Source organism: Afipia sp. MLSD5-FHT05B12 (assembly GCF_058793355.1).
This window is the reverse complement of sequence record NZ_JBXAFS010000003.1, coordinates 1-223,146: the sequence shown is the minus strand read 5'-3', so window position 1 is coordinate 223,146 and position 223,146 is coordinate 1. Positions and strand designations below refer to the sequence as shown.

229 protein-coding genes, 5 tRNA genes and 2 pseudogenes (1 of these 236 only partly in view) are annotated in these 223,146 nt (G+C 61.7%); 163 read left to right on the top strand and 73 right to left on the bottom strand.

Going from position 1 to position 223,146, the window contains the following annotated elements; translation table 11 throughout:
- A protein-coding gene (locus tag AC1Q6J_RS05760) for a carbamoyltransferase family protein (RefSeq protein WP_492278364.1) crosses the window boundary here: on the bottom strand, positions 1-1,522 show its 5' portion. The gene continues 290 nt to the left of window position 1, outside the view; the window shows 1,522 of its 1,812 coding nt (coding positions 1-1,522); the start codon lies at positions 1,520-1,522; the stop codon falls past the left edge of the window.
- A gap of 356 nt (positions 1,523-1,878) precedes the next feature.
- Here AC1Q6J_RS05760 and AC1Q6J_RS05755 point away from each other — a divergent pair, with 356 nt between their 5' ends.
- Positions 1,879-2,187: a hypothetical protein gene (locus tag AC1Q6J_RS05755; RefSeq protein WP_492278363.1), complete on the top strand. Its 309-nt coding sequence runs from the start codon at positions 1,879-1,881 to the stop codon at positions 2,185-2,187.
- 109 nt (positions 2,188-2,296) lie between these two features.
- On the opposite strand, the gene AC1Q6J_RS05750 is transcribed toward AC1Q6J_RS05755, so the two are convergent.
- Complete coding sequence (locus AC1Q6J_RS05750) at positions 2,297-2,971, bottom strand: TetR/AcrR family transcriptional regulator (protein WP_492278362.1); 675 nt, start codon at positions 2,969-2,971, stop codon at positions 2,297-2,299.
- Between the two features lie 260 nt (positions 2,972-3,231).
- Between AC1Q6J_RS05750 and AC1Q6J_RS05745 the strand changes: the two genes are divergently transcribed.
- The 5 genes from AC1Q6J_RS05745 to AC1Q6J_RS05725 all read left to right on the top strand — a co-directional run bounded on the left by AC1Q6J_RS05745 (position 3,232) and on the right by AC1Q6J_RS05725 (position 7,942).
- Entirely contained in the window at positions 3,232-4,458 is a 1,227-nt protein-coding gene (locus tag AC1Q6J_RS05745; RefSeq protein WP_492278361.1) for an acyl-CoA dehydrogenase family protein, read from the top strand.
- A gap of 26 nt (positions 4,459-4,484) precedes the next feature.
- Complete coding sequence (locus AC1Q6J_RS05740) at positions 4,485-5,546, top strand: phosphotransferase family protein (protein ID WP_492278360.1); 1,062 nt, start codon at positions 4,485-4,487, stop codon at positions 5,544-5,546.
- A gap of 72 nt (positions 5,547-5,618) precedes the next feature.
- The gene (locus tag AC1Q6J_RS05735) at positions 5,619-6,404 is read left to right on the top strand and encodes an SDR family NAD(P)-dependent oxidoreductase (protein WP_492278359.1); all 786 of its coding nucleotides are present in this window, start codon (positions 5,619-5,621) and stop codon (positions 6,402-6,404) included.
- A 5-nt stretch (positions 6,405-6,409) separates the two neighbouring features.
- On the top strand, positions 6,410-7,147 hold the full coding sequence (locus AC1Q6J_RS05730; RefSeq protein ID WP_492278358.1) for a histidine phosphatase family protein: 738 nt from the start codon (positions 6,410-6,412) through the stop codon (positions 7,145-7,147).
- A 27-nt stretch (positions 7,148-7,174) separates the two neighbouring features.
- A complete protein-coding gene (locus tag AC1Q6J_RS05725) occupies positions 7,175-7,942 on the top strand; it encodes an SDR family NAD(P)-dependent oxidoreductase (RefSeq protein ID WP_492278357.1) in 768 nt (255 codons plus the stop codon).
- A gap of 149 nt (positions 7,943-8,091) precedes the next feature.
- Here the strand turns inward: AC1Q6J_RS05725 and AC1Q6J_RS05720 are convergent, their stop codons facing one another.
- Entirely contained in the window at positions 8,092-9,321 is a 1,230-nt protein-coding gene (locus AC1Q6J_RS05720; RefSeq protein ID WP_492278356.1) for a serine hydrolase domain-containing protein, read from the bottom strand.
- 270 nt (positions 9,322-9,591) lie between these two features.
- Here AC1Q6J_RS05720 and AC1Q6J_RS05715 point away from each other — a divergent pair, with 270 nt between their 5' ends.
- Positions 9,592-10,104, top strand: coding sequence for a DUF6778 family protein (locus tag AC1Q6J_RS05715; RefSeq protein WP_492278355.1), 513 nt, complete (start codon positions 9,592-9,594; stop codon positions 10,102-10,104).
- A gap of 57 nt (positions 10,105-10,161) precedes the next feature.
- Here AC1Q6J_RS05715 and AC1Q6J_RS05710 read toward each other — a convergent pair whose 3' ends face one another.
- Together AC1Q6J_RS05710 and AC1Q6J_RS05705 are read right to left on the bottom strand one after the other, a co-directional pair.
- The gene (locus AC1Q6J_RS05710) at positions 10,162-12,123 is read right to left on the bottom strand and encodes a methyl-accepting chemotaxis protein (RefSeq protein ID WP_492278354.1); all 1,962 of its coding nucleotides are present in this window, start codon (positions 12,121-12,123) and stop codon (positions 10,162-10,164) included.
- 115 nt (positions 12,124-12,238) lie between these two features.
- The gene (locus AC1Q6J_RS05705; protein WP_492278353.1) at positions 12,239-13,963 is read right to left on the bottom strand and encodes a sensor histidine kinase; all 1,725 of its coding nucleotides are present in this window, start codon (positions 13,961-13,963) and stop codon (positions 12,239-12,241) included.
- Between the two features lie 195 nt (positions 13,964-14,158).
- Between AC1Q6J_RS05705 and AC1Q6J_RS05700 the strand changes: the two genes are divergently transcribed.
- From AC1Q6J_RS05700 to AC1Q6J_RS05615, 18 genes are all read left to right on the top strand, one after another.
- Positions 14,159-14,234: transfer RNA gene (locus AC1Q6J_RS05700), tRNA-Trp, on the top strand.
- Between the two features lie 299 nt (positions 14,235-14,533).
- Positions 14,534-14,965 (top strand): hypothetical protein, encoded by a 432-nt coding sequence (locus tag AC1Q6J_RS05695; protein WP_492278352.1) that lies wholly within the window; start codon positions 14,534-14,536, stop codon positions 14,963-14,965.
- A gap of 498 nt (positions 14,966-15,463) precedes the next feature.
- On the top strand, positions 15,464-16,363 hold the full coding sequence (locus AC1Q6J_RS05690; protein ID WP_492278351.1) for a hypothetical protein: 900 nt from the start codon (positions 15,464-15,466) through the stop codon (positions 16,361-16,363).
- 454 nt (positions 16,364-16,817) lie between these two features.
- Positions 16,818-17,012 (top strand): preprotein translocase subunit SecE, encoded by a 195-nt coding sequence (secE, locus tag AC1Q6J_RS05685; protein ID WP_024574987.1) that lies wholly within the window; start codon positions 16,818-16,820, stop codon positions 17,010-17,012.
- A gap of 16 nt (positions 17,013-17,028) precedes the next feature.
- A complete protein-coding gene (gene nusG / locus AC1Q6J_RS05680) occupies positions 17,029-17,559 on the top strand; it encodes a transcription termination/antitermination protein NusG (protein ID WP_006021087.1) in 531 nt (176 codons plus the stop codon).
- Between the two features lie 242 nt (positions 17,560-17,801).
- Complete coding sequence (gene rplK, locus AC1Q6J_RS05675) at positions 17,802-18,230, top strand: 50S ribosomal protein L11 (protein ID WP_002712322.1); 429 nt, start codon at positions 17,802-17,804, stop codon at positions 18,228-18,230.
- Positions 18,231-18,235: 5 nt separating this feature from the next.
- Positions 18,236-18,925 (top strand): 50S ribosomal protein L1, encoded by a 690-nt coding sequence (rplA, locus tag AC1Q6J_RS05670; RefSeq protein WP_425991171.1) that lies wholly within the window; start codon positions 18,236-18,238, stop codon positions 18,923-18,925.
- Positions 18,926-19,111: 186 nt separating this feature from the next.
- The gene (locus AC1Q6J_RS05665) at positions 19,112-20,059 is read left to right on the top strand and encodes a 2-hydroxyacid dehydrogenase (protein ID WP_492278350.1); all 948 of its coding nucleotides are present in this window, start codon (positions 19,112-19,114) and stop codon (positions 20,057-20,059) included.
- Positions 20,060-20,249: 190 nt separating this feature from the next.
- Positions 20,250-20,714, top strand: a complete 465-nt coding sequence (locus AC1Q6J_RS05660) for a (2Fe-2S)-binding protein (protein ID WP_492278349.1) — start codon at positions 20,250-20,252, stop codon at positions 20,712-20,714.
- Positions 20,715-20,717: 3 nt separating this feature from the next.
- On the top strand, positions 20,718-22,907 hold the full coding sequence (locus AC1Q6J_RS05655; protein WP_492278348.1) for a xanthine dehydrogenase family protein molybdopterin-binding subunit: 2,190 nt from the start codon (positions 20,718-20,720) through the stop codon (positions 22,905-22,907).
- Entirely contained in the window at positions 22,904-23,575 is a 672-nt protein-coding gene (locus tag AC1Q6J_RS05650) for an Isoquinoline 1-oxidoreductase subunit (RefSeq protein ID WP_492278347.1), read from the top strand. Before AC1Q6J_RS05655 ends, AC1Q6J_RS05650 begins: the two co-directional genes overlap by 4 nt.
- 620 nt (positions 23,576-24,195) lie before the next feature.
- Positions 24,196-24,714: a 50S ribosomal protein L10 gene (gene rplJ, locus AC1Q6J_RS05645; protein WP_040425888.1), complete on the top strand. Its 519-nt coding sequence runs from the start codon at positions 24,196-24,198 to the stop codon at positions 24,712-24,714.
- 52 nt (positions 24,715-24,766) lie between these two features.
- Positions 24,767-25,147, top strand: a complete 381-nt coding sequence (gene rplL, locus AC1Q6J_RS05640; RefSeq protein WP_235100702.1) for a 50S ribosomal protein L7/L12 — start codon at positions 24,767-24,769, stop codon at positions 25,145-25,147.
- Positions 25,148-25,553: 406 nt separating this feature from the next.
- Positions 25,554-29,687: a DNA-directed RNA polymerase subunit beta gene (gene rpoB, locus AC1Q6J_RS05635; protein WP_492278346.1), complete on the top strand. Its 4,134-nt coding sequence runs from the start codon at positions 25,554-25,556 to the stop codon at positions 29,685-29,687.
- A gap of 170 nt (positions 29,688-29,857) precedes the next feature.
- On the top strand, positions 29,858-34,057 hold the full coding sequence (gene rpoC / locus AC1Q6J_RS05630) for a DNA-directed RNA polymerase subunit beta' (protein ID WP_492278345.1): 4,200 nt from the start codon (positions 29,858-29,860) through the stop codon (positions 34,055-34,057).
- Positions 34,058-34,248: 191 nt separating this feature from the next.
- Positions 34,249-35,373 (top strand): helix-turn-helix transcriptional regulator, encoded by a 1,125-nt coding sequence (locus AC1Q6J_RS05625; RefSeq protein ID WP_492278344.1) that lies wholly within the window; start codon positions 34,249-34,251, stop codon positions 35,371-35,373.
- 537 nt (positions 35,374-35,910) lie between these two features.
- Positions 35,911-37,965 carry an FAD-dependent oxidoreductase gene (locus AC1Q6J_RS05620; RefSeq protein ID WP_492278343.1) on the top strand — a complete coding sequence of 685 codons (2,055 nt, stop codon included), beginning with the start codon at positions 35,911-35,913 and terminating at the stop codon, positions 37,963-37,965.
- A gap of 75 nt (positions 37,966-38,040) precedes the next feature.
- The gene (locus tag AC1Q6J_RS05615) at positions 38,041-39,996 is read left to right on the top strand and encodes an ABC transporter ATP-binding protein (protein ID WP_492278342.1); all 1,956 of its coding nucleotides are present in this window, start codon (positions 38,041-38,043) and stop codon (positions 39,994-39,996) included.
- Positions 39,997-40,011: 15 nt separating this feature from the next.
- On the opposite strand, the gene AC1Q6J_RS05610 is transcribed toward AC1Q6J_RS05615, so the two are convergent.
- Positions 40,012-41,178: an FAD-dependent oxidoreductase gene (locus tag AC1Q6J_RS05610; RefSeq protein ID WP_492278341.1), complete on the bottom strand. Its 1,167-nt coding sequence runs from the start codon at positions 41,176-41,178 to the stop codon at positions 40,012-40,014.
- A 261-nt stretch (positions 41,179-41,439) separates the two neighbouring features.
- Between AC1Q6J_RS05610 and AC1Q6J_RS05605 the strand changes: the two genes are divergently transcribed.
- The 34 genes from AC1Q6J_RS05605 (at position 41,440) to AC1Q6J_RS05440 (ending at position 64,982) form a co-directional block, all read left to right on the top strand.
- On the top strand, positions 41,440-42,570 hold the full coding sequence (locus AC1Q6J_RS05605) for a GNAT family N-acetyltransferase (protein ID WP_492278340.1): 1,131 nt from the start codon (positions 41,440-41,442) through the stop codon (positions 42,568-42,570).
- Between the two features lie 723 nt (positions 42,571-43,293).
- Positions 43,294-43,665 (top strand): 30S ribosomal protein S12, encoded by a 372-nt coding sequence (gene rpsL / locus AC1Q6J_RS05600; protein WP_002712306.1) that lies wholly within the window; start codon positions 43,294-43,296, stop codon positions 43,663-43,665.
- 15 nt (positions 43,666-43,680) lie between these two features.
- Complete coding sequence (gene rpsG, locus AC1Q6J_RS05595) at positions 43,681-44,151, top strand: 30S ribosomal protein S7 (protein WP_235100692.1); 471 nt, start codon at positions 43,681-43,683, stop codon at positions 44,149-44,151.
- 33 nt (positions 44,152-44,184) lie between these two features.
- Complete coding sequence (gene fusA, locus AC1Q6J_RS05590; RefSeq protein ID WP_492278339.1) at positions 44,185-46,257, top strand: elongation factor G; 2,073 nt, start codon at positions 44,185-44,187, stop codon at positions 46,255-46,257.
- 37 nt (positions 46,258-46,294) lie between these two features.
- Positions 46,295-47,485 (top strand): elongation factor Tu, encoded by a 1,191-nt coding sequence (gene tuf, locus AC1Q6J_RS05585; protein ID WP_492278338.1) that lies wholly within the window; start codon positions 46,295-46,297, stop codon positions 47,483-47,485.
- 109 nt (positions 47,486-47,594) lie between these two features.
- A complete protein-coding gene (gene rpsJ, locus AC1Q6J_RS05580) occupies positions 47,595-47,903 on the top strand; it encodes a 30S ribosomal protein S10 (protein WP_002712302.1) in 309 nt (102 codons plus the stop codon).
- Positions 47,904-48,001: 98 nt separating this feature from the next.
- Positions 48,002-48,727 (top strand): 50S ribosomal protein L3, encoded by a 726-nt coding sequence (rplC, locus tag AC1Q6J_RS05575; protein WP_492278337.1) that lies wholly within the window; start codon positions 48,002-48,004, stop codon positions 48,725-48,727.
- Positions 48,727-49,347, top strand: a complete 621-nt coding sequence (rplD, locus tag AC1Q6J_RS05570; RefSeq protein WP_492278336.1) for a 50S ribosomal protein L4 — start codon at positions 48,727-48,729, stop codon at positions 49,345-49,347. The genes rplC and rplD overlap by 1 nt, the downstream gene beginning before the upstream one ends.
- Positions 49,344-49,643 carry a 50S ribosomal protein L23 gene (locus AC1Q6J_RS05565; RefSeq protein WP_492278335.1) on the top strand — a complete coding sequence of 100 codons (300 nt, stop codon included), beginning with the start codon at positions 49,344-49,346 and terminating at the stop codon, positions 49,641-49,643. The genes rplD and AC1Q6J_RS05565 overlap by 4 nt, the downstream gene beginning before the upstream one ends.
- Positions 49,644-49,654: 11 nt before the next feature.
- Positions 49,655-50,491 (top strand): 50S ribosomal protein L2, encoded by an 837-nt coding sequence (rplB, locus tag AC1Q6J_RS05560; protein ID WP_492278334.1) that lies wholly within the window; start codon positions 49,655-49,657, stop codon positions 50,489-50,491.
- A 12-nt stretch (positions 50,492-50,503) separates the two neighbouring features.
- On the top strand, positions 50,504-50,779 hold the full coding sequence (gene rpsS, locus AC1Q6J_RS05555; RefSeq protein ID WP_002712297.1) for a 30S ribosomal protein S19: 276 nt from the start codon (positions 50,504-50,506) through the stop codon (positions 50,777-50,779).
- 18 nt (positions 50,780-50,797) lie between these two features.
- A complete protein-coding gene (gene rplV, locus AC1Q6J_RS05550; protein ID WP_006021065.1) occupies positions 50,798-51,184 on the top strand; it encodes a 50S ribosomal protein L22 in 387 nt (128 codons plus the stop codon).
- 15 nt (positions 51,185-51,199) lie between these two features.
- The gene (gene rpsC / locus AC1Q6J_RS05545; RefSeq protein ID WP_492278333.1) at positions 51,200-51,901 is read left to right on the top strand and encodes a 30S ribosomal protein S3; all 702 of its coding nucleotides are present in this window, start codon (positions 51,200-51,202) and stop codon (positions 51,899-51,901) included.
- Positions 51,902-51,935: 34 nt separating this feature from the next.
- Complete coding sequence (gene rplP, locus AC1Q6J_RS05540; protein ID WP_024575004.1) at positions 51,936-52,349, top strand: 50S ribosomal protein L16; 414 nt, start codon at positions 51,936-51,938, stop codon at positions 52,347-52,349.
- Between the two features lie 10 nt (positions 52,350-52,359).
- Entirely contained in the window at positions 52,360-52,575 is a 216-nt protein-coding gene (gene rpmC / locus AC1Q6J_RS05535) for a 50S ribosomal protein L29 (protein ID WP_492278332.1), read from the top strand.
- 10 nt (positions 52,576-52,585) lie between these two features.
- Positions 52,586-52,831, top strand: a complete 246-nt coding sequence (rpsQ, locus tag AC1Q6J_RS05530; protein ID WP_006021061.1) for a 30S ribosomal protein S17 — start codon at positions 52,586-52,588, stop codon at positions 52,829-52,831.
- Positions 52,832-52,869: 38 nt separating this feature from the next.
- Entirely contained in the window at positions 52,870-53,238 is a 369-nt protein-coding gene (gene rplN / locus AC1Q6J_RS05525; RefSeq protein WP_002712291.1) for a 50S ribosomal protein L14, read from the top strand.
- Positions 53,238-53,552 (top strand): 50S ribosomal protein L24, encoded by a 315-nt coding sequence (rplX, locus tag AC1Q6J_RS05520; protein ID WP_492278331.1) that lies wholly within the window; start codon positions 53,238-53,240, stop codon positions 53,550-53,552. The genes rplN and rplX overlap by 1 nt, the downstream gene beginning before the upstream one ends.
- Entirely contained in the window at positions 53,545-54,102 is a 558-nt protein-coding gene (rplE, locus tag AC1Q6J_RS05515; RefSeq protein WP_062314872.1) for a 50S ribosomal protein L5, read from the top strand. Before rplX ends, rplE begins: the two co-directional genes overlap by 8 nt.
- Before the next feature lie 52 nt (positions 54,103-54,154).
- On the top strand, positions 54,155-54,460 hold the full coding sequence (rpsN, locus tag AC1Q6J_RS05510; protein WP_492278330.1) for a 30S ribosomal protein S14: 306 nt from the start codon (positions 54,155-54,157) through the stop codon (positions 54,458-54,460).
- Between the two features lie 12 nt (positions 54,461-54,472).
- The gene (gene rpsH / locus AC1Q6J_RS05505; RefSeq protein WP_492278329.1) at positions 54,473-54,871 is read left to right on the top strand and encodes a 30S ribosomal protein S8; all 399 of its coding nucleotides are present in this window, start codon (positions 54,473-54,475) and stop codon (positions 54,869-54,871) included.
- A 13-nt stretch (positions 54,872-54,884) separates the two neighbouring features.
- Complete coding sequence (gene rplF, locus AC1Q6J_RS05500) at positions 54,885-55,418, top strand: 50S ribosomal protein L6 (protein ID WP_492278328.1); 534 nt, start codon at positions 54,885-54,887, stop codon at positions 55,416-55,418.
- Between the two features lie 11 nt (positions 55,419-55,429).
- The gene (rplR, locus tag AC1Q6J_RS05495) at positions 55,430-55,792 is read left to right on the top strand and encodes a 50S ribosomal protein L18 (protein WP_492278327.1); all 363 of its coding nucleotides are present in this window, start codon (positions 55,430-55,432) and stop codon (positions 55,790-55,792) included.
- Between the two features lie 72 nt (positions 55,793-55,864).
- A complete protein-coding gene (rpsE, locus tag AC1Q6J_RS05490) occupies positions 55,865-56,443 on the top strand; it encodes a 30S ribosomal protein S5 (protein WP_006021054.1) in 579 nt (192 codons plus the stop codon).
- A gap of 82 nt (positions 56,444-56,525) precedes the next feature.
- Positions 56,526-56,723, top strand: coding sequence for a 50S ribosomal protein L30 (gene rpmD, locus AC1Q6J_RS05485; RefSeq protein WP_006021053.1), 198 nt, complete (start codon positions 56,526-56,528; stop codon positions 56,721-56,723).
- A gap of 11 nt (positions 56,724-56,734) precedes the next feature.
- A complete protein-coding gene (gene rplO / locus AC1Q6J_RS05480; protein WP_492278326.1) occupies positions 56,735-57,253 on the top strand; it encodes a 50S ribosomal protein L15 in 519 nt (172 codons plus the stop codon).
- A gap of 131 nt (positions 57,254-57,384) precedes the next feature.
- On the top strand, positions 57,385-58,716 hold the full coding sequence (secY, locus tag AC1Q6J_RS05475) for a preprotein translocase subunit SecY (RefSeq protein WP_492278325.1): 1,332 nt from the start codon (positions 57,385-57,387) through the stop codon (positions 58,714-58,716).
- Positions 58,713-59,555: an adenylate kinase gene (locus tag AC1Q6J_RS05470; protein ID WP_492278324.1), complete on the top strand. Its 843-nt coding sequence runs from the start codon at positions 58,713-58,715 to the stop codon at positions 59,553-59,555. The genes secY and AC1Q6J_RS05470 overlap by 4 nt, the downstream gene beginning before the upstream one ends.
- A gap of 161 nt (positions 59,556-59,716) precedes the next feature.
- The gene (gene rpsM / locus AC1Q6J_RS05465; RefSeq protein ID WP_006021049.1) at positions 59,717-60,085 is read left to right on the top strand and encodes a 30S ribosomal protein S13; all 369 of its coding nucleotides are present in this window, start codon (positions 59,717-59,719) and stop codon (positions 60,083-60,085) included.
- A gap of 122 nt (positions 60,086-60,207) precedes the next feature.
- A complete protein-coding gene (gene rpsK, locus AC1Q6J_RS05460) occupies positions 60,208-60,597 on the top strand; it encodes a 30S ribosomal protein S11 (RefSeq protein ID WP_006021048.1) in 390 nt (129 codons plus the stop codon).
- A 116-nt stretch (positions 60,598-60,713) separates the two neighbouring features.
- Positions 60,714-61,745 carry a DNA-directed RNA polymerase subunit alpha gene (locus tag AC1Q6J_RS05455; protein WP_492278323.1) on the top strand — a complete coding sequence of 344 codons (1,032 nt, stop codon included), beginning with the start codon at positions 60,714-60,716 and terminating at the stop codon, positions 61,743-61,745.
- A 197-nt stretch (positions 61,746-61,942) separates the two neighbouring features.
- A complete protein-coding gene (rplQ, locus tag AC1Q6J_RS05450) occupies positions 61,943-62,359 on the top strand; it encodes a 50S ribosomal protein L17 (RefSeq protein ID WP_492278322.1) in 417 nt (138 codons plus the stop codon).
- Positions 62,360-62,614: 255 nt separating this feature from the next.
- Positions 62,615-63,409 (top strand): SDR family NAD(P)-dependent oxidoreductase, encoded by a 795-nt coding sequence (locus tag AC1Q6J_RS05445; protein ID WP_492278321.1) that lies wholly within the window; start codon positions 62,615-62,617, stop codon positions 63,407-63,409.
- Between the two features lie 403 nt (positions 63,410-63,812).
- On the top strand, positions 63,813-64,982 hold the full coding sequence (locus AC1Q6J_RS05440; protein WP_492278320.1) for an alpha/beta hydrolase family protein: 1,170 nt from the start codon (positions 63,813-63,815) through the stop codon (positions 64,980-64,982).
- 3 nt (positions 64,983-64,985) lie between these two features.
- Here AC1Q6J_RS05440 and AC1Q6J_RS05435 read toward each other — a convergent pair whose 3' ends face one another.
- Entirely contained in the window at positions 64,986-65,540 is a 555-nt protein-coding gene (locus AC1Q6J_RS05435; RefSeq protein ID WP_492278319.1) for a MarR family transcriptional regulator, read from the bottom strand.
- A gap of 324 nt (positions 65,541-65,864) precedes the next feature.
- On the opposite strand from AC1Q6J_RS05435, the gene AC1Q6J_RS05430 reads away from it, so the two are divergent.
- Entirely contained in the window at positions 65,865-67,334 is a 1,470-nt protein-coding gene (locus AC1Q6J_RS05430; protein WP_492278318.1) for a porin, read from the top strand.
- Positions 67,335-67,683: 349 nt separating this feature from the next.
- On the opposite strand, the gene AC1Q6J_RS05425 is transcribed toward AC1Q6J_RS05430, so the two are convergent.
- On the bottom strand, positions 67,684-68,697 hold the full coding sequence (locus tag AC1Q6J_RS05425; RefSeq protein ID WP_492278317.1) for a zinc-binding alcohol dehydrogenase family protein: 1,014 nt from the start codon (positions 68,695-68,697) through the stop codon (positions 67,684-67,686).
- Between the two features lie 233 nt (positions 68,698-68,930).
- Between AC1Q6J_RS05425 and AC1Q6J_RS05420 the strand changes: the two genes are divergently transcribed.
- The 11 genes from AC1Q6J_RS05420 (at position 68,931) to AC1Q6J_RS05370 (ending at position 79,285) form a co-directional block, all read left to right on the top strand.
- On the top strand, positions 68,931-69,353 hold the full coding sequence (locus AC1Q6J_RS05420) for a winged helix-turn-helix transcriptional regulator (protein ID WP_492278316.1): 423 nt from the start codon (positions 68,931-68,933) through the stop codon (positions 69,351-69,353).
- Positions 69,354-69,429: 76 nt separating this feature from the next.
- Positions 69,430-70,821 carry a DegQ family serine endoprotease gene (locus AC1Q6J_RS05415; RefSeq protein WP_492278315.1) on the top strand — a complete coding sequence of 464 codons (1,392 nt, stop codon included), beginning with the start codon at positions 69,430-69,432 and terminating at the stop codon, positions 70,819-70,821.
- A 180-nt stretch (positions 70,822-71,001) separates the two neighbouring features.
- A complete protein-coding gene (locus tag AC1Q6J_RS05410; protein WP_492278314.1) occupies positions 71,002-72,333 on the top strand; it encodes a replication-associated recombination protein A in 1,332 nt (443 codons plus the stop codon).
- Positions 72,330-73,163 carry an arylamine N-acetyltransferase family protein gene (locus AC1Q6J_RS05405; RefSeq protein WP_492278313.1) on the top strand — a complete coding sequence of 278 codons (834 nt, stop codon included), beginning with the start codon at positions 72,330-72,332 and terminating at the stop codon, positions 73,161-73,163. Before AC1Q6J_RS05410 ends, AC1Q6J_RS05405 begins: the two co-directional genes overlap by 4 nt.
- Positions 73,160-74,434, top strand: coding sequence for an RluA family pseudouridine synthase (locus AC1Q6J_RS05400; protein WP_492278312.1), 1,275 nt, complete (start codon positions 73,160-73,162; stop codon positions 74,432-74,434). The genes AC1Q6J_RS05405 and AC1Q6J_RS05400 overlap by 4 nt, the downstream gene beginning before the upstream one ends.
- A 162-nt stretch (positions 74,435-74,596) precedes the next feature.
- Positions 74,597-74,977, top strand: coding sequence for a hypothetical protein (locus tag AC1Q6J_RS05395; protein WP_492278311.1), 381 nt, complete (start codon positions 74,597-74,599; stop codon positions 74,975-74,977).
- A 95-nt stretch (positions 74,978-75,072) separates the two neighbouring features.
- Positions 75,073-75,846 carry an ATP12 family chaperone protein gene (locus AC1Q6J_RS05390; RefSeq protein ID WP_492278310.1) on the top strand — a complete coding sequence of 258 codons (774 nt, stop codon included), beginning with the start codon at positions 75,073-75,075 and terminating at the stop codon, positions 75,844-75,846.
- An 83-nt stretch (positions 75,847-75,929) separates the two neighbouring features.
- Positions 75,930-77,543, top strand: a complete 1,614-nt coding sequence (gene fliK / locus AC1Q6J_RS05385; protein ID WP_492278309.1) for a flagellar hook-length control protein FliK — start codon at positions 75,930-75,932, stop codon at positions 77,541-77,543.
- Positions 77,540-77,806: an EscU/YscU/HrcU family type III secretion system export apparatus switch protein gene (locus AC1Q6J_RS05380; protein WP_492278308.1), complete on the top strand. Its 267-nt coding sequence runs from the start codon at positions 77,540-77,542 to the stop codon at positions 77,804-77,806. The genes fliK and AC1Q6J_RS05380 overlap by 4 nt, the downstream gene beginning before the upstream one ends.
- A 170-nt stretch (positions 77,807-77,976) precedes the next feature.
- Positions 77,977-78,807, top strand: a complete 831-nt coding sequence (locus AC1Q6J_RS05375) for a penicillin-binding transpeptidase domain-containing protein (RefSeq protein ID WP_492278307.1) — start codon at positions 77,977-77,979, stop codon at positions 78,805-78,807.
- Positions 78,808-78,883: 76 nt separating this feature from the next.
- A complete protein-coding gene (locus AC1Q6J_RS05370) occupies positions 78,884-79,285 on the top strand; it encodes a nuclear transport factor 2 family protein (protein WP_492278306.1) in 402 nt (133 codons plus the stop codon).
- A gap of 245 nt (positions 79,286-79,530) precedes the next feature.
- On the opposite strand, the gene AC1Q6J_RS05365 is transcribed toward AC1Q6J_RS05370, so the two are convergent.
- Both AC1Q6J_RS05365 and AC1Q6J_RS05360 read right to left on the bottom strand, forming a co-directional pair.
- Entirely contained in the window at positions 79,531-79,836 is a 306-nt protein-coding gene (locus AC1Q6J_RS05365; protein ID WP_492278305.1) for a DUF3303 family protein, read from the bottom strand.
- 31 nt (positions 79,837-79,867) lie between these two features.
- A complete protein-coding gene (locus AC1Q6J_RS05360; protein ID WP_492278304.1) occupies positions 79,868-80,290 on the bottom strand; it encodes a DUF4260 domain-containing protein in 423 nt (140 codons plus the stop codon).
- Between the two features lie 176 nt (positions 80,291-80,466).
- Here AC1Q6J_RS05360 and AC1Q6J_RS05355 point away from each other — a divergent pair, with 176 nt between their 5' ends.
- The 5 genes from AC1Q6J_RS05355 (at position 80,467) to AC1Q6J_RS05335 (ending at position 83,409) form a co-directional block, all read left to right on the top strand.
- Entirely contained in the window at positions 80,467-81,999 is a 1,533-nt protein-coding gene (locus tag AC1Q6J_RS05355; protein WP_492278303.1) for an acyl-CoA carboxylase subunit beta, read from the top strand.
- 109 nt (positions 82,000-82,108) lie between these two features.
- On the top strand, positions 82,109-82,345 hold the full coding sequence (locus AC1Q6J_RS05350) for a DUF4160 domain-containing protein (protein WP_492278302.1): 237 nt from the start codon (positions 82,109-82,111) through the stop codon (positions 82,343-82,345).
- Positions 82,326-82,574 carry a DUF2442 domain-containing protein gene (locus AC1Q6J_RS05345; protein WP_492278301.1) on the top strand — a complete coding sequence of 83 codons (249 nt, stop codon included), beginning with the start codon at positions 82,326-82,328 and terminating at the stop codon, positions 82,572-82,574. The genes AC1Q6J_RS05350 and AC1Q6J_RS05345 overlap by 20 nt, the downstream gene beginning before the upstream one ends.
- A gap of 140 nt (positions 82,575-82,714) precedes the next feature.
- A complete protein-coding gene (locus AC1Q6J_RS05340) occupies positions 82,715-83,086 on the top strand; it encodes a hypothetical protein (RefSeq protein WP_492278300.1) in 372 nt (123 codons plus the stop codon).
- A gap of 8 nt (positions 83,087-83,094) precedes the next feature.
- Complete coding sequence (locus tag AC1Q6J_RS05335; protein WP_492278299.1) at positions 83,095-83,409, top strand: hypothetical protein; 315 nt, start codon at positions 83,095-83,097, stop codon at positions 83,407-83,409.
- A 325-nt stretch (positions 83,410-83,734) separates the two neighbouring features.
- Here the strand turns inward: AC1Q6J_RS05335 and AC1Q6J_RS05330 are convergent, their stop codons facing one another.
- Complete coding sequence (locus tag AC1Q6J_RS05330) at positions 83,735-84,196, bottom strand: VOC family protein (protein ID WP_492278298.1); 462 nt, start codon at positions 84,194-84,196, stop codon at positions 83,735-83,737.
- Positions 84,197-84,379: 183 nt separating this feature from the next.
- Here AC1Q6J_RS05330 and AC1Q6J_RS05325 point away from each other — a divergent pair, with 183 nt between their 5' ends.
- Entirely contained in the window at positions 84,380-84,670 is a 291-nt protein-coding gene (locus AC1Q6J_RS05325) for a hypothetical protein (protein WP_492278297.1), read from the top strand.
- 60 nt (positions 84,671-84,730) lie between these two features.
- Here the strand turns inward: AC1Q6J_RS05325 and AC1Q6J_RS05320 are convergent, their stop codons facing one another.
- Together AC1Q6J_RS05320 and AC1Q6J_RS05315 are read right to left on the bottom strand one after the other, a co-directional pair.
- On the bottom strand, positions 84,731-85,207 hold the full coding sequence (locus tag AC1Q6J_RS05320) for a hypothetical protein (RefSeq protein ID WP_492278296.1): 477 nt from the start codon (positions 85,205-85,207) through the stop codon (positions 84,731-84,733).
- A 1,089-nt stretch (positions 85,208-86,296) separates the two neighbouring features.
- Positions 86,297-86,557, bottom strand: a complete 261-nt coding sequence (locus AC1Q6J_RS05315) for a GCG_CRPN prefix-to-repeats domain-containing protein (RefSeq protein ID WP_492278295.1) — start codon at positions 86,555-86,557, stop codon at positions 86,297-86,299.
- Between the two features lie 232 nt (positions 86,558-86,789).
- Here AC1Q6J_RS05315 and AC1Q6J_RS05310 point away from each other — a divergent pair, with 232 nt between their 5' ends.
- Positions 86,790-87,140, top strand: a complete 351-nt coding sequence (locus AC1Q6J_RS05310) for a hypothetical protein (RefSeq protein ID WP_492278294.1) — start codon at positions 86,790-86,792, stop codon at positions 87,138-87,140.
- A 142-nt stretch (positions 87,141-87,282) separates the two neighbouring features.
- The gene (locus AC1Q6J_RS05305) at positions 87,283-87,558 is read left to right on the top strand and encodes a twin-arginine translocation (Tat) (RefSeq protein ID WP_492278293.1); all 276 of its coding nucleotides are present in this window, start codon (positions 87,283-87,285) and stop codon (positions 87,556-87,558) included.
- 48 nt (positions 87,559-87,606) lie between these two features.
- Here the strand turns inward: AC1Q6J_RS05305 and AC1Q6J_RS05300 are convergent, their stop codons facing one another.
- From AC1Q6J_RS05300 to AC1Q6J_RS05290, 3 genes are all read right to left on the bottom strand, one after another.
- Positions 87,607-87,867: a GCG_CRPN prefix-to-repeats domain-containing protein gene (locus AC1Q6J_RS05300; RefSeq protein ID WP_492278292.1), complete on the bottom strand. Its 261-nt coding sequence runs from the start codon at positions 87,865-87,867 to the stop codon at positions 87,607-87,609.
- 18 nt (positions 87,868-87,885) lie between these two features.
- Positions 87,886-88,719 (bottom strand): hypothetical protein, encoded by an 834-nt coding sequence (locus AC1Q6J_RS05295; protein ID WP_492278291.1) that lies wholly within the window; start codon positions 88,717-88,719, stop codon positions 87,886-87,888.
- 126 nt (positions 88,720-88,845) lie between these two features.
- Complete coding sequence (locus tag AC1Q6J_RS05290; protein ID WP_492278290.1) at positions 88,846-89,535, bottom strand: ArsR/SmtB family transcription factor; 690 nt, start codon at positions 89,533-89,535, stop codon at positions 88,846-88,848.
- 64 nt (positions 89,536-89,599) lie between these two features.
- Between AC1Q6J_RS05290 and AC1Q6J_RS05285 the strand changes: the two genes are divergently transcribed.
- Both AC1Q6J_RS05285 and AC1Q6J_RS05280 read left to right on the top strand, forming a co-directional pair.
- Positions 89,600-89,908, top strand: coding sequence for an NIPSNAP family protein (locus AC1Q6J_RS05285; protein WP_492278289.1), 309 nt, complete (start codon positions 89,600-89,602; stop codon positions 89,906-89,908).
- A gap of 95 nt (positions 89,909-90,003) precedes the next feature.
- Positions 90,004-90,840 carry an isocitrate lyase/PEP mutase family protein gene (locus tag AC1Q6J_RS05280; RefSeq protein ID WP_492278288.1) on the top strand — a complete coding sequence of 279 codons (837 nt, stop codon included), beginning with the start codon at positions 90,004-90,006 and terminating at the stop codon, positions 90,838-90,840.
- Between the two features lie 62 nt (positions 90,841-90,902).
- On the opposite strand, the gene AC1Q6J_RS05275 is transcribed toward AC1Q6J_RS05280, so the two are convergent.
- Positions 90,903-91,316: a hypothetical protein gene (locus AC1Q6J_RS05275; RefSeq protein ID WP_492278287.1), complete on the bottom strand. Its 414-nt coding sequence runs from the start codon at positions 91,314-91,316 to the stop codon at positions 90,903-90,905.
- A gap of 115 nt (positions 91,317-91,431) precedes the next feature.
- Complete coding sequence (locus AC1Q6J_RS05270) at positions 91,432-91,671, bottom strand: hypothetical protein (protein ID WP_492278286.1); 240 nt, start codon at positions 91,669-91,671, stop codon at positions 91,432-91,434.
- A 373-nt stretch (positions 91,672-92,044) separates the two neighbouring features.
- Between AC1Q6J_RS05270 and AC1Q6J_RS05265 the strand changes: the two genes are divergently transcribed.
- The 8 genes from AC1Q6J_RS05265 to AC1Q6J_RS05230 all read left to right on the top strand — a co-directional run bounded on the left by AC1Q6J_RS05265 (position 92,045) and on the right by AC1Q6J_RS05230 (position 101,558).
- The gene (locus tag AC1Q6J_RS05265; protein ID WP_492278285.1) at positions 92,045-95,536 is read left to right on the top strand and encodes an indolepyruvate ferredoxin oxidoreductase family protein; all 3,492 of its coding nucleotides are present in this window, start codon (positions 92,045-92,047) and stop codon (positions 95,534-95,536) included.
- A gap of 91 nt (positions 95,537-95,627) precedes the next feature.
- Positions 95,628-96,776 (top strand): thiolase family protein, encoded by a 1,149-nt coding sequence (locus AC1Q6J_RS05260; RefSeq protein WP_492278284.1) that lies wholly within the window; start codon positions 95,628-95,630, stop codon positions 96,774-96,776.
- Positions 96,776-97,168: a Zn-ribbon domain-containing OB-fold protein gene (locus tag AC1Q6J_RS05255; protein WP_492278283.1), complete on the top strand. Its 393-nt coding sequence runs from the start codon at positions 96,776-96,778 to the stop codon at positions 97,166-97,168. Before AC1Q6J_RS05260 ends, AC1Q6J_RS05255 begins: the two co-directional genes overlap by 1 nt.
- A gap of 21 nt (positions 97,169-97,189) precedes the next feature.
- A complete protein-coding gene (locus tag AC1Q6J_RS05250) occupies positions 97,190-98,050 on the top strand; it encodes a MaoC family dehydratase (protein WP_492278282.1) in 861 nt (286 codons plus the stop codon).
- 24 nt (positions 98,051-98,074) lie between these two features.
- On the top strand, positions 98,075-98,947 hold the full coding sequence (locus AC1Q6J_RS05245; RefSeq protein WP_492278281.1) for an SDR family oxidoreductase: 873 nt from the start codon (positions 98,075-98,077) through the stop codon (positions 98,945-98,947).
- Positions 98,948-98,968: 21 nt separating this feature from the next.
- Positions 98,969-99,898, top strand: coding sequence for a dihydrodipicolinate synthase family protein (locus AC1Q6J_RS05240; RefSeq protein WP_492278280.1), 930 nt, complete (start codon positions 98,969-98,971; stop codon positions 99,896-99,898).
- Positions 99,898-100,713 (top strand): NUDIX hydrolase, encoded by an 816-nt coding sequence (locus tag AC1Q6J_RS05235; protein ID WP_492278279.1) that lies wholly within the window; start codon positions 99,898-99,900, stop codon positions 100,711-100,713. Before AC1Q6J_RS05240 ends, AC1Q6J_RS05235 begins: the two co-directional genes overlap by 1 nt.
- Positions 100,714-100,766: 53 nt before the next feature.
- Positions 100,767-101,558 (top strand): cobalamin-binding protein, encoded by a 792-nt coding sequence (locus AC1Q6J_RS05230; protein WP_492278278.1) that lies wholly within the window; start codon positions 100,767-100,769, stop codon positions 101,556-101,558.
- Here the strand turns inward: AC1Q6J_RS05230 and AC1Q6J_RS05225 are convergent.
- Complete coding sequence (locus AC1Q6J_RS05225; RefSeq protein WP_492278277.1) at positions 101,555-102,616, bottom strand: class I SAM-dependent methyltransferase; 1,062 nt, start codon at positions 102,614-102,616, stop codon at positions 101,555-101,557. The two genes, AC1Q6J_RS05230 and AC1Q6J_RS05225, sit on opposite strands and share 4 nt — an antisense overlap.
- Before the next feature lie 327 nt (positions 102,617-102,943).
- Between AC1Q6J_RS05225 and AC1Q6J_RS05220 the strand changes: the two genes are divergently transcribed.
- Positions 102,944-103,834: a LysR substrate-binding domain-containing protein gene (locus tag AC1Q6J_RS05220; RefSeq protein WP_492278276.1), complete on the top strand. Its 891-nt coding sequence runs from the start codon at positions 102,944-102,946 to the stop codon at positions 103,832-103,834.
- 38 nt (positions 103,835-103,872) lie between these two features.
- Here AC1Q6J_RS05220 and AC1Q6J_RS05215 read toward each other — a convergent pair whose 3' ends face one another.
- The 5 genes from AC1Q6J_RS05215 to AC1Q6J_RS05195 all read right to left on the bottom strand — a co-directional run bounded on the left by AC1Q6J_RS05215 (position 103,873) and on the right by AC1Q6J_RS05195 (position 108,430).
- Positions 103,873-105,273, bottom strand: a complete 1,401-nt coding sequence (locus AC1Q6J_RS05215; RefSeq protein ID WP_492278275.1) for a hypothetical protein — start codon at positions 105,271-105,273, stop codon at positions 103,873-103,875.
- Between the two features lie 528 nt (positions 105,274-105,801).
- A complete protein-coding gene (locus tag AC1Q6J_RS05210; protein ID WP_492278274.1) occupies positions 105,802-106,293 on the bottom strand; it encodes a methyltransferase family protein in 492 nt (163 codons plus the stop codon).
- 284 nt (positions 106,294-106,577) lie between these two features.
- Entirely contained in the window at positions 106,578-107,123 is a 546-nt protein-coding gene (locus AC1Q6J_RS05205; RefSeq protein ID WP_492278273.1) for an RNA polymerase sigma factor, read from the bottom strand.
- Between the two features lie 5 nt (positions 107,124-107,128).
- Entirely contained in the window at positions 107,129-107,335 is a 207-nt protein-coding gene (locus AC1Q6J_RS05200; protein WP_492278272.1) for a YgaP family membrane protein, read from the bottom strand.
- Positions 107,336-108,353: 1,018 nt separating this feature from the next.
- Positions 108,354-108,430: transfer RNA gene (locus AC1Q6J_RS05195), tRNA-Arg, on the bottom strand.
- Positions 108,431-108,686: 256 nt separating this feature from the next.
- Between AC1Q6J_RS05195 and AC1Q6J_RS05190 the strand changes: the two genes are divergently transcribed.
- The 3 genes from AC1Q6J_RS05190 (at position 108,687) to AC1Q6J_RS05180 (ending at position 112,022) form a co-directional block, all read left to right on the top strand.
- The gene (locus tag AC1Q6J_RS05190) at positions 108,687-110,867 is read left to right on the top strand and encodes a PQQ-dependent dehydrogenase, methanol/ethanol family (RefSeq protein WP_492278271.1); all 2,181 of its coding nucleotides are present in this window, start codon (positions 108,687-108,689) and stop codon (positions 110,865-110,867) included.
- A 218-nt stretch (positions 110,868-111,085) separates the two neighbouring features.
- Positions 111,086-111,162: transfer RNA gene (locus AC1Q6J_RS05185), tRNA-Arg, on the top strand.
- Positions 111,163-111,179: 17 nt separating this feature from the next.
- The gene (locus AC1Q6J_RS05180; RefSeq protein WP_492278270.1) at positions 111,180-112,022 is read left to right on the top strand and encodes a tetratricopeptide repeat protein; all 843 of its coding nucleotides are present in this window, start codon (positions 111,180-111,182) and stop codon (positions 112,020-112,022) included.
- 60 nt (positions 112,023-112,082) lie between these two features.
- On the opposite strand, the gene AC1Q6J_RS05175 is transcribed toward AC1Q6J_RS05180, so the two are convergent.
- Positions 112,083-112,796 (bottom strand): hypothetical protein, encoded by a 714-nt coding sequence (locus AC1Q6J_RS05175; protein ID WP_492278605.1) that lies wholly within the window; start codon positions 112,794-112,796, stop codon positions 112,083-112,085.
- 262 nt (positions 112,797-113,058) lie between these two features.
- Between AC1Q6J_RS05175 and AC1Q6J_RS05170 the strand changes: the two genes are divergently transcribed.
- Entirely contained in the window at positions 113,059-113,502 is a 444-nt protein-coding gene (locus AC1Q6J_RS05170) for a hypothetical protein (RefSeq protein WP_492278269.1), read from the top strand.
- Positions 113,503-113,804: 302 nt separating this feature from the next.
- Here the strand turns inward: AC1Q6J_RS05170 and AC1Q6J_RS05165 are convergent, their stop codons facing one another.
- Positions 113,805-114,932 carry an S-(hydroxymethyl)glutathione dehydrogenase/class III alcohol dehydrogenase gene (locus tag AC1Q6J_RS05165; RefSeq protein ID WP_492278268.1) on the bottom strand — a complete coding sequence of 376 codons (1,128 nt, stop codon included), beginning with the start codon at positions 114,930-114,932 and terminating at the stop codon, positions 113,805-113,807.
- Between the two features lie 107 nt (positions 114,933-115,039).
- Here AC1Q6J_RS05165 and AC1Q6J_RS05160 point away from each other — a divergent pair, with 107 nt between their 5' ends.
- Together AC1Q6J_RS05160 and AC1Q6J_RS05155 are read left to right on the top strand one after the other, a co-directional pair.
- The gene (locus AC1Q6J_RS05160; RefSeq protein WP_492278267.1) at positions 115,040-115,945 is read left to right on the top strand and encodes a DMT family transporter; all 906 of its coding nucleotides are present in this window, start codon (positions 115,040-115,042) and stop codon (positions 115,943-115,945) included.
- Between the two features lie 163 nt (positions 115,946-116,108).
- On the top strand, positions 116,109-117,845 hold the full coding sequence (locus tag AC1Q6J_RS05155) for a methyl-accepting chemotaxis protein (RefSeq protein ID WP_492278266.1): 1,737 nt from the start codon (positions 116,109-116,111) through the stop codon (positions 117,843-117,845).
- An 83-nt stretch (positions 117,846-117,928) separates the two neighbouring features.
- On the opposite strand, the gene AC1Q6J_RS05150 is transcribed toward AC1Q6J_RS05155, so the two are convergent.
- Positions 117,929-118,588, bottom strand: a complete 660-nt coding sequence (locus AC1Q6J_RS05150; protein ID WP_492278265.1) for a peroxiredoxin — start codon at positions 118,586-118,588, stop codon at positions 117,929-117,931.
- A 380-nt stretch (positions 118,589-118,968) separates the two neighbouring features.
- On the opposite strand from AC1Q6J_RS05150, the gene AC1Q6J_RS05145 reads away from it, so the two are divergent.
- Positions 118,969-119,565, top strand: a complete 597-nt coding sequence (locus AC1Q6J_RS05145) for a hypothetical protein (protein ID WP_492278264.1) — start codon at positions 118,969-118,971, stop codon at positions 119,563-119,565.
- Positions 119,566-119,592: 27 nt separating this feature from the next.
- On the opposite strand, the gene AC1Q6J_RS05140 is transcribed toward AC1Q6J_RS05145, so the two are convergent.
- Positions 119,593-121,446 (bottom strand): alkaline phosphatase family protein, encoded by a 1,854-nt coding sequence (locus tag AC1Q6J_RS05140; RefSeq protein ID WP_492278263.1) that lies wholly within the window; start codon positions 121,444-121,446, stop codon positions 119,593-119,595.
- A gap of 161 nt (positions 121,447-121,607) precedes the next feature.
- Between AC1Q6J_RS05140 and AC1Q6J_RS05135 the strand changes: the two genes are divergently transcribed.
- From AC1Q6J_RS05135 to AC1Q6J_RS05125, 3 genes are read left to right on the top strand one after another with little or no spacing between them, the layout of a single operon-like run.
- On the top strand, positions 121,608-123,623 hold the full coding sequence (locus tag AC1Q6J_RS05135; RefSeq protein ID WP_492278262.1) for an acetyl-CoA carboxylase biotin carboxylase subunit: 2,016 nt from the start codon (positions 121,608-121,610) through the stop codon (positions 123,621-123,623).
- A 7-nt stretch (positions 123,624-123,630) separates the two neighbouring features.
- Positions 123,631-124,497, top strand: coding sequence for an isocitrate lyase/PEP mutase family protein (locus AC1Q6J_RS05130; RefSeq protein WP_492278261.1), 867 nt, complete (start codon positions 123,631-123,633; stop codon positions 124,495-124,497).
- A gap of 18 nt (positions 124,498-124,515) precedes the next feature.
- Positions 124,516-124,815: an acylphosphatase gene (locus AC1Q6J_RS05125; protein ID WP_492278260.1), complete on the top strand. Its 300-nt coding sequence runs from the start codon at positions 124,516-124,518 to the stop codon at positions 124,813-124,815.
- Positions 124,816-124,821: 6 nt separating this feature from the next.
- Here the strand turns inward: AC1Q6J_RS05125 and AC1Q6J_RS05120 are convergent.
- Positions 124,822-125,675 (bottom strand): annotated as a pseudogene (locus AC1Q6J_RS05120) (LysR family transcriptional regulator).
- 112 nt (positions 125,676-125,787) lie between these two features.
- Between AC1Q6J_RS05120 and AC1Q6J_RS05115 the strand changes: the two are divergent.
- Positions 125,788-126,216, top strand: a complete 429-nt coding sequence (locus AC1Q6J_RS05115; protein ID WP_492278259.1) for a tautomerase family protein — start codon at positions 125,788-125,790, stop codon at positions 126,214-126,216.
- A gap of 60 nt (positions 126,217-126,276) precedes the next feature.
- On the opposite strand, the gene AC1Q6J_RS05110 is transcribed toward AC1Q6J_RS05115, so the two are convergent.
- Positions 126,277-127,872, bottom strand: a complete 1,596-nt coding sequence (locus AC1Q6J_RS05110) for a GNAT family N-acetyltransferase (protein ID WP_492278258.1) — start codon at positions 127,870-127,872, stop codon at positions 126,277-126,279.
- Between the two features lie 181 nt (positions 127,873-128,053).
- Entirely contained in the window at positions 128,054-128,761 is a 708-nt protein-coding gene (gene lipB, locus AC1Q6J_RS05105) for a lipoyl(octanoyl) transferase LipB (RefSeq protein ID WP_492278257.1), read from the bottom strand.
- Between the two features lie 38 nt (positions 128,762-128,799).
- Between lipB and AC1Q6J_RS05100 the strand changes: the two genes are divergently transcribed.
- On the top strand, positions 128,800-129,063 hold the full coding sequence (locus tag AC1Q6J_RS05100) for a FliM/FliN family flagellar motor switch protein (protein ID WP_192817766.1): 264 nt from the start codon (positions 128,800-128,802) through the stop codon (positions 129,061-129,063).
- A gap of 111 nt (positions 129,064-129,174) precedes the next feature.
- A tRNA-Leu gene (locus tag AC1Q6J_RS05095) sits at positions 129,175-129,259 on the top strand.
- A gap of 32 nt (positions 129,260-129,291) precedes the next feature.
- Here AC1Q6J_RS05095 and AC1Q6J_RS05090 read toward each other — a convergent pair.
- Positions 129,292-130,467 (bottom strand): polysaccharide deacetylase family protein, encoded by a 1,176-nt coding sequence (locus tag AC1Q6J_RS05090; protein WP_492278256.1) that lies wholly within the window; start codon positions 130,465-130,467, stop codon positions 129,292-129,294.
- 82 nt (positions 130,468-130,549) lie between these two features.
- Positions 130,550-131,329, bottom strand: a complete 780-nt coding sequence (locus AC1Q6J_RS05085) for a polysaccharide deacetylase family protein (RefSeq protein WP_492278255.1) — start codon at positions 131,327-131,329, stop codon at positions 130,550-130,552.
- Between the two features lie 369 nt (positions 131,330-131,698).
- On the opposite strand from AC1Q6J_RS05085, the gene AC1Q6J_RS05080 reads away from it, so the two are divergent.
- From AC1Q6J_RS05080 to AC1Q6J_RS05065, 4 genes are all read left to right on the top strand, one after another.
- Positions 131,699-132,334 carry a hypothetical protein gene (locus AC1Q6J_RS05080; protein ID WP_492278254.1) on the top strand — a complete coding sequence of 212 codons (636 nt, stop codon included), beginning with the start codon at positions 131,699-131,701 and terminating at the stop codon, positions 132,332-132,334.
- Between the two features lie 105 nt (positions 132,335-132,439).
- Positions 132,440-132,751 carry a helix-turn-helix domain-containing protein gene (locus tag AC1Q6J_RS05075; protein ID WP_492278253.1) on the top strand — a complete coding sequence of 104 codons (312 nt, stop codon included), beginning with the start codon at positions 132,440-132,442 and terminating at the stop codon, positions 132,749-132,751.
- A 97-nt stretch (positions 132,752-132,848) separates the two neighbouring features.
- On the top strand, positions 132,849-133,667 hold the full coding sequence (locus AC1Q6J_RS05070) for an aldo/keto reductase (protein ID WP_492278252.1): 819 nt from the start codon (positions 132,849-132,851) through the stop codon (positions 133,665-133,667).
- A gap of 41 nt (positions 133,668-133,708) precedes the next feature.
- Positions 133,709-134,515, top strand: coding sequence for a YdcF family protein (locus AC1Q6J_RS05065; RefSeq protein WP_492278251.1), 807 nt, complete (start codon positions 133,709-133,711; stop codon positions 134,513-134,515).
- Between the two features lie 75 nt (positions 134,516-134,590).
- Here AC1Q6J_RS05065 and AC1Q6J_RS05060 read toward each other — a convergent pair whose 3' ends face one another.
- Both AC1Q6J_RS05060 and AC1Q6J_RS05055 read right to left on the bottom strand, forming a co-directional pair.
- Entirely contained in the window at positions 134,591-134,866 is a 276-nt protein-coding gene (locus AC1Q6J_RS05060) for a DUF3253 domain-containing protein (protein ID WP_492278250.1), read from the bottom strand.
- Between the two features lie 46 nt (positions 134,867-134,912).
- Positions 134,913-135,593 (bottom strand): DUF599 domain-containing protein, encoded by a 681-nt coding sequence (locus AC1Q6J_RS05055; RefSeq protein WP_492278249.1) that lies wholly within the window; start codon positions 135,591-135,593, stop codon positions 134,913-134,915.
- A gap of 151 nt (positions 135,594-135,744) precedes the next feature.
- Between AC1Q6J_RS05055 and AC1Q6J_RS05050 the strand changes: the two genes are divergently transcribed.
- The 5 genes from AC1Q6J_RS05050 (at position 135,745) to AC1Q6J_RS05030 (ending at position 138,782) form a co-directional block, all read left to right on the top strand.
- Positions 135,745-136,401 carry a glutathione S-transferase family protein gene (locus tag AC1Q6J_RS05050; RefSeq protein WP_492278248.1) on the top strand — a complete coding sequence of 219 codons (657 nt, stop codon included), beginning with the start codon at positions 135,745-135,747 and terminating at the stop codon, positions 136,399-136,401.
- Between the two features lie 15 nt (positions 136,402-136,416).
- Complete coding sequence (locus AC1Q6J_RS05045) at positions 136,417-136,782, top strand: YidB family protein (protein WP_492278247.1); 366 nt, start codon at positions 136,417-136,419, stop codon at positions 136,780-136,782.
- 284 nt (positions 136,783-137,066) lie between these two features.
- Positions 137,067-137,258 (top strand): hypothetical protein, encoded by a 192-nt coding sequence (locus tag AC1Q6J_RS05040; protein ID WP_006020957.1) that lies wholly within the window; start codon positions 137,067-137,069, stop codon positions 137,256-137,258.
- Positions 137,259-137,328: 70 nt separating this feature from the next.
- Entirely contained in the window at positions 137,329-138,288 is a 960-nt protein-coding gene (locus AC1Q6J_RS05035) for a hypothetical protein (protein WP_492278246.1), read from the top strand.
- A 56-nt stretch (positions 138,289-138,344) separates the two neighbouring features.
- A complete protein-coding gene (locus AC1Q6J_RS05030) occupies positions 138,345-138,782 on the top strand; it encodes a DUF1489 family protein (protein WP_492278245.1) in 438 nt (145 codons plus the stop codon).
- Position 138,783: 1 nt separating this feature from the next.
- On the opposite strand, the gene panC is transcribed toward AC1Q6J_RS05030, so the two are convergent.
- Entirely contained in the window at positions 138,784-139,635 is an 852-nt protein-coding gene (panC, locus tag AC1Q6J_RS05025; RefSeq protein WP_492278244.1) for a pantoate--beta-alanine ligase, read from the bottom strand.
- Positions 139,636-139,818: 183 nt separating this feature from the next.
- Here panC and AC1Q6J_RS05020 point away from each other — a divergent pair, with 183 nt between their 5' ends.
- The 5 genes from AC1Q6J_RS05020 to AC1Q6J_RS05000 all read left to right on the top strand — a co-directional run bounded on the left by AC1Q6J_RS05020 (position 139,819) and on the right by AC1Q6J_RS05000 (position 144,029).
- Entirely contained in the window at positions 139,819-140,739 is a 921-nt protein-coding gene (locus AC1Q6J_RS05020) for a division plane positioning ATPase MipZ (RefSeq protein WP_492278243.1), read from the top strand.
- A 335-nt stretch (positions 140,740-141,074) separates the two neighbouring features.
- On the top strand, positions 141,075-141,929 hold the full coding sequence (locus tag AC1Q6J_RS05015) for an alpha/beta fold hydrolase (RefSeq protein WP_492278242.1): 855 nt from the start codon (positions 141,075-141,077) through the stop codon (positions 141,927-141,929).
- 169 nt (positions 141,930-142,098) lie between these two features.
- On the top strand, positions 142,099-142,281 hold the full coding sequence (locus tag AC1Q6J_RS05010; protein ID WP_492278241.1) for a hypothetical protein: 183 nt from the start codon (positions 142,099-142,101) through the stop codon (positions 142,279-142,281).
- Between the two features lie 86 nt (positions 142,282-142,367).
- Entirely contained in the window at positions 142,368-143,114 is a 747-nt protein-coding gene (locus tag AC1Q6J_RS05005; RefSeq protein ID WP_492278240.1) for a vWA domain-containing protein, read from the top strand.
- 180 nt (positions 143,115-143,294) lie between these two features.
- The gene (locus AC1Q6J_RS05000; RefSeq protein ID WP_492278239.1) at positions 143,295-144,029 is read left to right on the top strand and encodes a DnaJ domain-containing protein; all 735 of its coding nucleotides are present in this window, start codon (positions 143,295-143,297) and stop codon (positions 144,027-144,029) included.
- Positions 144,030-144,251: 222 nt separating this feature from the next.
- Here AC1Q6J_RS05000 and AC1Q6J_RS04995 read toward each other — a convergent pair whose 3' ends face one another.
- Positions 144,252-146,255 carry a serine hydrolase gene (locus tag AC1Q6J_RS04995; protein WP_492278238.1) on the bottom strand — a complete coding sequence of 668 codons (2,004 nt, stop codon included), beginning with the start codon at positions 146,253-146,255 and terminating at the stop codon, positions 144,252-144,254.
- Between the two features lie 401 nt (positions 146,256-146,656).
- On the opposite strand from AC1Q6J_RS04995, the gene AC1Q6J_RS04990 reads away from it, so the two are divergent.
- Positions 146,657-146,995: a phasin family protein gene (locus AC1Q6J_RS04990; RefSeq protein ID WP_006020947.1), complete on the top strand. Its 339-nt coding sequence runs from the start codon at positions 146,657-146,659 to the stop codon at positions 146,993-146,995.
- 70 nt (positions 146,996-147,065) lie between these two features.
- Here AC1Q6J_RS04990 and AC1Q6J_RS04985 read toward each other — a convergent pair whose 3' ends face one another.
- Entirely contained in the window at positions 147,066-148,415 is a 1,350-nt protein-coding gene (locus tag AC1Q6J_RS04985; RefSeq protein WP_492278237.1) for a vWA domain-containing protein, read from the bottom strand.
- 670 nt (positions 148,416-149,085) lie between these two features.
- On the opposite strand from AC1Q6J_RS04985, the gene clpS reads away from it, so the two are divergent.
- From clpS to AC1Q6J_RS04960, 5 genes are all read left to right on the top strand, one after another.
- Entirely contained in the window at positions 149,086-149,421 is a 336-nt protein-coding gene (clpS, locus tag AC1Q6J_RS04980; protein WP_492278236.1) for an ATP-dependent Clp protease adapter ClpS, read from the top strand.
- Positions 149,422-149,551: 130 nt separating this feature from the next.
- Positions 149,552-151,945 (top strand): ATP-dependent Clp protease ATP-binding subunit ClpA, encoded by a 2,394-nt coding sequence (gene clpA, locus AC1Q6J_RS04975; RefSeq protein ID WP_492278235.1) that lies wholly within the window; start codon positions 149,552-149,554, stop codon positions 151,943-151,945.
- Positions 151,946-152,047: 102 nt separating this feature from the next.
- A complete protein-coding gene (locus AC1Q6J_RS04970; RefSeq protein WP_492278234.1) occupies positions 152,048-152,986 on the top strand; it encodes a transglycosylase SLT domain-containing protein in 939 nt (312 codons plus the stop codon).
- A gap of 524 nt (positions 152,987-153,510) precedes the next feature.
- Complete coding sequence (locus AC1Q6J_RS04965) at positions 153,511-154,248, top strand: AzlC family ABC transporter permease (RefSeq protein WP_492278233.1); 738 nt, start codon at positions 153,511-153,513, stop codon at positions 154,246-154,248.
- On the top strand, positions 154,245-154,589 hold the full coding sequence (locus AC1Q6J_RS04960; protein WP_492278232.1) for an AzlD domain-containing protein: 345 nt from the start codon (positions 154,245-154,247) through the stop codon (positions 154,587-154,589). Before AC1Q6J_RS04965 ends, AC1Q6J_RS04960 begins: the two co-directional genes overlap by 4 nt.
- 12 nt (positions 154,590-154,601) lie before the next feature.
- Here AC1Q6J_RS04960 and AC1Q6J_RS04955 read toward each other — a convergent pair whose 3' ends face one another.
- The 4 genes from AC1Q6J_RS04955 to AC1Q6J_RS04940 all read right to left on the bottom strand — a co-directional run bounded on the left by AC1Q6J_RS04955 (position 154,602) and on the right by AC1Q6J_RS04940 (position 157,882).
- Complete coding sequence (locus AC1Q6J_RS04955) at positions 154,602-155,027, bottom strand: HIT family protein (RefSeq protein WP_492278231.1); 426 nt, start codon at positions 155,025-155,027, stop codon at positions 154,602-154,604.
- A 123-nt stretch (positions 155,028-155,150) separates the two neighbouring features.
- Positions 155,151-156,323 (bottom strand): GNAT family N-acetyltransferase, encoded by a 1,173-nt coding sequence (locus tag AC1Q6J_RS04950; RefSeq protein ID WP_492278604.1) that lies wholly within the window; start codon positions 156,321-156,323, stop codon positions 155,151-155,153.
- 274 nt (positions 156,324-156,597) lie between these two features.
- Positions 156,598-157,353 carry a glycerophosphodiester phosphodiesterase gene (locus AC1Q6J_RS04945; protein WP_492278230.1) on the bottom strand — a complete coding sequence of 252 codons (756 nt, stop codon included), beginning with the start codon at positions 157,351-157,353 and terminating at the stop codon, positions 156,598-156,600.
- Positions 157,354-157,414: 61 nt separating this feature from the next.
- Positions 157,415-157,882: a RidA family protein gene (locus AC1Q6J_RS04940; protein WP_492278229.1), complete on the bottom strand. Its 468-nt coding sequence runs from the start codon at positions 157,880-157,882 to the stop codon at positions 157,415-157,417.
- A gap of 220 nt (positions 157,883-158,102) precedes the next feature.
- On the opposite strand from AC1Q6J_RS04940, the gene AC1Q6J_RS04935 reads away from it, so the two are divergent.
- The gene (locus AC1Q6J_RS04935) at positions 158,103-158,960 is read left to right on the top strand and encodes a cell envelope integrity EipB family protein (protein ID WP_492278228.1); all 858 of its coding nucleotides are present in this window, start codon (positions 158,103-158,105) and stop codon (positions 158,958-158,960) included.
- A 9-nt stretch (positions 158,961-158,969) separates the two neighbouring features.
- Here AC1Q6J_RS04935 and AC1Q6J_RS04930 read toward each other — a convergent pair whose 3' ends face one another.
- Positions 158,970-160,295 carry a DNA polymerase IV gene (locus AC1Q6J_RS04930; RefSeq protein WP_492278227.1) on the bottom strand — a complete coding sequence of 442 codons (1,326 nt, stop codon included), beginning with the start codon at positions 160,293-160,295 and terminating at the stop codon, positions 158,970-158,972.
- Complete coding sequence (locus AC1Q6J_RS04925) at positions 160,261-160,545, bottom strand: DUF3572 domain-containing protein (protein WP_492278226.1); 285 nt, start codon at positions 160,543-160,545, stop codon at positions 160,261-160,263. The genes AC1Q6J_RS04930 and AC1Q6J_RS04925 overlap by 35 nt, the downstream gene beginning before the upstream one ends.
- 126 nt (positions 160,546-160,671) lie before the next feature.
- Here AC1Q6J_RS04925 and AC1Q6J_RS04920 point away from each other — a divergent pair, with 126 nt between their 5' ends.
- The 4 genes from AC1Q6J_RS04920 to AC1Q6J_RS04905 all read left to right on the top strand — a co-directional run bounded on the left by AC1Q6J_RS04920 (position 160,672) and on the right by AC1Q6J_RS04905 (position 163,871).
- Positions 160,672-161,037, top strand: a complete 366-nt coding sequence (locus AC1Q6J_RS04920; RefSeq protein WP_492278225.1) for a response regulator — start codon at positions 160,672-160,674, stop codon at positions 161,035-161,037.
- 18 nt (positions 161,038-161,055) lie between these two features.
- Positions 161,056-162,429 (top strand): PleD family two-component system response regulator, encoded by a 1,374-nt coding sequence (locus AC1Q6J_RS04915; RefSeq protein ID WP_492278224.1) that lies wholly within the window; start codon positions 161,056-161,058, stop codon positions 162,427-162,429.
- An 80-nt stretch (positions 162,430-162,509) separates the two neighbouring features.
- Positions 162,510-163,418: a LysR family transcriptional regulator gene (locus tag AC1Q6J_RS04910; RefSeq protein ID WP_492278223.1), complete on the top strand. Its 909-nt coding sequence runs from the start codon at positions 162,510-162,512 to the stop codon at positions 163,416-163,418.
- A 57-nt stretch (positions 163,419-163,475) separates the two neighbouring features.
- Positions 163,476-163,871 carry an antibiotic biosynthesis monooxygenase family protein gene (locus AC1Q6J_RS04905; protein ID WP_492278222.1) on the top strand — a complete coding sequence of 132 codons (396 nt, stop codon included), beginning with the start codon at positions 163,476-163,478 and terminating at the stop codon, positions 163,869-163,871.
- Positions 163,872-163,973: 102 nt separating this feature from the next.
- Here the strand turns inward: AC1Q6J_RS04905 and rpmG are convergent, their stop codons facing one another.
- The 7 genes and pseudogenes from rpmG to topA all read right to left on the bottom strand — a co-directional run bounded on the left by rpmG (position 163,974) and on the right by topA (position 171,993).
- The gene (gene rpmG / locus AC1Q6J_RS04900) at positions 163,974-164,141 is read right to left on the bottom strand and encodes a 50S ribosomal protein L33 (protein ID WP_002712167.1); all 168 of its coding nucleotides are present in this window, start codon (positions 164,139-164,141) and stop codon (positions 163,974-163,976) included.
- Positions 164,142-164,312: 171 nt separating this feature from the next.
- A pseudogene (locus AC1Q6J_RS04895) lies at positions 164,313-164,507 on the bottom strand (LLM class flavin-dependent oxidoreductase); the annotation flags it as partial.
- 33 nt (positions 164,508-164,540) lie between these two features.
- On the bottom strand, positions 164,541-165,389 hold the full coding sequence (locus AC1Q6J_RS04890; RefSeq protein WP_492278221.1) for a cell envelope biogenesis protein TolA: 849 nt from the start codon (positions 165,387-165,389) through the stop codon (positions 164,541-164,543).
- Between the two features lie 113 nt (positions 165,390-165,502).
- Positions 165,503-166,237, bottom strand: a complete 735-nt coding sequence (locus tag AC1Q6J_RS04885; RefSeq protein WP_492278220.1) for an NUDIX hydrolase — start codon at positions 166,235-166,237, stop codon at positions 165,503-165,505.
- Between the two features lie 192 nt (positions 166,238-166,429).
- A complete protein-coding gene (locus tag AC1Q6J_RS04880) occupies positions 166,430-166,858 on the bottom strand; it encodes a DUF983 domain-containing protein (RefSeq protein WP_492278219.1) in 429 nt (142 codons plus the stop codon).
- Positions 166,859-166,879: 21 nt separating this feature from the next.
- Entirely contained in the window at positions 166,880-169,210 is a 2,331-nt protein-coding gene (rnr, locus tag AC1Q6J_RS04875) for a ribonuclease R (RefSeq protein WP_492278218.1), read from the bottom strand.
- Positions 169,210-171,993, bottom strand: a complete 2,784-nt coding sequence (gene topA / locus AC1Q6J_RS04870) for a type I DNA topoisomerase (RefSeq protein ID WP_492278217.1) — start codon at positions 171,991-171,993, stop codon at positions 169,210-169,212. The genes rnr and topA overlap by 1 nt, the downstream gene beginning before the upstream one ends.
- Positions 171,994-172,241: 248 nt before the next feature.
- Here topA and AC1Q6J_RS04865 point away from each other — a divergent pair, with 248 nt between their 5' ends.
- Positions 172,242-172,460 (top strand): hypothetical protein, encoded by a 219-nt coding sequence (locus tag AC1Q6J_RS04865; protein WP_492278216.1) that lies wholly within the window; start codon positions 172,242-172,244, stop codon positions 172,458-172,460.
- Here AC1Q6J_RS04865 and AC1Q6J_RS04860 read toward each other — a convergent pair.
- Complete coding sequence (locus tag AC1Q6J_RS04860; RefSeq protein WP_492278215.1) at positions 172,457-172,906, bottom strand: winged helix-turn-helix transcriptional regulator; 450 nt, start codon at positions 172,904-172,906, stop codon at positions 172,457-172,459. The genes AC1Q6J_RS04865 and AC1Q6J_RS04860 overlap by 4 nt on opposite strands.
- A gap of 114 nt (positions 172,907-173,020) precedes the next feature.
- Between AC1Q6J_RS04860 and AC1Q6J_RS04855 the strand changes: the two genes are divergently transcribed.
- A complete protein-coding gene (locus AC1Q6J_RS04855; RefSeq protein WP_492278214.1) occupies positions 173,021-173,794 on the top strand; it encodes an SDR family NAD(P)-dependent oxidoreductase in 774 nt (257 codons plus the stop codon).
- A gap of 2 nt (positions 173,795-173,796) precedes the next feature.
- Here AC1Q6J_RS04855 and dprA read toward each other — a convergent pair whose 3' ends face one another.
- Positions 173,797-174,921 carry a DNA-processing protein DprA gene (gene dprA / locus AC1Q6J_RS04850; protein ID WP_492278213.1) on the bottom strand — a complete coding sequence of 375 codons (1,125 nt, stop codon included), beginning with the start codon at positions 174,919-174,921 and terminating at the stop codon, positions 173,797-173,799.
- Positions 174,922-175,141: 220 nt separating this feature from the next.
- Here dprA and AC1Q6J_RS04845 point away from each other — a divergent pair, with 220 nt between their 5' ends.
- On the top strand, positions 175,142-175,426 hold the full coding sequence (locus tag AC1Q6J_RS04845; RefSeq protein ID WP_492278212.1) for a BrnA antitoxin family protein: 285 nt from the start codon (positions 175,142-175,144) through the stop codon (positions 175,424-175,426).
- Positions 175,427-175,444: 18 nt separating this feature from the next.
- Here the strand turns inward: AC1Q6J_RS04845 and plsY are convergent, their stop codons facing one another.
- From plsY to AC1Q6J_RS04830, 3 genes are all read right to left on the bottom strand, one after another.
- Positions 175,445-176,056 carry a glycerol-3-phosphate 1-O-acyltransferase PlsY gene (gene plsY, locus AC1Q6J_RS04840; RefSeq protein WP_492278211.1) on the bottom strand — a complete coding sequence of 204 codons (612 nt, stop codon included), beginning with the start codon at positions 176,054-176,056 and terminating at the stop codon, positions 175,445-175,447.
- Positions 176,057-176,153: 97 nt separating this feature from the next.
- On the bottom strand, positions 176,154-177,455 hold the full coding sequence (locus AC1Q6J_RS04835) for a dihydroorotase (RefSeq protein ID WP_492278210.1): 1,302 nt from the start codon (positions 177,453-177,455) through the stop codon (positions 176,154-176,156).
- Positions 177,456-177,460: 5 nt separating this feature from the next.
- Positions 177,461-178,414: an aspartate carbamoyltransferase catalytic subunit gene (locus AC1Q6J_RS04830; protein WP_006020914.1), complete on the bottom strand. Its 954-nt coding sequence runs from the start codon at positions 178,412-178,414 to the stop codon at positions 177,461-177,463.
- Positions 178,415-178,677: 263 nt separating this feature from the next.
- Here AC1Q6J_RS04830 and AC1Q6J_RS04825 point away from each other — a divergent pair, with 263 nt between their 5' ends.
- The 4 genes from AC1Q6J_RS04825 (at position 178,678) to AC1Q6J_RS04810 (ending at position 182,385) form a co-directional block, all read left to right on the top strand.
- Positions 178,678-179,421: a M15 family metallopeptidase gene (locus AC1Q6J_RS04825; RefSeq protein WP_492278603.1), complete on the top strand. Its 744-nt coding sequence runs from the start codon at positions 178,678-178,680 to the stop codon at positions 179,419-179,421.
- A gap of 93 nt (positions 179,422-179,514) precedes the next feature.
- Positions 179,515-179,784 (top strand): hypothetical protein, encoded by a 270-nt coding sequence (locus tag AC1Q6J_RS04820; protein ID WP_492278209.1) that lies wholly within the window; start codon positions 179,515-179,517, stop codon positions 179,782-179,784.
- A 64-nt stretch (positions 179,785-179,848) separates the two neighbouring features.
- Positions 179,849-181,498: an acyl-CoA dehydrogenase family protein gene (locus AC1Q6J_RS04815; protein WP_492278208.1), complete on the top strand. Its 1,650-nt coding sequence runs from the start codon at positions 179,849-179,851 to the stop codon at positions 181,496-181,498.
- 104 nt (positions 181,499-181,602) lie between these two features.
- Complete coding sequence (locus tag AC1Q6J_RS04810) at positions 181,603-182,385, top strand: CPBP family intramembrane glutamic endopeptidase (protein WP_492278207.1); 783 nt, start codon at positions 181,603-181,605, stop codon at positions 182,383-182,385.
- A gap of 3 nt (positions 182,386-182,388) precedes the next feature.
- Here AC1Q6J_RS04810 and AC1Q6J_RS04805 read toward each other — a convergent pair whose 3' ends face one another.
- A complete protein-coding gene (locus tag AC1Q6J_RS04805; protein ID WP_492278206.1) occupies positions 182,389-183,315 on the bottom strand; it encodes an AEC family transporter in 927 nt (308 codons plus the stop codon).
- 3 nt (positions 183,316-183,318) lie between these two features.
- Positions 183,319-183,810, bottom strand: a complete 492-nt coding sequence (ruvX, locus tag AC1Q6J_RS04800; protein WP_492278205.1) for a Holliday junction resolvase RuvX — start codon at positions 183,808-183,810, stop codon at positions 183,319-183,321.
- A 54-nt stretch (positions 183,811-183,864) separates the two neighbouring features.
- Between ruvX and AC1Q6J_RS04795 the strand changes: the two genes are divergently transcribed.
- Positions 183,865-184,098 (top strand): hypothetical protein, encoded by a 234-nt coding sequence (locus AC1Q6J_RS04795; RefSeq protein WP_492278204.1) that lies wholly within the window; start codon positions 183,865-183,867, stop codon positions 184,096-184,098.
- Here the strand turns inward: AC1Q6J_RS04795 and AC1Q6J_RS04790 are convergent.
- Entirely contained in the window at positions 184,095-184,985 is an 891-nt protein-coding gene (locus AC1Q6J_RS04790) for a LysR family transcriptional regulator (protein ID WP_492278203.1), read from the bottom strand. The genes AC1Q6J_RS04795 and AC1Q6J_RS04790 overlap by 4 nt on opposite strands.
- A gap of 177 nt (positions 184,986-185,162) precedes the next feature.
- Between AC1Q6J_RS04790 and AC1Q6J_RS04785 the strand changes: the two genes are divergently transcribed.
- The 9 genes from AC1Q6J_RS04785 to AC1Q6J_RS04745 all read left to right on the top strand — a co-directional run bounded on the left by AC1Q6J_RS04785 (position 185,163) and on the right by AC1Q6J_RS04745 (position 194,167).
- On the top strand, positions 185,163-186,341 hold the full coding sequence (locus AC1Q6J_RS04785) for a YbfB/YjiJ family MFS transporter (protein ID WP_492278202.1): 1,179 nt from the start codon (positions 185,163-185,165) through the stop codon (positions 186,339-186,341).
- Between the two features lie 18 nt (positions 186,342-186,359).
- A complete protein-coding gene (locus tag AC1Q6J_RS04780; protein WP_492278201.1) occupies positions 186,360-186,935 on the top strand; it encodes a carboxymuconolactone decarboxylase family protein in 576 nt (191 codons plus the stop codon).
- A gap of 125 nt (positions 186,936-187,060) precedes the next feature.
- The gene (gene gatC / locus AC1Q6J_RS04775) at positions 187,061-187,348 is read left to right on the top strand and encodes an Asp-tRNA(Asn)/Glu-tRNA(Gln) amidotransferase subunit GatC (protein ID WP_492278200.1); all 288 of its coding nucleotides are present in this window, start codon (positions 187,061-187,063) and stop codon (positions 187,346-187,348) included.
- Positions 187,349-187,363: 15 nt separating this feature from the next.
- Positions 187,364-187,552, top strand: a complete 189-nt coding sequence (locus AC1Q6J_RS04770; protein ID WP_492278199.1) for a hypothetical protein — start codon at positions 187,364-187,366, stop codon at positions 187,550-187,552.
- Complete coding sequence (gene gatA, locus AC1Q6J_RS04765; protein ID WP_492278198.1) at positions 187,553-189,031, top strand: Asp-tRNA(Asn)/Glu-tRNA(Gln) amidotransferase subunit GatA; 1,479 nt, start codon at positions 187,553-187,555, stop codon at positions 189,029-189,031.
- Positions 189,031-189,345 (top strand): chorismate mutase, encoded by a 315-nt coding sequence (locus tag AC1Q6J_RS04760; RefSeq protein WP_492278197.1) that lies wholly within the window; start codon positions 189,031-189,033, stop codon positions 189,343-189,345. The genes gatA and AC1Q6J_RS04760 overlap by 1 nt, the downstream gene beginning before the upstream one ends.
- A gap of 130 nt (positions 189,346-189,475) precedes the next feature.
- A complete protein-coding gene (locus tag AC1Q6J_RS04755; RefSeq protein WP_492278196.1) occupies positions 189,476-190,861 on the top strand; it encodes a patatin-like phospholipase family protein in 1,386 nt (461 codons plus the stop codon).
- 48 nt (positions 190,862-190,909) lie between these two features.
- Positions 190,910-192,394, top strand: coding sequence for an Asp-tRNA(Asn)/Glu-tRNA(Gln) amidotransferase subunit GatB (gene gatB, locus AC1Q6J_RS04750; RefSeq protein WP_492278195.1), 1,485 nt, complete (start codon positions 190,910-190,912; stop codon positions 192,392-192,394).
- Between the two features lie 1,506 nt (positions 192,395-193,900).
- Positions 193,901-194,167 (top strand): SEL1-like repeat protein, encoded by a 267-nt coding sequence (locus AC1Q6J_RS04745; protein WP_492278194.1) that lies wholly within the window; start codon positions 193,901-193,903, stop codon positions 194,165-194,167.
- Positions 194,168-194,245: 78 nt separating this feature from the next.
- On the opposite strand, the gene AC1Q6J_RS04740 is transcribed toward AC1Q6J_RS04745, so the two are convergent.
- Together AC1Q6J_RS04740 and AC1Q6J_RS04735 are read right to left on the bottom strand one after the other, a co-directional pair.
- Positions 194,246-194,488 (bottom strand): GIY-YIG nuclease family protein, encoded by a 243-nt coding sequence (locus AC1Q6J_RS04740; protein ID WP_492278193.1) that lies wholly within the window; start codon positions 194,486-194,488, stop codon positions 194,246-194,248.
- Between the two features lie 85 nt (positions 194,489-194,573).
- Positions 194,574-194,665: transfer RNA gene (locus AC1Q6J_RS04735), tRNA-Ser, on the bottom strand.
- 693 nt (positions 194,666-195,358) lie between these two features.
- On the opposite strand from AC1Q6J_RS04735, the gene AC1Q6J_RS04730 reads away from it, so the two are divergent.
- Positions 195,359-196,867 carry a porin gene (locus AC1Q6J_RS04730; protein WP_492278192.1) on the top strand — a complete coding sequence of 503 codons (1,509 nt, stop codon included), beginning with the start codon at positions 195,359-195,361 and terminating at the stop codon, positions 196,865-196,867.
- Positions 196,868-196,941: 74 nt separating this feature from the next.
- Here AC1Q6J_RS04730 and AC1Q6J_RS04725 read toward each other — a convergent pair whose 3' ends face one another.
- From AC1Q6J_RS04725 to AC1Q6J_RS04710, 4 genes are all read right to left on the bottom strand, one after another.
- Entirely contained in the window at positions 196,942-197,328 is a 387-nt protein-coding gene (locus tag AC1Q6J_RS04725) for an endonuclease domain-containing protein (protein ID WP_492278191.1), read from the bottom strand.
- A gap of 66 nt (positions 197,329-197,394) precedes the next feature.
- Positions 197,395-198,285, bottom strand: coding sequence for an alpha/beta fold hydrolase (locus AC1Q6J_RS04720; protein ID WP_492278190.1), 891 nt, complete (start codon positions 198,283-198,285; stop codon positions 197,395-197,397).
- Positions 198,286-198,398: 113 nt separating this feature from the next.
- The gene (locus AC1Q6J_RS04715; protein ID WP_492278189.1) at positions 198,399-198,704 is read right to left on the bottom strand and encodes a GIY-YIG nuclease family protein; all 306 of its coding nucleotides are present in this window, start codon (positions 198,702-198,704) and stop codon (positions 198,399-198,401) included.
- Positions 198,705-198,943: 239 nt separating this feature from the next.
- On the bottom strand, positions 198,944-200,833 hold the full coding sequence (locus AC1Q6J_RS04710) for a lytic transglycosylase domain-containing protein (RefSeq protein ID WP_492278602.1): 1,890 nt from the start codon (positions 200,831-200,833) through the stop codon (positions 198,944-198,946).
- A 714-nt stretch (positions 200,834-201,547) separates the two neighbouring features.
- On the opposite strand from AC1Q6J_RS04710, the gene dapA reads away from it, so the two are divergent.
- From dapA to AC1Q6J_RS04690, 4 genes are all read left to right on the top strand, one after another.
- Positions 201,548-202,438, top strand: coding sequence for a 4-hydroxy-tetrahydrodipicolinate synthase (gene dapA, locus AC1Q6J_RS04705; protein WP_492278188.1), 891 nt, complete (start codon positions 201,548-201,550; stop codon positions 202,436-202,438).
- A gap of 24 nt (positions 202,439-202,462) precedes the next feature.
- On the top strand, positions 202,463-202,876 hold the full coding sequence (gene mscL, locus AC1Q6J_RS04700) for a large conductance mechanosensitive channel protein MscL (protein ID WP_492278187.1): 414 nt from the start codon (positions 202,463-202,465) through the stop codon (positions 202,874-202,876).
- Between the two features lie 121 nt (positions 202,877-202,997).
- The gene (gene smpB, locus AC1Q6J_RS04695) at positions 202,998-203,471 is read left to right on the top strand and encodes an SsrA-binding protein SmpB (RefSeq protein ID WP_492278186.1); all 474 of its coding nucleotides are present in this window, start codon (positions 202,998-203,000) and stop codon (positions 203,469-203,471) included.
- Positions 203,472-203,532: 61 nt separating this feature from the next.
- Entirely contained in the window at positions 203,533-204,108 is a 576-nt protein-coding gene (locus AC1Q6J_RS04690) for a peroxiredoxin (protein WP_492278185.1), read from the top strand.
- On the opposite strand, the gene AC1Q6J_RS04685 is transcribed toward AC1Q6J_RS04690, so the two are convergent.
- Together AC1Q6J_RS04685 and AC1Q6J_RS04680 are read right to left on the bottom strand one after the other, a co-directional pair.
- A complete protein-coding gene (locus tag AC1Q6J_RS04685; protein WP_492278184.1) occupies positions 204,105-204,830 on the bottom strand; it encodes a uracil-DNA glycosylase in 726 nt (241 codons plus the stop codon). The two genes, AC1Q6J_RS04690 and AC1Q6J_RS04685, sit on opposite strands and share 4 nt — an antisense overlap.
- Positions 204,831-204,956: 126 nt before the next feature.
- Complete coding sequence (locus AC1Q6J_RS04680; protein WP_492278183.1) at positions 204,957-205,598, bottom strand: LabA-like NYN domain-containing protein; 642 nt, start codon at positions 205,596-205,598, stop codon at positions 204,957-204,959.
- A gap of 347 nt (positions 205,599-205,945) precedes the next feature.
- On the opposite strand from AC1Q6J_RS04680, the gene rpoZ reads away from it, so the two are divergent.
- The 9 genes from rpoZ to recO all read left to right on the top strand — a co-directional run bounded on the left by rpoZ (position 205,946) and on the right by recO (position 213,934).
- On the top strand, positions 205,946-206,338 hold the full coding sequence (gene rpoZ, locus AC1Q6J_RS04675) for a DNA-directed RNA polymerase subunit omega (RefSeq protein WP_006020886.1): 393 nt from the start codon (positions 205,946-205,948) through the stop codon (positions 206,336-206,338).
- Between the two features lie 180 nt (positions 206,339-206,518).
- Positions 206,519-208,798 (top strand): RelA/SpoT family protein, encoded by a 2,280-nt coding sequence (locus AC1Q6J_RS04670; RefSeq protein ID WP_492278182.1) that lies wholly within the window; start codon positions 206,519-206,521, stop codon positions 208,796-208,798.
- A gap of 36 nt (positions 208,799-208,834) precedes the next feature.
- Positions 208,835-209,605, top strand: coding sequence for a pyridoxine 5'-phosphate synthase (locus AC1Q6J_RS04665; RefSeq protein WP_492278181.1), 771 nt, complete (start codon positions 208,835-208,837; stop codon positions 209,603-209,605).
- Positions 209,602-210,021 (top strand): holo-ACP synthase, encoded by a 420-nt coding sequence (acpS, locus tag AC1Q6J_RS04660; protein ID WP_492278180.1) that lies wholly within the window; start codon positions 209,602-209,604, stop codon positions 210,019-210,021. Before AC1Q6J_RS04665 ends, acpS begins: the two co-directional genes overlap by 4 nt.
- A 207-nt stretch (positions 210,022-210,228) precedes the next feature.
- Positions 210,229-210,987: a signal peptidase I gene (lepB, locus tag AC1Q6J_RS04655; RefSeq protein ID WP_492278179.1), complete on the top strand. Its 759-nt coding sequence runs from the start codon at positions 210,229-210,231 to the stop codon at positions 210,985-210,987.
- Complete coding sequence (gene rnc, locus AC1Q6J_RS04650) at positions 210,984-211,790, top strand: ribonuclease III (RefSeq protein ID WP_492278178.1); 807 nt, start codon at positions 210,984-210,986, stop codon at positions 211,788-211,790. Before lepB ends, rnc begins: the two co-directional genes overlap by 4 nt.
- Positions 211,783-212,709: a GTPase Era gene (era, locus tag AC1Q6J_RS04645; RefSeq protein ID WP_492278177.1), complete on the top strand. Its 927-nt coding sequence runs from the start codon at positions 211,783-211,785 to the stop codon at positions 212,707-212,709. The genes rnc and era overlap by 8 nt, the downstream gene beginning before the upstream one ends.
- An 18-nt stretch (positions 212,710-212,727) precedes the next feature.
- Complete coding sequence (locus AC1Q6J_RS04640) at positions 212,728-213,126, top strand: hypothetical protein (RefSeq protein ID WP_492278176.1); 399 nt, start codon at positions 212,728-212,730, stop codon at positions 213,124-213,126.
- A gap of 58 nt (positions 213,127-213,184) precedes the next feature.
- A complete protein-coding gene (gene recO, locus AC1Q6J_RS04635; RefSeq protein WP_492278175.1) occupies positions 213,185-213,934 on the top strand; it encodes a DNA repair protein RecO in 750 nt (249 codons plus the stop codon).
- Positions 213,935-213,988: 54 nt separating this feature from the next.
- On the opposite strand, the gene AC1Q6J_RS04630 is transcribed toward recO, so the two are convergent.
- A complete protein-coding gene (locus AC1Q6J_RS04630; protein ID WP_492278174.1) occupies positions 213,989-214,273 on the bottom strand; it encodes a hypothetical protein in 285 nt (94 codons plus the stop codon).
- Between the two features lie 192 nt (positions 214,274-214,465).
- Here AC1Q6J_RS04630 and parC point away from each other — a divergent pair, with 192 nt between their 5' ends.
- Complete coding sequence (parC, locus tag AC1Q6J_RS04625; RefSeq protein ID WP_492278173.1) at positions 214,466-216,718, top strand: DNA topoisomerase IV subunit A; 2,253 nt, start codon at positions 214,466-214,468, stop codon at positions 216,716-216,718.
- A gap of 62 nt (positions 216,719-216,780) precedes the next feature.
- On the opposite strand, the gene AC1Q6J_RS04620 is transcribed toward parC, so the two are convergent.
- The gene (locus AC1Q6J_RS04620; RefSeq protein ID WP_492278172.1) at positions 216,781-217,386 is read right to left on the bottom strand and encodes a sll1863 family stress response protein; all 606 of its coding nucleotides are present in this window, start codon (positions 217,384-217,386) and stop codon (positions 216,781-216,783) included.
- 150 nt (positions 217,387-217,536) lie between these two features.
- On the opposite strand from AC1Q6J_RS04620, the gene tsaA reads away from it, so the two are divergent.
- The gene (gene tsaA, locus AC1Q6J_RS04615; RefSeq protein ID WP_492278171.1) at positions 217,537-218,028 is read left to right on the top strand and encodes a tRNA (N6-threonylcarbamoyladenosine(37)-N6)-methyltransferase TrmO; all 492 of its coding nucleotides are present in this window, start codon (positions 217,537-217,539) and stop codon (positions 218,026-218,028) included.
- Positions 218,029-218,056: 28 nt separating this feature from the next.
- Here tsaA and AC1Q6J_RS04610 read toward each other — a convergent pair whose 3' ends face one another.
- Entirely contained in the window at positions 218,057-218,458 is a 402-nt protein-coding gene (locus AC1Q6J_RS04610) for a RidA family protein (RefSeq protein WP_492278170.1), read from the bottom strand.
- Positions 218,459-218,607: 149 nt separating this feature from the next.
- Between AC1Q6J_RS04610 and AC1Q6J_RS04605 the strand changes: the two genes are divergently transcribed.
- On the top strand, positions 218,608-219,978 hold the full coding sequence (locus tag AC1Q6J_RS04605; RefSeq protein ID WP_492278169.1) for an Nramp family divalent metal transporter: 1,371 nt from the start codon (positions 218,608-218,610) through the stop codon (positions 219,976-219,978).
- A 6-nt stretch (positions 219,979-219,984) separates the two neighbouring features.
- Here the strand turns inward: AC1Q6J_RS04605 and AC1Q6J_RS04600 are convergent, their stop codons facing one another.
- Positions 219,985-220,383, bottom strand: a complete 399-nt coding sequence (locus AC1Q6J_RS04600) for a winged helix-turn-helix transcriptional regulator (protein ID WP_492278168.1) — start codon at positions 220,381-220,383, stop codon at positions 219,985-219,987.
- Positions 220,384-220,484: 101 nt separating this feature from the next.
- On the opposite strand from AC1Q6J_RS04600, the gene AC1Q6J_RS04595 reads away from it, so the two are divergent.
- Positions 220,485-221,111 (top strand): FMN-dependent NADH-azoreductase, encoded by a 627-nt coding sequence (locus tag AC1Q6J_RS04595; protein WP_492278167.1) that lies wholly within the window; start codon positions 220,485-220,487, stop codon positions 221,109-221,111.
- Positions 221,112-221,258: 147 nt separating this feature from the next.
- Here the strand turns inward: AC1Q6J_RS04595 and AC1Q6J_RS04590 are convergent, their stop codons facing one another.
- On the bottom strand, positions 221,259-222,035 hold the full coding sequence (locus AC1Q6J_RS04590) for an arginyltransferase (RefSeq protein WP_492278166.1): 777 nt from the start codon (positions 222,033-222,035) through the stop codon (positions 221,259-221,261).
- A gap of 168 nt (positions 222,036-222,203) precedes the next feature.
- Positions 222,204-222,767, bottom strand: coding sequence for an RDD family protein (locus tag AC1Q6J_RS04585; RefSeq protein ID WP_492278165.1), 564 nt, complete (start codon positions 222,765-222,767; stop codon positions 222,204-222,206).
- Positions 222,768-223,146: the final 379 nt, after the last annotated feature.

Sequence of the window (223,146 nt, the reverse complement as noted above, 5' to 3'; positions counted from 1 at the left end):
CACGCGCCGTGCCATCGACGTGGACGATGGCGGGAATTTTGCCGCGCCATTCAGGGCGGACATTCTTGGCGATCAGCATGAAGGGTGAGTCTTCCTCGCCTTCGAAGATCTCCTTCGCGCGCTCATGGAGAACGATCGGTGCGAACGGCCGGAACGGCTGCCGGTGTTTCACCCGGCTGTTCAGGATGTCCTTCATCTCCGGCTTGCGCGGATCGGCGAGCAGGCTGCGGTTGCCGAGTGCGCGAGGGCCGAACTCGGAGCGGTCCTGAAACCAGCCGATCACCTTCTGATCGGCGAGCAGTTTGGCGGTGTCGCGGGCGATATTGTCGCTCTTTGTCTGCGTGGTCTGGACGCGCACGAGGGATTTGGCCGTGGCAGCATCCACCTCTTCGTCGGTATAGCGCCGGCCGACATAGGAATGATCCATCACGAACGAACGCGGCTGCTTGAGAATTTCCAGCCAGCCGTAATAGGCGCAGCCGATCGCGATGCCGTCGTCACCGGCGGCCGGTTGAATCCACACATTCTCAAAGCCAGATTCGCGCGCGACGCGGCCGTTAGCGACGCAGTTCAGCGCGACGCCGCCGGCGATGCTGAGATTTTTCGCGCCGGTAGTTTCGCGCAGCCATTCGGCGCGGGCGAGCAGCACCTTCTCGGTATCGTCCTGAACGCGCCAGGCGAGATCCTCCCAGTGCTTCATCAGCGGGCTGGTTTCCCATTTCTGGTCGCTGTCCGCGATGTAGGGCTTGTTCAGCTCGGACGTCCAGCGCGGAACGGTGAGGATGTTGTCCTTGATGTGCATCAGCGATTTGACATTGCCATGGCGCCCGTAAGGGGCGAGGCCCATCAGTTCGCCGCACTTGTTCCAGTCGCCGAAGATGTAGGTCGAAGCGCGGCTGTAGAGCGCGCCGAGGCCGGGCATGTTGTAGAATTCGTCGCTGAGGAAGCCGCGATCGGGCTCCATCCAGACCTTCTTGAGGCATTCGAGCTTCGAGCCCGAGAATTTGTAGTAGCTCTCCGACTCGCGCGCCAACGGCGTCGCGGTGTCGGTGGCAGGAAAGGACTCGTTTACGTCGGAGCGGTAGCTGCCGACGCCGTCGACGATCATGATCGCGCCTTCCTCGAAGGGCGAGACGGCGAACGCACTGTAGGCGTGGGCGAGATGGTGCGAGATCGACACCACCTTGTCGGAGCCCGACAGGAAGTAGGGATGGCTCTTGGCGTCGGCGCGTTCATATTCGGGAAGAAAGCCCGGCAGATCCTGATACAGCAGCCGGTCTTCCATTTCCGGGACCGGCAGGATGTAACAGTTGCGCACCACCAGATCGATGTCGTCGAGGGTGATGCCTTCGGCCTCCAGGCAATAGTCGATAACCTCCTTGTAGAAGCCGCTGGCGTGCTTTTCGCGGGTGATGCGCTCCTTCGCGATCGCGTAGGCGATCTCGCCATCCCGCAGCAGGCAGGCGCTCACGTCGTGGTCGTAGGTGTTGAGGCCGAGAACGTAAGTATGTTTTTTGGGCATGGACCAACTTTCGGAGCGGCGGGCTTAACGCTTAGTGACGGAAAAGGTTCGGATGGTTCAGGCGTGTCTCGCAATTGCGAAGATATTTCGTTCAGCATGATGAACAACGGTTCAGCAACAGCGGCGCAGGTGTCCAGACTAGCATGAAGACATTGTGCTACTTTGTCAGTTAACGCCAATGCGAGGATGATGCATTGACCGGCGAGGCGGGTTGACCCTAATCTGGCACCGGATGAATCGCTGAGTAGTCTTGTTTTTGACTATCTATTTTCCGAACGTGCCTGAACGGGACGCAGGCTCGCGAGTTTAATACGCGGAAGTGCTCCACGGCGTTTCCGGAAATGGAGGTGTTCTTTATGACTCAGATCAAGACACGTTCGAACTTTTTGAAGCGTGCTCTGGCGGCGGCGGCGTTGGTGCTGGTCTATTCGATCAGCTTCATCGGAACGTCGTTCGTTGTCGCGACCTCGACGTCGACCTCGGCGGAAGCCCGTGGTCGTGGCGGCGGCCGCGGTGGCGGGCGTGGCTGGGGCCGCGGTCGTGGCGGCGGCTGGGCTCGTGGCCGCGGTCGCGGATACTATCGTGGCCGTGGTTATGGCTATGGCTTCGTCGCACCAGGCTGCTACTGGAGCCCGCGCTGGGGCCGGACGATCTGTCCGTACTGAGAACTGGGCGCTCGCCTGAGCGAGTTGCATGAAAATACGAGGTGCGGCGGTCGCCGTCGCGCCTCGTTTCGTTTGAGGGATAGATTTGGCCGTCGCCGGCCAGTAGCGGTCAGGATTTGCGCGATCCCGAGGCGCGGGCGGGGAGAGGCGTGGGGACACAGGCTCCGCCCACGAGTGCGTCATGCGCCGTCGACACAATCCGCCGGATAATGTCGTCGGTGTCATTCAGATCGCACAATCCGCCCGACAGTTTCTTCAACCGCTCGCTGTCCGTCACGGTCTGCCGGATCATCGCCAGAGCGAAGTGCAGGCCCCAATAGATATCGACTTCGTCGCGATGGGGCAGGGCGAGGCGCAGCGCCGTCGCAAATCTCTGCAAGTGCCGGAATTCGCGATCGACGATCTTCTTGATCGGCGGCACGGTCTCGACCGAGGCGCGGGTCATGAATCGGGCCGCGGCGGAGCGTTGCAGGTCGGGGTTAAGGCACCATCGCAGCGGCGGGCCAACCAGCGCGCGCAGAATGGCCTCGACACTCGGACGGCCACCGCCTTCGAGCTCCGCGGCTTTCAGTTCGGCGAACCGCTCGCGGTTCAGCACCGTGGTGCGGCTGACGAACAGGTCGGCCAGCAATTCGTCCTTGGAGCCGAAGTGATAATTCACCGCCGCCAGATTGACGCCGGCGGCGGCCACGATGTCACGCATCGTGACTTCGCCGAAGCTGCGCTCCGCCCAGAGCATTTCAGCGGCGGTGAGAATGGCGGTTTTCGTTTGGTCGCTCGACATAGAAGCCATGCAAAGTGAGAGATGCCATGCAAATGCGGAAAAGCTGTTCCGCGTTGCGAAATCATATCAAACATTTGTTTGATTGTCACTTGTCATTCAAACAAATGTATGAAATCAACCTAGCAGCAAGATTGCAGCGCGGCAAGGCATCCACGCGATGATCAGACAACGTCAATACTGCTGACGTTGATTGTCAGGTGGACAGCCGGTCGCGAGTGTTGCAAGACCGTCGCCAACCAACAACAAGAGAGGACCGTCCTATGGATTTCACGATGTCTGCGCGCCAGACCGAATGGCGTAACCGCGTTATCGCGTTCATGGACAAGCATGTTCGCCCTGCGGCTCCGATCTACAAGGAGCAGGACGCCAAGGGCGACCGCTGGAAGGTGATTCCGGTTCTCGAAGACCTCAAGAAGAAGGCAAAAGCCGAAGGCCTCTGGAACATGTTCATGCCGCCGAACGAGCATGAAGACGACGAATTCCGCGGCGCGGGCCTGAGCAATCTCGAATATGCGCTGCTCGCGGAGCAGATGGGACACTTCTACTGGGCTTCCGAGGTGTTCAATTGCTCAGCGCCAGATACCGGCAACATGGAAGTGTTCATGCGGTACGGCACCAAGGAGCAAAAGCGCCAGTGGCTGAAACCGCTGATGAACGGTGAAATCCGCTCCGCGTTCCTGATGACCGAGCCTGCGGTGGCGTCGTCCGACGCGACCAACATCGAAACCAGCATCAAGCGCGATGGCGATCACTACGTCATCAACGGCCGCAAGTGGTGGTCGTCGGGTGTGGGCGATCCGCGCTGCAAGGTCGCGATCCTGATGGGCAAGACCGATCCGAGCGCCGCGCGCCATCAGCAGCAGTCACAGATTCTCGTGCCGCTCGACACGCCCGGCATCACCGTCGAGAAGATGCTGCCGGTGTTCGGCTTCGATGATGCGCCGCACGGCCATGCACAGGTTCTGCTCGAGAACGTGCGCGTGCCTGTCAGCAACATTTTGCTCGGCGAAGGCCGCGGCTTTGAAATCGCGCAGGGCCGCCTCGGTCCGGGCCGCATCCATCACTGCATGCGCACCATCGGCGCCGCCGAAGAAGCGCTTGAGAAGATGGTCAAGCGCCTGTCCTCGCGCACCGCGTTCGGCAAGAAGATCATCGAGCAGTCGGTGTGGGAGCAGCGTATCGGCGAAGCGCGCACCAACATCGAGATGACCCGTCTGCTCTGCCTCAAGGCGGCTGACATGATGGACAAGGTCGGCAACAAGACCGCTCAGCTCGAGATCGCCATGATCAAGGTCGCGGCACCGAACATCGCGCTCAAGATCATCGACGATGCGATCCAGGCCTACGGTGGGGCGGGCGTGTCCGACGAGGCTGGTCTGGCGAAGTCCTACGCCGGCATCCGCACGCTGCGTCTGGCGGACGGACCCGACGAGGTTCACAACCGGGCCATTGCGCGGCTTGAGCTTCGGAAGTATTCCAATCGCTAACTGAAATAAAGAGATTGGGAGACGGTATGGGTCTCGGTGTGAGAAACGACTCTGACTTCTCCGGCACCATGCCGGTGGAAGAACGCCATCGTGTTGACGAGGCTAATCTCGCCAAGTGGATGGCGACACATGTCGAGGGCTATGCGGGACCGCTCACGGTCTCGCAGTTCAAGGGAGGTCAGTCGAATCCGACATACCGCCTCGACACACCCAAGACCGCTTACGTGATGCGGCGTAAGCCGTTCGGCAAGCTTCTGCCGTCGGCTCACGCCGTGGATCGCGAATTCAAGGTGATCGCGGCCCTGCATGCGCAGGGTTTCCCGGTGGCGCGCGCTTACGCGCTCTGCATGGATGACGCGGTGATCGGCGCGGCCTTCTACATCATGTCGATGGAAGAGGGGCGCGTGTTCTGGAATCCCACACTGCCAAGTCTTGAGCCCAAGGAACGTCACGCGGTCTTCACCTCGAAGATCGAGACGCTGGCGAAGCTGCACAGCTACGATCCGGAGAAGATCGGGCTGGGTGACTTCGGCAAGCCGGGAAATTATTTCGCGCGTCAGGTCGACCGCTGGACCAAGCAGTATCGCGCGTCCGAGACCGATCCGATTCCGGAAATGGACAAGCTGATCGAATGGCTGCCGAAAACGGTGCCACAGCAGAAGCGCGTGTCCATCGTGCATGGCGACTACCGCCTCGACAACATGATTTTCTACGCGGACAAGCCGCAGGTGAAAGCCGTGCTGGACTGGGAGTTGTCGACGCTCGGCGATCCGATGGCCGATTTCGCCTATCTGCTGATGCAGTGGACCATGCCTGGACTCGACGGCGCCGATTTCAAGGCGCTCAACATTCCGACCATGGAAGAAGCGGAAGCCATCTACTGCAAGGCGGCGGGCGTTCCGCCGATCGAGAATCTCAACTGGTACTTCTCGTACAATCTCTTCCGGCTCGCCGGCATCGTGCAGGGAATCGCCAAGCGCATCGTGGATGGCACCGCGGCCAACGCGAAGGCGCAGGAATCCGCCTCTCGCCGCGTCCCGCTGGCGCAGGCGGCCTGGGCCTATGCGCAGAAGGCCGGCGCGAGCTAACTCGCAAACAATTCCGGTGTGACGCGCGGCAGCGCGCGTCCGCTCAACTCAATCAAAAATCTGGAGAACGTCATGGGTCGCCTCGAGGGCAAGTCCGTCATCATCACCGGCGCGGGCAGCGGCATCGGCCGCGCGGCATCGCTGATGTTCACCAGGGAAGGCGCGAAGCTGATCGCCGTCGACAAGACCGAGGGCGTCAGGGAAACCGTCGATCAGGTGCGCAAGGCTGGCGGCACCGCGGAAGCAGTGATTGCCGATGCGGGTGTCGAAGACGAGGTGAAGGCTTTCATTGCCAAGGCGATCTCCGCCTACGGCAAGCTGGACGCGATCTGGGCCAATGCCGGTATCGGCGGCGGCCTGATCCCGCTGGCCGAGCAGACGCCGGAGCACTGGCAGGAAGTTCTGCGCGTCAATCTGATCGGGCCGTTCCTCGCGGTGAAGCATTCCATTCCACATATGGTGAAACAGGGCCATGGCGCCATCGTCTGCACGGCGTCGGTCGCAGGCCTCAAGGCCAACGCCAGCGGGCATCCCTATGCGGCGAGCAAGGCGGGTGTCATTAGCCTGGTGCAGACCACGGCGTACTCTCTCTCCGGCACCAATGTCCGCATCAACGCGGTATGCCCGGGACTGATCGAGACTGGCATGACCAGACCGATTTTTGACAACGCGAAAGAGCGCGGCACCGAGGGCAAGATTGGCCAGCTCAATCCGCTCAAGCGTCCGGGCCAGCCGCATGAACTCGCGGCGATGGGACTGTTCCTCGCCAGCGATGAAGCGTCTTACGTCAACGGGCAGGCGTTCCCGGTCGATGGCGGCCTGACCGCCTCGATGCCTTACGCCGGCAAGCCGATCTGACACGCATGTCGAACGCTCCCGCCCAACCGTTCGTTGCGCAGCACGCTGTCCCGACAGGCATGACATCGACGCGCTGGTGGTGGGTGCGGCATGCGCCGGTTCGCACCGACGGCGGAAACATCTACGGCCAGTTCGACATCGATTGCGATTGCAGCGACAGCGTTGTGTTCGCGGGGGTTGCGAAATTCCTGCCGAGGGATGCTGTCTGGTTTTCCAGCAACCTGAAGCGCACGCATCAGACCGCCGCGGCGATCTGGGCGGCCGGATTGCCCAAGCCCGATCAGATGCATCAGGACAAGGCGTTCGCCGAACAGGATCTCGGCGAGTGGCAGGGCGTGAACCGCGCCGCGTTCTTCGCCGCGCGTCCGGCCTCGATCGCGAGCTACTGGTTCGCGCCCGCGCATGAGCGCGCACCGGGCGGCGAGAGTTTCAACGATCTGTTCGATCGCACAGTGGCCGGTATTCAACGCATCAACGCGGCGCACGCGGGCAAGGACATCGTCTGCGTATCGCATGGCGGGCCGATCAAGGCGGCCATTGCGCATGCGCTGGGGCTGGAGGCGGGTGCGGGTTTTGCGTTCACCATCGATAACTGCTCGGTGACACGGCTCGATCATCTCGCGAGCGATGGGCACACCGGCTGGCGTGTGCCGATGATAAATCAGCAGCCATGGATCGCCAGCCACGCGCATGATGCCATGCATCAGCCGGCGGGGCCGGAAGTCACCAACAAGCTCGGATAACAAACAGATATCGCAGGAGAGAAACGCATGACCTTGTTCGACATGACCGGAAAGACCGCCGTCATCACCGGCTCCACCAAGGGCATCGGCCGCGCCATCGCGGAGCGCATGGTGGAGCATGGCGCGCAGGTCGTGATCTCCTCACGCAAGCAGGATCAATGCGATCAGGTGGCGAAGGAAATCAACGACAAGTTCGGCAAGGGAAAGGCGATTGCCGTCGCGGCGAATATCTCCAGCAAGGAGAACCTCCAGAACCTGGTCGATGAGGCCAACCGCGCCTACGGCAAGATCGATGTACTGGTCTGCAACGCGGCGTCGAATCCGTATTACGGGCCGCTCGCGGGCATTTCCGATGACCAGTTCACCAAGATTCTCGGCAACAACATCGTTGCCAACAACTGGCTTATCAGCATGGTCGTGCCGCAGATGATCTCGCGCAAGGACGGCTCGATCATTATCGTCTCGTCGATCGGCGGCCTGAAGGGCTCGACCATCCTCGGTGCCTACGCGATCTCGAAGGCCGCCGATATGCAGCTCGCGCGCAACCTGGCCTGCGAGTACGGCCCGCACAATGTGCGCGTGAATTGTATCGCGCCGGGCCTGATCAAAACCGATTTCGCCAAGGCGCTGTGGGATGATCCGGATAACCTGAAGGCATCCACCGCGCGCTCGCCGCTGCTGCGCATCGGCATCCCGGATGAAATCGCAGGCGCTGCGGTGTTCATGGGATCGGCGGCAGGCAACTTCATGACCGGCCAGACGGTTGTGATCGACGGCGGCGCAACGATCAGCTGACCCTTCGACAGGGCAGCTTCCCGTCGGATAGCAAGATCGTCATGGCCGGACTTGTTCCGGCCATCCACGTCTTGATGATGCTGATAACAAAAGACGTGGATCACCGGGACAAGCCCGGTGATGACGTGCCGTGTGTTGCGAGTGCCTGCTTACTCCACCGTCGCGTAGACAAGGCTGCGCACCAGCGTGCGGAAATATTCGCGCTGGCCGGGGCCCTGGCTCAGGAAGATCGCGAACAGGTCTTCCTTCGGGTCGATCCAGAAGAACGTGCCTGCGACACCGCTCCAGAAGAACTGTCCGACCGAGCCGGCATAGGGAGCCATGCCTGCATCGGTGCGCACCGCAAAGCCGAGGCCGAAGCTGTGGCCCGGCGGCAGCAGGTGCGACTCGACCTTGACGCCGGGTGCGAGATGGTTCGACGCCATCAACGCCAGCGTGGTGCGCCCGATCAAGCGATTGCCGTCCAGCGTGCCGCCGTTCAGCAGCATCTGGCAGAAACGCGCATAGTCCATCGCGGTCGAGACCAGCCCGCCGCCGCCGGATTCCATCTTCGCGATTTCCAGCGGGTCGAACAGCGCAACCTTGTCGCCGGTCCATGGGTCGGCAGCGAAGGGCTGCGCAATGCGCGACTTGTTGTCCTGCGAGGTGTGAAACCCGGTTTCGTTCATCTGAAGAGGGGTGAGAATCTGCTCCCGCAAGAACACGCCCAGCGTCTTGCCGGAAACGACTTCGATAACGCGGCCGAGAATGTCGGTCGAACGGCTGTAGTTCCACTCCGCGCCGGGCTGGCACATCAAAGGCATGCCGGCGATCAGCTTGGCGTGTTCCTCGTTGGTGATGTCACGGCGGAACGTCTTCGCCTTGGCATACATCCGCTGCACCATGCCGGCGCCGGTGATTTCGTAAGAGATGCCGGAGGTGTGGCGCAGCAGGTCCTGAATCGTGATCGGGCGGACCGGCAGTGCGAATTCCATCGCGCCGTTGCGCTCGATGCCGACCTTCTGGCTGGCGAATTCCGGGATGTACTTGGCGAGCGGATCGTTGAGCAGGATGTGGCCGTCCTCGACCAGCATCATGATGCCGAGCGACACCAGCGGCTTGGTCATCGAGAAGATACGGAAGATGCTGTTCGTCGCCATGGCGGTGCTGCCGGCGGGGTCCTGCTTGCCCTGCGCTTCGAACCAGCCGATCTGCCCGCGCCGCGCCACCATCGACACCACGCCGGGCGTCGTGCCCTTGTCGATCTCGCGCTGGAAGGCATCGCGCATCCGCTCCAGGCGCAGGGCGGAAAGGCCGATCGCTTCCGGCTTGGCCGAGGGAAGTGCGGGGGTTGCCTTCACAGTTTCCTTGGCTGCGCTTGGCGTGGCGTGGACGTTCATGTTGCCTCCGGTTCTTCTTGTTTTGAAATTGCGGACCGAGCTTGGCCCAGAACGTCATCTTTGAACAGACCGCAGCGCAATACAATTATAAGTAGACAATATCATTTTCACTCCTCTATCTCTCGCTTGGGCTGAGTAAGGCAAAACAGCGGGGGCTGTATGTTGAGGACTTTGGGGCTTGCACGGCGTTTTGCCGTGCTTGCGGGTGCGTTTGTGCTCGCTGGCTGCGTGACAGCAAAAAATTCACTTTCGCAGGACGATATTTCCAGCATGAAATTGACGGATATCGCCGTCAGTTTTGCTCCTGATGCTTCAATGCAATGGGAGGACGGCATCCGGGCCTACGCCACGGCGAAGGCTATCCCCGACGACCAGATTGCGACGGCGACGAACACGCCAGAAGCGAAAGCCTATGCCCGGAATTTGCTGGCGCAGCGGATCAAGGCGGGGGTCGAGAAAGCGATGGCCGGTCAGCTCAATGGCACGCGGCCGGTGCGTCTCAATGTCGTCCTCCACAGCTTCACCGTCGTGCCGGCAATTCAGCGCGTGGTCATCGGCGGCCATCATGGCATGGTTGCGGACGCAAATCTGGTCGACGCAAAGACCGGCGCCACCATCCTGGCCCATCCGAAAATGAATGTGACAATGGTTGTGGGGCAGGGTGTGCTCGGAACCGCGGTTCAGGCAGCGATCGACAGCGCCTCGGCGCAGAGCACCACTGACAAAATCGCCGACAGTTATGGCAGCAACTATCGTGAGTGGTTGTTGCGCAAGACGTCGTGAAACCGAAATCCGCGCATCTCTCATCATGAGATTTGCGCGGAATCGCGGGTGGCCTTCTCAGGCGGCCCGTACCTCGCGCAGGAAGGCGTCGACCTGGGCCTTCAGCGTTTCGCCGTTCTGTGAAAGCTCGGCGGCGGATGAAACGACCTGATCGGCGGCGACGCCGGTCTCACGCGCCGCATCGCGGACGCCGACGATGTTAGCTGAGACTTCGCCCGTGCCCTTCGCAGCCTGGGCAACATTGTGAGCAATCTCGCGGGTAGCCGCGCCTTGCTCCTCGACGGCTGACGCAATCGCGCTCGCGATCTCGTTGACCTTGCCGATGGTGCGGGTGATGCCGTCGATCGCCTCGACGGAGGTCCGGGTGGCGGACTGGATGGCGCCGACCTGTGCCGAGATATCGTCGGTCGCCTTCGAGGTCTGGCTTGCCAGCGCCTTGACCTCGGATGCGACAACCGCGAAGCCGCGCCCGGCTTCGCCCGCGCGAGCCGCTTCGATGGTCGCGTTGAGCGCGAGCAGGTTGGTCTGTGCGGCGATCTCGCTGATCAGCTTCACCACGTCGCCGATCTTCTGGGCAGCCATCGCCAGTCCCTGAACTTCGGCGTTGGTGTCGTTCGCCTGATTGACCGCGTGACCCGCGACCTGCGCGGATTCGTTGACCTGCTGGGCGATCTCGTTGATCGAGGCGTTGAGCTCCTCGATCGCGGCCGCGACGGCCTGCGCATTTGCCGATGCCTCTTCGGACGCGTCGGCGACCGCCGTCGTTTGCTGTGTTGCTTCTTCCGCGGTGCGGGCCATGCTTTCAGCGGTGTTGCGCAACTCGGTCGATGCGGCACCCACGGCATTCACGACGCTGCCGACGCCGGTTTCGAACCGCTCCGCGAGAGCGAGTACGGTGCTGCGGCGTTCTTTCTCCGAAGCAATCCGCTGATCTTCCTGAGCCGCCCGCAAGCGGCCGGTTTCGATCAGGCTATCCTTGAACACCTCGACCGCGCGCGCCATCGAGCCGATCTCGTCGCGGCGCGCTGCACCGGGCACAACGACATCGTGTCGGCCCGACGTGATCGTGCGCATCGCGCCTTCGAGCGCCACAATGGGGCGGGCGAGTCCGCGGCCGACCCATGCGGCGATCATGACGGCGATCAGGACCGCGGTAATGGCACCCGCGGCGAGCCATTTGGCGGAGTTGGCAGCGAGTTCCTGATAATCCCTGGTGTTGCGGATGATCTCGACCACGGCGACAGGCTGGCCGGAAAAGTTCTTGAGCGGGCCGAAAGTCGCGGCGGTCGGCTGGCCATCCAGCGAGTTTGTGACGACGATCGATTCTCCGGCCAGCGCGCGTTTGAGGATGGCCGGGGACGCGGTAGCGCCCTTGACCGTCGATGCCAGGGTCTGAAGCTTGTCGTTGTTGATCTGATGGATCGCGACATCGACGCCGAAGCGGGACTTCATCGAATTCACGAATGTCTCGCCGAACGGCGCGCCGACATCGACCGTGCCCAGCAAGGTCTCGCCATCGAGGATTGGGGTGGCGCCGAAGATGTTGAGAACGTCGCGGCCGGCTTCGACACCGCCGATCGGCTTTTTCGTCGCAAACGACTGAACGATCATCTTGCGGCGGGCGGTGATGTCGTCGCCAAAGGCTTTCGGATTGTGAACCCGGGTGAGGGCGATGCCCGGCGGTATCTGGATGGTGATCAGTTCGATGCCGAGAGGCTTGATATCTTTCAGTGTCTTGTCGAGCATCGCATTGATGCCTGCGCGGTCCTGCGCGCGGATCAGCGGCTTGAGCTCCGGCATGTTCGCCAACGCGTTCGCCACTGCCTGCACGGCGCGTGTATCGGAATCCATGGCGCCGATTATGTTGGCGTAGTCGGATTGTAACTCGCGGTGGAGCGCCAGATCGACCGCGGTGTTTTGCCGCCAGAGCCCGAACGCAGCCAGCCCTGCGCAGGAGGCAGCCGCCACCAGTGAAATCGCGATCATAATCCGGGCGGAAACGGACCAAAGTTTGCGCATCGTGTCCCCAAAAATCCTGAGCCATGACAGAGAATTCTGTTGGGGAGTTTTACGAATTTTGAATCAACACCGGGTTAAGGGCCGCCATTTTCGCGTTGTTCGTCAGGCGGATTCTTCATTCGGCCGCTGAAGGTGTTTCATTCGCCTGGTGGCGCGGCTCGGAGGAGGGCGCCACCATGCTCAAATGGAAGACGAGACCGGAGGGCGGGTAGCGGAAGTTGCAGTCGCCGCCCAGTTGCCGGCTGAGATTCGCGATCAGCCGTGTGCCGAAACCTTCTTCTTCCGGCGGCTGGATAACCGGCCCGCCGCTCTCGCTCCAGATCAGGCTGACGATCGTGCCTGTTGGATCGGCGCGCGTCATCCAGCCGATGGTGACGCGGCCGCTGTCGTTCGAGAGCGCTCCGTATTTAAGCGCGTTGGTGCAGAGTTCGTGCAGGATCATCGCCATCGGCACGGCAGTCGTCGGCGGCAAGTCCACAGCCGGTCCCGAGATCGCGACACGATGGCCGCGCTCCTGATGCAGAGGCGCCATCGCGGCTTCCGCGATTTCCGACAAACTGGCGTGCTGCCAGTTCTTCCGGGTCAGGAGATCGTGGCCGCGCACCAGGGCCTGAAGCCGCTCGTGAAACTGGCGCAGTGCCTCCGGTCCCTGGCTGTGGCGAAAGCTCAAGCTTGCGATCGACTGCACGGTGGCGAGGGTGTTCTTCACGCGATGGGCAAGTTCATGGACCAGAATCTCGCGGCGCTCCTCGGCGGTCGCGCGCTGTTCTTCGCGCATCGCGTTTTCGTCCATCAGCCGGTCGAACGTCTGCCCGAGAACGCCGATCTCGTCGCTGCGGCCGACGATACCGGTTCGCGCGGCGTCGTGACCGCGCCGCCAGGCCTCGGCCGTCGCCACCATGCGCATCAGCGGCCGGCGGATGATGCTCTCGCCGACGAGCCATGCCAGCAGGAACGCAACCGCGCTTCCGAGCGCGAACAGCGCGATGCTGTTGCGGACGGCGCGGTCGATCGGTCCAAACGCTTCGTCGCGCGAAATGCCGCTGGAGACGTAGAGGCCGAACGGGGTCACCGACGCGGGGATGTAGCCAATGATGCGCGCGACGCCGTCGATCCCGATAACGTCGTCGGTTCCCGGCGCGGACATTCCGATTCTGCCGAGGCTGTCGCTGATTTTCGTGCCGACAAATTTTTCCGGGGCGGGCTCCCGCGACACCACGATGCCGTTGCGGTCGGCGATCAGAATGGAGCCGCCGCGCGGGACGCCGCGCTGCTTCAATTGCTGCCCCAGCCATTCCAGATTGAGGCCGGCCACCACCGCGCCTTCGACCTTGCCGTCGCGGATGATGGGGATTGCCAGCGGGATGATGTTGCGGTTCGAAATCTTGCTGACGGTGAATGGGCCGATCGCGAATTTTTTCTGATCGACGGTCTCGCGAAAGTAGTCACGCTCCGCAAGATTCGGGGAGGCGAGACTTGGCTCACTGAAGCAGCGGATATTGCCGCCCAGATCGACGATCAGAAGAGAGGTCAGCGGTTCGGCATGCGGACGGACCCGCACGACATAGTCGGTGCATGCGGTGCTGCTGAGCCGGTTGACCTCGTCCGCCTCCGCGACCGCCCGTAGCGTGCCCTGGATACCGTCGAAGATCTGGCCGATTTCAGAAGCGACGACCTGTGCGTTGCGTAGCGCATCGCCCCGGATTTCGGCATAACGCGTGTTGCGCAGATCGAATGCACCATAGGCGACCGCGGCCAGGCCGGGCAGGGATGCAACAAGGGTGAGGGCCAGCAGCCGGTGGGTGAGCGACATGCGGCGTATGGCATTGCGAAGCGGCAAACCGTTTCCATCCCCCGCCGGTTGAGCTTCTCGTTAATGTACGCGGCGCGCCGGACGGCGGCAATCGCTGGAAACCGGGTTCCATCAGGGGGTTATCGCGGAGAAACCGTTGCGGGATTCTCCGGAAAATCAGCGAGAAATCGCCGAGAGGGGACGTGACGGCGCGAAAATGGTTCGCTATAGAGGCGGCTCTGTAGGAGCGTAGCTCAGTTGGTAGAGCATCGGTCTCCAAAACCGAGGGTCGCAGGTTCGAGCCCTGCCGCTCCTGCCAGATAAATACTGGCATCGCAAAAATTTCTGGTTGTGATTTTTTTCGGTTCTTCGGTTTGGCGCTTTCACGACCGGATTCGACAGTCTTCAATTCCACTTCGAATGAGCGAGCAACACCGTGCATTTTTGGTGCTTATCCCCCATTGTCGAAGCCGTAATGCTATCCGCCGGGTCGAGGATTCCAGCCTAAAAGCGAAAGTCGTAAAAAACCCACACCTCTTCGGGACGCATAGGCGTGTCGGGGCTTGCTCTCCACCACTAGTTGCGCTTGGATTGCATCGGGTCTGGGGAGACTTTCAAATGTTCATTCTACGTTGCGCGGCGTCGCTCGCGCTGATTTTCCTTGCCGCCTGTCAAACGTCAGCACCAGCCGATAGGTCAGTGGCTTCAAACCCACCTCCCGAACGGCACACGCCCTATAATCTGGACAAATCTGACATCGTGGCCGTTCAAACAGGTACACGTTCATCGCTGAAAGACCCTGATTCTGCGCGGTTCGGGAAAATGGTTGCTGGCACGAACTCAAAGGGCGAGGTGATCGTCTGCCTGATGGTCAACGCCAAGAATAGTTATGGGGGATACACAGGCGAGAAGCCGTACTTTGGGATGCTTTTTCGCGACAAGAAGCCGACAAAATTTGTGGTGGTGCCAGATACTAGTGGGCTTCCTCAATATCGGGACGAGGCGGTTTTCAAGGTGTGTAGTGATTATGGTTTGTCACCGGTCGGCTAAGCCGCCGCTGCAGGAGACTGCATCAACCAGCATCGGGAAGGAGTGACGATGTCTGTCTATTTAATTACTTGGGATATCAACCGCGCAAAACCCAACTACGACCAGGCTCGGCAAAATTTGATCACACATTTGGAGCGATACGAACACGTCAAAGATCCGGGGTTAGATTCCGTTTGGTTTCTCAACTCGACAGCGTCCGCTAACGATATTGACGCGGATGTGAGAACGCGGATGGACAATAATGATCGTCTAGTTGTGACCAAATTGAACACCGGACAGCATCAGGGATGGCTCGGTCAAAACATTTGGGAGTGGATAAACGCTCGACTTTGATGGAAAGATTTGAGTACGACATATCCCTACATCATCTATTGCCGACCATGTCGCCCCTCAGGCGGATATTTCCATCGCGCGAAGAACAGAAGCGCTAGCAGCGCGATGGACACTGCGATTGTTACGACAGAATAGAAGTTTTGCTGCTTAATTTGGTTTGAAAACATGCCCAACATAGAGTTGTTGAAATCGTCCCTCTCCTTTTGGGAAGGGTTTTCATATTGGTGCTTACTCGCGCTGGTCGTTGTTCCAGTTGCTGACTGGATATTAGAGTTCACGAGTTGGCTTGAGTCTGAAGCCATTAAGCGAAAGCTGTCGTCAGGAGTTGCAATCGTACTGATCGTCGCGGCCATGGGCGAAGTGCTGGCGCACACTAGAAGGGCGGCACTAACACACGAAATCTTCGGTATTCTCCAAGAGGAAACAAACGCGGCTAATGTGAAGGCGGCCGAGGCGATAGAGCGCGCTGCGGTGGCTAACAAACTTGCGGAAGAGGCGAAAGAGCGCGCGGCAGTCGCTAACAAGCTTGCAGAAGAAGCGAAAGAGCGTGCCGGCATTGCATATGAAAGCGCGGCGAAAGCAAACGAGCAAACAGCCAAGGTCCAAGTTGTTGCAGCGGAGCTAAGTTTAAAGAACGCGGAACGGCAAAAAGAAATCGGAGCGCTCCGGAAGGACATTAGTGTCCGCGAAATAAGCGACGCGCAGCGCGACGCGTTCACGGATGCAATCGAAGGCCGAAAGCAAATCATCACACTAATCCTACCTGACGACCCTGAACCTCGAGCATACGGCGACGAGGTTATAAAACCCTTGTTTCAGAAGGCGATTTTCACGGTTAAGATTGAAGACCTTAAGGGTTCGGATAAACATACCGGTATCATCGTATGCGAAAACGGTGGCAATGAAGCTAAGCTATTCCGAGCGCTCAGGAAGGCAAAAATTCCAGCTAGGCTCTTCCGAGAATCTTCGCCTAATCGCCCAGATTACTGCTCAGCCCCACCATTCACTCCTACCCCCACTATGCGAGTATTTGTTGGTTACAGAGTGACCGCGCGGGGTCGATGATCTCTAAAATGCTGCGATGCAACCACATTTGCGCTGCTTGCTAATTGTTGTATCCGAGGCGGCGGTTAGCCGGGGCCGACCATCACAGCCTAGCTCAGGCGCACGAGACATCCAGCCCGTTCTTGCCGCTGGGCTGCGATCGAGAGCCGACGATCAAACTCCGCCCTCGTTTCTGCTTAGATTTGACCGTATAAATACGTTCGTTTCCGGCCTTTGGCCCGCGCACTCAACCTTGACCTGACGGCCATCCCACAGTAGATAACGGCACCTGCTGCCGGCCCGTTTTGACGGATATCCGGCGCGGCATTGAAATCCCGGACAATCGAGCCCGCTTGGCGGCTCATCCTTCAAAAGAGGGTTGGGCACACGAGAGGGCTGTCCGGATTCCTGAAATAAACTGAAATCACGCCAGGATACGACGTTTTCCCGGCATTATGGATGCGGACCACAGACGATGGCTCTCAGCCCGTTCAAATTTCTGCAGGAAGTGCGCTCGGAGACCGCGAAGGTCACCTGGCCGACCCGCCGCGAGACCATGATCACCACCATCATGGTGTTCATTATGGTCGCGGTGTCCTCAGTGTTCTTCTTCGTCGCGGACCAGATCATTCGCGTCCTGATCACTTTCCTTCTCGGCATTCAGGCCTGAGCGCGGAACCGAAACAATGAGCATGCGCTGGTACATCGTTCACGCCTATTCGAACTTCGAGAAGAAGGTCTCCGAATCGATTCGGGAGCAGGCCAAGCAGCGCGGACTTGAGGATCTTTTCGAGCAGGTGCTGGTGCCGACCGAGAAGGTCACGGAAGTGCGCCGCGGCCGCAAGATCGACGCCGAGCGCAAGTTCTTCCCGGGCTACGTGCTGGTGAAGATGAACCTCACCGACGAGGCGTTTCATCTCATCAAGAACACGCCCAAGGTGACGGGCTTCCTCGGCGCGGAAAACAAGCCGATGCCGATTTCGGAAGCCGAAGCCATGCGCATCCTGCATCAGGTGCAAGAAGGCGTGGAGCGTCCGAAGGCATCGGTGTCGTTCGAGATCGGCGAGAACGTGCGCGTGGCCGACGGCCCGTTCGCCTCGTTCTCCGGCGTGGTCGAGGAAATCGACGAGGCGCGTTCGCGCGTGAAGGTCGCGGTATCGATCTTCGGACGTGCGACGCCGGTTGAACTGGAATTCGGTCAGGTCGAGAAGGTCTGATCGACCGCCGCCATCCTTCGAGGCCCTCGCTCCGCTCGGGCACCTCAGGATAACGGTACGAGTTTCGCGTCATCCTGAGGTGCGAGGGCAACGCCCGAGCCTCGAAGGACGACGCGAGAGAGACAGCGAAGGCTGTTTCTGCAATGCCGTGGAAGGAGACAGCCGGTCGCCAGCCGTCCGTCGAACCGCACCACGGTCCTACGAAGATCCGGAATGGTCCGGATCGTTTGAAGGAGTAAAGTATGGCTAAGAAAGTGACCGGATACCTGAAGCTTCAGGTCCCGGCCGGTGCGGCGAACCCGTCGCCACCGATCGGCCCCGCGCTTGGTCAGCGCGGCCTCAACATCATGGAATTCTGCAAGGCGTTCAACGCGCAGACGCAGAAAGAAGAAAAGAACACCCCGATCCCGGTGGTCATCACCATTTATGCGGACCGGTCGTTCACGTTCGAGATGAAGACCCCGCCGATGTCCTACTTCCTCAAGCAGGCGGCGAAGATCCAGTCCGGCTCCAAGGCGCCGGGCCGCGACGTCGCTGGCAAGGTGACCAAAGCGCAGGTGCGCGAGATCGCCGAGAAGAAGATGAAGGATCTCAATTGCGATACCGTCGAAGCGGCCATGAAGATGGTCGAGGGCTCTGCCCGTTCGATGGGTCTCCAGGTGGCGGGGTAACGATCATGGCTATTGGCAAGAAACTTGCGAAGGCCCGTGAGGGTATCGATCGTGAGCACCTCTATCCGCTCACCGACGCGGTGAAGATGGTCAAGGAACGCGCTTCGGCGAAGTTCGACGAGACCATCGAGATCGCGATCAATCTCGGTGTCGATCCGCGTCACGCTGACCAGATGGTTCGTGGCGTTGTCACTCTGCCGAACGGCACCGGCCGCACGTTGCGTGTCGGCGTGTTCGCGCGCGGCGCCAAGGCTGAGGAAGCCAAGGCCGCGGGTGCGGACGTTGTCGGCGCCGAAGACCTCGTTGAGAAGGTCCAGGGCGGCGCGATCGATTTCGATCGTTGTATCGCAACCCCGGACATGATGCCGCTGGTCGGCCGTCTTGGTAAGGTACTCGGCCCGCGTGGGATGATGCCGAACCCGAAGATCGGCACCGTGACCATGGACATCGCCAACGCCGTGAAGGGCGCCAAGGGCGGTTCGGTCGAGTTCCGCGTCGAGAAGGCCGGCATCGTGCAGGCCGGCATCGGCAAGGCCTCGTTCTCGGAAGAGAAGCTTGTCGAAAACATCAAGGCGCTCGCCGACGCGGTCGTGAAGGCGAAGCCTGCTGGATCGAAGGGCACCTACGTTCAGCGCGTTGCGGTCTCGTCGACGATGGGTCCGGGCGTCAAGGTCGAGCCGGGCAGCCTGCACTGATAGGCAACGGCTTGTGAATGATCTGAAGGCGGGGCCGCGAAAGCTGCTCCGCCTTTTTGTTAGAGGGCCCATGTCTCATCGTCATGCCCGGCCTTGTGCCGGGCATCCACGTCTTCCTTTCTGGAAATATCCAATTAAGACGTGGATGGTCGGGACGAGCCCGGCCATGACGCAAGTGGAAATGCAATGCCCCATCAAGTCCTGATCTATTCACGTTTTCCCAAGGCCCAGATGGTGCGTATCGGCGAGCGTTACGATTTGCTCGACGGCAAGGGCAGGCCGCCGATCGAGACGTTCAGCGCCGATCAGCTCAAAACGATCCGCGCCATGATTACGGCAGGCGGGCAGGCGATCCCGCCGGCGGTACTCGATACGCTGCCGTCGCTCGGCGCGATCATCTGCTATGGCACCGGCTACGACGGCGTGGACTTCGCGGAAACAGCGAGGCGCGAGATCCTTGTCGGCAACAGTCCGGCGGCGAATGCGGCTGCGGTCGCCGATATCGCAATGACCCTGATGCTGGCGGCGACGCGGCGGTTGTTACAGGCGGATGACTATGTGCGCAGCGGCGGATGGTCGGGCGCGAAACCGTCGCCGTCGATGCGGCCGCCCCTCGGCATGACGGGACGCAAGATCGGCATCTACGGCATGGGCGAAATCGGCCGGAAGATCGCGGCGCGCTGTGCGGCGTTTGAAACCGAAGTCGGGTACCACAGCCGCAGCAGGCATGACGTGCCTTATGCCTATCACGCGAATCTGGCGTCGCTGGCCGAATGGTCCGACATTCTCATGGTCGCGGTGCGCGCGGGCGCGGATACGCAGCACGCCGTCAATGCGGATATTTTGCAGAAGCTCGGACCGCAGGGCACCATCGTGAACATTTCGCGCGGATCGGTCATCGATCAGAAGGCGCTGGTTGCCGCGCTCGAGAGCAACGCCATCGCTGGCGCGGGTCTCGATGTTTACGAGAAAGAGCCGCACGCGCCCGATGCGTTGACGAAACTGACCAACGTCGTACTCACGCCGCATATCGGAGGGCACACGGTCGAGGCGCACATCGCCATGCAGGACTGCGTGATCGCGAATCTCGATGCCTTCTTTTCAGGCAAGCAGCTTCGCTATCCGGTGGCGTGAGGCCGGAAAATAAATTTGTCATCATCCATGTCGTGAATGCTGACATATATAGGAAGCCGAAACGCAAACTGCGATGCTTCGTTCCTCGCGTACTGAAAAAATTTATATCGCCGCAGCGCACATTAGTTTGATTGCTGATTAGAACGAGTCGAATGTAGTGTTCGCCTTCGAATTTCGAAGGAGATCCGCGATGGCGGCATTCGTACTCAAGATCAACGGCGGCGAACATCGTGTGGATGTCGACCCGCAAACACCTCTTCTCTGGGCAATCCGCGACGGCGCGGGACTGATGGGCACCAAGTATGGCTGCGGCGTTGCGCAATGCGGCGCATGCACGGTGCATGTCGATGGCCAGCCAGTGCGGTCATGTTCGTTGCCGGTCTCGGCGGTGGGCGCCAGCGAAATCACCACCATCGAAGGCGTCAAGAGCCGCGAAGCCCAAGCTGTGCAGAAGGCGTGGGTCGCGCTCGATGTGCCGCAATGCGGTTACTGCCAGTCCGGTCAGATCATGAGCGCGACGTCGCTGCTCTCGCTCAATCCGAAGCCGACGGACGAGGACATCGATCTCGCGATGAACGGCAACATCTGCCGCTGCGCTACTTACGTGCGCATCCGCGCCGCGATCCACGATGCCGCCAAGTCGCTGGAGGGCTGAGCCATGAATATTCACATCAAAGGCACAGTCACTCGCGCATCCGCTCTCACGCGCCGCTCGCTTCTGAAGGCGGGAGCGGGGCTCGCAATCGGCGTCTATATCGCAAGGAACGGCAAGGCCCTCGCGCAAGCGCCAGCCGCTGCGCAGGTCAACCTCACGCCGAATACGTTCCTGATCATCAAGCCCGATGATACCGTTACGGTGCTCTGCAAGCACATCGAGTTCGGGCAGGGGCCATTCACCGGCATGGCGACGCTGGTCGCCGAGGAACTCGACGCCGATTGGTCGCAGATGCGTGCCGATCACGCGCCGTCCAATCCGGTGCTCTACAAGAACCTGTTCTTCGGTGTGCAGGGTACGGGCGGCTCCACCGCCATCGCCAATTCCTACGAGCAGATGCGCAAGGTCGGCGCCGCCGCGCGCGCGATGCTGGTGGCCGCCGCCGCCAGGGAGTGGAACGTGCCTGCGGCGGAGATCACGGTCGAGAACGGCGTGATCAAGCATCCGTCGGGCAAGCAAGGCCGTTTCGGCGCGTTTGCCGAGAAGGCGAACCAGATGCCGGTGCCGGCCGATCCGAAGCTGAAGGATCCGTCGCAGTTCAAGTTCATCGGCAAGGAGGGTGCGGTCAAGCGTCTCGACAGTGCCGAAAAGTCGAACGGCACCGCGGTGTTCACACTCGACATCAACGAGCCGGACATGCTCACGGTGGTGATCGCGCGGGCGCCGCGCTTTGGCGCCACAGTTGCGTCGTTCGACGCAACGGCGGCGAAGGCCGTATCCGGCGTCGTCGATGTGAAGCAGGTGCCGACCGGCGTTGCGGTCTATGCCAAGGGCTTCTGGCCGGCCAAGACCGCGCGCGATCTTTTGAAGATCACCTGGGACGACAGCAAGGCCGAGAAGCGCGGCACGCAGCAACTGCTGACCGAGTTTCGCGATCTGTCGAAGACGCCGGGCAAGACCGTGAAGACGGAAGGCGATTTCGAAGCAGAAGCCGCCAGGCCGGGCGGCCGCCTGATCGAAGCCGAGTTCGCCTTCCCGTATCTGGCCCATGCGGCGATGGAGCCGCTGAACGCTTTCATTCACTGGAAAGGCGACACGGTATCGTCGCGCTTCGGGAGCCAGTTTCCGACTCCGGACCATGCCGCTATCGCGAATATTCTCGGCGTGCCGATGGAGAAGGTTGAGTTGAAGACCATTCTTGCCGGCGGCAGCTTTGGACGGCGGGCGCAGCAGACGATGCATGTCGCTGCCGAACTCGCCGAGGTGGCGAAGGCCATCGGCCCCGGCAAGCCGATCAAGCTGGTCTGGACCCGCGAAGACGATATGCGCGGCGGATACTATCGTCCGTTCAGCGTGCATCGCATGCGCGGCGTGGTGCGCGACGGCAAGATCCAGGCCTGGAGCGATACCATCGTCGGCCAGTCGATCATGAAGGGGTCGCCGTTCGAGGCGATGACCTTCAAGGACGGCCTCGACTCGACGGCCTATGAAGGGTCGAACGAAATCCCCTACGAGGTCGCCAACTTCAAATGCGACCTGCATCAGGTCGATGTCGGCGTGCCGGTATTGTGGTGGCGTTCGGTCGGACACACCCATACAGGCTATGCGGTCGAAGCGTTCGTCGACGAACTGCTTGAGGCCGCCGGAAAGGACCCTGTCGAGGGCCGTCTTGAGCTGATGAGCAAGAAGCCGCGCCATGCCGGCGTGCTTCGCGCGGTCGCGGAACTGGCGGACTGGAAGAATGCGAAGCTTGAGCCCGGCCGTGCGCGTGGCGTCGCGGTGGTCGAGAGCTTCAATACCTTTGTTGCGCAGATCGTCGAACTGTCGATGGAGGCGGAAGGCCCGAAGGTCCATAAGGTCTGGTGCGCGGTGGACTGCGGGATCGCCGTCAATCCGGACATCATCCGCGCGCAGATGGAGGGCGGCATCGGGTTCGGCCTCGGTCATATCCTGTATGCCGATGTGCCGATGGAAGATGGCCGCGTCGTGCCGGGCAACTTCGATGCCTATCGCTCGCTGCGCATCAACGAGATGCCGGCGATCGAGGTCACCGTCGTCAAATCGACCGAGAAGCCAACGGGCGTCGGTGAGCCGGGTGTGCCGCCGATCGGTCCCGCGGTCGCTAACGCAATGGCGAAACTCGGACAGGTGCGTCCAAGGCAGTTGCCCATCGTCCCGGGAGCATCGGCATGAGGTTGGTCAGGCAAGGAGTGTTGGCGTTAGGCGCGGGCGCCTTCGCCGCGACGTTGCTGGCATTCACGGGCCCCGCATTTCGCGGCGAGGCGGATGCCGCGATGGAGCCGCCGGTCAACCCGGTCAAGCTGAAGCCGGTGTCGAGCTTTAGCGACATCAAGAATGCCAACGAGCGGGCGATCGCGCTGTTCGAGGAAGCCGGCAAGGTGCTGATGTCGCCGCGCTGCATGAACTGTCACCCCGCGACGGAGCGTCCGACGCAGACCAACAAGATGACTCCACATCAGCCGCTGGTGGTGCGCGGGGAAGGCGGCATGGGCGCGGCGGGCGGTCTGGCCTGCAACACCTGCCACCACGAAACCAACTTCGATCCGGCCGGTGTGCCCGGTCACCCGCAGTGGCATCTCGCGCCGCTGGAGATGGCGTGGCAGGGCAAATCGCTCGGCCAGATCTGCGAGCAGATCAAGGATCCGAAGCGCAACGACGGCAAGGACATGGCCGCACTTGTGAAGCATATGGCCGAAGACAGCCTGGTCGGCTGGGCCTGGGCGCCGGGTGCCAACCGGACGCCTGCGCCCGGAAGCCAGAAGGAGTTTGGCGATCTGATCAAGGCGTGGGCCGCGGCCGGGGCCGCGTGTCCGAAAATTGTAGCAAATACAAGAGGTTGAACTTAAAAACCCGATTCGTTATGCTTCGGACCGCTTCGCCGCGCGGCCTGACCGCGCGGCTTCTGGCCCGAAAAATGCTTATGGAACTCAGAATCCCCTTGGCAAGGCGAGCCTGACCCGTTAAACATTCCTTTCCGGGCGTGCTGGCTATCGCTGGCGCGTCCGTGTTCGTTTTCCGAAAATCAAACCAATAGGAGTCCATTCCTCGTCGATCATTCCGCATGGATTGCTCACAGGAACGGAAAGCCTTTGTCTTGAAAGAAGAAAATGAGCAGGGGCTGTCTCTGGCGTCAAACCCGGGGAACGCTCCGATCCTGTCCAAGACTGCAGGTGCCTTGCCTGATCCCTCGTGGAAACGGCTTCGCTTAATCTCCTGCACAGACGGGTGAAAACCGGATTTCGTGACCCACCCCCGATTCGGCGGTGGCTGCGGATTTGGTTCGAACCTCGACACCTCGTTCCGGCGAGCCGCAGGGCAGACCAGGGCGAGAGGGCAGGCTTCCGAAATGTCGTCGTGCCCGACGTGTTGAGAGATGAATGTCTCGAGGCCAGCGGGCAGGACGATCGGTGCAACCCGGCGGTTCTGTCTCAAGCGGACCGCCAACCGGAAAGAGCTTGCTGTGGAACGAGCGGCAAAAAAAGAGGCGGTCGAAACGCTGAACGGGGTCTTCAAGACCACGGGCGTTGCGGTCGTTGCTCATTATTCCGGCCTGACCGTTGCCCAGATGCAGACTCTGCGGACGCAGATGAAGCAGGCTGGCGCCTCGGTGAAGGTCTCGAAGAACCGTCTCGCCAAAATTGCTCTGGAAGGCACGGATGTTGTTTCCATCGGTTCCCTGTTGAAGGGGCCGACCGTGATCGCGACTTCAAACGATCCGGTAGCAGCACCGAAAGTTGCTATCGAATTCGCCAAGGCGAACGAGAAGTTCGTCATCCTTGGCGGTGCGATGGGAACCACCGTCCTGAATCCCGACGCTGTGAAGGCGCTTGCCTCGCTGCCGTCGCTTGATGAACTGCGCGCGAAGATCCTCGGCCTCCTTGTGGCGCCGGCGACCAAGATCGCTCAGCTCTCCACCGCGCCTGCTGCGAAGCTGGCCCGCGTGGTTCAGGCCTATGCCTCAAAGGGTGAAGCGGCGTGACGCCATTCTCCATCTCAACTGGTTCGAACTGATACGCTGAAGGAAAGTTAAAATGGCTGATTTGCAAAAGATCGTGGACGACCTCTCGAGCCTCACGGTTCTCGAGGCTGCTGAACTGGCGAAGCTTCTCGAAGAGAAGTGGGGCGTTTCGGCTGCCGCCGCTGTCGCGGTGGCTGCTGCTCCGGGCGCTGGCGGCGGCGGTGCTGCCGCTGCTGAAGAGAAGACCGAGTTCTCGGTTGTTCTCGCTTCGGCTGGCGACAAGAAGATCGAAGTCATCAAGGAAGTCCGCGCCATCACCGGCCTGGGCCTCAAGGAAGCCAAGGACCTCGTCGAAGGCGCGCCGAAGCCCGTCAAGGACGGCGTTGCCAAGGACGAAGCCGAAAAGATCAAGGCTCAGCTCGAGAAGGCTGGCGCCAAGGTCGAACTCAAGTAAGTCGTTACGTTTCCCGGCCGGTCCTTCGGGGTCGGCCGGACACTTTAATGTGTGACGGTTCGATGATTGACCCCCTCGAATCGCCGCGATGACCGCCTACATAGGCGGAGGCACGAAAGGACGGATCGCCCTTTGAAACCCGGATCGATTTCAAGGCGGGACGTTGGGAGACGAGATATTTCGGGCTTTAACAGGCCGTAGGGATTGTTTCGACGGGCAGAGCGCTCCAGCGCTCCGCGCGTCATTTTGCGTCTTGAGATTCGGAGCGGGGTTGCCCGCCGCCTGAAGCTCGGACGCCGCGGCGCCGGGATGGTTGTCCGGGCGATTTGAAATTCAACCCGGATGCGGTGCCCATCGCACTCCGGAAGCAGCCGCCAGTCAAGGGCGGCGAAAATGAGAGGCCACGATGGCGCAGACGCAGCAAACTTTCACTGGTCGCAAACGCGTTCGTAAGTTCTTCGGACACATCAAGGAAGTTGCCGAGATGCCGAACCTCATTGAGGTTCAGAAGGCATCGTATGATCAGTTCCTGATGGTCGATGAACCCACCGGCGGGCGGCTGGACGAGGGTTTGCAGGCCGTTTTCCGCTCGGTGTTCCCGATCAACGATTTCTCGGGAACCTCGCAGCTCGAGTTCGTTCGTTATGAATTCGAGCAGCCGAAGTATGACGTCGATGAGTGCCGCCAGCGCGGCATGACCTTCGCTGCGCCGCTCAAGGTGACGCTGCGCCTCATCGTGTTCGATATTGACGAAGAAACCGGCGCCAAGTCCGTCAAGGACATCAAGGAGCAGGATGTCTACATGGGCGACATTCCGCTCATGACGATGAACGGCACCTTCGTCGTCAACGGCACCGAGCGCGTCATCGTCTCGCAGATGCATCGCTCGCCCGGCGTGTTCTTCGATCACGACAAGGGCAAGACCCATTCGTCGGGCAAGCTGCTGTTTGCCGCGCGCGTGATTCCATACCGCGGTTCGTGGCTCGACATCGAGTTCGACGCCAAGGACATCGTGTTCGCGCGTATCGACCGCCGCCGCAAGATTCCGGTGACGTCGCTGATGTTCGCCCTCGGTCTCGATGGCGAGGAAATCCTCTCCACGTTCTACAAGAAGATTCAGTACAAGCGGATCAAGGACGGCTGGCGCGTGCCGTTCGTCGCTGACCGTTTCCGCGGCTATTCGACCATCAACGATCTGATCGACGCCGACAGCGGCAAGGTCGTGCTCGAAGCCGGCAAGAAGCTGACCGTGCGCTCCGCGCGCCAGCTCCAGGAAAAGGGCCTCAAGGCGTTGCGCCTGTCCGACGATGAACTCGTCGGCAATTATCTCGCGGAAGACCTCGTCAACCCGAAGACCGGCGAAATCCACGCCGAAGCCGGCGAGGAAATCACCGAGAAGCTGCTGAAGGCGCTGAACGAGCAGGGCTACAAGGAACTGCCGCTGCTCGACATCGATCACGTCAACATCGGCCCCTACATCCGCAACACGCTCTCCGCGGACAAGAACATGACGCGTGAAGACGCGCTGTTCGACATCTATCGCGTGATGCGTCCGGGCGAGCCGCCGACGCTCGACTCCGCGCAGGCCATGTTCCAGTCACTGTTCTTCGACTCGGAGCGCTACGACCTGTCCGCCGTCGGCCGCGTGAAGATGAACATGCGTCTCGAACTCGACGCGCCGGACACCATGCGCACGCTGCGCAAGGAAGACATCCTGGCCGTCATCAAGACGCTGGTCGACCTGCGCGACGGCAAGGGCGAGATCGACGACATCGATCACCTCGGCAACCGCCGTGTTCGCTCGGTCGGCGAACTGATGGAGAACCAGTACCGCATCGGTCTCTTGCGCATGGAGCGCGCGATCAAGGAGCGCATGTCGTCGGTCGATATCGATACCGTCATGCCGCAGGACCTGATCAACGCGAAGCCGGCCGCCGCTGCCGTTCGTGAATTCTTCGGCTCGTCGCAGCTGTCGCAGTTCATGGACCAGACCAATCCGCTGTCGGAAATCACCCACAAACGCCGTCTCTCGGCGCTTGGACCGGGCGGTCTGACCCGCGAACGCGCGGGCTTCGAAGTCCGCGACGTGCATCCGACGCACTACGGCCGCATCTGCCCGATCGAGACGCCGGAAGGCCCGAACATCGGTCTCATCAACTCGCTCGCGACCTTCGCGCGCGTGAACAAGTACGGCTTCGTGGAAACGCCTTACCGCAAGGTCAAGGACGGCCGCGTGACCGACGACGTGGTCTATCTCTCCGCGATGGAAGAGGGCCGCTACCGCGTCGCTCAGGCGAACGTGCCGCTCGACAACAAGGGCCGATTCACCGACGATCTGGTGATCTGCCGCCACGCGGGCGAAGTTCTGCAATTGCCGCCGGATCGCGTCGACTACATGGACGTGTCGCCGAAGCAGCTGGTTTCGGTCGCCGCAGCTTTGATTCCGTTCCTTGAGAACGACGACGCCAACCGCGCGCTGATGGGCTCGAACATGCAGCGTCAGGCCGTGCCTCTGGTGCGCGCCGAAGCGCCGTTCGTCGGCACCGGCATGGAAGGCGTCGTGGCCCGTGACTCGGGCGCTGCGATCGCCGCCCGCCGCACCGGCGTGATCGACCAGATTGACGCGACCCGTATCGTTATCCGCGCGACGGAAGATCTCGATCCGACCAAGTCGGGTGTCGATATCTACCGCCTGATGAAGTACCAGCGCTCGAACCAGTCGACCTGCATCAACCAGCGTCCGCTGGTGAAGGTGGGCGATCAGGTCAAGAAGGGCGACATCATCGCGGACGGTCCGTCGACCGATCTCGGCGAACTCGCGCTCGGCCGCAACGTGCTCGTCGCGTTCATGCCGTGGAACGGCTACAACTTCGAAGACTCGATCCTGCTCTCCGAGCGGATCGTGAAGGACGACGTCTTCACCTCGATCCACATCGAGGAATTCGAAGTCATGGCCCGCGACACCAAGCTCGGACCTGAGGAAATCACCCGTGACATTCCGAACGTCTCGGAAGAAGCGCTGAAGAACCTCGACGAAGCCGGTATCGTCTACATCGGCGCGGAAGTTCGCGCCGGCGACATCCTGTGCGGCAAGATCACGCCGAAGGGCGAAAGCCCGATGACGCCGGAAGAAAAGCTTCTGCGCGCCATCTTCGGCGAGAAGGCCTCCGACGTTCGCGATACCTCGCTGCGCGTTCCTCCGGGCGTGCAGGGCACGATCGTGGAAGTCCGCGTGTTCAACCGCCACGGCGTCGACAAGGACGAGCGTGCGCTGGCGATCGAGCGGGAAGAGATCGAGCGTCTTGCCAAGGACCGCGACGACGAACAGGCGATTCTCGACCGTAACGTCTATGGCCGTCTCGCTGACCTGCTTGAAAACCGCCAGGGCATTGCTGGCCCGAAGGGCTTCAAGAAGGACACCAAGATCACCCGCGCGGTGCTCGAGGAATATCCGAAGTCGCAGTGGTGGCAGTTCGCCTCGCCGAACGACAAGCTGATGGCTGAAATCGAAGCCATGCGGAAGCAGTACGACGAATCGAAGAAGGGCCTTGAACAGCGCTTCCTCGACAAGGTCGAAAAGCTTCAGCGTGGCGACGAATTGCCGCCCGGCGTGATGAAGATGGTCAAGGTCTTCGTCGCGGTGAAGCGCAAGATTCAGCCCGGCGACAAGATGGCCGGACGTCACGGCAACAAGGGCGTGGTGTCGAAGATCGTGCCGATCGAAGACATGCCGTTCCTTGAAGACGGAACGCATGCCGACATCGTGCTCAATCCGCTCGGCGTGCCTTCGCGCATGAACGTCGGACAGATTCTCGAAACGCATCTTGGCTGGGCCTGTGCTGGCCTCGGCAAGCGGATCGGGCAGGCGGTCGACGCGTATTACAGCGCCGGCAAGTCGGACGTGAAGCCGCTCAAGGAGACCTTGAAGAAGGTCTACGGCGACGACGAGGTCATCAAGACGCTCAACGACGCGGAATTGATGGAGCTTGGCCGTAACCTGCGCGCGGGCGTGCCGATCGCAACGCCGGTGTTCGATGGCGCCAAGGAGAAGGACATCGAGGACATGCTCGACCTCGCCGGGATGAACAAGTCCGGCCAGTCGACCGTGTACGATGGACGCACTGGCGATCAGTTCGATCGCAACGTGACGGTGGGCTACATTTATATGCTCAAGCTGCACCATCTCGTGGATGACAAGATCCACGCGCGTTCGATCGGTCCTTACTCGCTCGTGACCCAGCAGCCGCTGGGCGGCAAGGCGCAGTTCGGCGGACAGCGTTTCGGCGAAATGGAAGTGTGGGCGCTCGAGGCTTACGGCGCGGCGTACACGCTCCAGGAAATGCTGACCGTGAAGTCGGACGACGTGGCCGGCCGTACCAAGGTGTACGAGGCCATCGTGCGCGGCGACGACACGTTCGAAGCGGGTATCCCGGAATCGTTCAACGTGCTGGTCAAGGAAATGCGCTCGCTCGGCCTCAACGTCGACCTGCACAATTCCAAGCTCGGCCCGACGACGACGACGTCAGAGGCCGCCGAGTAAATTTGATTTGCTGCCTCTCCCGCTTGCGGGGGAGGTCGCCGGACGCAGTCCGGCGGGTGGGGGCTCTTTTTTCTGAGCTTCCCCCTCCCTGACCCTCCCCCGCAAGCGGGAGAGGGAGAACAGATTTCGGAATTTGCTGCCGGTGACGATCGGCACGCGAGGAGAACACGATGAACCAAGAAATTATGAATCTCTTCAATCCGACGACTCCGGCCCAGGTCTTCGACCAGATCCGGATTTCGATCGCATCGCCTGAGAAGATTCTGTCGTGGTCCTACGGCGAGATCAAGAAGCCGGAAACCATCAACTACCGCACGTTCAAGCCCGAGCGTGACGGCCTGTTCTGCGCGCGCATCTTCGGGCCGATCAAGGACTACGAATGTCTTTGCGGCAAGTACAAGCGCATGAAGTACAAGGGCATCATCTGCGAGAAGTGCTCGGTCGAAGTGACTCTGTCGCGCGTCCGGCGCGAGCGCATGGGCCACATCGAGCTGGCCGCTCCGGTTGCGCACATCTGGTTCCTGAAGTCGCTGCCGTCGCGCATCGGTCAGCTGCTCGACATGACGCTGAAAGATCTCGAGCGCATTCTGTACTTCGAATACTACGTCGTTCTGGAGCCGGGTCTGACCGCGCTCAAGGACCGTCAGCTGCTGTCGGAAGAAGAGTATCTCCGCGCCCAGGACGAGTACGGGCAGGACAGCTTCACCGCCATGATCGGCGCGGAAGCGATCCGCGAACTGCTGAAGGGCCTCGAGCTTGAGAAGCTCGATGGCCAGCTTCGCGCTGAGATGGCCGAGACCGAGTCCGACATCAAGCACAAGAAGCTCGCCAAGCGCCTGAAGATCGTCGAAGCGTTCCGCGTGTCCGGCAACAAGCCGGAGTGGATGATCATGACGGTGGTGCCGGTGATTCCGCCGGACCTGCGTCCGCTGGTGCCGCTCGACGGCGGTCGCTTTGCGACCTCCGACCTGAACGACCTGTATCGCCGCGTCATCAACCGCAACAACCGCTTGAAGCGGCTGATGGAGCTGCGCGCGCCGGACATCATCATCCGTAACGAAAAGCGCATGTTGCAGGAGGCCGTCGACGCACTGTTCGACAACGGCCGCCGCGGCCGCGTCATCACGGGCGCCAACAAGCGTCCGCTGAAGTCGCTCGCCGACATGCTCAAGGGCAAGCAGGGCCGCTTCCGTCAGAACCTGCTCGGCAAGCGCGTCGACTATTCCGGCCGCTCGGTCATCGTGGTCGGTCCGGAATTGCGCCTGCATCAGTGCGGCCTGCCGAAGAAGATGGCGCTCGAATTGTTCAAGCCGTTCATCTACTCGCGGCTCGACGCCAAGGGCCTGTCCACCACCGTGAAGCAGGCGAAGAAGCTCGTTGAAAAAGAGCGTCCCGAGGTCTGGGACATCCTCGACGAGGTCATTCGCGAGCATCCGGTGCTGCTGAACCGCGCCCCGACGCTGCATCGTCTCGGCATTCAGGCATTCGAGCCTGTGCTGATCGAAGGCAAGGCGATCCAGCTTCATCCGCTGGTTTGCGCCGCGTTCAACGCTGACTTCGACGGCGACCAGATGGCCGTGCATGTCCCGCTGTCGCTCGAAGCGCAGCTGGAAGCGCGCGTGCTGATGATGTCGACCAACAACATCCTGCATCCGGCGAACGGCCAGCCGATCATCGTGCCGTCGCAGGACATCGTACTCGGGCTCTACTATCTCTCGATCATGCGTGAGGGTTTGCAGGGCGAAGGCAAGGTCTACCGCGACATGGCGGAGATCGAGCACGCGCTGTTCTCGAAGGTCATCCACCTGCACACCAAGATCAAGTACCGGTGGACCGGCGTCGACGAGGAAGGCAAGACGATCTCGAAGATCTACGACACCACCGCCGGCCGCGTCATGCTCGGTCAGGTTCTGCCGAAGCACGGCAAGGTGCCCTTCGACACCATCAACAAGCTGATGACGAAGCGCGAAATCTCCGGCGTGATCGATCAGGTGTACCGTCACTGCGGTCAGAAGGAGACGGTGATCTTCTGCGATCGCATCATGGCGCTCGGCTTCTACAACGCCTTCAAGGCGGGCATTTCGTTCGGCAAGGACGACATGGTCGTGCCGCACGGCAAGTGGAAGATCGTCGATGACACCCGCACGATGGCGAAGGACTTCGAGCAGCAGTACAACGACGGCCTGATCACGCAGGGCGAGAAGTACAACAAGGTGGTCGACGCCTGGGCGAAAGCCTCGGAGAAGATCGCCGAGCAGATGATGAAGGAAATTTCGTCCGTCAAGAAGAACAGCAAGGGCGAAGATTCCCAGATCAACTCGATCTACATGATGGCTCACTCGGGCGCGCGCGGTTCGCCGGCCCAGATGCGTCAGCTTGCCGGCATGCGCGGCCTGATGGCCAAGCCGGACGGCTCGATCATTGAGACGCCGATCGTGTCGAACTTCAAGGAAGGCCTCACGGTTATGGAGTACTTCAACTCCACCCACGGTGCCCGTAAGGGCCTCGCGGATACGGCGTTGAAGACCGCGAACTCGGGCTATCTTACCCGCCGTCTGGTGGACGTGGCGCAGGACTGCATCATCACGCAGGACGATTGCGGTACCAAGCTCGGCATCAAGATGCGGGCTATCATCGACGCGGGTACGGTCGTGGCCTCGCTGGCGTCGCGTATTCTCGGCCGCACCGCGGGCGAGGATCTGCGCGATCCGGCAACCAACAAGGTTGTCGTCAAGCGCGGCACGCTGATGGAGGAAACACACGTCGACGCCATCCAGCAGGCTGGCATCCAGGAAGTGAAGATCCGCTCGGCGCTGACCTGCGAACTGGTCAACGGCATCTGCGGCAAGTGCTACGGGCGCGATCTCGCCCGCGGTACGCCCGTCAACCACGGCGAGGCTGTCGGCGTCATCGCCGCGCAGTCGATCGGCGAGCCGGGCACGCAGCTCACCATGCGCACGTTCCACATCGGCGGTGCGGCGCAGATCAACGAGCAGTCGTTCATCGAGTCGAACTTCGACGGCAAGATCGTCATCAAGAACAAGGCGATCGCGACCAACAGCGAAGGCTTCAATGTTGCAATGGTCCGCAACATGGTCGTTGCCGTGGTCGATCCGGACGGCACCGAGCGCGCGACGCATCGCATCCAGTACGGCGCGCGCATGCGCGTCGAAGAGGGCGATATGATCAAGCGCGGCCAGCGCATCGCGGAGTGGGATCCGTATTCACGCCCCATTCTCACCGAAGTCGAAGGCACGATCGGATTCGAGGATCTGGTCGAAGGCCAGTCGATCTCGGAAACGCTCGACGAATCCACGGGTATCGCAAAGCGCGTGGTTATCGACTGGCGCACGACCGGCCGTGGCGCGGATCTGCGTCCCGCCATCGTGGTCAAGGGCAAGGATGGCAAGGTGCTGAAGCTGGCGCGTGGCGGTGACGCCCGTTACATGCTTTCGGTGGACGGCATTCTGTCGGTCGACGTTGGTGCCAAGGTCAAGGCGGGCGACATTCTCGCCCGTGTCTCGACGGAAAGCGCCAAGACCCGCGACATCACCGGCGGTCTGCCGCGCGTCGCGGAACTGTTCGAAGCCCGCAAGCCGAAGGATGCCGCGATCATCGCGGAAATCGCCGGCACGATCCGCTTCGGCCGCGACTACAAGAACAAGCGCCGCATTTCGATCGAGCCTGTCGACAAGAACGAGGAGACTCGCGAGTACCTCATTCCGAAGGGCAAGCACATCCATCTGCAGGACGGCGATATCGTCGAAAAGGGCGATTTCATCGTCGAGGGCAATCCGGCGCCGCACGACATCCTGGCGATCAAGGGCATCGAGGAACTCGCTGCCTATCTGGTCAACGAAATCCAGGAAGTTTACCGGCTCCAGGGCGTGCTCATCAACGACAAGCACATCGAGGTGATTGTCCGTCAGATGCTGCAGAAGGTCGAGATCACCGATCAGGGCGAGACCGACATGATCTCGGGCGAGCAGGTCGACAAGATCGAGTTCGATCAGCTCAACGCCAAGGCGAAGGACGAGGGCAAGAAGCCCGCGACCGGAAACCCGGTGCTGCTCGGTATCACCAAGGCCAGCCTGCAGACGCGGTCGTTCTTCTCGGCGGCGTCGTTCCAGGAGACCACCCGCGTGCTCACCGAAGCTGCCGTCAACGGCAAGGTGGACCCGCTGGAAGGCCTCAAGGAAAACGTCATTGTCGGCCGCCTGATCCCGGCCGGCACCGGCGCCTCGATGGCGAAGATCCGCGAAGTCGCAACCAAGCGCGACAAGCTGATCCTCGACGAGCGCGAGAAGCAGGCGGCGATTACGCCGGCCGCTCCGGAAGCGGAGCCGCTGGCTCTGCCGCCGGCGGAATAATCTTTTCGCGCAGAGTCGCGTCAGCCATGACTAAAAAAGGCCGCCCCAGGGCGGCCTTTTTGTTAGGGTGGCGGACTTTTCAGCGGCGCCATGTGTTTACGCTTATGTGATCTAGATCATGCAGGCGCCCGGAACACCCTGTTATTTTTTAGGTTCTTAATCTGACGCCTTACGCCATCGCGAGGCCTGTTTTGCAGCAGCATGACCGTCTCATTGCGGCAATTGAAGCGATCTACGCTGCAGCGTCCGATCCGTCGCGCTGGCCGTCGACCCTCGAGGTCGTCACGAAATGCTTCGACGATTTTGGGGCAATCCTTATTTATGGCCGGGACGACGGCAGTTTCGGCGTCATCGAATCTCCTTCACTGAAGGAAGTGAGCGCCGAATACGCCCTGAATTGGAGTGATCGCGACATCCGGGCGATCCGGGCGCGCGAACGCGGCTATTTCTTCAAGCGGGACGTCATTACCGACCGCGATCTCCTGACACCTGAGGAGATGGAGACTGATCCCTTCTACAGCGATTTCCTGCGGCGGTATGGCCTGAAGTATTTCGCGGCAGCGACCGTCTCTCCGGACCCTCATATTGAAGTCGCGTTGAGTGTGCAGCGTGCGATCGGCCGTCCGGAATACTCGGAAGATGAATTGCACATACTGGAGCGGCTTGCTCCGCATGTGGAAACGTCGCTGCGTCTGAGCATTCATCTGATGGACTCCCAGTCCGTCAACGCCGGCATGGGCATCGCGATGGCCCGGATCGGAATCGGCGTGTTTGCGCTGGATGCGATGGGCCGCGTGGTGTCCTCCAACGCGGCCTCCCAGGCGCTTCTGGGCGACGGATTGAATATCGTGAACGACCGCCTGGTGCTGGCAAATCCGGCAGCGAGCGGGGAGGCCGTAACCGCGATCCGGAATGCCCTCGACGGGAACCGGATTATCCTGTCGCAAGAAACCAAACCGATCCTGGTACATCGGCAGAACGCCAGCCGGCCGCTGGCGCTGTATGTGCTGCCGATCCCGGCGAAGAATGTCGGCAACGGTTTTCTCACCCGTGCCCGGGCAATCGTCCTCTTGATGAACCCGACTGCGGACGGCATTCCCGATCCTTCGCTAATCCGCGATGTTCTCGGTGTGACGCTGGGCGAAGCCCGCATTGCCGCGCTGGTGGGTTCCGGATTATCGCCTAAGGACGCTGCGGAGCGGCTTGGAATTGCCGAAGAAACCGCGCGATCGGTCCTGAAGCGGGTCTTTTCCAAGGTCGGCGTGTCGCGCCAGAGCGAGCTCGCCGCCATGATGGCGCGGCTTGTCATCAAATAGGCGGGCGGAACTTCGGTCGAACCTGATGTTTGTCCTGAGCAATACCTCTTACGGCTTTGACCCATTTGGGGGATGTATCATCCTGCCTCCGCCGTACTGTGTGGCCATTCTGTGACCAACGAAGATGCGTATGCGATTAGGGCAGGGCCATAGAAACGGGCGATAGTTTGAAGCCATAGGACATGATCGCCTCGCGGTGATTATTTTGGTGTTCGTGGCTCGGAATACTGAGGACCACCTCTATGGGCCGGCCGCCAGCCGGCCTATTTCTTTTCCGGCATGGGGTCGCTCAGCCGCCCGAGCCGCCCCTCCCAAGCGTGGGCTGATGCTGCCGCGAATGCCAGCGCCCCGGTTGCCCCCCGCTGCGGGCGGCCCGGCCAGACCGGCAAAAACGCTGTTCTTTTAGTCATCTTCAGTCTTTTTTCGCGTCGGATCGTGCTTTGTTCATCTTCCCTTCAGATGAAAAACGCATTTGTTTAAGGAGAGTTAGACCGGCGGTAACTCGACAAAAAGGGCCGGCGAGGGGCGAAGGACGACATGCTCGATCTTGCGATTGTTGGCGGTGGGCCGGGTGGCCTGATGAGCGCCTGGTACCTCAAGAAGAAACTTGGAGCGCTTTGCCGCGTCACGATCTACGAGGCGTCCGACCGCGTCGGCGGCAAGATCCTGACGAAGCAATTCGACACCTCGCCGGCCATCTACGAGGCGGGCGTGGCCGAGATCTACGACTACTCGATGACCGGTCCCGATCCGTTGCGGGAGCTGATCCAGCATTTCGGCTTGCAGACCATTCCGATGGATGCCGAGCAGGTCCAGCTCGACGGCGAGTTACTCGACGATGTGCCCGGCATGCGCCGCAAGTACGGCCCGCAGACCGCCAAGGCGATCGAGGATTTCCGCAAGCTCTGCACAAAGATGGTGTCGCCCACCGAATATTATGAAGGCGTCGGCGCGCACGACAACGAACATCCCTGGGCCTACATCAGCGCCGAGGAATTGCTGGACCGCGAAGTGGCCGATCCGGTCGCCAAGCGCTTCCTGAAAGTGATGGCGCGGTCGGACATTGCTACCGAGCCGCACAACACCAATGGGCTCAATGCGCTGAAGAACTTCGTGATGGATGTGGACGGCTATATCGGCCTCTACTCGATCCAGAACGGCAACGAGCAGCTCATCCACAGCCTGCAAAGCGAAATCGAAGCCGACATCCAGTTGAACCATCGGGTGCTCAAGGTCGGCAAGGCTGATTCCGGGCGCTACGCCATCAACATGATGAACGGCAAGGGGCCGATCACCAAGGAGCATGACCTGGTCGTGATGTGCCTGCCGCATTCATGGCTGACGACCCTGCGCTGGGATGGCGAATTGCTGCGCCATTCGATGGTGAAGCACATCGCCTATTTCGATCGTCCGGCTCACTACCTGCGGGTCTCGATCCTGTTCGACGAGCCGTTCTGGGGCGACAAGGTTCCGGGCGCGTGGTGGATGTCCGAGGCGTTCGGCGGCTGCTGCGTTTACGTCGAAGGCGCGCGGCACGATGTCGGCCGCCAGGGTGTGCTGAACTGGCTGATCCCGGGCTCCGATGCGCTGGCGTTCGCCAATCTCAGCGACAAGGAACTGATCGACGCGGCGATCAAGTCGCTGCCGAAGTCGTTCGGCAATGCCCGCGCGCATTTCCTCGAAGGCAAGACCCATCGCTGGCTGTCGTCGGTAAACTCCATTCCGGGCGGATTGCCTGCGCGCGACGTCATGACAAATCATCACCCCGAGCCGCACGAGCATCCGGGCTTCGTCGTCGTCGGCGACTATCTGTTCGATTCGACGCTGAACGGCCTGCTGGACTCGTCGGATGCGGCGACCGACATCATCCTGACGCAGATGATCAAGCTGCGCTATGAGCGCGGCGAAAGCGGCAATGTGCCGTCCGACAAGATCGACCGCGCTTATTTCGACAACTACCGCAACACCGGACCCTACGGCGAGGTCTGGAACCAGTTCACCGATCCGGACTATCTGATGAACCTCATCAAGATCGTCTGGAACCGGGCCAAGGGCTACAAGCTGCTGGTCGCGGGTTCGGCGAGCGGCGAACTGGTCGGCGCGCTGCGCGAACGCGGCATCGATGCCTGGGGCGTCGAGAACAACCGCTACATTCACGGCAAGACGCCGAAGGCGCTGCGCAAGTACAACAAGCTCGGCTCGCTCACCAGGCTGCCGTTCAAGGCCGGCGAGTTCGATTTCGTGTTCGAGACCAGCCTCTGCCACATCTCGCCCAAGCAGGTGACGCGCGCCGTCCGCGAGCTCAATCGCGTGGTGAAGGCCGGCTTCGTGTTCGGCTCGATCACCAGCGACATGATGCCGGCCCTGATCGACCGCTACGACCTGCTGCGTGGCGTGAAGAAGCTCGGCACCTGGTGGGAATGGTCCGAACTGTTCTTCGGCAACGGTTTCGATCTGTCGATGCATCGCCGCGACACCACTGACGCGGTATGGGATGCGACGCTCGCGGCCAACAAGGGGCCGGGCGATTGGTACGCCGACGCCGACAGCCTGCGCTATTCGTTCTTTGACAAGATTGCCGACGACGACTAATCGCTGGGAAGCGGCGGCCATCCGGCCGCTGCCACAAGTGATTGCGGTCGTTTGGCCGAGCAGCGACGGTTTTAGATGGCGACCACCCCGGATACCGACAAGCCAGCGTCGGGCAAGCCGCTCGACGATGAAGCCGCGCGCCTTGCCGCGGCACAGGCCGACATGCCTGCGCCTCCCGAGCCGGACGACATCGACGACGACGATGACGACGACGATGAGGATCTCGTCGCCTTTACCGCGAGCGAGGCAGCGGGTGCGTTCGCAACCCTGTGGCGGTTCACTTGGCCGCATCTGCGCAACTACAAGACCTGGCTCAGCTTCGTCGCGATCGGCCTTTTCATCGAGACGTTGTTCAACGTCATCATGCCGCTCAGCCTGAAATTCCTGATCGACGATGCGCTCGGCGAGGAAGATTTCCAGGCGCTCTACACCATTCTGGGCGTTCTGGCGGTCGCGGGCATCGTCACATCCATCGTCGCGGTATGGTACGAGCGCTGGGACGCGCGGCTGGCGGCTTCGGTGATCTCGGATGTCCGCTCGCGGCTGTTCGAACATGTCCAGAATCTGCCGGCGGCGTTCTTCGGACGCACCAAACGCGGCGAGATACTGTCGCGGTTTTCCGTCGATATGGCGGGCTATGAATCCTCGATCAAGCATTTCGCCAACAGCGCGGGGCTACCGTTCCTCGAACTGATCGCGGGCATCGGTCTGATGATCTGGCTGAACTGGCAGCTCGCCGCCGTGGCGCTCCTGATATTTCCGATCACGCTGATCGGCCCGCGCATCCTGACGCCCAAGGCCGTTCAGGCCAACTACGAGCAGAAGGTCAACGAATCCGCGATTCTCGGCGTGGTGCAGGAGAACGTCGCGGCGCAGATGGTGGTGAAGGCGTTCGGCCTGCAACGCAAGGCGTTCGGCTGGTTCAATTTCCGCAACAACGCGGCGCGCCGCTCGATGGCGGACGCGACTTTCCTTTCGACCATGGTGGAACGCACCGTCACCGTGTCAGTGCTGTTGCTGCATCTGATCGTGCTGGCGATCGGCGCATATCTCGCGACCATCGGCAAGATTTCCATCGGTACGTTCGTCACTTTCGAAAGTGCGTTCTGGGAAATTTCCTACAACATCGCGCATCTGATGCATTTCATTCCCGTCGCGATCCAGGCGGCGGCCGCCGCGCGGCATATGGAAGAACTGCTCGACGAACCGACGCGCGGCGCCGACCGGCCCGGCGCACCGGACTTGCCGCGCATCACCGACAACATCAACTTCGACCGCGTGGTCTTCAAATATGAGGGCAGCGACGCCACGGTACTCGACGGGCTCTCGCTCAAGATCGGAGCGGGTAAGAACATCGCCATCGTGGGGCCGAGCGGCTCCGGCAAAAGCACGCTGCTCAATCTGATCCTGCGCCTCTACGAGCCGAACGAGGGCAAGGTGACCATCGATGGCGTCGACATCCGGAAGGTGACGCGCGACTCGCTGCGCAGGAGCATGGCGGTGGTGTTTCAGGAGAACATGCTGTTCAACATGTCGATCCGCGAGAACATTCGCCTCGGCAAGGACGGCGCGACTGACGCCGAGGTCGTGGACGCTGCAAAGAAGGCCGAGATCCATCGTTACATCATGACGCTGCCGCAGAAGTACGACACGGTGGTCGGCGAGCGCGGCGATACACTGTCCGGCGGCCAGCGCCAGCGCATCGCAATCGCGCGCGCCATCGTCCGCAACCCATCGGTGCTGCTGCTGGACGAGGCGACGTCGGCGCTGGATCAGACCACGGAGGCGGCGATCAACCGCACGCTGCTCAGGGTCGCCAAGGGCCGCACCATGATCTTCTCGACCCACCGGCTGACATCGGTGGTCGATATGGATGAAATCATCGTCATCAGCAACGGCAAGGCCATTGAGCGCGGCCCGCACGCCGAGTTGCTCAAGGCCAACGGCATGTACCGGAAGCTCTGGGACGACCAGCTTCATCAGTCGCATCATCCCGCAGAGGACGACGACGATGATGATGACGAGGATTGATCGGTAAGACGGCCGTTACGGCTGCGCGGTTCGTCTGACGGTGAGCGTCTCGCGCGCGTGACGCAGGGCGCCGACACCGAAGCGGTGCAGAAAACGGACCCACCGGCGGACGTGCCACGGCAAACCAGTATCGATGGAAATCGAACGCAGATCGTAGGCCTGTCGCCGTGCGGAGGCGTCGTTGGCGCACTTTTCCGGGTCGTCGTAGAACTGCGAAATCTTCGACGCGTCCATGCCCTCGCTGGCGAGCCACGCCGGGATGTAGGCGTTGCACAGCCGCTGCACGTCCATGAACACCTTGCCGGTGCCGGTGCCTGCGGCAGGGCACGATGTGCAGAATGCATCGCCGACCAGGACGATGCCGGCCTGCCGGTGTCCCGTGGTGACGTAGAGATCCGCCGGACGAATCTTGATCGTGCCGTCGACCCTGAACTCGCCGGAAAGCGCGCGGAGGTTCGGCATCAGTTCGTGGATGGCCTGTTCCGGCGTCTGGCGCATCCGGCGCAGCCATGGATCGTCCATGCCGCGATAGACCATCAGGTTGGCGCGCATAGCGGAGCCGATCGGGAACAGCGTCAGATAGGACATCTGCGCCGCCGAACTCTCCGTGAAATAGGTCAGCGCGGGAAATTCAAATGCGTCGCGGCCGACCGGCACGACATTGAAACCAACGGTGATGGAATGGCACGGGCTGATGACCTCGCGCTCGATGCCGAGCACATGACGCAGGCCGATATTCAGGCCATTCGCCAGCACGATCAGCCGCGCGGAAATCTCTTCGCCGTTTGACAGTGTCAGTGTCTGGCGATCGGAGTTGGTCGCGACGGCGGTGACCTTGGCTTCGATGAAATCGACTGCTTCAGGAATCTGGCGGCGGACGGTGTTCACCAGATCGTCGTAGATGATGCCGTGCTGGTCGCTGGGTTTCTTGTCGAGCAGACGACCCAGCCGTGCGGTCCAGGCGCTGTGATCGAGCGTGGTGGCGGCGAGTACGGCATCGGCGATGCCGGTCTTGCGCAGCAGGTCGAGCTGATAGCCGCCGAGCTTTTCGCAGCGGAAGTCGGGTGGATAGATTTTATGAGGATCGATCAGGATCGAGGAGATACCGGCGCGGCCCAGCATCGCGGCTGCGGTCGATCCCGCAAGTCCGCCGCCGATGATGGCGATGTCCGTGTGCCGCATGTTTGGCCTCGTTTTGAGCTACTTAGCATCACGGCCGCAAACTCGACTAAAGCTTGAATGAAACGTGGTGAACAGCCGGTGAGGTTAATGCTGCGAAAACGCGAGTATTAACGATTTAAATGGTTGTGACTTGCCTGCGTCGGGCGGTCGCAGCATTACTTTGGTGGGGCCGCTTTGATTAACTTGGATCATGGTCATGCATCCGCAATCCGGCACCGCGAAAATGCGGCATCGACACGCCTCGGCGCAGGTTTGGCCTTCATGATTTCAGTTACGGTCGCATCGCCGGGCCAGGATATTTCCGCGCAGTGGGATGATCTCATCCGCCGCGCGCCCGGCAACGCATTCATGAATCCGGTCGCGCTGAAAGCGGCCTTCGACACCATGTTCGCGGTGGTCCATGTGCTGCTGGCCTGGGAGGAGGGCGCCGAGTCCGCGCGCCTGGTTGGACTCTGGGCGCTTCAGCAGCGCAGCGTCATGACGTTCTGGCCGGCGATGCTCGAGGCCCGCCCTTACAACTATGCATTTTTGTCGACGCCGGTGATCGATCCCGCCTTCGCAGGTGAGGTGATCCCCGCGTTCTTTGCCGCGATCCGCAACAATTCCGCGCTGCCCAATGTGGTCAGCCTGAAGGAAATGGATGCGGATTCGCAGGCCTATGCGGCGATCCAGAAGACGATAGCGGACGAACGGCATGCGCATCTGGCGCTCACCCGGAGCCTGAGGCCGTCGGTGACGCGCGAGAAGGGCGTGAAGAATTCGGGCTCGACCCGCAAGAAGCTGCGGCAGGACTGGAACAGGCTGTCGGCTCTCGGCACGCTTGAGGTGGTCAACGCGCGCAATGTGGACGCAACAAGGGCCGCATATGAGCAGTTCCTCGATCTCGAAAAGCGAAGCTGGAAGGGCGCCGAGGGCACCGCGATTCTTTGCAGCGAGCGGGACACGGCGTTTACCCGGCGGCTGATCGGAGATCTCGCGATGGACGGTAATGCGTCGGTGGCGATGCTGCGGCTCGACGGGCGGGTGATTGCCGCCCAGGTGCTGATGTATTGTGGGCCAACGGCCTACACCTGGAAAATCGCGTTCGACGGCGAGTTTGCGAAATACTCGCCGGGCGCGGTCCTCATCGACAAGCTGACCGAGCAGCTCTTCACCACGACGGACGTGCAGGCCATCGATTCGTGTTCCGCGGAGGGCAGCTTCATGGCCCGGCTCTGGACCGGCCGGAAAACCATGGTCGACGTCGTGGTCGATGTCGGTTCGACCCGCTCATTGGTGTTCGCCCTCGAGGCGGCCCGGCAGTACGCTTATGAGCGGCTGCGCGATCTGCGGGATTGGCTGCGGGCGGCCTCCCTGATCCCGGCGAGGCGGCGGCTGGCTCCGAATCTGTAAAACCGCTATGTTGTCGGCCTTTTTAAGCCATTGAAATAAAAGTATATTTTGCTATCGACGGGGTAGGTATTTGCCCGTTCCGCCGGCGAGAGCGGGCCATTTGCGGGTTGCGCAGGTGTCCGGAGCCACCGCCGGGGCCGGGTCTGCGGGCTCAGAATCGGCCAGACTTTGCCCGATGAAGATTCGCGCGCATCGTCACAATCGGTGACCGCGGGGCTTCATGCGGTGCGTCAGAAGTGGCTCTGGCGCTTGCTCTTTTCGCATGTCGTTTGGTCTTGACTTGAGTGTGCATGGCTTATAAAACCCGCCCACTTCACGACAGGCGGTGAGCTTCCCTGCGTCGGAACGGATCACCTTTTCAGCCCCGTGCTTTGTCCGGGATGAAACGGCACCAACCTCGACGAATGTCGCTCAAACGCTGTCGGCACTAGCCAGGCAATGCCAGGACATACTTGATCTCTCGGGCGCCAGCGCTTTTGCGCACGCCTTAAAAGATCAGTCTCGGATGCATGACCACGGTTTCGATTGTGGTCCTCTGTGGCGTTCAAGCGCTTTCCATTCGGAGCCCGAATGGATGGCGCCGTTTCGTTTTGCGCATGTTGAGTGCGCGGCGCGAACCGGGAGCCCCAGTCTGGTTGCCGGCGTGAAGCGAGTGGGGCGGTTGGCTCCGAATGAATTTGCGAAGCTCACAAGGCTTCGCGCGAACAAGGGTGAAGGCGAACGATGCCGACGATCAACCAGCTGATCGCGAATCCACGCGAAGCGCAGAAGTCGCGCAAGAAGGTGCCAGCGCTGCAGCAGTCGCCGCAGAAGCGCGGCGTTTGCACGCGCGTCTATACGACGACTCCGAAGAAGCCCAACTCGGCGCTTCGTAAGGTCGCAAAGGTGCGCCTGACCAACGGCTTCGAGGTCATCGGCTACATTCCGGGTGAAGGCCACAACCTTCAGGAACACTCGGTGGTCATGATCCGCGGCGGCCGCGTCAAGGATTTGCCCGGCGTGCGCTACCACATTCTCCGCGGCGTCCTCGATACGCAGGGCGTCAAGAACCGCAAGCAGCGCCGTTCGAAGTACGGCGCGAAGCGTCCGAAGTAAGCGGGAGCATTTACGATGTCGCGTCGCCATTCGGCTGAAAAACGTGAAGTGAACCCGGATCCGAAGTTCGGGAACATCATCATCACCAAGTTCATGAATTCGATCATGTACGACGGCAAGAAGTCTGCCGCCGAAAGCATCGTCTACGGTGCGCTCGAAATGATCGAGCAGAAGACCAAGCAGGGACCGCTGCCGGTGTTCGAGCAGGCGCTGGAAAACGTGATGCCGACCATCGAAGTGCGCTCGCGCCGTGTCGGTGGCGCCACCTATCAGGTGCCGGTTGAAGTTCGTTCTGTGCGCCGTCAGGCGCTCGGCATCCGCTGGATCATCACGGCCGCCCGCGGCCGCAACGAGAAGACGATGACCGAGCGGCTCTCCGCCGAGCTGCTCGATGCGTCGAACAATCGGGGCAACGCAGTCAAGAAGCGTGAAGACGTGCATAAGATGGCGGAAGCCAACCGCGCCTTCTCGCACTATCGCTGGTAACGGCGAAACGAACGGAAATTTAAGGACAGCCCTATGCCCCGCCTTCATGCCATCGAGGACTACCGTAATTTCGGTATCATGGCGCACATCGACGCCGGTAAAACGACGACGACCGAGCGCATCCTCTATTATACCGGCAAGAGCCACAAAATCGGCGAAGTGCATGAAGGTGCCGCGACGATGGACTGGATGGAGCAGGAGCAGGAGCGTGGCATCACGATCACTTCGGCTGCGACCACCGCGTTCTGGAACGGCAAGCGCCTGAACATCATCGACACCCCCGGCCACGTCGACTTCACCATCGAGGTCGAGCGTTCGCTGCGCGTGCTCGACGGCGCCGTTTGCGTTCTCGACTCCAACCAGGGCGTTGAGCCGCAGACCGAAACCGTCTGGCGCCAGGGCGACAAGTATAAAGTGCCGCGCATCGTCTTCGCCAACAAGATGGATAAGACCGGTGCCGACTTCTACAAGTGTCTGCAGGACATCATCGATCGTCTCGGTGCGAAGCCGGTTGCGATCCAGCTGCCGATCGGTTCGGAAAACAACTTCAAGGGTCTGATCGATCTCGTCCGCATGAAGGCCGTCGTCTGGAAAGACGAAGCCCTCGGCGCGAAGTACGAGGACGAAGAGATTCCGGCTGACATGGTCGAGAAGGCCAAGGAATACCGCGAGAAGATGCTGGAAGCCGCCGTCGAACTCGACGACGATGTTCTTGCTGCCTATCTCGACGGCAAGGAGCCGGACGAGGCGACTCTCAAGCGCATGATCCGCAAGGCGGTTCTGACCGGTGCGTTCTATCCCGTGCTGTGCGGTTCGGCCTTCAAGAACAAGGGCGTTCAGCCGCTGCTCGACGCCGTGGTCGACTATCTTCCGTCACCGGTCGACGTGCCTGCGATCAAGGGCACTGACGAGGACGGCAATGAGGTCGTGCGCAAGGCGGACGACAAGGAGCCGCTCGCGCTGCTCGCGTTCAAGATCATGGACGACCCGTTCGTCGGCACCATCACCTTTTGCCGCATCTACTCCGGCATTCTCCAGAGCGGCACCGGCGTCATCAACTCGACCCGCGAGAAGAAGGAACGTATCGGCCGCATGCTGCTGATGCATGCGAACAACCGCGAAGACATCAAGGAAGCCTATGCCGGCGATATCGTTGCGCTGGCTGGCCTCAAGGAAGCGCGCACCGGCGACACGCTGTGCGATCCGGATCATCCGGTCATTCTTGAAAAGATGGAATTCCCGGAGCCGGTGATCGAAATCGCGATCGAGCCGAAGTCGAAGGCCGATCAGGAAAAGCTGGGCGTTGCTCTGGCGAAGCTCGCGGCGGAAGATCCGTCGTTCCGGGTGTCGACCGATCACGAGTCCGGCCAGACCATTCTGAAGGGCATGGGCGAACTCCATCTCGACATCAAGGTCGACATTCTCCGCCGCACCTACAAGGTCGACGCCAACATCGGCGCGCCGCAGGTGGCGTTCCGCGAGAAGATCACCAAGAAGGCCGAGGTCAAGTACACCCACAAGAAGCAGACCGGTGGTACGGGCCAGTTCGCCGAAGTGTCGATCATCGTCGAGCCGAACGAGCCGGGCGCCGGTTACGAGTTCGAATCGAAGATCGTCGGCGGCGCGGTGCCGAAGGAATACATCCCCGGCGTGGAAAAGGGCCTCAACAGCGTGATGGGGTCGGGCGTCGTTGCCGGCTTCCCGGTGGTTGACGTCAAGGTCCAGCTCGTGGACGGCAAGTACCACGACGTCGACTCGTCGGCGCTTGCCTTCGAAATCGCATCGCGGGCTGCGTTCCGCGAAGCGCTTCAGAAGGGCAAGTCGGTCCTCCTCGAGCCGATCATGAAGGTCGAGGTTGTGACTCCTGAGGATTACACGGGTTCGGTGATCGGCGATCTCAACTCTCGCCGTGGCCAGATCCAGGGGCAGGATATGCGTGGCAACGCCAACGTCATCAATGCGATGGTGCCGCTCATGAACATGTTCGGTTACGTGAACAACCTGCGCTCGATGAGCCAGGGGCGCGCGACCTTCACGATGCAATTCGATCACTACGCTGAAGCGCCGGCCAACGTGTCGGCAGAAGTCCAGAAAAAGTTTGCTTGATTTCTTTGACGCGAGTCAAAGTTGAACGGAGAACGTCATGGCTAAAGCTAAATTCGAACGTAACAAACCGCACTGCAACATCGGCACCATCGGTCACGTCGACCATGGCAAGACATCGCTGACCGCAGCGATCACCAAGGTTCTGGCCGAAGCCGGCGGTGCGACGTTCACCGCTTACGACCAGATCGACAAGGCGCCGGAAGAGAAGGCGCGCGGCATCACCATCTCGACCGCTCACGTCGAGTACGAGACCGCGAACCGTCACTACGCTCACGTCGATTGCCCCGGCCACGCCGACTACGTGAAGAACATGATCACGGGTGCCGCGCAGATGGACGGCGCGATCCTGGTCGTGTCGGCTGCCGACGGCCCGATGCCGCAGACCCGCGAGCACATCCTGCTCGCCCGTCAGGTCGGCGTGCCTGCGCTCGTCGTGTTCATGAACAAGTGCGACATGGTCGACGATCCGGAGCTGCTCGAGCTCGTGGAAATGGAAGTCCGCGAACTGCTCTCGAAGTACAACTTCCCGGGCGACGATATTCCGATCATCAAGGGCTCGGCTCTTGCCGCCCTCGAAAACAAGGATCCGAAGCTGGGCCACGACGCGGTTCTCGAGCTGATGAAGGCTGTTGACGCCTACATCCCGCAGCCAGAGCGTCCGGTTGATCTTCCGTTCCTGATGCCGGTCGAAGACGTGTTCTCGATCTCGGGCCGCGGTACCGTCGTGACCGGCCGTGTCGAGCGCGGCATCATCAAGGTCGGCGAGGAAATCGAAATCGTCGGTCTGAAGGCCACCCAGAAGACCATCGTCACCGGCGTCGAAATGTTCCGCAAGCTGCTCGATCAGGGCCAGGCTGGCGACAACATCGGTGCGCTGCTTCGCGGCACCAAGCGCGAAGAAGTCGAGCGCGGTCAGGTTCTCTGCAAGCCGGGTTCGGTCAAGCCGCACACCAAGTTCAAGGCTGAGGCTTACATCCTCACCAAGGAAGAGGGCGGACGTCACACCCCGTTCTTCACCAACTACCGTCCGCAGTTCTACTTCCGCACGACCGACGTGACGGGCGTGGTTCACCTGCCGGAAGGCACTGAAATGGTGATGCCGGGCGACAACATCGCGATGGAAGTGCATCTGATCGTGCCGATCGCGATGGAAGAGAAGCTTCGCTTCGCTATCCGCGAAGGCGGCCGCACCGTCGGTGCAGGCGTCGTCGCAAGCATCATCGAGTAAGAAGCGAATAGCGAATGGGGAGTAGCGAATAGGAAAGTTCTACTCGCTATTCGCTACTCACTACTCGCCAGTTGGACTCTCGCTATTCCGTTTTAGAAAGATCGCGGCAATGAACGGCCAGAATATTCGCATTCGTCTCAAGGCGTTCGACCATCGGATTCTCGATACGTCGACCCGCGAGATCGTGAACACGGCAAAACGTACCGGTGCCCAGGTTCGCGGACCTATTCCGCTGCCGACCCGCATCGAGAAGTTCACCGTCAACCGTTCGCCGCACGTCGACAAGAAGAGCCGCGAGCAGTTCGAGATGCGCACTCACAAGCGTCTTCTCGATATCGTCGATCCGACCCCGCAGACCGTGGACGCGCTGATGAAGCTCGACCTCGCCGCAGGTGTCGACGTCGAGATCAAGCTCTGAGCATGACCCCGAAAAGTGGGCACCGGTTTTCGGACCGGGTCATGCTCACAAAGTAGATTAGTTAGTCCCTCGGGACAGAAAGAACAGGAAGCACGCCGATGCGCTCCGGAGTGATCGCACAAAAGGTCGGGATGACGCGGGTCTTTACGGAGACCGGTGAACATATCCCTGTGACCGTGCTCAAGTTGGGCAATTGCCAGGTTGTTGGCCATCGCACCACTGACAAGAACGGTTATGTCGCTTTGCAGCTCGGTTCGGGCTCGCGCAAAAGCGTCTATCTGCCGAAGGCTGAGCGCGGCCAGTTCGCCGTCGCCAAGGTCGAGCCGAAGCGCAAGGTCGCGGAATTCCGCGTCTCGGAAGATTCGCTGATCCCGGTCGGCGCTGAAATCCAGGCGGATCATTTCGTTGTCGGCCAGTTCGTCGATGTGACGGGCACCTCGGTCGGTAAGGGCTTCGCGGGCGGCATGAAGCGCTGGAACTTCGGCGGCTTGCGCGCAACCCACGGCGTCTCGGTCTCGCACCGTTCGATCGGTTCGACCGGCGGCCGTCAGGATCCCGGCAAGACCTTCAAGAACAAGAAGATGCCTGGTCACATGGGCGTCGATCGCATCACCACGCTGAACCTGCGCGTTGTCCAGACGGACGTTGCGCGCGGTCTGGTCCTCGTCGAAGGCGCCGTTCCCGGCTCCAAGGGCGGATGGATCACGATGCGCGATGCGGTGAAGAAGCCGCTTCCGAAGGAAGCTGCGAAGCCTGGCAAGTTCAAGCTGGCCGGCGGAACCGATGCTGCTCCTGAAGCAGCTCCGGCTGAGGAGGGCGCGTGATGGAATTGAAGGTCACAACCCTTGAAGGCAAGGCCGCTGGTTCGGTTCAGCTCTCCGACGAGATCTTCGGCCTTGAGCCGCGCAAGGATCTGATCCAGCGCGTCGTCAACTGGCAGCTCGCCAAGCGTCAGGCCGGCACGCACAAGGCCAAGGGCCGTGCGGAAGTCTGGCGCACCGGCAAGAAGATGTACAAGCAGAAGGGCACCGGCGGTGCGCGTCACGGTTCGGCTCGCGTTCCGCAGTTCCGCGGCGGTGGCCGTGCATTCGGTCCGGTCGTCCGCTCCCACGCGCACGATCTGCCGAAGAAGGTGCGCGCGCTCGGCCTCAAGCATGCCCTGTCGGCGAAGGCCAGGGACGGCGGTCTCGTCGTGATCGAGAACGCCGATCTGAAGGAAGCCAAGACCAAGGCGCTGCTCGGACACTTCTCGAGCCTGGAGATCACCAACGCGCTCATCATCGACGGCGCCGAAGTGAATACCGGTTTCGCGAGCGCTGCGCGCAACATTCCGCACATCGACGTGCTGCCGATCCAGGGCATCAACGTCTATGACATTCTGCGCCGTCAGAAGCTCGTTCTGACCAAGGCCGCTCTCGATGCGTTGGAGGCGCGCTTCAAATGAAGACTCAGGATGCGCGTCATTACGACATCATCGTTGCGCCGGTCGTGACCGAAAAGGCGACTGTGGCTTCCGAGCACAACAAGGTTGTGTTCAAGGTCGCGGCCAAGGCGACCAAGCCGCAGATCAAGGACGCGATTGAGAAGCTGTTCGACGTCAAGGTGAAGAGCGTCAACACGCTGGTCCGCAAGGGCAAGACGAAAGTCTTCCGCGGCCAGTTCGGTTCTCAGTCGGATACCAAGCGCGCTGTTGTGACCCTCGAAGAGGGTCATCGCATCGACGTGACCACCGGGCTGTAAGGCGAACGACGATGGCATTGAAAACATTCAACCCCACGACGCCAGGCCAGCGCCAGCTGGTGATGGTCGATCGTTCGGCGCTGTACAAGGGCAAGCCCGTCAAGGCTTTGACCGAAGGCAAGCACTCGTCCGGCGGACGCGGCAATACCGGCCGCATCACCGTGCGTTTCCGCGGCGGCGGCCACAAGCAGGCTTATCGCATCGTCGACTTCAAGCGTAAGAAGACCGACGTGCCGGCCAAGGTCGAGCGTCTCGAGTACGATCCGAACCGCACCGCGTTCATCGCGCTGATCAAGTACGCCGATGGCGAGCAGGCTTATATCCTGGCGCCGCAGCGTCTGGCCGTTGGAGACACCGTTGTCGCCGGCAGCTACGTCGACGTGAAGCCGGGCAACGTCATGCCGCTCGGCAACATGCCGGTCGGCACCATCGTGCATAACGTCGAGCTGAAAATCGGGAAGGGCGGCCAGATCGCTCGTTCCGCGGGCACCTACGCCCAGATCGTCGGCCGCGACCACGACTTCGTCATCATCCGTCTGAATTCGGGCGAACAGCGCCTGGTTCACGGCCGCTGCATCGCCACCATCGGCGCTGTGTCGAACCCGGATCACATGAACATCTCGATCGGCAAGGCCGGTCGCAAGCGCTGGATGGGCCGTCGTCCGCATAACCGCGGCGTCGTCATGAACCCCGTCGACCATCCGCACGGCGGCGGCGAAGGCCGCACCTCGGGCGGCCGTCACCCGGTTACGCCGTGGGGCAAGCCGACCAAGGGCAAGAAGACGCGTTCTAACAAGTCGACCAACAAGTTCATTCTCATCAGCCGCCACAAGCGGAAGAAGAAGTAAGGATCGCCGGACATGGTTCGTTCAGTCTGGAAAGGCCCGTTCGTTGAAGGCTCTCTGCTCAAGAAGGCAGATGCCGCGCGTTCGTCCGGCCGTCACGACGTTATCAAGATCTGGAGCCGCCGCTCGACGATCCTCCCGCAGTTCGTGGGACTCACCTTCGGCGTCTACAACGGCCAGAAGCATGTTCCGGTCGCAGTGAACGAGGAAATGGTCGGTCACAAGTTCGGCGAGTTCTCGCCGACGCGGACCTTCCACGGCCATTCGGGCGATAAGAAAGCCAAGAAGTAAGGGCTTGAGGACTTAGTCATGAGCAAACCAAAGCGCGAACGGGTTCTCCCGGACAATGAGGCAAAGGCGGTAGCCCGCATGCTTCGCGTCAGCCCGCAGAAGCTGAACCTTGTTGCGCAGCTGATCCGCGGCAAGAAGGCATCGTCTGCGCTCGCCGACCTGCAGTTCTCGCGCAAGCGGATCGCCGGCGACGTCAAGAAGTGCCTGGAGTCCGCGATTGCGAACGCCGAGAACAACCATGACCTCGATGTCGACGCTCTGGTCGTCGCAGAGGCGCATGTTGGCAACGGCATCGTGATGAAACGTTTCGCACCGCGCGGCCGTGGCCGTTCGGGTCGTGTTTTTAAGCCGTTCTCGCAGCTGACGATCGTCGTTCGTCAGGTCGAGGCCGAGGCGAGCGCCTAAGGGCGGGAGAGAACGATGGGTCAGAAGATTAATCCAATCGGGCTGCGTCTGGGCATCAACCGGACCTGGGATTCCCGTTGGTTCGCAGGCAAGAACGAGTATGCGAAGCTCCTCCACGAGGACATCCGCATCCGTGAAATCCTGATGAAGGAACTGAAGCAGGCTGCGGTCGCGCGCATCGTGATCGAGCGCCCGCACAAGAAGTGCCGCGTGTCGATCCACTCGGCGCGTCCGGGCGTCGTGATCGGCAAGAAGGGCGCCGACATCGACAAGCTGAAGAAGAAGGTCGCCGAGATCACCGACTCCGACGTCGTGATCAACATCATCGAAATCCGCAAGCCGGAGCTCGATGCGACCCTGGTCGCTGAATCGATCGCGCAGCAGCTCGAGCGCCGTGTTGCGTTCCGCCGCGCCATGAAGCGCGCCGTTCAGTCGGCGATGCGTCTGGGCGCCGAAGGCATCCGCATCAACTGCTCGGGCCGTCTCGGCGGCGCCGAAATCGCGCGCATGGAGTGGTACCGCGAAGGCCGCGTGCCGCTGCACACGCTGCGCGCCGATGTCGATTACGGGGTCGCGACCGCGTTCACGACGTTCGGCACCTGCGGTGTGAAGGTCTGGATCTTCAAGGGCGAAATCCTTGAGCACGATCCGATGGCGCAGGACAAGAAGATGGCCGAAGGCGACAGCGGACGTCCGTCGCGTCGCGATGCGGCCTGATTGAAATTCGAAGAAGGTTTGAGGGCGTAAAGCCATGATGCAACCAAAGAAGACGAAGTTCCGGAAGGCGCATAAGGGCCGTATCCACGGCGTCGCCTCGTCGGGCGCGACGTTGGCCTTTGGCCAGTTCGGCCTGAAGGCGATGGCGCCTGAGCGCATCACGGCGCGTCAGATCGAAGCCGCCCGTCGCGCGCTGACCCGTCACATGAAGCGTGCCGGCCGCGTCTGGATCCGCGTGTTTCCGGATCTGCCTGTGTCGAAGAAGCCCGCCGAAGTGCGAATGGGCTCGGGCAAGGGCACCCCGGAATTGTGGGTTGCCCGCGTCAAGCCCGGCCGTCTCATTTTCGAGATCGACGGCGTGACCCAGCAAACCGCGAAGGAAGCACTGTCGCTCGCCGCCGCCAAGCTGCCGATCAAGACGCGCTTCGTTGCGCGCATTGCGGAGTAAGGAACCGATCATGGCCGAACTCAAAGTCGAAGATATCCGCGCGATGAGCCCCGATCAGATGGACGAAGCCGTCCTCAATCTGAAGAAGGAGCGGTTCAATCTGCGCTTCCAGCGCGCCACCGGGCAGCTCGAGAACACCTCGCGCCTGCGTGAGGCTCGCCGCGATATCGCACGTATCAAGACTGTCGCTGCGCAGAAGCGCGCCGCGCAGACCAAGACGAAGTAAGGGGCGAAAGATGCCGAAGCGTACTCTCCAGGGCGTCGTCGTCAGCGACAAGCAGGACAAGACCATCGTCGTGCGTGTCGACCGCCGCTTCACCCATCCGATCTACAAGAAGACCATTCGCCGGTCCAAGAACTACCATGCGCATGACGAGAACAATCAGTTCAAGGCAGGCGACACGGTCTGGATCGAAGAAAGCAAACCACTCTCGAAATTGAAGCGCTGGACGGTTGTTCAGAGCGACAAGAAAACAGCTTAAGCGCAAATAGCGCATCAGAAAGAGGACGAGGTGCATCAATGATTCAGATGCAGACCAACCTCGACGTGGCCGATAATTCCGGCGCGCGCCGTGTCATGTGCATCAAGGTTCTTGGAGGTTCCAAGCGCCGGTACGCGACTGTGGGTGACATCATTGTCGTTTCCATCAAGGAAGCCATCCCTCGCGGGAAGGTGAAGAAGGGCGACGTGATGAAAGCCGTCGTCGTTCGCGTTGCGAAGGATATTCGCCGCGCCGATGGTTCCGTCATCCGTTTCGACCGCAACGCGGCTGTGTTGATCAACAACCAGTCCGAGCCGGTCGGTACCCGTATCTTCGGGCCGGTGCCGCGCGAGCTTCGCGCCAAGAACCACATGAAGATCATCTCGCTTGCGCCGGAGGTGCTGTAATGGCTGCCAAGATCCGCAAGGGTGACAAGGTCATCGTGCTCAACGGCCGCGACAAGGGCCGGACCGGCGAAGTGTTCGAGGTGCGTCCCACCGAGAGCAAGGCGCTCGTGCGTGGCGTCAACCTGGTGAAGCGTCACCAGAAGCAGACGCAGGCGCAGGAGGGCGGCATCATCTCGAAGGAAGCCCCGATCCACCTGTCGAACATCGCGATCGTCGGCAAGGACGGCAAGCCGACCCGCGTCGGCTTCAAGATTCAGAAAGATGGCACCAAGGTGCGCGTCGCCAAGCGCTCGGGAGCAGAGATCGATGGCTGAGACCGCATACGTTCCGCGCTTGCGCGCGCAGTTCGACAAGGAGATTCGCGGCAAGCTGGTTGAGCAGTTCGGTTACACGAACGCTTTGCAGGTGCCGGTTCTCGAGAAGGTCGTGCTCAACATGGGCATCGGCGAGGCCGTCAACGACCGCAAGAAGGTCGAGCTGGCTGCCGCCGATCTCGCGCTGATCGCCGGCCAGAAGCCGATCGTCACGCATTCGCGCAAGGCGATCGCGACCTTCAAGCTGCGTGAAGGTCAGGCCATCGGCGCCAAGGTGACGCTGCGCAAGTCCAAGATGTACGACTTCGTCGATCGTCTTGTGAACATCGCGCTGCCTCGCGTCCGCGACTTCCGCGGCCTCAATCCGAAGAGCTTCGACGGCATGGGCAACTACTCGCTCGGCCTCAAGGAGCATCTGGTGTTCCCGGAAATCGACTACGACAAGTCGGGCGAGACCTGGGGCATGGACATTACGATCTGCACCACCGCGACCACCGATGACGAGGCGCGCGCGTTGCTGACCGCATTCAATTTTCCGTTCCGGCAGTGAGACACTGAACTAGTCAGCGTCTCAAACGCGGAAAGGTATGGAGACTACTCGTATGGCGAAGAAAAGTTCAGTCGAGAAGAATAACCGGCGTCAGAAGATGACGAAGAACGCTGCGGCCAAGCGCGCGCGCTTGAAGGCGATTATCGCCGACAAGAACAAGCCGATGGAAGAGCGTTTCGCGGCGACGATCAAGCTTGCCGAGATGCCGCGCAACTCGTCGGCGACCCGCATCCGCAACCGCTGCGAAATCAGCGGCCGTTCGCGCTCGGTCTATCGCAAGAACAAGATGAGCCGCATCGCGCTCCGTGATTACGGCTCGAAGGGCCTGATCCCGGGCCTCGTAAAGTCAAGCTGGTAAGGAGGGTCGGTCATGTCAACGCACGATCCGATCAGCGATCTCATCACCCGTATCCGCAACGCGCAGATGCGCTCCAAGTCCAAGGTTTCGACCCCGGGCTCGAAGATGCGCGCCAATGTTCTCGAAGTGCTGAAGGCCGAGGGTTATATCCGCGGCTACGCAGCGGTCGAGCACGCCGGCGGCCACAATGAACTGGAAATCGAACTGAAGTACTTCGACGGCGAGCCGGTCATCAAGGAGATCGAGCGCGTGTCGAAGCCGGGCCGCCGGGTTTACGCGTCGGTGAAGAACCTGCCGCGCGTCCGCAACGGCCTCGGCATCTCGGTTCTGTCGACGCCGAAGGGAATCATGGCTGACCACGACGCGCGTGACGCGAATGTGGGCGGCGAAGTTCTCTTCACGGTGTTCTAAGGAAGGAAGATCAATGTCACGCGTAGGCAAGAAGCCCGTCGCGATCGCCTCCGGCGTCACCGCGAATATCGAAGGGCAGACCGTCAAGATGAAGGGTCCGAAGGGCGCCCTTCAGTTCGTCGTGCATGACGACGTTGCGGTCGAGATGAAGGATGGCGCGATCACCGTTGCGCCGCGCTTCGAGACCAAGCGCGCGCGTTCGCTGTACGGCACCGCTCGCGCCCAGATCGCGAATCTGGTCGAAGGCGTCACCAAGGGCTTCGAGAAGAAGCTGGAAATCACCGGCGTCGGTTACCGCGCCGCGTTGCAGGGCAAGAACCTGCAACTCGCGCTCGGTTACAGCCACGACGTGATCTATCCGATTCCGGAAGGGATCACGATCACCGTGCCGAAGCCGACCGAAATCACCATCGTCGGCAACGACAGCCAGCGCGTCGGCCAGGTTGCCGCCGAGATCCGCAGCTATCGTCCGCCGGAGCCCTACAAGGGCAAGGGCGTGAAGTACGCCAACGAGTTTATCTTCCGCAAGGAAGGCAAGAAGAAGTAACGGAGCCGGTCATGTCGAAACTCAAGGTCACGAATGCCCGGCGCAAGCAGCGCGTGCGTCTCGCGCTGCGCCGGACGGCGAACGGGCGTCCGCGCCTGTCGGTGTTCCGCTCGTCGAAGCACATCTACGCTCAGGTCATCGACGATCTGAAGGGCGAGACGCTGGCTTCGGCCTCGTCGCTGGAAAAGACGATGCGCGATACCGGCAAGACCGGCGCGGACATCGACGCGGCGAAGGCTGTCGGCAAGCTGCTGGCGGAGCGCGCCGTGAAGAACGGCGTCAAGGAAGTGATTTTCGACCGTGGTGGCTATCTCTACCACGGCCGCGTCAAGGCGCTCGGCGAAGCCGCGCGTGAAAGCGGCTTGAGCTTCTGAGCTCAGCCTTTGAATTTGGTTTGAACGGACACAAGGTCAGGGGCGCGAGCCTCACAAGGATTGGAAAACACCATGGCAGGTGAACGCGAACGCGGTGGACGCGAGCGGGGCGGTCGGGATCGGGAAGAGCGCGACAGCGAGTTCGTCGACAAGCTCGTCCACATCAATCGTGTTGCGAAGGTCGTCAAGGGCGGCAAGCGCTTCGGTTTCGCAGCTCTGGTCGTCATCGGCGACCAGAAGGGCCGGGTCGGGTTCGGCCACGGCAAGGCGCGCGAAGTGCCGGAAGCGATCCGCAAGGCGACCGAGTCGGCGAAGCGCAACCTGACGCGCGTTGCTCTGCGCGAAGGCCGCACTCTGCATCACGACATTGCTGGCCGTCATGGCGCTGGCCGCGTTTATCTGCGCGCAGCTCCTGCCGGTACCGGCATCATCGCGGGCGGCCCGATGCGCGCCGTGTTCGAGACGCTCGGCATCCAGGACGTGGTGGCGAAGTCGATCGGCTCGTCGAATCCCTACAACATGGTTCGCGCGACGTTCGACGCGCTGAAGCATCAGGATTCGCCGCGTTCGGTTGCAAACCGCCGCAACATCAAGGTTTCGACGTTGCAGTCCCGCCGTGTCGGCGGCGACGCGGAAGCTGTCGCGGAATAATGAGGGCATGATCCGGAAAAGTGGTCTTCCGGTTTTCCGATAGGATCATGCCAGTCTGAAAAGACGTTTTGGAGTTAGGACAATGGCCAAGGCCGCAACGAAAACCATCAAGGTCGAGCAGACGGGTAGCCCGATCCGCCGTCAGGCCGCGCAGCGCGCGACGCTGATCGGCCTGCGTCTCAACAAGATCGGCCGTGTCTCTGAGTTGCAGGATTCGCCTGCGGTTCGCGGCATGATCGACAGGGTCAAGCACCTCGTTCGCGTCGTCGACGAGAAGTAAGGAAGCAAGCGATGAAGCTCAATGAGATCGCCGACAACAGCGGCTCGCGCAAGAAGCGCATGCGGGTTGGCCGTGGCATTGGCTCCGGCAAGGGCAAGCAGGCGGGCCGCGGCGGCAAGGGCCAGACCGCGCGTTCGGGTGTGCGCATCAAGGGTTTTGAAGGCGGCCAGATGCCGCTGCATCGCCGTCTGCCGAAGCGCGGCTTCAACAACATTTTCCGGCTCGACCTGACCGAGGTCAATCTCGACCGTCTTCAGGAAGCCATTGATGCCAAGAAGCTCGATGCCAAGGCGACCGTGAACGCGGAGGCGCTGGTGAAGTCCGGACTGCTGCGTCGTTCGAAGGACGGCGTGCGGCTGCTCGGCCGCGGTGAACTCAAGGCCAAGCTCAACATCGAAGTCCACGGCGCGACCAAGTCCGCGATCGAGGCAGTCGAGAAGGCCGGCGGTTCGGTGAAGATCCTCGCTCCGGCGAAGGACGAAGCTGCACAGAAGGCTGCTGCCAAGAAGCCGAACAGGAAGGCTTCGTAAGATTCGACCGATCCCGCCTTTGTGACCGGCCACCGCGACAAGACTTCCTATATGGTCGTGCGAAGTCTTAAAATCGCAGGTAGCCGGCCCGTAAGGCCCGGTACTGACGAATAGAAGGATCGGAGCCTCTCATGGCCTCTGCAGCGGAACAACTGGCGGCAAACCTCAACTTCGCGGCATTCGCAAAGGCTGACGAACTCAAGAAGCGCATCTGGTTTACACTGGGTGCGCTGCTTGTTTATCGGCTGGGCACTTACATCCCGTTGCCCGGTATCGATCCGAACATCTGGGAGCAGGTGTTCAAGTCGCAGGCCGGCGGCATTCTCGGCATGTTCAATATGTTCGCCGGCGGCGGCATCCACCGCATGGCGATTTTCGCGCTGAACATCATGCCGTACATCTCGGCGTCGATCATTCTTCAGTTGCTGACGACTGTTTCGCCGCAGCTCGAAGCCCTCAAGAAGGAGGGCGAGTCGGGCCGCAAGCAGATCAACCAGTACACCCGCTATCTCACCGTCATTCTCGCGGCGTTCCAGGCTTACGGCATCTCCGTCGGGCTCGAAGGCGCGGGCAATGTCGTGTCCGATCCCGGCATGTTCTTCCGCATCTCGACGGTCATCACGCTGACCGGCGGCACCATGTTTCTGATGTGGCTCGGTGAGCAGATCACCTCGCGCGGCATCGGCAACGGCATCTCGCTGATCATCCTGGCCGGCATCGTCGCCGAACTGCCGTCGGCCATCGCCGGCACGCTCGAACTTGGCCGTCAGGGCGCGCTGTCCACGTTCCTGATTCTTGCGATCATCATCATGGCCGTCGCGGTCATCATGCTGATCGTGTTCGTCGAGCGCGCGCAGCGCCGCCTTCTGATCCAGTATCCGAAGCGCCAGGTCGGCAACAAGATGTTCGAGGGCCAGTCCTCGCATCTGCCGCTCAAGCTCAACACCGCGGGCGTGATTCCGCCGATCTTCGCGTCGTCGCTGCTGCTGCTGCCGACCACGATCGCCAGTTTCAACGCAGGCAAGGGCCCCGAGTGGTTCCAGTGGCTGACGACGCAGCTCAGCCACGGTCGTCCGCTGTTCCTTTTTCTGTATCTCGCGATGATCGTGTTCTTCGCGTTCTTCTACACGGCGATCGTGTTCAACCCGACCGAGACCGCCGACAATCTCAAGAAGCATGGCGGCTTCATTCCCGGCATCCGTCCCGGCGAGCGCACCGCCGAGTACATCGACTACGTGCTGTCGCGCATCACGGTGATCGGTGCGATTTATCTCGCGGTCGTTTGTCTGATCCCGGAAATTCTTATCTCTTACGCGTCGGTGCCGTTCTATCTCGGCGGTACGTCGCTGCTGATCGTCGTCAGTGTGACGATGGATACGGTCGCCCAGGTGCAGGGCTATTTGCTGGCGCACCAGTACGAAGGGCTGATCCGGAAATCGAAACTGAGGGGCCGCCGTAAATGAGGTTGATTCTTCTCGGGCCGCCGGGGGCGGGCAAGGGAACGCAGGCGCAACGACTGGTTCACAAGCACGGTATCGTTCAGCTCTCCACCGGAGAGATGTTGCGTGCCGCTGTCGCGGCCGGAACGCCCATCGGCCTCAAGGCGAAGGACATCATGGCCAGCGGCGCGCTGGTGCCCGACGAGGTCGTGGTCGGCATCATCGCCGACCGCATCGAGGAGCCGGACGCGAAGAAGGGCTTCATTCTCGATGGCTTTCCGCGCACCGTGCCGCAGGCCGGGGCGTTGGACGAACTGCTCAAAAGGAAGCACCTCAAGCTCGACGCTGTGGTGGAGCTGCGCGTGAATGAAAGCGCGCTGCTGGAGCGGGTCGAGACACGGGTCGCGCAGATGCGCGAGCGTGGCGAAGAGGTCCGGATCGACGATACGCCGGAGGTGCTCTCGAAGCGCCTGGCCAGCTATCGCGCTCAGACCGAGCCGCTGGTTCACTACTACTCGGAGAAGCGCAAGCTCATCACCATCGACGGCATGATGACCATCGAGCAGGTGACGGGCGCGATCAACCGGGTGCTGGCGGCGCTGGAAGCCGATTCGGCTGCCAAGTCCGCCAAGAAGGGCGCCCGGAAGACCGCGAAGCCGGCCTTGGCGGCCGCCAAGGCACCCGCCAGGAAGGCCAAAAAGGCCGCTAAACCGGCTGAGAAGGCTGTTAAGGGCCGCAAAAAGCCCGCCGCCAGGGCCAAAACCCGGGCGGCTGGAACCAAAGCCGCCAAGACCCGGAAAGTGGCTAAAAAGGCCACGAAAAAGAGCGCTAAGGCCGTCAAACGGTTGACGAAACGCCGCTGAATACATTAATAAGCCCGCATCCAGTCGGATAGTTCAGACGATGCCGGGCCCCGAAAGAAAAATGGGGAGGGCGTCGTGTTTGCGTTTGTGAACACCCGCCCGACGCCAGAGACCTAACAAAGACAAGCTGTCCGGAGCGGACGGCGACAGGAGCGAAGACCGTGGCCCGTATTGCAGGCGTCAACATTCCGACCAACAAGCGCGTGCTGATCGCGCTTCAGTACATTCATGGCATCGGCCAGAAGAACGCCGCGACCATCGTGGAGCAGCTCAAGATTCCGGCCGACCGCCGCGTCTCGCAGCTCACCGACGCCGAAGTTCTCCAGATCCGCGAAATGATCGACCGGGACTTCCTGGTCGAGGGTGACCTGCGCCGCGAAGTCGGTATGAACATCAAGCGTTTGATGGACCTCGGCTGCTACCGTGGCCTGCGTCATCGCCGAGGCCTTCCGGTGCGTGGTCAGCGGACCCACACCAACGCGCGCACCCGCAAGGGTCCGGCCAAGGCCATCGCCGGCAAGAAGAAGTAATTTGGCGAATAGCGAATAGGGGTTGGCGAATAGAATCTGTTCGCCACTCGCCATTCGCTACTCACCTGAGGGTGTAGCCGCTGGCATTACGGCGGCGTTGAGATCGAAAGCAAGGAACGACCATGGGTAAAGAAGCCACACGCGTCCGCCGCCGTGAACGCAAGAACATCGCCTCCGGCATCGCGCACGTGAACTCGTCATTCAACAACACGACCATCACCATCACCGACGCGCAGGGCAACACCATTGCCTGGTCGTCGGCCGGCACGATGGGCTTCAAGGGATCGCGCAAGTCGACCCCGTATGCGGCTCAGGTTGCCGCCGAAGACGTGTCGAAGAAGGCGCAGGAACACGGCATGCGCACGCTCGAAGTCGAGGTCGCGGGTCCCGGTTCGGGCCGTGAATCGGCTCTGCGCGCCTTGCAGGCTGCGGGCTTCACCGTCACCTCGATCCGCGACGTGACCACGATCCCGCACAACGGTTGCCGTCCGCGCAAGCGCCGGCGCGTCTGATTTTTGACTGCCGCGGGCGATATGCGCCCGCGTTGTTTTTAAGATGCGATGACGCGGCCATTGTTTAACAACGGTGCCCGCGCCGCCAGAACCTCCAACGCCTGTAATTCGAAGGCATGGGTGACCCAGTGACGATCCAGAAAAATTGGCAAGAACTCATTCGTCCGAACAAGCTCAACGTGACGCCTGGTTCGGATCCGACCCGTTTCGCAACCGTCGTTGCCGAGCCGCTCGAGCGCGGCTTCGGCCAGACGCTCGGCAACGCGCTGCGCCGCGTGCTGCTGTCGTCGCTGCAGGGCGCTGCCGTGCAGTCGGTCCACATCGACGGCGTGCTGCACGAGTTCTCCTCGATCGCCGGTGTGCGCGAGGACGTGACTGACATCGTTTTGAACGTGAAGGACATCTCGATCAAGATGCAGGGCGAAGGCCCGAAGCGCATGGTCGTGAAGAAGTCGGGTCCGGGCGTCGTCACCGCCGGCGACATCCAGACCGTCGGCGACGTCGTCGTACTGAATCCTGATTTGCAGATCTGCACCCTCGACGAGGGCGCTGAAATCCGCATGGAGTTCACCGTGAACTCCGGCAAGGGCTACGTCGCCGCCGAGCGCAACCGTCCCGAAGACGCGCCGATCGGCCTGATCCCGGTGGACAGCCTGTTCTCTCCGGTTCGCAAGGTGTCCTACAAGGTCGAGAACACCCGCGAAGGCCAGATCCTCGACTACGACAAGCTGACGCTGACCATCGAGACCAACGGCGCGATCTCGCCGGACGACGCGCTCGCTTATTCGGCGCGCATCCTGCAAGACCAGCTCAACGTGTTCGTGAACTTCGAGGAGCCCCGCAAGGAGGTTGCCGCCGAGATCATTCCGGATCTCGCCTTCAACCCTGCGTTCCTCAAGAAGGTCGACGAACTCGAACTGTCGGTTCGTTCGGCCAACTGTCTGAAGAACGACAACATCGTCTACATTGGCGACCTCGTGCAGAAGTCGGAAGCGGAAATGCTCCGCACCCCGAACTTCGGCCGCAAGTCGCTGAACGAAATCAAGGAAGTGCTGGCCCAGATGGGTCTGCACCTCGGTATGGAAGTGCCCGGTTGGCCGCCGGAGAATATCGACGAGCTGGCCAAGCGCTTCGAGGATCACTACTAAGAACTGCGTCATCCTTCGAGGCCGCCGCAAGAGCGTCGGCACCTCAGGATGACGAACAAGCGATAGTCCGTCATCCTGAGGTGCGAGGGCGTAGCCCGAGCCTCGAAGGGTGACGGGATAAGAGGGCGAACGCAGGCAGCCCACCTGAGCAACATGTCCGACGAACCGTCGCGGCAATCGAAATTGAGGAATAAGTCATGCGTCACGGCAAGGTTCATCGGAAACTCAACCGCACCGCGGAGCATCGCCGCGCGATGTTCGCCAACATGTGCGCCGCGCTGATCAAGCACGAGCAGATCGTCACCACTTTGCCGAAGGCGAAGGAGCTTCGCCCGATCGTCGAGAAGCTGGTGACGCTCGGCAAGAAGGGCGGCCTCGCGCTGCGCCGTCAGGCGATCGGCGAGATGCGCGATGTCGATCAGGTCAAGAAGCTGTTCGATGTGCTGGCGCCCCGTTACAAGGACCGTCAGGGCGGCTACACCCGTATCATCAAGGCCGGCTTCCGCTACGGCGACAACGCGCCGATGGCCGTGATCGAGTTCGTCGACCGCGACGTCGATGCCAAGGGCCAGGATTCGGGTCCGGTGCAGGAAGCGTCGTCGGAAGCGGCGTAAATCTTTCCCGTCACCCTGAGGTGCGCGCTCTTTCTTGCGCGCCTCGAAGGGTGACGGTGATGCATCCTTCGAGGCTCGCCGCAAGCGCGGCTCGCACCTCAGGATGACGAATCTCAAAGGAGCGGCGCCTGGTGCGCCGCTTTTTTGTTGGCGGGATGTTTCCTGCGCGGCCACAATGCCATGACCGGGCGGACACGATCCTGCACTGGCGCTGTGCGGGACCGCTCCTATGTCAGGTGGACAGGAGCAACTCACATGAAAATCGATCTTTCAGGCACCACCGCAATCGTGACCGGCTCGACCGGCGGCATCGGGCTGGCCATCGCCAGGGGCCTCGCCGGGGCAGGGGCGAGTGTCGTGGTGAACGGCCGCACACAGGCCAAGGCGGACGCAGCGGCGGCGGCCATCGTCAAGGCGGTCCCGGGAGCCGGGGCGCGGGGTGTCGCCGCTGACGTGTCCACTGCCGAGGGATGCGCAAAGCTCGTCGAGGCCGTGCCTGGCGCGGATATTCTCATCAACAACGCCGGCATCTTCGAGCCGAAGGACTTTTTCGATATTCCCGACGCGGACTGGACCCGCTTTTTCGAGGTCAATGTCATGTCCGGTGTACGGCTGTCGCGCGCCTACATGCCGGGGATGCTGAAGCGCAACTGGGGCCGCATCGTTTTCATCTCGTCGGAATCGGGGGTCAACATTCCGAGCGAGATGATTCATTACGGCATGTCCAAAACCGCGCAGCTCGCCGTCTCGCGCGGGCTCGCTGAACTGACCAAGGGCACCAATGTGACCGTCAATTCGGTGCTGCCCGGCCCGACCATGTCGGAGGGTGTCGAGGTTTTTGTGAAGGATCTGGCGAAGCAGAACGGCCAGTCTCTGGAAGAGGCGGCCTCGCAATTCGTCAAGCAGCACCGGGGGACGTCGTTGATCCAGCGATTCGCCACCGTCGACGAGATCGCCAACATGGTGGTCTATGTCAGTTCGCGCGAGGCATCGGCCACCAACGGTGCGGCGTTGCGGGCCGAGGGTGGGATTATCCAGACGATCGCGTAGCGCGTTTCGGAGAAGCGACAAATTCATTTCGGCGTTTTCCAGGAATGATTTTCTCCCGGGACGTCGTGTCGCATGCGACAAACGTCGCAGATCGGCCGCTTGTCACATCACTGTAACGTCACTGTCGCATTAATGCGGGCATGCTCATGGCTGCAATGCGGCATGCCCGTTCGCCTTGTTCGCGGCAATTGTCGCTCTAGATCAAGCGGATACGGCACGACTTTCAATGATCGGCTGACCAGTGATCCGGTTCTGACATTCGTATCGCATCGTTCGCACGCACTTCTACGAATGTCAGAACCAAAGGATCACTGGAATTATAGTTGTTCGTGTTCTTTCGTATCCGACGTTCGCTCGGGAGACGCTGCGGGATGAAGCGAACATCGGATACGGGACACCTATCGTGTGGACGACTGTTTTGAATGAAAAAACCGCCAACCTCTCGCCTCCGCGCTTTGAGCCGGGCGGCTGGATGCAGTGGCCGGACAACGAGGATTACAGCCTCCAGTTCATGCGCGTGCTGGGCTCGGCGCAGGAAGGCGGCAGCACAATCTCGGAATGCTTTCTGACGGCTGGCCGAATCGCGGCCGGCGACGACGAAAGCTGGCATAGCGCATGGACCACCATCGCCGATATCAACAAGGAGCGGGGCGATCTCGCCCACAGCGCTGGCAATCTCCATTCGGCGCGCAGCAACTGGCTGCGGGCATCGAACTACTACCGGACTTCGGAAGTCTTTCTCAAACTGGATGACGTCCGGCGGGCAGCCGCGCTGGAGCAAATGCGGGCCTGCGCGAATCTGGTGGTCACGTATCAGCCGTCGGGCGGCGAGCTGGTTCGCATTCCCTGTTTCGAGAACGGCTTCGTGGAAGCCTATTTTCTGCCCGCGCCCGGTTCGGATTCCCGGACATCTGTCGTCGTTTGCGTCGGCGGGCCGGAACATTTCAAGGAAGAGTATCTGCTGACCCTGTTGCGGCAGGCTCATTCGCGCGGCCTGTCGCTGTTGCTGGCCGATCTGCCGGGGCAGGGAGGCGCGCCGAAACTCAAGGAGATGGTGCGATACGAGGTTGAGACCGCGATCAGTTGCTGCGTGGACTATCTGGTGGCGCGCGGTGACATCGACGAGCGGCGGATCGCCATTTTCGGCGACGGACTGGGCGCGGCCTATGCCTCGCGCGCGGCGGGTCTCGACGACCGGTTCGCCGCGGCCGTGTGCGATGCCGGAATCTGGGACATGCACCAGCGCGCGACGGCGACGCAATGGATGTCAGGACACAACGGCGGGGACATTATCGGCGATGAGATTCGCAGGATGCAGCGTCATGGCGGCATCACCAGCATCAAGTGTCCGATCCTGATGACGTTCGGGGAGTTTGACTGGCTCGATACCCGTCACGCCGATGCTCTCTGCACGGCGCTGAGGAAGGAGGGCGTGGACGTGACGCTGAAGGTGTTCTCCGCCGCCGAGACGGCTGCGGCGCACGGTCAGTCCGACAACCCCACCATCGGCAACGAGTTCATTTTCGACTGGATATCGGCGCGCCTGCGAACGGCGCGTGCGCCGGCGGAGTGACGGTCAACTGCCTACGGCTATCATTTGCGCGGCTTTCGCCAGGCGCTCCTTGAGCGTGGAAAGTTTGTCGGTGAGGTCGCGGAATGTCTGCGTCGAGAAGTCCGAGAAGACAAGATTGTCGGCGACCACCTGCTGCGAATAGAGATTCGCGATCTGCTTGTGCGCCTTGTCGGTCAGCGACATCAGCACGACGCGCGCGTCTTCCTTCGACGCGACACGGCGCATGAAGCCATGCTTCTCCAGGCTTTTCGTCTGGGTGGTCACGAACGAAGGATCGACGTGAAGTTTTGTCGAGACCTCCCGGACGGAAATACCCTTGCCCTCATCCAGATCGTTGACCGCCATCAGGATCAGCCATTGCGGGCAGGTGATGTCCAGCATCCGCGCCCAGTTGGAACGGATTTCTTCGAGATGCGTGTTGATCGAAATAACATCCCAGATGAACTTCCGGACCAGCGCATCGTCAGGTCCCATGGGATGAGTGTCGCGTGCCGCGGCGCGCGGGCTCGCAGTATGACGTTGGGATGAAATTTTCTTGGCGGGGAGTCTGCCAGCCATTTAATGCCGCCTTTTCGAACGAATGCGCAAAAATATGTCAACCCAACCACCAATGCAATCGTTGCTTGCGTCATCCCGCTGACATGATGTTGCGGGGAAAGCACACGACGGCGGCCAAATAAAAGCATGAGTAAATCAATTATTGTAATCATCTGACCCTTAAAGGCATTGTCGCCCTGTCAGCCGGAGTCATCGGGTGACTCGCAGGTTGTTTCGCTCCGGAAGGAGAGGCAATTGGCGGTAAGCGGGGATCAAGGGGCTGATTGGGGTGGCTAGCGCCACGGGAAGCGGACCTTTCCTCAATTGATCATTTTTGGAGGTTTTATGAGCAAGATTAAGAGCCTTATCCTGGGTTCGGCGGCCATGCTGGCGGCTGCTTCGGGAGCACAGGCGGCTGATCTTCCCGTCAAGGCGAAAGCGGTCCAGTACGTGAAGATCTGCTCCCTGTATGGAGCTGGTTTCTACTACATCCCTGGCACCGACACCTGCATCAAGCTGGGCGGCTACGTTCAGTTGGACGCGAACGTCAACGCTGGCGTCCACGACAAGCCAGCTTGGGATAACGGCAACAACCTCGGTCTTCAGAACCGCGCGTCGGATTACTTCACGACCCGCACGCGCGCGAGCCTGAACATCGATACCCGCACCGCGAGCGAATACGGCGTTGTCCGCACCTACTGGTCGAGCAACTTCCAGCACACCTCCGGCGACGGTCCGTCGTCCGGCGTGCTGACCATGGACTACGGCTTCGTTCAGTTCGCCGGCTTCACCCTCGGTAAGGCGACTTCGGTGTTCCAGACCCCCTGGGGTGCGAACCCGACCAACCTGAACACCTCCTACCTGATCGGCGGCTACGACAACGCCACCGGCATTACCCAGGCGGCCTACACCTTCCAGTTCGGCAACGGCGTGTCCGCTTCGCTCGCGGTTGAAGACAACCGCGTGATCAACCGCGCTCCGATCTACAACGGCGCGATTCTTCCGACGAATGCCCAGCTCTTCACGGGTGCGTTCACCAACGCGTCCGGCGGTAACGTTTCGCCTGACATCGTCGGCAACATCCGCGTCGACCAGGCGGCTTTCACCGCACAGCTGTCCGGTGGTCTGCACAATATCCACGCCAACTACTACGGCACGACCGAACCGACCGGCCATCCGAGCGATGAATGGGGCTTCGCGATCCAGGGCGGTATCCAGCTGAAGAACCTGCCGACGGGTCCGGGCGACAAGCTGTCGTTCAGTGCGATCTATACGGACGGCGCTCCGAAGTATGTCATCGGCGGCACCACCGGCAACAGCTTCGACTCGTTCAACAACACGGGTACATCGGGCGCTGCCTTCTATCAGTCGTTCGCTGTGGCGTCGCTGCTTGACGGCGTCTACACCACGGGCGGCTCGATCCAGAAGACCAAGGTCTGGGCTGTTCAGGGCGGCTACGAACATAACTGGAATGCCCAGTGGCAGACCGGCATCTTCGGTAGCTACGTGAATGTCGACTATAACGACGTGGCGTCGGCGATCCTTGCTGGCGGCTATGCGCCGTCCCTCGTCGCTGGCAGCACGTACAATCCAGACTTCAAAATCTGGCAGATCGGTTCGCGTACCTCCTGGACTCCGGTTCGCAACCTGACGTTCTCCGGCGAAGTGCTGTACACCACGATCGACCAGAGCAGCACGGGTGGTCTGGTTGCCGCCGCGGCTGGCAACGCTGGCCTCTTCAAGCCGGCTGGCGCTTACGAGTTCAAGGATCAGGGCGTCCTGTCCGGCAACTTCCGCGTCCGCCGCACCTGGTAATCGCGACCGCCTCGCGGCGATTGCAATCTGAATACGGAAGACCCCGGCAGGAAACTGCCGGGGTTTTTCTTTAGTGCATCCGAAAGTGGAAACTGATTTCCGAAAAGCGGCGAGGCGTGATCGGCGATATCGAACAAACAGATACCGCGTTGCACACGGAATTGTGAGGGGAGATATGCATTCTGATTGTTTGACTAAATAAGGTAATTAAGGCATGGTCTGATCACAGCGCGGCGTTGACGTCGCTGCTCGATTGCGCACCAGTTTTTCTCAGAGAATCTCCCATAACCTCCGGCAATGCCCTGCCGGAGGTTTTTTATCGGGTGACGCACACACGAGTGCGAAGACTTCACCAGCCTTCCAGCACCAGCTTGCCGGTGGAGCGTCCGCCCTCCAGCAGGGCGTGCGCCTGCTTGAGGTTCGCCGCGTTGATCTTGCCGAGCACCTTGTCGAGGGTGGTGCGCAGCACGCCGTTGTCGATCAGGCTGGCGACGTCATCGAGCAGCTTGTGCTGCGCGATCATGTCGTCGGTCTGGAATGACGAGCGCGTGAACATCGATTCCCAGTGCAGCGATACCGCCTTGCCCTTCAACAGATTGACGTTGAGCGACGCCGGATCGTCGATCAGCCCGATCTTGCCTTGCGGCGCGACGACGTCCGCGAGGGTCGCGAAGTGCTGGTCGGTGTTGGTGAGGGCGGCGATCAGCGCCACCGGCGGGACTTTCAGTGCGGCGAGCTGATCCTTCATCGGCTTGGAATGATCGATCACATGGTGCGCGCCGAGTTCAAGGCACCATTTGCTGGATTCGGGACGCGATGCTGTCGCGACCACGGTGAGGCCGGTGAGCCGCCGCGCAAGCTGGATCAGGATCGAACCGACGCCGCCGGCGCCGCCGACGATCAGCAGCGTGCGCGGATCGACGCTTTTGCCGGGCGCAACGCCGAGACGGTCGAACAACAGTTCCCACGCCGTGATCGAGGTGAGGGGCAGGGCGGCGGCCTGCGCGAACGACAGCGTCTTCGGCTTATGGCCGACGATCCGCTCATCCACGAGATGGAATTCGGAGTTGGTGCCCTGGCGCTGGATCGAGCCGGCGTACCAGACCTCGTCGCCCGGCTTGAACAGCGACACGTCGGGGCCCACGGCATCGACGATGCCTGCGGCGTCAAAGCCCAAAATCTTGATCTCGCCCGCGGGCGGCTCGGCGCGCTTGCGGACCTTGTAGTCCACCGGATTCGCGGAAATCGCCTTCACCGAGACACGGATGTCGCGTCCCTTCGGTTCGGGCTTCGCGGCTTCGAAATCGATCAGCGCCTCCGCCGCATCGATCGGCAGCGACTTCTTGTAACCCACGGCTTTCATTGTTCTTGCTCCATCTGGACCTTCGCGGTCTCCGGGACCTACCTGTCGCGCTTGAGCCAGATTTGCAAGTACTGTCATTTCGGGGATATAGTCACCATTCGGATACTAACGCATTTTCAGGCAAAGTGGGAACCGGTTTGCCGTTAGAAAATGCGTCTCATCAATAGTTTGCGCGTACTCTGATCGCAAAACCGGTGTCCACTTTTGCGGAGTGCGCGCGAGGAAGTTTTCCCATGAAACGACAGGATTTCGGCTGCGCTCCGGGCTGTTCGGTGGAGGTCACGCTCGATCTGATCGATGGCAAATGGAAGGGCGTCATTCTCTATCACTTGCAGGAGGGGCGGCTGCGTTTCGGCGAATTGCGCAAGCGGCTGCCGCGGATCACCCAGCGGATGCTGACCAAGCAGCTTCGGGCCCTGGAGGAGGATGACCTGATCGTCCGCAAGGTGTATGCGGAGGTCCCGCCCCGGGTGGATTATGAACTCTCCGAGACGGGCCAGCGGCTGCGGCCGGTGATCGATGCACTCAAGGCGTGGGGTGATGCCAATCGCGCCAGGGTCGATGCTGCATTGGAAAACAAGGCTGCGGGAGCAAGGAAGACCCAACCACAACCGGACGCCGCGTCGCGTCCTCCGAAGCGGCCCAAGGCAGCGTGACAAGGCAGCGTGAGGTGACTTCTCTTGCCGCAATGGGCGCGACTATCTCTTTGGAATCAAGTTCAGGATTGCTTTCATGACCGTTATCCGTGCGCTTTCCGCACTTCTCGTCTCATCCGTTCTCGCCGCGCCTGCGCTGGCGCAGGACCGCTTCGTTCCGCAGTCGCCGGCACAGCTTCGGCTGTCATATGCGCCGATCGTTCAGCGCGTGCAGCCAGCAGTGGTGAACGTCTATGCCGCCAAGGCAGTGCCGCGAAATCCGCTGCTGGACGATCCGATGTTCCGCCGTTTCTTCGGCGTTCCCGGCAACCAGCCCGAACAGATGCAGCGCTCGCTCGGCTCCGGCGTGATGGTCGATGCGTCGGGTCTCGTGGTCACCAACAATCACGTCATTGAAGGCGCCGACCAGGTGAAGGTCTCGCTCTCCGACAAGCGCGAGTTCGAAGCAGAGATCGTGCTGAAGGACAGCCGCACTGATTTGGCGGTGCTGCGCCTGAAGGATGCGAAGGAAAAATTCCCGGTGCTGGAGTTTTCGAACTCCGACGACGCGCTGGTCGGCGACGTTGTGATTGCCATTGGCAATCCGTTCGGTGTCGGACAGACCGTGACCCACGGCATCATCTCGGCGCTGGCGCGCACGCAGGTCGGCATCACCGACTATCAGTTCTTCATCCAGACCGACGCGGCGATCAATCCCGGCAACTCGGGCGGCGCGCTGGTGGACATGACCGGCAAGCTGGTCGGTGTGAACACCGCGATCTTTTCGCGCTCCGGCGGCTCGCAGGGCATCGGCTTTGCCATTCCGGCCAATATGGTGCGCGTTGTCGTTGCTTCGGCGAAGGGCGGTGGCAATGCGGTGAAGCGTCCGTGGCTCGGCGCGCGCCTCCAGGCCGTGACGCCCGAGATCGCCGAGACGCTTGGGCTGAAGCGTCCGACCGGCGCGCTGGTGGCAAACATCTCTGAGGGAAGTCCATCGGCCAAGGCCGGGCTCAAGCTGTCCGACCTGATCGTGTCCATCGACGGCCAAGCTATCGACGATCCGAATGCATTCGATTATCGCTTCGCGACGCGTCCGCTCGGCGGCACGGCGCAGGTGGAAGTGCTGCGCGGAGGCAAGCCGCTGAAGCTTGCGATCACGCTGGAAACCGCGCCGGACACCGGACGCGACGAACTCGTCATCAAGGCGCGTTCGCCGTTTCAGGGCGCGAAGATCGCCAACATCTCGCCGGCACTGGCGGACGAACTGAAACTCGACAGCAGCATCGAGGGCGTGGTCGTGACCGATTTGCCCGACAATGCAATCGCGGCGAATGTCGGATTCAAGAAAGGTGACGTGATCGCCGCTGTGAACGGTCAGAAGATCGCCCGGACCAAGGATCTCGACAAGCTTGCCACCGAAGGCTCGCGGCTCTGGCGCATCACCGTGATCCGCGGCGGCCAGCAATTGTCCGTTGTGCTCGGGGGATGATGTTGTCGGAATGGCAGCGTTGCCGTCATCCTGAGGTGCGAGGGCTTTTGCCCGAGCCTCGAAGGATGGCGGTGCCTCGAAGTCATCCTTCGAGGCTCACCGCCATAGCAGGCGTAACCTGCGTAAACTTGGCTACGATGGCGGTTCGCACCTCAGGATGACGGCACAACGTACAAATAAATGAACGTCAAACGCAACGCGCCATCGCCAAACCTCTTCGCCGCAGCCGGCATGGAGCAGGATGCACCGCGTCCGCTCCCGGACAAGCTGCGGCCGCGGACGCTTGCGGATGTGGTCGGTCAGGATCACATTCTCGGCCCCGACGGCGCGCTGACGCGCATGCTGGAGACGCGCACGCTCGGCTCGCTGGTGTTCTGGGGCCCGCCCGGCACCGGCAAGACCACGGTGGCGCGGCTGCTGGCCGATGCGACCGAGCTGGAGTTCGAGCAGATCTCGGCGGTGTTCTCCGGTGTCGCCGATCTCAAGAAGGTATTCGACGCAGCGCGCGCCCGCCGCGAGATGGGCAAGGGCACGCTGCTGTTCGTGGACGAGGTGCATCGTTTCAACCGCGCGCAGCAGGATTCGTTTCTGCCGGTGATGGAAGACGGCACCGTGGTGCTGGTCGGCGCCACCACCGAAAATCCGTCGTTCGAACTCAACGCGGCGCTTCTGTCGCGTGCGCGGGTGCTGGTGTTTCATTCGCTCGATGCCGCGGCGGTGGAGAAACTTTATGCGCGCGCCGAAGAGGTCGAAGGCAGGAAGCTGCCGCTTGACGCCGAGGCCCGCGCGATGCTGGTGCGGATGGCCGATGGCGATGGACGCGCCGCGCTGACGCTGGCGGAAGAAGTCTGGCGTGCCGCGCGCAAGGACGAGATTTTCAACTCCGCGCAGTTGCAGGAGATTCTCCAGCGCCGCGCGCCGATCTACGACAAGTCCGCCGACGGGCACTACAACCTGATCTCCGCGCTGCATAAATCCGTGCGCGGCTCCGATCCCGATGCTGCGCTGTATTATCTCGCGCGTATGCTGGACGCCGGCGAGGACCCGCTGTTCCTGGCCCGGCGTGTGGTGCGGATGGCGGTGGAGGATATCGGGCTTGCCGATCCGCAGGCGCTGGCGATCTGCAATGCCGCCAAGGATGCCTATGATTTCCTCGGCAGCCCCGAGGGCGAGCTGGCGATCGCGCAGGCGGTGATCTATCTCGCCACCGCGCCGAAATCCAACGCGGGCTATATGGCCTACAAGGCCGCGATGCGCACGGCGAAGGAGGGCGGCTCGCTGCTGCCGCCGAAGCATATTCTCAATTCGCCGACAAAACTGATGCAGTCCGAGGGTTACGGCGCGGGCTATCAGTACGATCACGACATGCCGGACGCGTTCTCAGGGCAGGACTACTTTCCCGAAGCGCTCGGCCGCCAGACGTTCTACGATCCGCCGGACCGCGGCTTTGAACGCGAGATTCGCAAGCGGCTCGACTACTGGGCGAAACTGAGAAGGGAACGCAACGCTTGACCGATTTTAACGTCGATCTCGACGCTTATTTTGCACGCATCGGCTACGATGGTCCGCGCGCACCGACGCTCGACCTGCTGAAGAAAATCATTCTGTTGAATCAGCGTGCGATTACTTTCGAGAATTTAAGCTCGTTCGCCGGGGTGCCGGTGGTGATCAATCCGTCGACCATCGAAAAGAAGATCATTCGCGATGGGCGCGGCGGCTATTGCCACGAGCAGAACCAGTATCTGCGTCTTGTGCTCAAGGCACTGGGATTCGACGCGCGCCTGCGGATGGCGCGGGTCCGCTGGATGCAGCCGCCCGAGGCAATGCCGCAGCGTGGCCACATGACGCTGAACGTCGCCGTTGACGGGCACTGGTATCTGAGCGACGTGGCGTTCGGAGCGATGACGCCGACCGCGCCGCTGCGTCTCGATACACCGGAAGAGCAGGCCACGCCGCATCAGCCTTACCGTGTGATTCCGATCGGTGACTCACTTCATCTCGAAGTGAAGCTGGGCGATCACTGGCGGCCGGTCTACAGCTTCGACAGCGTCGATTACTATCCGGTCGATTTCGAAGCGGCCAACTGGCAGGTGTCCACATTTCCGGCTTCGGAGTTCGTCAGGAACCTGGTCGTTGCGCGCCCGACTGATGATCGCCGCCAGATTCTCAACAACACCCAGCTTTCAATCCGTCATGCCGACGGCGCGGTCGAGAAGCGGACGCTGGCCAGCGTTGAAGAATTGCGTTCGACACTGACGACGATGTTCGGAATTGCGTTGCCTGCTGATATAAAAGTCGATGAAGCCTTGGAAGGGCTTTTCAGGGCTGAGGGCCGAGCATGAGCCGCCGCGTCAGAAAACCTCTCGCCAAGAAGTCCGAGCGCGAGGACCGCAAGGGCGGCAAACGCACCGGCAAGCCGGCCCTTGGCAAGAAGGCGTCGGACAAGCGCGGACCGGCGCAGCGCGCGTCGGGCAAGCCGGAGAAGTTTGAAAAGAACCGTCACCCTGAGGTGCGAGGCAATGCCTCGCCTCGAAGGGCGACGGCATCATCTTTCGAGGCGCGCAACGAGCGCGCACCTCAGGATGACGCCGTGAAAGCAAAGGTTGCCCCGCCGCCGTTGCCGACGAAGGTGCAGACCGTTGTCGTGACTGCCGATGAAAACAATATGCGCGTCGATCGCTTTCTCGAGCATCGCTTTCCCGGCCTGTCGTTCTCCCATATCCAGCGCATCGTCCGCAAAGGCGAGCTGCGCATCAACGGCAAGCGCGCCGACAGCAAGGACCGGCTTGAGGAAGGCCAGAGCGTGCGCATTCCGCCGCTGAAGCTCGACGCGCCGAAGGCCGGCGGCGAGTTGTCCGAGGCCGCGAGCAAGACGCTCGAGGAACTGCGCAAGATGATCCTGTTCGAGGACGAGGATCTGATGGTGCTGAACAAGCCCGCGGGTCTCGCCGTGCAGGGCGGCTCGGGCATGACCAAGCATGTCGACCAGATGCTGGAAGTGATGCGCGACGCCAAGGGGCAGAAGCCGCGTCTGGTCCATCGTCTCGACCGCGAAACATCCGGCTGTCTTCTGATCGCCAAGACACGCTTTGCGGCCAGCGCGCTGACCGGCTCGTTCCGCCATCGCTCCGCACGCAAGATCTACTGGGCGCTGGTGGCTGGCGTGCCGAAGCCGAAGCAGGGGCGCATCTCCACCTATCTCGCCAAGGAAGAGAGCGAGGAAGACTCCATCATGCGCGTCGCCGCGCATGGCGACGAGGGCGCGGCGCACGCGGTGACGTATTATGCGGTGGTCGAGGCCTCGGCGCAGAAGCTCGCCTGGGTGTCGCTGAAGCCGGTCACCGGGCGCACCCATCAGTTGCGCGCGCATATGGCGCATATCGATCACGCCATCGTGGGCGATCCGAAGTACTTCAACAAGGAAAACTGGGAACTGCCGGGCGGTATCCAGAAGCGGCTGCATCTTTTGGCGCGGCGGATCGTGATCCCGCATCCGCGCGGCGGATTTATCGACGTCACCGCGCCGCTGCCGCCGCACATGCTGCAATCATGGAACCTGCTCGGTCTCGAGGCCGACCGTTTCGATCCGATCGAGAATGCGCCGGAGGAGTGATGCTCTTGTCCGTGTCAGCCCCGCGCACGATATATCGAGCAAGGCACGTCATGGCCGGGCTTGTCCCGGCCATCCACGCCTGACAGGACCATCTTGAAGACGTGGATGCCCGGAACAAGTCCGGGCATGACGAACGAGAGATCGGACGCGATTGGAAATGTGATGAGCGCGAAAGCTATCTCAGCCGTACTCGGACTCGCCATGGTGATTGTTTCATCCGCTCACTTCGCCCACGCACAGCTCTATCCGCCGGGCGGCGTTGGCGCACAGCCGGTGATCCCGTTCCCGGTCGCGCCGCCAGCGCCACCGCCGCCGCCGATTGTCGTGCCGACAGTGCCGCAGATGAATTCGCCGCCGCCGTTCGCGTTGCAGAACACCACGCCGGGCCGCGTGACGCAGGACACGCCGCCGAAGCCGGTGCTGAAGCGCGAGCGCCGTCCCTCGTTCAGCGACCGCGTCGCGCGCTGTCTTGACGACGGCGCGGCGTGGGGGCTTAACCCCAATCAGCGCGCGGCCTATTCGCGCCAGTGTGCGAACCAATAGGCATGGCCCCGGAAAGCATGCTCTCGGGCGCTTGACCCGAGGGTGGGCACCGGTTTTCGGACAAGGTCATGCCCAGAAGATCAAAAGGCTAGTGGATGCGCGAACTGTTCGATGACGTTGCCGGCAAGTCGCCACTCGATCCGCGCGAGGCCTCGCGCAAGTCGTCTCGCACGCCGCTGCGCAAGCGCTTCTATGCCAGCGCAGGTGTCGCCGAAGGGCCTGACGGTTTTACGGTGACGCTGGACGGCAAGCCGATCCGCACGCCGGGGCGCAATCCGCTGGCTGCGCCGACGCGCGGCCTCGCCGAGGCGATGGCGGCGGAGTGGGAGGCCCAGACAGACGACATCGATCCGATGGCGATGCCGCTGACACGGCTGGCCAACAGCGTGATCGATGGCGTCGCCGGAAATGTTCAGGCGGTGGCCGACGATGCCGCGAAGTATTTCGAGACCGATCTCTTGTTCTATCGCGCGGGTTTTCCCGACGCGCTGATCGCGCGGCAGGCCGAGTACTGGGACCCGGTGCTGCGCTGGGCCGCCGATGATCTTGGCGCGCATTTCATTCTCACCGAAGGCGTGATCCATGTGACGCAGCCGGAGACGGCGGTGGCCGCTGCGCGCGGCGCCTTGCCAAAGGATGCGTGGCCGGTCGGCGCCTTTCATGTCGCGACCACGCTCACCGGTTCGGCGTTGCTTGCGCTCGCGCTCAAGCACGGCGTGCTGGATGCGGCGCAGGTCTGGGCCGCGGCGCATGTGGACGAGGACTGGAACAGCGAGAAGTGGGGTGCCGACGAAGAGGTCGAAGCCCGCCGCGCCTCGAAGTTCAGGGATTTCGAGGCCGCGGCGAAGGTCTTGAAGGCGTTTCCTTAATGCATAGACCTTTCCGCACCGGGTTCGGTTAACGAGAGGTTTACGACGCTGGGCTAGCTTGGCGGCCGAACAAGGCCTCCATCATGTCGATCGCCATCAATCCCGTCTTTCCGGTCGTCGCCGCCCAGAGCGTTGCGGCGGGCGTGGCGTTGCAGCCGGGCACGGTGATCGACGCGACCGTGCTCAAGCAGCTCGATGCCAATCTGGTCCGCATCGCGATCGCGAACCTGACCATCGAGGTGTTGTCCGAAGTGCCGTTGCAGCCAGGGCAGGCGCTTCAACTGGCGGTGTCGCAGACGCCGCAGGGCGTGCGGCTTCAGATCGTGCCGGGCGAGGGCGCAGCTCTATCGTCTGCGCCCACAGCATCGGCCGGTGCGGCGAAGGCCGATACCGTCAGCGTGCCGAAAACCGATGTGCCGGTGCAGGCCGCCGCCGTTGGGCGCGTGCTGACCGATCTCGAAGCGCTCGCCGTGTCGGCCGCAGTCCAAAGTGCCGCCGCGCGGCAGGGAAGTCTCTCCCTTCTGTTCGCAAATCTGGGCGTCGCGGCGACTTCACCAACATTGCCTCAGACGCTGCAACAGGCCGCAGCGCAACTGCTCGCGCAGCGCACGCCGCTTGGCGAGAATCTCACCGGCGATGCGCTCAAAACCGCGTTCCAGAATTCAGGTCTCTTCCTGGAGCAAAGTCTCGCGTCATCGCAGGCTTCCAGTGGCCCTGATCTCAAGGCCGCGCTGATCGTATTCCGCCAGACCGTCGCGTCGTGGCTTGGCACGGCGCCGGCGCAGGAGCGCGCAGCTTCGCCGCAGCCCTCGACCATTCCGCCGTCCGCCGCGCCGCCGTTGTCGCCGGAGATCGAAGCCGGCGATATCTTGCTGCCGCAGACGCCGGTGCGCGTCGCGGACGATGCCGCCGAACTCGACGGCAAAATTCGCATCTATGCGCCGAACGAACCGCTGCCGACGGCGGCCAATCGCGCAGCCGCAGCGGGCGCGGGGCTCACGGCATTACAGGAAGTGTTGCAGGCATTTCCGAAAGGCGTTCAGGACGAGGTCGCAAAGCTTCTCAATGCGGAAGCGCATGCAGGCGTGTCCCGCATGCCGGCGGATGACGGTGCAATCGCGCGCACCAACGTACCGCCGCCGCCGTTCCGCGGCTCGGAGACGGCCGCACAGCCCGTCGCGTTGCCATCGCTCGCGCCGGACGATGTACCGGCAACGGTCGCCCATCGCCTGATCGAGGATACCGACGCCGCATTGGCGCGGCAGACGCTGTTGCAGGCGGCCTCGTTGCCGGTGGATGTGCCCGGCGTGCGTAACGATCCGACCGTGCCGCGCTGGAACTTCGAGATTCCCTTCGCGACCCTGCAAGGCACCGCGGTGGCGCAGTTCGAAATATCGCGCGATGGCATGGGCAACGAAGCCGAAGCGGCCAGCCGCGCCTGGCGGGCGCGGTTCTCGCTCGATGTCGAGCCGAGCGGACCGGTGCATGCGCTGGTGTCGCTGAGCCATGGGCGAACGTCGGTGCGGATGTGGGCGGAGCGGCCCGCGACGGCGGCGCAACTGCGCATCAATGCACCCCAACTGTCCCACGCGCTGCGCGAGGCCGCCCTTGAGCCGGGCGACATCGTGATCGGCGAGGGCGCGCCGCCGAAGGGCGCGCCGCCGCCAGCCGGGCATTTTCTGGATCGCGCGCTGTGAGCATCGATATCAAAAACCGTCTCGCGGTCGCATTGCACTATGACAAGAAGGGCGCGCCGCGCGTCGTCGCCAAGGGCAAGGGCACGGTTGGCGAGAAAATTATCGAGATCGCCAGAGAGAACGACATTCCCATTCAGGAGAATGAAGTGCTGGCGGGCGCGCTGTCCAATGTCGAGCTTGGCGACGAGATTCCCGCCGAGCTTTACAAGGGCGTGGCGGAGGTTCTGATATTCGTCATGCGGCTGACAGGACGGCTGCGCTAACCGCACTTCATGCGTGAGTGAACTGCGCGAGCGTGCGCCACACGGGGGTCGTCCCCGCTTTCGCGGGGGACGACACGTTTAGAGATCGTATCAAGACTGGCTAATTCAACCGTCATCATTTCACCACGATGCGCCGTGCAGTTAGCGCCGCCAGTCCGGATGAAATGATCATGATCAATCGCCGCTATGTCCTTGCCTTGCTCACCGGGGCCTGTGTTCCGGCGAGGGCGCTCGCCACCGGCGTGCCGCGATATGAAGTCCGCAAGAGTCTCCAGAGGCATTTCACCGGCGAGGGCACCGTTGGCGCCTTCGCGGCATTCCGGGCCGACGATCAATTGGTCATCGCCAGCGACAATTCCCGCGCGCGCGACCCGGTTCTCCCGGCGTCCACATTCAAGATTCCCAACTCTGTCATCGCGCTGGAGACCGGCGTCGTCGCCGATCCGGACAAGGACGTGTTCAAGTGGGACGGTGTGACGCGCAGCATTCCGGAGTGGAACAGGGACCACACGTTGCGCACCGCCATCGCGGCCTCCGTGGTGCCGGCCTACCAGCAGATCGCGCGCCGGATCGGCCACGAGCGGATGCAAAAATATGTCGACATGTTCGAATACGGCAACCGCAATATCGGCGGCGGCATCGATCGTTTCTGGTTGACCGGCGATCTTCGTGTCTCACCGCTGGAGCAGATTGCATTCGTGGACAAGCTGCGGCGGCGCGCGCTGCCGGTATCGAAGCGCGCGCAGGATCTGACTGCGGAGATTCTGCCGGTGACCAAGGTGGGCGACGGCATTATCCGCGCCAAGACAGGCCTGACCGGCGTCACCGACAAGAACATGACCGATGGCACCAAGACCTCGGTGGGCTGGCTTGTGGGCTGGGCCGAGAAGGGCAGTGCGCAGACGGTGTTCGCACTCAACCTCGATATCCGCGAGCCCAAGCACTCCGCCAGCCGGATGAAAATTGTTCAGCAGTGCCTCGCGGACATAGGAGCCATTTGACGCAAGTTGCCCGGTTTCGTGCATGCCTGAAACACGCTAGGCTTGATCCAAGAACATAAAATCAGGGAGCCTCAACATGTCGTCCTCAGCCGCCGCAAAAGCTGCACCTACTTCGTCATGGCGCGATCTTGCCAGCCGTTACAGTGCGGCATGGAATTCGCACGACGTTGCGGCGATCATGGCGTTTCATGTGGATGACACCAGTTACCAACGCCACGGCAGCCCCAAGGTGTACAAGGGCAAGGAAGCGGTCGCCGAGCAGTTCGGCAAGGACATTTCTGGGTTGCCGGGCATCAAGTTCGAGCCTGTCGCACTTTACGGCAGCGACGATCACTTCGTTTCGGAATCGATCCTCACCGCGACCACGCCGGACGGCAAGCCCGTGACCATGGAACTGGTCGACGTCATTACGCTCCGCGACGGCAAGGTGGTTCACAAGTCGAGCTACTTTGTGCAGAGCCGTCCGCCGAAGGTGTGAGGTTCGCTTCTTACCTCGCCCCGTTTACGGGAAGAGGGAGCAATTTTTTTGGCTTCGCTATTTCTCCACCGTCATCACCGGGCTTGTCCCGGTGATCCACGTCTTCACTTCAAATATTTAAGAAAGACGTGGATGGCCGGGACATAGGCGAGCGGAAGCTACGCCGTTCTTCGAACGGCTATGCCCGGCCATGACGAATGCATGGGGCGTTCCCTTCACACGGGAAAGGCCCAAGCCCGATGGGCTCAATCCTTCGCCGTCTTCCCCTTCACCTGCGCGGCCAGCACCGCCTTGGTCGCGGCGAGGTCGACCAGCGGATAAGTCTCGAAGTGGGCGGGGATGATGTCCGCCCATTCGTTCAGAATCCGGTGCAGCACCTCGTTGCTCTCCACATCGAAGATCGCCACCGCGCCGCGCCCGACACGCGGATAGATGTGCTTGCAGATTCCCTGCGTCTGATACGTCGCCATCCACGGCCAGAAACCCTGCCGCGCCTTGGCGACATCCGATGGCCGCTCCGGCCGCGGGTTCGAGATGACGAGAAACAGCATGACCTGACCTTTCAGATGTGCGAGCAGGAGATCAATTATTGGCCGCTTTCCCGATCCGCCCCAGATGGGTGAACGTAAATCCCGTGTCGTATTTCAGGCCATAGCCCAGCGCGCGGTCGATGCCGATATGCGCGCACCAGATCAGCGACAGGTGCATCGCCAGCGCCGAGGGCATGACCATGGCGTAGATGCCGAGCAGCATCGGCAGGATCGCCGCATGGGCGGCGTTATAGATGGCGGCTCCGGCGCGGGGACCGGCGAGATAGCCCGCAAAGCTCAGGTCCGGCGCCAGCAGGAGGAGGGCGAACATCCACCAGGAGCCCTCGAAATAGCTGTAGAACACCATGCAGGCGGCGGCGAGGGCCGCGCCCTCCAGCCGCAGCAGGGTGCGGACCCCGCCGGTCGCGCCGCCCGTTGCGTTGCTTTGGGCAGGTGTGGTCGTGGTGTCGGTCATGCCAGCGAATCCCTTGTAAAGGACGCCTTTTACCACGCGCCGCCGGGCAGCCAGACCGGCCATTTTTGGCCCGATCCGGCCATTTTCTCCCGCCCGAACCGCGTGCTAGAAAGCTGCCCAACCATCCAAGAACGGCGGCGCCAGCCGCCTATCCAGACGACACTGGGGCGAAATCCATGAAGCATATCCTCGAAGCACTCGATGAACGCCGCGCGGGCGCAAAAAAGGGCGGCGGCGACAAGCGCATCGAGGCGCAGCACGCGCGCGGCAAGCTGACCGCCCGCGAACGCATCGAACTGCTGCTGGATAAAGGCTCATTCGAGGAATTCGACATGTTCGTCGAGCATCGCTCGGTCGAGTTCGGCATGGAGAAGACCAAGATCCCCGGCGACGGCGTCGTCACCGGCTGGGGCACGGTCAATGGCCGCACCACCTTCGTGTTCGCCAAGGACTTCACCGTGTTCGGCGGCTCGCTGTCGGAGACCCACGCGCTGAAGATCACCAAGCTCCAGGACATGGCGCTGAAGGCGCGGGCGCCGATCATCGGCCTCTATGACGCGGGCGGCGCGCGCATCCAGGAAGGCGTCGCGGCGCTGGCGGGTTACTCCTATGTGTTCCGCCGCAACGTGATCGCCTCGGGCGTCATTCCGCAGATCAGCGTCATCATGGGCCCGTGCGCGGGCGGCGACGTCTATTCGCCGGCGATGACCGACTTCATCTTCATGGTGAAGAACACCAGCTACATGTTCGTCACCGGCCCGGACGTGGTGAAGACCGTGACCAACGAAGTGGTCACCGCGGAAGAACTCGGCGGCGCCAGCGTGCATGCGACGAAATCCTCCATCGCCGACGGCGCGTTCAGCGACGACGTCGAGACGCTGCTCCAGATGCGCCGGCTGCTCGACTTCCTGCCGAGCAACAACACCGACGGCGTGCCGGAATGGCCGAGCTTCGACGACATCGAGCGCACCGAAGAGTCGCTCGATACGCTGATCCCGGCCAATCCGAACCAGCCTTACGACATCAAGGAACTGATCCTGAAGGTGGTGGACGAGGGCGACTTCTTCGAGCTTGCCGATACGTTCGCGAAGAACATCGTCACCGGCTTCGGCCGCATCGCGGGCAAGACGGTGGGCTTCGTCGCCAACCAGCCGATGGTGCTGGCGGGCGTGCTCGACTCTGACGCCTCGCGCAAGGCCGCGCGCTTCGTGCGCTTCTGCGATGCCTTCAACATTCCGATCGTCACCTTCGTGGACGTGCCGGGCTTTCTGCCGGGCACCGCGCAGGAATACGGCGGCCTCATCAAGCACGGCGCGAAGCTCTTGTTCGCGTACAGCCAGTGCACCGTGCCGCTGGTCACCGTCATCACGCGCAAGGCCTACGGCGGCGCGTTCGACGTGATGGCCTCGAAGGAAATCGGCGCGGACATGAACTACGCCTGGCCGACCGCGCAGATCGCGGTGATGGGCGCGAAGGGCGCGGTGGAGATCATCTTTCGGCAGGACATTGGCGATGCGGAAAAGATCGCCGCGCGCACCAAGGAATACGAGGACCGCTTCCTGTCGCCGTTCGTCGCCGCCGAGCGCGGCTATATCGACGACGTCATCATGCCGCACTCGACCCGCAAGCGCATCGCCCGCGCGCTGGCGATGCTCAAGGACAAGCATGTCGATGTGCCGATGAAGAAGCACGACAACATTCCGTTGTAGACTTTATCCCTCCCCCTTGCGGGGAGGCGCAGGCGGCCTCCGACCGCCGTCAGTGGTATAGAACGCTGATGCATCGCATCGGCTATCGCGAAGCGCCGGGGTGGGGGTGATGCCGACTATACTGCGCTGGGGACCGTATCGGGCATTCTTTTACTCAAATGAGGGCAGTGAGCCGCCGCATGTTCATGTCCGTAGCGGCGACAAGGAAGCCAAGTTCTGGCTGCATGACCTGAACATCGCCCTGAATGCCGGGTTCCCGGCTCACGAAATCGGCGATATAATCCGGTATCTGCGGGACAACCGCAAAGGCCTGTTGGATGCATGGCATGAGCACTTTGGAAATTGAGGTTGGAGATTTGCGTGCGCAGTCGGTCGCGTTCACGGCGACCGAGCTTGTCGTCACGCTGCGCGACGGGCGTCGCATCGCCACACCGCTGGCGTGGTATCCGCGCTTGTTGTCCGCATCTGCTGCACAGCGATCCAGTTACGAGATCATGCCGATGGGCATTCATTGGCCGGACCTTGATGAGGACTTGAGCGTGACCGGCATGCTCAAGGGGCGGGCGGTGAAATGATTTCACCCGCGTCCGCGCGCTGGCGATGCTCAAGGACAAGCACGTCGATGTGCCGATGAAGAAGCACGACAACATTCCGTTGTGAAGATTGGAAGTTTGAGCACGCCAAGTTCTCATCGGTTGCCTCCAGTATTGGTTCGATGATTGCAGTAGGTTCGATGGAGAATTTTGCGAGAATTGGCGCGATCGCCTTGATGCCAGTTGTCATTGGGCTTGAGATTGGCTCGTGGCCATTTTTTAGTTTTCTACTTGGAAGTTTTTTAGGCGCGCCAAATGTGAAGGTTGGTTTTTGGATAAAGACCCTAATGCTTATTTCGCCTGGTATTGTGATTTCCTTCCTTGCCTTCTTGTTTTTATGGCTGGAACGCAATCGCAGATTCTATCCTTTGACCTTGTTGTTATTAGTTGCGTTTGTCGCGGTGTTTCTCGTAATTCAGAAGCCATCCTTGCTTCACATAGCATTGGATTATGCACAGTTTCGTGTTCAGCTTTTCTTGCGGCTGTTTAACTGATCGGTCCCATGCCCCACATTCTCGTTGTCCGCGCCACTGTCCCCGATGAATCGAAGCGCGCTGCGTTCGATGCGTGGTATTCGCGCGAGCATTTGCCGGATGCGGTGAAATCGTTCGGCTCGAAGCGCGCGTGGCGCTACTGGCTCGCCAACGATCCCGCCGTACACCTGGCGATGTATGAATTCCCGGACCGCGCGTCGCTCGATGCCGCAGCGGGCGGGGAGGAGATGAAGCGGCTGATAAAAGACTTCGACCGCGACTGGCCGCAGGTGAAGCGCACGCGCGACATCATGGTGCAGGCGGAGAGCTGGCCCGCCTCGTAAAAAGGTGAGCTGCGCGTAGCCCGGATGTAGCGCAGCGAAATCCGGGAATTTCCCGCGCAATACCGCCCTGCATTTCGCTGCGCTTCATGCGGGCTACCCACTATTTCGCATAACCATCTTTTGTCATCACCGGGCTTGTCCCGGTGATCCACGTCGTCATTGCGAGGAGCGTAGCGACGATGCAATCCAGCTTTTGTAAGGTGGATTGCTTCGCTTCGCTCGCAATGACGACGAAAGACCAAAGACGTGGATGGCCGGAACAAGTCCGGCCATGACAGCCATGGAGCGCGAAGGGCCGCACTGAGCGTCCGGCCCCTGGCTTGCCTTACGCCGCCTTGCTGCGCTTCCTGAGTTCTTCTTCCGCGCGTTTCTTCAGTTCGGCTTCGCTGACGTCCTCGACATGGGTGCCGACAAACCAGCTGTTGCCCGCGGGATCTTTCACGCCGCCGGAGTGGTCGCCGTAGAACTGATCCGCCGGCTCCATGATCGAGATGCCGCCGGCCTTGATGGCCTTCTGGTAGGTGGCGTCGGCGTCAGGCACATACAGATAGAGCATCATCGGCGAGGCCTTGGCGTGTTCCGACGCGTCGGCGATCATGATCATCGAGTTCCCGATTTTCAGTGTGGCATGCATCACGGTGCCGTCGGGCCGCTTGGTCATCTCGTGCAACAGCTCGGCGTCGAAGGCTTTCTTCAGAAAGCCGATGATTTTCTCAGCGCCGTCGACAATGAGATACGGCGTGACGGTGTGGAAGCCTTGGGGAATGGGTTTGACCTTGGAAGCCATGAGCAAACTCCTCGTTTCTATCAAGAATGACGAGAACAATCCGCGTCCGGACATGATCCGGTCATGATCGGCTGCCGCGCCTGACCATGGCGGGTTGCTCGGCTGGAGCTTCGTCCGCAATTGCGACGGGACCATGAACGAGCCGAACCATTTCCGCTGCGTCACAGCGCCCCGATTAAAATCGTGCCGCGCGATTTGTTCCAGGAAACAAATGAGCAGGTTGCGCGTTTATGTGGCATGCCGAAACGAATTTCGACGCCGATGCCGACCCAGCCTCCCGCCGATGGCAGTCACATGCCTCGGCAAATGGTTTGCCGGGTCGAACTGGTCGGGCCGAGACAGCCGACGCCTCACGACAAGGCGCTGTGCGCGAAGGCGCGCAGTGAAGCCCTGAAAAAACAGCGCGAAGCGCTGGGCGCGCCGGTGATTATTCAAGCCAGTGAGTCATTTCCCGACCACGAAAAGTCTTCCTGACAAAATGTCCTGAATCGCGCGCGGGTTCTGCGCGATATATGTCATTCGACTAAAATTCTCTCAGGTTTTCCGCATTCGTGCCGTCAGGCCGGCCACGATCTGTATTGTCACGCCGAGCAGCCAGGCAAACGCGAGCAATGAGGATGTCGCGGTGGTTGTGTCGGCGTCGGTGACGATGGAATAGACCGATATGAAAGCCGCAATGGCGGCGAGGAAGGTTCCGGCCGAACTCAGAAGCTCGACGGGATCGGTCGACGACGGATCTTCACCGGCGGACGCCGCTGCCTGTGCCAGATGCAGCCTGCCTGAGCGGTGGGGCGGCACATCGATCCCGAGATAGAAACCGATTGCGCCGAGGATCATGAGAGCCAGGCTCATGCTGATGGAACCCAGCGCATCGACACGCGCGTTCGCGACATGCGCGGCCACGAACAGGCCGCACGATGCGCCGGCCATGGAAAGTCCGAGGCGTTCGATGACATGAGCGAACCGGCTGGTCCGGGAGCGGAATGTACGGTTGGTGATGATGTCTGCCATCGTATACCAACCACGGAACCGTGAATGGTTCCCATCATCGGGGAAAAATCAGGGGGCATTGTTTAGGACTGTCCTGCACGGATCGAAAGATACCCATTCGATACCTTCCGGCTTGACATTTTTCATCATAGGACTATATTCCTTCATGTCCCGCCCCGTCATGAGGGGCGTTTCGCGATCGTCACGATACGCGGGGCGGGATGCGGTGGCGCGGCAGCGTCAGGCGCGAGCGAGTGTCGCAGGGCGCAAGCCCGGGTCAAAGGTACGCACCCGAAAGGGCGTACTCGACATCCGGAGGCGTGTGAGCGACGCGAGCGAGCGCAAGACGAACCACGCTGTGCGCGGGATTGCGAAGCGGCAACGCTTGGCATGAACGCGTAACGTCCGCGCCGGCCCAAGTCGTGTGGTCCTGACGCCCGATACGCAGGCGTCAAGTCCGGTAGAGAGCCGCTTCAACCGGAGCGGAAACCCTCAACAGGGACGACGGTGACAATCAAGCGATCGATCACCGGGGAGAGCACGAAGCAAGCCGGAGCACCACCGCGTGCGGAACGCCGGATGTAACGGCGTAACCGTGGCGACTATGCTCGTGTGCTTTCTACCTTTGCACACGGGGCTGCGGATGCGCTTGCGCATCCGGCGTTCCGCGCGCCCTCATCGGGCGCAAGGCGCATAAAGAATTTCGGGCGCCCCCGCGCCGTCATAACAACAGGGGCGATGGCGCTTGACCCCAGAAAGTGTGAAGCGGTTTCTGGATCAGGTCATGCGCGAACATAATGCGCACATCTGCATGTGCGGGCTGTTTGAAAACTGAATCGGAATGTGGATGCGAGCGTTTCAACACACTCAGTGTCGTCCCCGCGAAGGCGGGGACCCATAGCCACTGGATTTGGCGGTGACGAAGAAAGACGTTGATCTGTTTTCACGACAGGATCGATAGCGCAGGGAGTATGGGTCCCCGCCGGAACCTGTCATCGGCCCGGCCATGACGACCTGTGTTGGCGGGGACGACCGGCGAGTGCGCACGCCGCTCAAAGAAAAACCCCGCCGGAGCGGGGTTTGAATTGTGAAGCCGGGATGACCGGACGATCACCACCAGGTGCGGCAAACGCGGCGGCCGGGGCCCCAGTAGCGGCACTTGCGAACCGCCGGCGGACGGACGACGACAACGCGGCCACGGTTGGCGCGGCAGCCGCCATACGGGCCGCGGTGGAAACCGGGGCCGCAACCACCGGCGACCTGGATCACATCGGCGGCGGCGCCCGATGCGGGAGCCAGAGGCATTGCGTTGGCCGTGCCGAAACCGGCAACAGAAACTGCGAGAAGCGCTGCTGCGAACAATGTTTTCATGGGGGTCCTTTCTTGGGTGATCAAATCGCGATGCGTTTCGGAACGGCCAGGGCTGGCCGGGGGCACCGAAGATTATTCGCCGGCAGTCGCCGGCGGAGGGACACTATTCCGCCGAACATTGACACAAGATGAACCGAATATGGCCGCGGTTGCGGGGGCCTGAGGCGGTTCAGTTTCCATTCATGCGCGTTGCTGAATTCTGCCATCGGGCAGAACATCAGGAGGACGCAACATGGATCGCCGCGTTTTTCTCAAGCTCGCGTTTGGTATCGCTGCCGCAGGCGCAGCAACCATCGCAGCGGCGCGCGCCGCGCCGCTCGCGCCGCAAGCGCTCACCGGCCCGCCAATCGAGCCCGATCAGCTTCCGCAAAATGCCGTCGCCAGCGATGACGATCTGAATGAAGCGCGGATCGAGCAGGTGCGGTGGGGACGCCGCCGTGGCTGGGGCCGTCGCGGATGGGGATGGCGCCGCCGCCGCTACTGGGGTTATCGCCGCCGCAGATACTGGCGCCGCCGCAGGTATTGGGGTTGGCGCCGCCGCCGCTTCTATCGCCGCCGGTACTGGCGGCGCCGTTACTGGTGATGAGGTACCGCATCATTCGATGAGAGGAGAATATTGCGCTCAGTCATGAGCAACGAAGGAACCATCGGGTTCACACGGCGTTCATTGTCTCCGCGAGATATTTGCTTTGTTGCAACCTCGCTCTCACCAGGAGAAACAAGAAATGGAACGTCGTGAATTCCTGAGATTTGCGTTCGGCTTTGCCGCCGGCGCTGGAGCCATCGCCGCGGCGGCAACCGCAGCGACCGCTGCTCCGATGCTGGCCCCGCATCAAGATTTGATGAATGGCCCGAAGCTGGAGCCGGACGCCGCCGCAAAGCCTGCGCTTGCGGATCAGGACGACGTTGCGCGCGCCGAACCTGAGAAGGTGTACTGGCGCCGCCGGCATTACCGCCGGCATTACCGCCGTCATTACCGTCGGCACTATCGCCGCTGGTAAGCAGCGGTTGAGTGACGAGCCCCGGCTGCGATCAAGCCGGGGTTTCGTTTATTCCCGGCGGCATTTGCCCATCAGGTTGCGGCGATATCCGAGCGGGCACTTGCGCGCGAACAGCCGCATCAATCGCGGTCCCTCGGGTTGCGGGCGGCAGACACCGCTGGGCAGGCGATGGAATCCGATGCCGCATCCGTCCTTCACCTGCAAGACATCTGCGTGCATCGGCACGGCAGGAGAGGCGAGCGGCATCGCCTGAACGGCTCCGGCGGACAGCGCGATGGTCAGGAGGGTCGCGGCACAGATCGCCTTCATCGCCGGTGGTTTTCTCTCTCAGAGCTTCGGCGCGTTGCCGAGCGGGGTCTTGTTGAGGGCTTCGTTTTTCTCGGCGGCGAAGGCGTCGGAATCGATCTTCGCGGCGCTGACAATCAGCTTGAAGTCGATCAGCGTGAATTCAGCCTTGCTGACGCGATCCGGGGTGATGCCCGGCGAAATCTCCACCGTCATCAGGCCGTCGCAATTCGCGCCCTTGGCTTCCGCTGCGAGCTTGTCCAGTGTCTTGTCCGAGGCCTGCGCGCGCTTCAATGTCGCCACACAGCTTCCGCGTCCGTTGGCGTCGTTCAGCGCGACCGCAACCTTGGGATTGATCGGCGCGCTGAGGGCTTCGAGCGCCGAGGCAGGGGTGTATTTCTGCTTCATAGACATCACTTTGCCGGCCTTGTAGAAGTAGTACATGCGCCCGTCGCCGATCGCGGTCGGCTGACCGTACTTCGCGGTGACGCGCTCGATCATCTCGGCCTTGGATGGTTGCTTCTCGGCGGAAAAGCCAAGAACGCGCGAGATGTAATAAGCGCGGTTGGCGCTTGCCGGCGAGGAGAACACCGCCAGCATCGATTCGCCGGGATGAGTGCTGGTGGGGGCGAGGGCAAACTTCATCGCGGTGACATAGGTCACGTTGGTGCCGCCGAATTTCTGCTGGGCCGTTTCCGGCTTCACACCCGGCAGGTCCCTCAGATAGGTCTCGAACAGGGGCGAGGCCTTGCTGCCCTCGGTGTTGCTCGACAGGCCGACGATGTCGGGTTGCAGCTTCGCGGAAAACGCGGTTTCAGGCGCCTTCGGCTTGATCTCGTAGGCCCAGCCGGCCGCGGGGACGGCGATTGAGGACAACGCGATAAATGCCACTAACCCACAGCGAAACATGGAGCACCTGTTCAGAAATTAAGGAAATCAAAGCGCAAAGCGCGGCGAATTACGCCAATTTTTGCGCGCGTGTGTCAACACCGGATTGTTGCATTAATCACTCTTCGTGCCGAACAACGCGGTGAACCGGGTGGCGCCCTTGGGCGAGAAGGTCACGACGCGATTGCCCTTTTCGCGCCTGGCCCATTTCAGTTCGTAAAGGCGTGACAGGATGGCTGCGCCGAGCGATCCCGCGAGGTGGCTGCGCCGCACGCTCCAGTCGAGGCAAGTCTTGCACAGCGGGCGGCGGGTTGCGCCGAGTGCCGACAGGTCGATGCCGAAATCAGCGACAAAGCGCTCGCCCCGTGGTGTCAACGCTACGCTGCCTTTGTGCGCGCGCAGGAGATTCTTCTCGGTCATGGCGTCGAGCATCTGGACGCCGAAATCGCCCGCGAGATGGTCGTAGCAAACGCGGGCGCGCCGTAGTCCCGGATCCGCCGGTCCGGTCCTGACCCGCAGATGGCCGGCGCGGGCCGCAAGACCCATCAGTCCCTCAAGCACCGCCGCGACATCCGGACCCGAGAGGCGGAAATAACGGTGACGACCCTGTTTTTCCGGAACGACAAGGTGACCCGCTTCGAGCTTGGCGAGATGCGAACTCGCGGTCTGCGGCGTGATGCCGGCTTCCTGCGCGAGTTCGGTGGCGGTGAGGGCGCGGCCGCTCATCAGTGCCGTCAGCATGTTCGATCGCGCGGGATCGCCGACCAGCGAGGCGATCATGGCGATGTCGGGTCCTGCTTTCATACTTCGATCCTAATCGAAGCATTGGCAGCAGGCAACGGGATAGCTTCCAGACGAGGAGTACAGCATGACCATTACTGTTTTCATCCGTTACCAACTCGATCCGTTCAGGCGCCACCTGTTCGAGGCCTACGCGCAGCGCTGGCTTACCATCATTCCGAAGTGCGGCGGCGATCTGCTCGGCTACTGGATGCCGCACGAGGGAACCGACAACATCGCGTTCGGGCTGATCTCGTTTCCAAGTCTCGCTGACTATGAGTCCTACCGTGCGCGGCTAAAAGCAGATGCCGAAGGCCTCGCGAATTTCAATTTCGCGCAGGAGCACAAGTTTATCCTCTCGGAGGAGAGGACTTTCCTGCGGCAGGTGCAAGGCTGACACCGCGCGAGTCCGATTGATTTCGCATGACATCAGCGGCATCGTCCGCCGCGGCGTCAAAGACATTGATAACAAACTCGCTGGGAGAATAACGAATGCCGGTTTCGACAGCGCAGAAGCGCACGGATTTCAGAAAACTACACGAGAGCGGGTGCTTCGTACTGCCAAATCCGTGGGATGTGGGCAGCGCGCGGCTGCTTGCCGGCATGGGCTTCAAGGCACTGGCTTCGACCAGTTCAGGCTTTGCCTGGTCGATCGGCCATTCCGACAACAAGGTCAGTTGTGACGATGTGCTGACGCATCTGAAGGCTCTGTGCGACGCCACGGATATTCCCGTGAATGCCGATTTCGAGGCGGGGTTTGCGCACGACCCGGCAGGCGTGGCCGCGAATGTGACGCGTGCTATTGAGACCGGCGTGGCCGGTTTGTCGATCGAGGACTCGACCGGAGATGCGTCAGCTCCGCTTTACGAGATGACGCTCGCGGTGGAGCGTATGCGCGCGGCCCGCGCGGCAATCGATGCGAAGGAGAGTGACGTCGTGCTGGTTGGCCGGTGCGAGAGCTTTCTGGTCGGGCAGCCCGATCTCAAGGCGACCATCGCGCGGCTGGTGGCTTACGCCGAGGCCGGGGCGGATTGCCTTTACGCGCCTGGCATCCGGACCAGGGAGCAGATCGCGGCTGTCGTGAAGGAACTGGCTCCGAAGCCGATCAATATCCTGATGGGCAGCCCCGGACTGACCGTTGCTGAACTCACCGACCTTGGTGTGAGGCGGATCAGTATCGGCGGCGCGCTGGCACGCGCAGCCTGGGGAGGATTTCTGCGCGCCGCGCGCGAAATTGCCGAGAAAGGGTCGTTCTCCGAATTGGCCCACGCCGTGCCGCACGGAGAGATCAATGGCTTCTTTATCAACGCTGCTAAGGATCGGCAGTAGCAGATCATAAAGAGAGCGGGCACCCGTTCGGATGCCCGCTCTGACATTGCGGCTTGTTACAATTACCTCGTCGATGAATCCGCCGGAGCCGCGTTGTTCTGCGGTGCCGCCGGTGCCGGGTTGTTAGCCGCGGGCGGAGCGGCCGGCTGTGCGGGCTTCATTGCCGAGCCGGTGGTCTGGCCAGCCGGAGCGCGAGGCGCTTGCGCCGTGCCGCCCGCCGGCGGCGAAGCCGGTATTGTCTGCGCGGTCGGGGTCGCATCGGGTGATGTGCTTGACGAATTCAGCCCGTAAAACACGACGCCGAGAATGGCCACCAGTGCGATTGCAAACAGCGCGACACGGCCGCCGCCTGCCGGACCCTCAGCGAGTTCGGGGTCTGCCTGAAGCTCATTATCGAATTGTTCAGTTCGGCGGCGAAGCACTTCATCGTTCGTGGCCGCGCTGTAGGGATCGTTGGGATTGCGCTCGACTGCCATGAGTCATTCCTCCAGTCATTGCATCTGAGGAGACAATTGCCGGATGCCGGGTACGTTCCCCGGCAGGGGGCGATGATTGGTCAAGAATCCTGGAATATTGCAGGTGCCGGGATATTCATCTGGCGCCCGTGCTCGTCGTCTGGCCTGTCGTAATCGCAGGGGTGTTCGAGACCTCATGCGGAGCAGGATTCATCCGCGCGAGCGCAACGGCTAGAACCACAAGGAGAGCAATGCCTATGAGCGCCTTGATCGGTTTGCCCTGCTGATATTCGAACCCCTCGCTTGTCTGTGCCGGTTCGTCATAGGTGCCTTTTTTGCCATCCGACATCCAGTCACTTCCTGACATGCGGCTCATGCTGCAAATCCTCCGCTTTGTGACCCGTTGCGATCGGGCCTCTGTGTGTCCGGGACTAACGGCCTGTCGGGCGGGACCGTTCCGGCGGAGCGTTGCATGGGGCGAGGGGCAGCATTGCGGTGGGACCGGCCGCACCGCAGCGGTCATGGGCGGCCGTTGCAAGGCAAAAAGTCCTTCGCAATGTCCTTTCGGCCTCAGGCGGGGGTACGACACAACAGGTCCGGGAGAGGGCGAAAACCATCCTAAAATTGCGTTTGGAAACAAAGGTCTGATGATTGCGATTTCTTTTGTGCGGAAAACGAAAAGCGACATAGACTGGTTCTAAGTAGACTCGTCACAGCGCAACAAGAGCCCGGCAAAGAGGCAAACGAATATGGGAATCAACCAAGGGCCGATCAGCCTCGACCAGAAATACACACAAGGCTCGGGGCATGTTTTCCTGACCGGCATTCAGGCGCTGGTCCGGCTGCCGATGGCGCAGGTCCGGCGTGATCGCGCGGCAGGGCTGAACACGGCAGGGTTCGTCTCCGGGTATCGCGGCTCGCCGCTCGGCGGCTATGACCAGCAGCTTGTGGCCGCGCGCAAACATCTCGAACAGCACAACGTCAAGTTCCAGCCGGGGGTCAACGAAGATCTCGCCGCGACTGCGATCTGGGGTTCGCAGCAGCTCAATCTTTCGCCCGGCGCGAGATACGACGGCATCACCGGCATCTGGTATGGCAAGGGCCCCGGCGTCGATCGTTGCGGCGACGTCTTCCGTCACGGCAACGCGGCGGGGTCGGCCAAGAACGGCGGCGTGCTCTGTCTGGCGGGTGACGACCACGGCGCGAAATCGTCGACCGTGCCGCATCAGTCGGACCACGCCTTTATCTCCGCGCTGATGCCATATCTCTATCCATCGAGCATCCACGAAATGATCGAGATGGGACTGCTCGGCATCGCCATGTCGCGCTATTCCGGCTGCTGGGTCGGCATGAAGGTCATCACCGAGACGGTGGAGACCACGGCGGAAATCGATCTCACGAATGAACTGACGCCGTTTATCATTCCGCCTGATTTCGAGATGCCGCCGGGCGGTCTCAACCTCCGCTGGCCGGACGACCGCTACGCGCAGGACAAGCGCCTGCAGGATTACAAAGGTTTTGCCGCCGTTGCCTTTGCGCGCGCCAACAAGATCAATCGCGTTACCATGGACTCGCCGAACGCGCGGTTCGGCATCATGGCGTCCGGCAAAAGCTATGAGGACATCCGCCAGGCATTGCGCGAACTCGGCATCACGCCGGAGGTTGCCGCGAAAATCGGTCTGCGGCTTTACAAGATCGGCATGCCGTGGCCGCTGGAGCCGGAGGGGGTGCGCGCATTCGCCGTCGGCCTCGAGGAAATCTTCATTGTCGAGGAACGCCGCGAGATCGTCGAAAACCAGGTCAAGCAGGAGCTGTTCAACTGGCGCGACGACGTGCGCCCTCGCATCATCGGCAAGATGGATCATCACGACAAACGCTTCCTGCCGTTTGCCGAAGAACTCAGCGTGGCGTCGCTGGCAAGCTCGCTGACCGAGCGGTTGCTGCAACTCGACCTCAATCCTGAAATCGTCGCGATGCTGCGTGCCAGGGCCGACTGGTTCAACGGCCGGCAGGCGACGCAGGTGCAGGCGATCGCGCCGGTCACGCGCACGCCGTATTTCTGCTCGGGCTGTCCGCACAATTCATCGACCAAGGTGCCGGAAGGCAGCCGTGCGATGGCCGGTATCGGCTGTCATTTCATGGCGCTGTGGATGGACCGCAACACCGAAACCTTCACGCACATGGGCGGTGAGGGCGTGCCGTGGGTCGGCATCGCGCCGTTCACCAATGAAAAGCACGTCTTCGTCAATCTCGGTGACGGCACGTATTTCCATTCGGGAAGCCTTGCGATCCGGCAGGCGGTCGCGTCCAAGGCCAACATCACCTACAAAATTCTCTATAACGACGCGACGGCGATGACCGGCGGTCAGCACGTCGATGGTGAACTGTCGCCGCAACAGGTCACGTTCCAGCTTCACAGCGAGGGTATCCGCGACATTTATCTCGTGTCGGAGAATCCCGAAGCCTATCCGGCGTCGGACATTGCGCCGGGCACCAAGGTTGCGCACCGCGATCAGCTCGATGAAGTCCAGCGCACGTTGCGTGAAACGCCGGGCTGCTCGGCCATTGTCTTCGTGCAGACCTGCGCCGCAGAGAAACGCCGCCGCCGCAAGCGCGGGTTGATGGAGGATCCGTCAAGGCGCGTCGTCATCAATGCCGCCGTTTGCGAAGGCTGCGGCGACTGCTCTGTGCAATCGAACTGCATCTCGGTGGAGCCGCTGGAAACCGAGATGGGGCGCAAGCGCACCATCAACCAGTCGACCTGCAACAAGGATTATTCTTGCCTGAAGGGCTTCTGCCCGTCGTTCGTCACCATCGACGGCGGCACGCTGCGCAAGCGCGCGCCGGTCGACATCGGCAACATCGGCGAACTGCCGGCGCCGGCGTCGGTGCCCTCGCTGGATCGTCCATATAACATTGCTGTTGGCGGCGTGGGCGGCACGGGTGTGCTGACCATCGGCGCGCTCCTTGGCATGGCCGCGCATATCGAAGGCAAGGCCAGCATGATCCTGGACATGTCGGGGCTTGCGCAGAAGGGCGGCGCGGTGCTGAGCCATGTGCGGCTGTCGAAGAACACGGCCGACGTGACTTGCTCGCGCATTGTCACCGGGACTGCCGATCTGTTGATCGCTGCGGATGAAGTGGTGGCTGTCGCCAAGGAGACGATTACGCTCGCGGAGTCCTCGCGTACCTACGGCGTTATCAATACCCATCTTATTCCGATCGCCGATTTCATCCAGAACCGCGATTTCGATTTCCAGCGCGGCAAGGTTAATCGCGTGCTGGAAAATGCGCTTCGCAAGGAATCTGCTTTCCTCGATTTCACCAAGCCCGCCGAGACGCTGCTGGGTGACTCGATCGCGACCAACATGATGATGATGGGGTACGCCTATCAGAAGGGTCTGCTGCCCGTCGGCGCCGAAGCCATCGAAAAGGCGATCGAACTCAACGGTGTCTCGATCAAGATGAATACGCAGGCATTCCGCCTCGGCCGGCTCGCGGCGCATGATCCTGCGAAGCTGGCTGCGATGATGAAGGGCGACGAGCCCGAGGCGCCCAAGACGCTCGACCAGATGTCGCTAGACGAGATCATCGCGCACCGGACGCAATTGCTGACCGGCTATCAGAACGCGGCCTATGCCGCGCGGTATCGCAATCTCGTCGATCAGGTTCGGAAGGTGGCATTCGACGGAGGTTACGGCGAAGCGCTTCCGCGCGCTGTTGCGATCAACTATGCCAAGCTGCTCGCTTACAAGGACGAGTATGAAGTCGCGCGGCTCTATACCGATGGACGTTTCGCAGACAGCATCCGCAAGCAGTTCGACGGCAACTTCAAGATGAGCTTCAATCTCGCTCCGCCGATTCTGAACACCGGCACCGATGCATTGGGCCGTCCGCGCAAGCGCGCCTTTGGTCCCTGGATGATGAACGTATTCGGCGTGCTTGCGAAATTCCGCTTCCTGCGCGGCACGCTGATCGATCCGTTCGGCTACAGCGAAGACCGCAAGCTCGAGCGCAATCTGATCAAGGGTTACGAGCAGGATGTGGTGACGGCAGTGAAACTGCTGTCGCCGAAGACCCACGACATCGCGGTGGAGTTGCTGTCGCTGCCGGATCAGATCCGGGGCTATGGCCCGGTGAAGGAGGCGTCGATCGCAAAAGCGAAGGCGCGATACGAACAGCTTGCGAAGGACCTTGTCAATCCGCCGCCCATGATCGCGCCGCAGATCGCGGCCGAATAGAACGCTCGTTCGCACGGCGAAACTCAAGATGCTTGCCAAGCGCCGCTTGGCGGGTCAGAAAATCCGCTGAGATGAAGCAGCGGAGATGACTTTGAGCATCAAGGGAAAAGCCTACATTGCCGGGATTTACGAACATCCCACCCGGCATGCGCCGGACAAATCGACGGCGCAACTTCACGCCGAATGCGCCAGGGGCGCGCTGGAAGATGCTGGCCTGACCAAGGCGGACGTCGACGGCTATTTCTGCGCCGGCGATGCGCCCGGTGGCGTGATGCCGATGGCCGATTATCTCGGCCTCAAGCTGCGTCATCTGGATTCGACCGAAACCGGCGGGTGTTCCTACATCATTGCGCTGGGACACGCCGCAGAGGCGATTGCAGCCGGCAAATGTTCCGTGGCGCTGATCACGCTGGCCGGCAAGCCGCGTACCGGCCCGATGCCGCCGCGCGCATTCGGCCCCGAAGTCGATTTCGAGGCCGCTTACGGCGCGACAACCCACAACGCTTACGGCATGTGCGCCATGCGCCATATGCATGAGTTCGGCACCACCAGCGAGCAGCTTGCCTGGGTGAAGGTCGCGGCCTCGCATCATGCGCAGTACAATCCGCATGCGATGCTGCGCGACGTCGTCACGGTGGAAGATGTTATCAACTCGCCGATGATCTCCGACCCGCTGCATCGTCTTGACTGCTGCGTCGTCTCGGACGGCGGTGGTGCGCTCGTGGTGACCACGCCGGAGATCGCGAAGTCGCTGAAGCGTCCGCTGGTGCGCATGACCGGGCACGGTGAATCGCTGAAGGGTCCGAACGGCGGCCGCAAGCTCGACCTGACCTATTCGGCGGGTGTGTGGAGCGGTCCACCGGCGTTCGCGGAAGCAGGCGTGACGCCGAAGGACATCAAGTACGCGTCGATCTACGACAGCTTCACCATCACCGTGGTGGTTCAGCTTGAGGATCTTGGTTTCTGTAAAAAGGGCGACGGCGGCAAGTTCGTCGCCGATGGCAACCTGATCTCCGGCGTCGGCAAGCTGCCGTGGAACACCGACGGTGGCGGGCTGTGCAACAATCACCCCATCAACCGTGGTGGCATCACCAAGATCATCGAGGCGGTTCGCCAGTTGCGCGGTGAAGCCCATCCCAAGGTTCAGGTACCGAACTGCGATCTCGCGCTGGTACATGGCACCGGCGGATTGCTTGGTGTGCGTCATGCGGCTTCGACCGCTATTCTGGAGCGCGTGTGATGACCGACAAACCGAAATATCCGGCGCCCACCGGCAATCCGGAAACCGCGCAATTTTGGGACGCCGCCAAGCAGGGCAAGTTCCTCATCAAGCGCTGCACAGCATGCGGCGAGCCGCATTATTTCCCGCGTTCGATCTGCCCGGTGTGTTTCTCGGACCAGACCGTGTGGGAGGAGAGCAAGGGCGAGGGCGTCATTTACAGCTACAGCCTGATGCGGAAGTCTCCGGCCGGACCTTATGCGATCGGCTATGTCACGCTTGATGAAGGCCCGTCGTTGCTGACGAACTTCGTGGACTGCGATTTGGCTACGCTGAAAATCGGTCAACGCGTGAAGGTCGTATTCAAGCCGACGGACGGTGCGCCGCTGCCGTTCTTCACGCCCGCCGGATAACAATAACAACAGCGAGGAAACATGCCGATCAAGTACGATGAAGTGATGGCGCTCAAGAACGTCGGCCAGAAGTATTCGTGGACCGACCGCGAAGTAATGCTTTACGCCTATGGTATCGGCATGGGTGCTGATCCGATGGATCAGAAGGAACTGTCCTTCGTCAATGAGGCCTATTACACGCCGCGCGAACTCAAGGTGGTGCCGACCTATGCCTCGGTCGCTGCCTGGGGCGCGAATGCCGGGCATATCGATCTCAACCGCGTCATGGTGGTCGACGGTGAGCGCGACATCACCTTCCACAAGCCGCTGCCGATGGAGGCGAACATCACGGCGGACTCCAGCATCCTTGGCCTTTTCGACAAGGGCAAGGACAAGGGCGCGGTGGTCCTGCGCAAGACCGTGCTGAAGAATGACAAGGGCGAAGACCTCGCCACGATCATCGCGTCAACGTTCGCGCGGGGCGACGGTGGTTTCGGTGGTCCGTCGGAAGGTCAGCCCGAACCGCATCCGATTCCGAAGCGTGCGCCGGACATGAGCGTCGACATCTCGACTAGGCCGGATCAGGCATTGATCTACCGGCTCTGCGGCGATCGCAATCCGCTGCACAGCGATCCCGAATTCGCCAAGCGTGCCGGCTTCGACCGGCCGATCCTGCACGGCATGTGTACCTATGGCCTGAGCTGCCGCGCCGTGCTGCAAACCTATGCGGACTACGATCCGCTGGCGTTCAGGCGGCACGTGACGAGGTTCTCGTCTCCGGTGTTTCCGGGAGAGACCGTGTCGTTTGACCTTTGGAAGGACGGCAACGTGATTTCGCTCGAGGGCCGCGTCAAAAGCCGTGGCGTCACCGTTATTAAAAACGGAAAGACGGTTCTCACCTGAAGCAAGAAGAAACGGGAGGACTCGATGGGTTTGCTCGACGGCATGGTTGCGATCATCACCGGGGCAGGCGGCGGTCTGGGCGAAGCCTACGCCAAGCTGTTTGCCCGCGAAGGCGCGTCGGTGGTCGTCAATGACCTTGGCGGGCCTCGCGATGGCAGCGGCGCCGACACGTCGATGGCGCAGAAAGTTGTCGATGCCATCAAGGCGGAGGGTGGGAAGGCTGTCGCCAATGGTTCGGATATTTCGACCATGGCCGGCGGGCAGTCGGTGTTCGACGATGCGATCAGGCATTTCGGGCGCGCCGACATTCTGGTCAACAATGCCGGAATCCTGCTGGACGGCACCTTTGCCAAGATGACCGAAGCCAACTGGGATCGGGTGATGAAGGTGCATCTGAAGGGCACCTTCTGCGTCACGCTCCCGGTGTTCAAATGGATGAAGGACAATGGCGGCGGCGTCATCGTCAACACCTCGTCGACCTCGGGCCTGATCGGCAATTTCGGCCAGAGCAATTACGGCGCGGCCAAGGGCGGCATCTGGGGCCTGAGCAACGTACTCGCCATCGAGGGCCGCAAACACAACATCCGGCTTTGGACACTGGCGCCCGGTGCGCTGACCCGCATGACCGCGGACCTGCCGCGTTATATCGAGAATCCGGGCGCGGCGATGGGGCCGGACGAAATCGCTCCCGCGGTGCTGTATATGGTGAGTTCGCTGTCGGGCGAGCAGACCGGCAAGGTGCTTGGCGTTTCCGGGCCGCGCGGCGTGCGCGAGATGAAAATGCTGGAAATGGAAGGCTGGAAGCCGGGCGGGCCGTGGAAAGCGCAAGACATCGTGAGCCACGCCAGGGAGATTTTCTTCGACGAGCAGGATAAACTGGCGGCTCGCAGATTCTAGTCCACGAAAGAAACCTGAATAATGAAGCTGACCCACGAGGCAAGCGGCACCTTCGCCATCGCGCCAACCCCGTTTTTCGACGACGGCCGTATCGATTATGACTCGATCGACCGGTTGACCGATTTCTACACGGAAGTCGGCTGCAACGGCGTGACGGTGCTCGGCATCCTCGGCGAGGCGCCGAAGCTCGAAGGCAACGAATCCATCGACGTTGCAACGCGCTTCATCAAGCGGGCCAGGGACAAGCAGATCATCGTAGGCGTTTCCGCGCCGGGTTTTGCGCAGATGCGCACACTGGCGCGCGCATCGATGGATGCCGGCGCCGCCGCCGTGATGATCGCTCCGCCGCCGCATCTGCGAACCGATGAGCAGATTACTGGTTACTTCCGGCAGGCGAGCGAGGCCATCGGCAGCGATGTGCCGTGGGTGTTGCAGGACTATCCGTTGACGTTGACGGTCATCATGACGCCGTCGGTGATCCGCAAGATCGTCATGGATAGCCCGTCGTGTGTGATGCTCAAGCACGAGGACTGGCCGGGGCTGGAGAAGATTTCCACACTGCGCGGTTTCCAGAAGGACGGTTCGCTGCGGCCGCTGTCGATTCTGGTGGGCAACGGCGGACTGTTTCTCGACTTCGAGATGGAGCGTGGCGTCGACGGCGCGATGACCGGCTACGCGTTTCCGGATTTGCTGGTGGATGTCGTCAACCTGTCGAAGGCAGGCAAGCGCGACGCCGCGCACGATCTGTTCGATGTGCATCTGCCGCTGATCCGTTACGAGCAACAGCCGGGCGTCGGTCTTGCCGTTCGCAAATATGTCCTGAAGAAGCGCGGCAAGATCGCGTCGGACGCGCAGCGCAAGCCGGGATCGAGCATGAGCGCGCTGGCGCGCAGCGAAGTGGACTATCTTCTGTCGCGCGTTGGACGCATCGACAAACGGGCAAACATCTGATGAGCGGCGACAACAAGAGCGTTCCGGATCCGTCGAAGGCGTTGCGCACAGCCTCGACTGTGTTGCTGTTGCGGGAAGCCGCCAGCGGCATGGAAATCTTCATGGTGCAGCGTAACCGTCAGATCGAATTCAGCTCCGGCGCGCTGGTGTTTCCTGGCGGCAGCATGGACCCCAATGACCGGGAGGTTGCGGCTGATCCCGCGTTTGTGGCGGATCGCGGCGGTCTCGATATCGATACGGCGGCCATTCGCATAGGCGGCATTCGCGAAACGTTCGAGGAAAGTGGAATTCTTCTGGCCCGTCCGCGCGGATCGTCGTCGCTGGTTTCCGCGGCAAAGGCCGCGGCGCTCGGTCCGCAGCGTGAATCGCTCGATGAGGGCAAGGTGAGTTTCGCGGACATTCTGCGCGAACATGACCTTACTCCTGCGATCGATTTGCTGGCGCTGTTTGCGCACTGGATCACGCCGGTGAATCTGCCGAAGCGATTCGATACGCATTTCCTGCTGGCGCTGGCGCCGCCCGATCAAATCGGCAAGCACGACGGCAGGGAATCCGTGGACTCCATCTGGCTCTCGCCCAAGGCGGCGCTCGATGCGGCGGCATCGGGCCGTTACAATCTGCCGTTTCCGACCATCCGTAACCTGATCAAGCTCGACAAGATCGGAACTGCCCGCGCCGCAATGGATTTCGCGCGGGCGACGCCGGTGGTGACCGTGGTGCCTGAGATGAGCAGGAACGAGAATGGGACCACACGCCTGCGCATTCCCATCGAGGCGGGCTACGACGGCGACGTTTTTGACGTCGCGCGCGCCTGATGCGGATTTCGTAGCTGCTGGTCTCGGCTTTTGCCGGACGATGTTGTTCTGACATGTCTGCTTTCCCGCCACGCCGCATCGTGTGTCTTACCGAAGAGACGGTTGAGACGCTTTATTTGCTCGGTGAACAGGACCGCATCGTCGGCGTGTCGGGATACGCGGTGCGGCCGCCGCAGGTGCGGCGTGAGAAGCCGCGCGTCTCGGCGTTCATATCAGCCGACGTTCCCAGGATCCTCGCGCTCGATCCTGATCTGGTTCTGGCATTCTCGGATTTGCAGGCCGATATCGTCGCCGATCTGGTGCGGGCAGGGGTTGCGGTTCACGTCTTCAACCAGCGCGATATCGCCGGCATTCTCGCAATGATCCGCACGCTCGGCGGACTGATCGGCGAAGCAGGAAAGGCGAAAGCGCTCGCGTCGCAGTTCGAGCAGCGGCTTGCGGACGTTGCTGCGCAGGGGCGCGCCAGACCGCCGCGGCCTAAAGTCTATTTCGAGGAATGGGACGATCCGTTAATCAGCGGCATCGGCTGGGTATCGGAGCTGATTGCAATCGCAGGCGGAGAGGATGTCTTTCCGCAGCTTGCAAAGGCAAAGGCCGCGAAGGACCGCATCGTTGCATCCGAGGCGGTGATCGCGGCTAATCCGGACCTGATCCTGGCGTCGTGGTGCGGTAAAAAGGTCGTGCCAGATAAGATCCGGCAGCGTGCAGGCTGGAGTGCGATCACCGCCGTCCGCGACAACCGCATTGTGGAGATCAAATCGCCGCTGATCCTGCAACCGGGGCCGGCAGCTCTGACCGACGGTCTCGATGCTATCATTGCGGCTTTGGACGCGGGCTGTTCCTAGGGCCGGACTTCCAGCACCATATTAAACGGCGTCTCGGTGGCGCGCCGGAACTTGGAGAACCCCGCGTCGAGGGCGACCTTGCGAAGTTTCATCTCGCCGGCCTGCGCGCCGAGTCCCAGACCGGCGTCCTGTGCAAGCGAGGCGGGCGTACAGATCATTGTGGACGCGCCGTAATAGATCCGGCCCACGGGATTGAGATTGTCCTTCAGGCAGTCGTGCGCCATCGGCTCGACAATCATCCACGTGCCGTCCTTGGCCAGTGCCTGTTTCACGTGCCGCCCGGCGCCGACCGGATCGCCCATGTCATGCAGACAATCGAACATCGCGATCAGGTCGTATTTTCGTTCGGGGAAATCCGACGCCGAAGCGCGTTCGAATGTCACTCTGTCCTCGACGCCAGCCGCCTTCGCGGCTTCTTTCGCGCGCTCGATCGAGGGGCTGTGATAGTCGTAGCCGGTAAAGCGGGAGCGGGGATAGGCCTGCGCCATCAGGATTGTTGTACTGCCGTGACCGCATCCGACATCCGCGACGGACGCGCCCTGCTCGAGCTTGTCCTTGACGCCATCAAGGGCGGGTATCCAGCTTGCGACAAGGTTTGCGTTGTAGCCGGGCCGGAAAAACCTCTCGGTGCCGCGGAACAGGCAGGTGCTGTGTTCGTGCCAGCCAAGGCCTTTGCCGGTTCGGAAAGCATTGGCCACCTTGGGCTCGTCCAGCCACATCGACTGCACAACTTCGAAGCCACCCGCGAAGAAGGCGGGGCTGTCTTCATTGGCGAAGACCATTTCTTGCTCGGGGTTGAGGCTGAATCGGCCAGTTTCATCGTCATAGTCGACGAACCCGGCGGCGGCTTGTGCGGATAGCCACTCGCGCAGATAGCGTTCCTTCATACCTGTTGTCTTGGCCAGTTCCTCGGGCGTGACGCCGTCGCTATCGGCCATCGCCCTGTAGAGACCGAGATGGTCGCCGAGGACGACGAGAGCACCACTGACGCAAGCGCCCATATCGCCGAGCATACGGTTCACGAGTGCATCGAGTTTTTCAGGATTGGGTTCACGCATTGCCGTGCTCCTTGCGTTGCAAGTTCAGCCCGGCCGGGGCCGGGCCCACGTAGCGGATCGGGGCAAGGCTACGCCGCGCGGCGATTTTGTGTCAACGAGATGCGCGTGCGCCTCGCCATGTGTGTGCGGATGACATCTGATCCAGCGACAGGTCTCGCAAAACAGAATCCACACCGGGTCCTGATGGAATAATGGACCTCCGCTTCTCGGGCTCCATTGGCGGGCTGTGGCGATGTTGCTGAACAGCTGTTCCTGCGAACGCCAAGAGGGGCTTTCCAATCAGGTCTGTCCGTATTAATGATGATCTTTGATAAGAAGAACTGATCGATGGTGTCTCTTAAACAGCTCAAGTACTTCGATGCCGTGGCCAGATCCGGTCATTTCGGCAAGGCTGCGGAGCATTGCGCAGTGACCCAGCCCGCGCTCTCGATGCAGGTGCAGGAACTGGAGAAGTCCCTCGGGATTCAGCTTCTGGAGCGCGGCCGCAACGGCGTGATGCTGACCGAAGGCGGCAAGGAGATTGCGCAACGTGCGGCGCGCGTCCTCGCCGATGTCCGTGACATTGTCGATGTCGCGCGGCGGCAGGGGAACGTCCTGTCCGGTCCTCTGGGCCTCGGCGTCATCCCCTCGGTGGCGCCGTACATCCTTCCGCAACTGCTGCCGATGATCCGGGACGCGTTTCCCGATCTCGATCTTCATATTCGCGAAACCCAGACCCAAACTCTCGTCAGCGAACTTACCGACGGTCAGCTAGACCTGCTGTTGCTCGCGCTGCCGGTCGAGCACCCGGACATTGAGACCGTCCGGTTGTTTGACGATCGCTTCCTGCTGGCGATGGCGACCTCGCACCGCATGTCGAACCGTGTCAAGGCAACGCCCGATCTTCTGGAAGACGACCGGCTGCTGCTGCTGGAAGAGGGGCACTGCATGCGCGATCAGGCGCTGGCCTTTTGCAACCTGCGGCGGATCGAGAACATCAACACCTTCGGAGCGTCGAGCCTGTCCACGCTGGTCCAGATGGTGGCGCATGGTCTCGGCATGACGCTGCTGCCTGAATTGGCGGTGCCGCTCGAAAGCCGGCGGGGCGATATCCACCTGATGCGATTCGCCGATCCTGAGCCGCAGCGCGTGATCGGGCTCGCCTGGCGCCGAAGCTCGCCACGGAAGCGCCATTTCGTTGAACTTGGGCAGATGATTTCAGCGGCGGCGACCAGGTAGCAGGCGCAGTGGCCGCTCGCTGGGCGCGCTCCAGAAACTTATGCGAACGCCTTGTCGGCGGGGTGCTGCATCCAGTCGATCAGCGGAGCGCCGTAGGCTCTGCTCCACACGGTCAGGAAACGGGGAAACCAGGAGTGCGCGATTGCGCCCCGGTAGGCCCATGTGCGGTACTGAAGGCCGTTTTCGGACAATAGTTCCTGGTATCCGCCGTGCGTTTCCGTGGCGTCCCGGATGTGACGCAGGATTTCGCGGGCGTAAGACCGGTATCGCTCGACCCCGGAGAACTCATCGTATTCGAGCATGCGGTCGGCGAATTCGACATTGAATGTCGGCCATGCGGATCGGCCCTGATAGGACGGCGTGGCGATCCGGTGGATGAGTTTCTTGCGCGGATTATCCGCCGACACGAAAAAGTGGAACGTATCCGGAATCCGGAACCGCGGTTCAGCAAGGATGAGATCGGTGGTCGCGCTGAACAGCGCACGCTCGGCTTCGTTTCTGAAATCCCAGAATCCGCGCTGCACGTTGACGAAATCGAGAGCGATGGAGAGGGCGGGCGAGTCTGCCCTGCAGTCCAGGCTATGCTTGATGTAGCCGTCGCGGCCGAACAGCCGAAGCAGCTCCATCTTATACTGCGAGAGATCGCGTCCTAGAATTTCCTCCAGTTCGTTCTGGTCCGCGATCCCGAGCCGGATGCTCTGCTGGAAGGTTGCGTAGACACTGGCATTGGTAACGAAGCGAAGCCGTTCCGCGCGGGTATCGGTCGCCGCCGAGCGCGGGGCCCGGACATCGCAAAGCAGGGTCCGGATGTCGTGACTGTCATAGGGCTCGAGACTTCTTGCGAGATCGAGTACCGATCTCTTCAGATCTGCGCGATATTCGGCCAGCAACGCGCGGCCGGTATGGGCGGCTTTTGCCATGTCCGCATAGGGCGAGGTTCGCAGGTCAGCATGGACGATCTGTTCCAGACCTCCCTGCACGCCGAGAAGTGTATCTGACGGCAGCGCGAAATAGTTGGCGCCGATGTAGCGGTTGCGCTTCACGGGAATGAGCGTCGTTGTGATAATGCCGGAGCGCACTGCACCCAGCATCAGGCGCACGCTTTTTTCCAGCAGACGAATCCGGCGCGTAGCGTCCTCGGAATCGATGATGGTCTGCGGATCGAGAACGTCGGGATAGAACCAGGCAAAGTCTCGCGGATAATAGGCCGAAGCATGCGGCGCGCCGGTGACAAGAAACGCTTCTTGCGCGGAGAAAGCGCTGTTCATCGAGTTGCGGTAAAGCTCGTCGATCTTCGCCGATGCATAATAGGCGCGCCGCAGGAAACGGTCCGAGAGGAAGTTGGTGGCTTGAAGACAATTGGCGACGCAGGTCGCGGCGAGGCCCTGATAAAACCTGTGCTCAGAGTTTAAAGGCAGAAGCCCTTCGTTGCCGCTCACCGTGTCCTCCCTCGCAATTGGAAGTGCGTCCTGAATAGCCCGACGGCGTGATTCGATTGAAGCGCCATGCGCGTGCAAAACGCGGCAAGCCATGCCCAAAGATGCGCCTGTTGGCAATTCAAAACGCTGAGTTTTGACTGTCATAATCCGCTTTTGGCTTGTGCCAGGGCGAGTCCGGCGTGGCTCAGGCCGTCAGTTGGGCAAGGATGCAACTCGCGGCCTGACAGGAATGAAGCCTTCGGTCCGACGATGCCGTCCTTATGACCGGAAATGGCGCGCCACGGCCGATGAAGATGGGCACTACTCGTTCGCTGTAGCGCTATGATGCTTTGGCCAGCCAGGCGCTACAATCGGCAAAGTTGCGACTAGCTACGATCTTGCGCTACGCCGCCAAGGGCGGCGTTTTGCTGATTTCGCGCTTAGTCCGCTTACCCTTCGACACCGGTCCTCTTGATCAATCCCAGGCTCGACGCGATGGGCCAGATTCATACGTTTCGACCTCACCGAGCGTCAAATCGGTTAGACGGCTCACGGAGTGAGTCGGGGAAGCCAGCGCGGCACATTGGCGCAATAGTTTTCATACTCGGCTCCGAAGCTTTGGCGGAGCGTCGGCTCCTCATAGGCAATTACGAAAATGTGAAAAAAGAGCCAGATCAACGCGCCGTAGCCGAGGAGATGCCAGTCAGCGAATAACACCGCCTGACCAAGAATGACGGCAACGACTGCAACATAAATCGGATTGCGCACATAGCGGTATAGTCCGCTCACCACGAGATTGCGTGGTGGCGCGATCGGCGCGGGCGTGCCCAGACCCTGCAACGCAAAGCGCGCAAACGAATCCAACAATCCAGGCACGCCGGCAATAATGAACGCGAGCCCAGCCAAGCGTGTCGCCTCGGTGGCTAAAAAGGGTGGTCGAAATTCCCAATGCGTGATCGACCATGGGATGACGCCCGCCAACATCGCCGGTGCAACGAGGAAAAACAGCGCCGAACCCAGGATTGCTGTGATCTTCGACATGCGTCCTCCCGTCCTGTCGCAATGTTAATGCAGCCATGTCCGGTCAGCGCGTTCAGCGGTTGAATCGCGACGGCCTTGCGAAAGCGTCTCGACCAAGCCCACTGTCCAGCACATCGGGCATCCGCGTAGCGCGACGAGGGAGGCAACGCCCGCGCCCAAGGATAGCCAAGGGTGCGCGGTCTGGTGGACGATGGCCCAAGCGAGTAGCGCCGCCGCAGCTGCGCCGCGCATTAGGTGTGCGCCCAGGAAGGCGCTCCCGAACATTCCGACTCCACGAAAGTAGTTCATGTGCTCTCTCGTCCGCTGTCCTTTGTGCCGAGCAGGTATTCGCGCACCAGCGCGCGGGCGCGGCGCAGGCGGCTTTTGACCGCTTCGCGCGTCACGCCGAGCCGCCCGGCGATTTCCCAAATCGTCAGATCTTCGAGATCTCGCAGCAGCAGCACTTCGCGATGGGACGGCGAAAGCGACTCGATCGCATTGACCAAGTCTATGCGCAACTCGTCCGGCGGGACCTTTGCGAGCTCGCGTGACTCTTCCAGGCTGGCGAGCTCCTCGACTCCGCGCATCAGCATCAGCGCTGGCAGCATGCAAAGGCGCGCGATGACGGTCAGCAGCCAGCCGGCGAGTGCGGCTGGACTGCGGATCGTGCCCACGCGCCGGTACACGACGATGAGTGCTTCTTGCACCACATCTTCGATAACCGAGGTGCGATAGCAAAGGCGCCGGGCGTAGCGTCGAATGTCCGGCTGCAGCGCCACCAATAACTGTGTCAGCGCGTGCCGGTCACCCGACTGTGCCGCGAGCAAGAGATCGCCTGATACGCGCGCCAAGGCAGTCATCCCTTCAGTGGCTCGCGCCCGGCAATGGCGCAGGCAGGGCAATAGCCGAACACGCCGGTGACCAGCGTCACGACACCCGCGCCGCTGAGCAGTAGCCCGAGCGGCGAAGCGTGCAGCGCAACCACGCCGCAGATGAGCATCAAGCTCCCGCCGATCAGCCTGGCCGCGCGCTCCCACCCGCCAACGTTCTTCCTATACCACATGGTTCTGTGCTCCGGTTCGTGACGCGCCGCAATGGCGCATTCACCTAGACAAGAGGGCGCAAACCCGGCGCAGGGGTCGCGGCACAAAAAATAATTTGAGGGGTGGCAGCTTCAGCAGGCTGGCGTGGGCGTCGGGCGCGGGCCTGGGCCGCTGAGGAACGCCGGCATCGGGTCGCCGGGGTGTGGACATCCGGATAAAGCCGGGCCAGCCGCTCGCGTATCTTTGGCGCGCCCCAATGTAGCTTGTCCTGCTTGCATCGCACGATCAGCATCTCGATCTGGACCGGCAGCTGATTGGCATGCCGGTAAGGTCGCCGCGAGCGGTCGGTCAATCCGTCCGACGCGATTAACAAGGCGGACCGCGCTACAGCCAAAAACATCGCGGCGATCTGATGTCTGCGGCCCCGGAGTTTCGATTAGTGCTGCACCTACCTAGGGTCCGCCTTGCCCACCCTACGCCAACCGTAATTGCCCGCAATGTCTCTTGAGGGTCATTCGCGTCGATATCGCCATGTCCGCTCTCTCGTCCGCTCTCAACAATACCGGACATTACCACATCGGTCCCGCGTCGGATCTGCGAACAACCGGTACGGCAGCCGCGGCTCCTGCATCCTTGCCTTGGTCGATTGCCGAACATGACGCGCGGCGACCGACCCAATGGTCGGCAGAACGACTGCAATGAGTCTGCACGAAGTCTGCTGCCTGGGCGCTTCGCCTGGCTTTTGCCTGATCGCAATTTGGCTAAGGATAGCGCAGGACCGGCGAGGCGCAGATCGAACGCGGCGGACCAACGATCACATCGCAGGCTCTCAAGACGGTTGCCAGGACCGCCCGCAAGCGCATGCGGACCGAGAGCGGAGGCTACCGCCGCGATCACCTCCGCGCGCTCGCCCAACGGGTGGAAGTGGATCAGAAAGAACTGCGCATAATGGGATCGACAAGCGCGCCGCTGTGTACGCTCGTCGCTGCTGAAAGCGCAAAAACGGCCGGTTTTGGCGTGCCCAGTTCTGTACCGAAGTGGCGCGCTCCGAGAGATTCGAACTCCCGACCCTCGGAATCGAAATCCGATGCTCTATCCAGCTGAGCTAGGAGCGCTGACGGGCGCACCATAGCCAATGGCGGTGCGAAATCCACCCCGAAATGATCGTGAAACCAATCTTTTGCCGCCGATCTGACGGGCCAGTCACGCCCTCAATCGCTTGTTTGAAAACATCTCTTGCGGATTTTGACGCGCTACAATGTGTATCATGTGCAATAGCGTTCGTTGCAATGCGCAACATGGTTTCGTTTGACGCTTCTTTTTTTGTGTCTAACATTCGGCTAGGCCCGTGAGAGGCCGTGGGAGGAATGCATGATCCGTCTTGCCAGCCCGTCTGCTCGCCGACAATTTTCTGCAAATGCCGCAACCCAGCGCTCTCCGCTGGGTTTTCTGATGATTGCATCCGCTGTTGCGGTGCTCACCAGCTTCTCCGGAGCCTCTGCTCAGTCGCCAGCGAAGGGATCGCCTGAACATATCAAGGCTGTGACATCCGCGGTCGATCAAAACTCGATCAAGGCCAACGCGGCGACATCGAACGACTGGCCGGCGATCGGCCTCGACCACGGCGAAACCCGTTTCAGCAAGCTCAATCAGATCAACACTGACAACGTGAAGAATCTGGGCCTTGTCTGGTCATACAATCTTGAATCATCGCGAGGTGTAGAAGCCACGCCTGTTGTCGTCGATGGCATTATGTATGTCACCGCCTCCTGGAGCGTGGTGCATGCGATCGATGTGCGCACCGGCAAGAAAATCTGGACCTTCGATCCTCAGGTTTCACGCTCCATCGGCTACAAGGGCTGCTGCGACGTCGTGAACCGCGGTGTCGCGCTTCACAAGGGCAAGGTCTTCGTCGGCGCTTATGACGGGCGGCTCATCGCGCTTGACGCGGTGACCGGCAAGAAGGTGTGGGAGAAAGACACGCTCGTCGACAAGGAACACTCGTACACGATCACGGGCGCGCCGCGCGTTGTGAACGGGAAGGTGGTGATCGGCAACGGTGGCGCGGAATACGGCGCGCGTGGCTACGTCACGGCCTATGACGCGGAAACCGGCAATCAGGCGTGGCGATGGTTCGTCGTGCCCGGCGATCCGTCGAAGCCGTTCGAAGATGAATCGATGGAAAAGGCCGCAAAGACCTGGGACCCCGCTGGAAAATATTGGGTCAACGGCGGCGGCGGAACAGCATGGGACACCATCACCTTCGATCCTGATCTGAATCTCGTCTACATCGGGACCGGCAACGGCTCACCCTGGAATCGTCATCTCCGCAGCCCCGCGGGCGGCGACAACCTCTATCTTGCTTCGATTGTTGCGCTGAATGCCGACACCGGAAAATACGTCTGGCATTATCAGGAAACGCCCGGCGATCACTGGGACTATACCTCGACCCAGCCGATGATCCTGGCGGACATCAACATCGACGGCGCGCCGAGGAAGGTGATCCTTCACGCGCCGAAGAACGGCTTCTTCTTCGTCATCGATCGCACCAACGGCAAGTTCATCTCGGCGAAGAATTTCGTCGATGTGAACTGGGCGACCGGTTACGACGCCAACGGACGTCCGATTGAAGTTGCCGCGGCGCGCGATCCTGAAAAGGGGATGGACAGTATCCCGGGTCCATACGGCGCGCACAATTGGCATCCGATGTCATTCAATCCGATGACCGGCCTTGTGTATCTGCCAGCGCAGGGTGTGCCACTCAATCTCACGCCGCAGAAAGGCTGGAAGCACAACGCCAACCAGCCCGGCGAGTTCGGCGGCAACACCGGCTGGAACACCGGCTTCGTGTTGAATGCGACGCCCCCCAAGAACCTGCCGTTCGGCCGGCTGATCGCGTGGGATCCGGTCAAGCAGAAGGAGGCGTGGAAGCAGGAATACGTGGCGCCGTGGAACGGCGGAACGCTCACCACCGCCGGCAACCTTGTTTTCCAGGGAACGGCCGATGGCCGCTTCATTGCCTATAACGCGACGAGCGGCGAGAAGCTCTGGGAATCGCCGACAGGCACCGGGGTCGTCGCGGCTGCCTCAACCTACATGCTCGACGGCAAGCAATACGTGTCCATCGCGGTCGGGTGGGGCGGTGTCTTCGGGATCGCGGCACGCGCCACCGAGGCGGATAATCCCGGCACGGTCTATACCTTCGCGATCGGTGGCAAGGCGCCGCTGCCGCAGATCACCAAGTACCAGATGGAGAACCTTGTCGAAGGCGTGAAATACAATCCGGCGGACGTCGGGCCGGGAACGCTGCTCTACGTCAGCAGTTGCGTGACCTGTCATGGCGTGCCCGGCGTGGACAAGGGCGGCAACGTCAGGAATCTCGGCTATGTCGGCGCCGAGACCATCGCGAACCTGAAGAACTTCGTCTTCAAGGGGCCGCATGTCGACAAAGGTATGCCCGACTTCACCAGCAAGCTGAGCGAGGACGACGTCGTGAAAATCACGGCGTTCATTCAAGGCACCGCGGACGCGATTCGTCCTCCGAAGAAGTGAGCCGGCCGCCTTATCCGGCGCGCGGCGCGAGTCGTCCCGGCTTTCGCCGCGCTCACCCAGACTGACTGTTTCATCCCGTCATTACGGGTCTGCGCCAAAGCGCAGCCCGGAATGACGAGGTGGCGGGATGATTGAAAAATCGGCGTCATCGGGGTGACCACCACAGACTGTGCAAGTGGGTTGCGCGGTGACCCGGTCTAACATATTGAAGCGGTCATGCGCTTTTAGCTCGGCTGGATAGAGCATCGGATTTCGATTCCGGGGGTCGGGAGTTCGAATCTTTCGGAGCGCGCCAGCGATCCTTATGAAACGATGTCAAAGAGCCCTTCTCCAGAACGAAACAGGCCGCCGCCTCCCGCGCTCGCAAAGGCGTTGCTGGCGTTGCAGATGCAGCAACTTGAGGAAGCAGAGCAGCTCGCGTCGCAAGTTCTGAAATCCGATCGCGGCAACACGCTCGCCGCGGAAATTCTCGGGCGCGCCCTTCTGGCGCAGAATCGCCTCGACGATGCCATCGTACATCTGACGAAATTTGCGCGCAGGACCGACGATCCATCGATCGAAACCTTGCTTGCGGGCATGCTCGCCGCTGTCGGCCGCCGAGACGAAGCGCTGGATCAGTTGCGGCGCGCCGTCGCCCGACGGCCGCATTACATTCCGGCGTTTGCCGAACTCGCACTCCAGTTGCGCAAGAGCGGACAACTTGACGAGGCAATGAGCGTCACCGAGAGCGGTCTGACATTCGAACCGCAATCTGCCGATCTGCAACTTGCCCTGGGATATGTTCTGGCGGACCGCAACGAGCGTATCCGGGCGCGGGCGGTGTTTGCTAAGGTCCACGCGGCTGAGCCGACGCATCACGATGCATTGCTGGCTCTTGCGGCGGCGGTGATATGGGATGGCGACTACGGACGGGCCGCGGACCTCTACCGCCGCGCGCTGGCTATCAAGCCCCTGGATGATACGCGTATTCGTCTCGGGAAATGCTTGCTTGAACTTCGGCAGCGCGAGGAAGCGGAAGCACTCTTTCGCACGGCCACCCACGGGTTGAGCAAATTCGCTGCCCCCTCGGTTATCGCGATGGTATCAGCATCGCACGGGCGAATCTTCCTTCAGCCAAGTTCGGCGCTGGATTTCTTGCGCGTCCGGAACAATTGACCGCTACGAGCGGAGGGGATTTGACATTCGCTACCCGGCTAACCACACTTCGGTGAACCACTAGGCCCGGAACTGACGCCGGTAAACGCCGGTCTCGCGAGACATCAGCCCTAAGAGGTCGTGCGTCCGCTGCGTGTCCTCTTCGGTGAAAACAGCGGTTCTCAAACTCCATTTTTCCCGCTTCACCGGAAAGCATTGAGCGATCGGCGTTCCTTTCGGCAATACGCCGCTGAAGTTCATGTCGCGCCACCGCGTCGGAAAGTGAATCCAGCCATCGCGATAGTTGTCGCAATCGACCCATCCCGTCAGCGTCGTAAACGGCAAATCGAACCTGTTGACGGGATGCGTGAACAGCAGGGAGTAACCCTCCGGTGCTTCGATGGTCCAGAGATTGTGAAACTTGATCACGAAGCGGTCGGGTTCGAAGAACGGCGTGCCCGTAAGTTGAGTGCTGTCGTGCAGCCCCAGCGGAGAGCGCGGGAAATTGACCGTGCCGCAGGGCGGAAAATCATTGTCCCAGGTAAACTCGCCGTTCTCGTACTTTATGTCGCAGATCAGCGGGATCAGAAAACCCGACGTCATCGCATCCACGAACGGCGGGCAACGCTTCACGGTGTCGTTCTGGCCTCCCATAATCTCGCTGGACACCTCTTGCGGCATGGTTTTCAGCCAGTCCGGCAAGCCCTGTGCCGCGGGGATCGGCGGCGGCAACAGGCCTTCGAGTTCTTTCGGGCAGCGAAACGTCAGCAATTGCGAGGGGTCGGGCGGGGCCATAGCAGCAGCAGTCTCAAAACCGTAAGGTAGAATGTAAACCAGCTTGTTTGATGTTATCATCTGCATTGTTCGCTCGCTACTCTTATGCCGGGGCAATGCAGGCCAGCAATGACGCGTGGCGTGGATTTGCATGTGCGCGAACGAAATTTGGGCGGTGGGGCGTCCTCGCGCCTCTCGTCATCCTTAACGAAATTCCAACACAACAAAGCCAAAGTTGGGCTTCATCTGTCTTTTCCCGTTTGACGCCAGGTCATTTTCTGACATGCGATTTTGGGTTCCAGCCACGATTTTGATCGCGTTGAGCGGTCCCGCGCATGCGGACCTGCGCATCACCCGCGACCACGGCGGCTATGTGGAAGAGTACAAGGAAAAGTATTCGCGGATTCGTGCGCGGGGCGAGCGCGTCATCATTGACGGCATCTGCAACTCGGCCTGCACGATGGTGTTCGGCATCGTGCCGATGAACAAGATCTGCGTGACGCCGCGCGCCAGTCTTGGTTTTCATCTGGCATACTATGACAAGGCCTGGACCTTCGGGATCAAGGTCAACAGTAGCGAGGGGACATCGGATTTGATGTCGTACTATCCGCCGTCCGTGAAGTCGTGGATCAGCCGCAACGGCGGTCTGACCAATGAGATGAAGAAGATCAGGAACGGCAGCGATCTCTGGCAGATCGTCGATCCGTGCCCGGAAGAGTTCTTCTAGGAGGCGTATCTGCCTCCATGTCATCCCGCCATTTTTGCGCATGCATCTTCGCGCGTCGTTGAATGTTTGGCGCGCATTCTGCTCAGACGACAGATCGTCATGGCCGGGCGCCTGTGTTGATGCGTCGTGCCCAACTCTCACTTATCGTCCCCGCTTTCGCGAGGACGACACCGGGTGTGTGGCGCGGTCCCGCTTCACTCGTAGCCCGGATGGAGCGAAGCGAAATCCGGGATGAACAGCGAGCCAGGCCCCGGATTGCGCTTCGCTCCGTCCGGGCTACGCTACGCCGTTCCGGGCTTGACCTAAAACGTCACGACGCCTCTGATCGACTCTCCGCGCTTCATCAGATCGAACGCCTTGTTGATGTCGCTCAGCGGCATCACATGCGTGATCATCGGATCGATCTGGATTTTTCCCTGCATGTACCAGTCGACGATCTTCGGCACGTCAGTGCGGCCGCGCGCGCCGCCAAAGGCCGTGCCTTTCCAGACCCGCCCGGTCACAAGCTGGAACGGGCGCGTTGCGATTTCCGCGCCCGAGGGCGCGACGCCGATGACGATCGACTGGCCCCAGCCGCGATGGCACGCCTCCAGCGCCTGACGCATGACGGTGACGTTGCCGGTGCAGTCGAACGTGTAATCCGCGCCGCCGATCTGGTCTTCTTTCGTCTTCGTCATGTTGACGAGATAGGGGACAAGGTCCTTGCCGACCTCCGCCGGGTTAACGAAATGCGTCATGCCGAAGCGTTCGCCCCAGGCTTTCCGGTCGTTGTTGATATCGACACCGATAATCATGTCGGCGCCGGCGAGCCGCAGGCCTTGCAGCACGTTCAGTCCGATGCCGCCGAGGCCGAACACGATGGCCTTGGCGCCTTGCTCGACCTTGGCGGTATTGATGACCGCGCCGATGCCGGTGGTGACGCCGCATCCGATATAGCAGACCTTGTCGAACGGCGCGTCCTCGCGGATCTTCGCCACGGCGATTTCCGGCAGCACCGTGTAGTTCGCGAAGGTCGAGGTGCCCATGTAGTGATGGATCGGCCTGCCGCCGAGCGAGAAGCGGGACGTGCCGTCCGGCATCAGGCCCTGTCCCTGCGTGGTACGGATCGCGGTGCAGAGATTGGTCTTGCGCGAGAGGCAGGAGGGGCACTGGCGGCATTCCGGCGTGTACAGCGGAATGACATGATCGCCTTTCTTGACGCTGGTGACGCCCTTGCCGACATCGACGACAATGCCCGCGCCCTCGTGGCCGAGAATAGCGGGGAAGAGACCTTCCGGGTCGGCGCCGGACAGCGTGAATTCATCGGTGTGACATACGCCTGTCGCCTTGATCTCGACCATCACCTCGCCCTCGCGCGGGCCTTCGAGTTGAACGGTCGTGATCTCGAGCGGTTTACCGGCAGCGGTAGCGATGGCGGCGCGAACGTCCATGGCGAATCCTTGTAGCTTGGAGCGAGTTCGATCTGCGTTTCCGGGCAGGGCGTCCGGCGCAATTGTCGATTGCCCGGCACCATAGGATCGGGCAAGCAATTGCGCAAATGAGCCCGTCGCCGCCCCAGCCCACACTTGAATCCATCGCCGCGCGCACCGCGCCGGCGATTTTCGTCCTGCTATGGAGCACCGGATTCATTGGCACGAAATACGTGCTGGCCGGTGCCGAGCCGCTGACCTATCTCACGGTGCGCATGGCTCTCGTGGCGCTGCTGATGGGCGTGATCGCAGCGATCTGGCGGCCGAAATGGCCCGATCGCGCCGGCGTCATCCACAGCGCGATCGCGGGGTTTCTTGTCCATGGCTTCTATCTTGGCGGGACGGCGGTCGCGATTTTTCATTCCGTGCCCGCGGGGTTGTCCGCGCTTATCCCAGGATTGCAGCCGATTCTGACATCCACACTCGCCAATCGCTGGCTCGGCGAACGCGTCACGCCGCTCCAATGGACCGGGCTGCTGATGGGCCTCGCGGGCACGCTGATCGTTCTGCATGGGCGCTCGATGTCGGGCGAGGCGGGCTGGGGCTGGCTCGGGACCTGTGTCGCACTCATCAGCATCACGCTCGGCACGCTCTACCAGAAGCGCTATTGCAGCCAGATCGACTGGCGTACCGGAAACTTCATTCAGTTTGTCGCGGCGGGTTTGCTGTTCGCGCTCGGGGCGTGGCTGTTCGAGACGCGCGTGATCGTCTGGAATCGCGAATTCGTATTCGGTCTCGCGTGGCTGGTCGTTGTGCTTTCGATCGGGTCGATCGGACTGCTGTACTGGCTGATCCGTCATTCGGCAGCGACGCGGGTGGCGAGTCTCTTCTATCTGGTGCCCGGCGTCACCGCGATCATGGCGTATGCGTTGTTCGACGAGCGGCTTGATCTGATCTCGATCGCCGGCATGGTGATCTGCGCCGCCGCCGTGCTGCTGGTGAACAGGAGCGCCGATCCGGCGCGTTCGGCTTAAAGCCGATCTTGGTTTTGCGCAGGCCGCGAGCGCCAGCGCTGTCATTGCGACGGCGATCCCGGTCCTGGCGGCGGTGGCCGCCTGGCGAACCGTTAATGAGACGGTAAATATAAACTGTCAAAATCGATCGATTTTCATCGGAACGTATTTTGGGGACGACACGATGGCGCTCGGCTTGGGGAAGAATTCCTTCGGTTTCCTGAAGTTAAAACTCGGGACCAAGGCCACGATCTGCGCAGCGGTCTTGATTGCGGCGACCACCTCGATGGTGGTGGGAGCGGCCTACTGGTCGCTGAGTACTGAGTTCGAGGCCAGGGCTAAATCCGACATCGAAACCAGTCTTCGGACGCTGGCGCTGGCGTTCGCCGAAACCTACGGGGACGCCAAGGTTTCCATCAAGGATGGCATCGTCAGCCGCGCCGAAATTCCCGCAATGCCGGAGTTCAAGGATCACAAGACGGTGGACCGCGCGACGTCCTACGTTGGCGGGACCGCAACTCTCTTTGTCTACGATGATGCGACCAAGCAGTTCATCCGCAGGACCACCAACGTCAGGAAAGAGAACGGCGATCGCGCCGTCGGGACACAATTGGCGGCGGATCATCCCGGCCAGCCGGTGGTCCGAAGCGGGCAAGCCTACAAGGGACCGGCTGTGCTGTTCGGCAAGAGCTTCATGACCGCCTATCAGCCGGTGTTCGACACCGCCGGAAAGATCATTGGAATTCTCTACGTCGGAATCCCGACAGCGCCGCTCGACGCGATGCTTCTCCATGCCATGCAGATGATGACCATCGCGGCGGTGGTGGGAGCGCTGCTGGTTCTTGCCTTGACGATGCTGATCGTGCGCAGTGTGACGAAACCGCTCAGGTCCGTCACAGATACGCTGACATCACTCGCGGAAGGCAAGCCCGACGTCACGATCAATCATGTCGATCGTTACGATGAAATCGGCTCCATCGCCCGCACCATCGGCGTGTTCAAGAACAACTCGCTCGAGCGGCGCCGGCTCGAGGCTGAGCGAAAAACCGCCGAGGCGGAGTCGGTCCAGCGGCGCAGGGCGGAGCTGCAAAGCTTCGTGGATGAATTCCAGTCCAACGTCGGCGGGATCATCGACAAGGTCCTGCATTCGTCCGGTGAATTCGAGAGCGCCGCGCGCAATCTGACCGAAACCGCGCGCAGCACCGCGCATCTGTCGAAGGCATCCGCCGATGCCTCGACACAGGCTTCCGAACATGTCCGCAACGCCGCGGCTGCATCGGAGGAACTGACAACCTCCATCGCCGAGATCAGCCGCCGGGTTCAGGAGTCCAACGGCATCGCTGCCGACGCCGTCCAGCAAGCGGTCGCGACCGACGCGCGGATGGCCGATCTGTCGAAGGCGGGCGATCGCATCGGCGACGTTGTGAAACTCATCACATCGATCGCGGAGCAGACCAACCTTCTGGCGCTCAATGCGACCATCGAGGCGGCGCGCGCCGGCGAGGCCGGACGCGGCTTTGCCGTGGTGGCGCAGGAGGTCAAGAACCTTGCCGGGCAGACCGCGAAGGCGACCGACGAGATCAGCAGCCATATCGTTAACATGCAGTCCGCGACGCGTGAATCGGTCGCTGCGATCAAGGCCATCGGGCAGACCATCGAACGTATCAACGATATCGCCACATCGATTGCCGCCGCGGTGGAGCAGCAGGGGGCCGCGACGGAGGAAATTGCGAAAAGCGTTCAGGCCGCGGCGGGCGTCACCACCGAGGTCGCCGCCAATGTCGGAGAGGTCGCCAGCGGCGCGAACCGGACCGGCGAAACGTCCGACGAGATCTTTAAGTCGGCGCAGGCGCTGAGCAGCGAGAGTCTGCACCTTCAGGCCGAGGTCGGGCGTTTCCTCGATGGTGTCAGGGCGGCTTGATGGCGTCCGCCTGATGCGCATTTGACGGCAGGCAACAAAAAGGGACGCAAACGCGTCCCTTTTTCCTTGCGCGGTTGCTGTGGTTACTTCGGCTGCGGCACGATTCGGATATAGGGCTTCGGCGATTTCCAGCCGCCGGGATAGATCGTCTTGGCTTCATCATCGCTGACCGAACCGGCGATGATGACATCCTCGCCCTGTTTCCAGTCGGCAGGGGTCGCGACGCGATGCTTGGCGGTGAGCTGCAACGAGTCGATCACGCGCAGGATCTCGTCGAAGTTGCGTCCGGTGGTCATCGGATAGACCAGAACCAGTTTCACCTTCTTGTCCGGGCCGATGACGAATACGGTCCGCACCGTGGCGTTGTCGGCGGCGGTGCGGCCATCAGCGCCGCCGGCGGTGTCCGCGGGAAGCATATTGTAGAGCTTCGCGACCTTGAGATCGGTGTCGCCGATCATGGGGTAGTTCGGCGCAAATCCCTGCGTCTCCTTGATGTCGTTGCTCCACCTGGTGTGATTGTCGACTGGGTCGACGCTCAGGCCCAGCAGCTTGACGCCGCGCTTGTCGAATTCGGGCTTCAGTCCCGCCAGCCTTCCGAGTTCGGTCGTGCAGACCGGCGTGAAATCCTTCGGATGGGAGAACAGCAGGGCCCAGCTATTGCCGATCCAGTCGTGAAACTTGATACGTCCTTCGGTGGTGTCAGCCTCGAAATCGGGCGCCACCGCACCAATCTGAAGTGTCATCGATCTGCCTCATGTGCCTAGAGTTACAGGGAAATTCTATTTGCGAAATATAACCCGCAGAAGACTTATACGGAACAGCGGGCCGAAAAGGACAAGATTTTTCTCAGTCTTGGCTGCTTTCCGGAAATCCCTGCTGTTTTGTCGCGGCTTGCTGAAAGGTGAGTGCTGCAGGTGGCGCGCTCACAATTTCGCTATGCCTCGAATTTGACTTTGATGCGCCGCAACGCCGCCGGTTCCGGTTGTCATTGCATGAACCAGGCGGACGGTCAGTGCGACCAATCCGCAACCATAAGAGAAAGAAGCGTGCTCCGAATCGCTTCATTAACGCTTCGTTTACACCCGCATGAAAATGCTGCGGGACACAAAAAGAGAATAGTAACATGACGTCCGCCTCGACCATCTCCAACGCTCCGCTTTCCGAACTGATCCGGAAAATCGAAACCAGCTCCGTTGCCGACCGCGATGTGTCCGCCTACGCGCTCGCTTTCGTGCGCGACGGCGTCATCACCGGCGAGGGGCCAACGACCACGGGCCGCGTCCATTTCTCCAGGGCGCTGGATGCCGACGATGCGGCCTGGTGCGCGCGCATTCTGAATGCCGCGGCGAATACCAACGAGCCCGTCAGCCGCGCCGAGGCTGAAACTCTTTTCGAGATCAACAAGGCCGCGACCGAGCGCAGCGACGACGGCCGGTTCGACGACCTTTTCACAAAGGCGATCGTGCATCATGCGGCCGCCGCTTCCGGTCTGCCGGTGCCGCCTCGCTCCGTTGCGCTGTCACCTGAGACTTCGATCGACAGCTGGGCGCCCACCACCGCGGTCGGCGTCAATACCGAAGTGCTTGAGTGGATCGCGGGCCAGATGCGCGGCACCCGCCGCAACAACCGCGCGCTCGCGGTGCTGGTCGCGAGCCTGATCGGCGCGGCGACCCTGCCGCTTGCACACACACTGCCGAACTTCCTCGATTTTGGAATGTAAGGCGAGCGGCTCCTGAGCGGTCAGGCGCTACTTTGCACCTGCCGTCTTGACCGTCTCCGGCAGGCCGACCGTCCGTCCGGGAAATCCCGCCACATCGAAGTAGCGCTGGTTCAGCACGCGCTGGAACTGCAGCACGGTGCGCAGGCCGTTGGCGGCCGGTTTGCCTGAGACCGTTCCGCTGTAAGCCTTTGGCGTGATGCCATTCGGCATCGCTTCTGTCATCACGCGCCCGATCAGCGAGCCCTTGGCCTTGCGCCTGAGACCGAGGAGGTGAGCCGCGGTGATGCCCACGTCGGCATTGCTCACCGGAAGCTCATTCACAAAGCCTGCTTTGAAATCCGGTCCGACGGCCGCCATGAAGTTCATGGTATCGCCCCGGCCGAAACTGCCGTGCATGCCCTGGCCTTGTCGCAAAATGGTATCCGCGACTGCCACAGAGCACAGCGTCGGTTCATCGCAGCCGAGTGCGTAGGAGCGGAAATTCACGACGATAGCCGGATGCGGAGTGACGGCCTTGCCTTTCAGGCTGAGCAGCGACAGCGGCAGCGTGCCCGGAAAGCGCCCAAGATCGTCTTCCACGAAAATTCCGCTGACATAGTCCTGCTCAAGCAGAGCCTTGACGGTGCGTCCGGCCAGCTTGCGGTCGCCCTCCGGCAGGTAGATCAGGTCGGAGCCGCCGTTGGTTGCGACGACCAGATCGGGTTTCAGCGGGTTCTTTCCAAGCAGGCCGTTGCCGGCTTTGGGATAGGCGTTTTTGCCGACGGGCGCGTTGTGACTGTTGGGATCGAACAGCGGCAGGTCCAGCGCTTTCGCAAGATCGAGGGCGAGGAAACCGAGCGGCAGAAAGCCGTCCGGCGTGTCGGGGTAGGTGCCTTTCACCGTCGAACTGGTTTTGCTTTCCTTCGAGATCGTCGAGAATCCGTGATCCGCCGAAACGATGATGTTGGTGCTGGCGGAGAGGCCGAGATCGTCCAGCGCCTTGCGCAACTGCGCGAGGTTGTTGTCGGCATTCCTGATGGCCGCGAGCGATGACGGGCCGTTGATGCCCGGCGTCAGGCTGTTGAGGCTGTCGCCCTGGTTGTGCTGGGTGCCGTCCGGATCGCGCGACCAGAACACCAGCACGAACGGCTTGTTGCGCGCCTTGAACATCGGCAGCACGACCTTGCTGGCGATGTCGGCGAGATATTCCTGCTGCTTGATATTGGCGACAACCGTGCCGGGCGTCGTGGCGTTGCCGGCCTTGCCGTTGTCGCCGCGGCCGGGCGTCGCGAGCGGGAGGCTGGCGGCGTTCAGGGCGGCCTTCATCTCATCGGACAGGGGGATGCCGATCAGCTTGCCCTCCTTGTCGACGGCGCCGGTCTGGTCGTCGACGGTAATCGTCTTGGCGCCGGTTCGCTCGGTGTGATCGAACAGGAATGTCGGGCCGACCTTGCCGATGGCGGCGGTGCTGAAGCCGGCGTCGCGCGCGGCCTTCAACAGGGTTTCCTCGTTGAGGTAGTCGCCGTTGAACTGCTCATCGACGTCGCGCAGAACCTGGTCGTGCTCGATGAATGGCACGACGGTGCCGCCCTGAATCGCGATCGGATGGCCGGTATAGATCGAGTTGCTGAAGGTGCCGGTGTCGCCGAGATAGTGCCCGGTCGACATGCCGGACGCGTTCGCCATGGTGAAGGTCGGGAACAGGGAGTGGGGGTTCTTGAAATTCACGCCCCTGTCGCGCACGGCGGCCATCGCGGGCGCCAGTTCGGGGGTGACCTTGAGCGCGCGGAGCCCATCTGGCACGAACAGAATCAGGTTGCGGGGCTGGCTGTTTTGGGCGAAAGCCATAGCCGACGACAACGCCAAAAAACCGAAGGAAATGAAAGAAATGGTGCGGCGCATGGGAGACTCGCTGTGGGCGGATTTGACATTCAAGGCGTGTGCTGAACGGTAACTTGGTGTAGTTACGCCTCGCGACAGAATTGTTACAACCTGCCATGCATGCCAAATTGCGGTTGAAAGCTGTTCCGGCCGAATTCCGCCCTTAAGGTCCAAATCACCTCATGTTCAAGAAGATCCTGATCGCCAATCGCGGCGAAATCGCCTGCCGGGTTATCAAAACCGCGCGCCGTATGGGCATCAAGACGGTCGCCGTTTATTCGGACGCCGACCGCGACGCGCTTCATGTCGAGATGGCGGATGAGGCCGTCTTCATCGGTCCGCCGCAGGCCGCCGAGAGCTACCTCGTCATGGAGAAGATTGTCGAGGCCTGCCGCCAGACCGGAGCGGAGGCGGTGCATCCGGGCTACGGGTTTCTGTCCGAGCGTGAAGCATTCCCGCGCGCCCTCGCAGCCGCCGGGGTCGTTTTCATCGGTCCCAATCCGGGCGCGATCGCCGCGATGGGCGACAAGATTGAATCGAAGAAGGCGGCCGCCAAGGCCAAGGTTTCCACCGTGCCGGGTTATCTCGGTGTGATCGAGGACGGGGCGCACGCCGTCAAGATCGCCGACGAGATTGGCTATCCGGTCATGATCAAGGCGTCGGCCGGTGGCGGCGGCAAGGGCATGCGCATCGCGCATTCGAAATCCGAAGTCGAGGAAGGCTTCAATCTCGCCAAGGCCGAGGCGAAGGCATCGTTCGGCGACGACCGCGTTTTCGTTGAAAAGTTCATTGTCGATCCGCGCCACATTGAAATTCAGGTGCTGGGCGACAAGCATGGCAACGTGATCTATCTTGGCGAGCGCGAATGCTCGATCCAGCGCCGCAACCAGAAGGTCATCGAAGAAGCCCCAAGCCCGCTGCTCGACGAGGCCACCCGCCGCAAGATGGGCGAGCAGGCTGTCGCGCTGGCCAAGGCCGTCAACTACGATTCCGCCGGCACGGTGGAGTTCGTCGCGGGCCAGGACAAGAGCTTCTACTTCCTCGAGATGAACACCCGGCTTCAGGTCGAGCATCCGGTGACCGAGCTCATCACCGGGGTCGACCTTGTCGAGCAGATGATCCGCAGCGCCGCCGGTGAAAAACTCGCGCTGACCCAGAAGGACGTCACGCTGACCGGCTGGGCTGTCGAGTCACGCGTCTACGCCGAGGATCCGTTCCGGAATTTCCTGCCGTCGATCGGGCGGCTGGTGAAGTATCGCCCGCCCGCCGAAAGCAAGGCCGATGACATCACCGTGCGCAACGACACCGGCGTGCAGGAAGGCGGCGAGATTTCGATCTACTACGATCCGATGATCGCCAAGCTGGTGACCCATGCGTCATCGCGCGCCGCTGCCATCGAGGCGCAGTCGCAGGCGCTGGACTCGTTTTATATCGACGGCATCCGCCACAACATCCCGTTCCTGTCGGCGCTGATGAATCATCCGCGCTGGCGCGAGGGCAATCTTTCGACGGGGTTCATCGCCGAGGAATTTCCCAAGGGCTTTGGTCCACGCACGCCGGAAGGCGAGACTGCGAACCGGATCGCGGCGGTGGCTTCGGCGGTCGATCACGTTCTGGGCGAGCGCAAGCGCCGGATTTCGGGCCAGTTGAACGGCCGCGTCGTGTCGCGAGAACGCCGCCGTTCGGTCTGGCTCGACCGCGTTGAGGTTCAGCTTGAGGTCGCGCGCGACGGCGAGGGGATCGTCGTCCGTCTCATTGGCGCCGATGGTGCGCCCGGACAGCCTGTTACGCTGCTTTCGAACTGGAAGCCCGGCGACCCGGTCTGGCAGGGCAGCATCGCGGGACATCCCGTCGCCGTGCAGGTGAGGCCGATGCCGAACGGGTTCCGGCTGGCCTATCAGGGCTGCGAACTGCCGGTGCAGGTTTTCACCGAAACCGAAGCCGCGGCGGCGCGTCTGATGCCGGTGGTTTCCGCTGCCGACACCGGCAAGAAGGTGCTGTGCCCGATGCCGGGTCTGGTGATTTCCATCGCCGTGACCGAAGGGCAGGAGGTCAAAGCCGGTGAAACGCTGGCTGTGATCGAAGCGATGAAGATGCAGAACGTGCTGCGCGCCGAGCGTGACGGTGTGGTGAAGAAAGTTGCCGCCACCCCGGGCGCGACCTTGGCTGTCGATGCGCTGATCCTCGAATTTGCGTGAGGGTGAAATGGGCCCGCAGGAGAAGCGCGAAGCGTTCCGGGCGATCCTGTCGGGCAAGGACGTCATCAGGCCTGGCTCGGTCTACGATCCGATCTCGGCGCGCATCGCCGAAGATGTCGGGTTCGAGCTTGGGCTGCTTGGCGGCTCCGCTGCCTCACTGACCATTCTCGGCGATCCGGATCTGCTGCTGATTACGCTGTCGGAACTGGCCGAACAGGTGCGGCGCATTTGCCGCGCCGGAAAAATCCCCGTGCTGGTCGATGCCGACCACGGCTACGGCAATGCGCTGAATGTTCGCCGCACGGTGCAGGAGCTTGAAGCCGCGGGCGCCGCCGGTTTGACCATCGAAGATACGTTGCTGCCGCAGGCCTACGGGCAGGCGAAACCGCAGGTGATCTCGATCGACGAAGGTGCCGGCAAGATGAAGGCGGCGCTTGATGGCCGCTCCGATCTGTCGCTGGTGATCGTCGGCCGCACCGGCGCCGCGTCGATCACCAACATCGATGACACGGTTGCGCGTGCCAGGGCCTATGAGGCAACCGGCGTCGATGCGCTGTTCTTCACCGGCTTGAAAACCCGCGCCGAATTGCAGGCCATCGCCGCCGCGACCAAGCTGCCGATCATCATGGGCAGCGCCGACGGCGAACTCGCCGACACGGCGTTTCTCGCCAGCCAGCGCGTGCGCGTTGCCAATCAGGGCCATCAGCCGATCGCGGCGGCAACGCAGGCTGTTTATGAAACGCAAAGGGCGTTGCGCGATGGCGTCGCGCCGAAGGACTTGAAGGGATTGCCGTCAGCGGAATTGACCAGCCGCGTGATGCGCAGTGCCGACATGAAGATACGTAACGACGATTTTCTCGGACTAAAGAAGTAACCCCACGAGGCCGGTTCGATGAGCGACGTCATTCGCCACATCATCGTTCGAGGGAAGGTGCAGGGCGTCGGATACCGCGCCTGGATCGAGGGCGAGGCGGTGGCGCGTGGACTTGCGGGATGGGCGCGCAACCGCAAGGACGGCACGGTGGAGGCGGTGCTGTCCGGTTCCGAGGCCGACGTGGCGGCGCTGATCGAAAAATGCCGGCACGGCCCCGGCATGGCGCGCGTGACAGCGATCGACAACGAACTGGCCAACGAGGACATGTTGAACCTGCGCGCGGCGGGTGAGCGTTTCTCGGTTCTACCGACGATCTGACGCAGATTACTTCGCGCCGGCCTCCTTGCGGAATGTCGCGGCCAGAATGCGCAGCGCGGCCCGCTTCGACGTGTCGCTGACGCGGGAATAGAGCATCACTTTCGATGGGCTGAGCCGCGGCAATCCAAATGCTGCTCCGACATCGACCATGCCGGGAGGTGCGATCCGTTTCGCCAGTGGCGCGACGGCCAGCCCTGCGGCTGCCGCTGCGACGACGGCGCTCACACCGCCGCCGATGAAAGCCTCGGTCCATTTGACATTCGCCTTGTCGAGCGCGCGGATTGCTGTGGCGCGAACCCCGCACGGCGAAGCAAGCGTTGCGACGCGCAGTGTCTCGCCCTGGCCCAATGGAATCCGGGCGAGGCGAACCAGCCGAAGTCGTCGGTGCAAAGCGCTTCCCCGCCGCGCCGGCTGCCTTCCTGACGCACCACGACGGCATCAAGTTCGCCGCCGTCGAATGCATCCAGCAGCGTTCGCGAAAAATCGATGGTAACCGCCAGCGTCAGCGATGAAGATCCGGCGTTCAGCTTTTCAAGAATCGGCACGAGTTCGGGACCTGCCGCATGGTCGCTGATGCCGAGGGTCAATTGCTGGCTGACCGGAGCAGATCCGGTCAGCGCGCGATCATGGGCGGCGATCAGCGCGCGAGCATTGTCCTGAAAGGCCGCGCCATCGGCGGTCAGGCGAACCGCGCGGGGAGAGCGCTCGACCAGCCGCTTTCCAAGCGTGGCCTCGAGGCGCTGGAGCTTCATGCTGACGGCCGCCTGCGTCGTACCAAGGGCTTCGGCGGCGCGGGTGAAGCTTTGCAATTCAGCCACCAGCAGGAAGGCCTGAACTGTCGGAATATCGAGTGCGTTCATTTTATCATCATGTATCGTTATGATTGATATATCTAATCATAAGATATTAATATGATGCGCCAGGGTCTAGCTTCTCCTCATGCGCTGCCCGCGCAATTTCAGGAGAAAGCCCATGCCCCTCATCACAGTCCAATACACCTCACATCGTCACGCACCGTCATTGAAGGCCGACATCGCGTCCGCCATCAGCAAGCTGTCGGCGGACATCCTGCACAAGGACCCCAGCGTCACCGCGGTGATCGTGCAATCCCTCGATGCCGCGGACTGGTTTGCCGGCGGGCAATCGCTGGCCGAGCAGAAGCTGGCCAGCGTCTGGGTCGATATTCACATCTCGGACGGGACCAACAGCAAGGACGAGAAGGCCGATTTCATCGCCGCGACGTTCAAGCGGATGGACGACCTGCTCGGACCGCTGCACAACGAGAGCTACATCTACGTTCATGATGTGCGCGCGGATGCCTACGGCTTCGGCGGCCTGACGCAGGAGCGCCGTTACATCGTCGGCAAGCTCGCGATTGCGCCGCGCAGCGCGGCGGCGTAGTTGGTCACGCCTTCAGGCATCTTCGGGGATTGCAAAGATCCCCGAAGGCCTGCCCATGCCTCAGAGGCTTCGATCGAGGCCGATGTGGGGAGCGGTCTTTAGAATGCTGTTCCGTTGGGCAAGGGCCAGATCGTAGTCAGGCTTCAGTGCGAGGGCTGAATCGAAGCTTGTCAGTGCTTCCTGATGCCGTCCAAGTTGCTGGAGTGCGAGACCCCGGTTGTAGTGGAGCATCGCCACGTTCGGCTGCAAGCCGATCGCGAGCCTGAGCTGCTGCTCCGCAGCCTCGTATCGGTGTTGCTGGAGCAAGGCGATGCCGAGGAGATACATCGCATCGGCATGTTTCGGCTCCGCTTTCAGGATGGCCCGATACGCTTTTTCCGCTTCCGCGATCTGCCCGCGCTGATGCAAGCCCTTGGCTACGGTGAGATTGGCCGGTACCGCGCGCCGACGCTGAGCGTCGAGGCTCTTCAGCAACTGCGACGCGTCGGCATGATGTGGATCGGCATCCAGAATCTGCCGGCAGGCCTGCGCGGCTCCTTCAAAGCTGCCTTCCTTCTTCATTTTCAACGCGCGATCGAAAACCACCGGCAGGGTCAGAGGCTCAAGCGCGCCGCGAAGGTTGCGCTGGTCGCGCGTACTCACGCGCAGGCATTCGACGCGCCGTTCGATGCCGCCGAAATCATACTTGTAGGGAAAGTCCCCGGTCTGGAGATCGTAGACCTTGAAGCCGTTCTCGATACCCCAGCGCACGCATTGCAGATGAAGCACGAAGCCGGGAGGAGGGCGCTTGATGTTGAGGTCGCGTCCATTCAACAGGCTGATCAGCGAGCGGTTTTTCCAGTCGATCAGGCTGGCCTGAATACCGATCCGGTTTTCGCCCTGCCAGAGAATCGGCAGGTACAGCGCGTTGTCCGCGAAACAGCACCGCAGCATGTTGCGGAAGTTGTTCATCATGCCGTGGGGCAGCCGCGGATGGTATCGCGCGGCGAGCTTGGCGGCCCATTGCAATTCCCAGAATTTCAGAAGGGCCTCGATATCGTCTTCAATCGACTCCGCTGTGGGCGTGGTGATTCTGTATTCGCCGTCTTCTGCCTGCCTCAACGCGGCGCGAGCGTTTCTGCGCGCCTTCGCATCGAGCCTCTCGTAGAGGAAGGCATCCCAGTCGCTGGGCAGGCTCACGTAAACATAGATGTCGTGATCGATGCCGTCGCCATCATCCGGGCGCTGGATTTTTTCGGTGACGAAATCCGATGCTGGAAACTGATCTAGAAAGAGCTTGAGTCGTTCCGGCGACGCGAAGATGTTCTCCAGATGGAGTCTTGCCCAGTTCAGCCGCCTGGTCTGGTCCGCGAAAGCGAGAATAGTCTCTTGCGCGAATCGGGGATCGCAAATGAAGCCGGTATAGCCGGCGAAATATCCGCCGCCGGTGCGCAGTTCATTGTGGAATGTGCCGTTGCGGCTCAGCTCAGTCCGCAATTGCAGCGGGAAGAACCCGGCATAGTCCGGTGAGTTAGCATCCGCTTTCGCGGCCAGAACGATCCACTGACAGCCGAGTTTTTCAAACCACCCCGCGATCCATGTCCAGGACATGTAGAGCTGCGCTTCGGGGTCCGCCTGATACACAGCCTCCCAATTGCTCCGGACGCGGAGCAACATGTCCCGGCTTTTGATCACATCCACATGCATGGCGTTGACCTTTGCTCATGGGAGCGTCGGCGCACGAATGAGAAGTGTCCGCAGGCGAAGGCTGTTCTGGCTGTATTCCTCGCTCAAAAATCGAAGATCGGCCCGATTACGCCACTGAAGGGCGGCCGTTGGCAAGGCTGTCCCGGCGGCCTCAGGCGCCAAAGACGTCCTTGAAAGCCTGCTTCAGGGCCACATCCACATCGGTCATGGTCACGGGCAGGCCGAGATCGACAAGGCTGGTCACGCCGTAACGGGGGTCTTCGACCCCGCACGGGACGATGCCAGAGAAGTGCGTCAGATCGGGCTCGACGTTGATCGAGATGCCATGCAGCGAGACCCAGCGCTTCAGGCGAACGCCGATCGCGGCAATCTTGTCTTCGTGGGCGGGGCCTCTCTCAGGCCGCGCCACCCAGACGCCGACGCGGTCCTCGCGCCGCTCGCCGCGCACGTTGAAAGCGGCGAGGGTGCGAATCGTGAATTGCTCGAGACTGGCGACATAGGCGCGAACGTCGGGGCGGCGGCGCTTCAGATCGAGCATCAGGTAGACAACCCGCTGGCCGGGTCCGTGGTAGGTGAACTGTCCGCCGCGCCCGGTGGCAAAGACCGGAAATCGCGCATCGAGCAGGTCTGCGGCCTTGGCGCTGGTGCCGGACGTGTAGAGCGGGGGGTGTTCGAGCAGCCAGACCAGCTCAGGCGCGTTCCCGGCGGCGATGTCCGCAGCGCGCTTTTCCATGACCTCGACGGCGTCCTGATAGGCCACCGGCGAATCCGCCACCCGCCACTCAGCGGGCGGGCCGGAGCGGGGGAAAAACGACGTCAAAGCAAGGTCTTCGCGGCGCTCCCGGAGCATATTAACCATTGGGTAACCATAATCGTGCTGATCTGCGTCCATCATTCATGTGTGGGTGTCAAATCAAAGTGGCAACTCTCGATAATGTCTCGGTCGATCTGATGGTGGTTCTCGGGACCACCTCGATGCCTGTCCATCAGGTGATGCGGCTCAGCCGCGGCGCGATCATCGAACTCGATGCGACCGAGCAGGACGAGGTCAAGGTGCTCGCCAACAACCTGCCCATCGCCAGCGGTGTGGTGGTCGTCAACCGCAACCGCATTGCGGTTGAAGTCAAGCAAATGTTGCCCCGGACGCCCGATCACAGATAGTCGGGAAGCCCCTGGACAAAGCCTCGGTCTAGGCCTTGTCCCCCCAATCCTGATTTGTTACACGGGCGCCGTTGATCCCGCGCCGGGTGCGAATCCGGGGCCGATCTTCTAGCGCTCGTGGCGGAATTGGTAGACGCGCTGCCTTGAGGTGGCAGTCCGTAACAGGGTGGGGGTTCGAGTCCCTCCGAGCGCACCACCTCACCGAAACTCATCCATTCGGCAGATATTTCAGCGGATATTCGGTCCGAGCGGCGCATCCGTGCGGCTGCCGGTCTTGATTGGGCCGGTCCGGGGCCGGAATGCTCCGTCGTTCGCCCGGACAGGGTGGCTGCCCGGAAGGCGCGCGAGGCTTCGCTGCCTGCTCGCGGCGGAAATGTCCATGCGTGCGGGTTTGCCGAAGAGCGGCGCCTTGGATGACGGCAGCAACATTTCGGCCGATGCTCGCGCGGCTGGCTTCTGCCGCGCCAGCCAAACCGAGCGCACTGATCGCGGAGCGTTGTGGGACGGCGTCTCCGCTGCCCCGAACACAAAGCCGCTCGGAGCCTTCGCCGCGATATTGGGGCCGTGAATCCAGTATGGAACCCATTGCGCGGGATCGGTGGTTGTCTTTGGCCGCTCCGGTGTCGCGGGGACGACGTGAACGATTTTATAGCCGCGCGCTTTCAGTTGCTGAAGGATCACGGGCAGGGCCGCTTGGGTGCGGGCCTGAATGTCGTGCAGCAGCAGAACGCCTTTGCCTTTGGCATCGAGCCGCGACAGCGCGTAGTTGACGACCTGCGTTGAGGAAATATGCCGCCAGTCATCGGCGGGGAAATCCGCGCTCCAGGTCATGAGGCCGCGCTTGCTGAGTTCGGCTTCGAGCAGGTCGCCGCGGCGCAGCCCGGGAATCCGGAAGAACGGTGCGAGCTGCGAAGGATCGGCGAGGGCAGCTGAGACGTGGGCGATGCCGTCATCGATTTCAGCGCTCATGCGCTCCGGCGGCAGTTTGCCGAAGAAGGTCGGATGGTTCTCGCTGTGGGTGCCGATGGTATGGCCGGCATCATGGATGCGGCGCACGTCCTGCGGAAATTCTTTCGCCATGCGCCCGACCAGAAAGAACGTCGCCTTGACGCATTGCGCAGCGAGCGTTTCGAGGACCGCATTGGTGTGAGCCGGCAGCGGGCCGTCGTCGAAGGTCAGGATCACTTCATGATCTTCGAGGGGCAGCGTCTCGCCGTACTGCATCGTTCCGATCCGCGGATGCTCCTTCGGATCAACCACGACGGTGCGCGAGGTGCCGAGCGCGTCCGGCTTGCCGTTGCACTCGGCGGCCCGAGCAGGCGTGGCGCCGAACGAAGCGGAGGCCATGGACAGGCCAAGCGCTGTCAGGAGCGCGGTGCAGGTTCCGCTGGCGGTTCGGCGCATGGATAATCCGTTATGGCGCGAGACCGCCGTGCTTACCGCCGGGGCCATGAACACAGGCTTAATCCGGCTGCGGGAGCTGAATCTATCGGTCATTCATCGAACTCTTGATCGGCTGCGGCGTGGCGAGATGAACGACCTTGTAGCCGTTGCGCTTCAGATACCGCAGGAAAGCCGGCAGCATCTTCGCTGTCTGTGCCTTGGTGTCATGGAAGAGGATGATCCCTTTCCCTTCGTAGTCGAGCCGCGCGGTGATGAGGTTCAACTGCTGCTCCGGGGTCATCGGATTCCAGTCGCTGGCCCACAGGTCCGCGCCGAAAACCGCGATCCCGCGCGATTGAAGGCTGCTCAGCAAGGCAGGCGTCGAAGCGAAGCCGGGAAAGCGGAAAAACGGCGTCGAGGGCACAGAGGCCGCAACGCCATGCAGGGCTTTTTCGTCGGCAGCGATGCCACGGTCGATTTCCTCGATCGCTTGCGGCTGGCTGATCCTGTCGAGAGGACGATGGGACCATGTGTGATGGCCGATGCTGTGGCCGTCAGCGGCAATCTTTTTGACGATCCCCGGATTGGCTTCCGCATTCCTGCCGATCAGGAAGAACGTGGCTTGCACGCATTCTTCGGCCAGCGCGGCCAGGACTTTTGTCGTGGTCGGCGGGAAGGGGCCGTCGTCGAATGTCAGGACGACTTCCTTGTCCGCCAGTGGCAGGGTCTGCGGGAAGCTCTTGAGGCCGACGTGGGGAAATGCCTGCGGGTCGACCGTCATGACACGGGCGATGCCGAGCGCATCCTTGCGCGGGCACTCGGCGGCGTCGGCTAATGAGACCGACGCGACAAGCGAGAGCAATGCGACCCTGAGCACGATCATGACAAATTCCTGAGTTTCGCGCGCCGCACATTTAGCATCCCGCTTGGCGGTGTCGATTGGGGAATGCCTGAAAAACACACGCAAATCAGCAGACCTCCATTGAACAGCGAGGCACCCGCCCGGTTTCGTCAGCACGTGGCGCTCCGGTTCGGACTGAAAAGTTAACGCTGCCCGTTTCGGCATGGGTTCCTTGCGTCAGCATGGGGCACTGGGCACATCTGTGCCTCATTCTCGCCACCTGCCGCAATAAAACGGGCCTGTCGCTTGCCGCAAAACATCGATGTTTTGGCGGCTTCTATGCACCTCAGGCGAACGTGACGTTGTCGCACGCGACCGTCCATCACGCCAAAATCACCCGGAGCCAGAATTTTGATTCGAACAGTCACCGCCGTGGCGGCGCTTTGCGCGTTGTCGTCTTTAGCCGAAGCGCGTGTTCGTACACCGGCCGTCTCGCCCGAATGCAACGTCACCATGCCCTGCATTGGCGTCGACAATCCTGTTCACGCGCGTCAGCGCGGCCAGCGCCGGGCGGAGCCGGCATTTTCCGTGATGGAGCCGGCAACGCCTCGGCTGAGCAGGCGGCAACAGCGGGCGCTCGAGCGCGCGCAACGCGATTTTGAACCGGCGACGCGCGCGGTTGCCGAGCGCGCGTCACACGTGTCGGAAGGATATTCCGCGGGTCTGGTCGGTCCGCTGGCCGCCAAGCTTGCATCGATCCAGGCCGCGTGCCCGGGAACACATGCGATCTCCGGCGTGCGTCACACGCGCATCGCAGGAACGCGGCGGATGTCGCTTCACGCCCAGGGCAAGGCGGTGGACGTGCGCGGTCCTTATGGGTGCATCTATGCGCAGCTCAAAGGATGGAGCGGCGGTTACTCGACCGACTCCGGACGCGTGCAGCACATCCATATTTCCTACGACGACGCGGGTGGCCGTGAGATGGGCCTGCGCTTCGCTCACGGTGGCGGACGCCGTTCGTGGCGCGAAGCCAACGCGCGCATGTGATAGTGAAATCTGCCGCCCGGAACGTGGATTCTCCGGGCGGCGGGATTATCCGTTAACTTGCGATTAACCATGTTGGGCTGACCCTCCGGATTGCGGAGGTATCACATGCAGCGGCTACGGCTGAAGGCAGATGGACGGATTGTCGAGGTGCTGGACGGGCGGGAAACTCCGCTGGCGCCTGAGATGCCCGGCAACGAGCCTTCGCGCAAAATCGCCACAGCGCCGGTCGTGCGTGATTTGCGCCTTCGTGCAAAATTGACGCAAGCCGAGTTCGCCTCACGCCTCGGCGTTCCTCTCGAGACCATACGCAACTGGGAGCAGGGCAAGCGTTCACCGCGTGGTCCGGCGCGTGCGTTGCTGACCGTGATCGCTCACGAGCCCGATATGGTGTTCGCGGCGCTCGCGCGCCGGCCTTGATCGGGCATGACAGTTCCGCCACACGCGGTTTCTGGCAATGCGGCCAGCGCCGCTCAAGATGATGAGCTTCCGGCATGGAACGACGCTGAGGCATAAGATGCACACCGTTGAAGCGAACGGCGCCAGCATTCCGGCGATAGGTCTGGGGACCTGGGAACTGCGCGACCGTGCCTGCGCACGTATCGTCCAGCAGGCGCTTCGGCTTGGCTATCGGCATATCGATACAGCACAGATTTACGAGAACGAACGCGAGGTCGGTGAAGGCGTGCGCGCCTCCGGCATCAGGCGCGCAGATATCTTCGTGACCACCAAGGTCTGGACGACGCATTTTGCGCCGAACGATCTGCTGCGGTCGGCCAAGGAAAGCCTCGCGCGCTTGCGCATGACCGAAGTCGATTTGCTTCTGCTGCACTGGCCCAATCCGCAGGTGCCGCTGGAAGAAACGCTGGGCGGGCTTGTGGAGGCCCAGAAGCTGGGTCTCACACGTCACATCGGTGTGTCGAATTTCACCGTGGCGCTGATCGGGGAGGCGGTGGCGAAGGCTGCGGCGCCGCTGGTCTGCAATCAGGTCGAGTATCATCCGTATCTGGAGCAGACCAGGATACTCGAAACCTGCCGTGCCAACGGGCTCGCGCTGGTCGCGTACAGCCCGGTCGCGAAGGGGCGCGTCAAGAATGCGGAAGCGTTGAACCGTATCGGTGCGCGTTACGCGAAAAGCGCGGCACAGGTCTGTCTGCGCTGGCTGATCCAGCAGGACGTGGTTGCCATTCCGCGCACGTCCAGGGTCGAGCGCCTGTCGGAAAATCTCGATGTCTTCGATTTCAACCTGACCGGCGAGGAAATGGCCGAGATCTTCGCGATGGGGACGCGCGGCGGCCGCATCACCGATTTCGGCTTCGCACCCAAATGGGATTGAGTGTGGCTTGATCTTGCCGCGGGGATCGCCCATTCAGGATCATGTTCTTTGCCGTCTCCAAGATACTCGGCTTCTTTGTCGTCCCGTCGAACGCGGTCGCGATGCTTTGCGCGCTCGGCGCGCTGCTGCTGACAACGCGGTTTCGCAAGGCCGGTTCGCGTATCCTTGGCGTCGGCGTAATATCGCTGCTCGTGCTGGGATATTCGCCGCTCTGCAACGTGTTGATGTTGCCGCTGAGCGAGCGTTTCCCGGCCTGGAGTGCCGCGGGGCGGGCGCCTGACGGCATCATTGTTCTCGGCGGGGCGATCGATCCCGAACGCAGCCAGGCGCGGGGCTCGCTCGAAATGGATGCCGCCAGCGAGCGGATCGTGACGATGCTGCAACTGGCCCGCCGGTATCCGTTGGCACGCATCGTGTTCAGCGGTGGCAGCGCCAACCTGATCGAGACGCCGGTCCCGGAAGCGCCGATTGCCGGCGACCTGCTGGAAGACTTCGGGACGGCGCGTCAGCGCATCGTGCTTGAGAGCGAGTCGCGCACAACCGCCGAGAACGCGGCCTTCACCCGCGATCTGGTGTCGCCGAAGCCCGGCGAGCGGTGGCTGCTGGTGACATCGGCGTTCCACATGCCGCGCTCGATCGGCGCGTTCCGGAAGGCCGGCTTCGATGTCGAAGCCTATCCGGTGGACTGGCGCACACGCGGCTGGCGCGACGCGATGGAATTTTCCATGAACCTGAGCGCTGGCCTTGCCCGCGCCGATGTCGCCGTTCACGAGTGGATCGGGCTGATTGCCTATTGGGTGACCGGGCGCAGCAGCGAGCTGTTTCCGGGGCCGCGCAGGATCAACTAGGCATGATCCCGAAAAGCATGCCCTCGGGCTTGACCCGGGGGTGGTACCGGTTTTCAGATCAGATCATGCCCAAGTTTAATCGTGGCGCGGCAGGCCGAGGCGATAGACCCCGCGAAAATCATTCGGGTCGGCCGGTTTGCCCTTGCGGTAGATCACGAGCCTGCCTGCCTGCGCGAGCGCCACGGCAGACCTCCTGATCGGCACCAGCAACCCATGCCAGTCATCCCCCGCCGCGATGGCGTGAGCGATCTCCGGCGCGCTGAGGGTCTTGGCATCGGCACGCGCCAGCACGCCGAGAATGGCGTCGTCCAGCGATAGGTTATCGAGAACTTTCGAATCGGAATTGTTCATGACCATGCCATGACGCATCCGAACCCGCGCGGCAAGCTTGAGACAGTTACTTCGACATCGCGCGATAGGCGTCGGAATCGAACTGCCGGCGCCAGATCACGACCACGATGGCCAGCGTGGTTGCGATCAGAACCCACGGGCTGATGAACCATCCGAGATAGCCCAGCGCGAATAGGAAGGCGCGTTGGCCGCGATTGAAGTGCCGGCCCGCCGACTGGAACAGCTTTGTGGTTCGCATCACATGGGACTGCGCTTCGGGTGTATCGCGCTTCTCGGCGAACGGCATCGCCCCGAGCAGGATGGCGACGTAGTTGAACAGCCGATAGGCCCATGAGAACTTGAAGAACGCATAGACGAAGATCACGATCAGTCCGACGCATTTGATCTCCCATAGCGCAGGAGAGCTTCGGATGCCGAGCGGCAGAGTCGCGAGTACCGACATGGCTTCTTCGGTCGACCGCAGCAGCGTCAGTCCGCCGCCGATCGCCAGCAGGGTCGTGGACGCAAAGAAGGCTGTGCCATTCTGCAATGAGGCCATGATCTGCATATCGACCATCCGCGCCTCGCGATCGAGGATGCGCCGCACCCACACCTCGCGATAGATGCTCATGCGGGCGTTCAGGCTGTTGCGTCCATGCGCGGTACGTTCAAGCGTGACCGCGTAGACCATCCACGCCAGAACGAAGAACGCGATCGCCACGATGTCGGCGGTTGCAAACAGGTTCACGATTCGATGCCTTCCGAGGAAAGGTCGACACGATAGAGCATGATACGGACAAGTGCGAAGCGGTTTTGGCCCCTTTAACGAGGCTGACGCGGCTGGTTGCCTGTCGCGCGCCGGGCGTGGCAAGGTCGCCACCGCAGGGAGATTTCAATCGATGGCTTTGACGCTCGTGATCGGCAACAAGAACTATTCCTCATGGTCGATGCGGCCGTGGATGGCGCTGAAAGGGACGGGAATTGCCTTCGATGAGGTCGTTATTCCGCTCTATACGGGGGACGCCGACAAGCAGCGCATCCTCGATGTGACCCGGTCCGGCAAGGTTCCGGCGCTGGTCGACGGCGACATCACGGTCTGGGATTCGCTGGCGATCATCGAATACGCCGCCGAACGATTTCCGGAAGCGCGCCTGTGGCCGCAGGACGTCGCCGCCCGCGCTCACGCGCGCTCGATCTCGGCGGAGATGCATTCGGGCTTCATGCCGCTGCGCAACGAATGCGGCATGAACATTCATCGCCCGGTCCGCTCGAAGCCCCTTTCCGACGATGCCAGGGCGAACATCGCACGCATTCAGCAGATCTGGACCGAATGCCGGGCCCGATACGGCGGGCAGGGGCCGTACCTGTTCGGCGCTTTCACTGGAGCCGACGCGATATTCGCGCCGGTCGTCCATCGCTTCCGGATCTACGCCATCGATGTGACGCCGCCGGTCCGCGCCTATATGGACACGATGCTGGCGAACGCGGCTTTCCGGGAATGGAGCGATGCCGCTCTGGCCGAGACGCTGGTTATCGAAAGATTCGAGATCGATTGAGCCGAGGACCGCACCATGGGAATTCTCGACATGCTGACCAGCGTGATGGCGGCGAGGGCGGCGAGCGAACTCAACCCCGCCGTCATTCCGGCTGTCCTCAACGAGGTATTCGGCAGCGGTAACCAGGGCGGGTTGTCCGCGATCGTGGCCAGGCTCGAGCAAGCCGGGTTGAGCGATCAGGTGAAGTCCTGGATCGGAACTGGCGACAACCTGCCGGTGAGCGCGCAGCAGCTCCAGCAGGTGTTGGGCAACGATGCGGTCAGGCAGCTTGCGACCCGTTTCGGTATTCCGGTGGATCAGCTGTCGACGGTTCTCGCGCAGGTTTTGCCGGCGGCGGTCGATCGTGCGAGTCCTGAAGGCACGCTGCCGGCCACGGCATGAGCTTGCTCCGCTAACGCACTGAACTTACCCGGGAATCGTTCCGCATCGCCGATAAGGCGAAATTGCGGCATTGCACGCGGCTGGACCCTGCCTTGCCGCGCGTGCAACGCCCTCGGAAGGCATTCAAGATGCTGATAAATAAAAGCTATTTCGTGATTATCGATGTGCTGGTTTATCTGGCAAATGGAGGCCCTGTGTGCTATACACCTGCCGGGCGTCAAACTGGCTTTGCCGGGACAACGGCAGGCCGCCAAAATGCGCGTATCGCGTGATGGAGCAGGGTGTTGAAGCACAAATACATCGTTGGAGAGACTGTCTATTTCACGGCAAGCAACGTGGCGCGGCCAGCCGCGAGCGGAACCTACGAGGTGATCCGCCTCCTGCCGACAGACGGTGACGACTGCCAGTACCGCATCAAGAGTTCGACCGAAGCCTTCGAGCGTGTGGCGAAGGAAAGCCAGCTCGCCGTCGCCTGACAATTTCGGCCTGACGGAATTTCGCCGCGGTTACAGCGCTTGGTCTGGTTCGTTGTGAAGGGGACCTTGCATGAACCGGGCTTGGGCCATGTCGATCGAAAACTTTTGGCATTCGCAGAGCCTGCCGATGTGGCTGACCATCGCCGCAGCGGGCTTCTTTGCGGTCGTTCTGCTGGTCACGCTGTTTCGCGCCGAGCGATCGGTCGCGAACGGCGCGCTGACTGTCATCACGCTGCTGGCCATCGGCATCGCGGTCACCACCATGATGCGTGCGTCCGGTGTGAGTAGCGGCTCGTCCGGCGATCCCAAATCTTCCGTTCAATCCGGAGCGTCTCTTCCGGCGCTGGCGTGTCTCGACGGACTTGCCGGGGAGAGCGTCGAGGCGGCCTGTGAAAAGGCATTGTTTGCGTCGGCGGATTCCGTCGCGGCGGGCGTGTCCTATACCGCCGCGCAGGTCACGCGGCTTGCCGCCTTTGGCAATGTCGCCGCTGCCAACAAGGTCATGACGCCGGAACTCAATGCTCTGCGGCGGACGATCGAACGCGATCGTTACGGACTGGTCGCTCAGGTACTCAAGACGCGGGAGGGTTGTTCGCTCTCGGCGCCGTGCCCGTTTTTCCAGTCGCTGACCAATTCGGGGCAGATTTCATCCAACATGAGCGAAAATCTCTACGATGGATCTGTCGGCCGCTACGCTGCCGCGTGGAACGCACCGCCGGCTGCCGTCGGCGGGCCGCCGGTCGCTGCGCTTGGCACCGTAGCGCCGCCGGGACGGCCGGTGTCGGGCGATTTCCCGAGCGCGGCATCGATTCCGCCGATCACCATCATGACGCCCGAGCCGGCTGCGCAGGGCGCCCAGGCCGCGCAGCGCCCGTCGGAGCCCACCGCCGCGCCGGCTCCCCGTAACGCGCCCGGAGCAGTGATCAATCCTCAGCCGGCGCCGACAGCCGCGAAAAAGGCAGCGCCGCAGAAATCGCGTGCGCAAGCTCCCGTGCAGCTTGCGCCTCCCGCGGCAAGCGATGATAACTGATCGTTCTCCTTCAACTTGAAGCGCGGTGTTCCGGCATCGCGCTGGCGATCCCGGATATGCCACTTCATCTCGTCAAACTCAGCGTCGGTGCCACGTCCATCAAGGATCTTCGGGGCTGGATTGCCGAGCGTGTGAAGCAGGCCAGGGCGAAGGGCCAGCCGCCGCGTCATATCCATGTCACCCGGATGTCCCCCAAACGCGTTGACGAACTTCTCGATGGCGGATCGATCTACTGGGTCATCAAGGGTGAGATCGCCGCGCGCGAGAAAATCCTCGGCATCGAGCCGTTTCGCGACAAGGATGGCATCGGGCGGTGCCGCCTTGTGATGGAGCCAAAGCTGATCGCGGTATCGCCGCGGCCGATGCGGCCGTTCCAGGGCTGGCGCTATCTCGATCCGAAAAGCGCGCCGCCGGATCTGGGCAAGGCCGCTGCCAGCGTAGCCGCGATGCCTGAGCCGCTGCGGCGCGAATTGCGCGAGCTTGGCCTTCTGTAAGCTAGGCCTTGATGTTGTCGATCAGGCGGGTCGTTCCGATTTTCGCGGCCACCAGCAACCGAACCGGCCCTTCGTTGAAAGACGTGATGGGCGCGAGCGTTTCGGCGTGCCGGGCCTCGAGATAGTCGAGGGCAAAGCCGGCCTGACGGATGAGATCGGCGCCATCGGACAGCGCCGCCTTGAAGTCATCGCCGGCGCGCATCCGCTTCGCGGTGGCCTTGAGCGTGCGAAACAGCACAGGTGCCGTGCTGCGCTGATCGGGTGACAGGTAGACGTTGCGCGACGACAGCGCGAGGCCGTCGCGCTCGCGGATGATCGCGCCGCCGATGACCTTGACCCCGAGATCGAGATCGCGCGCCATGCGCGTGACGACCTTGAGCTGCTGAAAATCCTTCTCGCCGAACAGCGCCATGTCGGGGCGCACCTGCGTGAACAGCTTGGCGACAACGGTCGCGACGCCACCGAAAAAGTGCGGACGGAATTTATCTTCAAGTCCTGCAAGGGCTGGACCCTCAGGGGCAACCCTCGTCGCGAAGCCGTCCGGATACATCGTCTTCACATCCGGATTCCAGATCAGATCGACATCCTCTGCCTTGAGGCACGCGAGGTCCTCCTTCCAGGTGCGCGGATAGGAGCCGAGATCTTCATGCGCCGCGAACTGCGTGGGGTTCACGAAGATCGACACGGCGACCTTCTGTGCATGGCGTTTGGCAAGACGAACCAGCGACACATGGCCGTCATGGAGCGCACCCATGGTCGGCACAAGCGCGAGCGTGGCATTGCGTTTGCAAAGTTCGGTGCGAGCCCGATGAAGGGATGAAAGCGAACGTGCGATGATGGGGGAGCGGGTCATTCGTGCCGATGTCTGGAAGCGGGTGATGTGTCGTGGGGCTCAGTCTTAACAAAGCTGGTGGTGCGAGCCAACGACCACGGGGCAGGGCTGAGGCTCCCGCCGATTCATCATGAAATATGAGCCCGTTTGAATTTCACTTGATTCTTTCTGGACTTGGCCGAAGATATCCACAGGGGATATGGCATGCTTTTGCAGACGAGTCAGGGGCAGTCCGGGTCGGCGCATGTCGTCGTGCTGGGCAACGAGAAGGGCGGGTCGGGCAAGTCCACCACCGCGCTTCATGTCGCCGTTGCCTTGCTGAAGGCCGGGCAGCGCGTTGCCACCATCGACCTCGACTCGCGTCAAAAGAGCTTCACCCGCTACATCGAGAATCGCCGGGCCTGGACCCAGCGCACCGGGCTCTCCCTCGAACTGCCGCACCATTGCTGCGTTGCCCTGGGCTCCAGCATGCAGATCGGCGAGAACGAGATGTCGGAGTTCGAGCAGTTCTCGGCTGCTGTCAGCGCGGTTGAGCGAACCTACGACTTCATCGTCATCGATACGCCGGGGACCGACAGTTACCTGATGCGTCTGGCGCACTCGATGGCCGATACGCTGGTGACGCCGATCAATGACAGTTTTCTCGATTTCGATGTTCTCGGTTCCGTGGACCCCGCGACCTATTCCGTGATCGGGGAAAGCCAATACGCCACCATGGTGAAAGTTGCGCGCAAGCAGCGCCGCGATCTCGACGGCGCCACCACCGACTGGATCGTGGTCCGGAACCGGCTGTCGATGCTGGGATCGCGCAACAAGCAACTGATCGCGGAGGGGCTCGACCAGCTCTCGTTCCGGCTTGGTTTCCGCCCCGTGGATGGTTTCGCCGAACGCGTGGTCTACCGCGAGTTCTTTCCGCGCGGCCTGACCGCCCTCGACGATCTGGATGAGGCGACGCTCGGCACCCGCCCGAACATGGCCCATGTGACCGCCCGGGAGGAGGTGACCGGCCTGCTGCGCCACCTCAAGCTCCCGATCGACGAACGGGGCCGCCGCCGGGCCGCGACCCGGGCCGAATGGTTCGCCCAGGTCGACCGCCCGCTGGAAAATCATGGGCTGACCGCCTAAATTTGGGGCTGGAGCTGCCGGGTTCCATGGCGGCCTCCCGGTGCCGGTTCCGTGGCTAAAAAGCGAATTTTTCCTGTAAAATATGAACTTATCGCTGGTTGAGCGCTTGGTTCATTGACCCTGTCATGGATCAAGGCGTGTCATTGAGGCGTGTGGCATGTTTGATGCATTGCACCAAATTACTGGTTTAGGCCGGACACATGACAGGAAATTAAGTTGGTTTGTCGCTCGTCTGTCATCATCTAACTAGACAAGTGCGAAGGATTCTAAAACACTGTGTTGTGAAGGGCGGTCTGGACCAATATCCGGCCAAGGCCTGACAATTCGAGGACGTGATGAAGCGCGGAATTTTCATCCTGCTTGGTCTGTTTGCGATCGTCGTCGTCGCGTATTTCACCGCGAGCAAATGGGCGATCCGTCACGAGACTCTGACGTTCTACGATGCCGCGCGTAACCGCCAGATCGACGTCGCGATCGCCGTGCGCCGCGACAAGGAGATGCAGGCGAATGCCGGCATGCTCACCTTGCCAGTCGCCGTCGTTAACCACGGCAATACGGTAAAATTCACCGAGTACTCGTTCCTCGCCAACGTACTCGCGGCTCGCGGGTATTTCGTGACGAGCATTCAGCATGATCTGGCGGGCGATGCTCCCCTGGTCACCAAGGTCGGCGAACTTTATGTGGGGCGTTTGCCGGTCTATCAGCGCGGCGTGGTGAATATCGAATTCGCCATCGACCAGATGAGGAAGATCCAGCCCAACGCGGATTACGATCGTCTTACACTGGTTGGACATTCCAACGGCGGCGACATCTCGATGTACTTCGCCAAAATGCATCCGGAGAACGTGAAGAAGATTGTCACGCTCGACAATCTTCGTGTGCCGTTCCTCACCGAAGGCAAGTTCAAGATTCTTTCGTTCCGTTCGAAGGACCCCGTGTTCAAAGCCGATCCTGGCGTCGTACCGGATGACGATACATGCGAGCAGTCCGGTATCACCGTGGTCAATACGGGCTTCCAGCATACCGACATGAGCGATCGCGGGCCTGATAACGTGAAGACGTCTATTCAGGGTGTTCTCGACAAGTTCCTCGCGGAGGACAGCAGCAAGCTCGCGCCGGTCGATACCACCAAGAAGATCGCCGTGCCGAAGCCTGACTCCGTCGCGCAGGTTGCACCTCCCATCAATTGACGGCTAACGGCTGCGATTGCAGTGCCATCGCCGGGTCCGTCCCGGCGCATCGCACGTTTGCGTGAAACAATTCTGCCGCCATTGATTTCGCTTGCTCTCGCCACATTCCATTGGTGGCATGACTTCTGCTTGGTTCGATGCACCCCAAATAGCAAGCGAGGTGAGAGTCATGGCCGTCAGCAGCTCTTTTCAATCTCCCGGTCTGGTGCCGTCGGAGAGGAATCAGGTCGCCCCAGTCATCAGCGACGATGAGTGCATGTCGCGTCTGGCGCGCGCTGTGGCCGAACACGATGACCGGCGGCTGAGCGAAGTCGCGAAGCTCATCGGGCGGCTCGCAGTGCCGATCGAGTAGGGCGATCCTTCAGCGGTTTCCGGGTGCGGAATTGACCAACCGCCCCTGGCGCTCCACATAGGACTCGCATCTGACAGCGAGCCGCTATGACGCGCGATCCGACCATCCCAAAATCCGGCGAGCAGCCCGTCACGGGGCGCAATCGCACGGTGCCGGACGCGCAGACATCGGCGTCTGCCGATATCGCCGCCTTCGTCGCCAAGGCGCGGGCGATGACGCCCGGCAAGGCCGGCACGGGCAGGCTGCTCTTCGCGCTGGATGCGACCATGAGCCGCCAGCCGACATGGGACATGGCGTGCCAGCTTCAGGCCGACATGTTTCGCGAAGCCGGCAGTATCGGCGGCCTCTCAGTGCGTCTCGTCTACTATCGCGGCTTGAGCGAATGCCGCGCGAGTCCATGGATTTCGGATACGGCACATCTCGCCAAACTGATGAGCAGGATCGATTGTCAGGGCGGAAAGACCCAGCTTGGCCGCGTGCTGGCGGATGCGCGGCGCGAGGCTGTTGCGTCCGGTGTGCGTGCCATCGTCTTCGTGGGCGATGCGATGGAGGAGAATGTTGATGCGCTGTGCGCCACCGCGGGCGAACTCGGGTTGCTGAAGGTGCCGTGCTTCATGTTTCAGGAAGGCAACGACCCGGCGGCGGAGGCAGCGTTCCGTGAGATCGCGCGGCTGACGGGTGGCGCGTGGTGCCGTTTCGACATGGGCTCGGCGGCGCAGTTGCGTGAACTTCTGCGCGCCGCCGCCGCTTATGCGGCGGGCGGACGGGAGGCCCTCATGAGACTGGCGAAGAACACATCGGGTGCCGCGGCTCTGCTTGGGCAGATGAAGTAAACAAGCATACCCCGGAAAAGTGGAAGCCGGTTTTCCGGATAGGTCATGCTCAACCTGCCGCAGGCGCGGCGCTATTTCGCGATATATCCGCTTAACAAATCCCGATATCACCATAGATCAGGCGTGCGTGCCGGTGGCACACACTGCCGGCGAGAATTTTGCAAGGATGATCCAAGGCCCATGCCAACCCTGATCGCAGGCATCGTCGCCGTCGCGCTGCTTTACGTTGCGCTGAACATCATCAAGGGCGCCGATCCGAAATGGCTCGCGAAGATTATCCGTGGCGGTGGCGGCGTGGTGACGCTGGCCGCGGCCGTGTTTATCGGGATCAGGGGCGAGCTTGCGGTGGCGATCCCGCTCGGCATTTTCGGCGCGGGTCTGCTCGGCTGGTCGCCGTTCGGCGCTCAGCTCGGTTCGGCCTGGGGCAACTACGGCCCCGGCGCGTGGAAATCACAGGGGCAGAAGTCCCAGGTACGGTCCCAGTTTATAGAGATGACGCTCGACCACGACACCGGAGCGCTTGAGGGGCTTATTACTGCCGGACCCGAAGCGGGGCGTGTACTGGACGAATTCACGCTCGACGAACTCATTGCTCTTGCGCGCGGGTTCGACGCCGAGAGCTGGGCTCTTCTTGAAAGCTATCTGGACCGCCGGTTTCCCGCCTGGCGTGAACACGCGCAGGGCGAAGGGGCAGGCCGGGGTGGAAGCGAGGACCGCCGCGCGGCGCCGAGTGGAAAAATGACGGCGGAGGAGGCCTATCAGATCCTTGGCCTGAAGCCGGGTGCGGGGCGCGACGAAATCGGCCGGGCTCATCGTGGGCTGATGAAGAAACTGCATCCCGACCAGGGGGGCTCGACGTACCTCGCTGCCCGTGTGAACGAAGCCAAGGACACTCTTCTTCGCAATCATCGCTGACTCCAGCACGCAACATCACGCTACAAACTGCGAGCAGCCTTCTCCTCTGATTGAAATGCCCCTGCGGATGCCCGCCGTTGTCCGGCGTGATCGATCCTGCAATTAAGGTTTTAGAGACCAAATCTTGAAAAATGGTTGCATGCGCGCGCGGAGCCGCAAAAAAGAAAAAGCCCGCGGCGGAACCGCGGGCTTTTGTTTCGGTCTTTCGATCGCGGGTCGCGATCAGTTCCTGATGGCGATGCAGGAAATGTCGGAGCGCTTCAGCGTGCGGCAGGCGGCTTCAGCGGAGTCCTGATTGAGGCCGGCGAAGCGTGCGCGGTAGAGCGTCTTGTTGCCCTTCGACACAGTCTCGGTGAATGGATCGGCGTCGCTCAGCAGTCTGCTGGCGCTGCCGCGTGCCGCGTCGAGACGCTGGCGGGCTTCGCTCTCGGTTTCGAGAGCGCCGACCTGAATGATCCATCCCGAACGCGCAACGGTCTTGATCGCGCCATTGTGCTGCATGGTCTGGGTTGGCTGCGCGGGCGGCAACGCGGCCTGCTGGACGGGCTGCGGAGCAGGCTGCTGCTGGGGAGCGGTGGAGGTCTGGAGAGCGACGGCTTGCGCGCCAAGCGTTGTGGGCGGTGTGCCGCGTCCGGGATCTGCATAGGCCATGGTCTGTGCGGGCGGCGCCGATGACGACGAGGCGGGGGCGGAGCCGATGATGCCCTGTCCGATGCCGTTGCTGGTGTTGGGCTGAGCGGGAAGCGGCGCCGGGAAGTCCCCGCGCGGCTGATTGTAGGCGACCGGCCATGGTTCCGCACGGCGGTCGGCCTTGGCTTCAGTTTTGGCCTCAACCCTGGATTCCACTTTGGTTTCTGCCTTGGCGACGACGGCCTTCGAGGTCTCCGCGACCTCGGCCTTTTGCGGTGCCGGAATGGCGCTGGTGGAAACCGGAGCTGGCGCGCCCGGTGCAGCGGACGCAACCTTGGTTTGACCCATGCGAACCTGAACCGTCTTGACGCGCACGGGGGTCATCGGTTCGGCGGAACCGGGAATGGCTGCGAACGTCTGCGAGGAAATTACGCCGCTGGTGAGCGGGGCCGGTGCGGGCTTGTCCTGCTTGTCGCCCTGGGCCTCAGCAACGGTCTTGGCAGGTGTCGCCGGTGCGCGCGGAGCGGGAAGCGGAACAGGCTCCGGCGGCGTGGAGGCGACCTTGATCGCGCCCTGCACCTGAACAGCCGCGGCAGGCTTGGACTTGGACTCTGCCTTGGCCTCAACCTTGGTCTCGGCCTCATCGCTGTCGTCGGCGGCGCTGGCGACTTTGGTGTCGCCGCGTTCGGTGATGGCGGCAACGGTGCGGCGGGTCGAGGCCTCGTCGAGGTTTTCGGCGAGCAGGTTGCGCATGATCGCGTCGCGCGAACCACCGCTGCGTCCACCCATCACGACGCCGACCAGATAGCGGTTGCCGCGCTTCATGGAGGTGACGAGGTTGAAGCCGGAGGCGCGGGTATAACCGGTCTTGATGCCGTCCACGCCTTCGACGCGGCCAAGCAGCTTGTTGTGATTGCGGATCGAGCGGCCCTTGTAGTTGAACGCTTCGGTGGCGAAGTAGCGATAGTATTTCGGGAAGCGGTCCTGAATGGCGCGGCCAAGCGTGGCCTGATCGCGCGCGGTGGTGACTTGGGTATCATCCGGAAGACCGGAGGCATTCTTGTAAACGGTCTTGCTCATGCCGAGCGCACGCGCCTTGCGCGTCATCGCCTTGGCGAAATCGTCCTCGTCGCCGGCAATCGCCTCGGCGATCACAACGGCGGCGTCGTTGGCGGAGCGGGTGACGAGACCTTTGATGGCGTCTTCGACACGGATTGTCTGACCGGGGCGCAAACCGAGCTTGGTGGGTGCCTGCTGCGATGCATGGGCCGACACGTCCATCGTCGTATCGAGCTTCATCTTGCCGCTCTCCAGCCGCTCGAACAGCATGTAGAGCGTCATGATCTTGGTGAGCGAGGCGGGGTGGCGCAGGCTGTCGGCGCTGGTGGCCTGAAGCGTGCTGCCGGAATTGGCGTCGACAATGATCGAGGAGAAAGCGGGGCTGTAGCTGGATACGGCGGCGTGGTGGCGATGCCGGTGACGCCGCCGGGCGTCGGCAGTGTCGACCGTAAAGGTGACGGCCACGGAGACGGTGGCGACGCCGAGAAGGCAAAGACCAAGCGCGCGCAGTGACGCTGACGATTTGACCCCAAGCATGAATTTCCCCGTCCGATTCCCAGTTTATTCGCCTCGTTCTGAGGCCAAATTTGGTCCGGCCGCAGCCCAATTCGGGAAGCCGGGCCGTCCACGCGAAGCCGCGGCTCGGGAAGCCGGCGCCGGATGTCGCCCATCCAGGCTAAGGCATTGGAACCGCGCCGCTTTTCAAATTCACCGCAGAACGCGAAAAGCGCAGGGAATCAAAGTAGGTGCCCACGGTTTCGAAAGGGTTAAGCAAGGGTTTCCGCGATGCTGTGATTTTGTCTCGGATTTAAGACAATTGTGCGACGCACAAGATTCTTGACTTTTTGTTGTGCATTGCGGTAACCTTGGAGCCGTGGTTAGGGAGCCGGGTACCTCCCGGCAGGTCAGGTCATCAGTCTGGGAAAGGACTCTGTGTAATGGTCAAGGTTGAAGAATTTCAGCAGTTCGGCAAAGAGCAGTTCGACGCAGCAGTTGCATCCGCCAACACGTTCTCAAGCGGCCTTCAGTCGATTGCCACCGCTTACGGCGACTACGCCAAGAAGTCGTTCGAAGACACCAAGACCTTCGTTGAGAAGCTGTCGGGTGTGAAGTCGATCGAAAAGGCCATCGAGCTTCAGACCGAGTACGCGAAGACCTCCTATGAGACGTTCGTTGCAGAGTCGCAGAAGATCGGCGAACTCTATACGGATCTCGCCAAGCAGGCGTTCAAGCCTTTCGAAGGCATTGTCGCGAAGGTTTCGGCGACCACTCACTAATTTCAAGGCTCTCTACCAAAGAAAAAGCCCGGCTCAATGCCGGGCTTTTTTATTGTCTCGATCCGTTTGCTTACTTTGCGATGCGAAGTTTCGACAGCGCCGTGCCGATCGAATTGAACGCCGTATTGATGCCGCTGGCGCTGGTCGTCGAGAAGTAGTTGCTGGCGCTGCTGGCGCAGTACGACATCACGCTCGAATTGTTGTCGTTGTTGGTATTCACCTGGATCGTATAGATCTGGATGCCGGCAGCTTTCGCGTTGTCGCACAGAAGTTTCTGGCGAGCGTCGATCGACGACTGACTCGAACTGAAGCGGTTCTGGGTGTTGTCGCCGTCCGAGAGCAGGATGACTGCCTTCGTATACTTGAAGTTGGAGTCTTCGGCAGGTGCGTTCAGCGGTGCCTGTTGAAGCAGCGAGATCCAGCCCCATGCCATGCCGATGGCCTGGTTGGTGTTGCCGTCGGGCTGCATCGCGTCGACCTTGTTCTTGAGAGCGGTCCAGTCGTAGGTCAGAGGAAGAATTTCAGCCGGGCAATCCGGATAGTTCTCCGCCGGGAACTGGGTGGCGCGGTCCGTCAGGTTGGTTGCTGTCGGGCTGGTGTTGTAGGGCGCGGTGCTTGTCGTGTCGTAGTTCTGGTCGCGATCCGAAACGCAGCCGGTCCAGTTGTTCTTCTTCGTCGACGTCCAGTTGCCGCTGGCGTTGTTACATTCGGTCTGCGTCATGAAGCCGATGGTGCCGCCCCACCAGTTGGTGCATTGGCCGAGATCCCATCGCAGCCAGTTGGCGTTCTTGTTGCTGGTTCCGACGTTGACGTCTTTCGCGAACGGAATGATGGAGATGTAAACGTCGCCATCGGTCTTCGCGGCCGTCTTCAAGGTGTCGATCAGGTTCTTCGCAGCCGTTTTCAGGGCGTCCATCTTGCCCGAACTCGACATCGATCCGGTGTTGTCGAGCGCCAGCGCCACGCGCAGCTTGGTGGTGCCCCAGACGGTGGTCGAACTCGCGCCGAAGTCGAGCTTGGGACGGCCGACCATCTTCATGAAATCGGTATCCATCGTGCCCGAGCCGGTCAGGACCACCTTCGAGCCCTCGCTCGTGCTGTTGGTGTAGGCCGCGGTCACGGTGACGCTCTGCGCCTCAGGGTGCTTGAAAAGCGCATTGAAGTAAGCCTGCGCCTTTTGGTTGATCTGAGCGGTGGTCAGGCCGGTCACGTCCTTGGAAATCATCAGGGCCGCGGTATCGAGCGCCGACTGCATGGCGGTGCGGGCATTGTTGACGCGGGCATAGTCGACGGCCGCGCCGACGAAACCCAGCAGCGGGATGATCGCAATGGCAAACAGCACGGCAATGTTGCCGTCTTCCGCACGGCGGAAGCGGGCGAGCGATCCGCGGACCCGATTGAAAATCGATGCATCGTTCATGACGCCACCAGGAAATGAATAAGGTTCTGGCATGCGGGATAGGCCGCAGGCGTGAAGAGGTAGTAAAATGCTGCGGTGAATAACGGGTACACCCGATGAGATGGCCGCCGGCGGGGCCTGTGTCGCGGTTTCAGGGTAAAGGCCGGGTTGCGCACTTGGTTCGAATTTTATCGATTCGCCAGCCGGATCAGCGGCGCCTGAGGCGCGGGAACGCTTGAAAATGGATGCAATGTACATGGCGGTCACCAAAAATGGGTCCTGCCATGTCGTAGAAGCCGGCGATGAAGGGGCGGTAAAAGTTGACGCCAATCTACGTAAAATGCCCCATAAACGGCTTGTTTCGGGCTTCAATCCGGATACATCCCCAACATCGTCTCAATGCGATACGTCGAAATTGACGTGAATTCCGGGCACTTGCATTAACCACAGGCGGTGGTTGCGCCGATGCGAAGCCATCTGCCCGGCACGGTTTCAGCCGGTACGGTATGCTTGCGGGCGGGCGCACGGCGACCCATATTGTTAATGTGATCAAACGGCGCTTTGCCTCCGGCAGGGGCGCCGTTTTGTGGGGATTTTGAACTTTCAGGCCATGCTGCACGTGTCTTCATACCCGGAACCTGTCCCGGCACCCGAGGTGTCCGGCGAACGAACCTCCTCCTTTGGCCTGCGCATGAGCAAGGACGAGAACGACAGCAGCGGGCGGGGCAGTGGTCCGGGCACGTCTGTCATCACCAAGGTCAAGCCAAAGACCAAGCGGCCGAACCTCTATCGCGTCCTGATCCTGAACGACGACTACACCCCGATGGAGTTCGTTGTTCATGTTCTGGAGAAATTCTTCAACAAGGACGTTGAAGCCGCCACGACGATCATGTTGCATGTGCATCATCACGGCATCGGCGAATGTGGCGTTTTTACCTACGAAATCGCCGAAACCAAGGTGACGCAGGTGATGGACTTTGCGCGAAAACACCAGCATCCTTTGCAATGCGTGATGGAAAAGAAGTAGCATTTGAGTCTCGTTCGATTTGTGGGAACCGGACGAGATGACGAGAACGCGGACAGGTTGCAGGAACTGATCAAGCCGGGACCGGACGACAAACGATCGAATGACATGGCGGGGGCCATAAGGGACGCGAATGCCGACTTTCTCTCAGAGCCTTGAACAATCCCTGCACCGTGCGCTTGCCATCGCAAACGAGCGTCATCATCAGTATGCGACGCTCGAACATCTGCTGCTTTCGCTGATCGATGACTCGGACGCCGCCGCTGTGATGCGCGCATGCAGCGTCGACCTCGACAAGCTGCGCGGCAGCCTGGTCAACTATCTCGAAACCGAATTTGAAAATCTGGTCGCGGAAGGCTCCGACGACGCCAAGCCGACCGCCGGATTTCAGCGCGTGGTGCAACGCGCCGTCATTCACGTGCAGTCATCGGGCCGCGAGGAAGTCACCGGCGCCAACGTGCTGATCGCGATCTTCGCGGAGCGCGAAAGCCATGCCGCGTACTTCCTGCAGGAGCAGGACATGACGCGCTACGACGCCGTGAACTACATCAGCCACGGCATTGCCAAGCGCCCCGGCGTCTCCGAGGCGCGGCCGGTGCGCGGCGTCGATGAAGAAGCCGACGCCAAGGGCAGCGACGACTCCAAGAAGAAGGGCGAGGCGCTCGAGACCTATTGCGTCAATCTCAACAAGAAGGCGCGCGACGGAAAAATCGACCCGGTCATCGGCCGCAACGCCGAGATCAACCGCGCCATCCAGGTGCTGTGTCGCCGCCAGAAGAACAATCCGCTGTTTGTGGGCGAAGCCGGCGTCGGCAAGACCGCGATTGCGGAAGGTCTCGCCAAGCGCATCGTCGACAGCGAAGTGCCGGAGGTGCTTGCCGCCGCCACGGTGTTCTCGCTCGACATGGGCACGCTGCTTGCGGGCACGCGCTATCGCGGCGACTTTGAAGAACGCCTCAAGCAGGTCATCAAGGAACTGGAAGCGCACCCCAATGCAATCCTGTTCATCGACGAAATCCACACCGTGATCGGCGCGGGCGCGACCTCGGGCGGCGCGATGGATGCGTCCAACCTGCTGAAGCCTGCGCTGGCTTCGGGCACGATCCGCTGCATGGGGTCGACCACGTACAAGGAATATCGCCAGCACTTCGAGAAGGATCGTGCGCTGGTGCGCCGGTTCCAGAAGATCGACGTCAACGAGCCGACGGTCGAAGACGCGATCGGCATCCTCAAGGGCTTGAAGCCGTATTTCGAGGACTATCACAAGCTGAAGTACACCAACGATGCCATCGAGGCGGCGGTGAACCTTTCGGCGCGCTACATCCATGACCGCAAGCTGCCGGACAAGGCGATCGACGTGATCGACGAGTCGGGGGCCGCGCAGATGCTGGTGCCGGAGAACAAGCGCAAGAAGACCATCGGCATCAAGGAAATCGAAGTGACCATCGCGACGATGGCGCGGATTCCGCCGAAGTCGGTCTCCAAGGACGACGCCGAGGTGCTCAAGCATCTCGAGACGACTCTCAAGCGCACGGTGTTCGGTCAGGACAAGGCGATCGAGGCGTTGTCCGCGGCGATCAAGCTCGCCCGTGCGGGCCTGCGTGAACCCGAAAAGCCGATCGGCTCATATCTGTTCTCGGGGCCGACCGGCGTCGGCAAGACCGAGGTTGCCAAGCAACTGGCGGCGTCGCTCGGCGTCGAACTGATCCGCTTCGACATGTCGGAGTACATGGAGCGCCATACCGTGTCGCGTCTGATCGGCGCGCCTCCCGGCTATGTCGGCTTCGATCAGGGCGGCCTCCTGACCGATGGCGTGGACCAGCATCCGCACTGCGTGGTGCTGCTTGACGAAATCGAGAAGGCGCACCCGGATCTCTACAACGTGTTGTTGCAGATCATGGACCACGGCAAGCTGACCGACCACAACGGCAAGCAGGTCAACTTCCGCAACGTCATTCTCATCATGACGACCAACGCGGGCGCTGCCGACATGGCGAAGGCTGCGTTCGGCTTCACGCGCAGCAAGCGGGAAGGCGACGATCAGGAAGCGATCAACCGGCAGTTCGCGCCGGAGTTCCGCAATCGTCTCGATGCCATCGTGTCGTTCGCGCATCTCAACACCGATGTGATCGGCATGGTGGTCGAGAAGTTCGTGCTTCAGCTCGAAGCGCAGCTTGCGGACCGCGACGTGACCATCGAACTGTCGGAGCCCGCGAAGGCCTGGCTGATCGAGCATGGCTACGACGAGCAGATGGGTGCCCGGCCAATGGCGCGCATCATTCAGGAACACGTCAAGAAGCCGCTGGCGGACGAAGTGCTGTTCGGCAAGCTGAAGGGCGGCGGCCATGTCCGCGTCGTGCTGGTGAAGGACGAGCAGGATGCCGACAAGATCGGTTTCGAGTTCGTCGAAGGACCCGTGACGCCGAAGCCCGAGAAGCTGCCCGGATCGCGCAAGCGCTCCGCGCCGCGCAAGCCCAAGGGCGGCGATGGTCCGAAGGGGCCAGCCAAGCCGCTGATGAAGGTCTGAGCGAAGCTGTCAGCGAAACAATACAAACCCGGCAATCGCGAGATTGCCGGGTTTTCGTTATCTTGAGCCGTTTTTGCCATCCTCGGATGGGATGCTTTTGAAATGAAGCGGTGGCGCCCGAAGAAATGTCTCGCGGCTGTTGTGGCCATCATGCTCATGGCAACGGCTTCGCGCGGCGATGAGCCGGATCTGCCCGCTGCGCCAGCACCCGCCGCTGCCGCGGCGAAGGACGGCAACACGCGCGAGGCGATGTGTCTGATGATCGAATCCGCGGCGTCCGCGCACGGTCTGCCTCTGGAGTTCTTTGCGCGCGTGATCTGGCAGGAAAGCCGGTTTCAGCCGGATACGGTGGGGCCGGTCACACGCAACGGCCAGCGCGCGCAGGGCGTGGCGCAGTTCATGCCCGGTACTGCCAGCGAGCGGCGGCTGCTCGATCCGTTTGATCCGGTGCAGGCGCTGCCGAAATCGGCCGAGTTCCTGCAAGAGCTGCGCGAACAGTTCGGCAATCTCGGGCTTGCTGCCGCTGCCTACAATGCGGGGCCGCGGCGTGTGCAGGAATGGCTCGCCGGCACCGGCTATATGCCGTCCGAGACCCGTAACTACGTTTACGCGATCACTGGCACGCCGGTCGATGACTGGGCGGCGGCTGGCAAGAACGGCGCGATCAGGGACCGCACGCCTCCGGCCGGCTGCCGTGAACTGATGGCGCTGTTGCAGCGCGCGCCGAACCCGTTCGTCGCGGGGCTTGAGCAGCGCGTAAAACTCGGCGCGGCGATGCCGTGGGGTGTGCAACTCGCTGCCGGGTTCTCGCGCGACAAGGCGCTGGCGACGTATGCCCGCTCCATGAAGCGCCTGAGCGCGATCATTGGCGATCGCGATCCGAGCCTTCTCAGTTCGATCTTCCGCAGCCGGGGGACGCGGCCGTTCTATCAGGTGAGGGTCGGCGCTGACACGCGCGCCGCTGCCAACGAACTGTGCGACCGCATCAAGCGGGCGGGGCAGGCGTGCATCGTGCTGAAGAACGCGGAGCGGCATGGTTAATCGCAGCCGGTGCCGAGCGCGGGCGCAAATCCCGGGAATCTCTTGTGACGGTTAACGGGCCGGTCCCGCTGCGTGCAAAAGAAACCCAATGATTGCAGGCATAACTTGAATTCATGCACGGAGCCTTATGCTCAATGAAATGCTAACGCGATGCCAGCGTTTTTCGCTTAAGTTTTGCGAAACCGTTTTCCAATCATCTGGCCGGGGGCAGCGAAACCGTTTCGCCGCAGTCTGTGAGGAGGCCGTCGTGCTGACGTTCGGAATTATCGGTATTGCATTTGCAACCTTGTGCGTTCTCGGCTCGCTGTCGTCATCCGCGCGCGAGCCGTCGATCTGATTTTGATGCCGTTCTTCGCGGCCAACATTCTTGGGGCGCATCGGTATCGATGCGCACCCTGCAAAGCTGTTGCAATTTAGCGGTGCGGCTCCGCGAAATTAGCGCCCCGGGTCCCTTGACGGCGGGGGTGTTTCAACCGCGTGATGAGTCAAACGATTCATCCGGTATTTTGCGGTATTTTGCCCCCTTGGCACTTCCCACGCTCGATTCCACGAAATGGCAAAGCACGCCCGTTGCATTCGCGCTGGGTGTAAAATCTGCGCTGTCGTCGATCCTGGCGCTGGTGCTGTTCGGGACCTTCATCGGCGTCGGCGCATTCGCCCATGACACCGGCTTCACGCTGGGCTGGGCGCTGGCCAGTACCGTGCTGGTCTGGGCTGGACCTGCGCAAATCATCCTGATCTCCACATCCCATGCCGGGGCCACGCTGCTGGAGTCTGCGCTGGCGGTGACCATCAGCGCGATCCGTCTGCTGCCGATGGTGGTTTCGGTGCTGCCGATGCTGAGGACGCCGCAGACGAAGATGCGCCAGCTCGCATTGCCGGCGCATTTCGTGGCGGTGACTGTCTGGGTCGAAAGCTTTCGGCTGCTGCCGCATGTGCCGCGCGAGCGGCGGATCGCATTCCTGAACGGTCTCGGCGGCGGGCTGGTGTTCCTGAGCAGCGTGGCCACGGTGATCGGCTATGGACTTGCCGCGAGCCTGCCGCCGCTGCTGGCCGCCGGAATCCTCGCGCTCACGCCGCTGACATTCCTGCTGTCCACGGCGCGCAACGCGCACAAGCTGGTGGACAAGCTGGCGCTGGGGCTTGGCCTTGCGCTTTATCCACTGGTGCAACTGCTGCAAACCGGCGTCGACATCATGATCTGCGGCCTGACCGCCGGCACGATCGCTTACGGCGTTCATCGCATCCGGAGGCGTGCATGAGCGCTCTCTTCGGCGATGGACATGCCATTGCGCTGCTGCTGTTCGCGGGCTTCCTCTCGAACGAGGCCTGGCGTGTCCTCGGTCTTGTGATCGGCGGCGGTGTCGATGAAAGCTCGGAATTCCTGGTCTGGGTAAGGGCGGTCGCCGCTGCCATCCTTGCGGGCGTCATCGCGCAGATATTGATTTCACCGCCCGGCGCGCTCGCGACGGTGCCGGGTGGGGTTCGCTATGGTGCGGTTGCCGCAGGGATTACCGTGTTTCTGGCGACGCGCAAGTCTGTTTTCGCCGGTGTGATCGCCGGTGAAGCCGTCGTGCTCGCGGGCAAGTGGTGGATGGGTTAGGCGGGAAGGGCTTCAGTCTTTCAGCGCCGCGATCAGCCGGGTGGCGTGATCTTCCAGCACCTTGACGTCTTCCTTGCGGCTTGCCGGCGGCAGCAGCGCGACGCCTTCAACCCGCGGCATGACATGGACGTGGAGGTGATAGACCACCTGACCGGCGGCGGGCTCGCTGAACTGTTGCAGGGTGATCCCGGCGGCATTGAAGGCCTTCATGCCGGCGACCGCGATTTTCTTCGCCGTGCGGGCGACATGCGCGAAGCTGTCGGGCGAGATGTCGAGAATGTTGCGGGCCGGAGCCTTTGGGATCACCAGCGTATGGCCAAGGCATCGCGGCATGATATCCAAGAAGGCGAAGGTGTGTTGGTCCTCATAGACCTTGTGACAGGGAATCTCGCCGCGCAGGATTTTCGCGAAGATGTTGTTGGTATCGTAAGCGGTCATGGTTCATCCCGGAAAAGAGGCGCGTCACAATCGCTGCCCCGCGCCGCGCGGTCAAGCGGGGTTGTTCCGGCGATGCGCATGTCAGGAATTCGCGGGTCCGGGCGGCGATTGAACTCAGGCGTGTCAGTCGTCACCGTTGGTCTTGCGGAACGGACCCGCCTCGGTCAGCTCGCGCACGGCCTCCTGCACGTAGCTGCGCTCGTGCTTGAGATAGTCGTGGATCGCCCGGCGCAGCGCCGGATCGGCGATGTAATGGGCGGAGTAGGTGGTCTGGGGCAGGTAGCCGCGGGCGATCTTGTGCTCGCCCTGCGCACCGGCCTCGACGCGCGTCAGGCCGCGCCGGATCGCGAAGTCGATGGCCTGATAGTAGCAGATCTCGAAATGCAGGAACGGGTGATGCTCGATTGCCCCCCAGTGGCGGCCGAACAGCGTGTCGGAGCCGATGAAATTGATCGCACCGGCGATCCATTTGCCGTCACGCTTTGCCATCACCAGCAATACGTCTTTCGCCATGGTCTCGCCGATCATGGTGTAGAAGGCGCGGGTGAGATAAGGCCGTCCCCACTTGCGCGAGCCGGTCTCCATGTAGAACTCGAAGAACGCGTCCCATGCATCGGGCGTGATGTCGTCGCCGGTCAGGGCGTGAATGGTGATGCCGTTGGCGAGCGCGTCGCGGCGCTCGCGGCGGATCGCCTTGCGATGACGCGAGGCCAGGGTAGCGAGGAAGTCCTCGAACGTGCCGTAACCTTCATTGCGCCAATGGAATTGCTGGTCGGTGCGTTGCAGGAAGCCATGTTCGGCGAGGAGCGTCCATTCGTCTTCGCGAGCGAAGGTGACATGCACCGATGAGGCGTGAGTGGCATCGCACAGCGCGATCAGGCCGCCGGCCAGCGTCTCGCGGATACGTGCAGCATCCGGCCTGTTCCCCACCAGTAGGCGAGGGCCAGTCGCCGGAGTGAACGGAACGGTGGCCTGCAACTTTGGATAGTAACTTCCGCCCGCGCGCGCATAGGCATCGGCCCAGCCGTGGTCGAACACGTATTCACCCTGCGAATGATTTTTCAGATAGCCGGGCACGATGCCGACGGCTTGTCCATTCATCCTCGCCACCAGATGACGCGCAGCCCAGCCAGTGCGTGCAATGGCAGAGCCTGACTCTTCCAAAGCTGCAAAAAAGGCGTGTGTGACAAACGGGTTGTAGCTGCCATCTGAATTGGCGCACGCGTTCCACTCGTCGGCCGTGATCTGGCCGGCCGAGGAGACCGCTTCAAGGGTAATCTCGCAGGGATCCGTCAAAGGCGAGTGATCCGATTCCAGCATTCGTATCCTGTTTCAGCAGCGACCTTTGCGAATGTTAGAATCAAAGGACCACTCTCAGAAATAAGCTTCTCCTGGTGTGGATTTCACATTCGCGTTGTGAACTCGCCCGCTTGGCAGGCTGCGAATGTCAAATCCACTCCACGAGCGGCATCGTGGCGTGAGAAACCGAAACCGTTCAGGAGTATAGATCGGTTCTTGCGCGGATGACTTCAAGTATCTGGCATCAGATGCCTGGTATCGCGCTTTCGGTTTACTCCGGGATGAAACCCTCGAAAGTCATCTGGTCGGCGTAACGGGCGGTGCGAGCGCGCTGTTCCTGGGTCCGCACGGTCCATGTGATCAGCGCGCAGCCGAAGATGTTGCGCGCGATCCAGGGCGCCGGCGCCGGCAGATCATCCACCCGGTAGCTGACGAAATGCGGCCGGGTGCGGAAGGCGTGGCGCAGGCCGGTCATCTCACGGGTTTTCTCAGGCGGCAGCCGCGTCCATTCGCCCTCGGTATAGTGCCGCTCAGCCACGATGCCGCGCGGCAAGTCCGGCATCAGGTCGCGGAGTGCCATCACCTGATCGGGATCGAACGACATCGCCGCCACGGGGCCGTTGTACGAGGCCAGCACTTCCGCCATCCGCTTCACCAGCGTCCGGCTGCCGTCGAAGCGGCTCTTCACCTCGAGCACCAGCGGGACGCGTCCGGCGACGCGCGCGCAGAGATCGCCCAGGGTCATCATCCGCTCTGCGGTATGCTTGAAGCCGACCTGCTTGAGTTCCGTTGCGGTCAGCGACAGCAGTTCGCCGGTACCTTGCGTGAGGCGGCCAAGCGCATAGTCATGATGGACCATCGCCTCGTTGTCGGCGGTGGGCTGAAGATCGACCTCGATCGCGAAGTTGCCCGCGATCGCGGCGTCGACCGCCGACGGCATGTTTTCGATGATGCCGCGCGCACGGTCATGCAGCCCGCGATGAGCAATTGGCCGTGCCGTCAGCCAGCCGGGCGCGCGAGACGTCATAAGTTTGATTTCTTGAGCATGATCTTGTCCGAAAACCGGTTCCCACTTTTCGGGATCATGCTCACGCGACTTCGAAAATGCCTTCGACTTCGACAGCGGCGTCCGAGGGCAGGGCGGCCACGCCGACCGTGGTGCGCGCATGACGTCCCTTGTCACCGAATGCGGCCACCATCAGATCCGATGCGCCGTTGAGCACCTTCGGTCCCTCGAGAAAATCCGGCGTCGCGTTGACGAAGCCGCCGAGGCGCACGACGCGGGCAACCTTGTCGAGATCGCCGAGCGCCATCTTGACCTGCGCCAGAAGATTGATCGCACAGCCGCGCGCGGCGGCGGCGCCTTGCTCGGTGGTCACGCCAGCGCCGAGTTTGCCCTTGGCGATCAGCTTGCCTTCCGGGGTGTTGCAGACCTGGCCGGATACGAACAGCAGATTCCCGGTGCGCACGAAGCCGACATAGTTCGCTATGGGAGGGTTGGGTTGATGCAACACAATGCCCAACTCGTTCAACTTCTGCTCGACCGTTCCCGCCATGTCAGTCCCCGATGTTTGTCTGAATATTCGCCCGGAGTGAGGCCCAGCTTTCGTGCCGATGTGTCGGGCGCGCCATATTTCGCCCATCGTGCAGTCACATGCAAGCGCGCAAGGCTTGCGATTTTGACCGGATATTCGGGGCGATTTCGCAGGTTTGCCCCGGTTGCGGCGCAATGCTGCGGCTACTATTCTTCGATTCTCATTGCTTTAAGGAGACGCCATGCGTCGCGCGCGCCGTACTTCGGGTTGTGGATTGGTTGCCCTGTCTGCCATGTTTCTGGCGTCAGCCGCAGGCGGAGTACAAGCCGCGCCGAGTGTTGCTTTTCTCGCGCATCAGGCGGTCTACGATCTGAGCCTGAAAACATCGCGCGGCAATGCGAGCGTCAGCAACGCACGCGGCCGCATCCTGTACAATTTCGCCGGCAGCGCCTGCGAAGGCTACACCACCGAATTCCGGCAGGTGTCGCAGCTCGATACCGGCGAGAACAAGACCACGCTGAGCGATCTGCGTTCCACGAGCTGGGAAGACGGAGAAGGCAAGAGCTATCGCTTCAAGATCGAGACCCGCATGAACGATACCGATACGACCTCGGTCGACGGTATCGCTGAACGCGACGGCAAGACAATCAAGGTCAAGCTGAAGAAGCCCAAGGCAAAGACGTTCACCATCGAGGGCGCGGTGTTTCCGACGGAGCAGGTCAGGTTGATTATCGAGGCCGCGCGCGAGGGCAAGTCGCTGCTCGAACTCGTGGTCTATGACGGCTCCGACGACGGCGAGAAGGTTTACAACACGCTCACCGTCATCGGGCAGCCGATCCCCGGGACAAAGGCGCCGGTAAAGCCGGATGCCGCCAGCAACAACGAGAAGTTCAAATCCCAGACCCGGTGGCCGGTCACCGTGAGCTACTACGACCGCGCCACGAAATCGAATTCCGGTGAGCAGACGCCGGTCTATGCGATGTCGTTCGAACTCTATGAGGACGGTGTGTCGCGGGCGCTCTCGCTTGATTACAACGACTTCGTCATCGCGGGCGCGATGGACAAGATCGACATCAAGGAAACCAGGCCCTGCAAATAGGCGAGGCCGTCACTCAGCCTTCGCCGGCCCGTCATAGGCAATGCCGCGGATCACCGCGGCGTTGCCGAATTTCTTGCGGACATTGTCCATGGCGCGCTCCGCGTGAGCGGAGCGCTGGTCCAGCAGATCCTGATCGTCGGCTTCCGCGCCGGGCTTCAATGCGCTGACGCCGGCGCCGATCAGCCGGAACGCGGTGCCATCGATCTCGCGGCTGAGCATCTCGCGCACGGTGGCAAATATTCTGGTGGCGAGCTGGGTCGGAACCTGAAGCGATTGCGAGCGGGTGCGCTGTCTGAAATCCGCGGTCTTCAGCTTCAGCGTGATGGTCGAACCCGAAAGATCGCCGCTCTTGAGGCGTGATGACACTTTTTCGCACAACCGCCACAGGATTTTCTCCAGCGTCGCGAAGTCCCGCACGTCGGTTTCCAGCGTTGTCTCGTTGGAAATCGTCTTGGCGCCGCGATCGGCGACGACCTTGCGCTCATCGATGCCGCGCGCGAGCCGCCACAGCCGCCGTCCCTCGGGACCGAACTGCTTCATCAGATCGGTCTCGTCGGCGCGCTGCAAATCCTTGATGAGGCGGAAGCCGCGCTGCGAGAGCTTTTCCTGCGAAGCAGGGCCCACGCCATAGATGAAGCCAACGGGCCTGTCGGCGAGCATCGCGCGTGCTTCTTCCTGGTCCAGCGCCGCGAAGCCGCGCGGCTTGTCGAGGTCGGACGCGATCTTGGCCAGAAACTTGTTTACCGACAGGCCGACCGAGACGGTGATGCCGATGTCGCGCTCCACTTGCGCGGCAAACCGCGCAAGCACCTTGGCGGGGATCATGCCATGCACGAGTTCCGTGCCGCTGAGGTCGAGGAAGGCCTCGTCGATGGAGAGCGGTTCGACAAGCGGTGTCAGCGCCATCATCGCATGGCGAACCTCGCGGCCGACGCGGACATACTTCGCCATGTCGGGACGCACGACCACGGCCGAGGGGCAGAGGTCAAGCGCCTTGAACATCGGCATCGCCGAACGCACGCCATAGGTGCGTGCGATGTAGCAGGCGGCGGACACCACGCCGCGCTTGCCGCCGCCGATGATGACCGGCTTGTCGGCGATGTCCGGATTGTCGCGCTTCTCGACGGTTGCATAGAACGCATCGCAATCGATATGCGCGAGCGTCAGCGCCTTGAGGGCACGATGCCGGACCACGCGAGGCGAGCCGCATTCCGCGCAACGCATCGCCTTTGCCGCTGTGTCCGACAGACAGTCGCGGCAGAATCCAGGCGAATCGGCTGGCGGACGGTCGCTCACTGCATCATTCCCAGCGTGGTTCCAGCACCTCGCGCGCATTGGCGACGGCCTGTGGCGTCAGTTGCGAGGCATCGGCGAAAGCTTTCACGGTTGCGTCATCGCGCACGATGAAATCGAGCACACCCGCGAGGAATTTCGGGTCGGCGGCGGCGGTCCGGAGGGTTTGCGGGCCGATACCGCTCTCGGTCAGGAATAACCCTAGACGTTCCGGATCGGACGCCAGGAAGGAAAGCGCCTGAATGGCAACAAATTCAGCAACTTCCTGAGGGTTTTTGGGGGGCTTTGTCATTGATCGCGTTTGCCTTTCCGTAACTTATCGTCTCTATTTTGTACCGATATTGCCCGAGTCACGGCGGCGTGGCGAATTCAATGGTTTCAGCACGAGCGGGCATTTTGCGGGAATTGGAGGGCCAGGATGGCCAAAACCGTCCTGATCGTGGAAGACAACGAGCTCAATATGAAGCTCTTTCGCGATCTGCTTGAGGCCCATGGGTATCAGACAGTCGGCACGCGCAACGGGGTTGAAGCACTCGATCTCGCCCGCACATACCGGCCCGATCTTATCCTCATGGACATTCAGCTACCCGAGGTTTCCGGACTCGACGTGACACGCTGGATCAAGGCGGATGTCGAATTGCGTGCGATCCCCGTGGTCGCGGTGACGGCTTTTGCCATGAAAGGCGATGAAGAACGCATCCGTGAAGGCGGATGCGAAGCGTATTTGTCCAAGCCGATATCGGTTGGGAAGTTTATTGAGACGGTTCGACGGTTTGTCGGCTAGGAAAGTTTGGAGAATTCGATGTCCGCGCGCGTTCTGGTCGTTGACGACGTTCTCGCCAACGTAAAGCTGCTCGAGGCGCGCCTGTCGGCGGAATACTTCGACGTGGTGACGGCGAATTGCGGGACACAGGCGCTTGAGATCTGCGAGCGCGCGGAATGCGACATCGTGCTGCTCGATGTCATGATGCCCGACATCGACGGTTTCGAAGTCTGCCGCCGCCTGAAGTCGAATCCGAAGACCCATTTCATTCCGGTCATCATGGTGACGGCGCTGGACAGTCCGTCCGATCGCGTTCGCGGGCTCGATGCCGGCGCCGACGACTTCCTCACCAAGCCGGTATCCGATGTCGTGATGATCGCGCGGGTGCGGTCGCTGACGCGGCTGAAGATGATGACCGACGAGTTGCGCATGCGCGCGATCACGTCGCTCGAGATTGGCGTCAATGCGCCGGAGCGCGAAGCGGTCGCCGATACGGGCAAGGGCGGGCGCATTCTGCTGGTGGATGACCGGCCATCGTCCTACGAGCGGCTGGCTCCGGTGCTGGCCACCGAGCACAGTGTCGATGTCGAGCCGAATCCGGCCGAGGCGGTGTTTCACGCCGCCGACGGCAACTACGATCTGCTGATCGTGTCGCTTGGGCTTGAAAACTTCGATGGCTTGCGGCTTTGCAGTCAGGCGCGTTCGCTGGAGCGGACGCGCAGCGTGCCCATTCTCGCCATTGCGGATGCCGACAACAACGCGCGGCTGCTGCGCGGGCTGGAGATCGGCGTCAACGACTACCTGCTGCGTCCGGTGGACAAGAACGAACTGCTGGCGCGGGCGCGCACGCAGATCCGCAAGCGCCGCTACACCGATCACCTGCGCGACAACGTGCAGAACTCCATCGAAATGGCGATTACCGATCCGCTGACCGGGCTGCATAACCGCCGTTACATGGAAAGCCATCTCTCCACCCTGGCGGAGCAGGCGGCCACGCGGGCCAAGCCATTGGCGCTGATGATGCTCGATATCGACTACTTCAAGTCGATCAACGACAACTACGGCCATGATGCCGGCGACGATGTGCTGCGCGAATTCGCGGTGCGTATCCGCAAGTCGATTCGCGGGATCGATCTGGCCTGCCGCTACGGCGGCGAGGAATTCGTCATCGTGATGCCGGAAACCGACCTGCATGTGGCTGGGATGGTCGCCGAGCGCCTTCGCCGGTCCATCGCGGGCGAACCGTTCTCCATCGAGAAAGGTGCCAGGCGCATCGAGGTGACCATTTCCATCGGCATCTCGACCCTGGAAACCAAGGGCGAGGCGATCGGCACCGTTCTCAAGCGCGCCGACCAGGCGCTGTATCGCGCCAAGCACGATGGCCGGAACAGGGTCGTGGCCGCCGCGGCCTGATCAAGGATCGCGGGCCGGGGCTTACTGGCTTTCGAAATGAAGCTTCCTGTATAATCATTTTTAAATTATGCTTCTCTGTCATGAATATTGGTGACATTGAAGCCTTCGTCGCGGTCGCGGAAACCGGCTCTGTGAATCGCGCGGCCATCCGCCTTCACATCACGCAACCGGCAGCCACGCGGCGCATTCAGAACTTCGAGGATGCCATGGGGGCCGGCTCGCTGCTGAACCGGTCCGTGAAGCCGGCTGTGCTCACATCTCTGGGGCAGCATGTTCTCGAGAAATCGCGGCGGGTTCTGGCGGCTCTGGCGGAACTGGAAGCGTGCGCACAGAAAGAGGCCAATCCGTCCGGTGATCTCAGGCTTGGGGTCGCCCACGGTCTTGGCGAAATCGTGCTGACGTCGCCGCTGGATATGCTGCGGCGCGCATTTCCCCGGATCAAATTGCAGGTCAGCTCAAACTGGAGCAAAAATCTGATCGAGGAGGTGCGCAGCGGTCAGATTGATTGCGCCGTCGGTCTTCTGACGGAAGAACACACTGTTCCAGCAGGCCTTGTGCGTCTTTCACTGGGGGCCGAGGATGTCGTCGTTGTTGGCCCTTCCGGGATGGCGGCGGGGCGCGGCGGAAAGCCCTGGCGGTTGCGTGAACTTGCGGACAAGGGCTGGTTCCTGAATCCGCGCGGATGTGGATGCAGGGCCGCGCTTGTCCGGAATCTTGAGCAGATGCAGCTCCCCATCAACATTGCTGCCGAGGTTTTCGGTGAAGATCTCCAGCTTTCGCTGCTCACCCACAGCGGCGGTTTGAGTCTCGTTCCCCGGCGTCAGTTCGAGCACAGCCCGCACCGGGGCAATCTGGCGATTCTTGAAGTGTCGGACTTTGTGTTGCCGGCAACGGTGGCTCTGGTGCGGAGCGCATCCCCGGGGCGTTTCGAGGTCGCCATGGATCTCTTGGTCGATCGGCTGAAAGCGAAGCTCAAGGCTAATTTATAAGACGCATAAATATGATCTAAATCATGCATTTGATTTATTTAATGACGGCATGCAGTCTTGGCCATTGTCGCGGTTCGTGGATTGGTCAGCACTTCGCGCGCTCCGATCGCAGAGCCGGACTCCACACCAGCTTTGAGGTTGCTTTCGATGATTGTCACGGTTTTCCGCACACGGCTTAATCCCGGCGTCCAGGACGAATATGGACCGGTGGCCGCGCATATGAGCGAGCTCGCGCAGACCATGCCCGGTTACATTTCGCACAAGGGCTTTGTCGCCGAGGACGGGGAGCGGGTGACGGTCGTCGAGTTCGAATCGGAGGAAGCACTTGAAGGGTGGCGCTTTCACCCGGAGCACGTGAAGGCGAAGCGCAGCGGCATCCAGAGCTTCTACAGCGAGTACAAGTTTCAAATATGCAGCGTTATCCGCGGGCGTTCCTGGAGCGCCAAGTCCTGATCGGGCTGGCGCGCTGAACCGGCGTCGGCTCGGGAACAGTCACGCCAAAACGCAAACCGGGGCCGAAAGGCCCCGGTTTCGTTCAATAAGTAATTGAAATAATTACTTGATCTTGGCTTCGCGAAACTCGACGTGCTTCTTTGCGACCGGATCGTACTTCTTCTTCACGAGCTTGTCGGTCATCGTGCGCGAGTTCTTCTTGGCGACGTAATAGAAGCCGGTATCCGCGCTGGAAACGAGCTTGACCTTGATGGTGACCGCTTTGGCCATGTTCAGAACCTCGAATGTCAGGAATCACGAGCAGACCCGACAAATCGAGCTGCATTTGGGTCGCAACCTAGCTTCGAGCGCCCCAAAGTCAAGGTTTTAGGCCGTATTATTCCGCAAAGCGGATACCCCTGATTTCGCCCGCGAAGGCCCCGGTTTGATGGGCCTGAGAGGCTATTCAGCCGCGTTCACAGCCCCGGCAGGCTCGAAAAACCGGTTCTTGGGCCGCGGCAGGCCGGGATTTTCGCGCAGCGTGTGGCCTCCGTCGTCCTTGCGGAAGATGCCGTGCCGCTGCAATCCCGGAACCACCTTGTCCGCGAGATCGTCCAGCCCCTGCGGCAGGAGCGGGAACATGATGTTGAAGCTGTCGGGTCGAGCGCGGGGGCTTCTCTGCGGATCACGTTATCCGCCCCTGAAGTCCTTCGGCGAGAAGCGGAGGTCGAGCATGCGCCACTGGTCATAGCGATCCGGTGGAAGCATGGCGTAGGGCTGACACTTGTCCAGCGCATCCATCGCGCTGCGCATCAGGGCCGGGCCTTTTTCAGACGCGCTGGCTTCGATCAGCAGCGGCTCCGCTGCGAGCCTGCCGTCGCGCTGAAATGCGACGCGCAAAATGATCGAGACGCTGTCGGCCGGGGATACCGATCGCGGCAGGACTGAGCATGATTTCAAATGCGCTCGCAGCGCGGCGGCGTCCTCGCTGGAAATGTTTGCCTTTGCTGTCGCCTTGGCGTCGAAGTCGCCAGCCGCGCCGGCGTCCGGCAAGGTGAACATCATGCCGAACTTGCTGGTGATGTCGGGCGCGGCGGTGGGGACTTCCTGCTGCTGTTGTGCCGGAGGCGGCGTTTGCGGCTGTGCCTGCTGTTGCGACTGAGGCTGCTCGGCGGGTTTGGACGGCTCGGCAGGCTGCTGCTGGAGCGCGGCCTGCCGCGAATCCTGCTTCGGCTTTGACGGCGGAGCAGGGGCAGGTTTTGCTGGCTGTTCCGGCGCTGCCTGTTGCGGCGATTGCTGTGCAGCCTGTTTTTCCGCAGCGGTCTGCCGGGATTTATCGGAGTCCTGGGATTTGTCCGAAAGCGTCGGGAAATCGTATTCAGGTTCCTTGGGAAGCGGCGGAGCTTCTTCCGGCGTGACGATATCGATGGTGATAGCTTCCGCGGTTGTCGGCTCGAACGGACGCACGCCCGCCAGCAAAAGCCAGGCTGTCAGGGCCGCAACATGTGCGGCGACCGATATGGCGGCGCCGGTACGCATACAACCGTGGTTCGCTCATTCATGGGCGTTCGGCCGCCCCGGCGGGAATATAGCGATTAACGCGGCGATTGGGATGACAATATTACGGTGCGATCACAACGGGACGATGCGCCCTAGATGACGTCCCGCTGCATCTTGCCGCTATAGAAGTGGAAAAACGGCACCTCGGCGGCGTGCGAGAGCGGTCCCAGCGCGAGGCGCTTGTCCAGTTCGCGCAGCACCATCTTCGTCATCTGATGAAGATCCGCGAGAGACAATGAACCGAGTTCGACCCAAACCAGTTCGACCAGTTCGGCATCGGCATGGACGACGCCTTCAACCCGGTGCGCGATGGACGATGCATCGGCGGTGAAAAACCGCGTATCGAACCGGCGGACGCGGCCGGGCGGGGTGATAGCGCGGGCAATCAGGAACAGTCCGGACGGATCGGGCAGCAAGCCGGCCTCGGCGAACGGTTTCCACTCGCCGGTCAGCTTTGCTCCTGCGCCGTTCATGCGCGCAACTTTCCGCCCGAGGCAAAGGCCGGTTTCCTCGCAGGCCTCGCGGATGGCCGCAACCGCCAGCGCACGGGCGCGGGCCGGCGCGATCTTCGGACTGCCGCCGATGAGTTTCTTCTCAAGCCCCTTGGGGATTTCCGCTGCCACCGGAATCTTGTTGTCGGTGGCGTCGACCCGGCCGCCGGGAAACACGAATTTCCCCGGCATGAAGATGACCTTGTCATGCCGCTTGCCGACCAGGACCTTGGGCACGCTTCCGCTGCGATCGACGAGGATCAGCGTCGCGGCATCTTTCGGGCGGCGGTAAGGATGACTGTCGTCTTCCTTTTCTTCTTTCTCGGGAGCGCTCATTTCACCACGGCTAGCTTTGCAATCGTACCTTCCCTCGTGATCCGGTTCTGACATTCGTATTACGTTTACGCGAGCGCTTCTACGAATATCAGAATCACAGGATCACGAGCATATGGTTTTCCTGGTGTCCTTTCGTATCCGGCGTTCGCTCAGGAGTTGCTGCAAGGCGAGGCGAACGCAGGATACGGGACACTAGACGTCAGCGGGGCGGCTCTCATCGAAGCCGTGCATCCGGAACGCCCACTGCAATCCGACCACGGCGCCCTTGACCGGTTGCAGCAGCAACAGCGATGCGATCAGCGTGAACGGCAGATAGAACGCCAGTTGCAGCGGCATGGACGGCGCGTAGTTGGTCTCGATCCAGAGCACGATCGGCACGACGATATGGCCGACGACAACGATCACGAGGTAGGCGGGCAGATCGTCGGCGCGATGATGGCTCAGATTTTCTCCGCAGGCGGAGCAGTTGTCGGCGACCTTCAGGAACGCACGGAAGATTTTGCCTTCGCCGCAGTTCGGGCAGCGGCACCGCAAGCCGCGCGCCATGGCCTGCCAGACATCGCGCTTCGGCAGCGGCTGGGAGGCTGGCGTCCACGTCGCGGCGGGCATTGTGCTTTCCATGATGGCTCCTTCGAAGGGATATCAACCCTTCTTCTTCGATTTGCGCGCCTTGCGGGAAGGCTTGCGCGATTTCTTCCTGTCCTTGGTATCGCGTCCTGGCCGTGCCTTGCCGCCGGCATTGGGCGGTCTGGCGCGGTTGTCGCGAATGCGGCCTCCACGGGGAGCGGTTCGTCCTTCGGACAACAGTTCGAACCGCAGCGCGCCGGCCACAGGTGCAGCTTCTACCAGACGAACCTGCACCACGTCACCCAATCGATGCATGGCACCGCTGCGCGATCCGATCAGGGCATGGCGGGTTTCGTCGTAGTTGTAATACTCGCTGCCCAGGGTGCGCACGGGAATGAGGCCGTCCGCGCCCGTATCGGCCAGTTTCACGAACAATCCCGCGCGGGTGACGCCCGAGATTCGTCCCTCGAATGTTGCGCCGATGCGATCGGCGAGGAAATGCGCGATCAGCCGGTCGGCGGTTTCGCGTTCCGCCTTCATCGCGCGGCGTTCGGTGAGCGAAATCGCCGCAGCCACCTCGCTGAGCGTTTCAAACGTCTCGGTTTCGGGGAGGGCGCCTTCGCCAAGCCCGAGCGCGCGGATCAGCGCGCGGTGGACGATAAGATCGGCGTATCGGCGTATCGGCGATGTGAAATGAGCGTAACGCCGCAGATTGAGGCCGAAGTGGCCGTAATTGTCCGCTGAATATTCTGCCTGGGCCTGCGAGCGCAGGACCACTTCGTTCACCAGCGGTTCCGCGTCGCGCCCCTTCACCTGCGCAAGGATGCGGTTGAAGACTGCGGGACGCAGCGCGCCCGTGGCGGAAAACGGCATTTCCAGCGTCTTGAGGAATTCGCGGAGGTTATGGACCTTCTCGATTGTCGGCTCGTCATGTACGCGATAGATCAGTGGCAGTGTTTTCTTTTCAAGCGTTTCCGCCGCTGCGACGTTGGCGAGGATCATGAACTCCTCGATCAGCCGGTGCGCATCGAGCCGTTCCGGTGTCGCCACGCGGTCGACCGTGCCGTCGGCTTTCAAAAGGATCTTGCGCTCGGGAAGGTCGAGGTCGAGCGGGTCGCGCTCGTCGCGCGCGCGCTTCACCAATGCGTAGGCATCCCAGAGCGGTTTCAGGATCGGATCGAGCAGGGGCCCCGTCGTGTCGTCGGGACGTCCGTCGATGGCGGCCTGCGCCTGCGCGTAGTTCAGTTTTGCCGCCGAGCGCATCAGCACGCGATGAAACGTATGCGAGCGCTTGCGGCCATCCTTGTCGATCACCATGCGCACGGCGAGCGCGCCGCGCGGCTCGCTCGGCTTCAAGGAGCACAGATCGTTGGAGATGCGCTCCGGCAGCATCGGCACGACGCGGTCAGGGAAGTAAACCGAGTTGCCGCGCTTGAGCGCCTCACGGTCGAGCGGCGATTGCGGCCGGACATAGAACGCGACATCCGCGATGGCGACATTGACGATGTAGCCGCCCTTGTTGTTCGGATCGGCGTCCGGGGCGGCATGGACTGCGTCGTCGTGGTCCTTGGCATCCGGCGGATCGATGGTGACGAGCGGAACATCGCGCCAGTCCTCGCGGCCGGCGAGCGTCGCAGGTTTCGCGGCTTCGGATTCGCGGACGACACCGGCGGGAAATTCCTGCGGGATTTCGTGCGCGTGGATCGCGATCAGACTCACGGCTTTTTCGGTCTTCAGCGAGCCGAGCCGTTCCTTCACCCGGCCGGACGGCAGTCCGTAGCCGCGCGAGCGCATCAGTTCGACGCTGACGAGGTCGCCATCCTGCGCCCCGCCGGAGTCCTTGGCCGCGATCGCGAGATCGCGTCCCGCCTGTTTCTTGTCGACCGGGATCATCCGGCCGTCGCCATTCGGCATCTCGCGGTAGATTCCGAGGACGCGGTGCTGGGTCTTGTCGAGCAGTTTGATGACGCGGCCGCGATAAGCCTTCTCGTGCTTGTTGTCCGGCTTCTCGATGCGGAGCAGTGCGCGGTCGCCGACGCCCGCAGCGGTGCCGGGCGCGGCCTTGCGCGGGACATGAATGCGGATGATGGGGGCGGGGCCGTCGGTTTCCTCCAGCCACTCGGCGGGAGAAGCGATCAACTCGCCGTCGTTGTCGCGGCCGGTGATGTCGGCAACGATGGTCGGCGGCAGTGATTTCGGCTCTGCGACCTTCTTGCCGCGCTTCGCGATCACGCCTTCGTCGGCAAGTTCGCGCAGGATACGCCGTAACGCCGCACGGGATTCGTTCTTCAATCCGAAATGCCGCGCCAGTTCGCGTGTGCCGGCTTCACCGGGCTGCGCCTTGACGAACGCGACAATGCTCTCTCTGTCGGGAAAGGCAGTCGTCGCGTCGCGTTTCTTTTTCATTATCCGCGTGCTTTACCGGCGCTTTTCTTTTCAGCGACCTTCGTGGCCTTGGCTGCGGCGACCTTCGATGCCTTGGCCTCGGCTGCCTCTTTCAGAGACACGGGCTTCGCTGCATCCTTCTTTGGCGCAGCCTTTTTCGCAGCGGTCTTTTTCTTGGCCGCAGGCTTCTTCGCAGGCGCCCCGGATGCGGCGGCGCCATTCGCGGCGGCTGCCTTCGCAGGTTTCTTCGTAGCTTTCTTCGTAGTTTTCTTGGCGGCGCGCTTCGGCTTGCCGCCGGTCTTTGCCGCACGCTCCTCGATCAGCGCGATAGCTTCCTCGACCGTCAGCTTCTCCGGCTCGATGCTGTCGGGGATGGTCGCGTTGATGCCGTCGATGGTGACGTAGGCGCCGTAGCGGCCTTTCTTGAGCATGATCTTGCCGCCGCGCGCGGGGTAGTCGCCGACCTCCTTGCCGGGATCAGCGCCGAAGCGGCGGCCTGGGCCCTTGGCGATCTTCTCGGCGATCAGCGTCACCGCGCGGTTGAGGCCGATGGTGTAGACCTCGTCGCCAGCTTCGAGGCTTGCGTAGGTCTTGCCGTGGCGCACGAACGGACCGAAGCGTCCGATGCCAGCCGTGATGATTTCGCCGTCTTCCGGATGCGGTCCGATATCGCGCGGCAGCGACAGCAGCTTCAGCGCAAGTTCGAGTTCGACGTCGGCGGGCGACATGTTCTTCGGAATGCCCGCACGCTTCGGCTTCTCGTCCTCGCCGTAATCCTTAGGCTCGCCGAGCTGGATGTAGGGGCCGAAACGTCCCGCCTTGACCGCGACTTCGAGGCCCGACACCGGGTCCTTGCCGAGCGGGCGATCGCTCGATCCGCTCGATGCGGCCAGCGGCCGGGTGTAACGGCATTCGGGATAGTTCGAGCAGCCGACGAAGGCGCCGAACTTGCCGGCCTTGAGATTGAGCTTGCCGGTGCCGCAGCTCGGACACTGGCGCGGATCGCCGCCGTCGGTGCGCGGCTCGTAGATATGTTCGCCGAGCATCGCGTCGAGTACGTCGAGCACTTCGGTGACGCGCACGTCCTTGATCTCATTGACCGCGCCGATGAAGTCCTTCCAGAAATCCGTCAGCACCTGCTTCCAGGAAATCTCGTTGTTCGAGATCAGGTCGAGTTTTTCTTCCAGGTCGGCGGTGAAGTCGAATTCCACGTAGCGCGCGAAATAGTTCTCAAGGAACGCCACCACGACGCGGCCCTTGTCCTCGCCGTGCAGACGCTTCTTCTCGAGTTTCACATAGCCGCGGTCTTTCAGGACCTGAATGATCGACGCATAGGTGGAAGGCCGGCCGATGCCGAGTTCTTCCATGCGCTTTACCAGCGAGGCTTCCGAGAAGCGCGGCGGCGGCTCGGTGAAGTGCTGGGCGACGTTGAGGCTTTCGCGCTTGAGCGCTTCGCCCTCGTTGATGACGGGCAGGCGCTTTGAGTCCTCGTCCTCCGGATCGTCGTCGCGGCCTTCCTGATACACCGCAAGGAAGCCGTCGAACTTGACGACCTGACCGGTGGCGCGCAACTCGAGCACGCGCGCGCCCACCTTTCCGGTGATGTCCACCGTGGTGCGTTCCATCTCGGCGGATTCCATCTGGCTTGCGACAGTACGCATCCAGATCAGCTCATAGAGCCGGGCTTGATCGTTATCGAGCCTGGATTTCAGCGATGCCGGGCGGCGCGACAGATCGGTCGGGCGGATGGCTTCGTGGGCTTCCTGCGCGTTCTTCGCTTTTGAGGTGTACTGGCGCGGCGAGTCCGGCACATAGGCCTTGCCGTAGTCCTCGCCGATCACCTTGCGGGCCTGCGTGATGGCGGACGGATCAATCTGCACGCCGTCGGTACGCATATAAGTAATGAGACCCGTGGTCTCGCCGCCGATATCGATACCCTCATAAAGGCGCTGCGCGATCCGCATGGTGTGCGCCGGGGCGAAGCCAAGCTTGCGGCTGGCTTCCTGCTGCAATGTCGATGTCGTGAACGGAGACTGCGGGTTGCGGCGCGCCGGCTTGGCTTCGACCGTGGTGACGGAGAAGTTCGCGGCTTCAAGCGCTTTCTTGAAGTCCTCGGCTTCCGCGCCGCTGCCGATGTCGAGGCGTTGAATCTTCTTGCCGTCGGCGCCGACGAGACGCGCCTCGAAGGATTCGCCGCGCGGGGTCGCCAATGTCGCAAGCAGCGACCAGTATTCGCGCGGGACGAATTTCTCGATTTCAAGTTCCCGGTCGCAGACCAGTCGCAGCGCGACGGACTGCACGCGGCCGGCGGAACGCGCGCCGGGCAGCTTGCGCCACAGAACAGGGGAGAGGGTGAAGCCGACCAGATAGTCCAGCGCGCGGCGCGCCAGATAGGCATCGACCAGCGCGCCATCGATCTGGCGCGGATTCTTCATGGCGTCCGTGACGGCCTGTTTGGTGATCGCGTTGAAGACGACACGCTCGATCTTCTGGTCCTTGAGCGCGCGCTTCTGCTTCATGATCTCCAGGACGTGCCAGGAGATCGCTTCGCCTTCGCGATCAGGGTCGGTTGCGAGGATCAGCTTGTCGGCACCCTTGAGCGCCTTGGCGATGTCGTTGAGACGGCCAGCGGCCTTGGGATCGGTTTCCCAGATCATCTGGAAATCGGCCTCCGGATCGACCGATCCATTCTTGGCCGGAAGGTCGCGGACGTGACCATACGAGGCCAAAACCTCGTAGGAGGAGCCCAAATACTTGTTGATCGTCTTGGCCTTGGCAGGCGACTCGACAATGACGAGATTCATTTGATTCCAATAACTTACTGGGGATACGCGGGCCGGAATCGCAAGATTCCATCAGGCTGGCTTGGCCGATACATGGGTAAAAGGGGGTCCGCTGTCAAATGGGGATCCGGTGATGAGGCCGGAACCGGAGCTGTAATTCCCGCAAAAGTTGTAGGATATGGGTACTTGTGATTGCACATCCTGTGCGTGTATGTTCGTGAAATACACTTAAATTGATTGATTCTTGGGTTGGAAAGGGCCGGTACGGGATGACCGCTCGCGACAGTCGCCGCGACTTCGCACCAGCCGATTCCCTCGCCAGGGATGGCGGTGCGGCCGAGGCCGCGAGCTTCATTTCAGGGGCGGTCGCGGAACTGGCGCAGCTCTCGCGCCGGCACCGTCTCGACATGCTGGCGCATCTGCTCGACATGGCGCAACTCGAGGCGGATGACGTTGTCCGGCGGCAACTGACCGGCGGCGAATTCTAGATGGCCGCGGGAGCAATCACCTTGGTCTCGGTCTGATCGATCAGGCGGCCGTCATGGGCCAGGATCTGCAATTTGCTGAGCGGCAATCCGTCCTGCTTATCGACCAGTGAGCTGCAACTTTCGCCCGGTTTAAAGGCATATTCTTCACCCCACTGGCGCATTGCGACCAGAATGGGAAACAGCGCGCGCGCCTTCGCGGTTGGCACATAGTCCTGATACGCGCTGCCGTCAGAAGCGGGCTTCACCTCAAGAATGCCCTGCGCCACCAGTGAGCGCAGCCGCACGGTCAGGATGTTCTTCGCCACACCGAGATTCTTCTGAAACTGACTGAAGCGCCGAGCCCCCATCAGCGCATCGCGGATGATCAGCAGTGACCACCAGTCGCCGATGGCATCCAGCGTCCGCGCGATCGGGCATGCATCGCCCTGAAGACTCTTCCGTTTCATGGCCTGGCCTCCGGTCACGATATTGTGGTTGCGTTATAGAACTGGAAGCCTTATCCAGCAAGGGCAGTTTCATTATGAAACCAGAAACCAAGTCGCACAAAACAGGAGCGTTCCATGAGGCTGAAGGGAAAAACGGCATTTATCACGGGTGGCAACAGCGGCATCGGTCTGGCGACCGCGAAGCTATTCGTGGCCGAAGGGGCCCGTGTCGCGATCACCGGACGGGATCAGGCCAAACTCGATGCCGCGGTGAAGGAACTCGGGCCGAACGGTTTCGGCATCAAAGCCGACGCCACCGATGTCGCGCAGCTCGAAGGCGCGGTCGCGCAGGCGGTCAAGAAATTCGGCAAGCTCGACATCGTGTTTGCCAATGCGGGCATCGCGGGCAACACGCCGGTCGGCGGCACCACGCTCGCGGCGTTCGAGAACGTCATCAAAACCAATCTCACCGCCGTGTTCTTCACGGTGCAGGCGGCAGTGGCGCACCTCAACGACAATGGCTCGATCATCCTCAACGGCTCGGTCATCTCGGTGCTCGGCAATCCGGGCTATTCGGCTTACGCGGCGACCAAGGCCGGCGTGCGCGCGATGGCGCGCGTGATGGCATCCGAACTTTCGCCGCGCGGCATCCGCGTCAACGTGGTGTCGCCAGGCGGCACGCGCACGCCGATCTGGGGGCCGGGTATCGCGACACCTGAAGCCGAGAAGATGCTCGAAAAGCGCATCTCCGCCAGCACGCCGCTCGGACGAATGGGCGAAGCCGATCACATCGCCAAGACCGCGCTGTTCCTGGCATCCGACGACGCGGCGCATGTGCAGGGCCAGGAGATCTTCATCGATGGCGGCTCGACCGCGTCTCCCGCCGGCGCGCCGATCTATCGCGGATAAGACTAGAGCAGCGACACCATCCCGCCGCCGTGACGTTCCAGCCGTCCTGCCAACTCAAGCTCCAGCAGGACGGTGCGCACGACGGCGGCAGATACATCGCTCATGCGGATGAGATCGTCGATGCCGATGGGCGAGGGGCCGAGCAGATTGACGGCGCGCTCGCGCTCATCCGCCTGAGGATCATCGTCCATCGGATGATGATCGCCGGATTCGCTCATCGGCAATTCGACCGGACGCCCCATGATCGGCTGAACCGCATTGATGACGTCGGCGGCTTCTGTCACCAGCGTCGCGCCCTGTTTGATCAGATCGTTGGTCCCCGCCGCGCGCGGGTCGAGCGGCGAGCCGGGCACGGCGAACACCTCGCGCCCCTGTTCATTGGCGAAGCGCGCGGTGATCAGCGACCCCGAGCGATGCGCGGCCTCGACGATAATGACTCCAAGCGAGACGCCGGAGATCAGCCGGTTGCGGCGGGGGAAATCCCGCGCGCGCGGGCCGTGGCCGAGCGGCATCTCGGAAATCGCGCCGCTGCCTGACGCGATGATCGCCGCCAGCAGGTCCTCATGCTCCGCCGGATAAATCTTGTCGTGTCCGCCCGCGAGCACGGCGACGGTGCCGGTATCGAGCGTGACGCGATGCGCGGCCTGATCGATGCCGCGCGCCAGACCGGACGCAATGGCAAAGCCGGCATTGCCGAGATCGCGCGCGATGGTTTGCGCGAATTTCAATCCCGCGCCGGATGCGTTGCGTGAGCCGACGATGCCGATCATCGGCTGGGTCTGCACGTTGAGGACGCCGCGCACGCCGAGCAGCGGCGGAGAGTCGTCGATCAAGGCGAGGCGTGGCGGATAGCCGTATTCGCCCGGCGCGAGCAGCGCCACGCCGATCCGTTTGCTGTTGTCGATCTCGCGCTCGGCTTCGGCTTGCGTGCAGATGCGGCCAACCCTGGAGGCACCGCCGCGCTGCGCGAGATCGGGCAGGCGGTCGAGTGCGGCGCGTGCGCTGCCGTAGTGATTGATGAGGGATCGGAAGGTGCGCGGCCCGACATTGTCGGAACGGATCAGCCGCAGCCAGTCGATGCGCTGCGCGTCGGTCAGTCTGGTCGTGGTTGAGGTCTTGATGTCCACGCGGCCCCCGTGGACGGGGAGTGTTGCCTAAGTTGGGGAACGAGACAACCGACGTTCGTCATGCCCGCGCTTGTCGCGGGTATCCACGTCTTCTTGTTGTCTATCGGAAGTAAGACGTGGATGGCCGGGACAAGCCCGGCCATGACGTCGATTTATTGGGGGTACAATAATATATGGATAAGGGCCATCAGCCTGCGGCGCTCAAAGGAGATGAGACGCTATGCCTCGTCAGAAAGATAAGCCGGTGATATTCGACGACGACAACCCGGAATGGACTGAGGAAGATTTCGCGCGCGCGACCCATTTTCCGAAGAGCCTTGCTTTGAAGGATTTGGTCTGCAAAATCGCCAAGAGCAGAGGCCGCCCCAAACTCGACAAGCTGAAAGAGGCGATCAAGCTGCGGCTCGATGCCGATGTTCTGGAAGCTTACCGCAAGACCGGCGACGGCTGGCAGACGCACATCAATGCTGACTTGCGGAAGGCGAGGAAGTTGAAGGTGGGGTAAGGTAATATCTCTCGCCGATCAAGATTTCTTCCCGATCTTGCCCTCGGTCCCGTTCATCAGCCGCGTGATGTTGGCGCGGTGCATGATCCAGAGTGCGGCGGTCATCAGCGCGAAGACGGCGGCCAGCGCCGTGTGCTGTGCCCAGAACAGCATCACCGGCACCAGCACGCTTGCGACCAGCGCCGCCAGCGACGAGTAGCGGAAGATCAGCGCGACCGCGATCCAGATCGCGCAGAATGCCAGCGCGGCGGGCCAGAACAGTCCAAGCAGCACGCCGATATAGGTCGCGACGCCCTTGCCGCCCTTGAACTTCAGCCACACCGGGAAGAGATGCCCGACGAAGGCGCCGACGCCCGCGGCAATCGCTGCGTTAGGTCCGCCGAAATGTCCGGCGACGATGACGGCGATGGTGCCTTTCAGCATATCGCCGAGCAGCGTCGCAGCGGCGAGGCCCTTGTTGCCGGTGCGCAGCACATTGGTTGCGCCGATATTGCCTGAGCCGATCGAGCGCAGGTCCTGCGTGCCGGCGAGTTTCGTCAGGATCAATCCGAACGGAATCGAGCCGCACAGATAGCCGAACAGGAAGGCCAGCACGAAACTGAGTACAAAGGCCGTCAGGAAACCGCTCATGATGTCACCTGTGATCTCGAACTATCGGTTGTTGTGATCACCTCGCCCCCATGGGGAGAGGGAGTCAATCGCACATGTCGCCGACGACCACGGCGGCTCACACATGCTCGTAAACAGTACGCCCGTCGACAATGGTGCGTGCGACGCGGCCGGTGAAACGCGCCTCGTCGAACGGTGTGTTCTTGCACTGCGATTTCAGGTCCGCCGGATCGAGCACCCACGGCGTATCGAGATCGATCACGATCACGTCGGCGGGAGAGCCGGGACGCAGTGAGCCGCCGGGCAGGCCAAGCAGCTCGGCGGGGCGGGTGGACATGGCGCGGATGAGTGTCTTGAGTTCGACGTCGCCGGAGTGAACGAGGCGCAATCCCGCGGACAGCATGGTCTCGAGACCGATGGCGCCGGCGGCGGCTTCGGCGAACGGCAAACGCTTGACCTCGACGTCCTGCGGATTGTGGTCCGACATGATGACGTCGATCAGTCCCGATGCGACGGCGGCGACCAGCGCTTTGCGATCCTGCTCAGTGCGCAGCGGCGGCGACAGCTTCAGGAAGGTGCGGTAAGGGCCGATGTCGTTTTCGTTCAGGGTCAGGTGATTGATCGAGGCCGATGCGCTGACGTTCAGGCCCGCGTCCTTCGCGCGCTTGAGAACGTCGAGCGAGTCGGTGCAGGTCAGCGAGGCCGCGTGATAGCGCCCGCCGGTCAACGCCACGAGGCGCATGTCGCGCTCCAGCACCACGGCCTCGGACGCGTTCGGTATTCCGAACAGGCCGAGCCGTGAGGCGAACTCGCCTTCGTTCATGACGCCCTCGCCGACAAGGTCGGGGTCTTCGGTGTGCTGCACGATCAGCGCGTCGAAGTCGCGGGCGTAGGTCAGCGCGCGGCGCATCACCAGCGCGTTCATCACGCTCCTGTCGCCGTCGGTGAAGGCGACCGCGCCGGCGGCCTTCAGCAGGCCGATCTCGGTCATCTCACCGCCTTGCATGCCCTTGGTCAGTGCGGCCATGGGATGAATGTTGACGATGGCGGTATCGCGGGCGCGGCGCAGGATGAAATCCACGGTCGCGGAGTTGTCGATCACCGGATTGGTGTCGGGTTGGCAGACGATGGTGGTGATGCCGCCCGCAGCGGCGGCGAGGCTCGCGGAGGCAAAAGTCTCGCGATGGCCGGCGCCGGGCTCGCCGACGAAGGCGCGCATGTCGACCAGACCCGGGGCGACCACCTTGCCGGCGCAATTAATAATGTCTGTGCCTTCGGGAACGCCAGCTGCGCCGATGCCGCGACGGGCATCGCGGATGGTTCCGTCGGCAATCAGCACGTCACCGGGGCCGTCGAGACCGCGCGAGGGGTCGATCAGGCGAGCGTTGGCGAGCAGGATGGGGCGTCGATCTGTGCGCATGTGCTTCACGCGTTGGGCAGGTTGCGGGCGAGTGCTTCAAGCACCGCCATGCGCACCGCCACACCCATTTCGACCTGTTCGCGGATCAGCGATTGCGCGCCGTCCGCCACGATGGAGTCGATCTCGACTCCGCGATTCATCGGCCCCGGATGCATCACCAGCGCGTCCGGCTTGGCGTAGGCAAGCTTCTTCTGGTCGAGGCCGTAGTAATGGAAGTATTCTTGGCTCGAGGGAATGAACGAGCCGTTCATGCGTTCGCGTTGCAGCCGCAGCATCATGACAATGTCCGCGCCTTCGAGGCCTTCGCGCATGTCGCGCGCGACCTCGACGCCCATGCGCTCGATCCCGGGCGGCAGCAGCGTGGAGGGCGCGACCACGCGGACGCGCGCGCCCATGGCGTTGAGCAGGATGATGTTGGACCGCGCGACCCGCGAATGCAGCACGTCGCCGCAGATCGCGACCAGCAGGCCCTCCAGCCGCCCCTTGTTGCGGCGGATGGTGAGCGCGTCGAGCAGCGCTTGCGTGGGATGTTCATGCGCGCCGTCGCCGGCATTGATGACCGAGCCGTCGACTTTCTGAGCCAGCAGTTCCACTGCGCCTGACGCATGATGGCGCACCACCAGAATGTCCGGATGCATGGCGTTGAGCGTCACCGCCGTGTCCATCAGCGTCTCGCCCTTGCGGATCGAGGATGACGAGACCGACATGTTCATCACGTCAGCGCCGAGCCGCTTGCCCGCAATTTCGAACGAGGACTGCGTGCGGGTGGAGGCTTCGAAGAACAGATTGACCTGGGTGCGTCCGCGCAGATTGGTGCGCTTCTTGTCGACCTGCCGGTTCAGTTCGACGAACTCTTCGGATAGGTCCAGAAGGCCGCTGATATCGGCGGCGGAAAGGCCCTCGATGCCCAGCAAATGCCGGTGTCCGAGGACGAAAGTCGATTTCGATGCAGTTGTCATTAAAGCAAGAGCTATAGGCAGAGTTGCCCGGCGGAGCAAGGCGGATTCGGTCCCCGGGGAGTTTTCCCCCGCTGATGTCCGGGCAGGGTAAACGGGTCGAGACCTCGAATGTTCAAACCAAAACGGATGCTTATTCTGGCCGTCATGCCCGGCTTTATGCCGGGCATCCACGTCCTTACGATGTCAGGGAAGGCGTGGATGGCCGGGACAAGCCCGGCCATGACGAAACGTGGGTATTGGGCGGGATGAAAGCTGCATTCGTTATGGTACTTGGGTTCCTTGTAGCTCTTGCCGCGGGCGAGCATGTCGGTGCGCAGCCTTCAACATTGCCCGCCGATTTCGTTTATCTGCGCGACGTCGATCCGACCATCGTTCAGGACATGCGCTACGCCACGGCGAACAATTTCGTCGGGCGCGTGCTGAGCGGTTACGAGGCGGGCGAGTGCATTGTCACCCGCGGCGTCGGCGCCGCGCTGAAGCGCGCGCAGCAGGATCTGAAGCCGCGCGGATTGTCGCTCAAGATGTACGACTGCTATCGCCCGCAGCGCGCGGCGGATGACATGTATGCGTGGGCGCAGGATGGCCAGGAGATACCGGCGCAGCGGCGTTACAATCCGAAGATGCGCAAGGCCGATCTGTTTCGCCTTGGCTATATCGCGAAACACTCCGGCCATTCGACCGGCAAGGCCGTCGATCTCACTCTGGTGCAACTGCCCGAGCCAAAGGCCGCGCCGTTCGATCCGAAGACCGGCTATGCCGATTGTACCGGATCGCAAAATCTTCGCGCGCCGGACAGCAGCGTCGACATGGGCACCGGCTACGACTGTTCGGACGAGAAGGCGCATACCGGCTCAAAGGCGATCACCGCGCAGCAGCGCAAGTGGCGCGAGACGCTGGTTAGCGCGATGGCGAAGCAGGGTTTCGTGAATCTCCACCTGGAGTGGTGGCACTTTTCGCTGCCGGGTTCCGGTAATACGGTGTTCGATTTTCCCATCGCGAAACGATAGTGCTGCCATGCGCAGGCTTGAATTCCAGTCCATTGATTATAACTCCCGGCAAGGACGCACGACCCGGTGCGCCGAATGCAGAAAGGCCTCGTCATGAGCAGGGGCGCTATCGCAATCACGACGGTTCTTCTGGCCATTCTTGCGGCCACGATATGGTGGGCATGGCAAGGCTGGGTTGCGCATTCCGATGTGCAGATGTCGATCCACGGCTATATCGCCATGGGTCTCGGAATTTTCTTCTCGCTTCTGATCGGTTTCGGCCTGATGGCGCTGACGTTCTATTCAAGCCGCAGGGGCTATGACGATCTCCCGCAGGCGAGGGAGCCTTCCAGCAAAGCGCCGGCCCCTCGGAATATTCCGTAATCGGGTGATGTGAAACGCACCGCATTCCGGTGTAACCTGTTGTTCTCAATCGCGGGAACAACACATGACGCAATCGATCCTGTCCACCACGACCGAAGTCTTCAACCAGTCGCCGCCGTTCGAGGACGTCGATCTGTATTCGCTCGATCGCTCGCTCGCGGAAGCGGTCGCGGCGAATGGCGGTGAGGGTGCGGGGGCGGAGCTTGCCGATTTCGGCAAGCACTGGGGCTCGGCGGCAATGGCGCAGCGCGGCCGCGTCGCCAACGAAAACACGCCGAAGCTGAAGACCTTTGATGCGCGCGGCTTCCGCCGCGACGAAGTCGAATTTCATCCGGCCTATCATGAGCTGATGGCGCACAGCGCCCACGCCGGCATTCACAACTCCACATGGAACGCGAAGGGCGAGACCGCGGGCGGCGCGTCCGAGGTGGTGCGCGGCGCGAAGTTCTTCATCGCCGCACAGGTCGAGACCGGGCATCTGTGCCCGATCACCATGACGCGCGCCGCGGTCGGCGCGCTGTCGGTCGATCCGGCGCTGCGCGCCAAGGTGATGCCGGTACTCGGCACCCGAAGCTACGATCCTTCATTCGCGCCGTGGTGGACCAAGCGCGGCATGACCATGGGCATGGGCATGACCGAGAAGCAGGGCGGCACCGACGTGCGCGCCAACATCACCCGCGCCGTGCGTGACGGCGACGCCTATCGCATCACCGGGCACAAATGGTTCATGTCGGCGCCGATGTGCGACGCATTCCTCGTGCTGGCGCAGGCGGAAGGCGGGCTGACCTGCTTCTTCATGCCGCGCTTCACGCCGGATGGCTCTGTCAATGGCGTCCACTTCCAGCGCCTGAAGGACAAACTCGGTAACCGCTCCAATGCCTCGTCCGAGGTGGTGTTCGAGAATGCCTATGCGTTGCGCCTCGGTGAAGAGGGGCGTGGCGTGCCCACGATTATTCAAATGGTGTCGCTGACCCGGCAGGATTGCTCGCTGGCGTCCGCGGGCCTGATGCGCTCGGGCCTGGCGCATGCGCTTCATCACACCCGCCATCGCAGCGTGTTCCAGAAACATCTCGCCGATCAGCCGCTGATGCGCAGCGTGCTGGCCGACATGGCGCTGCATGTCGAAGCCTCCACCGCGCTGGTGATGCGGCTGTGCCGGTCGTTCGACCGCGCGCCCTCGGACAAGGCCGAGGCGGCGTATATGCGGTTGCTGACGCCGGTGGTGAAATACTGGACCTGCAAGAGTGCGCCGGGATTTCTCTACGAGGCGATGGAGTGCCTCGGCGGCAACGGCTACGTCGAGGAGGGTATTCTGGCGCGGCATTACCGTGAGTCGCCAGTCAACGCGATCTGGGAAGGCTCGGGCAACGTAATGTGCCTCGATGTGCTGCGCGCGCTGTCGCGTGAGGCGGATGCCGCGGCGGACGTGCTGCGCGGTCTTGTCGAGCAAACCAAGGGTCTGCCGGGTGTGGTCGAAGCGGTCGGCTTCATCGCGAAGTCGTTTCGCCGGCCGGATGCCGAACGAGTCGCGCGGCTCGCGGTGGAAAAACTCGCGCTGGTCGCTGCCGCTGCCGCGCTCAACGAGGTTTCGCCGAGACATGCCGAACTGTTCGCGGCGACGCGGCTCGATGCCGATCACGGCAATCTCTATGGTGCGGTCGATCTTGCCAACGACGACATTCGCGGGCTGCTCGATCGCGCATTGCCGGCGTGAATTATTCCGTCATGACGGAATGGATCGCTTTTTAACGACTACACTTCAGAATCGATAGCACCTCAGAATCCATTCTGGGCGACCAACAGGCTGGAGACCGGACCATGACCGCTGCTGAAAGCTCCGCCGCCGCCGCTCCAGTGTCGCCGCCGGGTAAGAGCCGCGAGCCGCGGGTCTGGAAATTCATCGGCACCAGCCTCTGGGGCGTCGCGCTGTTTGGCGCGATGTTCGCCGGGCAAGTCGCGGTGGTCGCCTATTTCCTTATCACGAGCGGCGAGCCCATGGACACCAGCGCCATGACGGCCCTGCTGACGAACGGGCGGATCATTTCGCTTTCGGTGATCATGGGATTGCCGGCCATCCTAGCCATGCTGTGGCTCGCGACGTGGCTGTCGCGGACGCCGTTCGCCGATTATCTGGCGTTGCGCTGGCCGTCCTGGCGCATGCTCGCGGCGGGTGTGGCGAGCATGGTGCTGCTGATGGCGGCGTGGGAAGTAATCAGCCGCGTGGCGGGACGCGAGTCGTCGCCGGGCTTCATGACGGACGTGCTGAAAACCGCGCGGGCCGACGGCGCGCTGTGGCTTCTGGTCTTCGCGTTCTGCGTGGCGGCGCCGATGGTCGAAGAGTTCTTCGCGCGCGGGTTTCTCTATCGCGGCTGGTCGGAATCGTTTCTGCGCCCGGCCGGTGCGATCCTGCTGTCATCGGCGGTGTGGACGATGATGCACCTGCAATACAACTGGTTCTTTCTCGCGCAGGTGTTTTCCATCGGACTGCTGCTCGGATACCTGCGCTACCGCACCAATTCGACGTGGCTGACCGTGATCCTGCACGGCCTCAACAACCTCGCGGCGACGATCCAGACCATCTGGCTTGCGAACAATTCCTGAAACTTATGTCACCAGCGCGATGGCGGCGGGCATGGTGATGACGGCGAACGCCGTCTGCAATGTCAGGATCTCGGCGACCAGTGGCGCGTCGCCTCCCATCTGTCGCGCCAAAACGTAAGCACTCGATGCGGTCGGCACCGAGGCGCAGCAGGCGACGATCGCAAGGTTCGCGCCCGACAGTCCGAAGGCCAGACCGAGCGATATCGCCATGGCGGGCATGACGATCAGTTTCAGGACACACGACAGGATCGCGGGGGCGTCGGGACGCAGCACGCCCCTGAGCTGGAGTCCCGCGCCGACGACGAGCAGCCCCAGCGCGAGCGACGAGCGGCCAAGCGCGTCGATGAATTCATCGATCCATTTCGGAAACGCCAGGCCGGTCAGGTTGGCGGCCAGTCCGAGCGCGCAGGCCCAGATGAATGGATTCTGCGCGATGGTAAGAAGAATCCGCGGCCATGACAGCCGCGTCGGCGCGGCGTAGTGCGCCAGAACCCAGACCGACAGGACGTTCAGAATGGGAATCATCGCCACCATCGCGACGGAGGCAAGGGTGAGCCCGATGTCGCCATACAGATTTCCGGCGACCGCGAGCGCGACATAGGTTTGCCAGCGGCAGGAGCATTGGAAGATCGAGGTGAACGAAGGTCCGCTGACGCTGAGCCGCTTCATCAGGATGGGCCGCAATGCGAGGCAAAGCGTTGCCATCAGCAGCACGGCAATCAGCAGCGCACCGCCGACCCCGAACAACGGTACTTCCGAAAGTTTCGCGCGGCTGAGGGTTCGGAAGAGCAGCGCGGGGAACAGCACGTAATAGACGAGCTGCTCGGTGCCGACCCAATGGGACTCTTCTTTCAGAAGAAGGCGGCGCAGGACGAAACCCATCACGATCAAAAGGAAGATCGGCACGATGGCCGTAACAATCACTAGCATCGATCAAAGGTCTCCGGACGTCTTGCGCAATGTGGCGAGCCGGTCCAGCGCACCCTGAAGAATGAAGATCGCCGCGTGTTCGTCGATCACCTTGGCGCGTTTGGCGCGGCTCATGTCCATATCGATCAGTTCGCGCTCGACCGCGACAGTGGACAGCCGTTCGTCCCACAGGCCGATGGCGAGCTCCGTGAGCTTCGCGAAATTCCGGGCGAAGGCGCGGGTCGATTGCGCGCGCGGGCCTTCGCTGCCGTCCATGTTGATCGGCAGGCCCAGGATGAAGCCCACGACATTGCGCTCGGCGGACAGCTTGAGCAGCCGCGCGGCGTCGATGGTAAAGGTCTTGCGCTGAATGGTCTCGATGCCGGTCGCCAGTTTGCGATCCGGGTCCGACACGGCAACGCCGATGGTCTTGGTGCCGAGGTCGAGCCCGATCAGGGCTCCTCGTGCAGGCCAGAGCGCAGCGGCCTCGATCAACGGGTGGATGGATGCAGGCATTGCTTCGCTTATCACGCGAGGTACGAGCGTTGCAAAGCGGTAAAGGCACAGGCGATGGACGGGTTGACGTTATTCGGGTTGTTCGCCGTGACGGCGATGCTGGTCTGTTATGCACTGGAGGACCGCAGCCACTGGTTCATCCTTGGATTCGCGGTCGCCTGTGCGCTGGGCTCGGCCTATGGATTTCTGCAAGGCGCGTGGCCGTTCGGCCTGGTCGAGGCGATCTGGGCGGTGGTCGCCTTGCGGCGATGGCATCTCAGGCAGGCGTCCCGTGATGCACCGGCTTAAGCATTCTGCTTGACGCGTCGCCTGGTAGCTGTGCCGACCGAGGCCATGAGCGTGCGCAGCGCCAGCACCGGCGGCGAGACTTCGCCCTTTCGCCAGATCAGCGGCGTGACGATCTCGCTTTGGGCGCGGGGAATCGGGTTACGTCGCACGCGCGTCAGCGGCATGGCATCCAGCACGGCCTCCGGCATCAGGGCAATCCCTGCGCCCGCGGCGACGCAGGCGACGATCGCATGATACGAACTCAGCTCCAGCACCCGCGAGGTGGTCAGGCTGTCGCGCCTGAGCCAACGCTGGAGAACGCGGCGATAGGCGCAGCCGTCCGGGAAGGCAATCAGGCTCTGTCCGTCGGCATCGCGCGCATTCCTGACCGGCTCGTGGTCGAGACTGGAGATCACCATCAATCGCTCGCGAAACACCGGCAGATGGGCGAGCGTGCGCGACGACGGAGGTTCGGCGATAAAGGCGGCATCGAGCCGCCGTTCGGTCACCGCGTTGACCAGAGTGTCATTCGTGCCGGTGGTGAGTTCGAGGCGCACGTCGGGGTAACGGCGGTGAAACTCGGCGAGTACCGCGGGCAGGCGGCTGGCGGTTGTGCTCTCCAGCGACCCCAGTTTCAGCAGGCCTTGCGGCGCATTGCCGGAGACGACGTGGCGCGCCTCTTCGGAAAGATCGATCAGCCGCGCGGCATAACCCAGCAACAATTCACCGCTCGGCGACAGGTGCAGGCGCTGCCGGTTGCGGTGAAACAGCGGGATGCCCACCGCGGCCTCAAGGTGCTTGATGCGCGTGGTGATGTTGGAAGGGACGCGGTGCAGCTTCTGCGCCGCCTTGACGATCCCGCCTTCCTCCACAACGGTCTTGAAGATCTGCAAATCGGCGAAGTTCATTGTTCGGTTCTCCGGAGCGTTTGGCGATATTTCCGAATCGAGAACAACTTATTCTCAATTATTCATTATTCAGGAATTTGAAATCAGCGTACTCCTCTGGGTAATGGATTCAAGCGGCGGCACGTGGGACCATCGGCCCCCGCCGTTTGTTCGCAGATCACTTCAATCAGGTTCGTCATGTCGTCCACTGCTGCGCCCGCTGCTTTCTCCGCACCACCCACGGCCGTCACCGCCGTATGGACCGGGCTGATCGGTCTGGCGGTGGCGATGGGGATCGGTCGCTTCGCCTTCACGCCATTGCTGCCGCTGATGCAGCAGGACGCGGGCCTGACCCTGGTGCAGGGAGGCTGGCTCGCGACCGCGAACTACGTTGGCTATCTGGCCGGAGCGGTGATCTGCATTTCCGCGCCGCCCGCGCCGGCGCGCGCGATCCAGTGGGGCCTGACGTCGATTGCGGTATTTACGCTCGGCATGGCGGCGACCAGCGATTTCTGGTTGTGGCTCGCGTTGCGTTTTCTTGCCGGTGCGGCAAGCGCTTTCGTGCTGGTCGGTGTATCTGCCTGGGCGATGCCCATTTTGGCGCATCTCGGCAAGGCGACATGGTCGGGGCGAGTATTCTCCGGCGTCGGCGTGGGAATCTGCTTTGCCGGTTTGATAAGCCTCGTCGCGGGCGTGATGGCGTGGGGATCGCGCCCGACGTGGATCGTTCTTGGCGCGGCGGCTGCCGCGTTCGCATTCACGCTGTGGCGCCGGCTCGCCAATGACGCCGCGCAGGCTCCCGCTGCTGTGGGAGCGAAGCATGCGCCGTTGTCTGGTCAGGCATGGCTCGCCGCGCTTTGTTATGGCGCTTTCGGTTTCGGCTACATCATTCCCGCGACCTTCCTGCCGGCGCTGGCGCGTGAGGTGATCACGAATCCTGCGGTGTTCAGCTGGGTCTGGCCGGTGTTCGGGGCCGCGGCTGCGATATCGACCGCGCTCGCCGCGCGACTGTTGCCAACGCTTTCGCCGCGGCGGCTTTGGGCTTACGGGCAATGGGTCTTGGCCATCGGCATGATCGCGCCGGTGCTGGCGGTCAATCTCTATGTCCTGTTGTTTTCGGCGCTATGCGTCGGCGGCACGTTCATGATCATCACCATGGCGGGCGTCCAGGAAGCGCGGCGTCTGGGCGGGGCGCAGGCGCCCCGGCTGATTGCCGTCTACACCGCCGCCTTCGCGCTGGGGCAGATCATTGGACCTTTGACCGTGAACCTGTTCCACGGCGGTTTGACATGGCCCAGCTTGATTGCAGCGTTTGCGCTGGCGGCAAGCAGTTTTACACTCGGCCTGAGCGCACGCGCCTCGGGCGATCACGGTTGAAATCCGCAGGAGAGATCGATGCATCAACATCCCGACCGCATGCCGCCCCTCAAGCTGGAGCAAATGGACGCGGTCCAGAAAACGGCGGCGGAGGCTCTGATCGCGGGGCCGCGAAAGGCGGTCAAAGGCCCGTTCATTGCCTTGCTGCGCAGTCCGCTGCTGATGGACCGGTTGCAGCGGGTCGGTGAGTACATCCGTTTCGACAGCAGCTTGCCGCCGCGGATTTCGGAATTCACGATGTGTGTGGTGTCGCGCGCCTGCACCCAGCAGTTCGAGTGGTTCACGCACGTGCCCCTGGCCATGAAGGAAGGCACCAGCGCGGAGACCATCGAGGCGTTGCGCTGCGGGCGCAGGCCCGGCGACATGCATGCCGACGAAGCTCTGGTTTATGACTTCACGCAGGAACTCCTGGCTCACCACGGCGTCTGCGACGCGACCTATGCAGCCGCGGTGAAGCGATTCGGCGAGCGGGGAGTGATCGATCTCACCGGCCTGATCGGCTATTTCATCACCGTTTCGCTGGTGCTGAACGTCGCGCACACGCCGCCTGAGGTGAAGGACGGCGTGGCTGCGTTGCCGGCGCTGCCGCTGTAGGTCTGCGGGACCGGGCAAGGTGCTTGTTTTATTGACGTATTTCTGCCCCTAAACCGGATTCCACTTTGCCGGAAAATGCTCTATACGGCAGCCTGAATTGGGCCGCCGTCCGGAGTCTCCAGAATATGTCAGTCGATGCCGCCACCGTCCGCCGGATCGCGCATCTTGCGCGCATCGCCGTGAAGGATGAGGAAGTTTCCCACCTCCAGGGGGAACTCAACGCGATGCTGGCCTTCGTCGAGCAACTGTCCGAGGTGAACATCGACGGCGTCGAGCCGATGACCTCCGTTACGCCGATGGAGATGAAGAAGCGCGCCGATGTCGTCAGCGACGGCGAGATCCCGGACAAGGTCCTCGCCAATGCGCCCGCCACTGAAGATCACTTCTTCCTGGTGCCCAAAGTCGTCGAATAACCCGAGGCAAACGCCATGTGCCTGTTGTGCAGCGACGAGAAGGCTTATGCGGCCTACATGATCTATCTCGACGAGATGGAACGGCAGGGAAAGAATGTCGATCCCGACAAGGCCATCGACGCGGTGATCGACATGCTCGAAGCCGAAGCGGCGCAAGCCAAAAAGAACAAGTCTCCTTTCCACTGCGATCCGATTGAAGAATGAATGACTGACCTGACTTCACTGACGCTCGCCGATGCCCGCGAGGGGCTGACGCAGAAATCCTTCACGGCTCTGGAACTGACCGACGCGTATCTGGCCGCGATGGAAAAGGCGCGTGTGCTCAACGCCTATGTGCTGGAGACGCCGGAGCAGGCGCGCGGGCAGGCGCGCGCGGCTGACGCGACCATCGCCAAGGGCGAGGCGGGCCCGCTCGCGGGCATTCCGCTCGGGATCAAGGATCTGTTCGCCACCAACGGCGTGCGCGCCACGGCATGCTCGAAGATTCTCGGCAATTTCATTCCCCAGTACGAATCCACCGTGACCTCGCAGCTCTGGCGCGACGGCGCGGTGATGCTGGGCAAGCTCAACTGCGACGAGTTCGCGATGGGTTCGTCCAACGAGACCTCGGCGTTCGGGCCGGTGATCAATCCGTGGCGCCGCGAAGGTTCGGACACCAACCTCGTTCCCGGCGGCTCCTCGGGCGGCTCGGCATCGGCGGTGGCTGCCAATCTGTGTCTCGGCGCAACCGGCACCGACACCGGCGGTTCGATCCGTCAGCCGGCGGCGTTCACCGGCATTGTCGGCATCAAGCCGACCTACGGGCGCTGTTCGCGCTGGGGCATCGTGGCGTTCGCCTCGTCGCTCGATCAGGCCGGGCCGTTCGCGCGCACGGTGCGCGACACCGCGATCCTGATGCGCTCGATGGCCGGTCACGATCCGAAAGACACCACGTCGGTCGATCGGCCGGTGCCGGACTATGAAGCCGCGGTCGGCAAGTCGGTAAAGGGGATGAAGATCGGTATTCCGAAGGAATATCGCCTCGACGGCATGTCCGGCGAGATCGACAAGCTGTGGGCGCAGGGGGCTGACTGGCTGAAGGCCGCAGGCGCGGAGCTTGTCGAGGTCTCGCTGCCGCACACCAGGTACGCGCTGCCGGCTTACTATGTTGTCGCGCCCGCTGAAGCATCATCCAACCTCGCGCGGTACGATGGTGTGCGCTACGGCGCGCGCGTCAACGGCAAGAACATCGCCGAGATGTACGAGAATACCCGTGCCGCGGGTTTCGGGCCGGAGGTTCGCCGCCGCGTCATGATCGGAACCTATGTGCTCTCGGCTGGCTACTACGACGCATATTATCTGCGCGCGCAGAAGGTCCGTACCCTGATCAAGAAGGATTTCGAGGACGTGTTCGCGCAGGGCGTTCACGCCATCCTGACGCCAGCGACGCCGTCCGCCGCATTCGGTATCGGCGAGAAGGGCAAGGCCGATCCGATCGAGATGTATCTGAACGACATCTTCACGGTGACCGTGAACATGGCGGGATTGCCCGGTATCGCCGTGCCTGCGGGCAAGGACGGGCAGGGGCTGCCGCTCGGCCTGCAACTGATCGGCCGGCCGTTCGATGAAGAGACGCTGTTCTCGCTTGGCGAGGTGATCGAGCAGTCAGCGGGAAGCTTCACCGCAAAGAAGTGGTGGGCCTGATGCAGGCAGGGCAGGAAGGCCTTGCCGATCTGCGCGCCGTCATCGACCGGATCGACCGCGACATCGTTGCGCTGCTTGCCGAACGGGTGAGATGCCTGGACCAGGTGATTGCCGTAAAGGCGCGTGACAATCTTCCCGCCGCCATTCCAGAGCGGATCGAAGGTGTCGTCGCCAATGTCCGGGCGGAAGCGGAAGCCGCCGGGATGCCGCCCGACCTTGCCGAGGCGCTCTGGCGCAGGCTGATCGACTGGTCGATCGCCTATGAGGACTGGCATCTGGGCGGAGCAGGGAACCCGCTGTCAGTGAAGTCCTGACGCGAAGGACTTGCGGCGGGGCCATGTCCGCCCGCCTTGTATTCACCACTTTGTCCGCCGATTGCCTGACGGGTGGCGGTATGTGTTCATTAACCGCCGGCGGTGATAACGGCTGGCGGGATCGGTGATTATGCGTTGGGTGCGTCCTCTCGCCAATGTTGCGTTCGTGTCCGGCTTGCTGCTGGGCTGCGCGTCGATTCAGAACGCGCCCGTCAATCTGCCGGGCTCTGACAATCTCACCGACAGAGGAAATATCGGCTTCGGCGAGACGGTGGGCTATGAGGACACCGTCGTTGGACTGTCCTTTTCAGGCGGCGGTACCCGCGCCGCCGCGTTTTCCTTCGGCGTGTTGCAGGAAATGGAGCGCATCCCGATCCGTGGCGCGCAGGGACCGATGATCGACCGGGTCGAATTCATCTCCGGGGTATCGGGCGGCTCGGTCACGGCGGCCTATTACGGCTTGCGGAAACGGGCTGCTCTTGCGGATTTTCGCGAGAGGTTTCTCCTGCGCAACGCTGAGGAGGGGCTACAGACTGATATTACGCTCGCAACGCTCTCGCGCGCCATTGCCGGTGGTATCAACGACTCCACGGGGTTTCCGCGCTGGCTCGACGCCAATCTGTTTCAGGGCGCATCGTTTCGCGATCTGGGCCTGACGAGCCGGCCACAGGTCTGGATCAACGCTTCCGACATTTATAACAGGACGCCATTCGTGTTCGGTTCGGTGGCATTCGGCGCGATGTGCAGCAACCTGTCCGAATATCCGCTGGCGAACGCGGTTGCGGCTTCGGCGGCGGTCCCCGTGGCGTTCGCGCCGGTGGTGATCCAGACGTTCCCCGGAAAGTGCAACGATCGGCTGCCGCCATGGATCGCGCGCGCGCGGGACAATACCAACGCGCCTCCGATGCTGAACTCGTTCGCCAGGGCGATCAGCCGCTATCACGATGGCTCGATGCCTTACATCAAGCTGCTCGACGGCGGTCTCGTCGATAACTATGGCTTGGCCGGTTTCACCATCGCGCGGCTGTCGTCGGATACGCCGTATGGACCGCTCAGCCCGCGACAGGCGGTGAAGCTGCGGCGCGCGCTGATTCTGGTGGTCGATGCCAAGACGGGTTTGTCCGGCAACTGGATCAATACCGTCGAGGGGCCAACCGGGGCGGATCTCGTCAAGGCTGCGGCAGACACCGCCATCGATGCCAGCGTCGCCGGCAGCTTCACCGCATTCAACGCGACCATGACGGACTGGCAGGGCTCGCTGGTCAGATGGCGTTGCGGATTGTCCGCCGCCGACAGGGTGCGATACGGCGCGGGCCCGGGCTGGAATTGCCGCGATCTCAAATTCTATGTCGGCCGTATCGGCTTCGATCAACTCGATCAGGCGCGTGCGGCAGAGCTTGAACGGGTCCCCACGCGCTTCCACCTGCCGCCCGAGCAGGTCGACAGCGTCATTGAAGCCGGCCGCGACGCACTGCGGGCGAGCCCGGTTTTCCGCAGTTTCGCGGCGAACCTGTGATCTGATTCGGGGTTTTCTCACCCGCGCCATCAAGGTAAAAGGCGCCCCATGAACGCACCCGTCAAATCGTCAAAACTCATCAAGGGCGCCACCGGTGACTGGGAAATGGTCATCGGTCTGGAAGTCCATGCCCAGGTGACCTCGAACTCGAAGCTGTTCTCCGGCGCTTCGACCGAATTCGGCGGCGCGCCGAACGATCACGTCTCGCTGGTGGATGCGGCGATGCCCGGCATGCTGCCTGTCATCAATGAGGAGTGCGTGGCGCAGGCGGTGCGCACCGGGCTGGGCCTCAAGGCGCAGATCAATCTGAAATCGACCTTCGACCGGAAGAACTATTTCTACCCGGACCTGCCGCAGGGCTATCAAATCAGCCAGTTCAAGTCGCCGATCGTCGGCGAAGGTGCCGTGGTCGTCGATCTTCCCGGCGGGGAGAGCGTGACCGTCGGCATCGAGCGGCTGCATCTGGAGCAGGACGCCGGCAAATCGCTGCACGACCAGCATCCGACCATGTCTTTTGTCGATCTCAACCGTTCAGGCGTTGCCCTGATGGAGATCGTCTCGAAGCCTGACATCCGCTCGGCGGAGGAAGCGCAAGGCTATGTCGCCAAGCTGCGCTCGATCCTGCGCTATCTCGGCACCTGCGACGGCGACATGGAGAAGGGCAACCTGCGCGCGGACGTCAACGTCTCGGTGCGACGGCCCGGCGAGGCGCTCGGCACCCGCTGCGAGATCAAGAACATGAACTCGATCCGCTTCATCGGGCAGGCGATCCACTACGAGGCGCGCCGCCAGATCGGAATTCTGGAAGACGGCGGCACCATCGATCAGGAAACCCGGCTGTACGATCCGAACAAGGGCGAGACCCGCTCGATGCGCTCCAAGGAAGAGGCGCACGACTATCGCTACTTCCCGGACCCCGATCTGCTGCCGCTGGAGTTCACCGCGGACTACGTGGAGGCGCTGAAATCGAAGCTGCCGGAACTGCCGGATGAGAAACGTGAGCGTTTCATCGCCGAGGTCGGCCTGACGCCATACGACGCGGGTGTTCTGGTCGCCGAGCGCGAGAGCGCGGACTTCTATGAGGCGGTGCTTTTGAGGCTTGCCGACAAGGCGCGCGACGGCAAACTGGCCGCGAACTGGGTCATCAACGAATTGTTCGGCCGTCTCAACAAGGAAGGGCAGGATATTGCCTCGTCGCCGGTGTCGGCGGAGCAGATGGCCGCGATCATCGATCTGATCGGAGAAGGAACCATCTCCGGAAAGATCGCGAAGGACCTGTTCGAGATCGTCTGGACCAAGGGCGGCGATCCGAAAGCGCTGGTCGACAGCCTCGGCATGAAGCAGGTGACGGATCTCGGAGCCATCGAGAAGGTGGTGGACGACATCATCGCCGCCAATCCCGACAAGGCCGAACAGGCGCGCGCCAAACCTCAGCTCATGGGCTGGTTCGTCGGCCAGGTGATGAAGTCATCGGGCGGCAAGGTGAACCCGCAGGCAGTGAACGACCTGCTGAAGGCCAAGCTCGGCATCTGAACATCGTTAACGGGAGGATGCGACGCGCGCGCGGCGTCGCTTCCGCGCGTCCTGCGGTCATCTCGTTTCTGTTTTTCGATGCGATGATGAGCGCGCGGCGTCACCGCGCGGACAACGAAAGCGCGTCACGAGGCGGAATCGATTTGCGAATCAGATTCGCAAAAAGTCCGGAAAAGTTCTCCGGCGCGAGCGATGATCGCGCCAAAACCAAATTTTCCAGAAAATATTTTTGTTGCCAAAAAACGCGACTCAGAGTCCGCGAAACGTGTTTTTTGACAGATGCGGAGTTATGCGCGGTTTTACAGGCGTTACGATGCGTGCTGTGTTGTGATGTAAGAAGTGGCTGCGGCACAGCCGTTTCTTTGACACGCGATGTTGTATCTCCCGAGTGTTTCTTGCGCGCGATGGATCGTTGCGCGGATGCGTTGCGATGCTTCCGTTTCGTGTTTGCAGCGCGCGGCGCGCCTTGTGCGTAAACACTTCCTTAAGCGGGACACTGTTTTTTTGAACGCGTTGGTGTAATCCAGATGAAGTGCATTTCGATTCCCGAATGCACACAGCGATTAAGCCATCTCACTAACTTAGGAGGGCAACATGGCCAAGAAAGCGAAGAAGGCGAAGAAGGCGAAGTCGGCAGTGAAGAAGACTGCCAAGAAGACCCGCAAGGTCGCCAAGAAGAAGAAGTAAGGCTACGCCTTATGGAATTGTCGGCACGTGATGCCGGCACCGTCACAAGAGCCGCCAGACCATTCTGTTCGCGAAAGCGGATTTGAACCGGCGGCTCCGGTCGACGAAAGAGGGTGTCGGCGAGACATCAGGCGAGACGGCCCGGCCAACCGGTCAGGCAGAAGAGTTCAAGAGCTCTTCGTTCGTTGCGGGGGATGACCCCGCAGTTTCCCGGCAAGACGACGCTGGCGAAATCTCAGTCCTGGCGTGTTCACCGACGCCCTCGTTTTTTTGACCCCTGCGTACCTGCCGGTTCGGCGTACACGGCGGCGGTCATCCGAAGTTCTCCAAACCAGTGCTGATTGAAATCCCGGTGCGCCGGTGAATGTCCGCATTCGCGAACGGCATCCCCGGCGAGGGGACACGTCTTCACGGACGGAGTCCTGCGTTCGCCGATTCATGATCGGTGAGGCGCCGCTTGCGCGAAGCCAGCTCATGCCGTGGTTATCGCTTCGCCAAGTACGATGGTGAATCGATTTTCACGATCATCGGAAAATCCCTGCAAACAGCGAGTTTCTCGCAATTCGATACGTCGCGCCTTGATACGGCGTTCACGTTCGATTCATCGCGATGCTTAAACTGCCATTCAAATTTTACGGGTCATATGATCCCAACAAGCCGGCAAACGGCGAACGCGTATTCCGCAGAATTGGCAAACCGGTTTTGCGGAATACGCGCCAACAAAAATAACGGTCGCGTCGAACGGAAGACAGGAGCCGCGCTCGCAGCGGCAGGGGATTGGCAGCCGCCACCGCGCGGCGAGGAATCGGGAGAGCCAGGATGTTTCAGGGAACGATTGATACCGGCAGCGCAATGCCGGTCGAAGCCACCGCGAACGGCGACGTGCTGTTCGACCTCGGCATGATCTATTCGACCGGCCGCAATGGCCTGATCGATCTGGTCGCCGCGCACAAATGGTTCAACCTCGCCGCACTCAAGGGGCGGGTCGATGCCATTTCGCTGCGCCGGGAAATCGCCGGCTTGATGTCGGACGTCGAGATCGCAGCCGCCCAGCGCGAAGCGCGGGCATGGATGGCGACGCACTAAGGCAGGCTTGACGCCAGGTTATGACCCGCCGAGCGCACTGCTTCGCAAAAGTAAGCGCGCGTCTGCGTGATACGATCCCTACCATAGGCGCTTGTTAGCGAAGGCGTGCCCCGAGCCGGATTTGAGATACCGCTCAAATGAAATCGCCTTGGCTTTATCCGAGAAAGCTACGTAGGTCGCGATCCGCCAAGGCATGAACTTCGATGTATGCGTAGATTTTCCAGCATTGTGTTCGGCTATGCGCCGTTTCAAATCTGAGGTTACGCCGACATAGCGCTGATTTTCGGCGGTATCGCTCTCGAGCAGATAGACGTACCACACGGAACTTGGCCCTCCTTCGCCGAGGCTTCGGAGGGCATCCTGCTTCGTCCCGCCGGTCCTGCGAAGCGCGTAGCGCGAAGCAGGATGGCGGAGACGGAGGGATTCGAACCCTCGATACCCTTTTCAAGGTATGCTCATTTAGCAAACGAGTGCCTTCAGCCGCTCGGCCACGTCTCCACAGGCTGGATATGCCTTACGCGGTCACGCGCCGCAAGTCGCTGCGGACTTTTCCTGTATTTGGCTGTTAATCAGACTCATCCGGCCAGCTCTTCATATTGACCTTATAATGTCTTCAATTTGCGGCAGCTCGTTGCCTGAAGTTGTCCAGGGTCCTCCAAACCGCCGCAATAGCCCCCAGCACCGGGAACACAGGCGTAAAAGCGGTCTGTTTTGCTGGATTCGGGAGTGTGCAGGGGCGGGCAGCACAGCCTGTTTCTTGTGCCTGCGATTCGACCAGTTCACAGCCTCGGGGAGCGTTGAGGCCGTTTGCGCTGCCACATAGGGCCCCCGGCGGAACATTTTGGGTCAATCGTAAAAAAATAGAATTATCAAATACTTGTGGCGGTTCCACTCGGATTTTTGCGTGCCATTTGTGCAACACCTCCCTAAAAACGGCCGGAACAGCACCGTTTCAAGGCGGTCCTTTGTTGCGTGATTACGACTGTTGGGCAATGGTCATCGAAGCGACGGAGGGGGGCATCCCGAGGTCGTCCCGTTTGGGAGTTTCGCTTAAGTCGCTCGCGTTCATGCGGGAGTGTCCGAAGGCGCGAGGCGACCGGGCGGTTAGCGGGGATCAAGGGAACCTACCACGTGGTGTGACTTACACCACCGGCCTGGAACCTTCCCTAGAGAGCAAAACTTGGAGGTTTTATGAGCACCATTAAGAGCCTTATCCTCGGATCGGCTGCGGTTATCGCAGCGTCCGCTGGAGCACAGGCAGCCGATCTTCCCGTCAAGGCGAAAGCCGTTCAGTACGTGAAGATCTGCTCCCTTTACGGCGCCGGTTTCTACTACATTCCCGGCACCGACACCTGCATCAAGCTGGGCGGCTACGTCCAGGTTGACGCGAACATCAACGCCGGCAACTACGGCAAGCCAGCTTGGGACGAAGGCGGGTTCCGCGCCAACGGTACCGGCAGCCGCGACAGCGACTACTTCACCACCCGCTCGCGCGTTCAGCTGAACCTCGACACCCGTACCGCCACCGAATACGGCGTTGTTCGTACCTACTGGTCGAGCAACTTCGAACATTCGACCGGCTTCGGCCCGTCGTCGGGCAACCTGACGACCGACTACGGCTTCATCCAGTTCGCCGGCTTCACCTTCGGTAAGGCGGTCTCTGGCTTCCAGACTCCGTGGGGTGCTTACGGCGCCAACAACAACACCTCGTTCCTGCTCGGCGGCTACGACAACGCAACTGGCATCACCCAGGTTGCTTACACGTGGCAGTTCGGCAACGGCGTGTCGGCTCAGATCGGCGTTGAAGACAACCGCGTCATCAACCGCGCTCAGCTCCTGAACGCCAGCCTGGCTGCGAACGCAGCAGTTGGTCCGGCTGCTTTGACCGGCGTTTACACCAACTCCTACGGCGGCAACGTTTCGCCTGACATCGTTGGCAACGTGAAGATCGACCAGGCTGCGTTCACCGCTCAGCTGTCGGGCGCTCTGCACAACGTTCACGCCAACTACTATGCTGGCCCGGCGGGCGCAGCTCCGGTTGAGCCGAACGGTCATCCGTCGGATGAATGGGGTGGTGCGGTTTCGGTTGGCATTCAGCTGAAGAACCTCCCGACCGGCCCCGGCGACAAGCTGTCGTTGGACGGTACTTGGGCTACTGGCGCGACGAAGTACCTGATCAGCGGCGTGACCGGCAACAACTTCGACAAGTTCAGCGGTGATACGAACTTCGCTGGCAGCTACCAGAGCATGGCTGTTCTGTCGCTGTTCGACGGTGTGTACTCCACCGGTGGCAGCATCCAGAAGACCAACGGCTGGGGCTTCCGCGGCGCTTACGTCCACAACTGGACCCCGAATTGGGAAACCAGCGTGTTCGGCAGCTACACCGCGATCGACTACAACGGCACCGCTTCTGCTGCGATCTGCGGTGTTCAGGCTCTCAACACCGGTGCGAAGGCCAACGGTTACACCTGTAACCCTGACTTCAAGATCTGGCAGGTTGGTACCCGTACTGCATGGACCCCGGTTCGTAACCTGACGTTCTCGGGCGAAGTCATGTACTCCTACCTTGACCAGTCCAACAGCGGCTCGGCCACTCTGGCTGCTGCCAACGTTGCTGGTACGTTCAAGCCGGCTGGCGTGTACGACTACAAGGATCAGGGCATCTGGTCCGGCAACCTCCGCGTTCGCCGCACCTGGTAATAACAACCGCCTGACGGCGATTGTTACCTGAACTAAAAGAACCCCCGGCAGGAAACTGCCGGGGGTTTTTCTTCTTATCCCTCCCCCTTGTGGGGAGGGTCGACCGGCTGCAAGCCGGTGGGGGTGGGGGTCTTCAAGACCTCGACAATTCTTTCCATGACGCCATCGGGATTGCGGTCGATCTCTGAATTCCAGAACCGCAGAACCGTGAATCCTTGAGATGCGAGAAACGCATCGCGAATCCGGTCGGAATTCTGGTCTCTTTGCAGTCCGTGCTGGCCGCCGTCAGCCTCGATAACGATGCGATTACGGAAGGAGACAAAATCAACAATGTATTTGCCAATAGGTGCCTGCCTTCGGAAATGAAAGCCGAGGCTTTTCAATTCGCGCAGGCGCACCCACAACTTCACTTCCTGAAGCGTAAGTTGCTTTCGAAGCGAACGGGCATTCTCGTTCGGCACGATCACCCCACCCGGCTGGCCAGCGGCCAGCCACCCTCCCCATTAAGGGGAGGGATAAGAGCCCGCCTAGCTACCCGCCCCATCACACCGCGCGCAGAACGCGATGATACGGTCCATGGTGGGTCTGTCGGCCAGCAGCGGCGCGTGGCCCTGATCGGCGACCTTGACGAGATCGATATCAGGCCGCCGAGCGACCATGTCCTGCACGCCTTGCGCCGATAGCAGATCCGACAGTCCGCCATGGATCAGCATCAGCGGGACGCCAGCGAGTTTGTCGAACAGCTCCCAGACTTGCGGCAGTGGATTCGCCGGATCGAGACCGTCCAGCGCATGCGAGAGCTTCAGATCGTAGGTCCGCTCCAATCCGCCGCCAGCTTTCTCCCGGAATGCCCGATGCGCCCACGCCATCCATCCGGCGCCGTTGAGCGAGGGGAACACGCTTCCGAACAATTCCTTCAGCCCGCGCGCGGCGTCGTCCCAAGTCTCTCGCGGGGGCGGGTTGGCGATATAGCCCTTGATCTTCATCAGGCCCTCCATCTCCAGCGCCGGGCCGATATCGTTCAGGATCACGCCGGCCAGCAGTTGCGGCTGTGCCGCCGCCAGCGCCATCGAGATCAGGCCGCCACGCGATGTGCCGAGCAGAATAGCGCGCGCGATTCCCTGTGACGCAGCGATCGCCAGCACGTCGCCCAGCTCATTGGGGACGGCGTATTTCGCGGGATCAGGGTCGTAATCCGACAGGCCGCGCCCGCGATAATCCACGGCCACGACCTTGCGGGGGGCGGCTGGATTGCTGGCAATCGCACGGGCGATGTCGTCGAAATCGTCGGAGGTTCGCGTCAGGCCGGGCAGGCAAAGCACCGGCAGCAAAGTGCTGTTGTCGGGGCCGATGATCTTGGCATGGAGTTTCAGCCCGTCGGCTGACTGGCAGTAGACGTCGCGGAATGATTGGGACATTCTGGCTGTTGCTTTGCTGTTGGAGAGGGGGCCTGATAGCGAGGGAAGATAACGTCATCCTGAGGTGCGAGCCGCGCGTAGCGCGCGAGCCTCGAAGGATGCGAACGAGATATTTATTCCAGTTTCTGCTGTCCTGCGCGACGACGCGCGAGGCCTCGAACAGAGTCCCAGTCGGATCGGATCAACGCCTCTTTCTTTGCGCGGCCCCAGCCTTTGACTTGCCTCTCAGCCGCAATAGCGTCCGTAATCCGGTCGAAGTCCTGCGACCACATCAGCCGCACCGGTCGGCGTGACCTTGTATAGCCGGGAAAATGACCATGATTATGCTGATCAATGCGTTCTGAAAGGTCTTCGCCGGTGGCAGACCCGACATAGAACGAGCCGTCTGCACAAAGGAGGATATCAACATATGCTCCCATTCGCCGCCATCCTTCGAGGCTCGCAAGTACTCGCACCTCAGGATGACGGCGCCAAACGGCGAACGTCAATACCTAGTGTGGTGGTTCGCAAGTCCGTAGCATTTCTGCGGCTCACTCTTTTGCGGACTTGCGAACCAAAACCACACTAGAATTATAACTGCCAGCGTCCTTTTGAATCCGAAGTTCGCTACAGAGCGTGCTGCAAAATGAGGCGAACTTCGGATTCAGGACGTTGGGGCCTATTCCACACCCGCGCCGCGGCGCAAATCGGCTTCGATCAGCAGCTTGCTGCCGCCGCCGAACCGTGAGCGGTAGACCTGCAGGTTCTCCATGATGCGCTGGACGTAGTTGCGGGTCTCGGAGAACGGAATCTTCTCGACCCAGTCAACCGCATCGACCTTCGGATCGCGCGGATCGCCGTAGCGCTCGATCCACTTGCGGACACTGCCGCGCCCGGCGTTGTAGCCGGCGAAGGTCATGATGTAGGAGCCGCGGTAATCCTCGATCAGGCCACCGAGTTCGGCGGCGCCAAACGCCGCGTTGTAGGCGGGGTCGGTCTTCAGCCTGGCGAGGTCGAACGTCGCGCCGTGCCGCTTGGCGACGTATTTGCCGGCGGCAGGCGTGACCTGCATCAGGCCATAAGCCTGGGCGGGGGACACCACGGAGGGATTGAACGCGCTTTCCTGCCGGGCGATGGCGAAAACGATCGCCTTCTCGACCTCGGGTCCGAAGTCCTTGTAGGGGGGGATGCCGATCACCGGATACGCATAGTGATCGAACGGCATGCCGCGATTCAGCGCGGCCTTTCCGACCAGCAGCATGCCTCGCGCATCGTTGTGACGGTGGGTCAGTTCGCAGAGCGCGAGCAGGCCGTCCATGTCGGCGCGCTCGCCCATGTCGGCGAGAATAGGGACGGCGATCTCACGTTCATCCAGTGCGTAGAGAAGTTCGACAGCGCGGACAATCTCCAGCCGCTCGCCGCCGCGCGAACGGCCGGGCACGCCGTTCAGCGCAATCTGCGGCAGTCCGAGCTTGGCCCGCGCAAGCTGCCCATAATAGCTGGTGGATTGTGCCGCCGCAGCCTCATAGGCATTGCGCGCCTCCTGCGAGCGCCCGGCGGCTTCCGCCGCGCGGCCCTGCCAGTACCCGGCGCGGGCCAGCGCCGTCGGATTGACGCTGCCGACCCCGATGCGCGCGAAATGCTGGGCCGCGAGATTTGGGTCGTTCAGGAATCGAAGCGCGATCCAGCCCGCGGTGAACTCCTGCTCAGTCTTGTAGATGTCGCGCGCAGGCAGCGACGCATCGCGTGCGACCGCATAGGCGAGGCGCGGCTCGTTGGTATCGAGCAGCTTGCGCGCCAGCAGACGCCGCTCGATCCACCATTCGTCCGCGTTGACCAGCCGTGCCGGATCGCGGGGCGCGGCCTGCATGGCGCGCGCGGCTTCCTGGAATTTGTCCTCGCGCCGCAGCCATTGCGCCTTGCTGAAAAGGTAGAGCGGATCGTTGTGCAGGTCGCCTGGGACTGCATCGAGCAAGGCCTTCGCGTTCGAGGCCTTCTTGTTGAGGGCGGAGCGCGCCTTCGCCAGCGCGACATGACCGCTTCCTAATCGCCGGGCGGAGCGCAACCCGGCTTCCGCGTTGTCGCCGCTATAGAGCAGCATATCCATCCGGACCTTGATGTCGCCCGGCGCCAGCAGCGTACCGAACCGCTCAAACGCGGTGTCTTCGGTATCCGAAGAAAACGGATCGCCGCGCCACGCTTCACGCACCAGCCGTTCGGCGCTCGCGCGGTCGCCGCGGGCCAGCAGCGCGCGCGCGAGCATGAACCGGCCCTTGGCGGAGATCGGCTGTTCGCCGTTGAAGAACGCGAGGACCACGGAATCGTCGCGCTTGTCGTCCCATAGCGCGGCTTCGCCACGCCGCCGCAGGAATGTCTGACTTGGCCAGCTCGGATTTTCGGCAAGGAAGTCGCGGTATCGTTCAACAGGCGCACCATTGTCGTCGCTGCGCAGGATCATCCACTCGGCAAGCTTGCGCGCAACGGGATCGGAGAGCGAGGCCTGAAGCTGCGTGGCATCGGCCGGCTTCCGTTTACGCACGAGCTCAATGATCTGCTCGAGCGTATCCATGTCGGCCTTCGACGTGGATGATGTGCTGGACAGCGCCAGGGCCACGGACGGCTTTCGGGGCGGAGCAGGGCGCGCAGCCAAAGCTTTCGGCGCGGGCGCGGCCGGAACGGCTTTCGCGGACGAGGGGGCCTTTTGCTGATCCGGTTTGGCGGGTGCGGTTTGCGGCGTCACCTGGCGGGAAATCGGCCGGGGCTTCGGCAGAGGAACGGCGGACGCGGCATACGAAGCCAGCGTAATCGCGCCCGCGCCAAGCACGGCGGCAGTCCAGCGTGCCAATCGGGCTGATCCCGCAGATGAAGGAGCAAATGGGGTCACGGGCGGCCTATGCGGCGAATCATTCAAGTGCCTTCGCCTAGTGGTCCGATTTTAACATTCGCATCCCGTTGCCGCAGCCGATTTTGCGAATGTTAAAATCGAAGGACCACTAGCATTGTAAGTTACTAGTGGAGCTTTGGATTTGACATTCGCGATGCGAGTTTGAGGCCGAGTGGGCCGCGAATGTCAAATCCGCTCCACTAGGTGTAGTTCATTGAATATGTGGACAAAACATCAAATGTGTTAGAACAGGCACAATGCCGCAACACCGCGGCAAAATCGCGGCTGATGCGGGGTGTTCCAGGTGCCCGGCCGGGTCTCCGGGACTTTCATCGCGTTCCGGGACTCGTTATCAATCAACCATAAATCGCAACATTGCGGTGCGTTCGGAGACAGACAATGGCAACCAAGACGAATTTCAGGGGGTCCCTTACCGCCTTGGTTACGCCGTTCAAAAACGGAGCATTGGACGAGGGCGGCCTGCGTGAGCTTGTGAACTGGCAGATCGAGCAGGGTTCGCACGGTCTGGTTCCGGTCGGAACCACCGGTGAAAGCCCGACCCTGAGCCACGAAGAACACAACCAGGTCACCGAGTGGTGCGTCGCGGAGGCCAAGGGCCGCGTGCCCGTCATCGCCGGCGCTGGCTCGAACTCGACGCGGGAAGCCGTGGCTCTGGCGAAGCACGCCGAGAAGGCGGGCGCCGATGCCGTGCTGGTGGTGACGCCCTACTACAACAAGCCGACGCAGGAGGGGATGTATCATCACTTCAAGGCGGTGAACGATGCGATCGGGATTCCGATCATCATCTACAACATCCCGCCGCGTTCGGTCGTCGATCTGTCGGTCGAGACGATGACAAGGCTGTTCGAGCTGAAGAACATCGCCGGCGTGAAGGATGCCACCGCCAATCTCGCGCGCGTGTCGCAGCAACGCCACGCGATGGGACCGGATTTCATCCAGCTCTCGGGCGAGGACATTACGGCGCTCGCTTATATGGCCGCGGGCGGCCACGGCTGCATCTCGGTCGTCGCCAACGTGGCGCCGAAGCAATGCGCGGACCTGATGGTGGCCGTGTTGAAGGGAGACTATGCGGCCGCGCTCAAGATTCAGGACCGGCTGACTCCGCTGCATGACGCGATCTTCAAGGAGCCGGGTCTTGCGGGTGCCAAGCATGGCCTCAAGCTGCTGGGCCGTGTGCATGAAGAGGTGCGCCTGCCGCTGGTGCCGGTGACGCCGCCGACCGGCAAGGTCATCCACGATGCGATGGTGTATGCCGGATTGCTCAACTGACGATCCTGGAAAGGGAATGAGCCGATGCTTGAGGAGTTCAAGAAATTTGCCCTGAAAGGCAACGTCGTCGATCTCGCTGTCGGCGTCATCATCGGCGCGGCGTTCGGGGCCATCGTGACCTCTATGGTGGCGGACATCATCATGCCGATTATTGGCGCGATCACCGGCGGGCTCGATTTCTCGAATTACTTCACCGGGCTGTCCAAGTCGGTCACGGCAACCAATCTCGCCGACGCCAAGAAACAGGGCGCGGTGCTGGCATGGGGCAGCTTCCTCACCCTGACGCTGAATTTCCTGATCGTGGCGTTCGTGCTGTTCATGGTGATCCGGCTCATGAATCGCCTCAAGGCGAAAGAAGAAGCCGCGCCTGCGTCAGCGAAGCCGACGAAAGATCAGGAACTGCTGACCGAAATCCGCGATCTTCTGAAAGCGAAATAAATCACTATCTGTCACCAGCAGATACTCTGACGGGCAAGCTCCCGGCGCCGTCAGGCCGTACTGAAGGATTGCGTTTTCACGCGAGCCGTATTTTTCGCGTGTAAACGCACCGAGGCACCTGATGGCCGAGAAGAAAGAACCCACGATCAAGGTCATCGCCGAGAACCGTAAGGCGCGGTTCAACTATGCCATCGAGGATACCGTCGAGGCGGGCATCGTGCTGACCGGTACCGAGGTCAAATCGACGCGTAATGGCAAGACCACGATTGCGGAGTCCTATGCGGACTCCAGGGGCGGCGAGATCTGGCTCGTCAACGCCAATATCCCGGAATACCTGCAAGCCAACCGCTTCAATCATGAACCGAAGCGGGACCGCAAACTGCTGTTACACAAGAAACAGATCAACAAGCTGATCGGCGCGATCGAACGCGAGGGAATGACGCTCATTCCGCTCAAGATGTACTTCAACGAGCACGGTAAGGTGAAGCTTCAACTGGCTCTCGCGAAGGGCAAGAAGCTGCACGACAAGCGCGACACCGAGAAGAAGCGCGACTGGGCGCGCGAGAAGGGCCGTCTGCTGAGGGCGCGAGGTTGACGCCGAAAAGCGCGACGCGGTTTCCGGACAACTCATCCTCCAGAAGGTAAAGGATAGCGTGATGAACCAGCCGAACCTGATGGACGTGGACTGGAGCAAGATCCCGGCGCCTGTTGACGACGGCGCAGCGAAGCATCTGATCGGCATGAAAATGCCGCCCGTTGTGTTGCCGGCCACCGATGGATCGCCGGTCAAGCTGGCGGCGCTACCGGGGCGGGTGGTGCTGTTCGCCTATCCGCGCACGGGAGAGCCCGGCAAGATCGGCCTCGTCGATGACTGGGACATGATCCCCGGCGCGCGGGGCTGCACGCCGCAGACCTGTGCCTTCCGCGATCTGTTCAAGGATCTGAAAGATGCGGGCGCCCAGTACGTATTCGGGATTTCCACCCAGGACAGCACCTATCAGCGTGACATGGTCGAGCGGCTGCACGTGCCGTTCCAGGTTCTGTCGGACAGCGACCTCGCTTTGACGCGCGCGCTCAAGCTGCCGTCAATGGACGTTGCCGGACTGACGCTGATCAAGCGGCTCGCCCTAATCATCGACGACGCGACGATTACCCACGTGTTCTATCCGGTGTTTCCGCCGGACCGGAACGCGGGCGACGTGCTGGCATGGCTGCGGGCCAATCCGCGCTAGCCCAGATAGCCCTGTACGCTGGCAAATACCGCCTTGAACATCTCGGGTGTGAGAACGCGCGTGTTCGTATTGTAGCGCGAGCAGTGGTAACTATCGAACAGCCGAAGAGCGCCTGCCTGATGCTGTGCGCCGTGGGCAAATGGCGCATCGGCGGCGCGAACGCCGAGCGTCTTCAGCGTTGTATCGTGTGCCACTCGGCCCAGCATGACGATGGCACGCAGGCGCGGCATCTCGTCCAGCGTTGCATTGAAGAACGGCCGGCAGGCTTTGATTTCGGCGGGCAGGGGTTTGTTCTGCGGCGGCACACAGCGCACGGCATTGGTGATGCGGCAATCGATCAGCGTCAGCCCGTCGTCGGGGCGGGCCTCGTATGAGCCTCGCGCAAAACCGATCTCGACGAGAGTCCCGTAAAGAAGATCGCCGGCAAAATCCCCGGTGAAGGGTCGCCCCGTGCGGTTGGCCCCCTGAAGACCGGGCGCGAGCCCTACGATCAGAAGCTGCGCGTCGACTGGCCCAAAAGAGTAGACAGGTGCGTTGAACCAATGCGGATGCTGCGCGCGGTTGGCATCACGATAGTCTTTCAGGCGGGGGCAGAGAGGGCAATCCGGGCCGGGTTCGTTCGACTGTCCTGAAACGGAAGAGGAAGGGCCGGCACTGTTGCGCCGGCTCTCGTGCGTGAAGCGGATTTGACGTTCGCATCCTGTTTGCCGCGAGCGCTTCATGCGAACGTCAAATCCAAAGCTTCACGACAATCGGTATTTTGCCGGTGGTCCTTCGATTCTGACATTCGCATCAAAACTGGCCGAAGCGGAACGCGAATGTCAGATTTGGAACCACCGGTTTTCTGCTCAATCGTCGAATTCGTCATCGCCCCTTGGCGCCATTGAGCTGGTCGTCGCCCGCTGCAGGAACTGCGGCGTGTGCTGACGAGGTTCGCGCGGTTCACGAGGAGCAGGGCGCTCGCTCGGATCGCGGCCAAGCTTGGATTGTAGCTGAACCAGATCCGTAAAGACATCCGCCTGGCGGCGCAATTCGTCGGCGATCATCGGGGGCTGGCTGGCGATCGTGGAAACCACCGTGACCCGCACGCCGCGGCGCTGCACGGCCTCGACCAGCGAGCGGAAATCGCCATCGCCCGAGAACAGCACCATCTGATCGATGTGTTCCGCGAGCTCCATGGCGTCGACGGCAAGCTCGATATCCATGTTGCCCTTGACCTTGCGGCGGCCGGAAGCATCGATGAATTCCTTCGTCGCCTTGGTGACGACGGTATAGCCATTGTAATCGAGCCAATCGATCAGCGGCCGGATCGATGAGTATTCCTGATCTTCGATGATTGCGGTGTAATAGAAGGCCCGAACGAGAGTGCCACGACTCTGAAATTCAAGGAGCAGCCGCTTATAATCTATGTCGAAACCAAGGGTCTTCGCTGTTGCGTAAAGGTTTGCACCGTCAATAAACAGCGCGATCTTGTTCGTGGCAGAAGGCATCAGTTTTTTCTCGCATCGTTGTTATCGTATGTATTCTTGGCGCGTATCCATCACCGCGCATTCCCATTCAATTCAGTTGTTATTCGCCAGAAGGTTTAGAGAGGATAAAGGACGCAAATATTCCGCGCGACCGGGGAAGCAACGCAGATCGCGGCACAACGTGGTGAAGCAATGAAGCGATTTCTTGTCCATGGGACTAATTGACCCTCAGCTATGCTCTGGCGGGCCCATTCCAGCAGCTGCGTTTTTCAGATCATTCTGAAATTCATGCTTGCGGAAAGGCGCTGGTCGCTATACCTAGCGCGCATAGCGACATATTTTCAGATCCAGACCCGGAGCGGCAGCCTATGGCGCGCGTCACTGTTGAAGATTGTATCGATAAGGTCGACAACCGGTTCGACCTCGTATTGCTGGCCGCACACCGTGCGCGGATGATCTCCTCAGGGTCGCCCCTGACCATCGACCGGGATAATGACAAGAATCCGGTGGTTTCGCTACGTGAAATCGCTGATACGACCATTTCTCCCGAGGATTTGCGGGAAGAACTGGTCCATTCCCTCCAGAAATTCGTCGAAGTGGACGAGCCGGAACCCGATACTGTGCCGCTGATCGGCTCGGCAGGCGCCTCCGTTGACGCCGACGACACCGAAGTAGCCGTCGAGCGCATGACGGAAGAAGAGCTTTTGAAGGGTCTGGAAGGCCTTGCTCCCCCCGAGGAGCAGCCCGAGGAAGACGAGTAAAGCTTTCCCCGCTGACTTTTCCGGCGTCTGACGCCGTTTTGACGTTAAGGCCCGGGCGGATTGCCCGGGCCTTTGCATTTATTGACATTTTTAGCGTCTTCCTTGCGATTATCGAATAACCGGCGATATTGTGAATGACGGTTCCTTTTTCGAGGGCCGTCCATAAGGCAGGCAAGCGGAATGGCGATCTGGCGGCGAAATCAGCCCCAAATGCAAGCGGCGAGCGAAACGGCCGCAGCGGCTCCAGCGGCGCCCCCGCCGTTGCCGGTCAAGAAGCCCGTTCGGACCAAAATGATGCGCCAGTACGACCTGGTGGACCGGGTCCGCGCCTATAATCCGAACACCGACGAAGACCTGCTCAACCGGGCCTATGTCTACGCCATGATGGCCCATGGCGAGCAGAAACGCGCTTCGGGCGACCCGTACTTTTCGCACCCCCTCGAGGTCGCCGCGATCCTCACCAATCTGAAGCTGGACGACGCCACAATTGTCGCGGCGCTGCTTCACGACACCATCGAGGACACCGAATCGACCCGCTCCGAAATCGACCAGATGTTCGGTCAGGAGATTGGTGCGCTGGTGGAGGGACTGACCAAGCTGAAGCGGCTCGAACTGGTGTCGCGCGAAGCAAAGCAGGCCGAGAACCTGCGCAAGCTGCTACTGGCGATCGCCGACGATGTGCGCGTGTTGCTCATCAAGCTGGCCGACCGGCTGCATAACATGCGGACGCTGGAATTCGTGCCGCCGGCATCGCGCCACCGGATCGCGGAAGAGACCCTCGACATCTATGCGCCGCTCGCCGGCCGCATGGGTATGCAGGAAATGCGGGAAGAGCTCGAAGACCTGTCGTTCAAGGTAATCGATCCTGACGCCCACGCCGTGGTCGTTCAACGGCTGGATGCGCTCGAGGAGCGTGATCGCAATCTCATCGGTGAAATTGAAGCCCAGCTTTCCGCCAAGCTCGCCAAGAACGGTGTCAACGCTCAGGTGAAAGGCCGCCGCAAGCAGCCGTTCTCGATCTGGATGAAGATGGAGCGGAAGTCCGTCGGCTTCGAGCAGTTGTCCGACATCTTCGGGTTTCGCATCATCGTCAACAGCATCGCGGAGGTCTATCGCACGGTCGGCATCGTGCATACGACGTGGCCGGTGGTACCGGGACGGTTCAAGGATTACATCTCGACGCCCAAGCAGAACGACTATCGTTCGATCCACACCACGGTGATAGGTCCCGGCAAGCAGCGCGTCGAGCTGCAAATCCGTACCGAGGAGATGAACCGCGTCAATGAGTACGGCATCGCGGCTCATGCCATCTATAAGGATGGCGTTGGTTCGCCGACTGAGCGGCTCAAGCTGGAGTCCAACGCGTTCGCGTGGCTGCGTCACACCGTCGAGGTTCTGTCGGAAAGCGCCAACCCGGAAGAATTCCTCGAACACACCAAGATGGAGCTGTTCCACGATCAGGTGTTCTGCTTCACGCCGAAGGGAAAGCTGATCGCGCTGCCGCGTCATGCCAATGTGATCGACTTTGCTTACGCGGTGCATACCGACGTCGGCAACAGCGCCGTTGGCTGCAAGATCAACGGCAAGTTCGCGCCGCTGTCATCCGAATTGCAGAACGGCGACGAAGTGGAAGTCCTCACGTCGCAGGCGCAATCGGCGCCGCCGACGGCATGGGAATCGCTTGCCGTCACCGGCAAAGCCAAGGCCGCGATCCGCCGCGCCACCCGCACTGCCGTGCGCGATCAGTATGCGGGCCTCGGACGGCGTATTGTCGAGCGCCTGTTCGTGCGGGCCAAGATCGTCTACGCGGATGACAAGCTGAAGGGCGCGCTTCCGCGCCTCGCGCGGGCGTCTATCGACGACGTGATGGCTGCGGTTGGACGCGGCGAGATGAAGGCATCGGACGTCGCACGCGCGATGTATCCGGATTACAAGGAAGAGGCGCGTCTCAGCGGCAAGAAAGCGGCCGGTGCGAAGCCCAAACCGTCAGGCGACGCCAAGGCGTCGAGCGCGATTCCGATCCGCGGCATCAACAGCGATCTGCCGGTGAAGTTCGCGCCGAACGGCGGCGCCGTGCCCGGTGATCGCATCGTCGGCATTGTGACGCCGGGCGAGGGCATCACGATCTATCCGATCCAGTCGCCGGCGCTGAAGGATTTCGAGGAAGAGCCGGAACGCTGGCTCGACGTCCGGTGGGACACCGATGAAGCAACGCCACGGCGTTTCCCGGCGCGGCTGCATGTGCAGAACGTAAACGAGCCGGGCAGCCTGGCCCAGGTCGCGTCGGTGATCGCGGAACATGACGGCAACATCGACAATATCAGCATGAGCCGCCGCTCTCCGGATTTCACAGAGCTCACCATTGATCTTGAGGTCTATGACCTGAAACATTTGAACGGTATTATCGCTCAGCTTCGCGCCAAGGCGGTCGTCGCCAGTGTTGATCGCATCAACGGCTAATCGCATCACCCGTTAATCACGTCGCCCAGGTTTCCCATGCCCGCAATTCCGCCGCTGCGTCTCGGGGTCAATGTCGATCATGTTGCCACCCTGCGCAATGCGCGCGGCGGACGCGCGCCGGATCCGGTGCGCGCTGCGCTGCTCGCGATCGAGGCAGGGGCGGACGGCATCACCGCGCATCTGCGTGAGGATCGCCGCCATATCCGCGACGATGACATGGCGCGGCTGAAAGCCGGAATCTCCAAGCCGCTGAATTTTGAGATGGCGGCGACGGCCGAGATGCTGCAAATCGCGCTTGCGACAAAGCCGCATGCGGCGTGCCTTGTACCTGAGCGGCGCACTGAAGTGACGACCGAGGGCGGGCTGGATGTGATCGGGCAGCGCGACGCGCTCGGTCCTTTCATCGCGCGATTGAGCGACGCCGGAATTCGCGTTTCCTTGTTCATCGCTGCCGACCCGGCCCAGATCGAGATGGCGGCCAAACTGAAATCGCCCGTGATCGAGATTCACGTCGGCGCGTGGTGCGACGCCGTGGTCGAGAGGCAAAAACAAAAAGCCGAAGCCGAATGGCAGCGCATTGTCGCAGGCGCCAAGCTCGCCCAATCCGCAGGACTTGAAGTTCACGCCGGGCATGGCCTCGATTACGTGACGGCTGAAACGATCTCGGCGCTGCCGCAGATCGTCGAGCTCAACATCGGACACTTCATGATGGGTGAGGCGATATTCGTCGGCCTGCCGCAAACCGTTCGCGATATGCGCGCGGCGATGGACCGCGGCCGCAAGACCCTGCGGGCACACGCCCTATGATCATCGGCATCGGGTCGGACATCATCGACATCACGCGGATCGAGAAGGTGATCGGCCGTCACGGCGACCGTTTTATCGATCGCATTTTCACGGTGGCGGAGCGGGCCAAGGCCGAGCGACGCTCCAAGGTATCGAAAATGGTGTGGGCGACCTATGCCAAGCGGTTCGCCGCCAAGGAGGCCTGCTCGAAGGCGCTCGGCACCGGCATCCGGCACGGCGTCTGGTGGCGCGATATGGGCGTGGTCAATCTGGCCGGAGGGCGGCCCACCATGAAACTGACAGGCGGGGCGCTGGCGCGGCTCGAATCCCTGATCCCTCCGGGCTTTGAGGCGCGGATCGACCTCACAATCACGGATGACTGGCCGCTGGCGCAGGCGTTTGTCATCATTTCGGCTGTCCCTGCGGCGAAAGCCTGAACAGCCCTGGGCCAAGGTTCCGAACAGCCCAAAAATCTAAAATTCACTGAACTGTCAGACGATTAGCAAGTTTTCATGAGCCCGTTGATTGCACCCCTTGCGACAACGGTCTAAAACCCGCGCGGGTGATTTGGGCGGCGTCTTCGCCTCCGACGGGCACAAAAGGTCCAGTTCCGAGGCATGAAAAACCAGGATTCGAAAGAGCAGATGAGTGTGACAACACCGGCCAAATCCGAAGGCGGCGTCGGCGAGACCGTTCGCGTCGTCATTCACGCGCTCATTATCGCGCTGGTGATCCGGACCTTCCTGTTTCAGCCTTTCAACATTCCGTCGGGATCGATGAAGGCGACGCTGCTGGTCGGCGACTACCTTTTCGTCTCGAAATACTCTTACGGCTACAGCCACTATTCGATCCCGCTGTCGCCGCGGCTCTTCTCTGGCCGCATTTTCGGCTCCGATCCCGCGCGCGGCGACATCGTCGTGTTCCGTCTGCCGAAGGATGACACCACCGATTACATCAAGCGCGTCATCGGATTGCCGGGCGACCGCATCCAGATGAAGGAAGGGCTGCTCTATATCAACGACAAGCCGGTGGAGCGCGAGCGGCTCCCGGACTTCGTCGGCGAGGATCCGTGCGGCTCGGACGCTACGGCGCGCGTCAAGCAGTGGAAGGAAACGCTACCCAACGGCGTGACCTACAAGTCGCTCGATTGCGTCGATAATGGATTCTACGACAACACCAATGTCTACACGGTGCCGCCCGGTCACTTCTTCATGATGGGCGACAACCGCGACAATTCCACCGACAGCCGGGTCCTGTCGGCGGTGGGCTATGTGCCGTCCGAAAACCTGATTGGCCGTGCGCAGATGATTTTCTTCTCCATTGCCGAGGGCGAACAGGCCTGGCAGTTCTGGCGCTGGCCGGTTTCGGTGCGCTGGAATCGCATTTTCTCCATTGTGCGATGAGCGGCGATCCCGCAATCGTCAAAACTCCGCTCAGTACGGACGCCGCCGCGAGTGCTGGCGCCGTGGAGATCAAGCCTGAGAAGAAAAAGGCGCGCAGGCCGAGCGCGAAGGCCGCCGCGAAGATTATCGAAGAGCGCATCGGGCACACGTTCGCGGATCCCGCGCTGTTGGCGACCGCTTTCACCCATGTCTCGGCCTTGAAGTCCGCGCGCCGCGGCGACAGCTATCAGCGGCTGGAATTCCTCGGCGATCACGTTTTGGGCCTCATCGTTTCCGACATGCTCTATCGGGCATTTCCGAAGGCGGATGAGGGCGAATTGTCCAAGCGTCTTGCCGATCTGGTGCGCCGCGAGGCCTGCGCCGATGTCGCCAAGGCGCTCGGGCTGGACGAAGCCATCAAGCTCGGATCGGTGGGCGCGGGTGCCGGGGCACGGTTGCGCAATTCGGTGCTGGGCGATATCTGCGAAGCAGTGATCGGCGCCGTGTTCCTCGACGGCGGCTATGCGGCGGCGGCGCAGTTCGTCGAGCGCAACTGGACCGAGCGGATGCGCAAGCCGGTGCGTCCGCTGCGCGATCCGAAAACGATTCTGCAGGAATGGGCGCAGGGCAAGGGCCTGCCGACGCCGGTCTATCGCGAGGTCGAACGCACCGGACCGCATCACGATCCTCAGTTTCGTGTAGCTGTGGAGTTGCCGGGACTGACCCCGGCGGAAGGTGTCGGCGGCAGCAAGCGCGCCGCAGAGAAGCTTGCGGCGACGGCGTTGCTGAAGCGGGAAGGCGTAACGGGCGGTAATGATGCCTGACGAACTGCAGAAGAATCCATCCCGCGAGACGCGCTGCGGTTTCGTCGCGCTGATCGGCGCGCCGAATGTCGGCAAGTCGACGCTGGTCAATGCGCTGGTCGGATCGAAGGTCACGATCGTCTCGAAGAAGGTGCAGACCACCCGTGCGCTGATCCGCGGCATCGTGATCGAAGACAACGCCCAGATCATTCTCGTCGATACGCCGGGTATCTTCGCACCTAAACGCCGGCTTGATCGCGCCATGGTGTCGACCGCGTGGAGCGGTGCGCATGACGCCGATCTCGTGTGCGTGCTGCTGGATGCCCGCGCCGGTATCGACGACGAGGCCGACGCGATCCTGACCAGGCTGTCGGCGGTCAATCATCCGAAAATCCTTGTACTGAACAAGATCGACCTGGTGCCGCGCGAAAAGCTTCTCGCGCTGGCGCAGAAGGCCAACGAGCGCCTCGAATTCACCCAGACCTTCATGGTCTCCGCGCTGTCGGGCGACGGCGTTGACGATCTGCGCCGCGCTCTGGCGAGAGACGTGCCGCCGGGACCGTTTCACTATCCCGAAGACCAGATGTCGGATGCGCCGCTGCGGCATCTCGCGGCGGAAATCACGCGAGAGAAAATCTACCGTCATCTGCATCAGGAATTGCCGTATCAGTCCACCGTCGAAACCGACTCCTGGACCGACCGCAAGGACAAGTCGGTGCGGATCGAGCAGACGATCTATGTGGAGCGCGACAGCCAGCGCAAGATCGTACTCGGCAAGGGCGGGGCGACGATCAAGGCGATCGGCGCGGATTCCCGCAAGGAGATCGCGGAGATCGTCGGCCAGCCGGTGCATTTGTTCCTGTTCGTGAAGGTGCGCGACGGCTGGGGCGACGACCCGGAGCGTTATCGGGAGATGGGTCTGGAGTTTCCCAAAGAATAGTCGAGGAATGATCGAGGAATGACCGGACCCGACGTCAAGGTGCCGACCAATATCTTCTATTTCGAGGTGCTGCTGTATCTGTCGCTGTTGATCGATGTGCTGTCGGCTGCCTTTCTGGATCGCATGCCTGACGACGTTACCGAGTCGACGAAGCTGGCCGTCAATTTCATCGCCGTCATGATGACGCTCGGATTTGTCCAGCTTGTCTGGCTCGCGGCGCATCGGCGCAAGAGCTGGGCGCGGATGATCCTGGTCGTGGCGCTGATGTTGTCGGCGGCGTCCATTGTCACGACGATGGGCGAAACCGGACTACAATTCAGCACATTCGTTGACATTGTTTCGACGGCGCTGACGGCCGTGGGACTGTCATTTTCATTTACTGGCGATGCCAAGGACTGGTTCCGGCAGCCGGAATAAGCGCGCCATGCGCAGCCATGTTGCTGCGGATAAGCCCAGAATCCTGTAAGCTTCAGTCATGGAATGGACTGACGAAGGCATTGTTCTGGGCGTGCGGCGGCATGGCGAATCCAGCGCCATCGTCGAACTGCTGACGCGCAGCCATGGCCGCCATCTGGGGCTGGTGCGCGGTGGCGCGGGCTCGCGGATGCGTCCGCTGCTTCAGCCCGGCAACACGGTGAGCGCGGTCTGGCGCGCGCGCCTGGACGAACATCTCGGATACTACGCGGTGGAGGGTACACGGCTGCGCGCGGCCACGATGTTCGGATCGCCGCATGCGGTCTACGGCGTGACGCACATGGCCTCGCTGGTGCGGCTGCTGCCTGAGCGGGATCCGCATGAAGATATCTACGAGATGCTGGAATCCATTCTCAACGATTTCGACGATGTAAGCACGGCGGGTGTGCAACTGGTGAAGTTCGAACTGGCGATGCTGACCGAGCTTGGCTTCGGCCTCGACCTGTCGTCCTGCGCCGCGAGCGGAACCGTGAACGATCTGGTTTATGTTTCGCCGAAGTCGGGCGCCGCGGTCTCGCGGCAGGCGGGCGAACCATGGCGCGACCGGCTGTTGCGGTTGCCGCCGTTCCTGCGCGAGAGCGATGCCGGGACCAACGGCTGGTCCGGGCAGGACATCGAGGACGGCTTCCGGCTCACCGGGCTGTTCCTGCTGCGCAATGTGCTGGAGCCGCGCGGACAGGGCCATTCGGATGCGCGGGACGGCTTTATCGCCGCGGTGACGCGGCCGCGCGTGCGAGCGGCTGCCGAGTAAACAAAACGGGCCGGATTGCTCCGGCCCGTTTGCTGCTTATCGACAAATCCGAAATCAATAATAGCGATAGTAACGCGCGCGGGGGCGATAGTATCCGCCGTAGCCATAACCGTAATAGGGACGCGGCGCGTAATAGCGCGGGGCGGTCCGATAGCAGGTGCGCACCCAAGCGTAGCCGTTCCAGACCGGGTTGCAGACCACTGCGACGGTTTCAGCCTGTCCGGTAGCAACCCCGGCCAGACCGCCGGCGAGCGGCATGGCCTCGGCCCGGCTTCCGGCAATCAGGCCGGCGCCGATGAGTGCCAACGCGGCCACAGCCGCCAAAACAAAACGACGCATTCCAGTTCCCTCCGGGGTCTGTTGCCGGCTCGCCTGTTCGGTTGCCGGCTGACCAGGAAGGCCCGGGCAGACCCATACCCAGACCTATCCGCATGATGTAGCGGGGTAAAATATGGCGGAACAATTACGAACAGGTGATGTCCGCCTAATTCATTTGTTGTTCAATTTGCCGGGGGACGTTAACCCCTTGCCATGGGCAAAAGACTGATTCCACCGGAGCCAATGGACGTTCAGGAGGTCGCACTCCGCGAGGCGCTCGAGGAGCGCTATCTCGCCTATGCGCTCTCGACCATCATGCACCGGGCGCTGCCGGACGCACGCGACGGCCTGAAGCCAGTTCATCGCCGCATCCTTTACGGCATGCGGCTGCTGCGGCTCGACCCCGGTACGCCGTTCAAGAAATCCGCCAAGATCGTCGGCGACGTGATGGGCTCGTTCCATCCGCACGGCGACCAGTCGATCTACGATGCACTGGTGCGCCTCGCGCAGGATTTCTCCTCGCGCTATCCGCTGGTGGACGGGCAGGGCAACTTCGGCAACATCGACGGCGATAATCCGGCTGCCTATCGCTACACCGAAGCGCGCATGACGGAAGTCGCGCGGCTGCTGCTGGAAGGGATCGACGAGGACGCGGTTGAATTCCGTCCCAACTACGACGGCCAGTCGAAAGAGCCGTTCGTGTTGCCGGGCGCGTTCCCGAACCTGCTCGCCAATGGCGCGCAGGGCATCGCGGTGGGCATGGCGACCTCGATCCCGCCGCACAACGCGGCGGAGCTTTGCGACGCGGCGCTGCACCTGATCGACAAGCCGAACACCAAATCGCGCGGCCTTCTGAAATATGTGAAGGGCCCGGATTTTCCGACCGGCGGCATCGTGGTCGATTCCCACGAAAGCATCGCCGAAGCCTACACGACCGGGCGCGGTTCGTTCCGCGTGCGCGCGAAGTGGGCTCAGGAAGAGGGCGCGCGCGGCACCTGGAACATCGTCGTTACGGAAATCCCGTGGCTGGTGCAGAAATCGCGCCTGATCGAGCGCATTGCCGAACTGCTCAACGAAAAGAAGCTGCTGCTGGTCGGCGACATCCGTGACGAGTCGGCGGAAGACGTGCGCATTGTCATCGAGCCGAAGTCGCGCAACGTCGATCCTGAAGTGTTGATGGAAACGCTGTTCAAGCAGACCGAGCTTGAAAGCAAGATTCCGCTGAACCTCAACGTGCTGGTGAAGGGCCGGGTGCCGAAGGTGCTGGGCCTCGCCGAATGCCTGCGCGAATGGCTCGACCATCTGCGCGATGTCCTCGTGCGCCGCGCCAACTATCGCAAGAACCAGATCGAGCATCGCCTCGAGGTGCTGGGCGGCTATCTGATCGCCTATCTCAACCTCGACAAGGTCATCAAGATCATCCGCACCGAAGACGAGCCGAAGCCGGTACTTATCAAGACATTCAAGCTCACCGATCTTCAGGCCGATTCCATTCTCAATATGCGGTTGCGCAACTTGCGCAAGCTCGAGGAAATGGAAATCCGCGGCGAGGACAAGGATCTTCGCAACGAGTTGAAGGGCATCAAGGGCGTTCTGGCTTCCGAGGAAGAGCAGTGGAAGAAGGTCGGCGAGCAGGTGAAGAAGGTGCGTGATACCTTCGGCCCCAAGACGCCGCTCGGCAAGCGCCGCACGCAGTTTGCGGACGCGCCTGAGCATGATCTCGCCGCCATCGAGGAAGCGCTGATCGAGCGCGAGCCGATCACGGTGGTGGTGTCCGACAAGGGCTGGGTGCGCACGCTCAAAGGCCACGTCGAGGATATGTCGAATCTCGCCTTCAAGACCGACGACAGTCTCGGCTTTGCGTTCTTCGCGGAGAGTACATCGAAGCTGACGCTGTTCGCGACAAACGGGCGTTTCTACACGCTCGATGCGCAGAAGCTGCCGGGCGGGCGCGGCCACGGCGATCCGATCCGCATGACCATCGACATGGAAGGCGATGCCAACATCGTTTCGATGTTCGTGCAGAAGAGCGGCCGGAAGTTCCTCGTGGCCAGCGGCGACGGGCAGGGCTTTGTCGTCAACGAGGACGACTGCGTGGCCAATACCCGCAAGGGCAAACAGGTTCTCAATGTCACCGCCCCCAATGAGGCCGTGGCGATCACGACCGTGAGCGGCGACACCGTCGCGGTGATCGGCACCAACCACAAGATGGTGATTTTCCCGCTCGAGCAGGTGCCTGAAATGGCGCGCGGACGCGGCGTGCGCTTGCAGAAGTACAGCGGCGGAAAATTGTCGGACGTGATGACCTTCACCGCCAAGGACGGCATGGCCTGGAAGGACTCGGCCGGACGCGATCAGAGTTCGACCTGGAAAGAACTCGCCGATTGGCGCGGCAACCGCGCCGATGCCGGCCGCCTGGCGCATGGTTTTCCGAAGTCGAACAGGTTCGGCAAGGGCGTTGAATAGGCGGCGTCGGCGTCATTCGCAGGGCTCCTGCACCCCGGAATGACGCCGCAAGCATGCGCCGGTTAGGCGGCAGTCGCTTTCTTGAAGGCTTCCCGCGACGCCTGATCGGCGCGATCGAAGGCCGCGCGCGTTTCGTTCAGAGCTGCGGTCAGTGCGGTCCATGACTGGTTCCCGGCCTCCGTCAGCTTCTGAAGGGTTTGCTCTGCCGCGGCGGCATCGGTTTTCATGCGCTGCACGACTGTGTCGATTTCGCCGCGCCGCCCGGCAGCGAATTCCTTGGCCGCGATGGCAAATCTGTCCGCAGTTTCATGCCAGGCTTTCAGTTGGGCGGCGGATTGAAGGGCGAAGATGGCCTTCTGTTGTTCGATCTGCCTGCCGAAGTTCTCGACGTATTTTTTGACCTCGACTTCGAAGGCATTCCAGTCGGTTTCCAGTTGTGCCTTCGCGCTCGCCCAAGCTGTTTCGTTAACCTGCGACTGCTTTTTGACAGCGGCCTGGAAGTCGTCGCGCTTCTTTTGTAAGTCGGCGACGATGGTATCGGCTTTCGTCCGCGCATCGGCCTGTACCTCGCCGACTTTGCCTTCCAGCGAGGCCAGCGTGGCGTCCATCTCGTCGAGCCGCTCCTTAGCCCAGTTGAAATAAGGATGGATGCTGCTTTGCATAGACATCTGCGAGCTCTCCTGCTTCATGTTGAATAACGCATGATAGGATATCGGTCTCGCGGCAGATTGCTTTGGATCAAACAATGACATGGCGGCGTGAGGTGAAATGCCTCATGCTTCGCTGTGGGTATCCGGTTCTTCTGAAAGAGTGCGCCATTGGTTCGTTACAACGAAATCCGCGAAGGTGAGGTTGCCGTTGATCCGCCGCCGCCGACCGATGCGGGGCTCGTGTTCATCGGCCGGATTCGCACGCCATGGACTGACAGGCTGGTGACACCGCGTCAGGGCAAGCACGACGGCCCGATCTGCAAGATCGAGATTTTCGATCCATGGGTGCCGGCGCTGAAGGGTCTCGACAGGTTTACACAGGTCGAAGTGATTTACTGGCTGCACCAGTCACGCCGCGACCTCGTTCTGCAAAGTCCGGCGAGTGACTCAAATACGCACGGCACATTTTCCTTGCGATCGCCGGTGCGTCCCAATCCGCTCGGCACTTCAGTAGCCAAACTCGTCGGCATCGAGGGCAACACTGTTCTGGTGCGTGGGCTCGATTGTCTCGACGGCACGCCGCTGGTCGATCTCAAACCAGACCGCTGCCAGTTCACGCCGGTCGCGCCACCGCAGCCGGGTGATTTCGAGACGGGTTAAACTTCGATCCAGAATGCGTTCTGCTGTCTCAGCCGGTCACAGCGATCGCTTCGATCTCGATCAACCATTCAGGTGCCGCAAGGGCGGTCACGCCGACGAGCGTGCTGGCAGGCGGCGGCATGTTCGGGAAAAAAGGCGATCGCGCCTTTCCAATGATCGCGCGGTGTTCGGGCCGATAGTCGACGACATAGGTCGTGATTTTCACCACGTCTGCGAAACTCGCGTTGGCCGCGGCGAGGGCCAGGCCGATGTTTTTCATCACCTGAGTGGTCTGCGCAGATAGATCTCCGGCACCGACAATCGCGCCCTGTTCATCAAGTGCGACCTGGCCGGAGATGTAAATCGTGCGCGTTCCCGAGGCCACGACGACCTGGGAGTAGGCCGGGTTTTGCAAAAGTCCTGTTGGGTGCGGATGTTCGAGCTTTCCCATTCGGTGGTTACCTCCGTTTTCTTGGGCAAGACTACAGGACGGCGCTGACCCCTGAATGGCAATTTTTTGACGCCGAACCTGACGTTGCATCACGTATTCGCTGTTGCAAATCACTTGCAACTAGCGTCTGCGCCATGCATATTAGCGGTATGGACGCACGATCACCGTCACTGCCGCCTGACCAGGCTTCCACCCCGCCTGTGCCGGGAGGATGGCGGACGCCGCGCGGCGAGCCGTCCCTTGCGAACGTGTTCGCGTCGATCCGGATCGCCAAGGGTGGCTCATTCTGGCGCAAGCTCGCCGCCTTTCTGGGGCCGGGCTATCTGGTCGCCGTCGGCTATATGGACCCCGGCAATTGGGCGACCTCGCTCGCGGGCGGTTCCAAATTCGGCTACGCGCTGCTCGCCGTTGCGCTGATCTCCAACATCATGGCCATTGTGCTTCAGGCGCTGTGCGCGCGGCTCGGCGTCGGCTCGGGTCGCGATCTCGCGCAGGCTTGCCGCGACGCCTATCCGAAGTGGGTGTCATGGCCGCTGTGGCTGCTGGCGGAAATAGCCATCAGCGCGACCGATCTTGCGGAGATCATCGGCACTGCGATTGGCCTCAATCTGCTGTTCGGCATTCCGCTCGAGATCGGCGTGCTGATCACTGCGGCCGACGTGTTCCTCATTCTTGCATTGCAGGCGATCGGCTTCCGCTGGATCGAAGCCTTCGTGGTCGCATTGCTCGGCGTTATCGCTGCGTGCTTCGCGGTGCAGATCGCGATGGCCGATCCCGACTGGGGCGCGGTGATCCGCGGCTTCGCACCGACCGTCGATATCGTCGCCAATCGCGACATGCTCTACCTCGCGCTCGGTATTCTCGGCGCGACGGTGATGCCGCACAATCTCTATCTGCATTCCGGTTTGGTACAGACACGCGGTTATGGCGACACCGTGCCGGAAAAGAGGGAAGCGATCACGCTCGCGACCATCGATTCCACCATCGCACTGTGCCTAGCGCTGCTGATCAATGCATCGATCCTCATTCTTGCTGCTGCAACGTTTCACAAGGTGGGTAAGACCGACGTCGCCGAACTCGATCAGGCGCATGCGTTTCTGTCGCCTTTGCTCGGTTCCACGCTGGCGCCGACGCTGTTCGGAATTGCGCTGTTGTGCTGCGGCTTGAATTCGACGGTGACGGCAACACTGTCCGGCCAGATCGTGATGGAAGGCTTCATCAACATCAAGATCGCGCCGTGGATGCGGCGTCTGGTGACGCGCGCCATCGCCATCGTGCCGGCGGCCATCGTGACGATCTGGTACGGCGAGAAGGGCACCGCGCAGTTGCTCATTCTCAGTCAGGTGGTGCTGAGCCTGCAATTGCCGTTCGCCATCGTGCCGCTGGTGATGTTCACAGCAAGCAAGGCAAAGATGGGCACGTTCGTCGCCCCGCGATGGCTATCGCTGATCGCTGTGGTCATCGCAGCCGTCGTGATCGCGCTCAACGTGAAACTGCTGGTCGATTTCGTGACGGGCTGATCGCGCTTATTTGTCTTTTGAATTTTGATCGAAGCGTTCGCGCGCGGACTGGATCTCCGGCAAATGCGCGAAGGCCCATGAGCCGAGATGCTCCACCGGTTCTTTGAGCGAATGGCCGAGTTCGGTGAGTTCATAGTCGACCCGCGGCGGAATGGTCGGAAAGATTGTCCGCGTCACGAGTCCGTCGCGTTCCAGGCCTCTCAGCGTGAGCGTCAGCATCCGCTGCGAGATGCCGCCGACCATGCGCTTGATCTCGTTGAAGCGTCGCGGTCCTTCGCCCAGCAGCATGATCACCAGCACGCTCCATTTGTCGCCGATCCGCGACAGGATCGATCCGACAGCGGTGCAATCCCGAGGCAAATGGCGCTCGGGCGAGGCAGTTACATTGGTGTGCGCGGGTTCCATAGCTGTGCTCAGGTTCAAGAAATGTGCCGTCTTGCACGGTCTATCAAAGGTCACCATTAGTGTCCAGGTATCAATCTGATACTAGAGCTAAAGGGGAACCTATGAAGCTGCTCCATATCGACGCCAGCATTCTTGGCGGCAATTCCATCTCCCGCCAACTCTCGGCTGCGGCCGTCGAGCGCCTGCGCGAGACAACGCCCGGCCTCGACGTGACCTATCGCGACCTTAGCGCCCAGCCGCTCGCGCATCTGGACGAAGAACATTTTGCCGCTCTTCGCGGTGCGACACCGGACACGTCCGCCGTGCGCGCCGACATCGCTGCCAGTACTGCCGCGCTGGACGAATTCCTCGCGACCGACATCATTGTCATCGGAGCGCCGATGTACAACTTTTCCGTCCCGACCCAGCTCAAGGCATGGATCGATCGGATACTCGTCGCAGGAAAGACTTTCACCTACTCGGAGAAGGGCGTCGAAGGTCTTGTGCGCGGTAAACGCGTCATCGTTATCGTCACACGCGGAAATTTCTACGGTGCAGGTATGCCGATTGCGGCAGGCGAGCATCTGGAAACCTATCTGCGGTGGGTCTTCGGTTTCCTTGGTCTCACCGATGTCGAAATCATCACCGCCGACGGCGTCAGTGTCAGCCCCGAGCAGCGCGAAAAAGCGGTCGCCGAAGCGTTGCAAGCAGCGGGCGCATTGAAGCCGGCTTCGCTTCAGGCTGCGTGACATTGACGATCGATTGAACGCTTTGCTGTCATTCCGGGGCGCGCGTTTTGGCGCGAACCCGGAATCCACCGCCGCGACGAGTTTCTACAGCTCTGGATTCCGGGTCTGCGCCAAGCGGCGCATCCCGGAATGACGGCGGAAGTGGGTCTAATCCTGCGGCTCGAGCGCCTGCGAGTTGGTGGCATCAACGCGGAGCCAGCCGCTGGGCGCGAGGCGCTGCTGCGGCAGGAAGCGGGCCTTGTAGTCCATCTTCCGCGAGCCCTCGATCCAGTAGCCGAGATAGACGTAAGGCAGACCGAGCCGCCGCGCGCGGGCGATGTGATCGAGGATCATGAACGTGCCCATCGAGCGGCTTTCCTCGCCGGGCTCGAAGAACGAATAGACCATCGACAATCCGTCGCTGAGGATGTCGGTCAGCGCCACGGCGATCAGGTTGCCGCCTTTGCCGGTAATGCCGCTGTCGGCGGTGCGCCGGCGGTACTCGATGATGCGGGTGGAGACGTGACTGTCTTCGACCATCATCGCATAATCGAGGACGGTCATGTCCGCCATGCCGCCATCGCGATGGCGGGCGTCAAGATAGGCGCGGAACACCGAATACTGTTCCGAGGTCGGCACCGCCGTGCGCAGTTCGCTGACGATGTCGGCGTTGCGCACCTGGATTTTGCGGAAGTTACGCGACGGGCGGAATTCGTTGGCGACGACGCGCACCGAAACGCAGGCGCGGCACTGGTCGCAGGCGGGGCGGTAGGCAATGGACTGGCTGCGGCGGAACCCGCCATGAGTGAGGAGATCGTTCAGCTCGCCGGCCTTGTCGCCAACAAGATGCGTGAACACTTTGCGTTCCTGCTTTCCCTCGAGATAGGGGCAGGGCGAGGGCGCCGTCAGGTAAAATTGCGGCGTATTGCGCGAGTGTTGTGTCACGTGTGGCCGTGTGTCTCCGGTCTGCGCGATTCCCTCCACAGCATCGCGCCGGGGAGGCCCGGGGGTCAACAGATTTGAACGCGCCACGGCAGGTATGACGCGGCTTTCAGGTTGTTCACGGCACACGGGCAGACCACGCGGATGTGATCTGCCCGGATTCCGGGGTCTCTAGACGCGGGTCGTCTGGACCGTCGAAGGCTGGACGTTGCTGTTGATGAAGACCGTGCCGAGTACGACGTCATGCAGCAGCCGGCGGCGGCCGTTGAACAGTCCGACCAGCAGCACCAGCGGGCTCAGGAACGAGACCGACACCCAGTAAAGGACGGCGTGAACGGCACCGAGGATGAAGTAAGGCCGCTCGCCGGTCCAGGTCCGCATCTCGATGTCCATCATCCGCATGCCCACCGTGGCGCCATTCGGCCCGCCCAGCGACATGCCGTAATAGAGCAGGGCCCAGATCACCGAGAACGGCGAGATCAGCCAGAACAGGAACCAGCCCAGGCCCAGCGTCACGATGCCGAACAGGGTGACGAAGATGACCGCGAGGATGATCGGGATCGACAGGATCACGAGATCGATCAGAAACGCGAAGACCCGCCTGGTCAGCACGCCGCGAAACAGCTCGGGCTGCAACCACGGGTCATAGGCCTGCTGTGCGCGGGCGCTGGCCGATGGATTGTTGCGCCAGGTCGCACCTGATGTCCCGCCGCCAGTGTTTCTCGTGTCAGACATGAAACCCCTCCTCAGCGGCCATTTGCCCGGAGCCGCTCGCTGCGCACATGGCCCCGCCAGATGGCGGGCGCAAGGCGGCTTAGGCTCACATGGAGAAAAAGATAGTTTGGCTGCCGGAATCCCGTAACTATAGATCGTCATGGCCGGGCGCCTGTCCTCGGCTTGATCGGGGATGACCCGGCCATCCACGACCTATCTCGACATTCCCAAGCAGGACGTGGATGGCCGGGTCATAGGCGTTCTTTAGAACGCCGTTCTTCGAACGGCTATGCCCGGTGATGACGATCGTGGGTGTTGTGCTCGCCTACGGGTCCGGCTTCGCGATTTTTTTCGATGTCGTCCCCGCGCAAGCGGTTCTTATCCCTCCCCCTTGTGGGGA

Coding starts and splice junctions, on each gene's coding strand:
- AC1Q6J_RS04995 (WP_492278238.1), bottom strand. CDS start 146,255: ATGCTTGGGGTCAAATCGTCAGCGTCACTGCGCGCGCTTGGTCTTTGC.
- rpsL (WP_002712306.1), top strand. CDS start 43,294: ATGCCGACGATCAACCAGCTGATCGCGAATCCACGCGAAGCGCAGAAG.
- rplX (WP_492278331.1), top strand. CDS start 53,238: ATGGCTGCCAAGATCCGCAAGGGTGACAAGGTCATCGTGCTCAACGGC.
- rpsH (WP_492278329.1), top strand. CDS start 54,473: ATGTCAACGCACGATCCGATCAGCGATCTCATCACCCGTATCCGCAAC.
- rnr (WP_492278218.1), bottom strand. CDS start 169,210: ATGAAAAAGAAACGCGACGCGACGACTGCCTTTCCCGACAGAGAGAGC.
- rplO (WP_492278326.1), top strand. CDS start 56,735: ATGAAGCTCAATGAGATCGCCGACAACAGCGGCTCGCGCAAGAAGCGC.
- AC1Q6J_RS05115 (WP_492278259.1), top strand. CDS start 125,788: ATGCCCCTCATCACAGTCCAATACACCTCACATCGTCACGCACCGTCA.
- clpA (WP_492278235.1), top strand. CDS start 149,552: ATGCCGACTTTCTCTCAGAGCCTTGAACAATCCCTGCACCGTGCGCTT.
- rpmG (WP_002712167.1), bottom strand. CDS start 164,141: ATGGCCAAAGCGGTCACCATCAAGGTCAAGCTCGTTTCCAGCGCGGAT.
- AC1Q6J_RS05175 (WP_492278605.1), bottom strand. CDS start 112,796: ATGGCCCCGCCCGACCCCTCGCAATTGCTGACGTTTCGCTGCCCGAAA.
- AC1Q6J_RS05660 (WP_492278349.1), top strand. CDS start 20,250: ATGGCGGCATTCGTACTCAAGATCAACGGCGGCGAACATCGTGTGGAT.
- AC1Q6J_RS05230 (WP_492278278.1), top strand. CDS start 100,767: ATGTCTGCTTTCCCGCCACGCCGCATCGTGTGTCTTACCGAAGAGACG.
- rpsG (WP_235100692.1), top strand. CDS start 43,681: ATGTCGCGTCGCCATTCGGCTGAAAAACGTGAAGTGAACCCGGATCCG.
- AC1Q6J_RS05305 (WP_492278293.1), top strand. CDS start 87,283: ATGGAACGTCGTGAATTCCTGAGATTTGCGTTCGGCTTTGCCGCCGGC.
- AC1Q6J_RS04770 (WP_492278199.1), top strand. CDS start 187,364: ATGTGCCTGTTGTGCAGCGACGAGAAGGCTTATGCGGCCTACATGATC.
- AC1Q6J_RS05190 (WP_492278271.1), top strand. CDS start 108,687: ATGATCCGTCTTGCCAGCCCGTCTGCTCGCCGACAATTTTCTGCAAAT.
- AC1Q6J_RS04610 (WP_492278170.1), bottom strand. CDS start 218,458: ATGGGAAAGCTCGAACATCCGCACCCAACAGGACTTTTGCAAAACCCG.
- AC1Q6J_RS04620 (WP_492278172.1), bottom strand. CDS start 217,386: ATGTCTATGCAAAGCAGCATCCATCCTTATTTCAACTGGGCTAAGGAG.
- AC1Q6J_RS04860 (WP_492278215.1), bottom strand. CDS start 172,906: ATGAAACGGAAGAGTCTTCAGGGCGATGCATGCCCGATCGCGCGGACG.
- AC1Q6J_RS04855 (WP_492278214.1), top strand. CDS start 173,021: ATGAGGCTGAAGGGAAAAACGGCATTTATCACGGGTGGCAACAGCGGC.
- AC1Q6J_RS05755 (WP_492278363.1), top strand. CDS start 1,879: ATGACTCAGATCAAGACACGTTCGAACTTTTTGAAGCGTGCTCTGGCG.
- AC1Q6J_RS05420 (WP_492278316.1), top strand. CDS start 68,931: ATGAAACGACAGGATTTCGGCTGCGCTCCGGGCTGTTCGGTGGAGGTC.
- AC1Q6J_RS05000 (WP_492278239.1), top strand. CDS start 143,295: ATGCCAACCCTGATCGCAGGCATCGTCGCCGTCGCGCTGCTTTACGTT.
- rpsJ (WP_002712302.1), top strand. CDS start 47,595: ATGAACGGCCAGAATATTCGCATTCGTCTCAAGGCGTTCGACCATCGG.
- nusG (WP_006021087.1), top strand. CDS start 17,029: ATGAGCATGCGCTGGTACATCGTTCACGCCTATTCGAACTTCGAGAAG.
- AC1Q6J_RS04585 (WP_492278165.1), bottom strand. CDS start 222,767: ATGTCTGACACGAGAAACACTGGCGGCGGGACATCAGGTGCGACCTGG.
- AC1Q6J_RS05565 (WP_492278335.1), top strand. CDS start 49,344: ATGAAGACTCAGGATGCGCGTCATTACGACATCATCGTTGCGCCGGTC.
- AC1Q6J_RS04755 (WP_492278196.1), top strand. CDS start 189,476: ATGCGTTGGGTGCGTCCTCTCGCCAATGTTGCGTTCGTGTCCGGCTTG.
- AC1Q6J_RS05225 (WP_492278277.1), bottom strand. CDS start 102,616: ATGCGTGAACCCAATCCTGAAAAACTCGATGCACTCGTGAACCGTATG.
- acpS (WP_492278180.1), top strand. CDS start 209,602: ATGATCATCGGCATCGGGTCGGACATCATCGACATCACGCGGATCGAG.
- AC1Q6J_RS05320 (WP_492278296.1), bottom strand. CDS start 85,207: ATGGCAGACATCATCACCAACCGTACATTCCGCTCCCGGACCAGCCGG.
- AC1Q6J_RS04605 (WP_492278169.1), top strand. CDS start 218,608: ATGGACGCACGATCACCGTCACTGCCGCCTGACCAGGCTTCCACCCCG.
- AC1Q6J_RS05355 (WP_492278303.1), top strand. CDS start 80,467: ATGAAGCATATCCTCGAAGCACTCGATGAACGCCGCGCGGGCGCAAAA.
- AC1Q6J_RS05615 (WP_492278342.1), top strand. CDS start 38,041: ATGGCGACCACCCCGGATACCGACAAGCCAGCGTCGGGCAAGCCGCTC.
- AC1Q6J_RS04930 (WP_492278227.1), bottom strand. CDS start 160,295: ATGCGCGCGAGGTGCTGGAACCACGCTGGGAATGATGCAGTGAGCGAC.
- rplQ (WP_492278322.1), top strand. CDS start 61,943: ATGCGTCACGGCAAGGTTCATCGGAAACTCAACCGCACCGCGGAGCAT.
- rpoB (WP_492278346.1), top strand. CDS start 25,554: ATGGCGCAGACGCAGCAAACTTTCACTGGTCGCAAACGCGTTCGTAAG.
- AC1Q6J_RS05390 (WP_492278310.1), top strand. CDS start 75,073: ATGCGCGAACTGTTCGATGACGTTGCCGGCAAGTCGCCACTCGATCCG.
- AC1Q6J_RS04760 (WP_492278197.1), top strand. CDS start 189,031: ATGCAGGCAGGGCAGGAAGGCCTTGCCGATCTGCGCGCCGTCATCGAC.
- AC1Q6J_RS05710 (WP_492278354.1), bottom strand. CDS start 12,123: ATGCGCAAACTTTGGTCCGTTTCCGCCCGGATTATGATCGCGATTTCA.
- rpoC (WP_492278345.1), top strand. CDS start 29,858: ATGAACCAAGAAATTATGAATCTCTTCAATCCGACGACTCCGGCCCAG.
- AC1Q6J_RS04970 (WP_492278234.1), top strand. CDS start 152,048: ATGAAGCGGTGGCGCCCGAAGAAATGTCTCGCGGCTGTTGTGGCCATC.
- dapA (WP_492278188.1), top strand. CDS start 201,548: ATGGCAACCAAGACGAATTTCAGGGGGTCCCTTACCGCCTTGGTTACG.
- rpmC (WP_492278332.1), top strand. CDS start 52,360: ATGGCCGAACTCAAAGTCGAAGATATCCGCGCGATGAGCCCCGATCAG.
- AC1Q6J_RS05010 (WP_492278241.1), top strand. CDS start 142,099: ATGGCCGTCAGCAGCTCTTTTCAATCTCCCGGTCTGGTGCCGTCGGAG.
- AC1Q6J_RS04915 (WP_492278224.1), top strand. CDS start 161,056: ATGTCCGCGCGCGTTCTGGTCGTTGACGACGTTCTCGCCAACGTAAAG.
- AC1Q6J_RS05170 (WP_492278269.1), top strand. CDS start 113,059: ATGCGATTTTGGGTTCCAGCCACGATTTTGATCGCGTTGAGCGGTCCC.
- rplE (WP_062314872.1), top strand. CDS start 53,545: ATGGCTGAGACCGCATACGTTCCGCGCTTGCGCGCGCAGTTCGACAAG.
- clpS (WP_492278236.1), top strand. CDS start 149,086: ATGAGCAAGGACGAGAACGACAGCAGCGGGCGGGGCAGTGGTCCGGGC.
- ruvX (WP_492278205.1), bottom strand. CDS start 183,810: ATGCCTGCATCCATCCACCCGTTGATCGAGGCCGCTGCGCTCTGGCCT.
- AC1Q6J_RS05110 (WP_492278258.1), bottom strand. CDS start 127,872: ATGTTGCTCCGCGTCCGGAGCAATTGGGAGGCTGTGTATCAGGCGGAC.
- AC1Q6J_RS04810 (WP_492278207.1), top strand. CDS start 181,603: ATGACCGCTGCTGAAAGCTCCGCCGCCGCCGCTCCAGTGTCGCCGCCG.
- lepB (WP_492278179.1), top strand. CDS start 210,229: ATGAGTGTGACAACACCGGCCAAATCCGAAGGCGGCGTCGGCGAGACC.
- rnc (WP_492278178.1), top strand. CDS start 210,984: ATGAGCGGCGATCCCGCAATCGTCAAAACTCCGCTCAGTACGGACGCC.
- AC1Q6J_RS05060 (WP_492278250.1), bottom strand. CDS start 134,866: ATGAACAATTCCGATTCGAAAGTTCTCGATAACCTATCGCTGGACGAC.
- AC1Q6J_RS04835 (WP_492278210.1), bottom strand. CDS start 177,455: ATGCGCACAGATCGACGCCCCATCCTGCTCGCCAACGCTCGCCTGATC.
- AC1Q6J_RS04945 (WP_492278230.1), bottom strand. CDS start 157,353: ATGACGTCTCGCGCGCCCGGCTGGCTGACGGCACGGCCAATTGCTCAT.
- rpsK (WP_006021048.1), top strand. CDS start 60,208: ATGGGTAAAGAAGCCACACGCGTCCGCCGCCGTGAACGCAAGAACATC.
- AC1Q6J_RS05715 (WP_492278355.1), top strand. CDS start 9,592: ATGAAATTGACGGATATCGCCGTCAGTTTTGCTCCTGATGCTTCAATG.
- secY (WP_492278325.1), top strand. CDS start 57,385: ATGGCCTCTGCAGCGGAACAACTGGCGGCAAACCTCAACTTCGCGGCA.
- smpB (WP_492278186.1), top strand. CDS start 202,998: ATGGCCGAGAAGAAAGAACCCACGATCAAGGTCATCGCCGAGAACCGT.
- panC (WP_492278244.1), bottom strand. CDS start 139,635: ATGACCCGCTCCCCCATCATCGCACGTTCGCTTTCATCCCTTCATCGG.
- rplR (WP_492278327.1), top strand. CDS start 55,430: ATGTCGAAACTCAAGGTCACGAATGCCCGGCGCAAGCAGCGCGTGCGT.
- recO (WP_492278175.1), top strand. CDS start 213,185: ATGGAATGGACTGACGAAGGCATTGTTCTGGGCGTGCGGCGGCATGGC.
- AC1Q6J_RS04985 (WP_492278237.1), bottom strand. CDS start 148,415: ATGAACGATGCATCGATTTTCAATCGGGTCCGCGGATCGCTCGCCCGC.
- AC1Q6J_RS05435 (WP_492278319.1), bottom strand. CDS start 65,540: ATGGCTGGCAGACTCCCCGCCAAGAAAATTTCATCCCAACGTCATACT.
- AC1Q6J_RS05015 (WP_492278242.1), top strand. CDS start 141,075: ATGAAGCGCGGAATTTTCATCCTGCTTGGTCTGTTTGCGATCGTCGTC.
- AC1Q6J_RS05075 (WP_492278253.1), top strand. CDS start 132,440: ATGCAGCGGCTACGGCTGAAGGCAGATGGACGGATTGTCGAGGTGCTG.
- AC1Q6J_RS05100 (WP_192817766.1), top strand. CDS start 128,800: ATGTGTGGGTGTCAAATCAAAGTGGCAACTCTCGATAATGTCTCGGTC.
- AC1Q6J_RS05400 (WP_492278312.1), top strand. CDS start 73,160: ATGAGCCGCCGCGTCAGAAAACCTCTCGCCAAGAAGTCCGAGCGCGAG.
- AC1Q6J_RS05125 (WP_492278260.1), top strand. CDS start 124,516: ATGAGCGACGTCATTCGCCACATCATCGTTCGAGGGAAGGTGCAGGGC.
- AC1Q6J_RS05350 (WP_492278302.1), top strand. CDS start 82,109: ATGCCGACTATACTGCGCTGGGGACCGTATCGGGCATTCTTTTACTCA.
- AC1Q6J_RS04630 (WP_492278174.1), bottom strand. CDS start 214,273: ATGCGTCGTTTTGTTTTGGCGGCTGTGGCCGCGTTGGCACTCATCGGC.
- rplF (WP_492278328.1), top strand. CDS start 54,885: ATGTCACGCGTAGGCAAGAAGCCCGTCGCGATCGCCTCCGGCGTCACC.
- AC1Q6J_RS04790 (WP_492278203.1), bottom strand. CDS start 184,985: ATGAACTTCGCCGATTTGCAGATCTTCAAGACCGTTGTGGAGGAAGGC.
- AC1Q6J_RS04710 (WP_492278602.1), bottom strand. CDS start 200,833: ATGGATACGCTCGAGCAGATCATTGAGCTCGTGCGTAAACGGAAGCCG.
- AC1Q6J_RS04955 (WP_492278231.1), bottom strand. CDS start 155,027: ATGACCGCTTACGATACCAACAACATCTTCGCGAAAATCCTGCGCGGC.
- parC (WP_492278173.1), top strand. CDS start 214,466: ATGGGCAAAAGACTGATTCCACCGGAGCCAATGGACGTTCAGGAGGTC.
- AC1Q6J_RS05455 (WP_492278323.1), top strand. CDS start 60,714: ATGGGTGACCCAGTGACGATCCAGAAAAATTGGCAAGAACTCATTCGT.
- AC1Q6J_RS04830 (WP_006020914.1), bottom strand. CDS start 178,414: ATGACAACTGCATCGAAATCGACTTTCGTCCTCGGACACCGGCATTTG.
- AC1Q6J_RS04680 (WP_492278183.1), bottom strand. CDS start 205,598: ATGCCTTCTGCCACGAACAAGATCGCGCTGTTTATTGACGGTGCAAAC.
- AC1Q6J_RS05740 (WP_492278360.1), top strand. CDS start 4,485: ATGGGTCTCGGTGTGAGAAACGACTCTGACTTCTCCGGCACCATGCCG.
- rplA (WP_425991171.1), top strand. CDS start 18,236: ATGGCTATTGGCAAGAAACTTGCGAAGGCCCGTGAGGGTATCGATCGT.
- AC1Q6J_RS05255 (WP_492278283.1), top strand. CDS start 96,776: ATGACCGACAAACCGAAATATCCGGCGCCCACCGGCAATCCGGAAACC.
- rplC (WP_492278337.1), top strand. CDS start 48,002: ATGCGCTCCGGAGTGATCGCACAAAAGGTCGGGATGACGCGGGTCTTT.
- AC1Q6J_RS04745 (WP_492278194.1), top strand. CDS start 193,901: ATGTTTCAGGGAACGATTGATACCGGCAGCGCAATGCCGGTCGAAGCC.
- AC1Q6J_RS05300 (WP_492278292.1), bottom strand. CDS start 87,867: ATGAAGGCGATCTGTGCCGCGACCCTCCTGACCATCGCGCTGTCCGCC.
- AC1Q6J_RS05470 (WP_492278324.1), top strand. CDS start 58,713: ATGAGGTTGATTCTTCTCGGGCCGCCGGGGGCGGGCAAGGGAACGCAG.
- AC1Q6J_RS04925 (WP_492278226.1), bottom strand. CDS start 160,545: ATGACAAAGCCCCCCAAAAACCCTCAGGAAGTTGCTGAATTTGTTGCC.
- AC1Q6J_RS05750 (WP_492278362.1), bottom strand. CDS start 2,971: ATGTCGAGCGACCAAACGAAAACCGCCATTCTCACCGCCGCTGAAATG.
- AC1Q6J_RS04795 (WP_492278204.1), top strand. CDS start 183,865: ATGGACGGGTTGACGTTATTCGGGTTGTTCGCCGTGACGGCGATGCTG.
- AC1Q6J_RS05720 (WP_492278356.1), bottom strand. CDS start 9,321: ATGAACGTCCACGCCACGCCAAGCGCAGCCAAGGAAACTGTGAAGGCA.
- AC1Q6J_RS05285 (WP_492278289.1), top strand. CDS start 89,600: ATGACCATTACTGTTTTCATCCGTTACCAACTCGATCCGTTCAGGCGC.
- AC1Q6J_RS05365 (WP_492278305.1), bottom strand. CDS start 79,836: ATGCTGTTTCTCGTCATCTCGAACCCGCGGCCGGAGCGGCCATCGGAT.
- AC1Q6J_RS05360 (WP_492278304.1), bottom strand. CDS start 80,290: ATGACCGACACCACGACCACACCTGCCCAAAGCAACGCAACGGGCGGC.
- tuf (WP_492278338.1), top strand. CDS start 46,295: ATGGCTAAAGCTAAATTCGAACGTAACAAACCGCACTGCAACATCGGC.
- AC1Q6J_RS05005 (WP_492278240.1), top strand. CDS start 142,368: ATGACGCGCGATCCGACCATCCCAAAATCCGGCGAGCAGCCCGTCACG.
- AC1Q6J_RS04720 (WP_492278190.1), bottom strand. CDS start 198,285: ATGTCCCAATCATTCCGCGACGTCTACTGCCAGTCAGCCGACGGGCTG.
- AC1Q6J_RS04885 (WP_492278220.1), bottom strand. CDS start 166,237: ATGAGCGCTCCCGAGAAAGAAGAAAAGGAAGACGACAGTCATCCTTAC.
- secE (WP_024574987.1), top strand. CDS start 16,818: ATGGCTCTCAGCCCGTTCAAATTTCTGCAGGAAGTGCGCTCGGAGACC.
- AC1Q6J_RS05140 (WP_492278263.1), bottom strand. CDS start 121,446: ATGCGCCGCACCATTTCTTTCATTTCCTTCGGTTTTTTGGCGTTGTCG.
- AC1Q6J_RS05090 (WP_492278256.1), bottom strand. CDS start 130,467: ATGCGCCGAACCGCCAGCGGAACCTGCACCGCGCTCCTGACAGCGCTT.
- AC1Q6J_RS04780 (WP_492278201.1), top strand. CDS start 186,360: ATGCATCAACATCCCGACCGCATGCCGCCCCTCAAGCTGGAGCAAATG.
- AC1Q6J_RS05155 (WP_492278266.1), top strand. CDS start 116,109: ATGGCGCTCGGCTTGGGGAAGAATTCCTTCGGTTTCCTGAAGTTAAAA.
- AC1Q6J_RS05310 (WP_492278294.1), top strand. CDS start 86,790: ATGGATCGCCGCGTTTTTCTCAAGCTCGCGTTTGGTATCGCTGCCGCA.
- rpmD (WP_006021053.1), top strand. CDS start 56,526: ATGGCCAAGGCCGCAACGAAAACCATCAAGGTCGAGCAGACGGGTAGC.
- AC1Q6J_RS05275 (WP_492278287.1), bottom strand. CDS start 91,316: ATGGCAGTCGAGCGCAATCCCAACGATCCCTACAGCGCGGCCACGAAC.
- AC1Q6J_RS05130 (WP_492278261.1), top strand. CDS start 123,631: ATGGGCCCGCAGGAGAAGCGCGAAGCGTTCCGGGCGATCCTGTCGGGC.
- AC1Q6J_RS05235 (WP_492278279.1), top strand. CDS start 99,898: ATGAGCGGCGACAACAAGAGCGTTCCGGATCCGTCGAAGGCGTTGCGC.
- rpsC (WP_492278333.1), top strand. CDS start 51,200: ATGGGTCAGAAGATTAATCCAATCGGGCTGCGTCTGGGCATCAACCGG.
- AC1Q6J_RS04990 (WP_006020947.1), top strand. CDS start 146,657: ATGGTCAAGGTTGAAGAATTTCAGCAGTTCGGCAAAGAGCAGTTCGAC.
- AC1Q6J_RS05050 (WP_492278248.1), top strand. CDS start 135,745: ATGGCTTTGACGCTCGTGATCGGCAACAAGAACTATTCCTCATGGTCG.
- AC1Q6J_RS05250 (WP_492278282.1), top strand. CDS start 97,190: ATGCCGATCAAGTACGATGAAGTGATGGCGCTCAAGAACGTCGGCCAG.
- AC1Q6J_RS05665 (WP_492278350.1), top strand. CDS start 19,112: ATGCCCCATCAAGTCCTGATCTATTCACGTTTTCCCAAGGCCCAGATG.
- rpoZ (WP_006020886.1), top strand. CDS start 205,946: ATGGCGCGCGTCACTGTTGAAGATTGTATCGATAAGGTCGACAACCGG.
- AC1Q6J_RS04595 (WP_492278167.1), top strand. CDS start 220,485: ATGAAGCTGCTCCATATCGACGCCAGCATTCTTGGCGGCAATTCCATC.
- AC1Q6J_RS04600 (WP_492278168.1), bottom strand. CDS start 220,383: ATGGAACCCGCGCACACCAATGTAACTGCCTCGCCCGAGCGCCATTTG.
- AC1Q6J_RS05330 (WP_492278298.1), bottom strand. CDS start 84,196: ATGGCTTCCAAGGTCAAACCCATTCCCCAAGGCTTCCACACCGTCACG.
- AC1Q6J_RS05730 (WP_492278358.1), top strand. CDS start 6,410: ATGTCGAACGCTCCCGCCCAACCGTTCGTTGCGCAGCACGCTGTCCCG.
- AC1Q6J_RS05345 (WP_492278301.1), top strand. CDS start 82,326: ATGAGCACTTTGGAAATTGAGGTTGGAGATTTGCGTGCGCAGTCGGTC.
- AC1Q6J_RS05335 (WP_492278299.1), top strand. CDS start 83,095: ATGCCCCACATTCTCGTTGTCCGCGCCACTGTCCCCGATGAATCGAAG.
- AC1Q6J_RS05160 (WP_492278267.1), top strand. CDS start 115,040: ATGAGCCCGTCGCCGCCCCAGCCCACACTTGAATCCATCGCCGCGCGC.
- AC1Q6J_RS04890 (WP_492278221.1), bottom strand. CDS start 165,389: ATGCGTACCGGCGCCGCCATATCGGTCGCCGCACATGTTGCGGCCCTG.
- AC1Q6J_RS05445 (WP_492278321.1), top strand. CDS start 62,615: ATGAAAATCGATCTTTCAGGCACCACCGCAATCGTGACCGGCTCGACC.
- AC1Q6J_RS05265 (WP_492278285.1), top strand. CDS start 92,045: ATGGGAATCAACCAAGGGCCGATCAGCCTCGACCAGAAATACACACAA.
- AC1Q6J_RS05425 (WP_492278317.1), bottom strand. CDS start 68,697: ATGAAAGCCGTGGGTTACAAGAAGTCGCTGCCGATCGATGCGGCGGAG.
- AC1Q6J_RS05020 (WP_492278243.1), top strand. CDS start 139,819: ATGCTTTTGCAGACGAGTCAGGGGCAGTCCGGGTCGGCGCATGTCGTC.
- topA (WP_492278217.1), bottom strand. CDS start 171,993: ATGAATCTCGTCATTGTCGAGTCGCCTGCCAAGGCCAAGACGATCAAC.
- rplD (WP_492278336.1), top strand. CDS start 48,727: ATGGAATTGAAGGTCACAACCCTTGAAGGCAAGGCCGCTGGTTCGGTT.
- rplB (WP_492278334.1), top strand. CDS start 49,655: ATGGCATTGAAAACATTCAACCCCACGACGCCAGGCCAGCGCCAGCTG.
- AC1Q6J_RS05745 (WP_492278361.1), top strand. CDS start 3,232: ATGGATTTCACGATGTCTGCGCGCCAGACCGAATGGCGTAACCGCGTT.
- AC1Q6J_RS05620 (WP_492278343.1), top strand. CDS start 35,911: ATGCTCGATCTTGCGATTGTTGGCGGTGGGCCGGGTGGCCTGATGAGC.
- AC1Q6J_RS04920 (WP_492278225.1), top strand. CDS start 160,672: ATGGCCAAAACCGTCCTGATCGTGGAAGACAACGAGCTCAATATGAAG.
- AC1Q6J_RS05165 (WP_492278268.1), bottom strand. CDS start 114,932: ATGGACGTTCGCGCCGCCATCGCTACCGCTGCCGGTAAACCGCTCGAG.
- AC1Q6J_RS05070 (WP_492278252.1), top strand. CDS start 132,849: ATGCACACCGTTGAAGCGAACGGCGCCAGCATTCCGGCGATAGGTCTG.
- AC1Q6J_RS05370 (WP_492278306.1), top strand. CDS start 78,884: ATGTCGTCCTCAGCCGCCGCAAAAGCTGCACCTACTTCGTCATGGCGC.
- rplV (WP_006021065.1), top strand. CDS start 50,798: ATGAGCAAACCAAAGCGCGAACGGGTTCTCCCGGACAATGAGGCAAAG.
- AC1Q6J_RS05725 (WP_492278357.1), top strand. CDS start 7,175: ATGACCTTGTTCGACATGACCGGAAAGACCGCCGTCATCACCGGCTCC.
- AC1Q6J_RS05270 (WP_492278286.1), bottom strand. CDS start 91,671: ATGAGCCGCATGTCAGGAAGTGACTGGATGTCGGATGGCAAAAAAGGC.
- AC1Q6J_RS04865 (WP_492278216.1), top strand. CDS start 172,242: ATGACCGCTCGCGACAGTCGCCGCGACTTCGCACCAGCCGATTCCCTC.
- mscL (WP_492278187.1), top strand. CDS start 202,463: ATGCTTGAGGAGTTCAAGAAATTTGCCCTGAAAGGCAACGTCGTCGAT.
- AC1Q6J_RS05650 (WP_492278347.1), top strand. CDS start 22,904: ATGAGGTTGGTCAGGCAAGGAGTGTTGGCGTTAGGCGCGGGCGCCTTC.
- rplK (WP_002712322.1), top strand. CDS start 17,802: ATGGCTAAGAAAGTGACCGGATACCTGAAGCTTCAGGTCCCGGCCGGT.
- AC1Q6J_RS05690 (WP_492278351.1), top strand. CDS start 15,464: ATGCCCAACATAGAGTTGTTGAAATCGTCCCTCTCCTTTTGGGAAGGG.
- AC1Q6J_RS05410 (WP_492278314.1), top strand. CDS start 71,002: ATGAACGTCAAACGCAACGCGCCATCGCCAAACCTCTTCGCCGCAGCC.
- AC1Q6J_RS05315 (WP_492278295.1), bottom strand. CDS start 86,557: ATGAAAACATTGTTCGCAGCAGCGCTTCTCGCAGTTTCTGTTGCCGGT.
- AC1Q6J_RS04820 (WP_492278209.1), top strand. CDS start 179,515: ATGAGCAGGGGCGCTATCGCAATCACGACGGTTCTTCTGGCCATTCTT.
- AC1Q6J_RS04685 (WP_492278184.1), bottom strand. CDS start 204,830: ATGAAGCGCTCGCGGCAAACAGGATGCGAACGTCAAATCCGCTTCACG.
- AC1Q6J_RS05035 (WP_492278246.1), top strand. CDS start 137,329: ATGAACCGGGCTTGGGCCATGTCGATCGAAAACTTTTGGCATTCGCAG.
- AC1Q6J_RS05245 (WP_492278281.1), top strand. CDS start 98,075: ATGGGTTTGCTCGACGGCATGGTTGCGATCATCACCGGGGCAGGCGGC.
- AC1Q6J_RS04825 (WP_492278603.1), top strand. CDS start 178,678: ATGGTACTTGGGTTCCTTGTAGCTCTTGCCGCGGGCGAGCATGTCGGT.
- AC1Q6J_RS04880 (WP_492278219.1), bottom strand. CDS start 166,858: ATGGAAAGCACAATGCCCGCCGCGACGTGGACGCCAGCCTCCCAGCCG.
- AC1Q6J_RS05610 (WP_492278341.1), bottom strand. CDS start 41,178: ATGCGGCACACGGACATCGCCATCATCGGCGGCGGACTTGCGGGATCG.
- AC1Q6J_RS04730 (WP_492278192.1), top strand. CDS start 195,359: ATGAGCACCATTAAGAGCCTTATCCTCGGATCGGCTGCGGTTATCGCA.
- AC1Q6J_RS04785 (WP_492278202.1), top strand. CDS start 185,163: ATGTCGTCCACTGCTGCGCCCGCTGCTTTCTCCGCACCACCCACGGCC.
- AC1Q6J_RS04935 (WP_492278228.1), top strand. CDS start 158,103: ATGCGTCGCGCGCGCCGTACTTCGGGTTGTGGATTGGTTGCCCTGTCT.
- AC1Q6J_RS05240 (WP_492278280.1), top strand. CDS start 98,969: ATGAAGCTGACCCACGAGGCAAGCGGCACCTTCGCCATCGCGCCAACC.
- AC1Q6J_RS05210 (WP_492278274.1), bottom strand. CDS start 106,293: ATGTCGAAGATCACAGCAATCCTGGGTTCGGCGCTGTTTTTCCTCGTT.
- AC1Q6J_RS05135 (WP_492278262.1), top strand. CDS start 121,608: ATGTTCAAGAAGATCCTGATCGCCAATCGCGGCGAAATCGCCTGCCGG.
- rpsS (WP_002712297.1), top strand. CDS start 50,504: ATGGTTCGTTCAGTCTGGAAAGGCCCGTTCGTTGAAGGCTCTCTGCTC.
- AC1Q6J_RS05180 (WP_492278270.1), top strand. CDS start 111,180: ATGTCAAAGAGCCCTTCTCCAGAACGAAACAGGCCGCCGCCTCCCGCG.
- AC1Q6J_RS05695 (WP_492278352.1), top strand. CDS start 14,534: ATGTTCATTCTACGTTGCGCGGCGTCGCTCGCGCTGATTTTCCTTGCC.
- AC1Q6J_RS04665 (WP_492278181.1), top strand. CDS start 208,835: ATGCCCGCAATTCCGCCGCTGCGTCTCGGGGTCAATGTCGATCATGTT.
- rplL (WP_235100702.1), top strand. CDS start 24,767: ATGGCTGATTTGCAAAAGATCGTGGACGACCTCTCGAGCCTCACGGTT.
- AC1Q6J_RS04805 (WP_492278206.1), bottom strand. CDS start 183,315: ATGCTAGTGATTGTTACGGCCATCGTGCCGATCTTCCTTTTGATCGTG.
- rpsQ (WP_006021061.1), top strand. CDS start 52,586: ATGCCGAAGCGTACTCTCCAGGGCGTCGTCGTCAGCGACAAGCAGGAC.
- AC1Q6J_RS04715 (WP_492278189.1), bottom strand. CDS start 198,704: ATGGGAGCATATGTTGATATCCTCCTTTGTGCAGACGGCTCGTTCTAT.
- AC1Q6J_RS04670 (WP_492278182.1), top strand. CDS start 206,519: ATGGCGATCTGGCGGCGAAATCAGCCCCAAATGCAAGCGGCGAGCGAA.
- AC1Q6J_RS04640 (WP_492278176.1), top strand. CDS start 212,728: ATGACCGGACCCGACGTCAAGGTGCCGACCAATATCTTCTATTTCGAG.
- AC1Q6J_RS04690 (WP_492278185.1), top strand. CDS start 203,533: ATGAACCAGCCGAACCTGATGGACGTGGACTGGAGCAAGATCCCGGCG.
- AC1Q6J_RS05395 (WP_492278311.1), top strand. CDS start 74,597: ATGAGCGCGAAAGCTATCTCAGCCGTACTCGGACTCGCCATGGTGATT.
- rpsN (WP_492278330.1), top strand. CDS start 54,155: ATGGCGAAGAAAAGTTCAGTCGAGAAGAATAACCGGCGTCAGAAGATG.
- AC1Q6J_RS05065 (WP_492278251.1), top strand. CDS start 133,709: ATGTTCTTTGCCGTCTCCAAGATACTCGGCTTCTTTGTCGTCCCGTCG.
- rplN (WP_002712291.1), top strand. CDS start 52,870: ATGATTCAGATGCAGACCAACCTCGACGTGGCCGATAATTCCGGCGCG.
- AC1Q6J_RS05030 (WP_492278245.1), top strand. CDS start 138,345: ATGCCACTTCATCTCGTCAAACTCAGCGTCGGTGCCACGTCCATCAAG.
- AC1Q6J_RS05045 (WP_492278247.1), top strand. CDS start 136,417: ATGGGAATTCTCGACATGCTGACCAGCGTGATGGCGGCGAGGGCGGCG.
- AC1Q6J_RS04910 (WP_492278223.1), top strand. CDS start 162,510: ATGAATATTGGTGACATTGAAGCCTTCGTCGCGGTCGCGGAAACCGGC.
- AC1Q6J_RS05280 (WP_492278288.1), top strand. CDS start 90,004: ATGCCGGTTTCGACAGCGCAGAAGCGCACGGATTTCAGAAAACTACAC.
- plsY (WP_492278211.1), bottom strand. CDS start 176,056: ATGAGCGGTTTCCTGACGGCCTTTGTACTCAGTTTCGTGCTGGCCTTC.
- AC1Q6J_RS04815 (WP_492278208.1), top strand. CDS start 179,849: ATGACGCAATCGATCCTGTCCACCACGACCGAAGTCTTCAACCAGTCG.
- gatB (WP_492278195.1), top strand. CDS start 190,910: ATGAACGCACCCGTCAAATCGTCAAAACTCATCAAGGGCGCCACCGGT.
- AC1Q6J_RS04845 (WP_492278212.1), top strand. CDS start 175,142: ATGCCTCGTCAGAAAGATAAGCCGGTGATATTCGACGACGACAACCCG.
- AC1Q6J_RS05340 (WP_492278300.1), top strand. CDS start 82,715: ATGATTGCAGTAGGTTCGATGGAGAATTTTGCGAGAATTGGCGCGATC.
- AC1Q6J_RS05150 (WP_492278265.1), bottom strand. CDS start 118,588: ATGACACTTCAGATTGGTGCGGTGGCGCCCGATTTCGAGGCTGACACC.
- rplP (WP_024575004.1), top strand. CDS start 51,936: ATGATGCAACCAAAGAAGACGAAGTTCCGGAAGGCGCATAAGGGCCGT.
- AC1Q6J_RS05375 (WP_492278307.1), top strand. CDS start 77,977: ATGATCAATCGCCGCTATGTCCTTGCCTTGCTCACCGGGGCCTGTGTT.
- AC1Q6J_RS05220 (WP_492278276.1), top strand. CDS start 102,944: ATGGTGTCTCTTAAACAGCTCAAGTACTTCGATGCCGTGGCCAGATCC.
- AC1Q6J_RS05735 (WP_492278359.1), top strand. CDS start 5,619: ATGGGTCGCCTCGAGGGCAAGTCCGTCATCATCACCGGCGCGGGCAGC.
- lipB (WP_492278257.1), bottom strand. CDS start 128,761: ATGGTTAATATGCTCCGGGAGCGCCGCGAAGACCTTGCTTTGACGTCG.
- gatA (WP_492278198.1), top strand. CDS start 187,553: ATGACTGACCTGACTTCACTGACGCTCGCCGATGCCCGCGAGGGGCTG.
- AC1Q6J_RS05145 (WP_492278264.1), top strand. CDS start 118,969: ATGACGTCCGCCTCGACCATCTCCAACGCTCCGCTTTCCGAACTGATC.
- AC1Q6J_RS04940 (WP_492278229.1), bottom strand. CDS start 157,882: ATGGCGGGAACGGTCGAGCAGAAGTTGAACGAGTTGGGCATTGTGTTG.
- AC1Q6J_RS05430 (WP_492278318.1), top strand. CDS start 65,865: ATGAGCAAGATTAAGAGCCTTATCCTGGGTTCGGCGGCCATGCTGGCG.
- AC1Q6J_RS04960 (WP_492278232.1), top strand. CDS start 154,245: ATGAGCGCTCTCTTCGGCGATGGACATGCCATTGCGCTGCTGCTGTTC.
- era (WP_492278177.1), top strand. CDS start 211,783: ATGCCTGACGAACTGCAGAAGAATCCATCCCGCGAGACGCGCTGCGGT.
- AC1Q6J_RS05655 (WP_492278348.1), top strand. CDS start 20,718: ATGAATATTCACATCAAAGGCACAGTCACTCGCGCATCCGCTCTCACG.
- AC1Q6J_RS05415 (WP_492278315.1), top strand. CDS start 69,430: ATGACCGTTATCCGTGCGCTTTCCGCACTTCTCGTCTCATCCGTTCTC.
- AC1Q6J_RS05290 (WP_492278290.1), bottom strand. CDS start 89,535: ATGAAAGCAGGACCCGACATCGCCATGATCGCCTCGCTGGTCGGCGAT.
- AC1Q6J_RS05605 (WP_492278340.1), top strand. CDS start 41,440: ATGATTTCAGTTACGGTCGCATCGCCGGGCCAGGATATTTCCGCGCAG.
- fliK (WP_492278309.1), top strand. CDS start 75,930: ATGTCGATCGCCATCAATCCCGTCTTTCCGGTCGTCGCCGCCCAGAGC.
- AC1Q6J_RS05200 (WP_492278272.1), bottom strand. CDS start 107,335: ATGTGGTATAGGAAGAACGTTGGCGGGTGGGAGCGCGCGGCCAGGCTG.
- gatC (WP_492278200.1), top strand. CDS start 187,061: ATGTCAGTCGATGCCGCCACCGTCCGCCGGATCGCGCATCTTGCGCGC.
- rpsE (WP_006021054.1), top strand. CDS start 55,865: ATGGCAGGTGAACGCGAACGCGGTGGACGCGAGCGGGGCGGTCGGGAT.
- fusA (WP_492278339.1), top strand. CDS start 44,185: ATGCCCCGCCTTCATGCCATCGAGGACTACCGTAATTTCGGTATCATG.
- AC1Q6J_RS05085 (WP_492278255.1), bottom strand. CDS start 131,329: ATGATCGTGCTCAGGGTCGCATTGCTCTCGCTTGTCGCGTCGGTCTCA.